We start from the raw sequence: 177,759 nt of genomic DNA on the forward strand, positions 1-177,759 counted from the left end.
CGAGCCGAAGATCATCATGAACGCCCGCAAGCGGGAGGCCCAGGTCTCGGCGGGCAAGCACCGCATCATGCACGAGGAGAAGCTGAAGGAGGCCAAGGAGCGGCTCGACACCGCTGTCGAGGCAGTGCGCGACGACGACGAGATCCGTGTCGATCTGCCGTACACGGCGGTACCGCCGGGCCGGTCCGTGCTCACCCTGCGCGAGCTCGGTCTGCGCTACGGGGCCCGTGTGGAGGGCGAGTTCGAGCTGCGCGGCCCCGAGCGCATCGCACTCGTCGGCCGCAACGGGGCGGGCAAGACCACCCTGCTGCGGACCGTCAACGGCGAACTCGAACCGGTCGACGGCGAGGCGACGGCCCATGTGCCCGTACGCTTCCTGCCGCAGCGCCTCGATGTGCTCGACGAGGCACTCACGGTCGCGGAGAACGTCGCACGAGCGGCACCGGACGCCGACAACAACCGGATCCGGGCGCGTCTCGCGCGCTTCCTGTTCCGGGGCGCGCGGGCCGACAAGGTGGCGGGAACACTTTCCGGCGGTGAGCGGTTCCGGGCGGCGCTCGCGGCGCTGCTGCTCGCCGAACCGGCGCCGCAGCTCCTGATGCTCGACGAGCCGACGAACAATCTCGACATGTCGAGCGTGCGTCAGCTGACCACTGCGCTGGAGAGTTACGAGGGCGCGCTGATCGTGGCCAGTCACGACCTGCCCTTCCTCGAGTCGATCGGCGTGACCCGCTGGCTGCTGCTCGACGGAGAACTGCGGGACACGACCGTGGAGGAGGTGCGGGACCTGATGATGTCCGCATGAATCCCCGACGGGGTCGCGGTCCGTGTCGGTGCTGCCGTCACGGACCGCGGAATCGTCCGTAAATCACGACAGGACCTGTCTGGTATCCACCGTAGCGTCGGCGGCATGCCAGCACAGACCTCGCGGCCGGTCATGCCGCAGCACATCGTCGTCACCGGCGCCCGGGAGAACAACCTCCAGGACGTCACCCTGCGCATCTCGAAGGGGCGCCTCACGGTCTTCACCGGGGTGTCGGGGTCGGGCAAGTCGTCGGTGGTCTTCGACACCATCGCCGTCGAGTCCCAGCGCCAGCTCAACGAGACGTTCACCTGGTTCATCCGCAACCGTCTGCCGAAGTACGAGCGCCCGCACGCCGACGCCCTGGAGGATCTGGCGCCGGCGATCGTCGTCGACCAGCGGCCCATCGGTGGCCACTCCCGGTCGACGGTCGGCACGATGACGGACATCCACTCGGTGCTGCGGGTGCTGTTCTCCCGGCACGGCACACCCAGCGCGGGCTCGGCCACCGCTTACTCCTTCAACGACCCGAGCGGTATGTGCGAACGCTGCGACGGGCTCGGGCGCACGGTCAGGCCCGACTACGACCGCATCCTGGATCCGGCGAAGTCGCTGGCCGAGGGCGGGATCGCGTTCCCTCCGTTCCGCCCCGGGACCTTCCACGGACAGACGTACGTCAACAGCCCGGACCTCGATCCGCACAAGCCGGTGGGCCACTTCACCGAGTCGGAGCGCGCGTTCCTGATGCGCGGGCGCGGGACGAAGGTACGGGTGAAGGGCAGCACCTTCGAGGTCGAGAACGACTACGAGGGCGTGGCCGACCGGTTCGACCGGCTGTATCTCAAGCGGGATCTGGCGGCACTCAGCCAGAAGACCCGCGATCTCGTCCAGGAGTACCTGGCCGAGGGCGAGTGCCCGAGCTGCCACGGGGCGAGGCTGAACGAGGCGGCGCTCGCCAGCCGGATCGACGGCCTCTCGATCGCCGACTGCTCGCGGATGGAGGTCACCGATCTGATCCCGATGCTGGCGGCGATCGACGACCCGGTGGGCCGGCCGATCGCGGCGGCCGCGGTGACCGCCCTGGAACGCATCCGCGCCATCGGCCTCGGCTATCTGAGCCTCGACCGGCCCACTCAGTCGCTCTCCGGCGGCGAGGGCCAGCGCCTGAAGATGGTGCGGCATCTGGGCAGCAGCCTCACCGGCATGACGTACATCTTCGACGAGCCGAGCATCGGTCTGCACCCGAGGGACGTCGGACGCCTCAACGATCTACTGCTCCGGCTGCGCGACAAGGGAAACACCGTCCTCGTCGTAGAGCACGACGCCGATGTGATCGCCGTTGCCGACCATGTCGTGGACATGGGGCCGGGCGCGGGCGCAGACGGCGGACGGGTGGTGTTCGAGGGGACCCCGAAGGCGCTGCGGAGGGCGGACACGCCGACCGGACGCTGTCTGCGCCGCCGAGGAGGGACGAAGGACGTCTGCCGCATTCCCACCGGCGGCCTGTGGGTGAAGAACGTGTCGCTGCACAACCTCAAGGACGTGTCGGTCGAGTTCCCGACGGGTGTACTGACAGCGGTCACAGGTGTCGCAGGATCGGGCAAGTCCACGCTGGTGTCGGGGGCGTTCACCGAGGCACATCCCCAGGCCGTGGTGGTGGACCAGTCGACGATCGGGATCTCGGCGCGCTCGACGCCTGCCACGTACCTCGGGATCATGGACGTCACGCGCAAGCTGTTCGCCCGCCTGACCGGCAGCGAGCCCGGGCTCTTCAGTTTCAACTCCGGTGGGGCCTGCGAGACTTGCCGGGGCCGGGGGGTCATCTACAGCGACCTGGCGTTCATGGATCCGGTGACGACGACCTGTCCGGACTGCGAGGGGCGCAGGTTCAAGGACGAGGTACTCGCGCTGCATGTGCAGGGCCGGTCGATCGCGGACGTACTGGACCTGACGGCCGATCAAGCGCTGGAGTTCTTCGGGTCGTTGGAGGAGTCTGCGGTCGGCACGGCGGCGGCGCCGAGGCGGCAGCTCGCGGCGCTACGCGATGTGGGCCTGACGTATCTGACGCTCGGGCAGCCGTTGAGCACACTCTCGGGCGGGGAGCGCCAGCGGATCAAACTGGCGACGCGACTGCACCGGACGGGCGCGGTGTACGTGCTGGACGAGCCGACCACCGGTCTGCACATGGCGGACGTCGACGGGCTCGTGGGGCTGCTCGACGGACTGGTCGACAACGGGAACACCGTGATCGTCGTGGAGCACAACCTGGACGTGATCCGCCGCGCCGACCACGTGGTGGACCTCGGGCCGGACGGCGGAAAGAACGGCGGTGAAGTGGTGTTCACCGGGACGCCCGCCGAGCTGCTCTCCGCGGAGGGTTCGTTCACCGCGCAGCATCTGCGGGATCTGGTGGACGGGACGGACTGACGACGGGGCGAAACCGGGGGTCCGGGGCCCGCCTGTCCGGGCGGGAGGCACCCCTCCGTACGTGACATGCCTCTCGCCCGGACACCCGGATTCCGGCCAGATCGAGTCCGATCCGGCCAGATCCGCAAGGTCATATCGTGAGGAACGGGACACGCCTCGCCCCCACCAGGCGATCTCCTTTACTCGCCACTTAACCTACGGTCTCGTAACCTACGAACCCGTAGGTAGCACTTCTCCCGTCCCCGCAGGAGCACCCGTGACGATCACCTCTCCCCACCTCGGCAGCTCGGGCACCTGGACCGACGCCAGGCTCCTCCACGCCCTGGAAGAGGTTGTCGAGAACGAACTCAACCGCCACCTCAAGGTCGCCAAGGACTGGATGCCGCACGAGTACGTGCCCTGGTCCGACGGCCGCAACTTCCCCGGATTCTTCGAGGACGGCGAAGACTGGCAGCAGGACCAGTCCAAGGTCACCGACATCGGCAGGACCGCCCTCATCGTCAACCTGCTCACGGAGGACAACCTCCCGAGCTACCACCACGAGATCGCCTCCCTCTTCGGCCGCGACGGCGCCTGGGGCACCTGGGTGCACCGCTGGACCGCGGAGGAGGGCCGGCACGGCATCGTGATGCGCGATTACCTGCTCACGTCCCGTGCCGTCGACCCGGACAAGCTCGAGACGTTCCGTATGGCGCACATGTCGGAGGGCTTCGAGTCCGACAACCGGCACTCGATGCTGCACTCCGTCGCCTACGTGGCCTTCCAGGAGCTCGCCACCCGCATCTCGCACCGCAACACCGGGCACCAGTCGGGCGACCCCGTCTGCGACCGGATGCTGGCGCGGATCGCCACCGACGAGAACCTGCACATGATCTTCTACCGGAATCTGCTCAGGGCGGCCTTCGAGCTCGCGCCCGACCTCACCATGATGTCCGTGCGAGACGTGGTCGTGAACTTCCGGATGCCCGGACACGGCATGCCCGGCTTCGAGCGCGCCGCCGCGCAGATGGCCATCGGCGAGATCTACAACATGCGCATCCACCACGACGACGTGCTGCAGCCCGTGCTGCGCTACCTGAAGGTCATGGAGATCACCGGGCTCGGCCCCGAGGGGATCAAGGCTCAGGAGGAGCTCGGGCTCTTCATGGGCGGTCTCGACTCGGAGGCCTCCAAGTTCGACGAGAAGCTCGCGGCGCGCAAGGCCAGGATCGCCGCTCGCGCAGCAGGCTGACAGCGGGTGTGCCCGGGCCTCGCGCCCCATGCAGGGGCCCGGGCACACCGCTTCTCGCGCCGTGCGTCAGCCTCGCCTGAGAGCGAGGCGCTCCTTCTCGGAGAGTCCGCCCCAGACGCCGAACCGCTCGTCGTGAGTGAGCGCGTAGTCGAGGCAGGCCAGGCGTTCCTCGCAGGCGAGGCAGAGGGCCTTGGCCTCCCGTACGGAGCCGCCCGGCTCCGGGAAGAAGAACTCGGGGCCGGTCTGCGCACACAGGGCCCCCTCCTGCCATGCGGGCCGGTCTTCCCGGCCCGTTTCGATGTTGGGCTTGCTGAGCATGGGCACCATGCTCGCCGCCGGCCCGAAACAAGCGATCAACGAACGCTGAACGCCCTGGCGGGGCAGTCACGCACGCGCCTCGCGAAGGTCGGCCACCACGCGGGGCGGCACTCCTCGACGCGCCCCACCACGGCCTCCGTCGCGCCGGCCGTCACTCTCCGTCGAGACGGGACGTCACTCGGCGGGCCTCGGCGCCGGCTGGATCACCGCGAGCTTCGCGCCGTAGGGGTCGGCCAGCTTGGCCACCCGGCCGACGCCCTCGATGTCCACGGGCCCGGAGCGCACCGAGCCGTCCGCCTCGCGGGCCCGCGCCACCGTCGCCTCACAGTCGTCCACGGCAAAGTACGGCAGCCAGTGCGAGGGGCCGCCGGCCTCCACCGGATCGTCCCCCTTGGCGACGATCCCGCCGAACATGCCCTCGGGGCCCGATCCCACCGGAAGCACCGTGACGTAACTGCTGCTCCCCATCGGCACGTCGAAGGTGTCCAGGCCCACCGCCGAGTAGAAGGCCGTGGCCGCGGCGACGTCGTCGGTGTAGAGCTCGGCCCAGTTCAGCGAGCCCGTCTCGTCGACCTTCTCCAGGCCCGGCAGGGTGCCGGGGCGCCAGACGTTGAAAGCCGCCCCCTGCGGGTCCGCCAGGATGCCCATGCGCCCGAGGTCGGCGACGTCCATCGGCTCCATGAGTGAGGAACCCCCGGCGTCCTGCACCGCCTTGATGGCGGCGTCCACGTCCGGCGTGCAGAAGTAGACGGACCACGTAGGGGCGGCCATGTCGGCGCCGACGGACATCCCGCCGGCCACCGTCCTGCCGTCGGAGGTGAACGTGCCGTACCCGCCGAACTCCGCGGGCCCCGGCGTGAACTCCCAGCCGAGGACCGCGCCGTAGAACTCTGCGGCTGCCTCGATGTCCGGAGCGCAGTAATCGGTCCAGTTCAGCGAACCGGTGACGAAACGGGTCGTGAGCATGATCGGCTCCTTGAATGAGTCCCGTTGTCCCTTTCCACCCGAGTCTTCCACCGGCGACCGACAAGCGCCGCCCGTGGCCGTCCGAGGGGAGATCGGCAAGATTCATTTTGTGAAGACGGTAACTTTCTGAGAGCGCTCTCAGTCACAACTCTTGACGCCGGAGACGACGCCCGCAACATTGATAACCCGCAGGGCGCCTCCCCCCAACTACCGCACGCCCCTGTGTCCCCCACACTTCAGGAGTGTCTCAGTGATATCGCGCCGAATGTTCCTCACCGCGGCGGTCGGCACCACCGCGGCCCTGACGTACCCCGTCTGGGGCACCGCCCTCGCCCCCAAGGCGAACGCGGCTCCCGAGACCTGCGAAATCGCCCTGGAGAACAAGTCGTTGGAAGGCACGGTGCACGCCTACGTCACCGGTCACGAGCTGAGCTCGGACGCCTGGGTGCTGCTCAAGGCCGACGGCAGCGTCTACAAGCCCGCGGACGTGTCCGAGCCCGAGACGCCGCTGCCCGAGGACTGCGCGATCCCGCTCGGCGGCCCGGGCTCCGAGCCGGTGGTCCTGACGCTGCCTCAGATGTACGGCGCCCGCGTCTACTTCGTGCGCGACGACAAGCTCGACTTCTTCCTCAACCCGGGCCCGTCGCTCGTGGAGCCCGCGTTCTCCACGCCCGAGGACCCCAACTACGGCCGCGTCTGGTCGTTCGCCGAATTCACGTTCAACACCGAGCAGTTGTACTCCAACATCAGCTACGTGGACCTGGTGACATCGTTGCCCATCGGGATCACGCTCAAGGGCGACGAGGAGCACACCGTGGCCCCGCTGCCGGACGGCGCGGTGGACAAGATCGCGTCCGACCTGGTGGCGCAGGCCGAGAAGGACGGCCAGCCCTGGGACAAGCTCGTCATCCGCGGTGACGGCGACAGCGTCCTGCGGGTCATCTCGCCGCAGAACGCGATGGCGCCGTTCTTCGGCACGCCCGACGAGATGCCCTTCCGCGACGTGTTCGCGGACTACATCGACGAGGTGTGGGAGAAGTACCGTTCGACCGATCTCAAGATCGACCTGCAGGGCGGACGCGGTGTGCTCACCGGACGGGTCGAGGGCGACACCCTGACCTTCGAGGGCGGACACACCTTCTCCAAGCCGGAGTCGAAGGACATCTTCACCTGCAACCACGGTCCGTTCGCCAACAACCCGGACGACCCCGACGACAAGAAGGGCCTGCTCGCCCGGGTCGCGGCCGGCTTCAACCGCAGCATCATGCTGACCCACCCGGAGCAGCCGAACGGCGCCACCGCCGACGACTACTACGGCGAAGCGGTGACCAACCACTACTCGCGTGTGGTGCACGCCAACTCCCCGATCGGCTACGCCTTCCCGTACGACGACGTACGGCCGGACGGCGAGCCGGACGAGTCGGGCGCCGCACACGACGGCAACCCGCAGCGCTTCACGGTGTCCGCCGGGTCCTGATCCCCCTGGGTCCCGGGATCACCCTCCCGGGTCTCCGGCACGCTCCGTGAGCACGGGCCTCGGCCACCCTCCTCAGGCCGGGGCCCGTACCGCTGCCCGGACGCAGGCAGACGTGCGGGCGGGCCCGGTGGCAGGGCTCAGGCCGAGTCCCGCCTGACGAGCACGGTCGGCGTCACGATCGAGGCGGGAGCGGCCTCCACGCGCGCGTGGAGGCCATGGCCCGCCGGCTCGGGCCCGGCCGCCGGCAGGGACCCCCGTTCCAGGCTTCGCAGCAGAAGTCTGGCCATCATGCGCCCCATCTCCTCGATGTCCTGGCGCACGGTGGTGAGCGGCGGTTCGGTGCGCCCGGCCAGCGGGAGGATGTTGTCGAAGCCGATCACCGCGACGTCCTCGGGGACGCGGCGGCCGGCCTCGCGCAGCACCCTCAGGGCGCCCGAGGCCGACAGGTCGTTGGCCGCGAACACCGCGTCCAACTCCGGTCTGCGGTCCAGGAGTTCGCGCATCGCGCGCTCGCCGCCCTCCGGCGTGAAGTCGCCCTCGGCGATCAGCGCGCCGTCCGCGTCCGGCAGCACGTCCCGATACCCGTCCAGGCGGTCCGCGGCCGATGTCTGGTCGAGCGGACCGGTGATGTGCGCGACCTTCCCGCGGCCGAGCGACAGCAGGTGGCGCACCGCGTCGCGAGCGCCGCCGCGGTTGTCGCAGTCGACGTACGGAGTGCTCTCCTCCGCGGGGTCGGGGCGACCGCCGAAGACCGTGGGCAGGCCCGACGACCGTACGATCGCGGGCAGTTCGTCCTGCGTGTGCACCGAGAACACCAGGGCGCCGTCGACGTGGCCGCCCGCCAGATAGCGCCCCACGCGCGCGTAGTCGCTCTTCTCCTCCACGAGCAGGAGGACCAACTGCGAGTCGTGAGCGGTGAGTTCCTTGCTGATGCCGCGCAGCTGCCGACCGAAGAAGGGGTCGCTGAACACGCGGGTCTCGGGCTCGGCGATGATCACCGCCACGGCGTCGTGGCGGCGGGTGACGAGGCTGCGGGCGGCCCGGTTCGGCACGTAGCCGAGCTCCTCGACGACACGCATCACCTTCCTCGCGAGGGGGGCGGTGACACCCGCGCCGCCGTTGACCACCCGGGAGACCGTGGCACGGGACACACCGGCCCGCGCGGCCACGGCCTCCAGAGTGGGACGTGGGGCGGCGGGCTTGTCAGTCAACGAAACGCTCCTCGACGGCGGTCGGCGGCCGGTACGGCCCGCCGCAGCTCAGGATAGCCACCGGGGGCGCAGACTCACCCGTCGCTGAGAGCGCTTTCTGGATCTGTGCGGCCGCCCGCGCGGGGCAGCCACCCCGGTGGCGGCCCCGCGCGGCCCTCAGTGGTGGCCCGCGTGCCCTTCCGCCGCCTTCTCGCCCGGTTCCGCGCCGCCCTGCGCGCCCTTCCCCGACTTGTCCGACTTCGCGCCGTGGCCGCCGTGGTCCCCGTGCCCGGGCACGGTGCCGTCCGGCTTGGCCACCAGGAGGAACCCGGCCATGCCCATGTCGGAGTGGCTCTGCACGTGGCAGTGGTACATCCAGGCGCCGGCGCCGACCCCCTCCCCCGCGATGATCTGCAGACCGAAGGTGTCGGCGGGTCCGGTGATCTTGTTGTCGATCACCGGGGACGTGTCGTCGGGGCCGGCCAGGATGCCGGTGCGGTTGTCGGCCCAGCGGTGACCGTGGATGTGGAACGTGTGGTAGTACTCACCGTGCGTGATCACGATCATCTCGACGCGGTCCTCGACGGTGACCTCGAAGTCGGGCCCCTTGTCGAGGTTGTTGATCGTCATGTCGTTGAACACGATGGTGAACGTCTTGTCGGGCAGCGGGTCCCCGTCGCGTCGTACGACCAGCGGGCCGTAGAGGCCCTTGCGGAGTCCGCCCGTGCCGTGGTCGGTGCCGACGACGTGGTCGTGGTAGTTCCAGTACCCGGCGCTGCCCGCACGCCAGGTGCCGTCCTTGCGCTTGCCCGGGGCGTGGGTGCGCCACGTGTAGGTGCGGGTCTCGCCGGGTTCGACGTGGCTGTTGTTGTGCCGGGTGCCGTCGCTGGTGATCTCGTAGTCCACCCCGTGCGGGTGGAGGCTCGCGGCGACCTTGGAGGTGTTCTCCACCTCGATGTGCAGGGTGTCGCCCTCCACCATTTCGATCAGCGGCCCGGGGATGGTGGCCTTGCCCTTCTCCAGGCCGTAGCCCATCTGACCGTCGGGGAGGTCCTCGACGTACAGCTTGAGGTGCCGGTCCTCCTTGGCTGCGACGGCCTTCTTCGGCGCCTTGCCGTCCTCGGCGACGGACTCCGTCGGGAACGCGGCTGACATCGATGTCAGCCCCGTAGCCGCGACCGCTCCCCCGGCGAAGAGCCGCCGGTTGAAGCTCCGCCTGCCGATGCCACCCGCTTCACGCATCACCGAACTCCCCACATCTGTACGGAGATTGACAGGGGCAGCATGGACCTAAGGCTCCCCAGGGACACCACACCGTAGCGGCGCGGGCGTGGTTTATCCACACTCAGGACAAAGTTCGAGGTATTCCGGTCATACCTATTGGCGAGCCACGAAAAGAGGTCTAGCTTCCTTGGCGCCGTTGCTGTATCCGACGAGGGGTGGGTGAACACATGCGGCTGACACCGCATCAAAAGCCCTTGGCACCACAAGGGTTGAGCAGATCCAGACGCAGAGCACGACGAGCCCTTGGCGCAGGACTGCTGGCCGGGGCGGTGACCGCGGGAATGCTCGCCACTTCACCCGCCACCGCCCGTCCGTATCCCGATGCGCCTGAGACAACGATGTCCATCCAGTCCCCGCCCGGCGGGGACAACGTGCGGGTGCTGGTCTTCCACGGCTCCGCGAACGAGGAATCGCCGGTGGTCAACGCCGGTATCGAGGCGGTCGAGAAGATCGGCCGGTCCGGCCCCGCGGGCCAGCGGTTCACCATCACCGCGACCGACGACGCCTCTGTCTTCACCGACGACACCCGCCTGAGCCGCTTCAACGCCGTCGTGTTCCTCACGGGCGCCGGTGATGTGCTGGACGGCCAGCAGGAGTTGGGCCTGGAGGCGTACATGGAGGCCGGTGGCGGCTTCCTCGGTCTGCACGATGCCGCCCGCACCGAGCCGTACTCGGACTGGTACACCGGTCTGATCGGGGCCCGCCCGACCGCGGGCAGCGGAGCCACCGCCCAGCGCGCCACCGTCGAACTCGGTGACCGGCAGCACCCGGCGACCAAGGAGCTGCCACTGGAGTGGAAGCGCCCCGACAAATGGCTCAACTGGGAGAAGAATCCCTCGGGTTCGGTGCACACCGTGGCCCGCGTACGGGAGACCACGTACAAGCCCGGTGAGGGTGCGAACGGCGCCGACCACCCGGTCTCCTGGTGCCGGGACTACGACGGCGGACGTTCCTTCTACACCGGCATGGGCGGCACCGCCGACTCCTACGCCGAGGCCGACTTCCGCGACCACCTGCGTGGCGCGCTGCTGTGGACGACCCGTCTGGTGCGGGCCGACTGCAAGGCGGCCATCGACTCCAACTACAAGGCCGAGCGTCTCACCGAGCCCAACAAGCCCGGCGAGAACGACCAGATCGGCGAGCCGCACGGCCTGGTCACGGCCCCCGACGGCCGCGTCCTGTACATCGGCCGCGGCGGCGCGGACGCCTCCCAGCCCGTGGTCACCGACTGGGACGACCCGGACATCGGCAAGGGCAAGGGCGAGATCCACGTCTACGACCCGAAGACCAAGAAGACCACGCTCGCCGGAGCACTCACCGTCTTCGGCAACAAGGGCGGCGGCGACGAACTCGTCAAGGTCGAGGAGGGGTTGCTCGGTATCGAGCTCGACCCGGACTTCGAGTCGAACGGCTGGGTGTACCTGCACTACACGCCGCACTCCCAGATCGACCGCGACAAGCACATGGCCGAACGCCGGGTCTCCCGCTTCACGTTCGACCTGGAGACGAACAAGCTGGCCACCGACAGCGAGAAGGTCCTGCTGAAGTGGCCGGTCCAGATCCACAGCTGCTGCCACGCGGGCGGCGGCCTGGCCTGGGACTCGAAGGACAACCTGTACATCGCGACGGGCGACAACAACTCCAGCCAGTTCAGCGACGGTTACTCGGGCAACAACCCGGAGCCGAACTTCAAGGGCGTCTCCTTCGCCGACGCGCGGCGCACCGCCGGCAACACCAACAACCTCAACGGCAAGATCCTGCGGATCCACCCGGAGGACGACGGCACCTACACGCTGCCGGAGGGCAACCTCTTCACCGGTGAGGAACCGGACGAGGGCGGCGGCAAGACCCGCGGCGAGATCTACGTGATGGGGGTACGCAACCCGGCGCGCATCTCGATCGACAAGGCGACCGACACGCTGTACGCGGGCTGGGTCGGTCCCGACGCCGCTGAACCGTCGACGACTTGGGGCCCGGCGAAGTACGACACGTTCGCCGCGATCACCGAGCCGGGCAACCACGGCTGGCCGTACTGCATGGGCAACAAGCAGCCCTACCGCGACCGGAACCTGCCGGATCCGACCAAGCCGCTCGACTGGTACGACTGCGACGCCCCCAAGAACGAGTCGCCGAACAACGACGGTCTGGTCAAGATCCCGCCGGTCACCAGCAACACCATCTGGTACTCCCCCGCCGGCGGCGGCCCGGACTTCCCGCGCGACGAGAACGGCGTCCCGTCCTACAAGGAGGACGAGCAGAAGTTCCTGCTGCCGTGGCTCAAGGGCGGCGGCCAGGCCGCGATGAACGGGCCCGTGTACCGCTACGACGCCGACAGCACCAGCGAGGACAAGTGGCCCTCGTACTGGGACGGCAAGTGGTTCGTCGGCGACTTCTACGACACCGACCAGCCGCGGCACGCGGTGCTCACCGATCCCAAGACCGTGGGCAAGGGCGGCGTGCCCGTGCACGCGGAGTCCCTGAAGAAGATCGTCCCCATCGGCGACGAGGGCATCAAGAACCTGATGGACTGGAAGTTCGCTCCCGACGGTTCGCTCTACGTCCTCGACTACGGGCGCGGCTTCTTCACCTCGGACGCCAAGTCCGCGCTGTGGCGCGTGAAGTACGAGGGCGGCGGGGCCACACCGAAGGCCGACTGGCTGGCGAGGGGCTGACATGAGACACAGACACACCGGCAATCGGCCGTGGCAGATCCTGGCGACCGCGTTCCTGCTGCTCGTCGGACTGCTCGCGCCGGCCGCGTTCGGCCAGGACGTGCCCGAGGCGGGTCAGTCGGGTGGCGGAAAGGCCGCGGCGGAGCAGACGCTCAACTGGACCGCGGGCGACCCGATCGACAAGTACCTGTCGGCGCCGACCACGGCGGTCGCGGGTCCGACGACGATCGTCTTCGAGAACAGCGAGGCGACCGGCAACACGACGAGCATGCCGCACACGCTGACGTTCGACACGTCCAATCCGGACTACAACAACGACGTCACGTTGAACCTGCTCGCCAACCCCTCGGACGCCGAGGGCGGCAAGCACACCGCCGAGGTCACCCTGACGCCGGGCACGTACCGCTACCACTGCACGATCCCGGGTCACGGCACGATGGAGGGCACCCTCGAGGTCACCGAGGGCGGCGGCGAGGACACCACCGCCCCCGAGACCGACGCGAAGGTGGACGGGACGCAGAACGCCGACGGCGACTATGTCGGCCAGGCCACCGTCACCGTCACGGCGACGGACGAGAGCGGCGGCTCCGGCGTCGAGAAGACCGAGTACGCGATCGGCGACGACGGCGAGTGGCAGCCGTACACGGACCCGGTGGTCGTCGATCAGGTCGGCGCCCACAAGATCCGGTACAGAGCCACCGACGCGGCGGGCAACACGTCCGAGGAGAAAACCACCGAGTTCAACGTGGTGGCCCCCTCGGGCGACGACACCGACGCACCGGAGACCTCGGCCACCGTCACGGGCGAGGAGAACGAGGACGGCGCCTACGTCGGCACGGCCACGGTCACCGTGGCGGCCTCCGACGCGGGTTCGGGAGTCAACACCGTCGAGTACGCGGTCGGTGACGGCGCGTGGCAGCCGTACACCGAGCCGGTGGCCTTCCAGGAGGCCGGGTCCTACACGGTGAAGTATCGCGCCACGGACAAGGCGGGCAATGCCGCGGAGGCGAAGGAGGTCACCTTCGAGGTGGTCGCCCCGCCGGCCGAGGACAAGACCCCTCCGGAGACCTCGGCGAAGGTCGAGGGCACGAAGAACTCGAACGGCGCCTACATCGGCAAGGCCTCGGTGTCGGTCACCGCGACCGATGACGACTCCGGCGTGGACACCATCGAGTACTCGCTCGACGGTGCGCCCTATGTGGCGTACGACAAGGCCGTCGTCGTGGACCGGATCGGCCGGCACAGCGTGGCCTACCGTGCGACCGACAAGGCGGGCAACACGGCGGAGGCCGAGTCCGCCGGGTTCACGATCGTCGAGGGCGGTGGCGTGCCCTCGCCCAACTGCCCGGAGTACGACGAGCGGGACACCGTCTTCCTCGGTGAGGTGGACAGCGGCGTGCCGAACCGGATGACCAAGTCCCGTTGCACGATCGGCGAGTTGATCGAGGACGAGAAGGACTGGTCCTCGCACGCGCTGTTCCTCAAGCACGTGGACGAGGTGCTCGAGGACCTGCTCGACGAGGGTGTGATCGACCAGCGTGAGCGGAAGACCGTGTACCAGGCGGCCAAGACGTCCGGGATCGGCAAGCCGGGCCAGAACACCGGCTACAAGCCCATCTTCGACGGCACGCAGAAATCGTTCGACAAGTGGCAGCAGGTGGGCGGCGGCAAGTTCGGTCTGAACGAGGACGGCTCGATCACCTCCAGCACCGAGGTCGACGGCATGGGCATGCTGTGGTTCCCGGAGCGGAAGTTCGAGGACTTCTCGATCAAGCTGCAGTGGCGGGACGACGCTCCCGGCAACGGGAACGCCAACGGCGGTCTGTTCGTCCGCTTCCCGCAGGTCCACGACCACCCGGAGGAGTCACGTCCGGAGTGGGTCGCCATCAACTACGGCCATGAGATCCAGATGCTCGACCGGCCGGACGGCGACATCTACAAGACCGGTTCGGTCTACGGGTTCGACCGCGTGGGCCTGGCCGGCGCGGGCGTGACGCCGAAGGGCACCTGGAACGACTACGAGGTCCGGGTGGAGGATCAGCACTACTCGATCTTCCGCAACGGCGAGCTGATCAACGAGTTCGACAACACCGGCGGCCAGGTCTTCGAGCCGCCGCGTGACGGCGACCCGGGTACCGACGGGCGGCGCTACGCATCCGGCTATGTCGGCCTTCAGGTGCACGGGGTCACCGATGTGATCTCGTACCGCGACATCCGGGTCAAGGAGCTGTAGTCCGGGTGTCCTGATCAAAGCGGCGCGCCCTCTGTCCGGTCGACGGTCAGGGGGCGCGCTCGTGTGTTCAGGAGTCGCCGGGTCCGTCGTCCTCGTCGTCGTGACGGGCGCGGCTCGGCTGGACGCGCTTGGGCTCGCCCGGCATCTTCGGGTACTCCGGCGGATAGGGCAGGTCGCCGAGGCCGCGGTCGTGTTCGTCGCGGTCCGCGAGTTCGAGGAGGGCGTCGAGGCGGTGGCGCCGGTCGTCCATGTCGGCGTGCACATCGCCGAGTCGGGCGTAGCGCTCGGGCATGGTGGCCAGGTCGAAGTCCTCGGGTACCGCGTCGTCGAGTTCGTCCCAGCGCAGGGGTGCGGAGACGGGGGCGTTGGGGCGGGGGCGGACCGAGTAGGCGGAGGCGATGGTGCGGTCGCGGGCCGTCTGGTTGAAGTCGACGAAGATGCGCGAGCCGCGTTCCTCCTTCCACCAGGCGGTGGTGACGCCGTCGGGCATCCGGCGTTCCAGCTCGCGGCCGCAGGCGATGGCGGCGCGGCGGACCTCGGTGAACGTCCACCGGGGTTCGACGGGCACGAAGACGTGCAGGCCGCGGCCGCCGGAGGTCTTCGGCCAGCCGTGCAGTCCGCCGAAGTCGGCCAGTACCTGCTTGAGTTCGTGGGCTGCCCGCACCGCGTCGTGGTAGTCGGTGCCGGGCTGCGGGTCGAGGTCGATGCGCAGTTCGTCGGGGTGGTCGGTGTCGTCGCGGCGGACCGGCCAGGGGTGGAAGGTGAAGGTGCCGTACTGGGCGGCCCAGATGACGGCGGCGACCTCGGTGGGGCAGATCTCGTCGGCGGTGCGGCCGCTGGGGAAGGCGATGCGGCCGGTGGGGATCCAGTCGGGCAGGTTCTTCGGGGCCCGCTTCTGGTAGAAGGACTCGCCGTCCACGCCCTCCGGGTAGCGCTGCAGCGTGGTGGGGCGGTCGCGCAGGGCGCGCAGGATGCCGTCGCCGACCGTGAGGTAGTACTGCGCGAGGTCGAGCTTGGTGAATCCGCGCTCCGGAAAGTAGACCTTGTCCGGGCTGGAGAGGCGCACCTTCCGGCCGCCCGCGTCGAGCTCCACGGCTGCTCCCATGCGAGTCACGGTAGGCATCCGGGGCGCGGTGCGCACCCCGGGCGCACATCGGATTCGGCGGTGTCTCGCGCACACACCGGGCGGCGCGGGCGCATCCGCAGCAGAATCGAGGCATGGATCTGCCGGTGATGCCGCCCGTGAAGCCGATGCTCGCCAAGTCCGTGGCCCGGATCCCGTCCGGGATGAGTTACGAGGGCAAATGGGACGGGTTCCGGGCGATCGTGTTCCGTGACGGCTCGGAGGTGGAGCTGGGCAGCCGTACGGGCAAGCCGTTGACCAGGTACTTTCCCGAGCTGGTAGCGGCGCTTCAGGAGAAGTTGCCCGAGCGCTGTGTGCTGGACGGCGAGATCGTGATCGCGCGGGACGGCAGGCTCGACTTCGACGCTCTGACCGAGCGGATCCACCCGGCGGATTCGCGGGTGCGGCTGCTGGCCGAGCGGACTCCGGCCTCGTTCGTGGCCTTCGATGTGCTGGCGCTCGGTGACGCGTCACTGCTCGATGCCCCGTTCGTCGACCGGCGCGCCCGTCTCGTGGAGGCGCTCGACGCCGCCACTGCGCCGGTCCATGTGGCGCCGGCGACGACGGACGAGGCGACTGCGGCCGAGTGGTTCACGGTCTACGAGGGCGCGGGGCTGGACGGGGTGGTCGCGAAGCCGCTCGACCTGCCGTACCGGCAGAACGAGCGCCTGATGTACAAGATCAAGCACGACCGCACGGCCGATGTCGTGGTGGCGGGCTACCGCTTCCACAAGTCGGGCCCCGTGGTCGGCTCGCTGCTCCTCGGCCTCCACGACGACAAGGGCACGCTGCAGCACGTCGGCGTGTGCGCGGCGTTCGCGATGAAGCGGCGCGAGGAGCTGGTGGCGGAGCTGGAACCGCTGCGGATGGAGTCGGCGGACGGTCATCCGTGGGCGGCCTGGGCTGAGGAGTCCGCGCACGAAACGGCCCGCCTGCCGGGCGCCCCGAGCCGCTGGTCGGGCAAGAAGGACCTGTCGTGGGTGCCGCTGCGGCCGGAGCGGGTCGCCGAGGTCGCGTACGACCACATGGAGAACGGCGCCCGCTTCCGGCACACGGCGCAGTTCCGCCGCTGGCGCCCCGACCGCACGCCCGAGAGCTGTACGTACGACCAGCTGGAGGAGCCGGTCGGCTACGACCTCGGCGAGGTGCTCGGGGAGGGCTGACCGTCCGCCCTGCGGACCGCGACGACGTCGATCTCGACGAGGATGTTCATGAGGTCCGAGCCGACCGTGGTGCGGACCGGGTACGGGGGTGTGAAGAACTCCTCGTAGGCGCGGTTGAACTCCGCGAAGTCCCGGTGCAGGTGCTGCAGATGGACGGTCGTCTTGACGATGTCGGCGGCGTCCAGGCTCTGTTCAGCGAGGACCGCGAGGACGTTGCGCAGTACCTGGGCGGTCTGTTCGCCGACGGTGTCCGCGACGGCTCCGGTCGCCGGGTCCTGCGGGCCGAAGCCGGCGGTCCAGACGAACCCGGCCGCCTCGATGCCCTGGCTGTAGGCGCCGGCGGGGCGGGGTGCGCCGTCGGTGGTGACAGCGCGGTGGGCGGTGGTGTCGGGCCCGGTCATCCGGTGAGGTCTCCTTCGCGTGCGTTGACGGCGGCGTAGTGGCGCAGCTTGTCCTCGTCGACGGTGACGCCGAGCCCGGGCCCCTGGGGCACGGTGAGGCGGCCGCGGTGGAAGGTGAGCGGCTCGATGATGTCGTCGGCGTGCAGGTAGTACATGGAGTCGATGGCCCGCCCCAGGACCGGCGTGCTGGCGACGACGGCGAGGTGTGCGGCGGTCGCGATACCGAGTTCGCCGCCGCTGTGCAGGTTCATGCCGAGGCCGAAGGTCTCGCAGTGGGCGGCAAGCGCCTTGGTCGGTGCGATGCCGCCCCATTTGTAGACGTCGCCGTGGATGATGTCGACGGCCCGCAGGCGCATGGCGGGCGCGAAGTCCTCGAAGCGGACGACGCACATGTTGGTGCACAGCGGGATGCGCACCTGGGCGTGCACCTGGCTCATGCCCTCGATGCCGACGCAGGGGTCCTCGAGGTACTCGAGGCCGAGGTCCTCCAGGGCGCGGCCGGCGCTGACGGTGTCGGGCACGGACCAGGCGGCGTTCGGGTCGACGCGCAGCTTGATGGCGGGCAGCCGGTCGCGGATGGCGCGCAGGATCGCCACGTCTCCGTCGATGTCGAGGGTGCCCTTGAGCTTGACGGCCTCGAAGCCGCCTTCGTCGACGACGCTCGCGGTGTGCTCGGCGAGTGCGGGGCCGAGGTCCGCTCCGGTGGCGCCGCCGGCGTCGGCGCGGGTGATCAGGGCGGTGAGCGGCACCTCTTCGCGTACGGGGCCGCCGAGCAGGTCGGTCACCGAGTGGCCGGAGGCCTTGCCCATCAGGTCCCAGCAGGCGACGTCGAGGGCGGCTATCGCCGCGTAGCCGAGGTAGCCGTGGAAGAACGGCACCATGTGCTGCTTGCGGTGGAAGGCCTCGAGGGCGAACGGGCTGGTCCCGATCAGGTCCTGCGCGAGGCGGCGGACCAGGGCTGCGACGGGCTGCCCCCACATGGTCTCGCCCCAACCGACGATGCCCTCGTCGGTGCTGATCCGCACCACGGTGCGGGTCTCGCCGGTCTTGGTCTCGAAGGAGCTGGTGAACGGGTTGGTCAGCGGCAGGTTGACGACCTGCACGTCGACATCGGTGATCTTCAAGGTTCTCCTCGGTGGTGCGGGTGCTCGTCCGGTTCGGTGGAGCGGACGGGGCCGGGTTCAGTCGCTGTGGGTCCGGGTCGCCGTGTCGAAGGCGCGGATCGCGTCGGCCAGTTGCGCGGCCCGGGCGGCGAGCAGCCTCCCTCCGCGCTCGGCATCGGCGCCGGACGGGTCGTCGGTGGCACCGCCCACCCGCTCCCACTCGCCGTACCGCTCGACGGTGAGTCCGGCGTGCGGCGGCCGGTCGAAGAGCGGCGGCGGCTCGACCGGTTCGCGTACGGGCAGCGGGGTGCGGACGAGGTCGGGGTGTGCGGCGAGCATCAGGGAGGTCTCGAACCAGCCGGCGTGCCCGGGTGTGACCTCGGGCCGGCCCGTCTCCTGCTCGCTCGGCGAGGGTTCTCCGAGGCTCCAGTACGAGCAGGCGGCGACGGCGACGTCCGTGTGCAGGGCGAATTCCTTGACCGCGAGCCGCATGATCTCGTCGTTGCCGCCGTGACCATTGACGATCATGATGCGGCGGTAGCCGCTGCGGGCCAGCGAGCGCAGGATGTCGCCGAGCACGGCGGACAGGGTCGCGGCCGACAGCGAGACGGCGGCGGCGAAGAGGTGGTGCGGACTGTGCCCGTACGGGAGGACGGGCAGCCGTACGATCTGGGGCCCGTCCTGCTCGAGCAGGGTGGCCGCGCGGTCGACGACGGCGCTCGCGAGGAGCGTGTCGGTGCCCATCGGGAGATGGTCCGCGTGCTGTTCCTGGGAGCCGATCGGCAGCAGGGCGATCCCGCTGCGTCCGGCGTCCCGTGTCTCACGCCAGGTGAGCCCGGTCATGTCCCACACCGGTCTGTCTCCTTCGTTTCGGCCGTGGCAGAGTCTGCGCATGGCTGTTGAACGTCCCTCGCTGCGTCTCGTACCGGAACCGGAATCAGGTCCTCCTGCGCCGCGTCCGGCTCTGGGCGCCGTCGAGGTGCTGCCGGGACTGGTCCGGGCCGCGCTGGTGTCGCGTGCGGGCGAGCTGCTGCACCGCACCGAGACAGCCTTCGACGCGGCCGGCCCGCGGTCCTGCGTGGACGAGGCACTGCGTGCCGCGGCCGAGGCCTGCTTCCGCGGCGAGGGGCGCAGGCCGGCCGGTGTCGGTGTCGCCGCGGCAGGACTGGTCGACCCGGCGACCGGCACGGTGCTCGAGGTGAACGATGTGCCGGCCCTGCACGGCTACCCGGTGGCCGCCGTGCTGTCCGCACTGGTCGCGGCACCGGTCCACGTGGAGCACCGGGCGCGTCTTCAGGTGCTCGGCGACCGCTGGTTCGGGGCGGGCCGCGGACGTCGTACGTTCGCCTCGGTGGCCACCGGCGAGGTGCTCGGGGTCGGGCTCCTCTACGACGGGGCGGTGCTCGCTCCGGACGGCGGACGCAGCGGCGCCCACATGACCGTCGCGGCCAGCGGCGAGCGCTGCACCTGCGGCGCCCGCGGCTGCTGGAAGACGATGGCCACCACACGCTGGCTGCGCCGCCGCGCGCAGGAGGCGGGTCTCACCGGTGTGACGTCCCTCGCGGACCTGGCGGACCGCGACGACGCCACGGCGCGCACCGTCGTCGAGGAGTACGCGGACAATCTGGCCCTGGGGCTCGTCAACGTCCAACAGCTGTTCGCACCGGGCCTGTTCGTGCTGCACGGGGAGGCCCGCGAAGGCGGTGAGCCCTTCCGCGCCCGGATCGAGGAGCGGCTGCGGCGCGACACCGCCTGGTCGACGGCGGAGCCGCCGCGCGCGCTGCTCGGCGACGTGGGTCCTGACGATGTGGCGCTGCTCGGCGGGGCCGGGCTCGTGCTCACGCATGCGTAGCGGCGTGCGGGTCATCGGGCGCCTGCCGTCCGGCGCGTGCGGTAGCCGTCGGGGCGCGGCACCGCAGCGAGCAATTCGCGGGTGTAGGGGTGCTGCGGGCGCTTGAGTACGTCCTCGGCGGTGCCGCTCTCCACGACGCGGCCGCTGCGCATCACCGCGACCCGGTCGGCGATCTGCTGGACGACGGCCAGGTTGTGCGAGACGAACACGTAGGTCAGGCCGAGGCGCTGCTGCAGATCGGTGAGCAGGTCGAGCACCTGGGCCTGGACGGAGACGTCGAGCGCGCTGGTGGGTTCGTCCAGGACCACGAGCCCGGGTTCGGGGGCGAGTGCGCGGGCGATGGAGACGCGCTGGCGTTGGCCGCCGGAGAACTCGTGCGGGTAGCGGTCCTGCAGGGCCGGTTCGAGGCCCACGGCAGTGAGGAGTTCGCCGACCCGCGCGCGCAGCTTCGGTCGTCCGCGCCGGCCGCGGTAGGTGGGGTCGTGGGTGACCAGGGGTTCGCCGATCACGTCGGTGATGCGAAAACGCGGGTTCATGCTGGAGTACGGGTCCTGGAGCACCACCTGCATCCGGGCGCGGGCGCCGCGCAGTTCGGCGGCGGACAGGCCGGCGAGGTCCCGTCCTTCCAGCAGGACGGTGCCCGCGGTCGGTTCGAGCAGCGCGAGCAGGAGGCGGGTGAGGGTTGTCTTGCCGGATCCCGACTCCCCCACCAGGGCGAGGGTTTCGCCTTCGGTGACGGTGAGTGAGATGTCGTCGACCGCGACGGTGGCGGCGTCGCCGGTGCCGAACACCTTGCGCAGACCGTTGAGTTCGAGCAGCGTCCGTCCTGCTCCGGTCGTCGTGCCGGCTCCAGATGTCGTCATGCCGGCTCCAGTCGGGGTGTGGCGGCGAGCAGGCGACGGGTGTAGTCCTGCTCGGGCTTGTCGAAGACGTCGGCGACCCGGCCGGTCTCCACGACCCGGCCGTGGTGCATGACCACGACCCGGTCCGCGGTCTCGGCGACCACGCCGAGGTCGTGGGTGATCAGGACGACGGCCATGCCGTGCCGGTCGCGCAGTTCGTCGAGGAGTTCGAGGATCTGCCGCTGCACGGTGACGTCGAGGGCGGTGGTGGGTTCGTCGGCGATCAGGATCCGGGGGCGTCCGACCAACGCGGTGGCGATCATGACGCGTTGGCGCAGTCCGCCGGAGAGTTCGTGCGGGTACTGGCGTGCGCGGCGCTCGGGTTCCGGGATGCCGACCTCGCCGAGTGCGCGGATCGCTTCGGCGCGGGCCTCGGCGCGGGTGGCTCCGCGGTGGCGGCGGAGTACTTCGGCGACCTGGTTGCCGACCCGTTGCAGCGGGTCGAGGCTGGTCATGGGGTCCTGGAAGACCATGGCGATGTCGTTGCCGCGCACTTCGCGCAGCTTCTTCTCCGGCAGGGTGAGCAGGTCGCGGCCGTCGAGCAGGATGCGGCCCGCGGTGTACTCGCAGGGCGGCTCGGGGTTGAGTCGCAGTACGGAGAGCATGGTGGCGGACTTGCCGCTGCCGGACTCGCCCACCACAGCGAGGGTTTCGCCCGCGTGGAGGTCGAAGCCGACTCCGCGTACGGCGTGCACGGGCCCCGATCCGAGGCGGAAGTCGATGGTCAGGTCCTCGATCCGCAGCAGCGGATCCGCCTCGGTGGCGTGCTCGGCGGGGCTCTCGGGTGCTTGCTTCATCGGCGGTACGCCTTCGGGTCTGCGACGTCGCGCAGGGCGTCGCCGGTGATGTTGATGGCGAGGGAGGTGAACATCAGGGCGAGGCCGGGGAAGACGGCGACCCACCAGGCCGTGCCGAGGTAGAGCTGCCCGTCGGCCAGCATGGCGCCCCAGGTGACGATCTCCTTGGGTACACCGAGCCCCAGGTAGCTCAGCGAGGCCTCGGCGACGATCGCGGCGGCGATGTGCAGGGTGCCGATCGTCGCGAGCGGCGCGGTGACGTTGGGCAGCAGGTGCCGGCGCAGGATCGTGGTGTCGGTGACACCGGTGGCGCGCGCCTGGGTGATGTAGTCCCGCGAGCGCAGCGAGAGCACTTCGGCGCGTACGACACGGGCGTACGAGACCCAGCCGGTGAAGCCGAGGACGAGTACCACGTTCCACAGGCCTGAGCCGAGGAAGCCGACGATGGCCAGCGCCAACAGCAGGGACGGAAAGGCCAGTTGGATGTCGGCGGCGCGCATCAGGAGGCGGTCGAAGCGTCCGCCGCGGAAGCCGGCGAAGAGTCCGCAGGCCGCGCCGACGACACCGGCGAGCAGCGCCGCGCAGACACCGACGAGCAGCGAGATCCGTGCGCCGTGGATCACCCGGGAGAGCAGGTCGCGGCCGAGCTGGTCGGTGCCGAGCAGGTGACTCGAGGTACCGCCGTTCTGCCAGGCCGGGGGCTTGAGGCGGACGAGGAGGTTCTGCGCGGCGGGGTCGTACGGCGCGAGCCAGGGCGCGAAGAGCGCGGCGACGGCCATCAGGACGAGGACGCCGAGGGCGATGGCGGCGAGGCGGTTGCGGAGCAGGACGCGCAGGGCGCCGGTGCTCGCCTTGGTCGGGTCCGCCTGCGGCGCGGTGGCCGCCGGTTCGGTGGTGGGTGTGGTGGTCATCGCTGGGCCCGCACTCTCGGGTCGAGGAGGCTGTAGGACAGGTCGACGAGCAGATTGACGAGGACGAAGGCGGCGGCGAAGAACAGCACGGCGGCCTGCACCATCGGGAAGTCGCGGTCCGAGATGGCCTGGACGGTGAGCCGTCCGATGCCGGGCCAGGAGAAGACCTGTTCGGTGAGGATGGCGCCGCCGAGCAGTCCGCCGAATTCGAGTCCGATCACGGTGATGGTGGGCAGGGCGGCGTTCCGCAGGCCGTGGGCGAGGACGACCGCGCCGGGGGTGAGGCCCTTGGCGCGCGCGGTGCGGATGTGGTCGGAGCCGAGTACGTCGATCAGTGAGGAGCGCAGCAGTCTCGCGATCACGGCCACCGAGTAGACGGCCAGGGTGACGGCGGGCAGTACGAGGTGGGCGAAGGTGCCGTATCCGGAGGCGGGCAGCGCGCCCAACTGCACGGAGAACACCAGGATCAGCAGGATCCCGATCCAGAACGGCGGGGTGGACTGCCCGAGCAGTACGGCCGTCATCACCGAGGTGTCGCCCGCGCGGCCGCGGCGCATGGCGGCGTAGATCCCGGCGGGGATGGCGATGACCAGCGTGAGGACCATGGCGCCGAAGGCGAGTTCCAGGGTGGCGGGCAGACGCTCGCCGATGACGTCCGCGACCGGCCGGCCGTGCACGAGCGAGTCACCGAGGTCGAACCTGAGCAGGCCCCACAGGTAGTCGCCGTACTGGGCGATCAGCGAGCGGTCCAGGCCGAGTTGGGCGCGCAGGGTGTGCTCCTGGGCGGCCGTCGCGTCGGGCGGCAGGAGTTGCTTGACGGGGTCGCCGGAGAGCCGGACCAGGAGGAAGGCGAGGGTGGCGACGGCGAACAGCACGCCGATCGCGGTGGCGAGGCGGCCCGCGGCCTGCCGCAGCAGGGGCGCCGCGGTGGCGGTGCGGCTCATCGGGAAACCTCCGCGCTCTCCATGGCAAGGGAGCCGTTGATGATCGGGGTCCAGCGGGCGCGGGTGGTGCGCGCCAGGATGATGTCCTGCTGGTAGAGGGAGACGAAGGGGGCTTCGTCGAGCATGAGTTGCTGCAGTTCGCTGAACGCCTTGGTGCGCTTCTCCGGGCTGACGGACAACTCCTCGGCGTCGATGAGTTCGTCGGCTCGGTCCGATGTCCATCGGGACTGGCGGCGGTCGCTGCGGACGTTGGACTGCAGCATGCTGCTGCCGTCGAGCGTCCACACCGAGCTTGCCGCCAGGTAGAGCGGCCCGAGGGCGCGCCGGTTGTCGGAGGTGAGCCGGGAGGAGTACGTACCGGGGTCGAGGAGTTCGACCCGGGCGCGGATGCCCACTCGGTCGAGCAGCCCGGAGATCGCCTCGGCGACCTGGGCGTCGGTGTTGGACGCGGTCAGTGTGGTGGTGAAGCCATCGGGGTGACCGGCCTCGGCGAGCAGTCGGCGGGCCTTGCGCAGGGAGCGGCGGTACGGCTTGACGGAGTCGTCGAAGCCGAACGTGCCGTGCGGGACCATGGCGGGCACCTCGCGGGCCTTGCCGTCGAGGACCGCGTCGATGAGCAGGGGGACGTCGATGGCGTGGTTGAGTGCCTGGCGCACACGGCGGTCGCGCAGCGGGCCGGACTCGGTGTCGAGGTTGAGGTAGGCGGCGCGGGTTCCGGGGTGGTTCTCGAGTTCCACGCCCGCGTATCCGGACAGCTGGCGGGCGGCATCGGGGGTGAGGCCGGTGACCAGGTCGATCTCGCCGCTCTGCAGGGCCGCCAGTGCGGACGCCGGGTTGGGCAGCGGGCGGAAGACCAGCTCCCGGATGTTCGACGTGCCGTGGAAATGGCCGGTGCTGCGGCGCATCCGCAGTTCGCGGTCGCGGCGCCACGAGGTGAAGCGGAACGGTCCGGTGCCCACCGGGTGGCGGGCGAAGGCCGAGTCGCCCACCTCGGCGATGTGTTTCGGGGGTACGACCACACCGCCGAAGAGGGACAGCTTGTCGGGCAGGATCGGGTCGTGCTGGGTGGTGTGGATGTCGACGGTGTGCTCGTCGACGACCGTCACGCTCTTCACGTACCGCAGTTCGACGATCGGCGAGCGGGTGGCGGGATCCAGGATGCGCTCGATGCTGAATTTCACCGCGGCCGCGTCGCACGGTTCCCCGTTGTGGAAACGCACTCCGCGCCGCAGCCGGAAGCGCCAGGTGGTCGGGGAGCGCACGGCCCAGCTCAGGGCGAGGCGGGGCGCGAGGCGCCCTCGGGTGTCGCGCGCGGTGAGGGTGTCGAAGATATTGATCAGGACGTTCATGGTGATCATGTCGCCCTGTTTGTGCGGATCGAGGGTCGAGGGATCCTCGGTCTGCGCCACCCGCAACTCCCCGCCGCCCGGGGCTCCCGCCGCGGTTCCGCAGCCGGTGAGCGCCCCGGGGAGGGCGAGGGCAGGCACCGCGAGCCCCCCGAGCCGCAGGGCCCCACGACGTGACATGCCTGGATGGGTCACTCGCCACGCACCCTTCATGAGTTCCGTTGAACAGTACGGTCGTTCCGTTCACCGGAACGCGGTTGGGTTAAGCTAAGCGACATGACGAAGGCGGTCAACACCCGAACGGGCCACGAGATCAGCGCCAAAGGCCCTGTCGACAAGGCGCTGGAGCTGCTCGACGCCCTCGTGCAGCCCGAAGGCCCGCACCGGCTCGCGGATCTCGCGGCCCACACCGGGCTGCCCAAACCGACGGTCCACCGGCTCCTGGGCACGCTGGCCACGAACGGCTTCGCCACCGCACTGCCCGGCGGCCGCTACCGGGCGGGCCCTCGGCTGCTCGGGCTCGCGGCGACCGCACTCGCGGACAGTCCCGAGCTGCGCCTGGCCCGGCCCGTGCTCGCCGATCTCCGGTTGCGAACCGGGCAGTTGGCGCACTACTCGGTACGCGACGGGGACACCGCCGTGCATCTGGCGCACTCCGAACCGGCGGACACCTACCGGATCCCGGTCCGCGCGGGCGGCAGCGTCCCGCTGCATACCAGCGCCGTGGGCCTCGCGATGCTCTCCGCGCTGCCGGCCCAGGAGGTCGCGGACACGCTCGGCAGCGCCGCCCTTCCCGCGATCACTCCGCGCACGGTCACCGACCCCGAGGCGGTACGCGCCGCACTCGACGAGGTGCGCACCCGGGGGTTCGCGGTGGACGACGAGTACACCGAACCCGATGTGCGCGCCGTCGCGGCACCGGTGATCGGGGCGGACGGCCGACCGGTGGGAGCGATCGGGATCGTCGGTCCGACGTTCACCCTGGACGACGCCGGTGTGGCGATGTACGGGCCGATGGTGCGCGCCGCCGCCGGACTCATCTCACCGGCCAACGGCGGGAGTTCACCGCTCGGACTGGTGCACGGATGAGCCCGCTGCGAAGCCTGCTCACGGAGGCCAGACGCCGACGGATCTTCTCCGCGGCGGCCTGGTCGGTGAGCACCGCGCACGGCACACTCGACGCCGGCCGGGTGGGCACCCGCCAATGGGGCGGTCCCGAACTCGACGGCACCGAACTGTGGGACCTGGCTTCGGTGACGAAACCGGTGGTCGGCCTCGCGGTCCTCGCCCTCGTCGACAAGGGCGCACTGGCCCTCACCGACCCGCTCGCCGAGCTGTTGCCCGACTACCGCGGCACGGACAAGGCCGGCATCACGGTCGCCCAACTCCTCGCGCACACCTCGGGATTGCCCGGCGGAGTGCCGCTGTACCGGAGTGCGCCCACCCGTCCGGAACTCCTCGACACCCTGCGCTCCCTGCCTCTGGCCACGCCACCCGGCACGGCCGTGGCCTACTCGTCCCCCGGCTTCATCCTGCTCGGTCTGCTCGCGGAGACCGCGGCCGGCCGGCCCCTCGACGCGGTCGTCAGCCAACTCGTCGCCGAACCACTGGGGTTGACCGGCCTGACCTTCACCCCGGACGCGGCAGCGCGCACCAGCGCCGTCTCCACGGAACACTGCACCTGGCGCGGCCACCTGGTCACCGGCGAGGTGCACGACGAGAACGCGGTGGTGCTCGGCGGCGTCGCGGGCCATGCCGGCCTCTTCGCCCCGCTCGCCGACGTGGAACGCCTCGGTCGCGCGCTACTGCGGGGCGGTGAGGGGGTATTGGGGCCCGCCGCCTTCACGGAGATGACCCGGTGCCACACCGACGGACTGCTGCTGCGCCGCTGCCTCGGCTGGCAGGGCCTCGACCCGGTGGGCTCGCCGGTCGGCAGCGCACCGGGCCCCGATTCTTACGGGCACACCGGGTTCACCGGGACCAGTCTCTGGGTGGATGCGGTCGCCGGTCGCAGTTATGTGCTGCTCACCAACCGCGTGCACCCGCGCCGGGACGGCCGCAGGTTCCCCGCCGTCCGGCGGGCGTTCCACCATCGGGCGGCACGGATCCCGGACTGGACCGAACCGGACGCGCAGGGGCTCAATACGGCCTGAGGCGGCCATAGTTGGGTATCGGACCTTCATGAGACGCCGAGCGTTCCTCAGTGGTTCGGCCGCCGTCGGAGCCGGCACACTCCTCGGCGCAGCCGCCCTTGCCGCCTGTACGGTCGAGGGCCGCGCGCCGGGCGGCGGATCCGACGACACACCGGAGCCCGACGAGTCCGGCTCCGCGGCCGGCCGGCCGCGCGACGACCCCACCGTCCTCGCCGTGAAGATCGACAACGCCCCTGCGGCCCGCCCGCACACCGGCCTCGCGGAAGCCGACATCATCCATGTCGAGCAGGTCGAGTCGGGGATCAGCCGACTGCTCGCGGTGTACGCGGCGGCCGGCCGTCTCCCGAAGGCGATCGGTCCGGTGCGCAGCGCGCGCGAGACCGACCTCGCCCTCCTCAGGCAGTACGGCGAGCCGGTACTCGCCTATTCCGGGGCGCAGTCGAAGCTGGAACCGCTGATCGACGCCGCCCCGCTGCACCCGCGGACCCCGGAGTCCACCGGCGGCGCGTACTACCGTTCCACCGACCGGCCCGCACCGCACAATCTGTATCTGCGGCCGCGTGAACTGGACCCGGCGCCCGACGCCGACCGGATCACCGCGTACGGCCTGCGCTTCGGCGCCGCACCGTCCGGCGGGCAGCGACGGGCCACTCACACGGTGCGCTTCCCGGCCGCGCGCTTCGAGTTCACCTGGTCCGGGGCCGACCGGCACTGGCAGGTCGCGATGGACGGCGGCGCCTCCCCGCACGCCCCGGCCTCGGTTCTCGTCCAGTACACCCGCGTCCGTGACTCCGGCTTCAAGGACCGCTGGGGCAACGTCTCGCCGTACACCGAGACCACCGGCTCGGGCCAGGTGCTGCTGCTGCGCGACGGCCGCGCCCACGACGGCCGATGGAGCCGCCCGGACGAGGGCGCGCCGACCCGGTACACCGACGCGGAGGACCGCCCGCTGGCCTTTCCGCAGGGGCAGATCTGGGTGGTCTACGTACGACAGTGAACGGGCCCCGCGCAGGGCTGCGTACGCTGGCCGTCGTACCCCGGGCGACGGAGCCGGGCGCAGCTGGGAGGTGGCCACCGTGCCGGATGACGCATGCATGACCGCGGGCGAGAAGGAGAGTCTGCGGGCCAGTCTCGACCGCCAACGCGACGTGGTGCTCTGGAAGTTGCGTGGGCTCGACGACGAGCAGCTGCGGCGGCCGCTCACCCCGTCCGGGACCAGCCTGCTCGGCCTGGTGAAGCATCTGGCGTGCTGCGAGTACGGCTGGTTCCGCCTGGCCTTCGACCGCTCCGCGGAGCCGCTGCCCGAGGAGGAGGGCGCGGACTTCCGGATCGGCCCCGGGGAGAGCACGGACGACGTGGTCGCCTTCTACACCCGCGCGCGGGCCGCGGCGGACCGGACGATCGACGACCTCGATCCTGAGGCGCGGGGCCAGTTCCCCGGCGGCATCGTGTCGTTGCGCTTCGTGCTGATCCACATGATCGAGGAGACCGCCCGGCACGCCGGCCATATGGACATCGTCAGGGAACTCATCGACGGCGCGACGGGCGAGCGTCCGGGGGCGTGACGGCAGGACGATCCGGCCGGCACCGCCACTCCAGGGTGCCTCGTCCCCTCAGCCTCCGAAGGGCGCCTCCTGCCGCCCCTGCCCGATACCGGGGACCACCAGGAGCGACCCGTCCGGTCCGGGCGGATCGCCGAGCCCGGTGCGCGCGCTGGTGATGTACAGATCGCGCAGCCCGGCCCCGCCGAAGGCGCAGGACGTCGGCCGCCGCACCGGGAGTTCGAGCGTGCGGTCGAGTTTGCCGTCCGGTGTGTAGCGGCGGACCGCGCCGCCGTCCCAGAAGGCGACCCACAGGCAGCCGTCGGCGTCCACGCACAACCCGTCGGGTGATCCTGAACCCGGCGGCACGGTGACGAACGGCCTTCTGTTACCGGCCTGTTGGGTGTCGGGGTCGAAGTCGAGCACATCCACGCGCAGGGTCGGGGTGTCGACGTAGTACATCCGGTGGCCGTCCGGGCTCCATCCCGTGCCATTGCTCACCGTGACCGCGGTGAGCTGCTCGGTGGCGGAGCCGTCCGGGGCGATCCGGGTGACGTTTCCGCCGCCCGGCCGGTCGTCGTAGAACATGGTTCCCGCCCAGAGCGCGCCGTCCGGGGCGACCATCGCCTCGTTGCCGCGGCGGCCGGGGACCGGGTCGTGGTGCAGCCAGCGGAAGGATCCGTCGGCGGCGTAACGGCCGATGCCGTCGCGGAGGTTGACCACCAGGCCGCCGGTGACGCACGGCTTGGCCGCGCCCACATGCTGCTCGGTGGCCAGCACGGTGCGGCGGCCGGTGTCCGGCGCGAAGGTGTGCACTCGGGAGGCCAGGATGTCCACCCAGATCAGGCGGTGGCCGCTCTCGTCCCAAGTCGGTCCCTCGCCGAGTTCCGCATCGGCGCGGACGGCGACCTCGGCGCGCGCCGCGCCCATCGCCCTCACGCCGCACCCCGGTGACCGAGGCGTGCGGACAGCTCGGCGGCACCTTTGGCGGCGAGCTCCGCGAGCTCCGCCTCCCTCGCGTCGCTCCAGCGGATCATCGGCACCGAGATGGACAGGGCGGCCACCACCCGGCCCGTGCGGTCGCGGACAGGGGCGGCGACACAGCTCACGTCCGGGTTGGACTCGCGGTGTTCGGACGCCACACCGCGTTGTCTGGTCTCGTCGAGTGTGGCGCGCAGGGTGGCCGGTTCGGTGATGCTGTGCGGGGTCATCGCGGTCAGTTCGAGGTCGGCGAGGCGGGACTCGAGCTCCGCCTCGGGCAGCGCGGCGAGCAGCATCTTTCCCACCGACGTGCAGTGGGCGGGCAGTCGACGGCCTGCGGCGGAGACCATCCGGACCGCGTGGGTGGAGTCGACCTTGGCGATGTAGATGACGTCGGTGCCCTCGAGGATCGCGACGTGCACCGTCTCGTCGCAGGTGTCGGCCACTTCGGTGGCGACCTGCCGGCCTTCCGCGGCCAGGTCCAGGTCCTCGGAGTACCGGCTGCCGAGCTGGTAGGTGCGTACGCCCAGGCGGTAGCGGCCGGGGCGGGCGGGGACCGGGACCAGGTAGGAGCGGGCGGTGAGTGTGGCGATCAGTTCGTGCACGGTCGTGCGGGGCAGGCCCAGGCTGCGGGTCACCTCGGGTGCGGAGAGCGTGCCGTCCCCTTCGAGGAAGAGTTCCAGTATGTCGAGCGATCTGGTGACCGCCGGGACGAGTCGCGCCATCGCCGCCCTCCGCGTTGCATCGTCGAATCGGTTGCCGGGTGGGGTTGTTGCTTCTTCAAGTCGGTCTCGAGCCGGTGGGCGCTCGAGCCGCTCCGGCCGTGGGTCCTTCATCCCTGGACCCTTCAGTCGTGGGCCCGTGAGCCTTCGAGTCGAGGTCACGCACGCAGTCGTTCGAAACTTCGGTCATCGGCCGGAATCGCGAACACAGGCTAAGCGCCCCGCGCTTCACCGGGCAATGCCCGCACGGGACCCTTCCGCGCCGCCGGAACGCCCGAAGCGGTCCCGAGCGCACCCATTGACACTGCTCCCGACCCCTGATTACGGTCACGCCACCATTTCGAACGGGTGACGAAATCTCGAACAACCCGCTGCGGAGCCAGGCTACTTCGAGCCCACCCACCTCGACCCAACCAAGGGGCAACTGCCTTGCGTATCACGGGAATCAGCACGCACGTCGTCGGGACGCCCTGGCGCAATCTCACGTATGTGCAGGTCCACACCGACGAGGGCGTCACCGGCGTCGGTGAGACCCGGATGCTCGGCCACACCGACGCGCTGCTCGGCTACCTCCGCGAGGCCGAGGCCAACCACCTGCTCGGCAGCGACCCGTTCGCCGTCGAGGACCTGGTGCGCAGAATGAAGTACGGCGACTACGGCCGGGCCGGCGAGATCGTGATGTCCGGGATCGCCTGCGTGGAGATGGCCTGCTGGGACATCAAGGGCAAGGCGCTCGGCGTACCGGTGTGGCAGCTCCTCGGCGGCAGGGTCACCGACCGCGTCAAGGCGTACGCGAACGGCTGGTACACCACGGAGCGGACCCCCGAGGCGTACCACGAGGCGGCCAAGGGCGTCGTCGCCCGCGGCTACCGCGCCCTGAAGATCGACCCGTTCGGCACCGGCGCCATGGAACTCGACCACGCCGGCACCCGGTACGCCGTCTCCCTGATCGAGGCCGTACGGGACGCCATCGGTCCGGAGACGGAGCTGATGCTGGAGATGCACGGGCGATTCAGTCCGGCCACCGCCGTGCGCCTGGCCCGTGAGTTCGCGCCGTTCTCCCCGGCCTGGCTGGAGGAGCCGGTCCCGCCGGAGAACCTGAAGGCGCTCGGCAAGGTCGCCCAGCAGGTGGAACTGCCGGTCGCGACCGGTGAGCGCATCCACGACCGCATCGAGTTCCGTGAGCTCTTCGAGTCCCAGGCCGCCGACATCATCCAGCCGGACGTCGGCCACATCGGCGGCATCCTGGAGACCCGCAAGCTGGCGGCCACCGCCGAGACCCACTACGTACTCGTCGCCCCGCACAACGTGGGCGGATCGGTCCTGACCGCGGCGTCCCTCCAAGTCGCCGCCTGCACACCGAACTTCAAGATCCTCGAGCACTTCAACGATTTCGCCGACGGCGAGATCAAGAAGGTGGTCGAGGGCGCACCCGAGGTCGTGGACGGCTACTTCCGACTGCCCGAAGCTCCGGGCCTCGGCGTCGAGTTCGACGCGGACGCGGCGGCCGAGTTCCCCCAGCAGCAGGCCCGTTTCGACCTGTGGGCCGAGGGCTGGGAGAAGAGGTCACCCAAGTGAGCGGCAGCACCGTTGAGTTGACAGGTGACCAAGGGCCGGGGGCCGAGAGTCGCTCGGTACTCGTGGACCGTCCCGGCAGCCATCGGATCATCCGGCAGGCGCTCCCCGAACCCGCTGCCGGAGAAGTCCGCCTCCGGGTCGCGGCAGCCGGCATCTGCATGAGCGACCGCGAACTGTACGACGGCCGCCGGGCCCCGGGTTATGTGCGCTACCCGGTGGTCCCGGGGCACGAATGGTCCGGCACGGTCGACGCGGTCGGCACGGGCGTCGACGCGGCACTGGCCGGCCGCAAGGCGGTGGCGGAGGGCTTCCGCGCATGCGGCACCTGCGCACGCTGCCGGCACGGCGACACCAGCCTGTGCACGGGCGGGTACGCGGAGACCGGGTTCACCGAGCCCGGCGCGTTCGCGGACCACCTGGTCGTGCCCGCCCGCCTGCTGCACCTGCTCGACGACGGCGCGGACCTGCGGGCTGCGGCGCTCCTGGAGCCCGCGGCGGTCGTCGCGGGCGCGGTGCGCGCGGGGGCGCCCGTACCCGGCGAACGGATCGCCGTGGTGGGGGCCGGCACGCTCGGCCTGCTCGCGGTGCAGCTGCTCCGGGCCGGATCGCCCGGGGAACTCACCGTGATCGACCCGCGTACCACGCGCACCGAACAGGCAGTGGACCTCGGCGCCACCGATGGCTGCTCACCCGCCGAAACCACCGCCAGGCAGGGCGAGTTCGACCTGGTTGTGGAGACGGCGGGCGCTGCGGACACCGCCCACGACGCCTGCCTGCTGGCCCGTCGAGGCGGCCGGGTCGTCCTGACCGGCATGTTCTCCGAAGGCGCCAAGGGCATCGACCCGGTGCATCTCTCGGTGAGTCAGCTGACCGTGCGCTCGGTCTTCGGCGCCGCCTCGTCCGCCTGGGCCGACGCCGTGCACGCCTTCAACCTGGGGCTGCTCGCCCCGGCCGGTCTGATCACGCACGAATTCCCGCTGGAGGACTACGGGGCCGCGGTCGCCCTGGTCGGCAGCGGCGACCCTGCCGTGGGCAAGGTGCTGCTCCGGCCCTGAACGCACGCCGGCCCCACGGAGCCGCACCCGGCCATCCGAACACCCTGCGGGATTCCGAACCCGCACCCCGGCGCGCGCACCCCACCCCGTACCGCAACGCACCGAACCACAGCGCGCCCCGGCACCACCGATCCAAAGGAGTCCCGTGTCCGCTCCCTCCGCCGAAGCACGCCGTCCCGGCGCAGCGGCGCTCGCCCGCGTCGGCCACCGCGCCCCCGATCTCGACCCGGCCGACGCCTCGCCGCACACGTTCCCCGACGGCGGCACCTGGCGTACCGAGATCCCGTCCGTGGAAGGCCCGGAGGCGCTGGCCACGGTGCTCGAGGAGAGTGCGCGTCTCGACGTCCCGATCCACCGCATCAGTCAGGGCAGCGGCATCTGGATGCTGTCCGACGCGGAGATCACCGCGATGGTCACGGCATGCGCCGAACGCGACATCGAGCTCTGCCTGTTCACCGGCCCGCGCGGCACCTGGGACACCGGCGCCGCGGCCCGCACCGACTCGGGCGGCGGCGGGCTGCGGGCACGTGGGCACGACGCGCTCGCCGGCTGTGTCGAGGACGCCCTGCGGGCCACCGAACTGGGCGTGCGCTGCCTGCTCGTGGCCGACGAGGGCGTCCTGTGGACACTGCACCGGCTGCGCGCGAACGGCGCGTTGCCCGCCGACACCACACTCAAGGTCTCGGCCCTGATCGGCCCCGTGAACCCGGCCTCGTACGCCGTCTTCGAGCGGCTCGGCGCCGACTCGGTGAATGTTCCGTCCGACCTGACCCTCGCCCAGCTCACCGAGATCCGCCGGCAGAGCGCGGCCCCGATGGACTTCTACGTGGAGGCACCGGACGACCTCGGCGGCTTCGTGCGGATGTACGAGGTGGCCGAACTGATCCGGCGCGGCGGCCCCATCTACCTGAAGTTCGGCCTCAGCAAGGCGCAGGGCATCTACCCCTACGGTGCCCATCTGCGCGAACACGCCCTGGCCACCGCCCGCGAGCGCGTACGCCGCGGCCGCCTCGTACTCGACCTGCTCGCCCGGCACGGCGCCGACGGCGGCATGTCGCCACTCGGGGCGAGGCTGCCCGGCCCGTTGCGGCGCTTCCCCGACGAGACCTGAGAACTCACGGAACAACTACCGCTGGATCAGCGGTGGTTGAACACGCCAGGACCTGTCCGCCACCAGATGCCCGACGGTCCACCTGCCGCGCCGCGAACCCGTGGCATCACGCCGGAAGGAGTGAACATCCCGGGGTGGATGGCGGTTTCGCGGTTCAGGCGGCCCCGCGCGAGGCATGTGTGCGCCAGCTAAGTCATCGGGGGGCCGACGGAGGCATTTTCCATGACGATCAAGACAGTGACCGGGACCCGACGCGGTACACGCCGTGCAACACTGCGCCGCGCCACCGTGCCCGCCCTGCTGACGGCCGGGGCACTCACGCTGGGCGCGGCGTACGGCAGCGGCTCGGTGAGCGCCGCGCAGGTGCCGCAGGAGAAGTCCCCGTACACGGGCGTCGAGGCGCAGCAGAGCGGCGTCCTCGCGGTGAAGTTCGACAACGCCCGCGGCGCCCGGCCTCATCAGGGCCTGAACAAGGCGGACATCGTGTACGTCGAGAAGGTCGAGGGCGGGATGAGCCGGCTGATGGGCGTGTACAGCGGCCGGCAGCCCGAGAGTGTCGGCCCGGTACGCAGCGCCCGCGAGTCCGATGTGGAACTGCTGCGCCAGTTCGGCCGCCCCGCGCTGGCCTACTCCGGTGTGCGCAGCGAGCTGAACAAGGTGCTGCGCGACTCCCCGCTGTACGCCCGCTCGCACGGCAGCGTCCCGAGCGCGTACCTCCGCAAGTCCGGCAGGCAGGCCCCCCACAACCTGTTCGTCCGCCCGCAGGCGATCCTCGAGTCGGCGCCGAACGCGAGCAGGCCGGCCGACATCGGCTTCCGCTTCGGTGCGGCACCCGCCGGTGGCACCAAGGCCGGCGAGCGCACCGTGCGGTACTCCGCGGCCAGTCACACCTTCCGTTGGTCGCCGTCGGACAAGCGCTGGAAGGTGTCGTTCGACGGCGCCGCGGCGATGCAGACCAACGGCCGGCAGATGGCCCCGCGCACCGTGGTCATCCAGCACGTCGACATGCCGCCGTCCAAGTACAAGGACGTCAACGGCGCATCGACGCCCTACATCGAGACGGTCGGCAGCGGCCGGGCCACGGTGCTGCGCGACGGCAAGGCGTACGCGACGCAGTGGAAGCGCCCCTCTGCGACGTCGGGCACCACGTTCACCCTCGCCGACGGCCGGCGGATGCCGTTCGCGCCCGGCCAGGTCTGGGTGGTGTACGCCGACCGCTGATCGACCGCGGGCGCATCAAGGCGCCGCCCCGCGCTGCATCGCGCGGGGCGGCGCCTTTACCGTGAGGGCGTACGACCGCCAGGAGCACGCACGTCCACCCCGCGGGACCCGTCCGACGGACGGTGCCGGCGCAAGGGTGCCTGCCGCCGTCCGGGAGACCGATATGCCCGCCACTTCCGATCCGCCCGCCACTCCCCTGCTGTTGGTGTCCGGCGACCCGGGCTCCCCCGTCCTCCTGCACATGCCGCACACCTCGCGCCATGTGCCCGAGGACGTGCGCCGGGACATCCTGCTCGACGACGCGGCGCTCGAGCGCGAACTGGACCACATCACCGATGCGCACACCGCACTGATCGCGGCACTCGCGGCGGACGGCGTCCCGGCCGGGAGCACGCCGTGGCAGGCGCTCGCCGGGCAGTCCCGGCTCGTGGTGGACCCGGAACGCTTCCCCGACGAGCGCGAGGAGATGCGGGCCGTCGGCATGGGCGCCGTCTACACGCACACCACGCACCGCGAACAGCTGCGCCCGACCGGCCACGACCCCGGACCCCTCCTCGACACCTACTTCCATCCGTACGCCCGGATGATGACCGAGGCCGTGGATGCCAGGCTCGCCGCGACCGGGCGGGCCGTGCTGCTCGATGTGCACTCGTACCCGACCGATCCACTGCCCTACGAGCTGCACGCGGCCGGGCCGCGGCCGGAGGTGTGCCTCGGCACGGACCCTTTCCACACCGGCCGCCGGCTCCGCGATCAGGCACGGGACGCGTTCGCGGACTTCGGCACCGGAACCGACAGTCCGTTCAGCGGGGCGTACGTGCCGCTCGCGCACTACGGGCGCGACGCGCGGGTGTCGGCGCTGATGATCGAGATCCGGCGCGATCAGTACATGAGCGAGCCGGGAGGCCCCGCGGGGCCCGGCGTGCGGGCTCTCGCCGCCGCCCTCGCCGAACTGATCAGTGCGGTGTCCTGACCTCCCGCAAGAACCTCCCGCCCGTCGTTCCCGACGCCCACGAAAGGCACAGCGCGTGACCACGACCGCCGGCAACTCTGCCGCACAGCAGATGAATTGGGCGGGGAACGTGACGTTCTCGGCAGCCCGCACCCATCGCCCCGACTCCCTCGATGCGATACGCGCGGTCCTGGCGCGGGCGGAACGGGTCAGAGTGCTCGGCTCCGGTCACTCGTTCAGCGACATCGCCGACACCGACGGCGAGTTGGTGTCGCTCGAGGCGCTGCCCACGTCGATCGACGTCGACACGGATGCCGCCACCGTCCGCATCGGCGGAGGTATCCGCTACGGCGAACTCGCCGCCGCCGTCAACGCAAAGGGCCTGGCCCTGCCCAACATGGCCTCGCTACCGCACATTTCGGTGGCCGGCTCGGTCGCCACCGGCACGCACGGCTCGGGCGACGCCAACGGATCGCTCGCCACTTCGGTGCGCAGCTTCGAACTGCTCACCGCCGACGGTGAGTTGCACGTCCTCGACCGCGAACGCGACGGTGACCGTTTCGCCGGATCCGTGGTGTCACTCGGCGCGCTCGGTGTCGTCACGGCGCTGACGCTCGACCTCGTCCCGGCCTTCGCCGTACGGCAGGACGTGTTCACCGGACTGCCACAGGATGCGGTGATCGAGCAGTTCGACGCGCTGACCTCGGCGGCGTACAGCGTGAGTCTCTTCACCGACTGGCGGGCGCCGCGCTTCACGCAGGCCTGGTTCAAGCAGCGGGTGACCGGGGACGGGCACGCCGCCCCGGATCTCGCGTGGGCCACGCCGGCGGCGCAGCCGATGCATCCGGTGGTCGGCGTACCGCCGCTGCACTGCACCGCGCAGGGCGGTGTCGTCGGGCCGTGGAACGAGCGACTGCCGCATTTCCGGGCGGAGTTCACCCCGAGCAGCGGCGACGAACTGCAGTCGGAGTATCTCTTCGACCGCCGGCACGCGGCCGATGCGCTGCGGGCGATGTCCGCGCTCGGCCCGGTGCTCGCACCCGTCCTGCAGGTGTGCGAGGTGCGGACCGTCGCGGCGGACGGGCTGTGGCTGAGTCCGGCATACGGACAGGACACGGTGGGCCTGCACTTCACCTGGACGTCCGACGCGGCTGCCGTACTCCCGGTGATCGCGCTGCTCGAGGCGGCCCTCGAACCGTGGGCGCCGCGGCCGCACTGGGGCAAGCTCTTCACTCTGGGAGCAGCCACCCTGCACGAGCGCTTCCCGCGCCTCGACGCGTTCTCCCGGCTCCGCACCGAGTACGACCCGCACCGCGTCTTCGACAACGCCTTCCTGCAGCGGGTCCTCGGCCACGAGGACGACGCATAGGCCCTGTCCACCACGGACAGGAGGGCACGCGCACGCGCATGGAGGTCAGCGGCTCGACATGCGGGCAGGCTAAGGGCGTTGGGGCCCCCGTGGCCTCGGTTCCGCCGGCGCCTCGATCCCTCGTAGCAGCAGGTCGATGAGCCGGCGCGGGTCGTAGCGGGAGTCGTCGTCGGCGGCGATGCAGAGGTTGCCGATGCCGCGCATCAGCTCGTAGGGCTGGACGCCTGACCTGACCTCACCGGCGTCGACGGCAGCGCCCAACAGCTCGTCGGCGGCGGGCAGCAGCCGGTCCAGGAAGTAGGTGTGGAGGGCGATGAAGCTGCTGCTGTCGGGCTGCAGCGTGTTCGCCAGGCCGTGCTTGGTGACCAGGAAGTCGACGAACAGGTCGATCCACCGGCGCAGTGCGGCCACCGGCGAGTCGGCCTCCGCGAGCAGCCGCGGACCGGCTGCGGCGCACTCCTCGACCTGATGCCGGAACACCGCCTCGACGAGGTCCACCCGCGTCGGGAAGTGGCGGTAGAGCGTCCCCATCCCGACGCCCGCCTTCGCGGCGACCTCGCGGACCGGCGCGTCCACGCCGGAGGTCACGAACACCTCGGCGGCGGCGTCGAGCAGCTTCCGCTGGTTGCGCACCACGTCGGCCCGCTTACTGCCGGCCGGCTCCCTGCCGGAGCGCTCCGTACCGGGCACCTCGCCCACCTTTCCCACGACCGCCGCACGGGCGGAACTCGCCTCGACTTGCGAAATGGAACACTGCTCCGTATCGTAAATGGAGCAACGTTCCGCTTCGGCTTTCCACTGTATCCGAAGCCGGACGTTCCGCACCGCCTCCCCCATCGCCGCCCGCCCACAGGGCCCGCGGATCCCGCACCGGAGGCCACTGAAAGGAACGGCACACCATGCCTGAATGGACTTCCACAGCCGACCGCTACCTCCACCCGTCCGACCCGCCCGTGATGTCGGTCAGCCCCCTGACACTGCCCGCCCCCGGGCGGCCGCTGGACCTGGAGGTACGCGTCACCGCACCGCTGACCGGCGACAACCTGCCGGTCATCCTCCTCTCGCACGGCCACGGAGGGGCGTACGGCCTCTCCTCGCTCGACGGATATCTACCGCTGGCCAAGGTCTGGGCGGCCCACGGATTCGTCGTCGTCCAACCCAACCACCTCAGCGCTCCCCGGCTGAGCAACCTGGTCGGCGACCGGCCCGAAGCGCCCCTGTTCTGGCGCTCGCGCGCCGAGGACATGACCACCGTCCTCGACCGGCTCGACGAGATCGAGCAGGCCGTTCCGCAGCTCTCCGGACGCATCGACCGCGGCAAGGTCGCGGTGGCCGGCCACTCGCTCGGCGGCTTCACCGCCGAACTCCTGCTCGGCGCCCGGATCACCGACCCCGACACGGATGCAGAGGTGAACCTCCTCGAGCCCCGGATCACGCAGGGCGTACTGCTCGGCGCGACCGGCAGAGGAGGCGACACCTTCGACGGGTTCATGGCCCACCGGGTGCCGGTCTTCCGCACCATCGACCTCACCACGATGACCACACCGGCCCTGGTCGTCGCCGGCGACAAGGACGACTCGCAGCACTGGACCACCATGGGGCCGGACTGGCACGCCGACCCGTATCACCTCGCCCCCGGGCCGAAGACTCTGCTCACCGTCCTCGACGGTGAGCACCTGCTCGGCGGGATCCAGGGGCACGACAGCGTCGAGACGTCGGACGAGAGTCCCGACCGGGTCGCCGCGGTCGCCGAGCTCACCGCGGCCTACCTCCGTACGGCCTTCGACTCCGGCGACGAAGCCTGGCGCACCGCGCAGGACGCGCTGACGACCGGCCCCGACGCGTTCGGCCGCGTGGAGTCCAAGTAGGCCGATTCCGCCACGAGTTCACCACCCCGCGAGGGACCCACGAGTACGAAGAGGATGAGTCGAGTGGCACACAAGCAGCACCCCGTCGGATCAGGATTCACCGCCGCCTCGACGGCCGACGAAGTCGTCGCCGGCATCGACCTGACCGGCAAGTACGCCGTCATCACCGGCGGCCATGCCGGGATCGGGCTTGAGGTCACCCGCGCGCTGGCAGGAGCGGGCGCGTCGGTGACCGTGGGCTCGCGCGATCCGGGGCGAGCGACGGCCGCACTGGCCGAGGCCGGAATCCACGGCGTCGAGGTCGGCCGACTCGACCTGCTCGAACCGGCGTCGATCAACGCCTTCACCGAGAGCCGGCTGCAGACCCGCCGCCCACTGCACATCCTGGTCAACTGCGCCGGAGTACCGCCCCCGAAGCAGCTCGAACGGGACGCCCGCGGCTACGAGACGCAGTTCGCGACCAATCACCTGGGCCACTTCCAGCTGACGCTCGCCCTGCACCCCGCGCTGCGCTCCGCCGCCGAGTCGCGTGTCGTCAACGTCTCGTCCGGAGCCCACCGATTCGCCGACATCCGCTGGGACGACCCGAACTTCCAGCGCGACGAGTACCATCCGGGCGCGGCGTACGCGCAGTCCAAGGTTGCGAACGTGCTCTTCGCCGTCGGGCTCGACAACCGCTGGTCAGAGGACGGAATCCGCGGCTACGCCGTCCACCCGGGCGTGATCGTGGGCACGGCACTGAACAGTTCGGCGGGCCGCGAAGCACTGCTGGCCGAGGGTCTGATCGACGAGTCCGGCCGGCCGGTCATCGATCCCGAGCGGGGCAAGAAGACGCCCCGCCAAGGTGCCGCCACCATCGTGTTCGCGGCCACCAGCCCTCTCCTGGACGAGATCGGCGGCGTCTACCTCAAGGACAACGACATCGCGCCGCTCGACGACGAGCCGAGGCCGGTGACCGCCGACGAAGCCCCCTCCGACGCAGCGTCGCACTCCATCGACCCGCAATCCGCGGCGCGGCTCTGGAAGTTGAGCGAGGACCTGCTCGAGTCCTGAACCAGGAGCACGACCCGAGGCCCGTGCCGGGCTCACTCCCCGGTGCGGGCCTCGGGCAGTTCAGACGGGCGGGGCGACGCGCTCCAGGAGGGTCCGGAGCCGGCGCAGTTCACTGTCCGAGAGCGCCGCCAGGGGTGTGATCTCCAGTGCCGTGCGGATCAGGTCCTCGCGGACCTCGCGACCCTTCGCGGTCAGCACCAGGACACGGGAGCGGCGGTCGGCCGGGTCCACGGCTCGCTCCACCAGGCCGCGGTCGCTGAGCTGGTTGGTGATGAAGGTCAGGTTCGGGGCGTTGCAGTACAGGCGCTCGGCCATCGCCTTCATCGACGGGGGCGGCTCCGCCGGATCCATCACCCACAGCGCCTGGAACGTGGCAGGGGTCAGCTGGTGCTCGGCCAGCGCCTGCCCGATCAAGTCGTTGGTGCGCATCCAGATGTCGTGGGTCGCGGCAATCACCGCGGTGAGGTCGGACGTGGTCATGCCTCGATCCTACCGATGTTTCGAGACTCGAAGAATAGTGCTAGCGTCGGCGGCGTCAGTACTTCGAGATTCGAAACAATGGAGGATCCGGTGACAGACGGCTACCGCGGTGTGACAGCGCTGGTCACGGGCGCATCCAAGGGACTGGGCCGGGCGTACGCCCTCGACCTGGCGAGCCGGGGAGCGCGCCTGATCCTGCTGGCCCGCTCGGACGGGGAACTGAAGGAACTCGCCGCAGAGATCCAGGAACGGCACGGCGGACCGACCCCCGAGGTGATCACCGGCGATCTGGCCACCCCGGACGGCCCGGACCGGATCCTTCAGGAGCTGCGCGACCGAGGCCTGACCGTCGACCTCCTGCTCAACAACGCCGGCTCGGGAAGCGCGGGGCCGTTCCTCAGCCGCCCCATCGAGCCGCAGCTGCGCTCCGTCGGGCTCAACATCAGCGGCCTGCTCGCGCTGACCCATGCGATCGGGGCGGACCAGGTCGCCCGCGGCTCGGGCGGAATCATCAACGTCTCGTCAACGGCCGCCTTCCAGCCCATGCCGTACCAGGCCAGCTACGGCGCGACCAAGGCGTTCGTCCTCGCCTTCACCGAGGCGCTGGCCGAGGAACTGCGCGGCACCGGCGTCCACGTCATGGCCGCGCATCCGGGCGCCATCGCGACCGGCTTCTTCGACGGCACCACCGCCACGATCAACGCCCGCGCGGCCGACGCTCCGGCCACCGTCGCGGCGCGCACCCTGGACGACTACGGCCGGCGCCGCGCGGTGTCCTATCCGGGAAGGTCCCTGAACCGGGCTCTGACCTGGCCCGCACGCCTGCTGCCGCGCACCGTCACGCCCCGGGTCGCCGGCGCCTTCAACCGATGGCTACGCCTGCACGAGACCGTCGACGCCTGACTCCCACTCAAGCTCCAAACCATCGACACCGGACACCCACCCGAGATCCAACTCCCTCGCGGCGAGCTGTCGTTCAGTGTTCTCCGCGTTCTCCGCCCTGCCCTCCGCTGTGCAGCTCCCGGTGTTCCTCCGCGGTCGCCTTGGGGATCTGCCGGCCGGGTCCGTACAACGCACGCGACAGGCGGGCGCGGAGCCGCTGCGACCGGGGGAAGGTGCGCCGCACCCCGTTCACGTCCTCCCGCGGGCCGAGATCGAGGGCCACCGGCTGTTCGTGCGCCGTGAGCTTGTGGGCCTGCGCCGGGGTCAGGGGGATGTGCACCTCGACGTACTCGCCGTGCGGGAGACGCTTGATGCGGCCCGACTCCAGCCCGTGCAAGGCCTTTTCGCGGTCACGGCGCTGCAGGCCGAGACAGATCCGGTGGGTGACGAAGAAGGCGAGTACGGGCGCGACGAAGAAGGCGATGCGTACGAACCAGGTGATGGCGTTGATCGACAGGTGGAAGTGGGTGGCCCACAGGTCGTTGCCGCCTCCGATCAGGAGCACCGCGTACAGGCTGAGCCAGGCGACTCCGAGGCCGGTGCGGACGGGCGCGTTGCGCGGGCGGTCGGCGATGTGGTGCTCGCGCCGGTCGCCGGTGATCCAGGCTTCTATGAACGGGTAGACGCCGATGGCCGCCAGGATGAGCGGGAACAGCGAGAACGGGATGAACACGCCCAGTTGGAGCGTGTGTCCGAAGGCGTTGATCTCCCAGCTCGGCATCACCCGGATCAGTCCCTCGGAGAAGCCGAGATACCAGTCGGGTTGCGCACCGGTCCCCACCAGATCGGCCCGATAGGGCCCGATCGCCCAGACCGGGTTGATGGTCGCCACCGCGCCCATGATCGCGAGCACCCCGAACACCAGGAAGAAGAAGCCGCCGGCCTTGGCGACGTACACCGGCAGGAACGGCGCACCGACCACGTTCCGCTCGGTCCTTCCGGGACCCGCGAACTGTGTGTGCTTGTGATAGAAGACCAGGATCAGATGGACCACGATCAGGCCCAGCATGATCCCGGGCAGCAGCAGTACGTGGACGGCGAAGAGCCGCGGGATGATGTCGGTTCCCGGGAACTCGCCGCCGAAGAGGAAGAACGACAGGTAGCTGCCGACGACCGGGATGGACAGGATCGCACCCTGGGCGAAGCGGATTCCGGTGCCGGACAGCAGGTCGTCGGGCAGCGAGTAGCCGGTGAGTCCGGTGATCAGGCCGAGGAAGAGCAGGGTCCAGCCGAACACCCAGTTCAGTTCACGCGGCTTGCGGAAGGCGCCGGTGAAGAACACCCGCATCATGTGCACCAGCATCGCGGCGACGAAGACCAGGGCCGCCCAGTGGTGGATCTGACGGATCAGCAGCCCGCCGCGCACCTCGGTGCTGATGTCGACCGTCGACTCGAAGGCGCGGGTCATCTGCACGCCCTGCAGCGGCTCGTACGAACCGTGGTAGACGACCTCGGCGGCGCTCGGCTCGAAGAACAGGGTGAGGTAGACGCCGGTGAGGATGAGGATCAGGAAGCTGTAGAGGCAGATCTCGCCGAACATGAACGACCAGTGGTCCGGGAAGATCTTGCGCATATTGGCCTTGGCGACCGTGTGCAGCCCGAGACGGCCGTCGGCCCAGTCGGCCAGGCGCTCCCCGCGTCCCGGCGGTCGGGCCTTCGGACGGTCGTCCCCTATACGCTCGGCATTCCCGGTTCCGCCCATCGGATCTCCTCCGCACATCAGCGTAATGTGACTCGGTCGAGCCCCAACAGCCCTTGTCGGACACGGATTTTGACCCTGTGTCAGGGACACCTGCCGATGACCGCGTCAGGCCGTTCCGGCGCTCGATGACGAGACCCCTTCGGCCGCTGCGCGGTCAGGAACCACGGCCGGCCGAAGGGACCCGACAGAGGTACGACGAGTCGATCAACCCCATGCGTGACATCCGGCGCCCGACCCGTGACATCCGGACAATGCACAAGAACCCACACTGCCGGACACAGGTTCGTACGGAACCATTGACACCCCACCACCCCGCTGAATAGCGTCACGCCACCATTTCGAACGTGTGACGAAATCTCGAACGACCGAGGGGCAACCGCCGTGCGTCTCCAGGGGGTTCGGCCGCCGCGCGGCAGCCGCGGCCGCCACATCGAGGCACCGCGTACCTCCGTCCCGGCGCATCCGCCGCACCGCCGCATCCCCCTTCCGGAAGAGGACCGACTCATGTCCACCCGCTCAACCGTCCCCCGCCCCGCCCGGGCCCGCCGGCTCGCGGTCGCGGCCACCGCGGCCGCGCTGCTCACCGTCTCGGTGACCGCCTGCGGCCAGGAGGCCCGCGGCGGCAGCCGCTACAAGCCGGACGACGGCAAGGGCAGCACCGTAGGCCTCTCCATGCCCACCAAGTCGTCGGAGCGCTGGATAGCCGACGGTAAGAACATGGCCGACCAGTTCCAGAAGGCCGGCTACAAGACCGACCTGCAGTACGGCGACGACAAGGTCGAGAACCAGGTCGCACAGATCGAGAACATGATCGCCAAGGGCCGCAGCCTCCTCGTGGTGGCCGCCATCGACGGCAAGGCGCTCACCGAGGTCATGCAGCGGGCCGAGGACGCCGGTATCCCGGTGATCTCCTACGACCGGCTCATCCTGGGACACGAACACGTCGACTACTACGCCTCGTTCGACAACGAGCGGGTCGGCGAGCTGCAGGGCAACTACATCATCGACAAGCTGAAACTCGGCAAGCCCGACGAGGACTCCGACGACTCCTACAGCATCGAGCTGTTCGCCGGCTCCCACGACGACAACAACACCCAGTTCTTCTGGAAGGGCGCCATGAAGGTGCTGCGCCCGTACTTCGACAGCGGCCAGCTGGTCGTCCGCAGCAAGCAGACGAAGATGAGCCAGGCCACCACGCTGCGCTGGGACGGCGGCACCGCACAGAAGCGCATGGACGACCTGATCAGCAAGAACTACGGCGACAAGAAGGTCGACGCGGTCCTGTCTCCGTACGACGGCATCTCGATCGGTGTGATCTCCGCGCTGAAGAGCGCCGGCTACAGCAACAAGGACCTGCCGGTCGTGACCGGACAGGACGCGGAACTTGCCTCGGTGAAGTCGATCACCCGCGGTGAACAGACCCAGACGGTGTTCAAGGACACCCGCAAACTCGCCGCGCAGGCCGTGCAGATGGGCGACGCGATACTCACCGACAAGAAGCCGAAGGTCAACAACACCACGGACTACGACAACGGCAAGCGGGTCGTCCCCGCGTACCTGCTCAAGCCGGTGAGCGTCGACAAGAAGAACACCGACCTCCTCGTGGAAGAGGGGTACTTCACCGCGGGGCAGCTCAAGTGAGCGCCGTCGACGACGAGCAGCCGACGCAGCCGGGGAGCGGCCGTCCGGTGCTCGAGATGCGTGGCATCACCAAGACGTTCCCCGGTGTGAAGGCCCTCAGCGACGTCAGCCTGACGGTGCGCGCGGGTGAGATTCACGCCGTCTGCGGTGAGAACGGTGCAGGCAAGTCGACCCTGATGAAGGTGCTCAGCGGCGTCCACCCGCACGGCAGCTACGACGGCGAGATCCGCTTCGAGGGAGATCCGGTCTCCTTCAAGGACATCCGGGCCAGCGAGCGGCGCGGCATTGTCATCATCCATCAGGAGCTCGCGCTCATCCCGTACTTGTCGATCGCGGAGAACATCTTCCTCGGCAACGAGCAGACCACCGCACGCGGCCTGATCGACTGGAACGACACTCTGCGCAAGGCCGGCGAACTTCTCCGCCGGGTCGGACTGCCGGAGAAGCCCGGCACCTCGGTCGTTGACATCGCTGTCGGCAAGCAGCAACTGGTGGAAATCGCCAAGGCGTTGGCGAAGGAGGTCAAGCTCCTCATCCTCGATGAGCCGACCGCCGCACTCAACGACGAGGACAGCGCCAAACTGCTGGCCCTCATCAGGGAACTGCGCGACCAGGGCATCGCGAGCATCATCATCTCCCACAAGCTGAACGAGATCAGGGAGATCGCCGACTCGGTGACCATTCTTCGCGACGGCCGCAGTATCGAGACCCTGACGGTCCGTGAAACTCCTTCATCGGAACCGGAGTTGTCGGAGGAGCGGATCATCCGCGGCATGGTCGGCCGCGATCTGGACCACCGGTTCCCGGACCGTACGCGCTACGAGGGCGAGGACGCCGGCGAGATCGCGCTCGCCGTCGAGGGCTGGACCGTCCGCCACCCGATCGACCACCACCGCAAGGTGGTCGACGATGTCTCGGTGACAGTGCGCCGCGGCGAGATCGTCGGCATCGCGGGCCTGATGGGCGCGGGCCGCACCGAGCTGGCCATGTCGGTCTTCGGCCGCTCCTACGGCCAGTACGTTTCCGGCTCGGTCGCGGTCGGCGGCCGCACCGTCGACACCAAGAACGTGCCCGCCGCCGTGGAAGCGGGCATCGCGTACGTCACCGAGGACCGCAAGCGCTACGGCCTCAACCTGATCGACAGCATCAAGCGCAACGTCTCACTGCCGTCGCTGCCCGGCATGCTGCGTCACGGCGTCGTCGACGAGCACCACGAACGCCGCGTCGCCGAGCGCTACCGGCAAAGCATGAACATCAAGGCACCCACGGTGTACGAGCAGGTGGGGCGGCTCTCCGGCGGCAACCAGCAGAAGGTCGTCCTGAGCAAGTGGATCCACTCCGACCCGGACGTCCTGCTGCTCGACGAACCGACGCGGGGCATCGACGTGGGTGCCAAGTTCGAGATCTACAGCGTCATCGACCGCCTCGCGTCCGAGGGCAAGGCGGTGCTGTTCATCTCGTCCGAGCTCCCCGAGCTGCTCGGGATGTGCGACCGGATCTACACGATGGCGGAGGGCCGGCTGACCGGTGAGGTCACCCGGGCCGAGGCCGACCAGGAAGTGCTGATGCGCCACATGACCATGAACCGAAGCTGAGGGCTGCCATGACGACCACCAGTACTCCCCCGCGGGACGAGGCGCCCGTCAAGTCCGCCGCGCAGTCGGCCGTTTCGCTACTGCTGCAGAGCATGCGCAACAACATGCGCCAGTACGGCATGCTGATCGCCCTGGCGTTGATCGTCGTCCTGTTCCAGATATGGACCGACGGCACCCTCCTGCTGCCGAACAACGTCTCCAACCTGATCCAGCAGAACGGCTACATCCTCATCCTGGCCATCGGCATGATGATCGTCATCATCGCCGGGCACATCGATCTGTCCGTCGGCTCACTGGTCGCCTTCGTGGGTGCCATGTCGGCGGTGATGATCGTCAATCACGACATGCCGTGGGTCCTCGCCCTCGTCCTCTCGCTCCTGATCGGAGCGGTGGCCGGCGCCTGGCAGGGCTTCTTCATCGCGTATGTCGGCATCCCGTCGTTCATCGTCACGCTCGCCGGGATGCTGCTCTTCCGCGGACTCACCCAGATCGTCCTGGAGGGCCAGTCCATCGCCCCGTTCCCGAACGGGTTCCAGAACATCGCCAAGGGCTTCATCCCCGAGATGGGCCCCTACACCCAGTACCACAACCCCACCCTGCTCCTCGGCCTCGCCACCATCGCGTTCCTCCTCATCCGTGAATGGCGGGACCGCAAGCGGCAGTTGGCGTACGAGCTCGACGTGCTGCCGACCGGCCTGTGGGTGACCAAGCTGGTCGCCATCACCGCCGCCGTCGTCGCCTTCACACTCACCCTGGCGAGCTTCCACGGCGTGCCGGTCGTCATGCTCATCATGTGCGGCCTGCTGCTCGGCCTCGGCTATGTGATGCGCAACGCGGTGGTCGGCCGCCACATCTACGCCCTCGGCGGCAACTCGGCGGCGGCCAAGCTCTCCGGCGTCAAGGACAAGCGGGTCACGTTCATGGTCTTCGTGAACATGGGCGTGCTCGCGGCCCTCGCCGGCTGCGTCTACGCGGCGCGCCTGAACGCGGGCACGCCACAGGCCGGCCTGAACTTCGAACTCGAGGCGATCGCCGCGGCGTTCATCGGCGGCGCCTCGATGAGCGGCGGCGTCGGCACGGTGATGGGCGCGGTCATCGGCGGCCTGGTCCTCGGCGTGCTCAACAACGGCATGTCCCTGGTCGGCATCGGCACGGACTACCAACAGGTCATCAAGGGCCTGGTCCTCCTGGCCGCGGTCGGCTTCGACATCTGGAACAAGCGGCGGGTGGGGAGGTAGGACCCGTGGGGCCCGGTCAGGGGACCGGGCCCCACGATTCGTTCGTGCGTACCGGCTCAACGGCCGACCGGCTCCCCCACCCGCCATTCGCCAGGCAGTCCACCTCCACGCACTGTCCCGGCCGGTCAACTCCTGGTGCCTGACGTATGGTTCAGCCGATCATCGGGCAGGCGCTCGCAGGCAGTCGCTCGTATTCGGTGGGGTGAGTCCATGAGGGGGAAGCCCGTGCAGCTCAAGCCCCGTTCTTCGGCCGGCTGGACCATGGCGGTCTTCGGTGTGCTGGCCATCGGCATGGGGATCGTCGGGCTCGTCGCACCCGATGCCCTCGTCGAGGCCATGGGTTTCTCCGGGGCGTCCGACGGGGGACGGACCGAGGGTGACCACACGCTGGTCTTCGTCACCGCCTCCTCGATGGCGGCCGTCAACATGGGCGTCTACTACCTGCTCGCGGCGGCCTCCGACTGGACACCCTTCTTCCGCTGGACCGTCCCCTTCCGTCTGCTGACGCTCACGGTCTTCACGCTGGCGGTCCTCAGCGACCGGGCGCCCGCGGGGTTCATCGGTGTGGGCCTGTGGGAGGGCATGGGCGCCATGGCGACGGCGATCGCACTGCGCGCGGACAAGCGCCGGACCACCGGTGAGTCCCGCACGTCCCAGTCATGATCCGCCGGACACCTGCGCGCCGGCGGGAGCCCACCCGGCCCTGACCGGCCCGAGGCCGGGTTCAGCGCAGGCGAGTGGCCGCGATCCCGCCGTCGACGTCGAGCGTCGCCCCATGGATGTACGCCGCCTCGTCGGAGGCCAGGAACCGGACCGCATACGCGATGTCGACGGGCCGCACCGGCGAGCCCGCGGGAGTGCCTTTCGTCATCTCGACCAGCTGCTCCGAGCTCGTCGAGGTGCCACGGGTGGCGGTCGCCCCCGGTGCGACGGTGTTCACGCGGACTCCACGGGGGCCGTACTCCGCCGCCCACGCCCGGGTCAGCTGCTCCACGGCCGCCTTGGTCGCCGGGTAAAGGGCCTTGTACGGGACGCCCACCCGGGCCATCCAGGAGCCGATGTTCACGATGACGCCGGATCCGCGCTCGGCCATCCGCGGTGCGAGGCCGGCGACGAGGACGTGCGGGGCGCGGATGTTGGTCGCCCAGAGCGCCTGCATCTCGTCGTCGGTGACCGTCGCGGTCTGGAAGCCGGGGTATACACCCGCATTGTTGACGAGGATGTCGACCCGTCCACCGAGCGCGTCCTCGGCCCGTTGCGCAAACGCACGGATGTCGGCCGGTTCGGCTCCGAGGTCCGCGGTGAGCGCGTGAGCCCGCCCGCCGTCCTTGACGATCGCGTTCACCACTGCCTGGGCTCGTACGTCGTCCCGGCCGCTGACGACGACCTCGGCGCCCGAAGCGGCGAGAAGCCGGGCGACGACCTCGCCGATGCCGCCCGATGAGCCGGTGACCAGAGCGGTTCGTCCTGCGAGCGCGGTGTCGGGGGTGAATGGGGCAAGGACTTCTTCGTTGTTTCGCATGCTTCGATCCTGCCGCCGCGGACTGTCCCCTTCCTTGCCTGAGGCGGTCGATCCCTTGCCGGATCCTGTCCCCGGCTGCGCTCCGGCGTGGATGAGGTTGGATGACCGTATGGACCCAGCGACTGTCCGCAGCATCGAGCGAGCGGCCGAGATCGTGGCGCGGCGTGCGCAGGACGGGCCGGCAGCGCGGGCGCTCGGGCTACGACTGAGTCACGTCACCGCTCCGACCGGGCTCGGGTACCAGCACTACACGCCTTCCCTGTCCGTCGTGCTGGCGGGACGCAAGCGGTCGATCGTCGGGGACGACGACCGGGTCTGGGGCCGTGAGCGGTTCATCATCACGCCGGTCGACCTCCCCGTCGTATCGGGAGTCGTCGAAACGGACCCGCAGCTCGGCTTCCTGGCGGCCAGATGGCAGCTGTCCCCCGCTCTGGTCGGGGAGGTCGCCGCCGCAATGCCGCGCACCGGACGGCCGCCCGGGCAGCTGGACCGGCTCGGCACCTGGTCACCCGCCCTGGCCGACGCGTTCGCGAGGCTCCTCGCCCTGCTCGACGAGCCCGAACACGTTCCCGTCCTCGGCCCGCTCATCGCACGGGAGATCGTGCTGCGTCTGCTGGAGACCGAGCAAGCGCCCCGAGTCCTTGCCGCGGTCGACGACGGTGACCCCGTCGTCCCGCGCGCCGTGGAGCTCCTCACCGGCCGGATGGCCGAACCGTGGTCGATGAGTGCGCTGGCCGCCGAGGTGCGTACCAGTCAGCCGACGTTGTTCCGACGCTTCAAGGAGGCGACCTCCATGACGCCGATGCAGTACCTGAAGCGTCTGCGCCTCGGCGAGGCCCGTCACCGCATGGTCGTCCTCGGCGAGTCGGCAGCGCAGGCCGCCTCCGCGGTCGGCTACCGCAGCGCGCCCCACTTCTCCCGCGACTACCGCCACCTCTACGGTGAATCACCCGCCGCGGACAGTGCGCGCCTGCGCGAACAGCTGCGGCTGGGAGCGTTCGACGGCCGGCTCAGTCCGGGCGCATGACGCACGGCGTTCGGCCGGTGCGGCGGCATCGCTACGAACGGCGGCTCACGCCACTCCGTCCTCGACCAGGCGGTCGATGTCGGCCTCACCCAGGCCCAGTTCGGCGAGGATCCTCCGTGTGTGCTCGCCGAGAGCCGGGACCGGGTCCATGCGTGGGGTGTCGGTGACCGGGCCGGGCGGGGCCAGGGCCGGGACCGGTCCGCTCGGTGAGGCGACCTCGTGCCATCGGCCGCGGGCCGCCAACTGCGGGTGCTGCCACACCTCTTCGACGGTGTTCACGCGGGCGTTCGCCACCGGTACTTCTTCGAGCAGATCGATGGCCTCGGTGCTCGTCAGTGCGGCGAACCGCTCGGCGACGATCCGGCCCAACGCCTCACGGTTGGCGTTGCGGTCAGCGTTGCTCGCGTAGTCCGGATGGGCCGCCAGTTCGGGCTGCCCGAGGAAGTGGCCGCAGAACGCCGCCCATTCGCGTTCGTTCTGGATGCTCATCATGACCACCTTTCCGTCCCCCGCGACGAACGGCCCGTACGGGTAGATGGTGGCGTGCGCGGCTCCGGCCCGCGGCGGCGGCTCGGCCCCGTCGTAGGCGTAGTACATCGGGAACCCCATCCACTCGACCGTGGCCTCCAGCATCGACACGTCGATCCGGCTGCCGCGGCCGGTACGGCCCCGCTGCAGGAGTGCGGCGAGGATCGAGCTGTGGGCGTGGGCGCCGGCCGCGATGTCGGAGACCGGGATGCCGGCCTTCGCCATCTGGTCGGCGGTCCCGGTGACGGACAGCAGCCCCGACTCGCTCTGCACCAGCAGGTCGTACGCCTTCTTGGTGGCGTACGGGCCCTCGCTGCCGTAGCCGGAGATGTCGCAGACGATCAGCCGGGGGTTGAGGGAGGCCAGCGACTCGAAGTCCAGCCCCGCGCGGGTCGCGGAGCCGGGTGCCAGGTTCTGGACGAACACATCGGCGCCGGCGAGCAGTTGGAGCAGGACGTCGATGCCGCGCGGGTCCTTGATGTCGAGGGTCAGGGACTCCTTGCTGCGGTTGGCCCAGACGAAGTGGGAGCTGAGGCCGTTCACCCGCGAGTCGTAGGCGCGGGCGAAGTCACCGCCGCCCGGACGCTCCACCTTGATGACCCGGGCGCCGAGGTCGGCGAGTTGGCGGGTGGCGTAGGGGGCGGCGATGGCCTGCTCGAGCGAGACGACGGTGAGGCCGCTGAGGGGTTGCATGCGGGTGGCTTCGCTTTCGACGAGGTTCTGCGGCGGACCCCATGGTCGCGGATCCGGTGCTCTATCCCCCGTCGGGGAGCGAGAGGCGCTGGGTGATCCGGTCGAACAGGTCCGTGAGCGGCTCGCCCACCTCCTGACCGAACTCCGTCAGCCCGTACGTCACTTGGGGCGGCGTGGTCGGCTCGACCTCACGCCACACCAGGCCGTCCTGGACCAGCGCACGCAGGGTCTGGGCGAGCATCTTCTCGCTGATGCCCCGGATGCTCTCGCGCAGCTCGTAGAACCTCAGGCTGTTGCTCCGCAGCGAGATCAGCACCCAGATGCCCCACCGGCTGGTGACGTGGTCGACCACGTCACGCGCGGGGCAGTCGGTGTGAAACACGTCATACCGCTGCCCGGACTCGACCTCTCTGCGCTGCACGCCTCCCACCATGCCAGGAGCTTACCTCCGGGTATGCCCTTACTGAAAGTTAGCCCTGGTGCCTAGCGTCACGACCACAGAAGACACCTGACGAGGAGCTGTTCATGATCGTGGTGACCGGGGCTACCGGAAACATCGGCCGGCCGTTGACACAGACACTGGCCGAGGCGGGCCGGCAGGTGACCGCGGTCTCGCGGCACGCCGCTGCCGTACCCAGCGGCGCCCACCACGTGGTCGCCGACCTGTCCGAGCCGGCCAGTCTCAAGCCCGCCCTCGACGGGGCGAAGGCACTGTTCCTGCTGCTGTCCGGCGACCTGCACGCCGCCGGAGCCGACCCTGCCGACATCATCGAGGAGGCTGCGGCCGCCGGGGTCCGCCGGGTCGTCCTGCTCTCGACCCTGGGCGTGGTGACCAGGCCCTCCGGCCGGACGCGGATCGCGATGCGCACGCTCGAGGACGCGCTGCGGGAGTCCGGTCTCGAGTGGGCCGTCCTGCGGCCGGGCGGCTTCGCCTCCAACGCCCTGTGGTGGGCCGACTCCGTCCGCACGAGGCGGACTGTCGCCGCGCCCTTCGGCGACGTCGGGGTGCCGATCATCGACCCGGCGGACATCGCCGCGGTGGCGGCGGCCTGCCTGCTGGAGGACCGTCACACCGGCAGCTTCTACGAGTTGACCGGCCCGGAGGTGATCACTCCTCGACAGCAGACGGACGCCATAGCCGCCGCTCTGGGCTCACCGGTGCGCTTTCACGAGCTCACCCGCGAGGAGGCCAAGGCGGGGATGACCCGGAGCATGCCGGCGGAGCTCGCCGACGACACCCTGGACATCATCGGTTCCCCGAGCCCGGCCGAGCTGCGCGTCAGTCCCGACGTCGAGCGGGTCCTCGGCCGGGCACCGCACACCTTCGCCGACTGGGCGGCCCGCAATGTCGCGGCGTTCCGCTGAGACCGGCTGACCGAACCAGGGAATGCGACGGCCCGCCGCTGTCGGTCGGGGAGACCGACTGACGGCGTCCCCGCCGAGCGGCGACCTTCCGGCCGCCTCCGCCCTCTCCACCGCCCGGGGTTCGCCGACGGGCCGCCGCACGCGCCGGCTCCTGCCCCTTGTCACGGGCCCGCCCGTTCCGGCGTAAGCTTCGGCTCGGTGTCGGCCCGGGGATGGGGCCGGATTGGATGAGGGGTTGGTGTCATGGTTGCTGGTCGTGTGGTGCGGTTCGATGGAGCCCGGGGGTACGGGTTCATCGCCCCTGACGATGGCAGCGAGGACGTATTCCTGCACGTGAACGATCTGCTGATCCCGGAGCACCAGCTGCATCCGGGCCTGATCGTCGAATTCGATGTCGAGGAGGGCGACCGCGGACTCAAGGCGTCGTCCGTGAAACTGGCCGCCGGTGGCAGCCGCCCGTCGGCGCACGTCTCCGCCGCGCAGCCGAAGATCCCGGGCGCCCTGTCGTTCCCCGGCTCCTCACGCGCCGTGGACGGCGACGACTCACTCTGCGACGTACTCACCTCCGACGAGTACGTCCACGAGGTGACCGAGGTTCTCCTGGCGACGGCTCCGGCACTCACCGGCGACGAGATCGTCAAGATCCGTCAGGGCCTGCTCCAGTTCGCCAAGAATCACGGGTGGACCGAGGACTGACGGCGCCCGCGAGCCGGCTCGCGGGTTCTGGAAACCATGAAGGCCCCAGCTCCACAGCTGGGGCCTTCTTCCGTTGTCCGAGGGGGACTTGGGCTCTCCCCGCGGGCAACAGCTCGTTCGTCGGACGACCGGGGCGGCGCTTCCCCTGCGAGATCCGGGGAGAGCGGGTACGGGCGGAAGTCCCGGACGCGGGTGACGACAACGGGGTTCTCCCCCCCCCAGCTGGGCGGGAAGCGGGCGAGGCCGGACTGATCCGCGCACGCACCATCGCATCAGCTCGCTGCCGGCCGATGCAGGGCGTCCCGTTCAGCGTTGCCCCCCCCTTGGACACGGCGACGCGGGCGACAGGCCCGGTCAGTCGTTCCCGGTCCAGAAATGCAGAAGACCCCACGTGGAGTGGGGTCTTGCTGGTGTCCGAGGGGGGACTTGAACCCCCACGCCCGATAAAGGGCACTAGCACCTCAAGCTAGCGCGTCTGCCATTCCGCCACCCGGACCAGGTGCCTGTCGGCCGACGGGTTTCCCCGCGGCGACATGGACAACAATACCAAGGTTTCGCAGTGCCCTTCACCCGTATAAACGCTGGGCAGCGGCACGGTGCGGGGACAGGGCGGACGGCGGTGGCGAGTGATCGCCGCCAGTGGTCGGGCGGACACGTACGGGTGACGCCGCGGCCCGTGCGGTCGCCCTGGACCGGGTCCGGGGCGACCGCACGGGCCGCGGCTACGGCATCAGGTGGTGGTCCGGGAAGTTCCCGGGCGGGCGTTCGTCCGGAGGGCCCTGGGTGACCGCCCGTACCAGGAGGTCACCGCCGACGAAGGCTCCGCGCCAGGAGGCCCCGAAGCCGCCGAACTGTTCTTCTCGGTCCCCCCGTGAGCGCGGGACGCCGTGGCCCGTCTTGAACGCCCGGATCTGCGGGGCGAGCCGGGTGTAGGTCTCGGGGTCGTCCGTACTGAGCGTCGCGACCAGCGCACCGTTCGAAGCGTTCATGGCCGCGAGCAGTTCTGCCTCGGTGTCGACCAGGACGATCGTGTCGACGGGGCCGAAGGGCTCGGCATGGTGCAGCGGGGAGGACGGCGGAGGGTTGAGGAGCGTGACCGGAGGCAGGTAGGCACGGGTGTCCTGGCCCGGCAGGAAGCGGCCGTCCGCCAGGGATCCGCGGTGCAGCGGCACCGCGCCCCGGTCCACGGCCTCCGATACCTGGTCGGCGAGTTCCTTGGCCTTGGCCGCGTTGATCAGGGGGCCGAGGTCGAGTGCGGGCAGCGGATCGTCCGGGGCGGCGACGGCCAGCGGGTGGCCGATGCGCAGGCCCTGCACGGCGGGCAGGTACACGGCAAGGAACGCGTCGAACAGTTCTCGCTGCACGACGAAGCGCGGGTACGCGGTGCAGCGCTGCTTGCCGTAGTCGAAGAGCTTGGGGAGTACGGCGGCGAGCGGCGTGAGGTCGGAGCAGTTCCAGATGCCCCAGGTGTTCAGGCCCTCCTGTTCGAGGATGTGGCGCTTGCCGAGGTCGGCCACCGCGGTGGCCACGGCGGCGCCGGTGTCGCGGCCGCCGACGAAGGAGACGCAGCCGATCTCCGGTGCGCGGACGAGGGCCTCGGAGAGTTCGCCGCCGCTGCCGCTGACGAGGGTGACGGGGATGCCTTCGCGGGCGGCGAGGGCGCAGGCGAGCGTGAGACAGGACAGGCCGCCGTCGGTGGGGGTCTTGGCGACGACCGCGTTGCCCGCCAGGGCCTGGACGAGCAGGGCGTGGACGAGGACGGACATCGGGTAGTTCCAGCTGGCGACGTTGGACACCGGGCCGTCGAGCGGGCACCGGCCGTCGAGCATCGGCTCGATGCCGTCGACGTACCAGCGCACTCCGTCGATGGCGCGGTCGACGTCGGCCTGTGCGAGCCGCCATGGTTTGCCGATCTCCCAGACGAGGAGGAGGGCGAGCAGTTCGCGGTGTTCGGTGAGGCGGTCGAGGGTGGCGGACACGCGCGCGCGGCGCTCGGCCGGCGGCAGGTGGCGCCAGGCGCGGTGCTGGTCGAGCGCGGCGCGTACGGCCTGGTGTGCGGTGGCCGCGTCCAGGCGGGGCGGACCGGCGATCGGGGAGCCGTCCACCGGGCTGGTGCCGGGCAGGGCGCGGCCGTCGGTGCGCCACTCGCCTGCCCAGAGGTTGCGCACGCGGTCGTCGAGGAAGGCCTCGGGGGCGACCGCCCGGCAGCGCTGCCAGGCGTCGGACCAGGCGGTTCCGGGCTTGAGGCGGAGGGGTTCGGGTGGGGCGGCGGGGGTGTCGGGGTGGCGGTCGGGGGTGTGGTCCGGGGTGCCGAGCGTGGTTGCCATGGAGGTGTCTCCGCTCAGGGTGCGCGCAGGGGCGGGGGCCGTCGGGCTGGTACGTATGGCCCCTGACCGGCCGGCCGCCGTGGGACGGCCGGTCAGGGAGCGCCGTGGTGCCGGTTCGTGGATCAGCGGGTGAGGTGCTCGCGGACCAGGCGGGCCGTTTCGGTGGGCGTGGAGCCGACGCGTACGCCCACGGCTTCGAGTGCCTGCTGTTTGGCCCGTGCGGTGCCCGAGGAGCCGGAGACGATCGCTCCGGCGTGACCCATGGTCTTGCCCTCGGGGGCGGTGAAGCCGGCGATGTAGCCGACGACGGGTTTGGTGACGTGGTCGCGGATGTAGTGCGCGGCGCGTTCTTCCGCGTCGCCGCCGATCTCGCCGATGAGGACGACGAGTTCGGTGTCGGGGTCGTCCTCGAAGGCCTGGAGGCAGTCGATGTGACTGGTGCCGATCACCGGGTCCCCGCCGATGCCGACGGCGCTGGTGAAGCCGAACTCACTGAGTTCGTACATGAGTTGGTAGGTGAGCGTGCCGGACTTGGAGACCAGGCCGATAGGTCCTGGTCCGGTGATGTCGGCGGGCACGATGCCCGCGTCGGACTGCCCCGGAGTGATCAGGCCCGGGCAGTTGGGGCCGATGACGCGGGTGCCGCGGCTTCGCGCGTGGGCCTGGAAGGCGACCGCGTCGTGCACGGGCACGCCCTCGGTGATGACGACGACCAGGCCGATCCCGGCGTCGGCCGCCTCGATCACCGCGGACTTGCAGAACGCGGGCGGTACGAAGACGACGCTGACGTCGGCACCGGTGGCGTCGATGCCTTCGCGGACCGTACCGAACACCGGGACGGTCGCGCCTTCCGCGCCGGCCGCGCCGCGTAGGCCCGACAGGTCGAAGTCGATACTGCGGCCCGCCTTGCGCGGGTTGACTCCGCCCACCACCTCGGTGCCCGCGGCGAGCATCCGGCGGGTGTGCTTCATGCCCTCCGCGCCGGTCATGCCCTGGACGAGAACCCTGCTCTCCTTGGTCAGAAAGATGGCCATCTGCACTGTCCTCTCCTGGCGGCCCGGGGCCTGCCGGTCAACGGCTGAGTTCGGCAGCCCGCAGAGCGGCGCCGTCCATGGTGGGGACCTGTTCGACGAGCGGGTGTGCGGCGGATTCGAGGATCTCGCGTCCGCGTGAGGCGTTGTTGCCGTCGAGGCGGACGACGAGCGGCTTGGTGAGGCGTACTTCGTCGAGTGCCTGGACGATGCCTTCCGCCACGGCGTCGCAGGCGGTGATGCCGCCGAAGACGTTGACGAAGACGGACTCGACCGCGGGGTCGGACAGGATGACGGATAGGCCGTCGGCCATCACCTGGGCGGAGGCGCCGCCACCGATGTCCAGGAAGTCGGCCGGCCGGGCGCCGCAGCCGGCGACGACGTCGAGGGTGGACATGACGAGGCCGGCGCCGTTCCCGATCACTCCGACCTCGCCGTCCAGTTTCACGTAGTTGAGGCCCTTGGCGGCCGCGGTCCGTTCGAGGTCGTTGTCGCGCACGGAGTCGTCGGCACCCCAACGGGCTTGCCGGAAGCGGGCGTTGTCGTCGAGCGTGACCTTGCCGTCGAGGGCGACGATCGCTCCGTCAGTGGTGCGCACCAGCGGATTGACCTCGACGAGTACGGCGTCCTCCTCGACCAGCACCGACCACAGTCGCTCCAGTACCGGCCCGACCTCGGCGGGGAGTCCGGCCGCGTCGGCGATGCGTGCCGCCTCGGCGGCGGTGACGCCGCGGTCGGGGTCGACGGGGATGCGCGCCACGGCCTCGGGCTGCTCGGCGGCGACCTCCTCGATGTCCATACCGCCCGCCGCGGACGCGATGGCGAGGAATCCGCCGGCGGCCCGGTCGAGCACGTAGCTGACGTAGAACTCCTCGGCGATGTCCACCGGTCGGGCCAGCATCACCTGGTGGACGGTGTGGCCCTTGATGTCCATGCCGAGTATCTGGCGCGCTGTCAGTTCGGCGGCCTCGGGGCCCGCGGCCATTTTCACGCCGCCCGCCTTGCCGCGTCCGCCGGTCTTCACCTGCGCCTTGACCACGACCGGGCCACCGAAGCGTTCGGCGATCAGGCGCGCCTCCTTGGAGGCGACGGCGACCTCGGCCTCCGGGACCGACACCCCGTATTCCTCGAAGAGTTCCCTTGCCTGGTGTTCATACAGGTCCATCTCGGCTCCTCACTGAAAAGTGCCGCACGCCCCCTGGACACCACCCACCGGATGCGGGATAACAAGCTTCATACAGTATTCGTCGACTGTATGCAATCTGCCGCGAGAGCAGTCAGGGAGCGCCCGGACCAAGCGCGGACGCGCTCCAACTCCCCTATGAAGGGACGGGACTTCGCCATGCCCGAGGACACCAGCGGGACCGACACCGAACTCATCTCCGGTGGGCACCTGGTCGCCAAGGCACTCAAGGCCGAGGGGGTGGAGGTCATCTACACCCTGTGCGGCGGGCACATCATCGACATCTACGACGGATGCGTCGACGAGGGGATCGAAGTCGTCGACGTACGGCACGAGCAGGTCGCCGCGCACGCCGCGGACGGTTACGCCCGCCTCACCGGCAAACCGGGCTGCGCCGTCGTCACCGCCGGACCAGGCACCACCGACGCCGTCACCGGTGTGGCCAATGCCTTCCGCGCCGAGTCACCGATGCTCCTGATCGGTGGTCAAGGCGCCCACACCCAGCACAAGATGGGTTCGCTGCAAGACCTCCCGCACGTCGACATGATGACGCCGATCACCAAGTTCGCCGCCACCGTGCCGGACACCGCGCGGTCGGCCGACATGGTGTCCATGGCCTTCCGCGAGTGCTTTCACGGCGCACCGGGGCCCTCGTTCCTGGAGATCCCGCGCGACGTGCTCGACGCCAAGGTGCCCGTCGACCGCGCCCGGGTTCCCGAAGCGGGCCACTACCGGGCCTCCACACGCTCGGCCGGCGACCCGGAATCCATCGAGCAGCTCGCCGACCTCCTGGTGCACGCGGAGAAGCCGGCCATCCTGCTCGGCAGCCAGGTCTGGACGACCCGCGGCACCGAGTCCGCCGTGGACCTGGTGCGCCGGATGAACATTCCCGCCTACATGAACGGCGCCGGGCGCGGCACCCTGCCGCCGGGAGACCCGCACCATTTCCAGCTCTCCCGCCGCTACGCCTTCTCGAACGCCGACGTCATCGTGATCGTCGGCACCCCCTTCGACTTCCGCATGGGCTACGGCAAGCGGCTCTCGCCGGACGCCACCGTCGTGCAGATCGACCTCGACTACCGCACCGTCGGCAAGAACCGGGACATCGACCTGGGCATCGTCGGCGACGCGGGACTCGTCCTGAAGTCCGTGTCGGAGGCCGTCTCCGGCCGGCTCAACGGCGGCGCCGCGAAGCGCAAGGAGTGGCTCGACGAGCTGCGTGCGGCCGAGCAGACGGCCCTGGAGAAGCGGCTGCCGAACCTCCGCTCGGACGCCTCCCCCATCCACCCGTACCGCCTGGTCAGCGAGATCAACGACTTCCTCACCGAGGACTCCATCTACATCGGCGACGGCGGCGACATCGTCACCTTCTCCGGGCAGGTGGTGCAGCCCAAATCGCCCGGGCACTGGATGGACCCGGGTCCGCTCGGGACGCTCGGCGTCGGAGTCCCGTTCGTCCTCGCCGCCAAACAGGCACGCCCGGACAAGGAGGTCGTGGCCCTCTTCGGCGACGGCGCCTTCTCCCTCACCGGCTGGGACTTCGAGACCCTCGTCCGCTACGACCTCCCCTTCGTCGGCATCGTCGGCAACAACTCCTCCATGAACCAGATCCGTTACGGCCAGAAGGCCAAGTACGGGGACGCGCGCGAACGCGTCGGCAACACGCTCGGCGACGTCCACTACGACAAGTTCGCCCAGATGCTGGGCGGTTACGGCGAGGAGGTCCGCGACCCCGCCGACATCGCCCCCGCGCTGCGCCGCGCCCGCGAGTCCGGCAAGCCCTCCCTGATCAATGTCTGGGTCGACCCGGACGCGTACGCCCCCGGAACCATGAACCAGACCATGTACAAGTGAGGAGTCGACGGGATGACTGCACAGGCTGCCCAGACCTCCCGGACCAAGGCACTCGAGGGCGTACGCGTCCTCGACATGACCCACGTCCAGTCCGGCCCCTCGGCCACCCAGCTGCTCGCCTGGCTCGGTGCGGACGTGGTGAAGCTCGAGGCGCCGACCGGTGACATCACGCGGACGCAGCTCCGTGATCTGCCGGACGTCGACTCGCTCTACTTCACGATGCTCAACTGCAACAAGCGGAGCATCACCCTCAACACCAAGTCCGAACGCGGCAAGGAGATCCTCACCGAGCTGATCCGGCGCTCGGACGTCATGGTCGAGAACTTCGGCCCCGGCGCGGTGGACCGTATGGGCTTCACCTGGGAGCGCATCCAGGAGATCAATCCACGGATCGTCTATGCCTCCATCAAGGGGTTCGGGGACGGCCCGTACACCAACTTCAAGGCGTACGAGGTGGTGGCCCAGGCCATGGGCGGGTCCATGTCGACCACCGGATTCGAGGACGGGCCACCGCTGGCCACCGGTGCACAGATCGGGGATTCGGGCACCGGCATCCATGCCGTGGCGGGGATTCTCGCGGCGCTGTACCAGCGGGAGAGCACCGGACGCGGTCAGCGGGTCAATGTGGCCATGCAGCATGCCGTGCTCAACCTCTGCCGGGTGAAGTTGCGCGATCAGCAGCGCCTGGCCCACGGCCCGCTCGCCGAATACCCGAACGACGACTTCGGCACCGAAGTTCCCCGCTCCGGAAACGCGTCCGGAGGTGGCCAGCCGGGCTGGGCGGTCAAGTGCGCCCCGGGCGGCCCGAACGACTACGTGTACGTGATCGTGCAGCCGGTCGGCTGGCAGCCGCTCACCGCACTGATCGGCCGGCCCGAGCTCGCGGACGACCCGGAGTGGTCCACTCCTGCGGCCCGCCTCCCGAAGCTGAGCAAGATGTTCCAGCTGATCGAGGAGTGGTCGTCGACCCAGCCGAAGTGGGAGGTCCTCGAGCAGCTCAACGCCCACAACATCCCCTGCGGCCCGATCCTCTCCACCAAGGAGATCGTCGAGGACGCCTCCCTCGCCGCGAACGAGATGGTGGTACGCGTCCCGCACCCGCAGCGCGGCTCGTTCACCACCGTGGGCTCCCCCCTCAAGCTCTCCGACTCCCCCGTGGACGTGTCCACCTCGCCCCTGCTCGGCGAGCACAACGCGGAGGTCTACGTCGGTGAACTCGGGCTCGGCGACGAGGAACTCGGTCTGCTCAAGTCGAACGGAGTGATCTGACGTGATGGCCGAGGACCGCACACTGCGCGTGCGCACCCTGCTGGACGCCGTACACGCGGACGGACGTACCGCGCTCACCGCGCCGGAGGGCAAGGTGCTCGCCGACGCCTACGGGATCGCCGTACCCGGTGAGGAACTCGCCCGGGACGTCGACCAGGCCGTGTCACACGCCGCACGGTTCGGCGGACCCGTGGTGCTCAAGATCGTCTCGCCGGACATCCTGCACAAGACCGACGCCGGCGGCGTCGTCGTCGGCGTGCAGGGCGCGACGGACGTACGCGCCGCGTTCCACCGCATCATCGACAACGCCCGTGCCTACGCGCCCGATGCGCGGATCGACGGCGTACAGGTCCAGGAGCTGCTGCCCGAGGGGCAGGAGGTGATCGTCGGAGCGGTGACCGACCCGACGTTCGGCAAGGTCGTCGCCTTCGGGCTCGGCGGTGTCCTCGTGGAGGTGCTGCGGGACGTGACGTTCCGCCTCGCGCCGGTGGACGCCGACGAGGCGCGCTCGATGCTGGAGTCGATCCGTTCGGCGGAGATCCTGCGCGGCGTGCGTGGCGCGCCGGCGGTGGACCACTGGGCTCTGGCCGAACAGATCCGCCGCGTATCGGAGTTGGTGACCGACTTCCCGGAGATCGCCGAGATCGACCTCAATCCGGTGATGGCCACCCCGGAGGGCGCGGTCGCCGCGGACATCCGCGTGATCCTGTCCACCGAACCGGTCCGGCAGCGGCGCACCTACAGCCGCGAGGAGATCCTCGCGTCGATGCGCCGGCTGATGCAGCCGCGCTCCGTGGCGGTGATCGGCGCCTCCAACGAGGCGGGAAAGATAGGCAATTCGGTCATGCGCAACCTGGTCGACGGCGGCTTCTCCGGCGACATCCATCCCGTGAACCCCAAGGCCGATGACATCTTGGGCCGCAAGGCGTACAAGAGTGTCACGGACGTCCCGGGTGAGGTGGATGTGGCGGTCTTCGCGATACCCGCCAAGTTCGTCGCGTCCGCGCTCGAAGAGGTGGGACGCAAGGGCATCCCCAACGCCGTACTGATCCCCTCCGGTTTCGCCGAGACGGGCGAGCAGGCACTCCAGGACGAGGTCGTGGAGATCGCGGAACGGCACGGTGTGCGGGTTCTGGGGCCGAACATCTACGGCTACTACTCGACCTGGCAGGACCTGTGCGCCACGTTCTGCACGCCGTACGACGTGAAGGGTCCTGTCGCCCTGACCTCGCAGTCCGGTGGCATCGGGATGGCCATCCTCGGCTTCGCGCGGGCGACGAACACCGGTGTCTCCGCGATCGTCGGGCTCGGCAACAAGTCGGACCTGGACGAGGACGACCTGCTCACCTGGTTCGGCGAGGATCCGAACACCCAGTGCATCGCCATGCATCTGGAGGACCTGAAGGACGGTCGCGCCTTCGTCGCCGCCGCCCGGGAGACGGTGCCCAAGAAGCCCGTCATCGTCCTCAAGGCGGGTCGCACCGCTGCCGGCGCCAAGGCCGCGGGTTCGCATACCGGGGCACTCGCCGGGGACGACGCGGTCTACGACGACATCCTGCGCCAGGCAGGCGTCATCCGGGCTCCGGGCCTGAACGACATGCTGGAGTACGCGCGCGCGTTGCCGGTGCTTCCCGCGCCCGAGGGCGACAACGTGGTGATCATCACCGGCGCGGGCGGTTCCGGCGTCCTGCTCTCGGACGCGGTGACCGACAACGGTCTGTCCCTGATGGAGATCCCGCCCGATCTGGACGCCTCCTTCAAGGCGTTCATCCCGCCGTTCGGCGCGGCCGGCAATCCGATCGACATCACCGGCGGGGAGCCGCCCGCCACGTACGAGGCGACGATCCGGCTCGGGCTCGAGGACCCGCGGATCCATGCCCTGGTGCTCGGCTACTGGCACACGATCGTCACCCCTCCCATGGTCTTCGCCGAGCTCACCGCGCGCGTCGTGGCCGAGTTCCGGGAACGCGGCATCGAGAAGCCGGTCGTCGCGTCGCTCGCCGGCGACGTGGAGGTCGAGGAGGCCTGCGCGTACCTCTTCGAACGAGGTGTCGTGGCCTACCCGTACACCACCGAGAAGCCCGTCGCGGTGCTCGGTGCCAAGTACCGCTGGGCGCGGGCCGGGGGCCTGTTGGGAGGCGGCCGATGACCTGACGGAGCCCGACCCACGGGGCCTGCGGTGACCGCTCGCCGCAGGCCCCGGTGCGAAGAGAACGGACAGGGGGCGCTGGCCAGACTTCTTCCACGCGAGGGGTTCGATCTGCATGGCGACAACTGACATCTCCACACCCGTCCCCTACAGGGAGGTGACGGACGCCAACGGCCGGATGTACCGGGTCGGTGAGACCGACATCGACATCATGGGCCGCAAGCGCAAGTGGATGGTCATCCTGCCCTGGGTGGGCATGATGGGCATCTCCTCGGCGGAGTACGCGTTCGCCTCCGCCGAGGACACCCTGCACACCGCGCACAGTTGGAGCAGCCAGCACATCTTCTGGATGCTCGGTGTCTGGGTGTTCTTCCAGGCCGCCGTCGCGTTTCCGGCGGGCAAGCTCAGGGAGACCGGCCGGCTGCCGGCCCGATGGGCGATGATGCTGGGCGCGGTGGGCACACTGCTCGGCTATGTGTCGCTCGCCTTCGCGCCGCACGTGATCGTCGCCTACCTCGGCTTCGGCATGTTCAGCGGGATCGGCGCCGGCATGGTGTACGCGACGTGCGTCAACATGGTCGGCAAGTGGTACCCGGAGCGCAAGGGCGGCAAGACCGGCTTCGTGAACGGCGGTTTCGCCTACGGTTCCGTGCCGTTCGTGTTCATCTTCACCGGCTTCATGGACCTGACCAACTTCCGCTGGGTGCTGGTCTCGGTCGGTGTGTTCCTGGCGGCCGTGGTCGCGACGGCGGGCTACTTCTTCCAGGACCCGCCGAAGAACTGGTGGCCGCCGGAGGTCGACCCGCTGAAGAAGCCCGACGACCCGCGGGCACGGCGTGCGATGGCGAAGAACCCGCCGGCCGTGAAGCAGTACACCCCGATGGAGGCCTGGCGGACGGGCCGTGTCGCCCTGATGTGGTTCTGTCTGCTGTGCACGTCGGGCGTCAATATCTTCGGTATCGCCTTCCAGGTGCCGTTCGGTGACGAGGCCGGTTTCGCGGGCGGGATCGTGGCCACCGCGATGTCGCTCAAGGCCATCGTGAACGGCACGGGCCGCGGTGTGATCGGCTGGCTCTCCGACCGCTACGGCCGCAAGGAATGCCTGATCTTCGTCTGCATCGTCCTCGGTCTCGCCCAGTACGGCATTCTCTGGTCGGGCAACATCAACAACCTGCCGTTGTTCCTGATCTTCTCCAGTATCTCCGGCTTCGGCGGCGGCGCGATCTTCCCGATGTTCGCCGCGATGACCGCGGACTACTTCGGCGAGAACAACAACGCCTCCAACTACGGCCTGGTGTACAGCTCCAAGCTGGTGTCCGGGCTCCTCGGCTCCGGTATGGGCGCGGTGGTCGTGGGCGCCTGGGACTACGCGGGCGCGTTCATTCTCGCGGGCTCCATCTCGCTCTTCGCCGGCTTCGTGGCGATCTTCCTGTATCCCCCGGGACGGCCGCGCAAGGGCAGCATCACGCCCAATCCCCAGCCCATCAGCCGGGATGCCATGTAGGGATCGGCGTCACGCACAGGACCGTCCGGGCCGCGGTGGCCCGGACGGTCCTGTGCGTGACGGGTGAACGGCGGACGGCGCCTTTGCTAGCAGTCCTTCTCGCGCAGCTTGTGCAGGTGCTCGCTCGACTTGCGGGCGAACTCCAGGGAGTCGACCGGGTTGTCGTGCTCGGTCTGCCAGTGGTGGTAGCGCCGGCCCTGGGGGGTGCGGCGGGTGACCTCCGACATGAAGGTGCGGTAGTCGATGTCGCCGTCGCCGACGTCGCACATCCGGTAGCCGTCCGTCTGCGTCTCGTCGTGCTCGCCGTCCTTGACGTGGAACAGCGGATAGCGGTGCGGTGCCTTGAGGACGTAGGACAGCGGGTCCAGCGGGTCGGGGGTGCCGTCGACCCGCTGGGAGAAGCGGAACTGCGCGGCGAACGCCCAGTAGATGTCCAGCTCCAGATAGACGAGTTCGGGGTCGGTCTCGGCGAGCAGCACGTCGTAGAGCCGTACGTCGGGCTGGTCCGTGGCGAAGGAGAACTCCTCGGCGTGGTTGTGCTGGTAGAACTTCATGCCGCGCTTCTTCGCCTCGGCGCCGTAGGTGTTGAACTCCTCGGCGCAGCGCTTCCAGCCGTCGACGGTGTCTCCGTAGCGCCAGGGGCCGGAGGCGGTGCCGATGTGCTTGAGGCCGAGGGCCTCTGCGTCGTCGAGCACCTGGGTGAGGTTGTCGGCGAAGGTGTAGTCGCCGGGGGTGTCGGAGTAGTAGCCGACGTGGCTGCCGATGGGGTGCAGGCCGTGGTCGGATGCCAGTGCTTTCAGCTGGGCGAGGGTGATGTCGCCTGCTGATCCCTGGGTGTAGCCGGCGAACTCGATCTCGTCGTAGCCGTAGCGCTCCAACTCGGCGAAGACCGGGGCGAATCCCAGGGTGGAGACCTGGTCGCGCAGGCTGTAGAGCTGGATGCCGAGGCGACCGGGAGGGAGCACGGGGCGGCCGCGGCCGTGCCCGCGTCCCGCCGGGGCCGCGGCAGGTGCCTGCGCGGCGGCCGGGGTGGCGGTGGCGCCGAGGAGGGCGGTGGCGGCGGTGCCCGCGGCGACGCCGAGCATGTTGCGTCTGCTGAGCTTGTGGGTGAGTTCGGGGTCTGCGGGAGTGCGGCTCATGCGGGGAACTCCTAGCGGTGACGGAGCGTTGTGGGAGGTGACCGGACGTCATCGGGGCGCCCGGGACTGTCGGTGCTCGAGGCTTCAGCTGCGGTGACAGCCGGTGCCGGTCCCTTGGGCGGCACGGATTGTCAGTGGTCTCTGCTTCAGTGGAGACCGGCCAGTTGGAGCAGGAGCGATTTCACGTCGGTGGCCTCGATGGGGCCACTGACGGCACTGGGGGTGGAACACAGGATGAGCGGACCGTCGTCGGGGTCGTCGGGGAGCCTGCCGTGGCTGCCTCGAATAGGCGCCGGATCGAGTGGCACGACGGCCATGCGGTAGCGCATGCCCAGCTTCTTACGGGCCAGTGCGCCGGCCGCCTTGACCTTCACATAGGGGTCCTTGGGATCCATGAAGAGTTCCACCGGGTCGTAGCCGGGTTTGCGGTGGATCTCGACGAGCTGCGCGAAGTCGGGCGCGCGGTCGTCGTCGAGCCAGTAGTAGTACGTGAACCAGGCGTCGGGTTCCGCCACGGCGACCAGTTCGCCGGCTCGGGGGTGGTCGAGGCCCTGGCTCTTCTTGCCCTCGTCGTCCAGGAGTTGGTCGATGCCGTCGAGGTCCGCCAGTGCGTCCCGGGTGGCGTCGAGGTCCTCGGGCCGCCGGACGTAGATGTGCGCGATCTGGTGGTCGGCGACGGCGAAGGCGCGGGAGGCCATCGGGTCCAGGTACTCCATGCCGTCCTGGGTGTGGACTTCGAGGAGTCCTGCCCGGCGCAGGGCGCGGTTGATGTCGACGGTGCGGCTGACGCGGGTGATGCCGTACTCGGACAGGGCCACCACGGTGCGGCCGGTGCGGCGGGCGTCGTCGAGCAGCGGGGCGAGGGCGGCGTCCAGGGCGGTGGCCGCCTGGTGCGAGCGCGGGTCGTCGGGGCCGAAGCGCTGCAGGTCGTAGTCGAGGTGCGGGAGGTAGCACAGGGCGAGGTCGGGGGTGCGGGTGTCGAGGATGTGCCGGGTGGCGTCGATGATCCACTGCGAGGAGACGAGGTCGGCACCCGGCCCCCAGAAGTGGAAGAGGGGGAACGTGCCGAATTTGTCGGTGAGTTCGTCGTGCAGGGCGGGTGGCCGGGTGTAGCAGTCGGGTTCCTTGCGGCCGTCGGCGTAGTAGACGGGGCGCGGGGTGACGGTGAAGTCGGTGTCCGCGCCCATGGCGTACCACCAGCAGATGTTGGCCACGGTGTAGCCGGGGTGGGCTCGGCGGGCGGCGTCCCAGAGTTTGTCCCCGGCGACCAGTCCGTTGTGCTGGCGCCACAGGAGTACGTCGCCGAGCTCGCGGAAGTACCAGCCGTTGCCGACGATGCCGTGTTCGGCGGGCGGGGTGCCGGTGAGGAACGTGGATTGGGCGGCGCAGGTGACGGCGGGCAGCACGGTGCCCAGCGGGCCGCTCGATCCGCGCTGCGCCATGGCCTTGAGGTGCGGCATGTGGTCGAGGAGACGGGGCGTGAGTCCCACGACATCGAGGACGAGGAGCGGAGTCGGGCCGGTGGACGGCTCGGGGGCGGTGTCTGTCATGGCAGCTCCTTGAGTCCGAGGTCCACCAGGAGGTCGCGGGCCAGGGTGAGTTCGGCGGCGATTCCGTCGGCGAGCTGGGTGCGGCCACGGGGGCGCAGCTCGCTGGGGAGCGCCTGCCACGTGTAGGTCTCGACCTCGAGGTGACGCGTACGGGGCGTGGGCCCGCCGACCAGCAGGGTCAGTGCGTCCCGAAGGACGGGGAGGGTGGAGGTGAGCGGGGGCGCGGGGTCCGCGTGCAGCGGGACGTGGAAGTGGGCGCGCCACGGGGTGTCGTCGGGCAGGACGGCTCCGCCGAGAGCTTCGCCCAGGTCGTCGGTGCCCTGGAGGCCGTCGGCGGTGAGGGCGCGGGTCTGGTGCAGGAAGCGGGGCTCGTCGAAGGCGGCGAGCGCCTGCCTCACCGAGGCGAGCCGGGGCTGTTCCGCGTGCAGGGCGGCCGAGAGCTGGACCTTCGGCAGCGGGATGCCCGCGGCGTCGAGGGCGCCGAGGGCGGTGGACGGATCTTCGAAGGAGGTGGCGAGGTGGCAGGTGTCGACGCACACACCGATGCGGTCGCGTGCGATCGCACCGATCGGTGCGATGGCGTCCGCGGTGGTCTCCACGGTGCAGCCCGGTTCGGGTTCGAGGCCGATCCGGATGGAGCGGCCGGTGAGCTCCTCGATGGCGTCGAGGCGCTCGGCCAGGGTGCGCAGCGCGGCGTGCGCGTGGCCGGCGCGTTCCGTGTCGTAGCCGGTGCGCCAGGCCAGCGGAAGGGTGGAGATGCTTCCTTCGGTCACATCGTCGGGCAGCAGCGAGCTGAGCAGCCGCGCGAGGTCGGTGGTGTGGGTCAGGCGCTCGGGATCGGCCCAGTCGGGCTTGTACACGCGGTACTTGACCTCTTCGGCGCCGAACCCTTCGTAGGGGAAGCCGTTGAGGGTGACGACCTCGAGGCCGCGTCGGTCCAGTTCCGCACGGAGTCCGCGCAGGGCGGCCGGGTCGGAGACCAGGGCCCGGGCGGCGTCGCGGGCGAGCCAGAGACCGATGCCGAGCCGGTCGCGGCCGAGCCGCCTGCGGACGGGTTCGCAGTGGTCGCGCAGCTGGGCGAGTACGCCGTCCAGGGTCTCGGCCGGGTGGACGTTGGTGCAGTACGCGAGGTGGACGGTGGATCCGTCGGGGTGCCGGAAGCGCATGGGTCACTCCCCTCCGCGCAGGATCGAGTTCCCTTCGTGGGTGGCGCCGGTCTCCTCGAGGTGAAGGGCCAGCCGGCCACTGAGACCGTAGAAGGCGACCGGGTTGCGCCACAGGACGAGGTCGACGTCGTCCTCGCCGAAGCCGGCCGCGAGCATCGCGTCGGCGACCTTGCGGGTCTTGAGCGGGTCGCTCTTGCCCCAGTCGGCGGCGGAGTTGACGAGGACCTTCTCCGGGCCGTAGCGCTCCAGGATGGCGACCATGCGGTCCTCGTCCATCTTGGTGTCCGGATAGACGGAGAAGCCGAGCCAGCAGCCGCTGTCCTTGGCCTCCTGCACGGTGGTCTCGTTGAGGTGGTCGACGAGGACCCGGTCGATGGCGAGCGGGGACTCGCGGACGGCGTCGAGGGTGCGGCGCAGACCGGCGAGCTTGTCGCGGTGCGGAGTGTGCACCATGGCGGGCAGCTCGTGTTCGGCGGCCAGTTGGAGCTGCGTGGCGAGGGCGGTGTCCTCGGCCGGTGTCATGGAGTCGTAGCCGATCTCTCCCACCGCAACAACGTTGTCCTTGACGAGATACCGGGGCAGTTCGTCGAGGACGGGAGTGCAGCGGGGGTCGTTCGCCTCCTTGGGGTTCAGGGCGAGGGTGCCGTGGTGGGCGATCCCGTACTGCGCCGCGCGGAAGGGCTCCCAGCCGAGGAGGGAGTCGAAGTAGTCGTAGAAGGAGGCCGGGGAGGTGCGGGGCTGGCCGAGCCAGAAGGACGGCTCGACCACGGCCCGTACGCCGGCGGCGTGCATCGCCTGGTAGTCGTCCGTGGTGCGGGAGGTCATGTGGATGTGCGGGTCGAAGATGCGCATCAGGACTCCTTGGAGGACGCTCCCCCGGCTGCCGCCGGGAGATGTCCCCGCTCGGCGGGCGGGGCGGTCAGGTCCAGGACGCGGTGCAGGTCGTCCGGGACCGTGCGGCCGGCTGCGGTGCGTTCGCGTGCGTAGTCGTGCAGCATGCGGGCCAACTCCTCGTCGCCTACGGCCCGTTGGCCGAGTCCGGCCACGGAGTCCACCGGCACGCCGGTGAACAGGCACTTGAGCACGGCATGCCGCCAGGCGTGGGCGTCGAGATGCTCGGCGGCGTAACGGCCGAGCGCGGCGGCGACCAGGGAGGTGTCGTTGGTGCGCAGTGCGTCCTCGACGAGGGGTACGGACTCGGGGCCGGGCACCAGTTCGTCCAGGGCGCGCAGTACGGCGCGGCGTTCGGCGGCGGTACCGCGATCGTAGAGCGGGCGGAGTGCGGCGGGGTCCGGCCGGGCGGTGAGCAGGAGGAGCACTCGGGAGTCGTCGGCGTGGGCCTGGCCGCAGCGGCGGCCGGCCTCGGCGAGACGCAACTCCCAGGCGGGGACGGGTTGTCGGGGGGCGTCGGAGGAGGTTTCCGCAGGCGGCGTGGCGGCAGCGGCCTGGGTCAGGGCTCGGTCGAGCCAGTCCTTCGCGGGCTGATCGAGTACGGAGTGGAGGTGGGTGCGCAGTGCGTCGGCCGTGGTGGTCATCGGGCAGCCCCCGCGACCGATTCGGGTGTCGAGGTGCCGGAGGTACCAGGGGTGGTGTGCCGGGGTTCCTGGGCATGGGGGTCCCCGGATGCCGCGGCAGCGGCCGAGCGCAGGAAGTGAATTGATTCTGCCGCCAGTTGGGGACCCGCATGGGAGTGGCGGGGCAATTCGACGACCGTCAGGCCCTGGTATCCGACGTCCGTGAGGGCCTCCAGGACCGGCGGGAAGTCGATCTCGCCGTCGCCGAACGGCAGGTGCTCGTGGACCCCGCGGCGCATGTCCTCGATCTGGACGTGGCGGAGCCAGGGCGCGGCGTCGCGGACGCAGTCGGCCGGTGACGCCGGTTCCAGGCACTGGCAGTGGCCGATGTCGAGGGTGAGTCCGAGCATCTCCGGGTCGCCGAGCCGCTGCCGCAGGTGGTGGAAGTCGGCCAGGCAGGAGAGCAGATGGCCGGGCTCCGGCTCCACCGCGAGCGGCACGCCTGCCGCCGTGGCTGTCTCGAGTACGGGGGCGAGGCTCTCGGTGAGTCGCGCCCAGGCGGTGTCGTCACTGGTGCCTTCCGGGGTGATGCCACTGAAGCAGTGCACGGCGTGGGCACCCAGGTCCGTGGCCACCTGCACCGCGCGGCAGAGCAGTTGGGCCCTCGCCGAGCGGGCCTCGGGGTCGGCGTCCAGGAGGGAGGGACCGTGCTTGCGGCGCGGATCGAGGACGTAGCGGGCGCCGGTCTCGACCGTGACGCCGAGACCGAGCGCCTGGAGGCGCCGGGCCACCCGTGCGGTGCGGGCCGCCAGGTCGGGCGCCATCGGGTCGAGGTGCATGTGGTCGAGGGTCAGGCCGACGCCGTCGTAGCCGAGGTCGGCGACGAGTCCGAGGGCGTCGTCGAGGCGGAGGTCCGTCAGTCCGTTGGTGCCGTATCCGAAGTGCGGTCCGGTCATGTGACGCTCACCTTCCTGGCCAGGGTGCGGGCGAGGGGTGCGAGGGCGGCCGTCAGGAGTGCGGCCCCGGGCCGTCCGGCGCGGGCCGCGAAGGCCGCCTGCAGCGGGATCATGGCCCGGATGCCGCCGCCGACCGCACGTTGGGTCAGCTCGGGCGACGGGTTGAGCGCGGCATGGAAGAACGGCCGGGCGGCGGTCACCGCGTACCCGGCGGCGAGGGCGCCCCGTGCCACGTCGGTGGGGGTGACGGAGGCGTTTGACGGCGTGCCGGGTTCGCTCCCCGCAGGCTCGGTCCGGGTGAGGCGTCCGGCCGCCGCGCGTCGCACGGTGCCCCGCCCCCACACGTACCGTCCGATCGCGGCCGTGGTGGCGAGTGCCGCCAGGGGCGCCACGACGGAACCGCCCTGCGTCTCACGACGGGACACCGTGGTCACCGCAAGGGTGTGGACGCCGAGCAGCGCGGCCGCGGGTAGCGCGGCCGCCACCTGCGGCGCTGCCGAGCCGGCTGAGGCCGTGCGCCCGGCTCCGGAATACCTCACCCCCGTGCCGGGATCCGCACCCCGCCCCGCGCTGGCCGTCGCCCCCAGCAGCAGGTCGAGACCGCGGGCGGCAGCCATCGCCACCGGCCCGGCCGGGGTGTGTTTCAGGCCCAGGTCGTACGCCCAGACCGCGCCGGCCAGGGCCGTGGCGGTGGCCAGAGCGGGGCGCCCGGCGACGGCGGCCAGGCCGAGCCCGGCGGCCGTGAGGGCACCGGCGGCCGCGAGGGCCGCCGACGGAGCGATGCGGCCGGACGGCAGCGGACGCTCCGGACGCTCGACGGCGTCCTCGGCCCGGTCCGCCCAGTCGTTGAGGGCCATGCCCGCCTCGTACAGGCACAGGGAGCAGCCGAGGCCGAGCAGTGTCCCGCCGTTGGGCCGAAGGCCGGCGGCGGACGCTCCGGCCAGTGCGTCGCCCGGCACGGTGAACACGGCGGAGACCCGCAGCAGTTCGGCCCAGTCCCGGGCGCTCACGCGTCGCCGCCCTCGGTGGCCGGAGCGAGTCTGCCGGCCAGGTCGAGCAGGGCGCCGAACTGTTCCCCGAGGGCGGACGAGCCGCCGTCCGGATCCTTGAAGTAGAAGCCGAGGTCCGGCTGCGATCCGCTCAGGCCGGCTTCGTGTGCGCGGGCGAGCAGCCGCGCGAGGTCGAGGACCAGCGGCGCCGCGAGGGCGGAGTCGCAGCCCTGCCACGTGGTCTGCAGGACCATCCGGGCGCCGAGGAATCCGTCGAAGGCGATGTGGTCCCAGGCTGTCTTCCAGTCGCCGAGGGCCGGCACGTCGTCGATGTGCACCTGGCCCTCGGGGTTGCCGGGCAGGACGTCGGTGAGGACGCGTTCCTTGCCGGCGTTCTTGGCGGCCGCGGCGCCCGGGTCGGCGAGCGCCGCGCCGTCGCCGCCGCCGAGCAGGTTGGTGCCGGACCAGGCGCGTACGTCGAGCGCCCGCTGCAGGAACATCGGCGCCAGCACGGAACGCAGCAGTGTCTGGCCGGTCTTGCCGTCCCGGCCCGCGTACGGCACATCGGCGTCGGCGGACGCCTCCGCGAGCGCGGGATGGTGCAGGCCGGTGGAGGGTGTGAAGTTGACGTAGGGGCAGCCGGCGCGCAGGGCGGCGGCCGCGTAGAGGGAACTGGCCGGCAGTCGGTCGCCCTGCTCCGGTACGGGTTCGGTGGACGCGACGTTGACGACGACGACCCGGGCGAGGCCGCGGCGTTCGGCGAAGTCCCGCAGGTCGGCGGCGAATCCGTCGATCAGCGCCGCGTCGTCGCGGCTGTCGCCCGGCAGGGGTCCGCCGGGGCGTATCTCCGCGTCGGCGGCGGCGAGTTCGGCGCCGAGTGCGGTGGGCAGCCCGTACGGCAGCACTCCCCCGGCGGCGAGTGCCTCGGCGCGTTTGGGCAGCGGGCAGTCGACGGTGTCGTGCCCGCCGAAGACGAGCGAGCCGAGGGCGGGCAGGCCGCTGCCGGCGAAGGGGGCGGTCTCGGTGACCATGCCGGTGGCGGGGTGCAGACCCCCCGCCACGGCGGCGCAACCGACGATCGCCGTGGTGGCGACGGAGCCGCGAGCGCCGATCAGCCACACCCCGACGGGCGCGGGCCCGCCTCCCGGTCCGCCGGTCGGTGTGCCGGCTGGGGTGGGAGCCGGGGAGCTCCCGGCGGTCACGGAGTGGGAACGGGACCTGGACGACGTGGACACGGCTGCCTCCTGATCATTCAGCGACGGGACGCGGGGGGCGTCCTCACGCACCGGTTCGCACGCACGGCGGTCGCGCCCCCGGGCCCTCGGCCCCACAGGTGCGCGCCCGCCTGCGTACTTCCGGTGCGCGCCACCTGGGCGGCGCGCACCGGAACACTCGGAGAACCGGACCCTTCCCAGTGGCGGCTGGGGCCCGCGGCACAGCGACTGCCGCGTCGCGGGCCGGTCCGGTGGGTGGAGACGACGGGCGGGGGTCCGGCGTCCCCCGCCCGCCGCCGACTAGTCGCCCTCGCCGGGCGTGGTGGGCAGTTCCTTGACCCGGATGTCGCGGAACGAGACCTGGTCCTCGGCTCCGTGGTTCTGGATGCCGATGTGACCCTGCTCGAGGCTGCGTGCCGGGTCGGTGTTGGTGAAGTCGTTGACCTCCACGCCGTTGAGGTAGATCCTCAGGCGCTCGCCCTCGACCCGCAGTTCGTAGGTGTTCCACTCACCCGGCGGGTTCAGGGCCTGGTCACGCTTCTCGATGTCAGCCGACTGGAAGCCGTAGACGGACCCGGTGGTCCTGTCCTCGGTGTCGGTGGCGTCGATCTGGATCTCATAGCCGTTGTCGACCGCGGACCAGGGGTCGTCGGAGGGCGGGAATCCGATGAAGACCCCGGAGTTGTCGTCGCCCTCCATGCGCCAGTCCAGCTTGAGCGAGTACGAGGTGAACTCCTTGGCCTCGTACCAGAGCATGCCCATGCCGCCCTCGGTGGTGAGGGTGCCGTCCTCCAGCGTGAAGGAGCCGGGTCCCGCCTGCTTCCAGCCGTCGGTGGAGGTGCCGTCGAAGAGCTTGGTGTAGCCCTGCTCCGGCCGGCAGTCGGCCTGGGAGTCACCGGCGGCCCACTTGATGCCGCCCAACAGGTGCTGCAGATAGGCCGGGTCGGCGAACGACTCCTTGGTGTGTCCGGCCCCGGTGTAGAAGGACCGGCCGCCCTCGTAGTCCTGGCACCAGACGAACGGGTGATCCTCACCCATGCTGCCGCCGTTGTACGAGCTCTCGTCGAGGGTGGCCAGGACGCGGGCACGGTCGCGCGGGTTGGAGCGGTAGTTGTACCACTCGTCCGTGCGGTCCCAGGTGGCGCCGAGGTGGTTGGTGGCCGGGTGGCCGTGGTCCTCGACGTCGATGGTGGCTTCCTGGATCTCCGGGTGCGACTCGAAGTACGCGCCTGCGAGGCCCTCGTAGAACGGCCAGTCGTACTCGGTGTCGGCAGCCGCGTGGACGCCGACGTAGCCGCCGCCGTCCTTGATGTACCCCTCGAAGGCGTCCTGTTGGGCCTCGTCGAGTACGTCGCCGGTGGTGGAGAGCCAGATGACGGCGTCGTACTGACCGAGGTTGTCGGCGGTGAACTCGCCGGCGTCCTCGGTGGCGTCGACGGCGAAACCGTTCTCCTCGCCCAGCTTCTGGATGGCGGCGATGCCGTCGGGGATGGAGTCGTGGCGGAAGCCGCCCGTCTTGGAGAAGACGAGCACCTTCTTCTCGGCCGAGGCGTCACCCCCGGATGAGCCTGACCCGCCCTTCGCGGACGATCCGCCGTTCGGCCCCGGGTCCTGCGACGAGGCAGGGCCCGAGACGCAGCCGATGAGCAGGGCGGCCGCTGCCGCCGCGGTGGCGATGCGTGCTGCTGCGCGCATGATGACCTCCTGTTCAGCTCGTCGTGAAGGTGAAGTCGTCCAGTTCGAACAGCGAGTCGGTGCCCTCGCCCTTGAAGACCAGGAACAGCTCCGAACTGTCCGCGGATCCCGCCTTCAGCTCGGTCTTCACATCGGTGTACGTCTCCCAGTCGCCGGTCGGTTCGACGGCGACGGAGCCGAGGAGCTCTCCGTCCACGGCGCCCTCACGGACCTCGAGGGTGCCGCCGGCGCCGGCGGACGCGACGCGTGCGGTCAGCTCGGTGACGTTGTCGAGGACGTACGGCTGATACGAGATCCAGTCGCCGTTGTGGATGTCGCCGACGGTCTTGCCGCCGTGTGCGGGCGTGTGGTTGGTGACCTTGACGCCCTCGGACTCGTCGAAGTGCTCGCCCTGGCGGTGCTTGGGCTGGACGATGCTCTGGTCGTGGGTGGTCAGCGGCGGCTGATCGTTCGCGCCCTGGTCGGTGTACTCGGCGTCGAAGACTCCGAAGATGTTGGCGTTCGGGTCGTGCTCGCCGTCCTCGGACGTCTGCAGGGTGCCTTCGCAGCCGTTGGCCGAGGTGACCGGGTGGCCGTGGCTGTCGTGGCCCAGGATGTGGGTGACCGTGACCTTGCTGCAGTCGATCTCGGTGTCCTCGGCGTCGGTGACCGTCACCTTGAACGGCACCTTGTCACCGAAGGTGAACAGCTGCCCGTCCTTGGGGAGTTCAAGCTTCACCTCGGGCGCCGTGTTGCCCACGGTGATGTGTGCGGAGGCCGAGCCGGTGCGCCCGGTGGTGTCCTCCACGGTGACCGTCGCGGCGTAGGTGCCGTTCTTCTCGAAGGTGTGCGAAGGGTTCTGCTCGGTGGAGGTCGCACCGTCACCGAAGTCCCAGCTGTAGGTCAGCTCGTCACCGTCGGCGTCGCTGGCCTCGGCGGTGAACTTGACGTCGAGCGGCGCCTGTCCGCTGGTGACGTCCGCCTTCGCCTCGGCGACGGGCGAGCTGCCGTCGGTGGAGTTCTCGATGCGGTACAGCGCGGAGTTCTCGTCACCGTTGAAGTAGCCGGTGCCGTAGTCGAGGACGTAGAGCGCGCCGTCCGGGCCGAACTGCATGTCCATCACCTGGGTGCCGGTCCAGGGGAAGTCGTTGATGGACTGGACGGTGCCGTCGCCGGCGCCGTCGTGCTCGATGCGCTTGATCCACTGCCGGCCGAACTCACCGGCGAAGAAGTTGCCGTCGAACTCCTCGGGGAACTTCACCTTCGAGTCGAGGTCGGCGTCGTAGTGGTAGACGGGCCCGGCCATCGGGGACTCGGAGCCGGAGCCGAACTCGGGGACCGAGTCGTTGTCGTACGGGATCCAGGCTGCCTGAGCGGCCGGCAGGTCGGTGAGTCCGGTGTTGTGCCGCGAGGTGTTCTTCGGGGCGGCGCAGTCGAACTTCTCGCCGGAGGTGCCGGTGGCGAAGTCGTAGTCGTTGAAGGGCTCGTTGTCGCCCGTGCAGTACGGCCAGCCGAAGTTGGCCGCCTCGGTCACCCTGGCGAACTCGACCTGTCCTGCGGGGCCGCGCTCCGGGTCGGCCGCGCCCGCGTCGGGTCCGTAGTCACCGACGTAGACGACACCGGTGGGCTTGTCGACGCTGATCCGGAAGGGGTTGCGGAAGCCCATCGCGTAGATCTCGGGGCGGGTCTTCTCGGTGCCCTCCTCGAAGAGGTTGCCTTCGGGGTTGGTGTACGAGCCGTCCTCGGCGACCTTGATGCGCAGGACCTTGCCGCGCAGGTCGTTGCTGTTGCCGGCGCTACGGCGGGCGTCGAAGGCGGGGTTGCGGTCCTCGCGCTCGTCGATCGGCGTGAAGCCGTCGGAGGCGAAGGGGTTGGAGTCGTCACCGGTCGACAGGTAGAGGTTGCCGTCCTTGTCGAAGTCGATGTCGCCGCCGACGTGGCAGCAGGTGCCGCGGTTGGCGGGTACGTCGAGGACCTTCTTCTCGCTGTCCTTGTCGAGGGTGCCGTCCTCGTTCAGGACGAAGCGGGAGAGGCGGTTGACGCCGTCGAAGGGTTCGAAGTCGGCCGCGGTGCCGGTCTCGGGGGCGTCGCCCGCGGGAGTGTCGAGGGGCGGGGCGTAGTAGAGGTAGATGGCGCGGTTCTCTTCGAACTGCGGGTCCACGCCGACGCCTTGGAGGCCTTCCTCGTCGTGCGAGTACACGTCGAGGGTGCCGGCGACGGTGGTGGTGCCGCCGGTGTCGGTCAGGCGCAGGTTGCCGTCGCGCGAGGTGTGGAGGACCTGGCCGTCGGGGAGCAGCGCCATGGTCATGGGCTCGCCCATCTCCTCCTCGCCCTTGGCGAGGGTGACCTGCTGGAAGTCGTCCGCGACCGGAGCCGCGGCCGGACGTCCTGCGTCCGGGTCGGCGGCACCCGCGGTCGGGGCGGAGAGGGTGAGCGAGGTGCCGGCGAGGAGCGCTCCGGTCAGGAGCGCCAAAGACTTGCGGAGTCTGGACCGTTTGCTGTGCACGCAATGCCTCCGGAGGGGGCTGTGTCAGGGGGTGCCGTGCGGGAGCTCGGGACTACCCCCAAAGGGCGGTTGGCTTGCTCCGGAGTGCGCCGTCACACCGGAACCGGTTGCGTCCTATGTCCTGTACACCTCAGGGACGGTAGCTATCTTTGTCCCGTACGGAAAGCCCTTGCACAGCACCAGACTTGAGCTTTTACCAGGCACAGGACAAAGCAGCTTTCGGGCAGGCCGGACCGGCCCGGCGGCCCCCACAGCCGCCGGGCGGCGGCCTGCCCCGCGCCACGGATCAGGTGGCCCGGGGAGTCCGGATCAGTCGCCGCCGCCGAAGGCCGCGTCGAAGGACGCGGTCGGTGGCTCGAAGTCGAAGGCCTTGAGTCGGGCGAGCGCCTCGGGGGCACCCTGTACCCGGTCCATCCCGGCGTCCTCCCACTCGACAGAGATCGGTCCCGCGTAGTCGATGGACCGGAGCATCCGGAAGACGTCCTCCCACGGGACGTCGCCGTGGCCCGCCGAGACGAAGTCCCAGCCGCGCCGCGGATCGCCCCACGGCAGGTGGGAGCCGAGGCGCCCGTTGCGCCCGTCGAGGCGCTTGCGGGCCTCCTTGCAGTCGACGTGGTAGATCCGGTCCCGGAAGTCGTAGAGGAATCCGACCGGGTCCAGGTCCTGCCAGACGAAATGGCTCGGGTCGAAGTTCAGGCCGAAGGCCGGCCGGTTGTCGACCGCGTCCAGGGCCTGTTTGGTCGTCCAGTAGTCGTACGCGATCTCGCTGGGGTGCACCTCGTGCGCGAAGCGGACGCCCTCCGCGTCGAACACGTCCAGGATCGGGTTGAAGCGGTCCGCGAAGTCCTGGTAGCCGCGCTCGATCATGCCCGGGACCACGGGCGGGAACATCGCGACCAGATGCCAGATCGAGGAGCCGGTGAAGCCGATCACGGTGTCGACGCCGAAGGCGGCCGCCGCACGCGCGGTGTTCTTGATCTCCTCGGCCGCCCGCTGCCGTACTCCCTCGGCGTCGCCGTCGCCCCAGATCCGGCTCGCCAGAATCGCCTGGTGACGCTCGTCGATGGGGTTGTCGCAGACGGCCTGTCCGGTCAAGTGGTTGGAGATCGCCCAGCATTTGAGGCCGTACTTGTCGAGCAGCTGATGGCGGGTGTCGAGGTAGCCCGGCTCCGCGAGGGCCCGGTCCACCTCGAAGTGGTCGCCCCAGCAGGCGAGTTCGAGTCCGTCGTAGCCGAAGTCGCGGGCCATCCGGCAGACCTCTTCGAGCGGCAGGTCGGCCCACTGTCCGGTGAAGAGCGTGAAGGGTCGGGTCATGTCCTGGCCTCCTGGACGGGCGAGTACGGCGGGTGCGGCAGGTACGGCAAGTGCGACACGTACGCAGCCGAGGCGCGCAGTTGTCCGGTGTGCGGCGTCACTGCACCCCCTGGACCGGCGTGTAGGTCGAGTTCTTCTCGGCGCTCTCCTCGACCGCGGCCAGGACGCGCTGCACCTGCAGGCCGTCGGCGAAGGAGGGAGCGGGGTCGGTGCCGGCCGCGATCGCGTGCACCAGATCGCGGGCCTGGTGGGCGAAGGTGTGCTCGTAGCCGAGCGCGTGGCCGGGCGGCCACCAGGCCTCCAGGTACGGATGGCCGGGCTCGGTGACCAGGATCCTGCGGAAGCCGGCCTCCTCGCCGTCGAGCCGTTCGTCGTGGAAGTACAGCTCGTTCAACCGCTCCAGGTCGAAGGAGAGGGAGCCCAGCTCGCCGTTGATCTCCAGACGCAGTGCGTTCTTGCGTCCGGCCGCCATCCGGGTCGCCTCGAAGGACGCCAGCGCACCCGAGCCGAGGCGCGCGGTGAACAGTGCGGCGTCGTCGACGGTGACCGGCCCCCGCTCCGCACCCGCGGCGCCGCCGAGCCCGCTCACCGCGCCCGTCAGGACGGGCCGTTCCGGTACGAACGTCTCGGTCATCGCCGAGACCCCCACGATCGCGTCCCCCACCACGAACTGGGCCAGGTCGACAATGTGCGCACCGAGGTCGCCGAGCGCACCGGATCCGGCCCGCTCGCGGTCGAGCCGCCAGGTCAGCGGCGCCTGCGGGTCCACCAGCCAGTCCTGCAGATACGTGACCCGCACGTGGCGGACGGAACCGATCCGGCCGTCCGCCACCAGCTTGCGGGCCAGGCTCATCGCGGGCACCCGGCGGTAGTTGAACCCCACCATGGCGACCTGCCCGCGGGCCCGCGCCCGCCGCGCGGCGTCGGCCATGGCCTCCGCCTCCGCGACGGTGTTCGCCAACGGCTTCTCGCAGAGCACGTGCTTGCCGGCGTCCAGAGCGGCGATCGCGATCTCCGCGTGGCTGTCGCCGGGACTGCAGATGTCGACGAGCTGCACGTCGTCGCGTACCACCAGGTCACGCCAGTCGGTCTCGGTGGCCGCCCAGCCGAGGCGGTCGGCCGCGTCCCGTACCGCGGCCGGATCGCGCCCACAGACGGCCGCCATCGCCGGGCGCAGCGGCAGGTCGAAGACCCGGCCCACGGTGCGCCACCCCTGTGAGTGGGCGGCGCCCATGAACGAGTAGCCGACCATCCCGACGCCCAGCGGCGTCAGGGCCTGCTGCGCGGCCCCGGTAACTTGCGAGTCCTGCATGCGGTGTTCCTCCTCGTCGACGCGTAGGGGGTGCCGTACGGGTGGTCCACCACTCCCCCTCGGTGCTCGGTCGTGCCCAGCCATCACTTGAAGCCGGTGGGCAGGTATTCGTTGACGTTGTCCTTGGTGACGACGGCGGAGTACAGCGTGAGCGAGGTGGGGATCTCGAACTCGGCGAGACCGCTGATGCCCTTGTCCTGCCCGAGGGCGCGGGCCAGGTCGATGGCGGAGGCGGCCATCGTCGGCGGGTAAAGGACGGTGGCCTTGAGCACGCTGTCGTCGGCCTTGATCGCGTCCATCGCGGACTTGGCGCCGGCGCCTCCGACCATCAGGAACTCGTCGCGGCCCGCCTGCTTGATGGCGCGCAGTGCGCCGACTCCCTGGTCGTCGTCGTGGTTCCAGAGCGCGTCGATCGTCTTCTGGGCCTGGAGGAGCTGCGACATCTTGGACTGCCCGGACTCGACGGTGAAGTCGGCGGCCTGGCGGGCGACCTTCTTGATGTTCGGGTAGTTCTTCAGGGCGGCGTTGAAGCCGTCGGTGCGCTGCTTGGTGAGCTCCAGGTTGTCGGGGCCGGAGAGCTCGACGACCTTGGCGTTCTTCTTGTCCTTGAGCTGTTCACCGATGAAGTGGCCGGCGTTGAGGCCCATGCCGTAGTTGTCGCCGCCGACCCAGCAGCGGTACGCCTGCGGGTTGTCGAAGACGCGGTCGAGGTTGACCACCGGGATGCCCTGGCGCATGGCCTTCAGGCCTGCCTGGGTCAGGGCCTTGCCGTCGGCGGGCAGGATGACCAGGACGTCGACCTTCTTGTTGATGAGGGTGTCGATCTGGCCGATCTGGGCCGCTGTGTCGTTGGAGCCCTCGGTGATCTCAAGCGTGACGTCCTGGTACTTCTTGGCGCGCTGCCTGGCCTGCACGTTGATCGCGTTCAGCCAGCCGTGGTCGGCCTGCGGGCCGGCGAAGCCGATGGTGACCTTCTTGCCGGGCTTCTCGTCGGCGATGGGCGCGTCCTTGGCGTTGTCCTCCTTGCTCTCCTTCGGATCGTTGCTGGTGCACGCGGTGAGGAACGCTCCGGTGGACACGGCGGCCGCTCCGAAGAGCAGTCCTCTGCGGCTGGTGTTCTCAGGCATGACGGACCCTTCGCGGAAAGGAACTCAGGTGGGTGAAATGCGGCTCGCTGAGCGGGGCTTCGGCTCGCCGGACGGGGTGCGGCTCGATCACGGGAGGAACAGGCGGTGCGGCTCGATCGCCGGACGTACGGCAGGTGCGGCTCATTCGGTGGAGGTGCGGCGCTGGACCAGGACGGCGATGACGATGATCGCGCCCTTGGCGATCTGCTGAACCGCGCTCTCCAGGTTGTTGAGCGCGAAGATGTTGCTGATGGTGGTGAAGATCAGGACGCCGAGGACGGAGCCGAGGATGGTGCCACGGCCGCCGCTGAGCAGGGTGCCGCCGATGATGGCCGCAGCGATGGCGTCGAGCTCGTAGAGGTTTCCGTTGGTGTTCTGACCGGATCCGGAGAGCACCACGAGCATGAACGCGGCGATACCGCAGCACAGTCCGGAGAGCAGATACAGGTACAGCCGCTGGCGGCGTACGTCGATGCCGGCGAGGCGGGCCGCCTCGGGGTTGCCGCCGACCGCCACCGTGCGGCGCCCGAAGGTCGTCCGGTTGAGGACCAGCCAGCCGATCACGGTGATCACGGCGAAGATCAGCACGAGCGGCGGAATGCCGAGGATGTACGAGTCACGCTCGCCGAGGTCGAGGACACCGTCGATGGTGACGGTCTGGGTGTTGCCGTCGGTGATCTGCAGGGCGAGGCCGCGCGCCGAGACCATCATGGCGAGGGTCGCGATGAAGGCGACCATCTTCCCGTACGCGATGAGGACACCGTTGACGAGGCCGCAGGCGAGGCCGACCAGGATCGACGTGAACAGGATCCCGGTGAACCCGTACTCCTGGGTCGCCACCGTCGTCGCCCAGACGGAGGCCAGCGCCACGATCGCGCCGACCGAGAGGTCGATGCCGCCGGCGGTGATGACGAAGGTCATGCCGACCGTCACCACGCCGATGATGGAGGCCTGGGTCAGGATGAGCTGCAGGTTGCTCGTGTCGATGAACTGGTCCGGCTTGGTGATGCCCCCGATCAGGGCGAGCACGACGAGCACACCGATCAGCGACAGGGTCCGTACGTCGGCGCGGAAGAACGCGATCCGCGAACGGCCCTCACCCCCGCTCTGCCCGGTGCTCTTCGCGGTGCCGGGGCCGAGTCCCGAGCCGCCGTCCTCCTTGGCCGGCGATGTGGACTGCGTCATGACGCCGGGCTCCCTTCCATGACTAGATCGAGTACGCGGTGTTCGTCGAGTTCGCCCGCGGGGGCGGTGTGGACCACCCGGCCCTCGCGCAGCACCAGGACCCGGTCGGCGAGACCGAGCACTTCGGGCACTTCACTGGACACCAGCAGCACGGCAAGGCCGTCGTCGGCGAGCCCTCGGATGACGGAGTAGAGCTCGGCGCGCGCTCCCACGTCGACGCCCCGGGTCGGCTCGTCCAGCAGCAGCACCTTGCAGCCGCGCAGCAGCCAGCGGGCCAGGACGGCCTTCTGCTGGTTGCCGCCGGAGAGGGTGCGCACGGGGACGGAGGGGTTGTCGGGCCGCAGCGACAGCGAGCGGACGGCCTCACGGGCCGCACGGAACTCCCGGGAGCGGTCGAGCCAACCGCCGCGTGAGAAGCGGGACATGGAGGACACGGACACATTGCGGGTGACCGACTCGAGCATCAGCAGGGCCTGCGCCTTGCGCTCCTCCGGCGCCAGGCCGAGTCCGGCTCGTACCGCGTCGCGTACGCTGCCTGGCTTCAACTGCCGGCCGTCCATGAACACTTGGCCCGTCGTCGGTGTGCGGGCGCCGTAGACGGTCTCCAGGATCTCGGAGCGGCCGGAGCCGACCAGGCCGGCGAGACCGACGATCTCGCCGGGCCTCAGTTCCAGGTCGATGGGCTCGAACTCGCCCTGCCTGCTGAGGCCTTCGGCCCGGAGGATCACCTCGCCCGAGGCCGGCCGCGCGGGCCGGTCGGGGAAGGTGTACTCCACGTTCCGGCCGGTCATCAGGGAGACGATGTCGCGGGTCGGGGTGGACTCGGCCGGCAGGCCCACGGCGACGGTGCGGCCGTCCTTGAGCACGGTCACGCGGTCGCCGATCCGGCGGATCTCCTCCAGGCGGTGCGAGATGTAGACGACGGCCACGCCCTCGGCGGTCAGGCCGGAGACGATCCGGAAGAGGTTGTCCACCTCGTCCGGGTCGAGCGCGGCCGACGGTTCGTCCATCACGATGAGCCGTACGTCGTGCGAGAGCGCACGGGCCATGGAGACGATCTGCTGCTGGGCCGCGGAGAGCGATCCGACGACCTGGCTGGGCTGGATCTCCGAGTGGCCGAGTCTGGCGAGGAGTTCGGCGGCCTGTGTGCGGGCGTCGCCGCCTCTGACGACGAATCCGGCCGTGGTCGGCTCGTGCCCGAGGAAGACGTTCTCGGCCACCGACAAGCCCTCCACCAGGTCGAGTTCCTGGTAGATGGTGGCGATACCGAGTCGCATCGCGGCGATCGGGGACTTCAGGGTGACGTCCTCGCCGCGCCAGGTGATCCGTCCTCCGTCGGGTTGGTGAGCGCCGGCCAGGACCTTGATGAGGGTGGACTTCCCGGCGCCGTTCTGGCCGAGCAGGCAGTGCACCTCCCCGGCAGCGACCTCGAGGGCCACACCGTCGAGGGCGCGCACGCCGGGGAAGGACTTGGTGATGCCGTCCATGCTGAGCAGGGGTCCGGCGCCGGGTGTGGGGTCCTTCCGTACAAGGTCTGGGGGTGGTGCGTCGTGCTCTGGTGCCATGTCGGTTCCCCTCGGCGGGTGCGGCCGGTGAGCGGGCAGGGCTGGGCCAGGTGATGGCGTAGGTGTGCTCAGCGAGTCGGACGTGTGATGCGTACGGGCGGGCCCGAGGGCGGGCCGTACGCCGGCCGGACAGCGGGTGCGCGCTGAAGTCCCGCTGTCGGTACGGGTGTTGCTTACCGGTGATCGGTGCTGCGGCTCGGTGCTGGGCGGACGTGATCGGGTACGGATGGGTGCCGTGGTGCCGAAGTGCCTTGGTGCGAGTAATGCGGTGGAGCCTCGGTGCGAGTGGTGCCGTGGTGCGCGTGGTGCCGGTGTACTGCCTGGTGCGGTGCCGTGCTGCAGGTGCCGTGGTGCGGGCGGTACGTGGTGCGCGTCGCCGGACTCAGGCCGGCGAGAACAGGTGGTCGCTGATGAGCCGGGCCGCGCCGATGACTCCGGCTGCGGGGCCCAACTCGCCCAGGACGATGGGCAGATTGCCGGTCGCGAGCGGCAGCGACTGGCGGTAGACCTGGGTCCTGATGGCCGCGAGCAGGTTGTGACCGAGCCCGGTCACCCCGCCGCCGATCACCACGAGCCCGGGGTTGAAGAAGCTGACGAGTCCGGCGATGACCTGGCCGGTACGGTTCCCGCCCTCGCGGATCAGCTCGAGGGCGGTGGGATCGCCCGCGGCCGCGGCCGCGGCGACATCGCCGCCGGTGAGCTTGCCGGACGCGTCGAGGCGGCCGGCCAGCTCGGGCGAACGGCCGTCGTGCGCAGCCTCCTCGGCGTCGCGGGCCAGCGCGGATCCGCTGAAGTGGGCTTCGAGACAGCCCTTGTTGCCGCAGGCGCACGGACGACCGTCGGGGTCGACCTGGATGTGGCCGATGTCGCCGGCGCTGCCCGTCGTACCGCGGTACACCTCGGAACCGACGACGATGCCGCAGCCGATACCGGTGCCGATCTTGACGCAGAGGAAGTCGTTCACGGTCCGGGCGACGCCGGCGTGCTGCTCGCCCATCGCCATCAGGTTCACGTCGTTGTCGACCATGACGGGGCAGCCCAGGTCCTGACTGAGCGCCTCGCGGACCGGGAACCCGTCCCAGCCCGGCATGATCGGCGGTGCGACCGGAACGCCCTCGGGGAAACGCACCGGACCGGGGACGCCGATTCCGGCTCCGTCGAATCCTTCGGCGAGCCCGGAGGCCTTCAGCTTCGCCGCCATGGCGAGAACCAGCTCGAAGACGGCAACGGGCCCGTCACGCACGTCCATCGGCTGCGTGATGTGACCGAGCACCTCGAGTTCGGCGTTGGTCACCGCCACATCGACCGAAGTGGCGCCGATGTCCACACCCAGGAAGCGGAGTTCGGGCGCGAGGCGGATGTTGTGCGAGCGGCGGCCGCCCCGCGATGCGGCGAGGCCGTCGGCGACGACCAGGCCGGTGTCGAGCAGCCGGTCGACCTCCACGGCGAGTTTCGACCTGGAGAGGTCGACCTGGTCACCGAGCTGCGCCCGGGAGTTCGGTCCGTCGTCGCGCAGCAGGCGGAGCAGTCGCGCCTGGTGCGCGTTAGCGGGTCGAGCCGTCATCCGTCTCACGCCGCCCCTCCCGCCGTGTCAGGCATCCGTCGCCGTCGTGCTTTCGAGGGGAACGTAGCAGTGGCTGCACGGAGTGGGAAGGACTTGCGCAGGAATCACTGACAACTTTCTCCACCCTCAGGACAAAGACGTCCCAGCGGAGACTACCGACAGCGCGCACCCAACTACTGTGAGCCGCGAGGGTGTTGCAGTCCGTGCACCGAACGGCCCGTGCACGGCGTCCGGCTACCGCTGTTCGCGCAGCTGCAGCAGGTAGGTCGCCGTGACGGCGACGCCGCGGTCCCCGTCCTCCGACAGTTCGGCGAGCGCGCGCTCCGTCGCCTCCCCCGGGATGTCCGCGAGTGCCTGGGTCAGCCGCCGCCGGGCCGACGGGTCCCTGGCGCTCCGCTCGAGCCGGTCTACGAGTCCGGCGGCGATCCGGTCCGCGAGCACGGCGTCGCCCGCCAGCACGCCGAGGGCGTCGGCTGCGTCCACGTCGTTCACGTCATTCACGTCGTCCATGTCGTCCATGTCGTCCACGTCGTCCACGTCGTCCACGTCGTCCACGTCAGCGGCGACCATGTCGACCAACGTCTCGATCGCGTCGGCCACTCCGCGCGTCCCGAGCGCCAGTGCCGCGTACCGGCGGACCGCGATGTCCCGGTGGCCGAGCGCGCCCCGCAGGGCCGCGTCCGCCACGTCACCCGTCACCTCGGCGAGGGACTGGACGGCGCTCCGCCGCACCGCGGCCACCGGCGAGCCGAGCCCCTCCGCGAGAAGCTCCGCCCCTCGCTCCCCCGACCGCGCCAGGGCCCACCTGAGGGCCCCGGCGACGTGCGGGTCCGACTCGTTCAGTACCGCCTCCACGAGTGCTTCGACCGGCACCGGCGCCTCCTCGGCCGATGACAGGGCCGCGCGCTGCCGGGTCCCGGCGCTCGCCGACCCCAGCCCCCTCAGGAGCGCGACGACTTGGAGCACGTCCTGCCAGTCGGTGGGTTCCGCGGCGCCGATCCGGCCGAGACGTGTGAGCAGCTCCGTCTCGGCGGCGATGCGTTCCCGTGTCCGTCGGGCGAGGTCGTCGACGAGTGCCGAGGGCGCGAAGGCGGGGTCGTCCAGCGCCCGTCCGATCTCGCGCAGCGAGAGGCCCAGGGACCGCAGGCTCTCGATGTGGAAGATCCGTCGGATGTCGTCGCTCGAGTACTCCCGGTAGCCGGATGCGGTGCGTCCCGTGGGCCGTACCAGCCCGAGCGACTCGTAGTGCCGGAGCATGCGGGCACTGACGCCGGACTGTCGCGCCACCTCACCGATCAGCACTGCCCGTCACTCCTCCTGGCCGGTCCTGCCGAGGGCAACGATGCGCTTCGCCTCCTCGATCGCAAACTCGAATCCGGCATCCGGGTTGCGCCACAGGTGCTCCGTGGCGATCGCGTGCTGCCGCACCCGAGGGTCGGCGCCCTCCGTGGCGGTGCGCAGGACCGGCACGATCGCCGCACCGAGCGCGATCAGCGCGCGGCTGAGGCTCAGCTGCACCTCCCGCTCACCGCGTCCGAGCTGGGTCGCGAGGACCGCGGCCAGTGCGGGTGCGCCGCCATCGGGTACGAGCACCACGGCGGCCCGCCAGGCGCTCCGCGCCACCTCGTCATCGGCATCGGTGAGCAGTTCCCGGGTGATCGCCGGCCAGGCACTCCGGTCGCCGATCTTGGACAGTGTGTGCAGCGCCTGGCTTCGCGCCTGCGCACGCGCCGAGCGGAGCTCGTCCACCAGCACCGGGACCGTCAGCCCCGGACCATGCCGGGTGAGCGCCCAGGTGAGCATCTCCCGCACGGAGAACTCGGGCTCGGTCGCGCACCGCTCGACCAGCGTGCCGACGTACCTCGGGTCCGGTGCGGTCCCGACCGCGAGGGCCGCCCGCATCCGGACCGACGCGCTGTCGTGCGCCAGCGCCCGCAGCGCGGGCCCCACCTGTGTGTCCGGTCGTGCCATGGTCATCGGGACCACCTCCTCGGCCACAGTGAAGGGCTTGTCACCGTGTCAAGGTCAAGCGGGACCCGGCCCAGCGGCCCTACGACTCCGTGCGCTGGTGGTACGTGGTCCTGGTGTGCTCTGTGTGGGCGCGCATGACCTCCGTGGCCCGCTGCTCGTCGCGGTCCGCGATGGCGGCGATCAGCGCACGGTGCTCGATCCAGGACTGCTTGCCGCGCTGCCGGGCCACCGGGGTGTAGTACCAGCGCACCCGCCGGTCGACCTGGCCGGCCAGCTCGGCGAGGACGACATTGCCGGCGAGTTCCATCACCTTCGCGTGAAAGGCGGCGTTGGCCGCGACCACCGCGTCCACCTCCCCGTCGGCGACGGCCTGTTCACCCTTCGCGCAGAGTTCCTCGAGTGCGGTGATGCCGGGGCGCCCCGCGTTCGCCGCGGCCAGTCGGGCCGCCTCGGCTTCCAGGAGGGTGCGCACGGTGAGGAGTTGATCTGCCTCGTCCTCGGTCGGCTCGTGCACGAACGCTCCCTGGGCAGGCCTCAGATCGACCCAGCCCTCGGTGTTGAGCCGCTGCAGGGCCTCGCGCACGGGCTGCCGCGACACCCCCAGATGTCCGGCCAGTTCGCTCTCGACCAGGTGCTGCCCGGGCCGCAGGGCACGGGTCGTGATGAGTTCCAGCAACGCCTCGTACACCCGCTCGCGCAGCGGTCCGGGCCGCTCGAGCTTCGGCACGGCACCCTGGGGCAGTCCGGTGGACAGCATTCGCGTCCCCTCCTCGACGGCGGAGCAGCCGGCCCGCACGACGGACGACGACAGGCACAGCCGTACGGCGACATTGGCTATTGAATACAGTCTACCGAGCACCGAGGCCATACCGGGGCGGAGTTGGCCTCGTCACAGTACGTACCCACGCCATCGCGCCGCAGCCGTACGGCCGGTGGCCGTCAGGGGCAGCGCACGACCTGCCCGGCGTACGACAGGTTGCCGCCGAAGCCGAAGAGGAGCACCGGGTCGCCGGGCTGGATCTCGCCGCGCTCCACCAGCTTGGACAGGGCGAGCGGGATGCTCGCCGCGGAGGTGTTGCCGGACTCGACGACATCGCGTGCGACGACGGCGTTGACCGCGCCGATCCGTGCGGCGACGGGCTCGATGATCCGCAGGTTGGCCTGATGCAGCACGACGCCCGCCAGTTCGTCGGGGCGCAGACCGGCGCGTTCGCACACCTTCCGTGCGATGGGCGGGAGTTGGGTGGTGGCCCAGCGGTAGACCGACTGGCCCTCCTGCGCGAAGCGCGGCGGTGAACCCTCGATACGTACGGCGTTGCCCATCTGCGGGAGCGAGCCCCACAGGACGGGGCCGATGCCCGGTTCCTGCCCGTCGGGCGCCGGTTCGACGACGGCGGCGCCGGCTCCGTCGCCGACCAGGACGCAGGTGGTGCGGTCCGTCCAGTCGGCGACCTCGGACATCTTGTCCGCTCCGATGACCAGCGCCCGGCGGGCCGCACCGGCCCGTACCGCGTGGTCGGCGGTGGCCAGGGCGTGCGGGAATCCCGCACAGACGACATTGACGTCCATCGCGGCCGGTTCGGGGATGCCGAGCCGGGCGGCCACCCGGGCGGCCATGTTCGGGGACCGGTCGATGGCCGTGGAGGTGGCGACCAGGACCAGGTCGACCTCGGCGGGCTCGAGACCCGCGGCGGCGAGCGCCTTGGCTCCGGCCTGCGCGGCGAGCTCGTCGACGGGTTCGTCGGGGCCGGCGATGCGCCGGGTGTGGATGCCCACCCGGCTGCGGATCCACTCGTCGCTGGTGTCGACCATGTCCGCCAGCTGCTCGTTCGTGAGCACGCGTGCGGGCTGGTAGTGGCCGACCGCGGCGATGCGCGAACCGGTCATGAGTGGATCCCCCTAGATCGTCGGACGCGCTCCACAGATCGTGCGGGACGCGTTCCGTCACGCCTCGGGGGGCGTCGGTGACGTTCCCGAAGCGCGACAGATGCGGATCCACCAGTGTGCGGAGCGACTCACCAGTACGAGGACAGGTAAAGCAACAGGATTACCTCGCTCGGGTTGGAGCCTTCGGACCATGGTCGAGGCGGGAGCTCGGCTGTGGCGCCTGCACGGCACCTTGTCCCGCCGCATTCCATACTGTAGACAATATTTAGTCGACACCTTTCCGTGCGGCCCGGACGGCCGCCTCATCGGCGCCCGCCGGTAGCGCTCGGTCACGCTCGGTCCCCCTCAGAACCGAACGGAGAGCCCCTCGTGAAAGTCGCCATCGTCGGCGCCGGTGCAATCGGCGCCTACGTCGGAGCCGCGCTGCACCGCGCGGGAGCCGACGTACACCTCATCGCCCGTGGACCGCATCTGGCGGCCATGAGGCAGCACGGAGTCCAGGTGCACAGTCCGCGCGGCGACTGGACCGCCCGGGTGCACGCCACCGACCGGCCGGCCGATGTCGGCCCGGTCGACCATGTCTTCCTCGGCCTCAAGGCCCACTCCTATGCGGCGTGCGGGCCGCTGGTGGAGCCTCTGCTGCACGAGGAGACCTCGGTGATCGCCGCGCAGAACGGGATCCCCTGGTGGTACTTCCACCGGCACGGCGGCCCGCACGACGGCCACCGGCTGGAGAGCGTCGATCGCGGCGGTTCGGTCAGTGCGGTGCTCGCACCACGGCGTGCCGTCGGCTGCGTCGTCTACGCGGCCACCGAGCTGGAAGGCCCCGGTGTCGTACGGCACTTGGAAGGCACCCGGTTCTCGATCGGGGAGCCGGACAGGTCGCGTTCGCGGCGCTGCCTCGACTTCAGCGACGCCATGCTCGCGGGCGGTCTGAAGTGCCCGGTCGAGCCCGAACTCCGCGAGGACATCTGGATCAAGCTGCTCGGGAACATCTCCTTCAACCCGATCAGTGCGCTGACCCGGGCCACCATGCTGCAGATGTGCCGGCACCGCTCCACGCGGCAGGTGATCGAGCTGATGATGCGCGAGGCGCTCGCGGTCGCGCACGCACTCGGCTGCCGCCCGGACATCTCCGTCGAACGCCGGCTCGCGGGTGCCGAACGGGTCGGCGAGCACCGGACCTCCACGCTCCAGGACCTGGAGAAGGGCAAGCCGCTGGAACTCGACGTCCTGCTCGCCGCGGTCGTCGAACTCGCGGACATCACCGGCGTCGAGGTACCGACCCTGCGGACCGTCGACGCCATCTCGGATCTGCTCGCGCGCGGGGTCGCGGCGTAACTCCCCACTCCCCGGGGCGATTCCAGCCTGCCGGGGTCCGGTCGGGTCCTCACGGGCTCGGGGCGCACCGGGCCCCGGCAACCTCCGGTGCCGGTCCCGTCGGACGCGGCACCCCACAAATCTCCGCCCAGAGGCTTCCGTTGAACGCTAAATCGGCGTACAGAATACTGTATGCAATGGCGCGCGATCGCCGTCGGCCTCCCCTAGGAGCGCAGCGTGAAGAAGCGAGACCGAAGCACCCGCAACTACACCCGGCTCACTCATCCCCTCGTCCGCGACCGCCGCGACGGGCCGCTGCGCAGGGCGAGTTGGGACGAGGCGCTGGCCCGCGCCGCGGACGGATTCCGCACCGCCCGCACGGAGCACGGACCGGACGCGTTCGCCATGCTGTCCTGCGCCCGCGCGACGAACGAAATGAACTACGTGGCCCAGAAGTTCACTCGCGTAGTGATGGGCACCAACAACGTCGACTCCTGCAACCGCACCTGTCACGCCCCGAGCGTCGCGGGCCTGTCCGCCGTCTTCGGCTCCGGTGGCGGCACTTCGTCGTACGAAGAGGTCGAGCACACCGATCTGATCGTGATGTGGGGCTCCAACGCCCGCTTCGCCCACCCGATCTTCTTCCAGCACGTCCTCAAGGGCATCCGCAGCGGAGCGCGTATGTACGCGGTCGATCCGCGGCGCACCGACACCGCCCAGTGGGCGGAGAGCTGGCTCGGACTCAATGTCGGCACGGACATCCCCCTGGCGCACGCGGTGGGCCGGGAGATCATCCGGGCCGGACTGCACAACACGGCGTTCATCGAGCGCGCCACCACCGGCTTCGAGGACTATCGCGCCCTGGTCGAGCCCTGGACGCTGTCGCTCGCCGAGAAGGTGACCGGCGTGCCCGCGGCCGCGATCCGCGACCTCGCGCACGCCTACGCCACCGCCGAGCGGGCACAGCTCTGCTGGACCCTCGGCATCACCGAGCACCACAACGGCACGGACAACGTAAGGGCGTTGATCAACCTGTCCCTGCTCACCGGACACGTCGGCCGCTTCGGCTCCGGGGTGCAGCCGCTGCGCGGGCAGAACAACGTGCAGGGCGGCGGCGACATGGGCGCCATCCCCAACCGGCTGCCCGGGTTCCAGGACATCCTGGACACCGCCCACCGGACCAAGTTCGAGCGCGCCTGGGACGCGGTGATCCCGCCGCGGTACGGGATGACCCTGACCGACATGTTCGAGGCGATGGAGCACGGTTCGCTGCGCGCGGTGTACTGCATCGGCGAGAATCCGGCTCAGTCCGAGGCCGACAGCGAGCAGGCGATGCGCCGGCTGCGGTCGCTCGACCACCTGGTCGTGCAGGACATCTTCCTCACCCGGACCGCCGAGCTGGCGGACGTGGTGCTGCCGGCCACCGCGGCCTGGGCGGAGACCGACGGCACGACGACCAACAGCGAACGCCGCGTGCAGCGGGTGCGGGCCGCGCTCGCACCGCCCGGCGAGGCGCGCGAGGACATCGACATCATCTGCGAGGTGGCCGAACGCCTGGGCCACGACTGGAAGTTCGCCGACTCCGAGGCTGTCTGGGACGAGCTGCGCTCACTGTCTCCCGATCACTTCGGCATGACGTACGGGCGTCTCGATGAGCATCAGGGGCTGCAGTGGCCGTGCCCCGATCTGGATGTGCTGCCGTCGAGCTTCCTGCACGGCAGGCTCTGGGCCGCGGATGCCGCCGAACGGGGTCGGGCGGCCGCCTTCGGGCTCGTGGAGCACGATCCGCCGGTGGACCTCACCGACGAGGAGTTCCCGATCCGGCTGACCACGGGGCGACGGCTCGACTCGTACAACACCGGCGTACAGAGCGGGAGTTTCGCCTCTCCGCTGCGGCGCGGCGAGTACGTGGAGCTGTGCCCCGAGGACGCCGAACGGTACGGGGTGACGGTCGGCGAGCAGGTGCGGGTGGCGTCCCGACGCGGCACCGTCCATGCGCCGGTATGGGTGGATCCGGGACTGCGTCCCGGGCTCGCCTTCATGACCATGCACTTCCCGGACGAGGTGGACACCAACTCCCTCACGATCGAGGCCAATTGCCCGATCGCCGGCACGGCCGAGTTCAAGGCGTCGGCCATCCGGATCGAGAAGCTGCCGGTGCCGGCGGCCGGTTGAGAGGTGCGGGGCCGCGGGCCCCGTGACATGGCACGGCCGAGATTTCGAAGGTGGGCGGCGTCCACCGCGATCTGTCCAGGGGTGAGGCAGTGGATCTGCGATTCGGTGACAGCAAGCCGACGGACGAGGAGCGGGCGGCGATCGACGCGCTGCTCGGGCCGCCGGAGTCGGCATGGGAGGGAGCCGACGACCGCACGGACGCGGACCTGCGCTGGGCGCGGGGCGGGCGGGCCGCGCGCGAGCGGCGAGATCTGCTGCTGCCGGGGCTGCATGCGGTGAACGACCGGGTGGGGTGGATCAGCGAGGGCGCCCTCGGATATCTGTGCCGGCGTCTCACGGTGCCGCCCGCGGAGGCGTACGGAGTGGCGACGTTCTACTCCCTCTTCGCCATGAAACCCCGGCCCGCGACGGTACTTCGGGTCTGCACGGACCTGGCGTGCGCGGCCCGGGGATCCGCCGAGCTCTGCTCGTCCCTCACGTCTCGGCTCGGGGAGCCGGGGGCGCCCGTCGACGGCGCCGTCTGGGAGTCGAGTCCCTGTCTGGGGCTCTGCGAGCGGGCGCCCGCAGCTCTCCTCGTACGGGCGGGGCGTACTGAAGCCCCTCCGGCGCTTGAGGAGGCCCCTCCGGCAGGAGTATCGGGAAGGGGCGGGGTGGGGAACCTCCCCCCGGCGGCCACCGCCGTATTCGCCCCAGCCCGACCGGACACAGTCACCCTCACTCCCGAGGAAGCCGCCCCCGAACCGGGTCCGGGGGCGGCAGCCCCCCAGGCGGGGCAGAAGGACCTGATCCTCCTGCGACGGGTAGGGGTCGTGGACCCCACGAGCCTCGACGACTACCGGGCCGACGGCGGCTACCGGGCCCTGCGGAGGGCCTTCGCCATCGGCCCCACCGAGGTCGTCCGCGAGGTCACGGACGCCGGCCTCGTGGGCCGCGGCGGCGCCGCCTTCCCGACGGGCAGGAAATGGCAGGCCACCGCGGCCCAGGCGGACGGCCCGCACTACCTGGTCTGCAACGCGGACGAATCCGAGCCCGGCACGTTCAAGGACCGGGTCCTGATGGAGGGCGACCCGTACGCCCTGATCGAGGCCATGACGATCGCCGGATACGCGGTCGGCGCCCACCGCGGATTCCTCTACCTGCGCGGTGAGTACCCCCGCGCCCTCGCCCGCCTCGAGCACGCCATCGACCGGGCACGCCACCGCGGCCTGCTCGGCGACGACGTGCTCGGCCAGGGGTACGCGTTCGACATCGAGATCCGCCGCGGCGCGGGCGCGTACATCTGCGGCGAGGAGACCGCACTGTTCAACTCGATCGAGGGGTACCGGGGCGAGCCGCGCTCCAAGCCGCCGTTCCCGGTCGAGAAGGGCCTTTTCGGCAAGCCGACCGCCGCGAACAACGTCGAGACGCTGGTCAACGTCCTACCGATCCTCAACCTCGGCGCCGAGGCCTACGCCGCGATCGGCACCGGACGCTCCACCGGCCCGAAGCTGTTCTGCGTCTCGGGGAACGTGGACCGACCGGGAGTCTACGAGCTGCCGTTCGGCGCGACGCTCCGCGACCTGCTCGACCTGGCGGGCCCGCCGGAGCGCATGCGCGCGGTGCTGCTCGGCGGTGCGGCCGGCGGGTTCGTGCGACCCGACGAACTGGACATCCCGCTCACCTTCGAGGGCACCAGGGAGGCCGGCACCACACTCGGCTCCGGTGTCGTGCTCGTCCTCGACGACACCGTTGCGCTGCCGAGGATCCTGCTGCGGATCGCCGAGTTCTTCCGGGACGAGTCCTGCGGCCAGTGCGTGCCCTGCCGGGTCGGCACCGTACGCCAGGAGGAGGCCCTGCACCGGATCGCCGACCGGACGGGAGCCGCGGCCGCGTCCGACATCGCCCTGCTCAGAGAGGTCGGCTCCGCCATGCGGGACGCCTCGATCTGCGGTCTCGGGCAGACCGCGTGGAACGCCGTGGAATCGGCCGTCGACCGCCTGGGAGCCTACGAATGACCTCGATACCGCTCGCACCGCCCCGCCGCCTGATCGAGTTCACCCTGGACGGCGAGCCCGTCCGTACGCCGGAGGGCTCGACGGTCCTGGACGCCTGCCGGGCCGCGGGCAAGGACGTCCCCACACTCTGCGAGGGCGACACCCTGCGGCCGAAGAACGCCTGCCGGGTGTGTGTCGTCGAGGTCGAGGGTGCGCGCACCCTCGCACCCGCCTGCTCGCGCCGCGCCGAGCCCGGCATGGAGGTGCGCACGGACACCGAGCGCACCCGGCACAGCCGGAAACTGGTGCTCGAACTCCTCGCCTCCTCCGTCGACTTGTCGACCACACCGCGGGCGGCCGAGTGGATCGAGCAGTACGGCGCGGAACCCGACCGCTTCGGTCCCGACGCGGCCCGCCTCGGCGAGTCACCGCGTATCGACAACGACCTCTACGTCCGCGACTACGACAAGTGCATCCTCTGCTACAAGTGCGTCGACGCCTGCGGCGACCAGTGGCAGAACACCTTCGCGATCTCGGTCGCGGGCCGCGGATTCGACGCCCGGATCGCCGTCGAGCACGACGCCCCGCTCACCGACTCGGCGTGCGTGTACTGCGGCAACTGCATCGAGGTGTGCCCGACCGGCGCACTGTCCTTCAAGTCCGAGTTCGACATGCGGGCGGCCGGCACCTGGGAGGAGGAGCGGCAGACGGAGACGACGACGGTGTGTGCGTACTGCGGTGTGGGCTGCAACCTCACGCTCCATGTGCAGGACAATGAGATCGTGAAGGTCACGTCACCGCACGACAACCCGGTGACCCACGGCAACCTCTGCATCAAGGGCCGCTTCGGCTACCAACACGTACAGAACCGGGACTGAGCACATGGGACGCGTCACCGAGCGACGCCGCGTCGTCCGCATCAGGGACGGCGCGGTCACCACCCGCCCCGACACCCTCGTCGCCGAGGAGCCGATGGAGATCCGGCTGAACGGCAAGCCACTGGCGATCACCATGCGCACTCCGGGCGACGACTTCGCCCTCGCGGCGGGCTTCCTGGTGAGCGAGGGCGTACTCGCGCGGGCGGACGAGCTGCGGTCGATCGTGTACTGCGCGGGCGCTACGGAGGACGGGCGCAACACGTACAACGTGGTGGATGTGCAGCTCGCCCCCGACGTGCGGGTCCCGGACATCACGCTCGAGCGCAATGTGTACACGACCTCGTCCTGCGGGCTGTGCGGCAAGGCGAGTCTCGACGCGGTGCGCACCCAGGCGCACTGGCCGATCGACGACGCGACGGGCGCCGACGGCAGCGACGGATCGGCTGCCCCGGTGCTGCTGACGCCCGAGCTGCTCGCCTCGCTGCCCGACCGGCTGCGGGCCTCGCAGCAGGTGTTCGACCGGACCGGCGGGCTGCACGCGGCCGCGTTGTTCTCCACCGAGGGTGAACTCCTGGACATACGGGAAGACGTGGGCCGGCACAACGCGGTCGACAAGCTGGTGGGCCGCGCACTGCAGGACGGTCGGCTCCCGCTCTCCCGTACGGTCCTGATGGTGTCGGGACGTGCCTCGTTCGAGCTGGCGCAGAAGGCGGTGATGGCCGGCATTCCGGTCCTGGCCGCCGTGTCGGCTCCTTCGTCCCTCGCCGTCGATCTGGCCGAGGAGAGCGGCCTGACGCTCGTCGGCTTCCTGCGCGGCACCTCCATGAACGTGTACGCGGGCGTGCACCGCGTCGCCCTGGCACCGGCCGCGGCCGGTCGTCCGGGCTGAGCACTGGCGGTGCCCGCGTCCACGACGGCGGGGTCCGCGAGTCGGCGGGGAGCGCCCCCTGCGCCGGCTGCGGACCCCGTCACCTTGTGCGCCCCGGCCGCCTCGTGCGTCTGCCGTGTCTTGTCCGCCCCCGCTTCTTGTAGGCCCGCCCCGGGCCCAAGTACGGTCTGGAACCCGGACGTTGGACGTGGGATGTCCTGTTGTCCGTCCCTGGAGAAGGGCAGGTTCTGTCATGCCGTCAGGTCCACGTACCGCCCGCACGAGGCCGCGGAAGCGGCTCAGGGCCATGATCGCCGCGACAGCCGGCGCAGCACTCCTGGCCGCGCTCCCCTACCCCGCGCACGCCGGCCCGCCCGCAGCGCAGGCTCGGGCCGTCACCGGGTACGAGGAGCAGGTGCTCTTCAAGGCCTCGCAGGACCCCGGCTATGCCTGCTACCGCATCCCGGCCGTCGTGCGGACCACCTCCGGCACCTTGCTGGCCTTCGCCGAAGGGCGGGTCAACGACTGCAGCGACGCCGGTGACATCGACCTCGTACTCAAACGCTCCACCGACGGCGGACGCACCTGGGGACCCCTGCAGGTCGTCAACGAGGGCGACGGCGACACCCACGGCAACCCGGCCCCGATCGTGGACCGCGACACCGGCCACATCCTGCTCGCCGAGACCTACAACACCGGCCGCTCGGACGGCGGCAACTGCGAGATCCCCTGCGATCGCACCCCGCATCTGCAGCACAGCGACGACGACGGCCTGACCTGGTCGAAGCCGCGCGACCTGAGCGACGAACTCCTGCCGCCCGACTGGAACTCCTGGTACGCCACGGGGCCTGTGCACGGACTGCAGCTCGCCCGCGGCCGGCATCAGGGCCGCCTCGTCTTCGGCGTCAACACCGAGACCTGGGACGGCAGTCGGGTCACCGCCAACCACGCCGCCCTGGTCTACAGCGACGACGGCGGCGACCACTGGACCGTCGGCGCCACCGACTCGTGGCCGATCGCCGAGGACGGCAGCTTCCGTCAGAAGCCGTCGGAGCTGACGCCGGCCGAACGCCGGGACGGCTCGGTCTACGTCAACGGCCGCGAACAGGACGGCACGGACCTCGGGCACCGTACCCATGCGGTGAGCCGGGACGGCGGCGAGTCCTTCACCACCGAGGGCGGGAAGCCCGGCAGGTTCCGAGCGATCCCCGATCTCTACGCACCCCAAGTCCAGTGCTCCAGCCTGCCGTTGGGCCGGCGTCTGCTGCTCGCCTGCCCCGCCGACCCCGACCGGCGCCGGACCATGACGATCCGCAGCTCCTGGGACGAGGGCAGGACCTGGGAGGGCGTGGACCGCGGCCGCCGGGTCACCACGGACTGGTCGGGCTACTCCGATCTGGTACGCACCTCCGGGGACACCGTGGGACTTCTGTACGAGGGCGGCGCGGTGGACGCCCGGGACGAGATCCGGTTCGGGCGGTTCACCGAGGACTGGCTCGGACCGCGCCGCGGACCGGATCCGACGACCGACGACCACGCACGGGGAGCCCGCGCCGCCTCGGTCGTCGGGGGCGCACGGGAGACCGGCGGACGGTTCGGCGGGGCCGTCGCCTTCGACGGCTCGGACGACGCGGTGCGCCTGCCGTACCGCAAGCAACTACCCCTGGGAGACAAGGACTTCACTGCCAGTGCCTGGTTCCGCTACAGCGCGAACGACGGTGAGCAACCACTGCTCTGGATGGGCGGCGTAGGCACCGGCCAGCCGCAGGTGTCGCTGCGCGGCGAGCCCGCGTCGGACCGCATCGTGGGGCTGATCACCGCACGGGACGGCACGTCCGAGCCCAAGTCGGCTTCAGTGGCCACGAGTTCGGCGTACAACGACGACCACTGGCACCATGCCGTACTGCGCCGCGAAGCAGGCCGGCTGACCCTGACCGTGGACGGCACGTCCACCACCGCGCCCGATGTGCCCGGGTCCGTGAGCCGTGGCTCCGGATTCGGCGTGCATATCGGCCAGCGGCCGGACAGCCGAGCGCACTTGTCCGGGTCGATGGACGAAGTACGGGTGTGGGACCGGGCGTTGAGCGACACGGAGGTCTCACGGCTCGAGGCGGGGCGGACGCCTGTGACAAGGGACACCGTGCTGTGGCTGCCCATGGACCGGGTCAGCGGCAGGGGTTAGCGTCCCCGGATGGCCATGGCGGATCGCGTCCGTACGGCTCAGGCGGGCACCAGGACTCCGCGGAGGCGGGGCCTGGTGCCTGTCCTGCTGCTGGTACTCGCTCTGGGCGCGGTGCTGCTCGTCGCGCTGCCGGGGGACGACGACGGCGAGGACGGCGCCGCCTGCGTGCCGCGCAAGGTCGGTGCGTGGGAGCCGGACGAGCGGACCACCGGCGAGTTCACCCGCTACGGGGACGATCAGGCGAGGGCCGACGACTGGACCGGCGGCGACGGCACGCACTCGGTTCGGCTCCCGGACGGGCGGCTTCTGTGGCTGTTCTCGGACAGCTACCTCGGCCAGGTGCATCCTCCGCCCAACCTGTCGGGCCAGCCGCACGCCTGGCGCGACCAGAGCGCACCGTTCGTACGCAATTCGGCTGTGGTGATGTCCCGTTCGGGCCGTCTCGAGCGCACCCTGCCCACTCCCGTCTTTCCCGATCCGGGCCCGGGGCAGTGGCGCTGGCCGGTGGCCGCGAAGGTCGAGCCCCGCTCCCCCGGCGCCGGCGAGAAGGTCCTGCGGGTACTCCTGTGGAGCCGCTCGACCGGGACCGGGCCGTGGATCTACGGAACGCCGACGGCCACGGAGGTCGCGACGATGTCGCTGCCCGATCTGCGCGTCGAGGGCATCACGAAGGTCTCGGACCAGTCGGGCGTGCAGGATCCGGCGCACCGCGTCCTGTACGGCACGGCCGCCCTCGACGACGACGGCCATACGTACGTCTTCGGCGGCAACGACGGCAAGGCGGCCGCGAAATCGGCGTCGGACGCGTATGTGGCACGCGTACCGGACGGCGGGCTCGCCGATCCCGATGCCTGGCGGTACTGGGACGGAAAGCGCTTCGCGAAGAGCGGCGGCAGCGCCGAGCCGGTGCTCGGTGACGGCGCCACCCCGCAGGGCAGCGCGGGAACGGGACCGAGCAGCGCCGCCACGAAGGGAGTCGCCTCCGCCTTCACCGTGGTGCGCGAGGAGGGGACCTGGGTGCTGTTCACCATGGCGGCGGGTGCCGAAGGGCTCACCACGGTGACCTCGTACTGGTCGTGCGGTCCGACGGGCCCCTGGCACGGACCGGCCAAGGGTTTCGCCCCGCCGCTGCCGCAGGACACGGCCCCCCGCACGGACGCCGCCGTGTACAACCCGCAGGCGCACCCGGACGTGGCCGCCGGCAAGGGACGCCTCGTGCTCAGTTACGACGTCAACTGGCTGGACGCCACGCCCCAGGTGGCGGCCTCGCACGTCACCCGGAACGTGGCCCTGTACCGGCCGCGGTTCGTCCAGCTGCGTCTGATGCGGAGCGACTGACCGGGGCCGGCTGCCCCTCGACCGGGGCGGCGGCGTCCGTCGCATCCTCCGCGGGCTCCGCATCGTCCACCGGGTCCAGGGCACGCCGCTTGGCGATCACCGCGCACACCATCAACTGCATCTGGTGGAACAGCATCAGAGGCAGCACGGCGAGCGAGGCGTGCGCCCCGAACAGGACGGTGGCCATGGGCAGTCCGGCCGCGAGCGACTTCTTCGAACCGGCGAACTGGATGGCCACACGGTCGGCCCGGGCGAAGCCGAGCCGTCGCGCCCCGTACCAGGTGAGCGCCAGCATGACCGCGAGGATCACCGCTTCCACGACGAGCAGCCCGCCGAGGCGCAGCGGGGTCACCTGGCTCCAGATGCCGGACACCACGCCCTGGCTGAACGCCGTGTAGACGACCAGCAGGATCGATCCGCGGTCGACGAGGGCCAGCACCTTCTTGTGGCGGGCCAGGAAGCCGCCGACCCAGCGGCGCAGGAACTGGCCCGCGAGGAACGGCACCAGAAGCTGGCCCACGATGCTGACGGCGCCGTCCGCGGAGAACGAGGCCTGTCCGCCGATCAGCAGTGCGGCGAGCAGCGGGGTCAGCACGATCCCGGCGAGCGAGGAGAACGAGCCCGCGCAGATCGCGGCCGGCACATTGCCGCGGGCGATCGAGGTGAAGGCGATCGAGGACTGGATCGTGGACGGCACCAGGCACAGGAACAGCAGACCGCTGTAGAGCGCGGGGGTCAGGACGTACGGCACGAGACCGCGGGCCGCCAGGCCGATCAGCGGGAACGCCACGAAGGTGCAGGCGAGGACGATCCCGTGCAGGCGCCAGTGGCGCACCCCGTCGAGTGCCTCTCGGGTGGAGAGACGGGCTCCGTAGAGGAAGAAGAGGAATCCGACCGCGACGGTGGAGGCGCCGGACGCGACGTCGGCTCCGGTCCCCCGGGCCGGGATCAGGGCCGCGAGACCCACGGTTGCGATCAGGGATGCGATGAACGGATCGATCGGCATCCAGGACGGCCACTGCAGGCGCTTCACGGTGCTCCACTTGCTCGGATTTGCGGGTCTTGCGTGTCGTGCGGGTCTTACGGGCCTTGCGGGTCCTACGGGTCTCAAGGACTTCGGCCGGCTCGCTCCGCTTCCCGCCACTTTGGTGGGTCGCCGGGCGCGCAGCGTGCCCTCTCCATCGTCCACCTGATCGCCGTGATCGGGAATCCGTTCCGCGGGACTGACTGTCATCACGGTTCGCGATAACGTCGCTCCATGTACGACCCCGCACAGCTGCGGACCTTCCTGGCCGTGGCGCAGACCCTCAGCTTCACGCAGGCCGCCCGCCGCCTCGGCGTGCGGCAGTCGACCGTCAGCCAGCACGTACGGCGCCTGGAGGCGGCGACCGGCCGTCCGCTGCTCACCCGCGACACCCACAGCGTGGAGCTGACCGACGACGGCGAGGCGATGCTCGGCTTCGCGGGCACGATCCTCGGCGCCCACGAGCGGGCGGCGGAGTTCTTCACCGGCACGCGACTGCGCGGGCGGCTTCGTTTCGGCGCATCGGAGGACTTCGTACTGACCCGGCTGCCGGAGATCCTGAAGGCCTTCCGGCACGAGCATCCCGAGGTCGACCTGGAGTTGACCGTGGAGCTCTCGGGGACACTGCACCGGCGGCTGGCCGAGGGTCAGCTGGACCTGGTCCTCGCGAAGCGCCGGCCGGAGGACGCACCGGGCGATGCGTCGTCGGTGGTCTGGCGGGACGAACTGATCTGGGTCGGCGCCGACGGCCTGCGACTCGACCCGGCCCGTCCGGTGCCGCTCATCGTCTACCCGCCGCCGGGCATCACCCGCGCGCGGGCGCTCGACGTCCTGGAGCGGCACGGCAGGTCCTGGCACATCGCCTGTACCAGTGGCAGCCTCAACGGCCTGCTCGCCGCGGCCCGCGCCGGGCTCGGCGTGATGGCCCACACCCGCGGCCTCGTCCCGCCCGGCCTCGAGCGCGTCAGGGCCGGACTCCCCGAACTCGGCGGCGTGGACTTCGTACTGCTGCACGGCCGTGGCGGACGGGACCGCGCCGAGGGGGCGGCCCGTGCCCTCGCCCACGCGATCCTGGCGGGCGGGGACCGGCTGCAGCGCGGCCGGACGTGACGGCGCACAACACGGACCTGGCGCGCCCGGACCGTGACCACCGCGTACACATTCCGTGGAGATTGCGGCAGCGGAACTTACCGACTGGTCAGGACTCTGCCCCGGCCTCCACCCTTGTGGCCGGATTTCGCCCGCTGACCTGTGGCGATTACCGCGCGTCCGACCCTGGACACCCCTCCCACCCGTCCGTCACCGTGGGGTACGGTCACCGCGCTGTGCGAGGCGCTTGGGGCTTGCCGCTCGGATCAGTGGACAAGCCCTGGCAGCGCGAGGCGCACCCAGGGCCCTTCTCAGGAGAACCATTGCGCGAGTTCACCTCCCCACCCCTGACCTCGGCGCCGCCGGTAGGCGGGCTCGCCGATGTCGTGTTCGACCATGCCGAGGACGACCCCACGCGGACCGTGCTCGGACGCAAGGTGGACGGCCAGTGGCGCGATGTCGACGCCGCCCGGTTCCGCGACGAGATCGTGGCCCTCGCCAAGGGCCTGCTCGCCGGCGGGGTGCGGTTCGGCGACCGGGTCGCGATCATGTCCCGTACCCGCTACGAGTGGACGCTCTTCGATTTCGCGCTGTGGACGATCGGCGCGCAGGTGGTGCCGCTGTACCCGACGTCGTCGGCCGAGCAGGTCTTCTGGATGCTGCACGACGCACAGGTGTCGACCTGCGTGGTGGAGCACGAGGACCATGCGATGACCGTCGGCTCGGTGATCGACCGCCTGCCGTATCTGGAGCGCATGTGGCAGATCGACGCCGGCGCGGTCCGTGAACTCACCGCTGCGGGCGCGCACATCGACGACGAGGTGGTGCAGCGCCACCGGCGGGCCGTGATGCCGGACTCGGTCGCCACCGTCATCTACACCTCGGGGACGACCGGGCGGCCCAAGGGCTGTGTGATCTCGCACGCCAACTTCATGTTCGAGTGCGACACCGCGATCGGGCGCTGGGAGGCCGTCTTCCACTCCAAGCGCGGGGACGAAGCGGCCACGTTGCTGTTCCTGCCGCTGGCGCACGTCTTCGGCCGGATGGTGCAGATCGCGGCGATCCGCGGCTGGGTGAAGCTGGGCCACCAACCGGACCTGAGCGCCGCGTCGCTGATGCCGGACCTGGTGCTGTTCCGGCCGACGTTCATCCTGGCGGTCCCGTACATCTTCGAGAAGGTCTTCAACGGGGCACGGCGCAAGGCCGAGTCCGAGGGCCGGCTCGGGGCCTTCGAGAAGGCCGTCGAGGTGGCGGTGAAGTACGCGGACGCGCTCGAGCACAAGGCCTTCGGCACCGGTCCCGGCCCGTCGGCCGGTCTGCGGATGCAGCACCAGCTGTTCGACAAGCTGGTGTACTCCAAGGTGCGCGAGGCGATGGGCGGCCGGATCCGGCATGCGATGTCCGGCGGTTCGGGCATGGACCGCCGGCTCGGGCTCTTCTTCGCGGGTGCCGGAGTGATCATCTACGAGGGTTACGGCCTCACCGAGACGACCGCGGCCGCCACCGCCAATCCGCCGGAGCGCACCCGCTTCGGCACGGTCGGCCAGGCACTCCCCGGCACCACGGTGCACATCGCCGGAGACGGCGAGGTGTGGGTGTACGGACGCCACGTGTTCCAGGGCTACTTGGGCGATCCGAAGGCCACCGAGGCCACCCTCAACGAGGGCTGGCTGTCCACCGGAGACCTCGGCCACCTCGACGAGGACGGCTATCTCACCATCACCGGGCGGAAGAAGGAGATCCTGGTGACCTCGGGCGGCAAGAGCGTCTCGCCGTCGCAACTGGAGGAGCGGGTGCGCGACCACCCGCTGGTGGCCCAGTGCATCGTGGTCGGCAACGACCGCCCGTACATCGCCGCCCTGGTCACCCTGGACGGCGAGGCCATAGACCACTGGCTGAACATGCGCGGCAAGCCCCGCCTGACACCCGCCGAGCTGGTCCGGGACAGCGATCTGGAGACGGAGGTGCGCCGGGCCGTGGTGGCCGCCAACACCCTTGTCTCGCAGGCCGAGTCCATCCGTACGTTCCGGATACTGGCCCACCAGTTCTCCGAGGAGCACGGGCTGCTCACGCCGTCCCTGAAGCTGAAGCGGAAGGCGATCGAGCAGGCGTACGCGACCGAGGTCGAGGCCCTGTACCACGCCTGAACGGGCCGCCTCCGGAGTGGCCGGACTCCCCCGCCGAGCCATCGGCCACACAGCCCGACCATCTTCCTGACGGTTCATCAATTACCGATGCGTCAGTTATTGACGGTTCATCAGGTCGCGCACAGAATCACGCCGGACAGGGGTGGCCCTGCGGTTGCCCCTCCGACGGAGGGATCACCACGTGCTGCGACCGTTCCGCACCCTCATCGCTGCCACCGCCGCCCTGCTCCTCGCCACCGCCTGCAACTCCGCCGCCACTTCGGCGGGCGGCTCCGACAAGGGCGGTACTTCACGCGGGGTGACCGACGACTCCATCAAGGTCGGCGGCATCGTCTCGATGACGACCGCCAGCGGCTACAGCAAGAAGGACACCGACCTCGGGGCGCGAGCCCGCTACGACCGCGCCAACGACGAAGGCGGCGTCAACGGCCGGAAGATCGACTACCTCGGCGCAGAGGACGACGGCCAGGACCCGGGCAAGAACCTCGCGGCCGCCCGCAAACTCGTCCAGCAGGAGAAGGTGTTCGCCGTCTCGCCGATGAGTTCCGTGACCTTCTCCGGCGCCGACTTCCTCGACAAGGAGAAGGTGCCGACGTTCGGCTGGGGCACCGTCCCGCAATTCTGCGGCCCCGAGCACATCTACGGCTACAGCGGCTGCCTGGTCCCGATGCCCGGCGGCAGCATCACCCAGACCTGGCCGGAGGGCCTCACCCACGTGCTCGGCGGCGCCAAGGGCAAGTCCGTCGCCCTGCTCGCCAACGACAACGACGCCGGCACGTTCGCCATCCGCACCTACAAGCAGGGTTTCAAGGCCGCCGGGTTCGACGTCACCTACGCCAAGGCCTCCGTCCCCGCCACCAGCACGCCCAACGACTGGTCCGCGTACACCAAGGAGATCCTGCGCAGCGACGGCGGCAAGGCACCCGACGCCGTGCTCTCGGTGATGCAGACCCCGTACAACATCGGCCTGTTCACCGCCGTCAAGCGCACCGGATACCAGGGCATCCTCAGCGACCCCACCGACTACGACCCCGGACTGCTGGCCAAGAAGGCGACCCGGAAGGCGCTCGACGGCGTGCACGTCTTCCTGTCCTTCGAGCCGTTCGAGTCGAAGAGCGAGCGGATGCAGCAGTTCAAGGCCGATATCCGTAAGGCCGCGGGCAAGGACGTACCGCTCAACATCCATATGCTCACCGGCTACATGTCCGCCGACTTCTTCCTCTCCCTCGCCGAGAAGGCCGGCCGCGACCTGACCGTGGAGTCCTTCCAGCGCGCGGCCGGCTCCTACTCGGACACCGGGACCATGGTCGGCGACCGCGCACTGCCCGACGGACAGCGCGAGGCGTTCGGCTGCGGGGCGCTCGTCCGGCTCGAGGGCGGGGCGTACGAGATCGCCGCGCCGTTCAAGTGCCACTCCTCCATTCCCTTCAAGTAGGACGGTCCACCATGGCTGACCTGCTCGGATTCATCCTGGGCGGACTGGTGTCCGGCGCGCTCTACGCGCTGCTCGCGACCGGTCTCGTGCTGTCGTACTCGGCCTCGGGGCTCTTCAATTTCGCCCACGGTGCCACCGCCTATCTCTGTGCTCTGGCCTTCTACGAGTTGCACTCCGGCTTCGGCTGGCCCGCGGTGCCGACCGCGCTGCTCCTGGTCTGTGTGCTCGCCCCGGCGCTGGGCTGGGGACTCGACCGGCTGATGTTCCGCAAACTGGCCCGGGTCGGTGAGACCGCGCAGATCGTCGCGACGATCGGCCTGCTCGTCGCGCTGCCCGCGCTCGGCCTGTGGATCGTCGAGCTCCTGGAGGGCGCCGGCGCCTCGGTCAAGCCCGCCGAGAACCAGTTCGGCCTGGCAGGGGTCGGCCCCAGCCCCGCCGTCAACTGGCAGCTGATGGACGGTGTCGGGGTGGACTCCGACCAGCTGATCACCTGGGTGACCACCGCTGTCGTCGCGGTCGGCCTGTGGGCCCTGATGCGGCACACGCCACTCGGTCTACGCCTGCGCGCCTCGGTGGACAACCGGTCCCTGGTCGAGCTGCGCGGGATGAGTGCGGACCGGCTCTCCTCGGTCGCCTGGATGCTGTCGTCGGCGCTCGCCGGACTCGCCGGGGTGCTCGCCACCCCGCTGCTCGGCCTCTCCTCGCACGACTTCACGCTGTTCCTGTTCGTGTCCGCGACGGCTGCCGTGCTCGGGCGGTTCGCCTCGATCCCGCTGGCGTTCGCGGGCGGGCTCGCGCTCGGGGTGCTGCAGAATCTGGTCGCCGGGTACGCCTCTTTCGCCGACGGCATCACCGGGTTCCGTACCGCCGTACCGTTCATCATCCTGTTCGGCGGGCTGCTTGTGATGACCCGGCGGCAGCGGGCAGCGGGGACGAGCGCCACCGACGCACCGCCCGTCGACTATCTCGACGGGCGCTCCTGGGTGCGGCGTTGGGGACCATGGACAGGGGCGGCCGTACTCCTCGCGGCGGCGTTCTACACCGTGACCACGCCGTTCTGGAGCGGCATTCTCGCCCAAGGCCTGGCGATCTCCCTGGTGTTCATCTCCTTCACGGTGGTGACCGGCCTCGGGGCGATGGTGTCGCTCGCTCAGGCCACGTTCGTCAGCGGGGCCGCGCTGGTCGCGGGGCTCCTGATGAGTCATGGCTGGCCGTTCATCGCCGCGGCGCTCGTGGGTACGTGTGCGGCCGCGGTGCTCGGCGCGCTGGTGGCGCTGCCCGCGCTGCGGCTCGGAGGCCGTTCGCTGGCCCTGGCCACGCTCGCGCTCGCCTTCCTGGCGGATCAAGTCCTGTTCCAGATGGGCTGGTTGCGCAACGGTGACACCGGCTGGGAGATCCCGCGCCCCATCTTCGGACCGGTGGACCTCACCGACGACCGGGCGATGGGTGTGGCCATGGTCGTCCTGGTCACGGCCGCGGTGGCGGCGCTCAGCGCGCTGCGATCCTCGCCGTCGGGGCGGGCGATGCTGGCCGTACGCTCGGCGCCGGCTGCCGCACTGGCGTCCGGGGTGTCGGTGGTCCGTACGAAACTGATGCTGTTCACGCTGTCCGCGGGGCTCGCCGGGTTCGGCGGAGTGATGTACGCGTCGTACAACACCCGTGTCACGGCTACCGACTTCACCGCGATGACGGGGCTGATCTGGCTCGCCGTGGTGGTGGCGGCCGGGGTGCGCAGGCCGCAGTTCGCCGTGGTCGCCGGCCTGGTGTTCGCCCTCGTGCCGCATGTCCTCGCCGACTACGTGACGGAGTCCGCGCACCTGCCGGTGATCCTCTTCGGCCTGGCCGGTCTCGCGCTCGCCAACGACCCGGACGGGTACTGCGCGGCGCTGCCCACTCGGCTGCACCACCGGCGGGCGGCGCGGGCGGCAGCGCCACCGAAGGCCTCCGAGGCCGGCCGGACGGTCCCCGCACCGCGTTCGCCGGCCGACGACACCGCACCGCCGGCCCTCGAATTGCAAGACGTACATGCCGGATACGACGGGGCGCCCGTACTGCACGGCGTGGACCTGGCCGTGCGCAGCGGCGAGATCCTGGCTCTGCTCGGGCCCAACGGTGCCGGGAAGTCGACCATGTGCCGGTTGGCGGCCGGTCTGCTGTCCCCGTCCTCGGGCCAGGTGCACGTCGCGGGGCGGGACGTCACCGGCGGTGGCCCGGTCGCGCGCTCGCGAGCCGGAGTGCTGCTCGCACCCGAGGGCCGCGGCATCTTCCCCGCCCTGACGATCGAGGAGAACCTCACCCTGCATCTGTCCGACCGCGAGGACCGCGATGCGGTGTGTCGGCGCTTCCCGGGTCTCGCGGCGCGCCGTCGGGTTCCAGCGGGCTCACTGTCCGGCGGCGAGCAGCAACTCCTCGCCCTCGCACCGCTGTTGCAGCGGCCCCCGGAGGTGCTCATCGCCGACGAGCCGTCGCTCGGGCTCGCTCCGCGGGTGGTGGAGGAGGTGTTCGGTCTGCTCCAGGAACTGCGGGCGGCCGGGACCGCGCTGCTGCTCGTCGAGGAGAAGGCCGCGGAGGTCCTGGGCGTGGCGGACACGGTGGCCTATCTGGCGCAGGGGCGCCTGTCGTGGTGCGGCCCGCGCGCGGAGGTACGCGCCGAGCACCTCACCGAGGCGTACTTGGGCATCGCCGCGGAGCAGGCGGACGGTCCCCGCGTACGCGCGGGCGGAGCACCTGCGGACGCAGGCTCCCGCACGGGTGGGGCGAGTGCGGTTGAGGCCGGCACCGGCGAGGCGGAAGGAGCGGCGCGGACATGAGCGGCATGGATGCGAACGGGTCGGGCGGGACGGACCCCACCGACCCGGACACGGCGGACGGGCAGATCCTGCGGGCCGAAGGCATCGGTGTGCGCTTCGGCGGCATCCGGGCCCTCGACGGCGTGGCACTCGGCGTCGGGCCCGGTGAGGTGTGCGGCCTGATCGGCCCGAACGGCGCCGGAAAGACCACCCTCTTCGACGTGCTCTCCGGCATCCGGAGGCCGGACGCCGGACGCATCGTCCTGGACGGCCGTGACATCACGCACCGCTCGCCGGTGTGGCGGGCCCGGCACGGGATGCGCCGCACCTTCCAGCGCCAGCAGCTCTTCGGCCAGCTCACGGTGGCCGACAACCTCGTGGTCGCCCAGGAGTGGCGCGGCCGAGGAGGCGGCTTCGCCGCGGACCTGCTCGCCGCGCCCACCCGCCGCGGCAGGGAACGGACGCGGCGCGCGCGGGCGGCAGAGGTGCTGCGCTTCTGCGGCCTCGCCGACTGCGCCGACGCGTACGCGGGTGCACTGCCGGTCGGCCGTGCCCGGATGGTCGAGCTGGCGCGGGCGGTGGCCGACCCGCCGAGCGTCCTGCTCCTGGACGAACCCGCCTCCGGCATGACCGAGGCGGAACGCTCCCGCCTCGCCGCGGTGGTCCGCCGCCTCGCCGACGAGGAGGGATGCGCGGTCCTGCTCGTGGAGCACAACGTGGCCTTCGTGATGGAGCTCTGCTCACGGGTGGTCGTACTCGACCTGGGCGCTGTCCTGGCCCGGGGAACCGCCGCCGACGTCCGGGCCGATCCCCGGGTACGGGACGCGTATCTGGGCTCAGCGGCGGCCTGAGCGGGCGGACACGGCGGCGGCTCGCACCAACACGCACAGAACCGTCACCGCTCCGGGGAATGCGCGAAAGCCGCTGATCGTTGACGCTGGTCGTAACACCCGACCACGTAAGGATCCAGAGCCCGTGAGCAAGGTCCCCACCATCACTCTCAACAACGGCGTCAGCATGCCGCAGCTCGGTTTCGGCGTCTGGCAGGTGCCGGACGACGAGGCGGAGAAGGCGGTCGGCACCGCGCTCGGGGCCGGATACCGCAGCATCGACACTGCGGCCGTCTACGGCAACGAGGAGGGGACGGGCCGCGCGCTCGCCGCCTCGGGCGTCGCCCGCGACGAGCTCTTCGTCACCACCAAGCTGTGGAACTCCGACCAGGGCTACGACGCGGCGCTCCGCGCCTTCGACACCTCGCTCGACAAGCTGGGCCTCGACTATGTCGACCTGTACCTGATCCACTGGCCGGTGCCCGACCGGGACATCTACGTGGAGACGTACAAGGCGCTCGAGAAGCTGCTCGAGGACGGCCGCACCAAGGCGATCGGCGTCTCCAACTTCCTGCCCGCGCACCTCGAGCGGCTGCTCGGCGAGACGTCCGTCGTCCCCGCCGTGAACCAGATCGAGCTGCACCCGCAGCTGCAGCAGGCGGAGTCCCGCGCCCTGCACGCGGCGCACGGGATCGCGACCGAGGCCTGGTCGCCGCTCGGCCAGGGCAAGGGCCTCCTCGAGGTGCCGACCATCGCGGCCGTCGCCCGCAAGCACGACCGGACGCCGGCCCAGGTGGTCCTGCGCTGGCACCTCCAGCTGGGGAACGTGGTGATCCCCAAGTCCGTGACCCCGTCCCGGATCGAGGAGAACATCGCCGTCTTCGACTTCGAGCTCGACGAAGAGGACCTCGGCGCCATCGCGGCCCTCGACGAGGGCCGCCGCCTCGGCTCGGACCCGGCGGAGATGAACGCGTACTAGCCCCACCCGGCACCACCAGAAGGAGCCCGGCCGACCTTGGCCGGGCTCCTTCATGTTCCGCACGCGCTACGCCGGTCCATCCGGCCCTGCCAGCCCTGCGGTCGACCGGCGCCGCAACGGGGGAATCATCCCGGCAACGGCGCACCCGGCCCCCTCGGGCATGTCCGGAAAGTCGCGCACGGCACCCACGGCACTCACGGCACCCGGCACGCACCAGCCGTGTGAACACCCCTCCAGGGCGATGCACCTAACGCACAGCGAAATGCACCGTCTGCGCATCCAGCACGAACAGATCGCCCCGCCGATACAGGCTCTCGGGATCCGCAGGATCCAACAGCCGGTCCAGCGCCCGCACATCGTCCTCCGCAAGCCCCTGCGCCAACCCACTCCGCATCCGCGCAACCGTCGCCACGACATGCTCACGCCCCACATCCGACAACGGCGCCGGCAGATCGAGCAGATACGTACGCGACCCCGCATGCCGCAGCCCCGCCTGCGCGAGCAGTGCGGACCAGTCCTCGGTCTCCTCCTTCGCCCCGGGCAGCCCCGCCCGCATCTCCTCGAACCACTCCGCGTGCAGTGCGTCCATCCGCGCCTGGAGCCCGGGCCGGCCGAACCCGAACTGGCGTGGGAGATACCGTGCGGGAAGCCCGCCCTCGAGCAGGACCAGCACACCACCGGGCGCCATCCGACGCGCGAACTCCCCGAGTGCGGCGCCCTGGTCTCCGAGATGATGCAGCGCCTGCCCGAGCCAGACCACGTCGGCGTCGGTCATGTCACCGAGTCCGTCGGGGAGTTCGGCGCGCAGGGTGGTCAACCGGTCATCCACGCCCAGCCGTTCGGCCCGCGTACGCGCACGCCGCAGGAGATCGGGCGCCTCGTCGACGGCCGTCACCGCGGCGTCGGGAAACGCTTCGGCGAGCAGCGTGGAGATCACGCCGGGCCCACTGCCCGCATCGACCACCCGGCCTGGCTCACCGATCAGCTTCGCCAGGTCGTCGACGATCTGCCGGTAGAGCGGCGTGTAGAGCTCGCCCCGCCGCTCCAGCATGTCCCCCATCGCGTCCCAGTCGACATCCGACCCACCGTGCCCGTGATCACCGCCCTGTGCGTGACCACCCCCGTGCGCATGGCCGCCGCCGTGCCCGTGCTCCGCCGCATGCCCCTGACCGTGCTGGTGGCCGCCCATGACCGTCCGCCTTCCGTCGCGCCGCTCGATTCGCCTCCACCCTCGGCCGCCACGCACGGAAGGGCAAGCCGGGTTGCCGTTCCAGCAAATGGAGCGGGGCGCGGCGGACAGGTCACTCGGCGCCGTGCGCCGAGGCGAGGAGCTGGATCCGGGCGGCGAGGTGGAAGTCCTTGGCCGTGACCGCGCCGCCCGCACTGTGGGTGTTCACCGCGATGCCGACCGTGTTGTAGCCCAGCGCCAGGTCGGAGTGGTGGTCGAGCTCGTCCTGCACCTGGGCGATGTGCATCACGAGGGCGGCCGCCGCGAAGTGCGAGCCGAGCCGGTACGTACGGGCGAGGCGGTCGCCCTCGTGGCTCCAGCCGGGCAGTTCGGTGAGACGGGTGGCGATGTCCTGCTGCGACAGCGGTTCGACCGGCATGGCCGCGCTCCTTCGATGCGTGGTACGGGTGGCACTCGCCCCTGGTCCGAGGGGCTCGCCACCAGATCCCGCGGGGCTCGCCCCCTGGTCCAAGCCTGCCACGCGACACGGCCGGACGCCCACCGATCGGATACCGTTCCCGCATGACAACTGGCGCGCCGGGCAAGGGAGTAGGCCCCCTCCTGCGGGGCTGGCGCGAGCAGCGCCGGATCAGCCAGCTGGACCTGGCGCTGCGCGCCGACTCCTCGGCCCGCCACATCAGTTTCGTCGAGACGGGCCGGTCGCGCCCGAGCGAGGACTTCCTGCTGCGCCTCGCGGAGCACCTCGACGTGCCCGTACGGGAGCAGAATGCCCTGCTGCTCGCCGCGGGGTACGCCCCGAGGTTCCCCGAGACCCCGCTCGACGATCCCGCGCTCGACACGCTCAGGGAAGCGATCGAACAGCTCCTGCAGGGCTACGAGCCGTATCCGGCGCTCGTGGTGGACGCCACGTATCAGGTGATCGCCGCGAACCGGGCGATCATGCTGCTCCTGGACGGCCTGCCCGAGCATCTGCTCGAGCCGCCCGTCAACGCGATGCGACTGACCCTGCACCCGGAAGGGCTCGCTCCGCGGATCCGCAATCTGGCCGAGTGGCGGGGACATCTACTGCATCAGATGGACCGGCAGATCGCCCTGCAGCGTTCGGACGCGTTGCGGGCCTTGCACGACGAGGTCGCCGCCTATCCCGTGGCCGACCCCGGAGGGTCGCCGGAGGACGCGGGGCCGGTGCCGCACTTCGCGCTGCCGCTGCGCATCGAGCACGGTGGGCAGTTGCTCTCGTTCGTGTCGTCGATCTCCACCTTCAACACACCGATGGATGTGACGGTCGCCGAGCTGGCCATCGAGACACTGCTCCCGGCCGACCCGGCGACGGTCAAGTACCTGAACTCACTGGCGGGTTGAGCTGGTACGACGCCGCGAGCTCAGAGCTTGCGGGCGCGTAGTGCCAGGTACTGCAGGCCCGCGAACCCGGCCACCACGAGCGCCTGCAGCGGGATCCACACGGCCCCGGCGGTGGACGGCGAGAGCCAGGCGACGAGCGCAATGAGGCTGAGTACGGACCAGGCCAGGTTCACCTCGACGACCGCGCGCACGGGCAGGGCCGGCGGGTCGGTGCGCCGGGCGAGCAGACCGACGGCCGCCGCGTAGGCGATGAGTCCGATGCCGAGCGCGAGCAGCAGCGCGCCGTCCACGCCGAGCAGGCGGCCGAGCGGACCGGACAGGGCGACATAGGCCAGCCCGTTGACGGACGTCACCGCGGCGTCCGCGGCGAGGAAGCGGCGCAGGGCGATCCGCGGCTCGGCAGTACGGGCGATTCCGGTGAGTTGATACGTCGACATGGTGACCTCCGCGATGAGTCGGTGCACTGCACGGGCGAGGTGGGCCGGACACCGGGGCGGAGTGCGCCGCCCCGGGGCCCGGTGCGTACCACCGTGCCGGGTCCGTCACCACGGGTCGATTACGTCGGAGGTAAAGGGCGTGAGGGCGCAGGGCACCGCGAGGGCGCGGCGGTGGAGCTGGCTCCACCTCGGGGACGGGTATCTGCGCCCTCGTGATCGACTCCGCGGATTTCTAGCGTGAGGAGGAAGTCCCGGGTGCTCCGGGGCAGTTCCCGGGCACCTGGCCCGGGGGCGACACGAAGGGGCGTGAAGATGTTCTGGCGTCGCGATGCTGCTCGGACTGCCGGGGGAGGTGGCTCGGCGGGCACGGTCCTGGCCGAGCCGGCCCCGGCTCTGGCACTGGACGGGGTGAGCCGCGCCTACCGCGGCGGGGTGACCGCGCTCGACGCGGTGAACCTGCGGGTGCCGGGCGGCCGGATGGTGGCCGTCCTCGGCCGCTCCGGTTCCGGCAAGTCGACACTGCTGCAGTGCGCCGCGGGACTCGACCGGCCGACGGCGGGGACGGTGCGGATCGGCGGTACGAAGCTGGCGGGCCTCGGCGAGGCGGCACTCACGCGGCTGCGCCGTGACCGGATCGGTTTCGTGTTCCAGTCCCTGAATCTGGTGCCGTCGCTGAGCGTCCTGGAGAACGCCTCGCTGCCCCTGCTGCTCGCGGGCGACGCGGGAACGGCTCGCGGGTCGGACAGTCCGGACCACGAGCGCCGGGCGCGGGCAGCGCTCGCGGCGGTGGGTCTGGCGGACCGCGCGGACGACCGCCCTTCGCAGCTCTCCGGCGGTCAGCAACAGCGGGTGGCGGTCGCCAGAGCGCTCGTCACCGAGCCGGACGTGGTCTTCGCCGACGAGCCCACGGGCGCCCTCGACCCCGTCACCGCAGCCGAGGTCCTGGCGCTGCTGCGCCGCGCGGCCGACGCGGGGCGCACGGTCGTGATGGTGACGCACGACCCGGTCGCTGCGGCCTGGGCGGACGAGGCGGTGTTCCTGCACGCGGGCCGGGTCGTGGCCCGCACCGACGACCCGGAGGCCGGCGAAGTACGCCGCCTGCTGCACGAGTGGAGCCGGCTGTGAGCGCCGCGCCCGGTGTGGCGCTGATCGCCGCACGGTCGCTGCGGACGCACCGCAAGGCATGGGCCGCGGTGGTCGCGGCCCTCGCCCTGGCCTCGCTGCTGCTCGGCACCTTCGCCCTGGTGGTCGGCGCCACGGCGCTCGGCCATGCGCGCGTGGAACGGTATGCGGGCGCCGATGCGGTGGTGGCGGCCGACCAGACGACGCGCTACCGGGCGAAGCCCTGGGGCAGCGACCCGCAGACGGCCGAGTCCGCACTCACGGAGCGGATCGGGGTGCCGTGGCGCGTGGTCGGCGTACTCGAAGCGGTGGACGGCGTACGGGCGGCGGTGCCCGACAGCACGTTCCCGGTGACGGCCGAGCGCGGTGAGCGGACGGCGCTCACGGGCAGCTCCTGGGACGCGGCCGGCCTCGCACCGTACGCACTGGACGCGGGCCGGGAGCCGCGTACGGCGGGTGAGGTGGTGATGCCGGACGGACGAGAGGCGTCTGCGGGCGACCGGGTGAGGCTGCGCACGGGCGGGGTGGCGCGTACGTACACCGTGGTGGGTGTCGCCGGGAGCACGGACGCGGTGCACTTCACGGCGGACACCGCACGGCGGCTCTCCGGGCATCCGGGGACGGCGGACGCCATCGGTCTGGTCGCCGAACCGGGTGTCGGAGCGGGCGAGTTGCACTCCCGGGTGCGGGAGGCACTCGACGCCGCGAAGGCACGTGACGCGCGGGCGCAGGTGCGGGCGGCCGACGACGTCACCGCGCTGCGGGTGTTCACCGGCGACGGGCGGGGTTCCGCGGAGCAGTTGGCGGCGGCCCCGGCGCGGTCCGCGCTCCTGGAGATGTGCGGGGCGATCGCGGGAACGCTGGTGCTCATCGCCGTCCTGATCGTCGCGTCCCTGGTCGCACAGGCGCTACGCCAGCGGTCCGGCGAGCTGGCGCTGCTGCGGGCCGTAGGCGCCTCCCCGCGTCAGCTCAGGGCCGCCGTCGGCCGGGAGGTGGTGCGGGTTGCGTTGTGGCCGGCGTTGCTCGGCGCGGCATGCTCGGTACCGGCCTGCTTCGGCCTGCTGGCGTTGCTGCGCTCCGGCGGCGCGCTGCCGTCAGGCTTCGAACCGGCCACACCTGCCTGGTTGTTCACCGCGGTTCTGGTCACGGCGGGCCTGACGGTGGGCATCGCACGGCTGACCGCGTTCCTCGGCTGCGGGCCGGTCGCACGGGCACGGCCCGCCGAGGCACTGGGGCAGACCGCGGCCGAGCCTCGTCAAGAGCGGCCGGCCCGGCGCATCACGGGTCTGGCCCTGCTCGCACTCGGCATCAGCGCGGCCGGTACCGCGACGCTGCAGAGCGGCACGGTGGCGGCCGCGGCCGCCAGTACGGCGGCACTGACCATGGTCATCGGCAGTGCGGTGCTCGGTCCGTGGATCGCCCGCGGGGCGACCCGGGTGGCGGCGGTGCCGCTGCGGCGCTTCGGCGGGCCCACGGGCCGGCTCGCGGCGGCCGAGTGCGCCGCCGGCGCCCGCCGTCTCGGCGCGGCGATCACCCCCGTCATTCTGGTCACCGCCTTCGTGCTGGTACAGCTCGCGTCGGGCGCCACGATGACGCGGGCCGGCGATGAGCAGGCGGAGGCGGCGATGCGTGCCGACCTGGCGCTGACGGCGACGGGCGACGGACTGCCGTCCGCCACCCTGGAGCGGATCCGCGGAACACCCGGCGTGGCCGCCGTGAACGACGTGCTGCGCAGCACCGTGGTCCTGGCGGACCGCGAGACGGGCTCGCCGCGACTCGAGCGTCTGCCGGTCATCGGAATCACACCTGACGCCCTACCTCGCACTCTCGATCCGGGCACCGACGAAGGGTCGCTGTCGCAGCTCGGTGCCGGAACGGTGTCGGTGGGCCGGGACCGCGCCCGGTCCATGGATCTCCACCCGGGCGACCGGGTCCGGATCCGCTTCGGTGACGGCACCGAGCGCTCGCCGCGCATCGTCGCCGTACACGAACGCTCCCTGGCCCTCGGCGACTTCATCCTTCCCCGCGACGATCTCGCCTCGCACATGAGCCAACCGCGCAGCACGGAGGCGCTGATCGCGGCAGCCCCCGGCACCGATCCGGCAGCTCTGCGCCACCACCTCGCCGAAGTAGCAGAGTCGGCCGGTTCGAGCGGGGTGACGGTACGTCAACACCCCGCCCCCGTGCGGCTCGTGGTCGAGGACCAGCGCGCCGGGGAGATCCTCGTCGGCGTCGCGGTGACGGCGATCGGCACGTTCACCGTGATCGCGGTACTGAGCACCCTGACGTTGATCGGGATCGGGCGGCGGCCCGCCCTGCGACTGCTGCGGCTGGTCGGCGCGGGGCGCACCCAGCTGCGCGGGATGCTGCGTGCCGAGGCCGCGCTGATCGCCGCCACCGGACTCGTGGTGGGCGCGGGAGTGGCGGCCGTACCGCTGCTCGCATTCAGCTTCGCAACGGCTCGTACGGTCCCGTATCTTCCCCCGCTCCAGGGGCTGTTGATCGTGGCGGTGGTCGCGGTGACGACGCTGGCGGGGACCCTGGCACCGGCCCGCAGGGCGGTGCGCTGACCGACCGGCACGCTGAGGCCGGGCCCCGGGCTATGCGTCGACCGGGGCCCGGCCTCAGGCGTTGAGATACGCGAGTACCGCCCGCACCCTGCGGTGGCCGCTGTCACTGGGCGGCAGTTCGAGCTTGGTGAAGACGTTGCCGATGTGCTTGTGCACCGAACGCTCTGTCACCACAAGGGACTTGGCGATGGTCGCATTGTCGTGCCCCTCGGCCATCAGCTGCAGCACCTCGCGCTCGCGAGGAGTGAGCGTGCCGAGCGGGTCGTCGCGCCGCCGGCGCGACATCAGCTCGGTGACCACCTCGGGATCGAGCGCCGTGCCCCCGTCGGCCACCCGTCCGAGCGCGTCGAGGAACTCGTCGACCCGCCCCACCCGGTCCTTGAGTAGATAGCCGACACCGCGCGCACCGCCACCGAGGAGTTCGGCGGCGTAGGTCTCCTCGACGTACTGGGAGAGCACGAGGACCGGCAGTCCCGGCAGTTGCTCGCGGGCGTCGAGCGCGGCCCTGAGTCCCTCGTCGCGGAACCCGGGCGGCATCCGTACGTCCAGGACCGCCGCGTCCGGCCGCTGCTCGATGAGGAGCGGCAGGATCTCGGGCCCGGTCGCGGCCACGCCCGCCACCTCGTGGCCGGAGGAACGCAGCAGCAGGACCAGGCCCTCTCTCAGCAGGGCATTGTCCTCGGCGATCACCACGCGCACGGCAACTCCACTTCGATCTCGGTAGGGCCACCGACGGGACTTGTCACCCGCACGGTTCCGTCCAGGGCGGCGACCCGCCGCCGGATGCCGAACAAGCCGGTGCCCAGGGGTTGTTCGGGGTCGGCAGGGGATCCGGTGAGGGCCGTCTCGGCGCCGCCGCAGCCCTCGTCTCGTACGAGCACCTTCAGCAGACGCGGGGTCCGGTCGAGAGTGACCGAGGCCCGTTCGGCGCCGCTGTGCTTGGCCGCGTTGGTGAGCGCCTCCGCCACGGCGAAGTACGCGGCGGCCTCCACGGCGGCCGGTGCGCGCGGTCCTTCGGCGGCATCGACGGCGGTGACCTCCACGTCCAGACCGCTGCTCGCGGCGAGGGCCCGTACGGCGCCGTCGAGACCTCGGTCGGTGAGCACCGGCGGATGGATGCCGCGGACCACGTGCCGCAGCTCGGCGAGGGCTTCCTCGGCCTGGTCCTGTGCCTCGTCGAGCAGGGCGCGCGCGGTGACCGGGTTCTGGTCGTAGGCCCGCTTGGCCAGTCCGATCCGCATGGACAGGGAAACGAGCCGGGCCTGCGCACCGTCGTGCAGATCGCGTTCGATGCGGCGCAGCTCGGCTCCGTGGGCGGCGACCGCGCCCGCCCTGGTCTCGGCGAGCTCCTCGACCCGGCGGGCGAGACCCGCACTGTCCGTAGGAGTCAGCAGCGCCCGCGACCAGCCGCACTCGAGGTCGGCGAGCACGCTCAGTACGGGCAGTACGACCGGTCGCCGCCGGCACACCCCGCACCAGATGCCGTCGATCAGCAGCCCCGGCACCCAGACGATCAGTGCGATGTAGAACAGGACGAGTCCGTAAAGGAGTTGGGCCACCACCCAGCGCAAGTCGCGGTAAGTGCTGGGGTCGGTGGTGGCGTTCCGCAGTCGTTCGACGAGCGGTCCCGTCAGCGGCGGGTACGAGTCGTGGACCGGAGCTCCCGTCCACGCGGCCACCCGGCGCCGTTCGAAGCCGGCGAAGCGCCGCACCGTCATCACGGTCTCCGGCAGCATCCCCGCACCGACCACCAGGGCGGTCGCGGCCAGCCCCACGAGGATCAGCCCGAGCAGGACGTAGCACGCGCAGCTGAGTCCGAACCCGATGGCGAGATGCCGCGTCGCGCGCCCCGCCCTGCGTACCACCTCGTCCATGCCGATCAGCGTATGCGACCTGACCTGGGCAGCGGGGTGGAGCCTGCTACACCTTCGGTCGACGAGTGGGCGCCCTGCCGATGACGGAACCGGGCAGTGAGGATGGAGGCATCAGGACGCACCGCGTCGCCGCTCGCATCAAGGGAGTTCGCCATGAAGGCCCTGCTCTGGTTCGTGCTCGTCTGCTCGCTGGCATTCAACGTGTCCACCAGCTTCATGTGGTCCGGGGGGACGCAGGTGGCGTTCAGCGTGGTCTCGGGAGTGGTGTTCCTGGGTTCGGCGTTCTCGCTGTGGCTGCTGCGCGACAAGGAGCCCCGGAGCATCTGAGGCATCGGGGCGTCACCCGTGGGCCCGGGGCAACCCGTACGGCCCCCACGGACATGTGGCTCCCTCCCGGCGCACCTACCTTCGGGACATAGTGCCCGCGCGCCGACTCGAGGGAGCCGTCCGGTGACCGACCATGTGACCGAACCCGGGGCGGCGCTGCTACGCGCCGGCAAGTACTTCCGCCGGGGTACCGCCGCACCGGACATGCACAGCGTGCAGATCGAGGGCGGCCGGGCGGCGGACGCGTTCTACCGGGACCGGTGGAGTCACGACAAGGTCGTGAACTCCACGCACGGGGTGAACTGCACGGGCTCCTGTCGCTGGAAGGTGTACGTCAAGGACGGCATCATCACCTGGGAGACCCAGCAGACGGACTACCCGTCGGTGGGCCCCGACCGCCCCGAGTACGAGCCGCGCGGCTGCCCGCGCGGCGCCGCCTTCTCCTGGTACACGTACTCGCCGACCCGGGTGCGCTACCCCTACATCAGGGGCGTACTGCTCGAGATGTACCGGGAGGCGCGGCAGCGGCTCGGTGACCCGGTGCTGGCCTGGGCCGACATCCAGGGCGACCCGGAGCGCCGGCGCCGCTACCAGCAGGCCCGCGGCAAGGGCGGTCTGGTGCGCGCGACCTGGGACGAGTCCCTGGAGATCGTCGCCGCGGCGCATGTGCACACGATCGACAAGTACGGGCCCGACCGGGTCGCCGGCTTCTCCCCCATCCCCGCGATGTCGATGGTCTCGCACGCGGCGGGCGCACGGTTCATGAGTCTGATCGGTGCGCCGATGCTGTCGTTCTACGACTGGTACGCGGACCTGCCGGTCGCCTCGCCGCAGGTGTTCGGCGACCAGACCGATGTGCCGGAGTCCGGAGACTGGTGGGACGCCGCGTATCTGATGATGTGGGGCTCCAATGTCCCGGTCACCCGGACCCCGGACGCGCACTGGATGGCGGAGGCCCGCTACCGCGGCCAGAAGGTCGTGGTGGTCGCCCCCGACTACGCGGACAACGCCAAGTTCGCCGACGAGTGGCTGCATCCGCATCCCGGCACGGACGGCGCGCTCGCCATCGCGATGGGGCATGTGATCCTGCGCGAGTTCTTCGTGGAGAAGCAGTCCGCGTTCTTCTCGGACTACGTACGCAGATTCACCGACCTGCCGTTCCTGGTGACCCTGACCCGTCGGGACGGGGCGTGGGTGCCGCACAAGTTCCTGCGGGCGAGCGACGTCGGGGACGACTCCGAGGGCGCCGACTGGAAGACCGTGGTGCTCGACGACGTTACCGGCGAGCCGGTGGTGCCGAGCGGCTCTCTCGGCTTTCGCTGGACGGACTCGGGCAAGGGCAAGTGGAACCTGGACCTGGGCGACATCGAGCCGCGCCTCTCGCTGCAGGACAGCGAGGTGGCGGCCGGCGTGGAGGTGCTGCTCCCCCGGTTCGACACCGAGGGCGGCGAGCATGGGCAGGGCCGCGGCGAGGTACTGCGGCGCGGGGTGCCCGCCACCCGGCTCGGCGGCCAGGACGGACCGCTCGTCACCACCGTGTTCGACCTGCTGCTCGCGCAGTACGGGGTCGGGCGCGACGGTCTGCCCGGCGACTGGCCTTCCTCGTACGAGGACGTGGACGCTCCCGGTACGCCGGGCTGGCAGGAAGCGCTGACCTCGGTGCCGGCCGCGGCCGCGGTCCGGATCGCCCGGGAGTTCGCGGACACCGCGGAGCGGTCCGAGGGCCGCTGCATGATCCTGATGGGCGCCGGCACCAACCACTGGTTCCACTCGGAGACCATCTACCGCGCCTTCCTCGCCCTGCTCCAGCTCACCGGCTGCCAGGGCCGCAACGGCGGCGGCTGGGCGCACTACGTGGGCCAGGAGAAGTGCCGGCCGTCCACCGGCTGGGCCACCCTCGCGGGCGCGGGCGACTGGAGCCGGCCGCCACGGCAGATGATCGGCGCGGCGTATTGGTTCCTCAACACCGACCAGTGGCGCTACGACAAGTTCGGCGCCGACGTGCTGGCCTCGCCGCTCGGCGAGGGCCGCTTCGACGGCATGACCGGCGCGGACTGCCTCGCGCAGTCGGCGCGGATGGGCTGGATGCCCTCGTACCCGACGTTCGACCGCAATCCGCTCGATCTCGCCGAGAGTGCGGATCCGGTGGCGGACGCGGTGGAGCAACTCAAGGCGGGCAGCCTGAAGTTCGCGTGCGAGGATCCGGACGCGCCGGAGAACTGGCCGCGGGTGCTGACCCTGTGGCGGGCCAATCTGCTCGGTTCGTCGGCGAAGGGCGCCGAGTACTTCAGCCGCCATCTGCTCGGCACCCACTCCTCGTTGAACGCCCAGGAGGCGTCCGAGGACGAGCGGCCGCGCGATGTGAAGTGGCACGAGGAGGCGCCCGAGGGAAAGCTCGACCTGCTCCTGTCGCTCGACTTCCGGCAGACCTCCTCCACGCTCCTCTCGGACGTGGTGCTGCCGGCGGCCACCTGGTACGAGAAGCACGACCTGTCGTCGACCGACATGCACCCCTACGTGCACTCGTTCACGCCTGCCGTGGACCCGCCGTGGCAGGCGCGGACCGACTTCGACACCTTCCACGGCCTGGCCCAGCGATTCAGTGAACTCGCCGCCGGGCACCTGGACGTCCGCAAGGACCTGGTGGCCACGGCCCTGCAGCACGACACCCCGGGTGAGACGGCGCAGCCGGGCGGGGTGTGCCTGGACTGGAAGCGCGGCGACTGCGAACCGGTGCCGGGCCGCACGATGCCCAATCTGACGGTGGTGGAGCGCGACTACACGGCGATCGGCGCCAAGTTCGCGGCACTGGGCCCGCTCGCCGACAAGCTCGGCCTCCCGGTGAAGGGCATCTCGTTCCGCCCGGACGAGGAGGTCGCGGACCTGGCCCGGCGCAACGGCACCGCGCGCGGCGGTCCCGCCGACGGGCGGCCGCTCCTGGACACGGCCGTGAAGGCGGCCAATACGATCCTGGCGCTGTCCGGCACCACGAACGGGCGGCTCGCCACGCAGGGCTTCCACACTCTCGAGGAGCGCACCGGCCAGGAGATGGCTCATCTGGCCGCGGAGGCCGAGGGCAAGCGCGTCACGTACGCGGACACCCAGGCCGCACCGGTCCCGGTGATCACCTCACCGGAGTGGTCGGGCAGCGAGTCCGGCGGTCGCCGCTACACGGCGTTCACGCTCAATACCGAGCACCTCAAGCCGTGGCACACCCTCACCGGCCGCCAGCACTTCTTCCTCGACCACGACTGGATCCACGAGCTCGGCGAAGCGCTGCCGGTGTACCGGCCGCCGCTCGACATGCACCGTCTGTTCAACGAGCCGGTCCTCGGCCCGGACGGGGAGAAGCAGGTGACGGTCCGTTACCTCACCCCGCACAACAAGTGGTCCATCCACTCCGAGTACCAGGACAACCTCTTCATGCTGTCCCTGTCACGAGGCGGCCAGTGCATCTGGATGTCTCCGCAGGACGCCGATTCCATCGGGGTCAAGGACAACGACTGGATCGAGGCGGTCAACCGCAACGGTGTGGTGGTCGCCCGCGCGATCGTCTCGCACCGCATGCCGGCCGGCACGGTCTACATGCACCACGCCCAGGAACGCACGGTCAACGTGCCGAAGGCGGAGGCGACGGGCCGCCGCGGCGGCATCCACAACTCGCTGACGAGGGTCCTGATGAAACCCAGCCACCTCATCGGCGGCTACGCCCAACTGTCCTGGGCTTTCAACTACTTGGGGCCGACCGGTAACCAGCGCGACGAGGTGACCGTCATCCGCAGGCGTTCGCAGACAGTGTCCTACTAGAGCGGGGAGCAGCTCGAACTATGCGCGTCATGGCACAGATCGCGATGGTCATGAACCTCGACAAGTGCATCGGGTGCCACACCTGCTCGGTGACCTGCAAGCAGGCATGGACCAACCGCACCGGCATGGAGTACGTCTGGTTCAACAACGTGGAGACCCGCCCGGGTCAGGGCTATCCACGCCGCTACGAGGACCAGGAGCAGTGGAAGGGCGGCTGGACCCTCAACAAGCGCGGCGCCCTGAAACTCAAGAACGGCGGACGCTTCAAGAAGCTCGCCGGCATCTTCTCCAACCCGAAGCTGCCCGAGATCAAGGACTACTACGAGCCCTGGACGTACGAGTACAAGAACCTCACCGACGCCCCGCTCGGTGACGACTACCCGGTGGCCGAGCCGCGTTCGCTGATCAGCGGCAAGCCCATGAAGATCGAGTGGTCGTCGAACTGGGACGACAACCTGGGCGGCGCCACCGAGCACGGCGACCAGGACCCGATGGTGGAGAAGACCCGCCAACAGGCCGCGGACAAAGTGAAGTTCGCCTTCGAGCAGACCTTCATGTTCTATCTGCCGCGGATCTGCGAGCACTGCCTGAACCCGTCGTGCGTGGCGTCCTGCCCGTCGGGCGCGATGTACAAGCGCAGCGAGGACGGCATCGTCCTGGTCGACCAGGACCAGTGCCGCGGCTGGCGGATGTGCGTCACCGGATGCCCGTACAAGAAGGTCTACTTCAACCACCGCACCGGCAAGGCCGAGAAGTGCACGATGTGCTATCCGCGCGTCGAGGTCGGTCTGCCGACGGTGTGCTCGGAGACCTGCGTCGGCCGCCTGCGCTACCTCGGGGTGATCCTCTACGACGCCGACAAGGTCACCGAGGCGGCCTCCACGAAGGACGACAAGGCCCTGTACGAGGCCCAGTTGGGCGTGTTCCTCGACCCCGACGACCCCGAGGTGCGCCGCGAGGCCGAGCGGGCCGGGATCGCGCACGACTGGATCGAGGCCGCACGCCGCTCCCCGGTCCGTGCGCTGATCAGCACGTACAAGGTGGCGCTTCCGCTGCATCCGGAGTACCGGACGATGCCGATGGTCTGGTACATCCCGCCGCTGTCCCCGGTGGTCGACGCGCTCACCGATACGGGCTTCGACGGCGAGGAGGCGGGCAATCTCTTCGGCGCGATCGACACCCTGCGGATCCCGCTCGAGTACCTGGCGGAGATCTTCACGGCAGGTGATGTCGCGCCGGTCCGGTCCTCGTTGACGAAACTCGCCGCGATGCGTTCCCACATGCGGGCGGTGAACCTCGGCGAGGAACCCGATCCGGCGATCGCCGACTCGATCGGCATGGACGCCCGCACGATCGAGGAGATGTACCGGCTGCTCGCCATCGCCAAGTACGAGGACCGCTATGTGATCCCGACCGCGGCGGTCGGGGACGCACAGCGCCTGGAGGAGTCCGCGCTGCCGGACAGCTGCAGCCTCGACTTCGACGGCGGCCCCGGCATGGGCGGCGAGGGGCCGTTCGGCCAGGACTCCGGACGCAAGAACCTGCCCCTGGTGACGATCGAGAACTTCCACCGGCTGCGCGACAAGCAGACCGCCGACGACGAACCCAGCGTCGAGGAGATCAAGGAGGGCCCGTGACACGCAGAGGCACCGCCGAGGCGCACGCAGTCCTCCACCAGGCGGCGGCGCACTGCCTGACCTATCCCGACGACGCCTTCTGGTCGAACCTGCCGCTGGTACGCCGAGCAGTCCCACAACTGAGGGAGTTCACCGACTTCGCCGCCGAGGCGGGCCCCGGTAAACTGGCCGCCCACTACGTCCGCGTCTTCGACTTCAAGAACCGGCACAGCCTGTACCTGAGCTGGTGGCGCGACGGCGACACCCGGCGCCGCGGCATGACTCTGGTGCACTTCAAGGAGGTGTACCGCGAGCACGGTCTGGAGTTCACCGGCGAGGAGCTGCCGGACTTCCTGCCGGCGGTGCTCGAGTTCACCGCGCAGGCCGGGACGGCGCTCCTCCAGGAGTACCGGCCCGGTCTCGAACTCCTGCGCCTCGCCCTGACCGACCACGGCACCCCGTACGCCGGTGTGCTCGACGCGGTGTGCTCGACCCTGCCCGGGCCCTCGCCGAAGGACCGGGCCGAGGCGCACGCACTGGCCCGGGGCGGGCCGCCCCGCGAGGACGTCGGCCTCGAACCCTTCGGCGCCGCACGCCTGTTGCCCGTACTGACCGGAGAGAATTCATGAGGACGCTGCTCTGGGGCGTGCTGCCGTACGTCGCGGTGGCCCTGCTCATCGCGGGCACCGTGTGGCGCTACCGCTACGACAAGTTCGGCTGGACCACCCGCTCCTCGCAGGTGTACGAGTCGAAGCTCCTGAACATCGCCTCGCCGATGTTCCACTACGGGATGCTCTTCGTGCTCGTCGGCCATCTGATGGGCTTGTTCATCCCGGAGTCGTGGACGGACGCGGTGCGGCTCAAGGAGCACGCGTACCACATCATCTCGCTGTACGGCGGGACGGTGGCCGGAGTCCTCGCGGTGATCGGCATCGTGATGCTGATCTACCGGCGGCGCACCAAGGCTCCGGTGTTCCGCGCCACCACGGCGAACGACAAGCTGATGTACCTGGTCCTCTTCGCGTCCCTGGTGATGGGTATGTGGGCCAAGCTCACCAACTCGACGTTCGACCACGGCTACAACTACCGCGAATCCATTGCCCCTTGGGTGCGCAGCCTGTTCACGCTGCAGCCGAAGACGGAGCTGATGGTGGGGGTGCCGCTGACGTACCAGATCCATGTGGTGCTGGCACTCGTGCTCTTCGCCCTGATCCCGTTCACGCGCCTGGTCCACATGTTCAGCGCGCCGGTCCAGTACCTCTTCCGCCCGTACGTCGTCTACCGCAGCCGCGACGAGTCCCAGCTGGGGGCGCGTCCGGACCGGCGGGGCTGGGAGCGGACGGGGTCGTGACGCCCGCTGCCGTCGGAGGGGCTTGATACGAGGGCGCTTGTTCCAAGCCCCCGCCGACGCCGCGTCAGCTGAGCTTCGCGGAAAGCGTGATGTCCGTACCGGAGAGTGCCTGGCTGACCGGGCAGTTCGCCTTCGCGCCCTCGGCCGCCTCGAGGAACCCGTCCTCGTCGAGCCCGGGCACGTCGCCCTCCACGCTGAGGTGGATGCCCGTGATCCCCGTGCCGGGCTGAAGGGTCACCTCTGCCTGCGTGACCAGCTTGGTGGGCGGCGTCCCCGCCTTCGTGAGGCCGGCGGACAGTGCCATCGAGAAGCAGCTGGAGTGGGCGGCGGCGATCAGTTCCTCGGGGCTGGTCTTGCCGTTCGCCTCCTCCGCGCGCGAGGGCCAGGAGACGGGGAACTGGCCGACTCCGGAGGAGTCGAGCGCGACCTTCCCCTGGCCTTCCAGGAGGTTGCCGTTCCAGACGGTGTGCGCGGTGCGCGTGGTCGCCACGATGCAAGCCTTTCGTTCGATGGTCGTTCGCCGGGGCGTCGGAACACCGGGCCCCGGAGCAAGCTGCGTTACGTACTCCATCCGACCACATCCGGCGTCAGCTCACATGGAACACCGGTCCCCGTGCGGTGAACGGCAGCCGTCCGCCACGCGGCAGCAGGTACGCGTGCTCCCTGCGGACCCGCAGGGTGTCGCAGTCCCCGTCCGTGATCACCAGGACGGGCGCACCGGGCGGGAAGTCGTCGGCCCGCAGCAACAGGTCGATGCCCGGTTGCAGCTCCGTGCCGCCGCGCCCCCGCACCCGTACGCGGTCGGCGATGCCGGTGACCGGCAGATAGCCCGCGTCGTGCGGTGCGGCGTCGCAGAACACCACCCGGGCGGCCGGGACGTCCCGGGCCGTGGCGTACGAGGCGATGGCGCCGAGGCCCTTGCCGAGCAGGGTCCGGTCCATGGATGCGGAGGTGTCGAGCACGACGCCGAAGGTGCAGCGCTGGATCTCCTCGGGCGGGAAGTACCGGCCGGCCCGCGGGATGTCCGGGGTCGCGGCCTGCCTGCGCGCGGGGCGGGCGAAGCTGCGCACCGGTTCGGGGCTCGGCACGAACTCGTCGAACCAGCGGGCGAGTTGGGCGTCCCAGGGCAGCGGGGGCTGGGTCAGGGCGCGGATCTCCTGCACCAGGCCGGCCGGCAGCGTGCCGCGTTCGCCCTGGCGGTGCAGGTCGAAGCCCTGGGTGAGGCCGCGGCGGTAGAAGGTGTCGAGGTCGACGTACTCCCCCGCCGGGCGCAGCGGTCCGCCGAGGATGTCGCCCGCGCCCTTGCCGCGCAGGGTGGCCAGGCGGCGCATACGGCGCAGGTCGCCGGCGATCCGGTCGTAGACCTCCTCGGCGGACAGGCCGGCGAGCGCCGGGTCGTGCAGCAGACCTGCGGGCATGTCTCCGACGTGCATCTCGACCAGCCAGCCGTTGATGACGTAGTCGGCCGCGACGTTGTACAGGTACGGGTCTCGGGCGCCGCAGCGGTCGCCGTGCCGCAGGGCGGCGTGCAGCATCTCGTGGGCGAGGACGAAGCGCCATTCCTCGGCGGTGAGATTGGCGTGCGGGTTGATGTAGATCTCGCCCGCGCCGGCGTCGACGGCTGCGACGGCGATGTCGTGGGCGCGGGCGAGTTCGGGGTCGGCGACCAGTTTCATGCCGGACGCGATACCGCCGAGCAGCGGGTACGAGGAGACGAACCAGTTGAGGGCGTGCCCCCAGGGCCGGCGCGGGGCCGCCTCCGCTCCGATGGACTCGCGCAGTCCGCCTGCCACGTCCATGGCCTGCGACATGGTGCGGGTCAGGGAGTGGGCGAAGGCCAGCTGCCAGTCCTTCGGCTTGTCGAACGCCCCCCAGGGGATGAGCAGTTGGTCCTCCTCGCCGCCCCCGGTTCCGCAGTGCTCGTACTCGGGCGGGATGCCGTCGCGCCGCCAGCGCGCCGCGAGCTCCTCCTCGTCGCCGCCCGGGTATTCGGCGGGCAGGTCGTCCGGCGGCCGGCCCACCGGGAAGGTGAGCAGGAAGCGGTTGACGACGGCGCAGCGTGCGGCGAGCTCGAAGCGGTCGGGCTGTACGCGCTCGCCGCGCGCGGCCGGCACGTGACCGAAGCCGAGGTGGATCACGCAGTGCGCCAACGCCCAGGCCCATTCGGACGGTTCGACGCGACGGGTGCGGTGCACGTGCACGGTGCCGCCGGAGTCGACGCGGGCGAGGCCGTGCATGGGTGCCTGCTTGCACTCCTTCTCCCGGCAGAAGGTGGCGCCGACAGCCGCGAGCGCCGGATTGCGGCGGAGCTTGTCGAGCCCGGCGAGGAACGCCTCGGCCGCCGGGTCGGGCCGGGCAGCGGCGCGGCGGCCACGGGTACGGCTCACCGGCGGGCCTCGACGAGGCGCGGCAGGTCGCGGGCGGCCTCCACCAGGAACCAGGCGGGCAGCACCGGCTGTCCGTCGGCGTCGTCCGCGATGACGGTCTGCGCGACCTCGACGGAGATCTCGGCCAGCTGCACGAGCAGCGACTTGGCCCGGAACGCGGTCTGCCGTCCGGCGGTGGAGACATGTTCCTTGGAGACGGGCAGCTCCTTGACCAGGCGGCCGCGGAACGCGTCGGCCAGGTAGTACAGCAGGTCCCGGTCCTCCAGGCCCCGCGGCCAGGAGGCGTCGCCCTTGATGATCGCCTCGATGCCGTAGGCGTGCCGCACGATCTTGGCGTAGCCGCAGAAGGAGACCGCGTGCGCGGGCGTGAGCGTGCCGTACGCGATGATCTTCAGGGTGTCCTCGTCGAGTGCGGGCCCGAAGGAGTGCAGGGCGTCCGACAGCATGTGCCAGGAACGCGGCGTGGAGAACGGCTCCTCGGTGCGCGGCGGCTTGGACCACAGGTGGTCGGGCCGGTCGATGAGGTAGTCGGTGATCCAGGGGTGGATGCCGTTGCCCGCGGCCCAGGTCAGCCAGTCGGTGGCGGAGGCCTCGAGGTGGATGTGGGTGAGGCGGTTGATCAGGGCGGAGGCGATGGGGCGCGCCAAGGCGTTGTCGGTGGCGCGGTTGCCTGCGCCGATCACCAGGGAGCCCTCGGGGAGTTCGTAGCCGCCGATCCTGCGGTCGAGGATCAGCGAGTAGAAGGCCTTCTGGACGTCGGGCGTCGCCGCGTTCAGTTCGTCGAGGAAGAGGCAGTACGGCTCGTCCCGGGCGATGGCCTCGGGCGGGCAGAACACCGAGCGCCCGTCCCGGATCTGCGGCACACCGATGAGGTCCTCGGGCGCGAGCTGCGTACCGAGCAGGCTCACGCACTCGAGCCCGAGCGACTCCGCGAACGCCCGCACCAGCGACGACTTGCCGATCCCGGGCGCTCCCCAGATGAACACCGGTCGCACAGTGGCGAGCCCGAGCAAGAGCTCGGGCACCCGGGCGGGAGTGACGGACACGGCAGCCTGCACGGTGGAAGCCTCCTGGTGGTCGGGAGGTTCAGTGTGAGCGCACCGGGGCCCACGACGCAGCCGATTTTCCGCGGGGCGCACGCCTGCAGCCCGTCGGACGTTCGGGACAAGGCCCGCCAGAGCCCGGCCGGGGCCACCCCTACCCGGCCCGAGGAGCCTCACGAAGGCCAGAATCCCCCACGGGGCCCGGATCGAGGGGCAGCAGAGGCACTTGGGGCCCCGCCCCCTCCCGCAACCACCGCCGCAACACCCCGTGAACCTGCTCCGCCCCCACCAACTCGCCACCACCCGGCACCGGTTCGGACAGACCGGGAGGCGCGAGCAGGAACGCCCGCGACTGTTCGCCACCGAGTCCGCCGTGCGACCCGATCTGCTCCTCGAAGGCGAGTACCTCGCCATCGGCCGGATCGTACGCAGAGTTGACCATGATGTCCGCGACGTGCGGGAAGCGGTGCGTGCGGAGCACCGAGGCGGCGGCGCCGGGCCCGAAGGGCGCCAGTGGACCCGGCGCGGCGGACGGATCGTCCGCCAGGTCGTCGAGCCGGACCTCCGCGCCGCTCGCGCCGAGCACGAGCGGGCCGTGCTCCTCGCTGTTCACCAGCAGGAAGCCGATGCCCGGATGGTTGGCCAGGGTGGTGAGCAGGGCGGGGTTCCTGCGGTCGATCTCCTCCCTGCTCAGCCGGTGGGAGACGTCAGGGAAGGAGACGAGACCGAGGTTTCCGGAGGCGAGGACGACCGGTTCGGCGCGGCGGCTCGGCCGGTGCTCGTCGCCGCCCTCCTCGACGGGCCGGTGCAGCGCCGCACGGACCGCGGAACGCGCCTCGGCGCCGCTGTGCGTACGGTTCGCGCGGCGCGGCACGGGCAACCCGCACCCGGCCCGCACCAGGTCGCCGAGACTGAGCCCGTACCGTGCGCGGAACGTTTCGCCGGGGCTCTGCCCGTGGTCGGAGAGCAGCACGATCCGGTAGTCGCGCGGTGCGTGCTCGGCGACCCGGCTGATCATGGCGAGGGAACGGTCGAGGCGCCGCAGCACCAGCTCCGCGTCACGGCTGCGCGGCCCGGAGTGGTGGGCCACTTCGTCGTAGGCGACGAGGTCGGCGTAGACGGCGCTGCGTCCGGCCAGCATGTCGCCGAGCACCGCGGCCACCACCACGTCCCGCTCGACGACGGTCGCGAAGGCCCTGATGAACGGGTAGAGACCGCCGCGGCCGACCCGCGGCCGGTCCCGGCGCAGCCGCGCCCGTACGGACTGACCGATCTCGCGGCCGACCTCGGCGACGAACGACAGGGCGGTCCGTACGGCGTTGGCCGGATCGGCGAAGTACGCGAAGTAGCCGGCCCTCGACCGGTTCGCCCGGCCGCGCCGCGCGGCGATCGACAGGACGAGCGCCAACTGGTCCGCTCCCCCGCTGAACAGGTTGCCGCGGCTGGCCCCGTCGAGCGTCAGGAGTCCGCCGTCGCCGGTGCGGGCCACGGCACGCCGCTGCAGTTCGGCGGCGCTCGCGGGCCGGTTGCAGACCATCACGACGCCGGTGTCCTTCTCGTACCAGCGGAAGGCGGGGATGTCGTGGTTGGTGCCGTGCAGGATGGCCAGCTGGCTTGCGCCGGTCTGGCTGGACCAGTCGGTGCGCCATGGGGTGAGGCGGTGCCCGGACTCCATGAGGGCGGCCACCGTCGGCAGCAGGCCGTTGTCCGCGGCGTGCCGCAGCATGTCGTGCCCGACGCCGTCGAGCTGCAGGAAGACCGTTCCGGGTGGCTGCGGGCCGGCCGTCGCGTCGAGGCGACGGCGGCGCCGGTCGGCCAGGCGGTAGATACGGCGCCGGTACGCGTCGTCGTCACGTACCGCGAGGGCGGTGGAGGTGGCGGAGGCGACGGCGGACATCACGGCGGCCACCACGACGGCGGTCTCCGGGTTGGCCGAGCCGCGGCCGTCGGGAATCAGGCGCAGGGCCACCAGGAGAAGCGAGCCGTTGAGGAAGAAGACGAGGAGGCCGAGGACGAGGGCCGGCACCAGCAGCAGCGCGCGGACGAGGAGCGGCCACACCAGCGCCCCGAGGAGGCCGAAGGCTCCGGCCCCGAGCGCCGCGGTGATGCCGATCCGGGTGGCGGTGTCGCCGTCGGCGGACTGCAGCCGGAAGTCGGGCAGGATCCCCGCGAGGGAGAGCATCGTCACGGTGCTCACGGCCCAGACGGCGACGATGCGCCACAGGGCCTTGCCGATCGCCCGCCACTGCCGCCGGACCACTGTCACCTCACGTTCCGGGCCCTGCCTGCGGGCCCCCGGCCCAGCGTGTCATACGGGTGGGCACGGATCGTACGGGACGACCCAGGGCGGCCGGTATCGTCCGCAACCGGCCGGATTCGGGCAGCCGGGCACGGGGCTCACGGCGTTCTGCGGAACGGCGGAGATCCCGTCCTACGTGCCGTCGTAACCGGCTGTGGGCATGGAGAGACGGCGGTGCAGGCGGGCCTTGGCGGTGGCGTCGTACTCGGGCTCGTCCAGACCGGTCGTCTCCAGGCGCAGCCCGCGCCGGGCGCATTCGGCGGCGAAGGCGTCCGGCGAGTCCAGAGCACGGTCGAGGACGCGGCGGCTGGGGGCCACGAACAGGTCGACCCGGCCCGCGTCGGCGTCCTTCCAGAGACTGCGGTGGTCGAAGGGCAGTGCGTGGGTCAGCAGCTCCGCGGTGATCACGTAGCCGCGCTTCTCGGCCCAGCTTGCGCACTGGGCGTGCTGGGCACGGGAGTCCACCAGGAACGGCTCCTCGTCCAGCTTCTCCAGCGGCGTCAGGCCGGCGATGGCCGCCACCCGGAGCTGGGTCATGCGGTCGTGTCCCCTCGTCGTGCGGCCCCGTCGGTTCGAGTCCCGCCCTGTCTCTCGTCCGCGGCCCGGGCCCGGGCGTACCGGTCCCTCAGCGGCAGACCCTACTCCGCCCCGTAGTCTCGTAGGGAGAGCGATGGGAGGCCGTGGGTGCCGGTGGAGATCACGTGGTGGGGCCATGCCAGCTGCACGGTCGAGGACTCGGGCACCCGGCTGCTCACCGATCCGCTCTTCGTCCGGCGGCTGGCGCATCTGCGCAGGCGCCGGGGTGCCGTGCCGCCGCCCGAGGCGGCAGCCGCGGACGTGGCCCTGGTCTCGCATCTGCACGCGGACCATCTGCATCCGCCGTCGCTCGCCCAGCTCGCCCCGGGCACCACGGTGCTTGTTCCGCGCGGTGCGCCCGGGCTGGTGCCGGGACTGCGCCGGCTCACCGGGCTGCGGATCGTCGAGGTCGAGCCGGGCGACGAAGTGCCGGCCGGCAACGTGCGGATTCGCGTGGTGCACGCCCGGCACGACGGCCGGCGGTTGCCCGTGGGGCCGCACCGGGCGCCCGCGCTCGGCTTCGTGGTGAGCGGCGAGGCCCGTACCTATTTCGCGGGTGACACCGGCCTCTTCGACGAGATGGCGGAGACGGTGGGTGAGGTGGACGTGGCGCTGCTGCCCGTCGGCGGCTGGGGCCCCTACCTCGGTCACGGACACCTGGACGCCGGCCGGGCCGCGGAGGCGCTGGCCCGAATCGGTCCGCGCAGTGCGGTGCCCGTGCACTACGGCACGTACTGGCCGATCGGCATGGACGCGGTGCGACCGTACGAGTTCCACACACCGGGCCAGGAGTTCGTGCGGCAGGCGGCCCTGCGGACGCCGGAGGTCGCGGTGCACCTGCTCGAGCACGGCGAGAGTGTGCGACCGGAGGTCGCTCGGTGATGCTCTCGGCGGTGACGGTGCTGCCGGAGTCGACGCAGCAGGCCGTGGGCTACCCCTCGTTGTTCCTGCTCGTCGCGGTCGGCGCGCTGGTTCCGGTGGTGCCGACGGGTGCGGTGGTCAGTTCGGCGGCCGTGGTGGCGCTGCATCAGACCTCGCCGGTCTCGCTGCTCGGGGTCTTCCTGGTCGCGGCTTTCGCCGCCTTCCTCGGTGACACGGGGCTGTACTGGCTGGGCCGGCGCGGAATGCGCTCGCGGAACGGTTCCAAGTGGCTGCAGGCGCTGCGCGAGCGCGCCCCGGAGGACCGGCTCGAGCAGGCGCAGCGCAAGCTGCGCGAGCACGGCGTGACGGTCCTGGTGCTCTCCCGACTCGTTCCGGCGGGCCGTATCCCCGTGATGCTGGCCTGTCTGATCGCCCAGTGGCCGCTGCGGCGCTTCGCCCGCGGGAACGTGCCGGCCTGTCTGGCCTGGGCCGCGACGTACCAGCTGATCGGGATCCTGGGCGGTTCGCTGTTCGCCGAGCCGTGGGAGGGGCTGCTCGCGGCGGTGGTCCTGACCGTCGTGATCAGCGCGGCTCCGGCCCTGTGGCGCAAGGTGCGTGCCTGAGCCGGGCGGGATGCGTCAGGCGTCGAGGACGCGTGAGGCGCCGATCGGCAGGTCCCAGAGGTCGTGGCGCGCGCGGCCGGACCGCAGCCAGGCGGCCCGTACGCGGCGGAGCGGATCGAGTACCGGCTCGGCGGACAGCAGGAACGTGGCCCAGTGCATCGGCGCCATCCGGTGCGCACCGAGGTCGTCGACCGCCCGCACCGCTTCCTCCGGATCGCAGTGCACGTCGCGCAGCCACCAGCGCGGGTCGTAGGCCCCGATCGGCATCAGGGCGAGATCGATCCCGGGGTGGCGGCTGCCGATCTCGCCCATCCAGTGCCCGTATCCGGTGTCCCCGGCGAAGTACACGCGACGTCGGCCGGCGGTCAGCATCCAGCCGCCCCACAGGCTGCGGCAGGTGTCGGTGAGGCTTCGCTTGGACCAGTGGTGGGCGGGGACGAACTCGATCGTGACGCCCCGGAGTTCGGCCGCCTCCCACCAGTCGAGTTCGGTCACGCAGCTGAACCGACGACGGCGGAACCAGCGGCCGAGTCCGGCGGGAACGAAGAGCGGCGTGGAGCGCGGCAGGCGTTTCAGGGTCGGGGCGTCCAGGTGGTCGTAGTGGTTGTGGCTGATCACCACGGCGTCGACCGGGGGCAGCGCGTGCCAGGCGACGCCGGGCGGGGTGACGCGTGGCGGGGTGCCGAGGATGCGGCGGGACCAGACCGGGTCGGTGAGGACCGTGAGTCCGCCGATCCGCAGCACCCAACTGGCGTGCCCGACCCAGGTGGCGGCGATGGTGCGGACGTCCGCGGCGGGCAGGGGGCCAGGCTCGAACGGCAGGTCGGGGATCTGCTTCCTGGCCCCGGGTCCGGGCCGCACCGCGCCCTCGCGGGCGAACCGGGCGACGGCCTTGATGCCGGGCAGCGGCGCGGTGAGCCGGTCCGCGAAACTGCGTGGCCAGGCGCGCCGGCCACCGAGCGGCCGAAGACGCGGCGCTGCCTCGGACGGCGCACCGGTCGAGAGGGCGGGGCCGGTCCGCCCGCACTGGTGTGCCGTCGGGTCCGACTGCCGGGTCATCGAGGCGGCCCCCCTCGTGCGCGGTCGGCCCGTAGGTCGCCGAGGACGGTTGCGACCAGTCTCAACGCCTCGGCCACGTAAGGAAGTTCCAGAGGGTCCGCGGCGTCGAGCGCGGCCAGGCGTTCCTCGCCGGTGGCGCCGAGGAACGGTCCGGTGGACAACCGCACGCGCAGCGCCCCGAGTTCGTCGCCGAAACGGTGACCACCGGGGGTGGGCATGCCGAGACGTTCGGTGAGGTGGTCCTCGAGTTCCATCGCGTCGGTGACTCCGCGCGCGGCGAGCGACGCACTCAACTGGCCCATTTCCACGTAGAGATGACGGCCCGTCTGCGGGGGCCTCGACATGGCTCCCGCCGCGAGAACGGCCTGGTGTACGGCGTCGGCGACGCGGGCGTGCAGGCGGACTGCGGCGGTGAGGCGTTCGGAGATTCCGGTGGGCTCGCCGAGCGCGTGGGCGGCCGCGGCGGCGACGGGTGCGGCGACGAAGGCGCCCAGCGCGGTGAGGACGTCGAGTGTGCGGGAGCGCAGCACGGCACCGTCCGCGGTCGCCGGGAAGCGGGCGGCGCCGGCGGGCCAGTCGGCGGGCAGATACCCGCCGGAGAGTCCGCTGAGCACGGTGACGTCGTGCGGGTGCATCTCGGCCGGGCTGATCAGGACGGTCTCCTGCGGGCGGTGCACCGTGTCGCGCCAGGTCTCGTCGGACACCACGTGGAGGCCCTCGCCGAGCGCGGCCTCCAGGGCGTCGTGCAAAACCTCGGGCGGTGGCACGGTGGCGGTCGGATCGTCCGCGACGGACAGCACGACCAGGCGTGGATCACCGCCTTCGGAACGCACTCGTCGCACGGTCTCCAAAAGGGCGTACGGGTCGGGAACTCCCCCGCACTCGGCGGGGGTCGGTACGGAATAGGCCTGTCTGCCGAGGAGGCGGACCTGCGGCGCCCACCAGGCGGGGCACGGTCGCGGCAGCAGTACGTCCCCGCCGACCGCCGCCGCGAGCGCGAGCAGCAGCGGCTGCGGGCCGGGGGCTGCCACCACGGTTTCACGCGCTGTCGGCAGCCCTCTGCGCCCCCAGTAACCGCACGCCGCATCGAGCAACACCCGCCCACCGCCCGGTGGTTCGGTGTCACCCCGGCCGGCCGCGGCAGCGAGTACAGCGGCCAGCTCGCCCAAGACGGGCAGTCCCGGTTCCGGCCCGATCGACGCATAGCGCACGGGTCCGTGGCCCGTGGGGGCGATACGTCCACGCATCCGAACCTCCGGGGTCTCAGACCTGCACAGCTGTCAAGCCCGTCCGGCACACATACCCGGCCCGCCCTGAGGTCCGGTCCCTCGGCGGAAGTCCGGGGAGCCCGAGGACGAGGCCCGCCCGGCCGATGCGGTGACAGCCGGCTCAGGCGAGCGGCGAACCGGACGAGCGACCACAAGGTCCGATACTCATCCAGCCCGCCCGGCAAACCTCGAGGCCGCCCTCGGGGTCCCCCGACGAAGCCCGCAGGACCTTGCGGACCTAGGGCACGTCCGGGAGGTCCCGCACCTGGACACCCCGACCCGACGGGTCACCGAGCGCCGCCCCCGCGCCGCCGCAACACGACGCACGTGGCCCCGATCGCGCACGCGACCAGCACCCCGCCGATGATCACCGTGGTCCCCGAATCCGTGAAGCTCCCGCCCACACCTCCGCGCACGGCGGGCTGGGTCGGAGTCGGGGACGCCGACTGCGAGCCGCTGTTCCCGCCCGCAACCGAGAAGCTCGCGTTCCACTGCCCGCCACCGGGGCAGTTTCCGTCCACGCTCCAGGTGGACCGCGTCCCCGTGGCGTTCGGCCCGGTGCTGGTGAACTTGTCGGCCGAAGCGATCTTCGCGGTGCCCCGGTACGCCGGCCCCGCCACACCGGTGTTGACCCCCGGGACGCGCGAGAGCTGTACGGAGCCGAGCTCGAAGGCCTGCGAGTTGGCTGTGATGGTGTCGGGCGCCGGGCTGGTCGGCGCGTCGCAGGACACCGAGACGGTGACGGTGCCGCCCGGCGGGACGGTGCCGGGCGTGACCTGTGCGGTGTCCGCGAGGGCCGTGGGGGCGGCGGCCAACACGGCCGCTGACGCGAGTGCGGTGGTGGCGAGAGCGCGAGCGATGCGCATGGGACGGGCTCCTTCGGTGGCGTGCGGGCGCAGGAATCCGCGCCACGACGCCATACAAACCCGGCATTTCACCCCGCGCGCGGGGCGGGGAACCATTCGCGCTACGCCCACCCCCGCTCGGGTGACGGCCGGGGCGCGCACGCAGTCTCCGGGCGCCGCTCGCCGAGGCCCTGCGGCGCAGAACGCCGGAGGCCGATCCGGCCGCGTCGTCAGGCCGCGCCGGACCGCGCCGGACCGCGTCAGACCCGTCGGCCGAGCTGGGCGAGCAGTTTCGTCTGCTCGTCCGCGCCCGCCGGAGGCTTCACGGGCGGGCCGAAGACCCCGCTCGCGGCGAGCTCGGACGCGTACGGGGCAACCTCGCGGACCGCGTGGGCGACCAGTTCGTCCGGCAGCTGTTCGTCCGCCCCGATCCCGCGCGACAGGTCCCAGCTGTGCACCACCAGGTCGGTCACCATCTGGGCGCAGTAGTCGGCGCAGGGCGTATCGCCGTAGGAGAGGTTCACGGTGCGGTCCAGTGCGCCCGGTTCGCGGAACGCCTCGCGCGCCGCCTGCGCCGCGGTGTCGAAGGCGGTCGCCGGATCTCCGCCGACCACGTCTGCGTCGAAGACGTCACCCACCTCCGCCATCGTGGCGCCGTCGCGGACCAGCGGCGGTACCCAGAGCTGTTCCGCGGTGAGGTGCTGGACGAGGTCGCGGACCGACCATTCGGTGCAGGGCGTCGACGCGCCCCACTGGTCTTCGCCGACCCGGTGCACCCGGTCGGCGAAGAGGTCGAGTGCCGCGGCGTGCAGGCCGAGGAGTTCGTCGTGTGCCATGCCCTTCACTCTCCTCTCGCGCGGGCGCCGTCGCGCGTCCGGCCGTTGGCCACGGGACGGCGCGGATAGCGACGCAGATACTCGCCCTCCAGATCCGACATCCGTACGTTGTGGGCGCGCAGCGCGTCGTCCGAACCGTGCAGCAGGGTGTCGTGGCGGGTGCGGTGGATCGTCTCCAGCTCCTTGAGGAGTTGCTGTGTGTCCAGGCTCTTCGGGTCGACTCCGCTCATGGCTGGCCCTTCCCACGTCGTTCGTATCCGTTCCGCAGGTACCCGGGAACGCGGCGCGTACCCAGGACAACGGGGTGCCGTCCAGGCGCCAGTGGACACCCCCAGCCTCGCTCCTCCCCCACCGGGCCGCACCTCGCGTCCTGTGCGAGGATCCCGCCCATGGCACAGCTGACTGAGCTACTCCCCACCGAGGCGATACGTCTGGACGTCCGGGCCGGGGACTGGCGCGACGCGGTCCGCGCCGCGGGCGGCCTGATGGAGGACACCGGCGCCTGCACCCCGGAGTACACCGCGGAGATGATCCGCAACGTCGAGGAGAACGGCCCGTACATCGTGGTGGCCCCGGGCTTCGCCTTCGCCCACGCCAGACCGTCCCCCGCGGTACTGCGCACCGGGATGTCCTGGGTGCGCCTCGCCGAACCGGTGGAGTTCGGGCACGAGTCGAACGATCCGGTCGATCTGGTGGTCGCCCTCGCGGCCCAGGACTCCGCGGCGCACACCTCCGCGATGGGCGCACTGGCCCGGCTGCTCGGCGACCCCACTAAGTCCGAGGCGCTGCGCACCGCGGCCACCCCGGAGGCCGTGCGGGCCGTACTCCTGGAGCAGGAGGGCGCGCGGCCCGCCGACGAGCCGCAGGACGCCGCCCCGGCCGCGCCGGCGGCGAAGGCGCCCGCGTCCGCCACGCACGGCATGCACAAGATCCTGACCGTCTGCGGCAACGGCGTGGGCACCAGCCTCTTCCTCAAGAACACCCTCGAGCAGGTCCTGGACCGCTGGGGCTGGTCGAAGTACGTGACGGTCGAGGCGACGGACACCATCTCGGCCAAGGGCAAGGCGTCCGAGGCGGTCGCGATCCTGACCTCGCGGGAGATCGCCCGCACCCTCGGCGACGTGGGCGTCCCGGTCAAGGTCGTCACGGACTTCACCAGCACCACCGAGACGGACGCGGTACTCAGGGACACCTACGACGTGTAGGACGGGTTGGAGAGACGATGGACTGGCTGGTGACCTTCGCGAAGTTTCTCGTCAACGAGATCCTGAGCGAGCCCGCGTACCTGATCGGCCTGATCACCGCGGTGGGCCTGATCGCCCTGCGCAAGTCGGCGGGTCAGGTCATCGGCGGCGCGATCAAGGCGACGCTCGGCTTCCTGCTGATCGGCGCGGGCTCGGGGATCGTCGTCGAGTCGCTCGCACCGCTCGGCGAGATGATCCAGGGTGCCACCGGCGCCCACGGCGTGATCCCCACCAACGAGGCGATCGTGGGCATCGCCCAGGCCGAGTACGGCTCCCGGGTGGCCTGGCTGATGATCGTCGGCTTCGCCGTGAGCCTGCTGCTCGCGCGGTTCACGCCTCTGCGCTACGTGTTCCTGACCGGCCATCACATGCTTTTCATGGCCACGCTGTTGACGATGGTGCTGGCCACCGCGGGGCAGTCGTCGGTGGTCGTAGTGCTGGTCGGCGGCGTGCTGCTCGGCATCATGCTGGTCGCCATGCCGGCCTTCGCGCACCCGTGGACCAAGCGTGTCACCGGCAACAACACCGTGGCCATCGGCCACTTCGGCACCGCCGGCTACATCACGGCAGGCGCGGCAGGGCAGTTGGTCGGCAAGCGCAGCAAGTCGACCGAGGAGATGAACCTGCCGGAGGGGTTGCGTTTCCTGCGCGACTCCATGGTGGCGACCGCCCTGTCGATGCTGCTGATCTACCTGATCATGGCCGTGCTGTTCGTCATCAAGGTCGGCGAGGACGCGGCGTTCAAGGCCTTCGCGGTCGACGGCGGTACAGCGGCCACGGACCTCGGCAACTACCTGATGCAGTCGGTGATGCAGGGTCTGCAGTTCGGCATCGCGGTGGCGGTGATCCTCTTCGGTGTCCGTACGATCCTCGGCGAACTGGTGCCCGCCTTCCAGGGCATCGCGCGCAAGGTGGTGCCGGGTGCGGTGCCGTCCCTGGACGCGCCGATCGTCTTCCCGTACGCACAGAACGCGGTACTCATCGGCTTCATCTGCAGCTTCATCGGCGGGCTCATCAGTCTCGGCCTGCTGACCTGGATCTTCGAGCCGGCCTTCGGGCTCGCGCTGGTACTGCCCGGGCTTGTACCGCACTTCTTCACCGGTGGTGCGGCCGGGGTCTACGGCAACGCGACGGGCGGCCGCCGGGGTGCGGCGGTGGGTGCGTTCCTCAACGGTGTGCTGATCACGTTCCTGCCCGCGCTGCTCCTGAAGGTGCTCGGTGCCTTCGGCGACGAGAACACCACCTTCGGCGACGCGGACTTCGGCTGGTTCGGCATCCTGGTCGGCAATGCGGCGAAGGCCGGCGAGGTGGGCGCCGTGCTGCTGATGCTGCTCGTCGGCGCGGTCGTGCTCGCCGGCGCGATCGTGATGCAGAAGCGGGTCGTCGACACCGGCTGGGACCCGGGCGCGCGCCGGGACGCGGTCATGCCCCGTGAGGAGCCGGCGGACGCCCGGGGCCCGGCCGATGTCGAGGACGGCCCGCGTACGTACCGCAAGGTGGCGCCGCCCGCCGGGGCACCCGCCCCGCCCCCGCCGCCGGACCAGGGCTGAACAGGTCGGCAATCACATCAAACGTACGGTCGTACACCTGCCGACGGTAGGCTCGTCCGCGTGACCGACTACTTCGCCGGAGACGCCCGCACCAACCACGAGCGCATGCTCGCCGGAGATCTCTACATCGCCGACGACCCGGACATCGCCCGGCAGGCACAGCGTGCGGTGCGGTTGAGCGCCGAGTTCCAGCAGGCGTTCACGCAGGACCCGGACGGCGCCCGGCCGATCCTCGCGGAGCTGCTCGGCGAGCTCGGCGAGGGCGCCGTCGTCAGACCGCCGCTCCACGTCGACTACGGCACGTACATCACCGTCGGCGCAGGTACGTTCGTCAACTCCTCACTCACCGCGCTCGATGTCGCGCCGATCAGGATCGGGCGCGACTGCCAGATCGGGCCGAACGTCCAACTCCTCACTCCCACCCACCCGTTGGACCCGCAGCAGCGCAGGGACAAGCTGGAGGCCGCGCTGCCGATCACGATCGGTGACAATGTGTGGCTGGGCGGCGGAGCCATCGTCCTCCCCGGTGTGACCATCGGCGACGACAGCGTCATCGGGGCGGGGTCCGTCGTCACCAAGGACGTTCCGGCCGGTGTGGTGGCGGTGGGCAGTCCCGCGCGCGTGATCCGCTCGGTGGGGCCGCCGTCCACCCCTGCGTGACGACGCGGGGACACCTACCGAGACGTGTCGGGATCGGCTGAGAGATTCATCGAGAGACACGTCGAGAGACCTGGAGGACGCATGGCGACCGGACGCGTGGACCCCGACCGGCGGGAGCGGATCATCGAGGCGGCACTCGACCTGATCGCCGACGAGGGCGTGGCCGGCACCTCGCACCGCAAGGTGGCCGCCCGTGCGGGCGTACCCCTCGGCTCGATGACGTACCACTTCCAGAGCATGGACGAGCTGCTGCGGGAGGCGTTCTCCCGCTTCGCGGGCACCATCGCCGCACGCTTCGACGAACGCCTCGGTGCGGCGCGCGACCTGCCCGAGGCCCGCGAGGCGGTGGTCGGCCTCATCCATCCCGGGACCAGCGAGAGCCGCCGCGAACTGGTGCTCACCCACGAGCTGTACACACTCGCCGCACGCCGGCCGGCGTTCCGCGAGCTGACCCGGGAGTGGATGAGCCGCAGCCGGCAGGCGCTCGGGCTGCACTTCGACCCCATGACGGCACGTCAACTCGACGGTCTCATCGAGGGCTTGCAGATCCACCGTGCCCTCGACACCGAGCCGCACGACCGCGCCCTCACGGTGGACGCGATCAACCGGCTCACGTCGGCAGGCACCGGCGACTGACCGCCGAGCGCCTGCTACGCCTCACCGCTCCCGCACGACTCTGCGTTCGTCCCACACCGGACCGTCGGACTCCCGGACCCGCCCATCGCTGCCGAACACCAGATACCGGTCGAAGGAGCGGGCGAACCAGCGGTCGTGCGTCACCGCAAGCACCGTGCCCTGGAAGGCTTCCAGCCCTTCCTGCAGCGCCTCGGCCGACTCCAGGTCGAGGTTGTCCGTGGGCTCGTCGAGGAGCAGCGCCGTACAGCCCGCCAGCTCGAGCAGCAGGATCTGGAAGCGCGCCTGCTGGCCGCCGGAGAGGCGGTCGAAACGCTGCTCGGCCTGCCCGGTGAGCTCGTAGCGCCGCAGCCGGGACATCGCGGCGCCACGGTCCTGAGCGTGCTCGCGCCACAGGATGTCGAGCAGGGTGCGGCCGAACAGTTCGGGGTGGGCGTGGGTCTGTGCGAAGTGACCGGGCACCACCCGCGCGCCGAGCTTCCAGTCGCCGGTGTGTCCGACCTCGTCGCCCGCGAGGAGGCGCAGGAAGTGGGACTTCCCCGAGCCGTTGGACCCGAGGACCGCGACCCGCTCGCCGTAGAAGACCTCCAGGTCGAAGGGTTTCATCAGGCCGGTGAGCTCGAGTTGCCTGCAGGTGACCGCGCGCACGCCGGTGCGGCCGCCGTGCAGTCGCATGGTGATCTCCTGCTTTCGCGGCGGCTCCGGCGGCGGGCCGGCCTCCTCGAACTTCCTGAGCCTGGTCTTCGCCGCCTGATAGCGAGACGCCATCTCGTCGCTGCGCTTGGCGTACTGCTGCATGTCGAGGACCAGCTTCTTGAGCTGTGCGTGCTTCTCGTCCCAGCGCCGCCGCAGCTCCTCGAAGCGGTCGAACCGCTCCTGTCGCGCCTCGTGGTACGTCGCGAAGCCGCCGCCGTGCACCCAGACATCGGATCCGGCCGGGCTGGGCTCCACGCTGACGATCTTCTCCGCCACCCGCGCCAGGAGCTCCCGGTCGTGCGAGACGAACAGGACCGTCTTGCGGCTCTCCCGCAGCCGTTCCTCGAGCCAGCGCTTCCCGGGCACATCCAGGTAGTTGTCCGGTTCGTCGAGCAGCAGCACCTCGTCCGTGCCGCGCAGCAGCGACTCCAGGACCAGCCGCTTCTGTTCACCACCGCTGAGGGTGCGCACCTCGCGCCACTGGGCCTTCTCGTACGGCACACCGAGGGCGGCCATGGTGCACATGTCCCAGAGCGTCTCCGCCTCGTACCCCCGGACCTCGGCCCAATCGGCAAGCGCCTGGGCGTACTTGAGCTGGGCGGACTCGTCGTCGACCGTCATGATCAGGTGCTCGGCGGCGTCGACGGCCTCGGCGGCCTGCCGGATACGGGGCGGCGCCACCGAGACGAGCAGGTCCCGCACCGTGCTCTCGTCCCGCACGGAACCGACGAACTGAGGCATCACGCCGAGCCCGCCGCCGACGGTCACCGTGCCGCCGTGCGGCTGCAGGTCACCCGCGATCAGCCGCAGGAGGGTCGTCTTGCCCGCGCCGTTCGGCCCGACCAGGGCGACCACCGCGCCTTCACCCACCCGGAACGAGATGTCGCCGAGCAGCGGCCTCCCGTCCGGCAGGTAGTACTCGAGGTGCGCGGCTTCCAGATGTCCCATGGTTACGCATTGTCAAGGGCGGCCGCGAGCGGGGCAAACCAATTCCCCGCGGGCCCGCACCGGGACCCCGCCCACCACCGGTTGACCACATATTAAGATTCGTATCTCACAATGCGAGTATCCGGCGTACGGTTCGTCGCACGACCGGGCCATGGTGGTCCGGCGGACCAACGATCGACGGAGACCGCCATGCCTCAGGAGACCGCCGAGTACACACACGGGCACCACGAGTCGGTACTGCGCTCCCACACCTGGCGCACCGCGGACAACTCCGCGGCGTACCTGCTCGCCGAACTGCGGCCCGACGCCACGGTTCTCGACGTCGGCTGCGGTCCCGGCACGATCACCGCGGACCTCGCCGCGCTCGTCCCGGACGGCCACGTCACCGGTGTCGAGTACGCCCCTGACGTCCTCGACCAGGCACGTGCGACAGCGGCGGAGCGAGGCGTCGGGAACGTCACCTTCGGTGCCGCGGACGTCCACCAACTGCCGTATGCGGACGAGTCGTTCGACGTCGTCCATGCCCACCAGGTGCTGCAGCACGTGGGCGACCCGGTGCAGGCGCTTCGGGAGATGCGCCGGGTGGCCCGGCCCGGCGGCCTGGTCGCCGTACGCGATTCGGACTACGCGGCGATGGCCTGGTACCCGAACCCGCCCGGTCTGGACGCCTGGCTCGATCTGTACGAGCGGGTCGCGCGGGCCTCGGGCGGCGAGCCGGACGCCGGGCGACGGCTCAAGTCCTGGGCGGTCGAAGCCGGGTTCACGGACATCACGGCCGGCTCGTCGACCTGGTGCTTCGCCACAGCGGACGAGCGAGCCTGGTGGAGCGGTCTGTGGGCCGACCGCACCCGACTCTCCTCGTACGCCCGGCGCGCGGTGGACGGCGGGCATGCCACGACCGCCGACCTCGACACGATCGCGGAGGCCTGGCGAGCATGGGGAGCGGCGGCGGACGGCTGGTTCTCGGTCCTGCACGGTGAGCTGCTGTGCAGGCGGTGACGGGACTCGGCTAACGCTCCGGCCCGGAGAGATCGAGCGTGAAGGCCACGCGGTCCAGCCCCGGGCCGTCGTAGTCCGGCTTCACGGGCGACACCGTGAAGCCGAGGCGGGCGTGGAAGGCTCTCGACGCGGTGTTCTGCGGGCTGGTGATGCAGTGCACGTACCTGCGGTCGTGCTGCAGGACGAGAGCGAAGAAGGCGCGGTAGAGGGCCCGCCCGATGCCGCGCCCGTGCAGTTCGGGGTCGACGCCCACGAAGTGCACGTAGGCGGCCTCCCGGTCGGACTGCGAGAGAAAGCCGACCAGGAAGGCGGCGATCCGGCCGTCCTCGCGCTCGGCCAGAAAGCTGGTGGCGGTGAAGTGCTGGAAGTAGAGCCGAGGCAGCAGCAGCGCCCGCTCCTGCGCACCCGCGGGACCTTTCAGGCCGCCCCACCATGTGTCGAGTACGCCGAGCACCCGGGGGTGGTCCTCCTCGCGAGGACGCCGCGCCGTCAGGTCTCCGGGAAGGTCGTCGATCAGCATCCGCCGCAGTCTGCCACTGCCCTGTGCGGCTTGCCCGACGACAGGGTCCGCAGTCGGTCACCAGGAGAGGTCGCGCAGCTTCGGCGGGCTCGCGGGTTCCAGGCGGACCATCCGGGTCGCCGGGTCGTCCAGCGCCGCGGTGAACCGCGCCGGCCACCTGCTCCGCGGCCCGAGGTAGCGACCCAACTTCCGTTCGGCCCTTGCCCGTTCCAACGGGACGACCTGCGCCGCCCCCCGGCAGGTGACCGACAGGACGCGGCCCGCGGCGGGCTCACAGACGTCCACGACCAGGGCCACACGGGGAGCGCTCTCGAGGATCCGCCCCAGCCGGGAGTACGAGCCGGTCAGCCACCAGAAGGCTCCCTCCTCCCAGAGGTACCAGACCGGACGTACCGAGGGACCGGCGGCAGCCACCCGGGCGACCAGCGGCTGCGCCAGAAACTCGTGCACGTCCATGCCGGTGTCCCCGCCCTCACTCGTGACTGCGTCCGCGTCCATGTCGGCAGCCTAGAACCGCGACCGGCGGGCGGCTGGGGTCAGGAGCCGGTGCGTCGAGGTGTGGAAGCAGCCGGCGACGTCGCACGATGCGGCCCCAATTCGCCCAAACTCTCGGCGAGTTGGGGTGCCGTGAGCGGTGGGCCCGGGAGGTCCGGGCCGGCGGGAGCCGCGCGGAGGCCGGCGAGGAACAGGGCCAGGGGGCGACGCCAGGAGGTGGGGCCGGCCGCCGCGACCAGGGCGGGGACGGCACGGCCGACGGCCGCGAGGGAGAACAGGACGTCCTCGGTGGTCACGTCGTCGCGCACCGCCCCCTCCGCGCGGCCCCGTGCGAGCAGAGCGTCGAGAGTGGCGGCGTTGTGGACGTGCACCGCTTCGAGGGAATCGATGCCCCGCAGCCGCGTGGTCATCAGATCGTTGGTCCCGCGGTCGCCGGCCAGGACGGTGAACACCGCGTCCAGGTAGCCCGCGAGTCCCGACCACGCGTCCGGGGCCCGGCGCGCCTCCTCCCCCGCCTCCGTCACCCCGGCGAGCGAGTCCTTGAACACCGCGTCGATCAGGGCGGCACGGTCCGGGAAGTGGCGGTAGAGCGTCGCATTGCCCACGCCTGCGCGCCGCGCGATCACATCGAACGGCGCCTCGAGACCCTCCGAACCGAAGACCTCTCGCGCTGCGGCGACCAGCAGGTCCCGGTTGCGCCGGGCATCGCGCCTGCGCGGGGGCACGGCACCCCGTCCGGCCTGCTGTGCCATCGACGTCCTCCTTGACCGGTGCGAGAGCTCGCCGCCCGCCCGCACCCTCGTCGCTTCGACCGCTCCAACCGGGGAGCACTCCCCGGTCGGATGCTATCGTCCTGAAAACGGGGAGCACTCCCCATTTATTTCGGAGGGCGGGCGGATGAGCCACGGGAAGTGGAGCGGCGGGGGCGACGCGTTGCGCCCCGGGGCGAACGAGACGGCCGCGGAGAGCCGATCACCGTCGAGCGACGACAGCTCCGGGACCGCGCTGGTGCTCGGTGGCGGGGGTCCGACGGGGGCGGCCTGGATGGCCGGCGTGCTCGCCGGACTCACGGAAGCGGGCCTCGACCCCGCGGACTCGGACACCGTCATCGGCACCTCGGCCGGCGCTCTCTTCGGCACCCGCCTGCGCGCCGGCGAACCCCCCGCGCAGCTGTACGCCCGGCAGCTCGACGGCACGGACCGGATCGACCTGAACGTCACGGCGGGCCAGACCCTCCGCTTCCTGTTCGCCGCGCTGGCCACCCGGGATTCGGAGCGCTCGGCGCGACGCCTCGGTCGCGCGGCGCTGCGCGCGGACACCGTGACGGAGGCCGAAGTCCTCGACACCGTGGGCCGTTTCCTGCGAGACGTACGGGAATGGCCGTCGGGCCGGCTGCGTCTGACGGCGGTCGACGCACTGACCGGGAAGGTGCGGGCCTTCGACTCCGAGAGCGGGGTCCCGATCGTCACCGCGGTCGCCGCCAGTTGCGCCGTGCCCCTCGTGTGGCCTCCGGTCGCCGCGGACAGCCGGCGCTGGCAGGACGGCGGCACCCGCTCGACCGCTCACCTCGGGCTCGCCCGCGGCCACCGCGACGCCCTGGTGGTGGCGCCGATCCCGGCCGCCCCTGGCCCGCACCCGGACGTTCACCGGGAGGCCGCCGCGCTCCGCGCCTCCGGAACCGCGGTCGGCCTGATCACCCCGGACAAGGACTCGCGCCGGGCCATGGGCCGGAACCTGACCGATTACCGCCGCCAGTCCGAGGCCGCCCGCACGGGACACCGCCAAGCCACGGCTGCCGTGCCCGGGCTGCGGGACGTCCTGCGGATCTGAGTCGGCAGATCCTCCCGCCCGGGGGTGCAGGCCCCAGGCCTGCCGCCTGCACCCCCGACCCACAAACCGCCACAGCCCGCCTTCCGGAGGTCCACCCATGCCCGTGCCCGACGCACCGACCCTGCACGAACTCGCCCCCGCAGGGGTCGACTTGGCCACAGACCCGTACCCCCTCTACGCGAAGCTCCAGGCCGAAGGCCCGGTGCACCGCGTCCACATCCCGGGCAGCGGCGACTGCTGGCTCGTCGTCGCACACGACGCGGCGCGCAGCGCCCTCACGGACCCGCGGCTTCGCAACGACATCCGGCACTCGGCGTCCTGGGACACCGACGGCGGTCATGCCATCGGGCGCAACATGCTGCAGAGTGACCCTCCGCAGCACACCCGGCTCCGCCGACTCGTCGCCGCGCACTTCACCCCCGGGCGGATCGGCGCACTGCGCCCGCGCATCGAGGCGATCACCGACGACCTCCTCGACGCACTCCCGCGGACCGGCCCGGCCGACCTCGTCAGCCGGTACGCGCTGCCGCTGCCCGTCACCGTGATCTGCGAGCTGCTCGGCGTACCCGCGACCGACCACGCGCTCGTCCACACCTGGTCCAACGAGCTCGTCATGCCCACCTCCCCGGAGGCCGCCTCCGTCGCCACGGACCGTTTGACCCGTCGGCTGGCCGAACTCGTCGCCGAGAGCGCCGCCCGCCCCGAGGACGACACCCTCCTGAGCCGACTGGCCGCCGCCGGGGCCGACTCCCCTGCCGCCGACGGCCTCGACACGGAGGAACACCTCGCCACCGAAGAACTCCTCGGCATGGTCTTCCTGCTCCTCGTCGCCGGACACGAGACCACGGTCAACCTGATCTCCGCGACGCTGCACAGCTTGCTCACCCACCCCGCGGAGCTCGCCCGGCTGCGCGCCGACCCCGCTCTCACGGCCGCCGCAGTCGAGGAGTCGCTGCGCTACAACTCCCCCGTGCATTCAACGGCGTTCCGCTTCGCCGCCGAGCCGCTCACCCTCGCGGGCACCCGCATACCGGCCGGCGACTCGGTACTCGTCTCGCTCGCCGCCGCGTCCCGCGACCCGCGACGCCACTCCAGGCCGGACGAGTTCGACCTCACCAGGCGCCCGGGCCACCTCGGCTTCGGCCACGGCGCCCACCACTGCCTCGGCGCGCCCCTCGCCCGCGCCGAGGCCACGGTCGCCGTGCACCGCCTCCTGACCCGCCACCCCGACCTCGAAGCGGCTACCGACCCCGCCACGCTCACCTGGCGGACCAGCACGCTGCTGCGTGGCCTCACCGAACTGCCCGTCCGCCTCACGGGGACACCAGCCGGCCACCGATGAGGGACGCCCGCCGAGCGGAGTCAGGACCCGGCCGCCGCCGGGTCACCCGTGAAGGAGTAACCCGCGCGAGGGCCCGCCAAGTCGACACGTACATGGGGCTGTTGGTCGCCCGTGCGGTCGACGAGTTCCACGAAGGCCTCGCTCAGCCGGCGCGGCACGAGGTAGCTGGCGTCGAGTACGCGCACCCGGGGTCCGGTGGACGGTTCGACGGAGCGGGTGTGGGTGGCGTCCGCGTGCCGGGCGAGCAGGGCGTGCAGTCGCTCGCCGAAAGCCCGGGCAATCTCGGCGCGTTCGCCCTCGTCACTCGGCTCGACCGTCAACTCGCCCGAAGGTGCGGTGAGTTGAGCGGTCACTTCCCACTCCACCCGGCCGTCGAGCCGGTCCAGTGCGTGCCGCAGGCGTTCACCGTCGGCCTCCAGCAGGGCGCGCACGCCGCTGTCGTCGGGCAACACCGTGCCGACGGGCAGCGGTACAGGACTGGTCACCGTGGTCAGCGCGTCGATCACCGAGTGGTGCGCGCGTGCCAGCGCGTCCCTGGCCCCTGGGTCGGCGGGCAGGTGCCGTGACGGCAGGGTCGGATTCTCGCGCTGCGGGGAACGGATCGGACCCCGGGCCGAATGCGCTGCGAACGTCGGCGTGCCCGCTCCGGCGGACACCTGCGGCGTACCCGCGAAGTCGTGTCCGGTACGCAACTCCGTCGCGGCGAAGGCGCGTCGGGGCACCGCGCTGACCACAGCCACCAGTTCGCCGTGCCGCAGAGTCCGCACCGGCGCGCCGGAGACACCCCTCAACTCGGCCTGCAGAGGCGCTTCGAAGGGCCTGCACACCGCATACAGATAGCGCAGCTCGTCGCCCATGTCCGCTCCTCGCCACCGGGCCGCCGACGGTGCAGGGGCGGCCGGTCCGACCGTCCCTGCCCCCAGTGCGTTCCCCGCGTGGCGCCCGGAGATGCATCGAATCGCGACCGGGTGCGATCGAGTCTCAACCCTTGGTGAGTGCGCTCTTCAGGACGGGCAGCAGCCGGTCCCAGTGACGTTGCAGGGCATCAGGGTCGAAGGCGTCGGTGTCGGCCATCGTGAAGCCGTGAGCGGCGCCCGGATAGGTCTCGGTGCTGTACGGGACACCCGCCGATTCGAGAGCCTGGTCCAGTTCGGCGAGGGCCTCGGGCGTCAGGTCGTTCTCGGCGAGTCCGATGTGCACCCGGGCGGTGAGCTGCGGCACGAGGCGGTGCGGGCTGTCGGGTGCGTCGGTGACGAGGAAGCCGGGGTGGAACCCGGCGAGGGCGGCCACCCGGTCCGGGTGGGCTGTCGCGGTGCGCATCGCCAGGGCGGCGCCCATGCAGTAGCCCGTCACGCCGACGGGGCCGGCGCTGACCTCGGGCTGCGCCGTGAGGAAGTCGAGGTAGGCGTCGGCGTCGCGCAGAACCCGCTCGGCGGTGTGCTCCTGGATGAGCGGCATGAGACGGCCGAAGAGCTCGGACCTGATGTCATCGCCGATGTGGTCGGGCAGTTCGACGGCCGGTGCGGGGCCGTGCCGGTAGTAGAGATTGGGGACGAGCACGTAGTAGCCGTGCCCGGCCAGTTCGCGGGCCATGTCGTGCAGGACGGGCCGCAGTCCGAAGGCGTCCGCGTACAGCAGTACTCCGGGGTGCTGACCGCCACCGTCGGGGAAGGCGGCGAAGGCGTCGGCCCGGCCGTCAGGGGTGGGGATCTGGAGTGTCTTGGTGGGCAAAGCGAAACTTCCTTCCTCGATCCGGCGCAGAGCGCCGCATGGTCCGACGACCGAGGTCAGCGCCACGACACGCGCCCGCGCACATACCGCCCACTCAACCACTCGACCGGGCACCCGACCAATCTGCCCCGGGGCTCACTCACTCCCCCGAAACGATCACGCGTCCCGGCCGCTCCAACTAGGCTCGCCGCCATGGAGATTCTGGGAACCACACTGCGCATCTGCGTCGATGACCTGGACGCTTCGGTCGCGTTCTACGAACGCCTTGCGGGCGCCCAGGCACATCGCTCCGAACGCGGCGGCGTGTCCGTCGCCGCTGTCGGCTGCTTTCTGCTGATGAGTGGTCCGCCCGCGGAGATCGACGTGCTGCGCAAGGTGGCGGCGACGATCGCGGTGGCGGACGTCGAGGAGGCACAGGCCGTCCTCAGCGCGTCGGGGGCACACGTGGTCGCCGGTCCGGTGGTCTCGCCGGCGGGACGCACCCTCATCGCGCTCCACCCGGACGGTTCGGTGTTCGAGTACGCCGACCGCAAGGGCGTGGCCTGAGCGTTCGGATCTCGCCGGACCGTCGTGGTCCGTGACGATCCGGCCGGGCCCGGTCAGCCGTGCGGCAGGATCACCGCACGGCCGTTGATCTTGCCCTCGTGCAGCCGCTCGTAGACGCGCGGCGCCTCGTCGATCCCGTACGTCTCCACGTGGACGTCGATCGCGCCGGACCGTGCCAGGTCGAGCACCTCGAAGAGCTCGGAACGGCTGCCCCAATACGGTGCGCGCACCGCGGCGTCGTACGGGGTCACCCCGAAGCCCACCAGGGCCGCGCCTCCGCCGATCCCCACGATGGTGACGTCGCTCTCCACCGCGGCTGAGGCTGTCGCGATGGACACGGTCGGCGAGGCCCCCACGAAGTCGAACACCGCCTCAGCGCCGCGTCCGCCGGTGATCCGGCGGATCTCGTCCGGTGCGCCCTCGTCGGAGAGCAGCGTCTCGTGCGCACCCACCTGCGTCGCCAGGGCCAGCTTCTCCTCGGTGACGTCCAGGGCGACGACGCGGGCCGGGGTGAGGGCCCGGAGGAGTTGGATGGCGACGTGCCCGAGCCCGCCGGTGCCGATGACGACGGCCGTACTGCCGGGCACCAGTTTGGGCAGCGCGCCCTTGACCGCGTGGTACGGGGTGAGCCCGGCGTCCGTGAGGGGCACGGACTGCACGGCGTCGAGCCCGTCGAGCGGCACGAGGTGCCGTGCGTCGTCGACGACCATGTACTCGGCCATCGCTCCGGGGGCGCCGAGCCCGGGCGGCAGGATGCCGAGTTCCTCGGCCCGACGGCAGTAGTTCTCCTTGCCCTCCGCACAGGTCGGGCAGGCGCCGCAGCCCCAGGGGCCGTAGACCGCGTACGAGCCGCCTTCGCTGATGCCCTGCACTCCGGGCCCGACGGCCTCGACGGTGCCTGCACCCTCGTGGCCGAGGGTGAGCGGCAGCGGGAAGGTCAGTTGGTCGGCGGTCCAGCTCATCACCGCGATGTCCGAGTGGCAGACGCCCGCGGCCGTGACCTTGAGGAGGATCTGTCCGGGTCCGGGCTCCGGGACCGGCACGTCCACGACCTCGGGTGTCCCGCCGACGGTCCGGTACTGAACGGCCTTCATGACGTACTCCTCGCGGTGCAGGCGGTGGTGCGGTCGCCCCTCGTCTCCGCGTCGTGCCGGGCCTACGGGGCTCCGTCCACCGTGCCCGGGCCCCGGGGGACCCGCAACGCCGCCGGCCGGCCCCGACGCGCATCCGGTTCAGCCGCGTCGTCGCATGAAGTACGCCCCGCAGAGTGCGCCGATGACGGCGGTGATGAGGAGCGCGCTCCACAGCGGCATGGTGACTTCGGGAATGATCAGACGGATCTTGGTGTGCCGGGTGTTCTCGAAGATGAAGACGAGTCCGAGCACGGCGAGTACGGCCATGCCGATACGGGCGGGGGTGAACAGGCCCGCCGTGCGGCCGCCGTCTCCGGCCCGGCTCCTGGTGGAGGTCTTCGGACTCATGGCGGTGACCCTTCCTCTGGATGCGGTCGATCCCTCGCACCAGGATGGGCAGCGGTCGGTCATCCCGCACGGCGGACGGGGGCCGGCCGAGAGGCAGGGGGCCGGGGGTCTGGACCGTTCGGGTGAGGGTGCGGACCACCGCGCACGGGCGGTGCCGGGTGAGCGCGCGTCGTGATCGCGCCCACCCGGTCGGGTACCGCTACTTCACCACCGGGAGCCGCAGGACTCCCGTGTCCGAGGGTTTGCTGGTGACCGTGACGGGCTTGATGCCCTTGTTGCCGTAGTAGGCGTCGTCGCTCGCGGCGGCCACGAGCTGCAGTCGGTGGCCCTTCGCGTACCGGTGCACGATGCCCGGCAGCTTCACCGTGAACGGCTTGGTCACGTCGGGCACGCGAGCCGGCGCCACGAGGCGGTGGACCAGTGTCTTCCTGCCGTCCGGTGCCACGTCGTAGAGCTTCGCGAAGAGGACCAGCTTGTCGGCCGCGTCGCCGGAGTTCTGCACGCGTTCCGTCTTCGGCGAGACCACCTGAAGTGTGGCCTCGGGCGCACCGACCACGTCGGTGTCCTCGGTGAGCGGCTCGCTGGTCCAGTCGAGGTGAGTGCCCTTGGCGTCGTAGGGCTCCGGGTCGGACAGTCCGATCAGGCCGGCGAGCGAGCTCTCCGAATGGCTGCTGGGTAGCAGCCGGTTGCGGTACTCGCGGGCTCCGCGCGCCACCTTGCTGCGGTCCTCGACCAGCTTCCCGTCGCCGGACAGGTAGAGGCTGCGGTTGCGGGCGGGCACGTCGTCGGCGGTGGCGTAGGCGGAGTCGGCGGGCTGCCAGTCGCGGTAGTACGCGAACCCGGGCCCGGTGTCGGCGTCCTCGTCGCCGCGCAGGTACTTCTCGAACCAGCCGAGGATCCGGCGGCCGGTGTACGAGGTCTCCAAGTTCCCCTCCTCCAGGTTGAGTTCACCGGAGGCGGGATCCTTGAGGCCGCCGCTGTGGCCCCAGGACTGCCAGATCATCCCGACCGGGGTGCCCTGCTCCTTGAGGGTCCGGTACGTGGCCTCGGCCTCGTTGAGGTTGAAGAGCGTGTCGGCCTGCCCCTGGACGACGAGCGTGGGCGCCTGGACCCGGTCCAGGTACGAGACGGGCGAGGCGCTGCGGGCGTAGTCGAGCATCTCCCGGGTGCGGTCGGCGGGGTAGCGGCCGCTGTCGAGGAGCCGTTTGGTCTCGCAGGCCCCTGCGACGAAGTGCAGACAGCCCGCACCGCCGAGGCGGGACGGATCGAGGCTCGGATTGAGGAGCCCCTGCGCCTCACCCATGAGGAAGAAGCCGCCTGTCCACTGCTTCTTGTACGCGCCCGGGGTGTCGGAGGAGACACCGGAGTGCTGGGCGGCGTTGTTCGGGTCGAGGGCGTACGCCAGGTCGTTCCAGGTGATCATCGGGACGAGGGCGTCCACGCGGTGGTCCCGGGCGGCGGTGGCCAGTTGGATGGCTCCGCCGTACGAACCGCCGATCATCCCGACGCGGGGGTCGCTCTTCCCGTCCTTGGTCACGTAGTCGATCTCGGCGCCGTCGTCGGCGGCCCGGGTGCCGGCGAGGAAGTCGACGAGCTGCGATGCGGCCTGTCCGTCGATGTCCGGGGCGTCCAGCGAGATGGGGCAGCCGGTCTTGCCGAAGCCGAGGCCCGAGTAGGCGAGGGCGACATAGCCGCGCTCGGCGAAGGCCTTCGCCGAGGCGTCGGTGGAACCGTCCGCCTTGCTGCCGCCGAACCCGTTGGTGGTGAGCACGGCGGGCGCCGGATGGTCGCGGTCGACGCCGGCCGGGCGGTAGAGGTCGGCCTCGACGGTGCAGGTCCTGTCGCCCGCCTCGACGGTGAACTCCAGCGCGATGACAGTGAATTCACCTGCGCCGGGGTCGGCTGCCGCGGCCGGCGCGGCAGCGATCAGAGGCGCCACGAGTGCGGCGCCGAGAGCCGCACCCAAGGGTTTGCGGGCATGCGGCAGGACACGCGGCGTAACGCCGCTGCGAGCGGGGGACGGAGCACGAGACACGCGGAAACCTCCACACCGAGGATTTCTTACCGACTGGTAAGTCTGGAGCCGCGCCCATGTTGTGGCACGTCTCGTGCAGCGGTCAACGGTTGTGTGCGATGTTTGTCGAGGGGAGGTCAGCGACGTAGGTTGAGCCGAGGTTGCGGTAACAACGGCCGCGGGCGGGAGAGTTCACCGCGACGGTGACGGAGGGGGCGCGGTGTGGACCGGATGACGACGCTCGGTGGGATCGCCAGGCCCTGGGACAGTCGCCGAGGCAGGGTGCTGGTCATCTGCTCCTTGGTGGTCACCTCGCCGGCGGCGGGATTCTTGCTCGGCACGCGGCAATGGCTGCTCGCGGGCGCGGCGATCACCCTGGGCCTGGCCTGCTTCGTCGTGGTGGTCGCGGCTTCCGCGGTGGCACGCGTGCGGGACGGGCGCGACATCAGGGCGTCACCGGTCTGGCGGCAGGGCACCACAGCGCTCTGCGCCCTGATGCTTCTCGGCTGCGTGCTCAATCTGCTGACGTCGCAGTGGCTTTCGGCGGCCGTCACAGCGATCGCCGCGTTCGCCTTCGCCGCCCAGAAGGTGCACTACCGACGGCAACAGCGCGCGGCGGACTGACACCAGGGCCCGTCACGCCGCTCCACGCCACCCGCCCGCGCGCCGGGCGGAAATTGCGTCGCCGGCCGTGCCCTCATGCAGCACCCTGTCCCCCATGCCCGCACCCACACCCCCCTTCGTCCCCGGCCTCGAACTCTCCCGGCTCTTCTACCTCGAGGCCGTACGCCCGCTGGTAGCAGCGGCGGCACCCGGCATCCCGCACTGCGCCGCACGGCTGGGCGACGGCTCCGAGGTGCTCGGCCACGACACACCGCGCTCCGCCGACCACGAATGGGGGCCGCGTCTGCAGTTGTTCCTCTCCGCGGCCGACCTCGAGCAGTACGGCGCGCGGATCGACGCCTTGCTGGCCGACCAGCTACCGAAGAGGTTCCGCGGATACCCGACCCACTTCGCGTCCACGGACGACGCCGGGATCGGCGTGATGCGGGAGACGGACGGGCCGGTGCGCCACCGCATCGAGATCAGCGAACCGGCCGCCTGGTTCACCGGCCGGCTCGGCTTCGATCCCACGCGCGGCATCACCAACGCGGACTGGCTGGCGACGCCCGACCAGCGCCTGGCCGAGGCCACTTCGGGCACCGTCTTCCACGACGGCCTCGGGACTCCGACCGCGGCCCGCACCGCCCTCGCCTGGTATCCGCGGGACCTGTGGCTGTACGTGCTCGCCTGCCAGTGGCAGCGCGTCTCGCAGGAGGAGGCCTTCGTCGGGCGCTGCGGTGAGGTGGGCGACGAACTGGGAGCCGCGGTGGTCGCCGCGCGGCTGGTGCGTGATCTGATGCGCCTCTGCCTCCTGATGGAGCGTCATTATCCGCCGTACAGCAAGTGGTTGGGCAGCGCCTTTGCCCGGACCCGGATCGCCACCGCCCTGACCTCGCACCTCGTGGCGACCGTGGCGGCCACCGACCGGGAACGCCGTGAGCGACACCTGGCGCGCGCCTTCGAGACCGTCGCCACCGCACACAATCGGCTCGAACTCACCGACCCGGTCGACCCGTCCACCCGCCCGTACCACAGCCGTCCCTACCGGGTGCTGCACGCCGAACGCTTCGCGTCCGCACTCACCGCCCGCATCGAGGATCCGGCGCTGCGGGCACTGCCACCGACCGGGACCGTCGACCAGTTCGTGGACAACACGGACGTCCTGACCCGGCCGACTCGTGCTCGCACCGTCGTGAACGCGCTTTACGAGCAAGGGAGTTGATTACCCGGGCCGAGGTCACCTCAGGGCCGGCACCTCGTACGTCAGGGACGCACAGTCCGCCTCCGTGCCGAGGGTGGCCGGCAGACCGAACGGGATCGTACGAGCACCCTCGGAGTGTCCGAACCCGAATTCCTCGGCCACCGGCACCCCCAGCCCCACCAGCCGGTCCGCGAGTACGGCCCTGACCTCGCCGGGAGGTCCGCAGTCCACCCACGAGCCCAGCAGGACACCACGCACGCCCTCGAGCCAGCCGGAGCGCAGGAGTTGGGTGAGGCACCGGTCGAGGCGGTAGTCCTCCTCACCCACGTCCTCGATACAGAGCAGACCGCCCCGAGCGGACGGCCGGGCGTGCGGGGTGCCGAGGTCACTGGCGAGGAGTGAGAGGCAGCCGCCGAGCACAACTCCCTCGGCGCGCCCCGGAGTCAGGGCCCGTCCGGCCGCATGGGTCTGCACCGTCTCCGGTTCGAAGAGGGTGGCCCGCAGATGCTCCTGGGTCGCCCGCGTACCGATGAAATCGAGGCCTGCCACCATCGGCCCGTGCAGTGTGGCCAGTCCGGCCCGCACGGCGAACGCCTCGTGCAGGGCGGTGATGTCGCTGAAGCCGACGAAGACCTTCGGGCCCGCGGCCCGCATCGCCGCCCAGTCGACCAGGTCCACCATGCGTTGTACGCCGTACCCTCCGCGGGCGCAGAACACGGCGTCGACCGACGGGTCGCACCAGGCGTCCTGGAGGTCCTGCGCGCGGTCGCTGTCGCTGCCCGCCAGATAGCCGAACTCCCGGTGGGTGGTGAGGACATGGGGAGCGACCGTGACTTCGAGCCCCCAGCCGCGCAGGATGTCGAGTCCCGCCCGCAGCCGCTCCTCGGGCACCGGTCCACTCGGTGCGACCACGGCGACCCGGGCGCCGGGAGCGAGTCGCCCGGCCCGGGACAGTGCCCCGTCGGGCAGGACCGCGGACGCCGGTATCACTTGCTGAGCTCCAGCGTCGGTACGCCGGCCGGCCGAAGGCCGAACACCTGGGCATACAGGGACAGTTCGGCCTCCAGGGCGCGGACCATGGTGTCGGCACGGCGGAAACCGTGCCCCTCGCCCTCGAAGGCGATGTAGGCGTGCGGGACGTTCCGCCCCGCCATGTCGGCCAGGAGCCGTTCGCACTGGGCGGGGGGACAGATCACGTCGTCGAGTCCCTGCAGGAGCAGGAACGGGGCGGTGATCCGGTCCGCGTGCTCGACCGGCGAGCGGTCCCGGTAGCGGCCCGGCACCGCCTCGATCGGGCCGATCAGCGAATGCAGGTACTGGGACTCGAAGTCGTGCGTCTCGCCGGTGGCCCAGCCCGTCAGATCGAGGATCGGGTAGATGACGGTGCCACAGGCGTACAGATCCGTCGTGGTCAGGGAGGCGGCCGCGGTCCAGCCGCCCGCACTGCCTCCGCGGATCGCCAGCCGGTCACGGTCGGCCGTGCCCTCGTCGGCGAGCGCGCGGGCGACCGCGGCGCAGTCCTCCACGTCGACGACGCCCCACTGCTCGCGCAGCCGCTCCCGGTAGGCACGGCCGTAGCCCGTCGAACCGCCGTAGTTGACCTCGGCGACGCCGATGCCGCGCGAGGTGAAGTAGGCGATCTCCAGGTCGAGTACGAGCGGTGCATGGCCGGTGGGTCCGCCGTGCGCCCACACCACGAAGGGAGGCAGTTCACCGTCGGGCGCCCGGTGATCGGGATGGTGCGGCGGGTAGACGTGGGCGTGGATCTCACGCCCGTCCGGGCCCTCGAACGTCCTGATCTGCGGTTCCGGATAGTAGGCCGGGTCGACGGGGTCGTCGTGCTCGGCACCGATCACCCGGGCGTGGCCGGCGGCGGTGTCGAGTTCGACCACCTCGAACGCGCTGCGCGGGCTGGCGGCCACGGAGGCCACCCGGGTTCCGTGGACGGCGAGTTCCGATGCCCATTGGGTCCACGGGCCCGCGGTGTCGACGAGTTCGCCGGACTCCGGGTCGAGGACGCCGAGTGCGGTGGACCCGATGCCGTGCACGACGGCGACGAGGCCGTCGTCGAGCGGGGCGAACCAGCGCTGGCCGATCTTCCACAGCGGCCCGGCGAACTCCTCGTCGCGCACGCACAGCGGTTCGGTGCCGCGGTCCGGGCCTGACCGGTAGAGGTTCCACCAGCCGGTCCGGTCCGAGGCGTAGAGCAGGGCGCCGTCCGTGGTCCATTCGGCCTGGGCGATGGACTCCGTGGGACCGCCCGCAACGGTCCACTGCTCACCGAAGGTGCCCTCGGGAGTGACGTCGGCGAGGATCAGCTCGGTGCCGTCCCACGGCATTCGCGGATGGTCCCAGGCGATGAAGGCGACACGTCCGCCGTCCGGCCGGAGCCGGGGGCCGGTGACGAAGCGGTGGTGTCCGTCGGACAGTTCGCGCACCGCGGTGCGGTCGTCGGCGGCGGAGCCGTCCAGGGGTACGGCGGCGATGACCCGACGTACGTCGGTGGGGCCTTCGCCGGTGAACTCCTCGAGCACGCACCACACTTCACCCCGGTCGGCGAGGAGCTGCGGATCGACCCAGCGCAGTCCGCCACCGGTGTCCGAGAGCGGGGTGAGCGGCCGCGGTGCGGCGCCGGGCACGTCCGGTTCGTAGACGTAGAGCCGCTGGTCGGGGAAATGGACGAAGACGATCAGCGGGCCGTCGTCCGCGCGGCCGGCGCCGGCCCAGGGCAGGCCGCCGTACTCGATGACTCGGCTGCGGACGTTCCACGGGGGCGGGAGCACGGACTCCTCGGTGCCGTCGGCGCGCCGGCGTACGAGAGCGCGTCTGCCGCCCTCCGCGGGCCGCGGCGCGGTCCACCACACCTCGTCCCCGACGAATCCGGTGTATTCGGGCCGCCCGTCGTGCGAGGCGGCGAGCGCCGCGTCCACGGGTGACGGCCAGGCTCCGTACGACTCGGTACGCACCATGGTCCCAGGGTCCTCCTATGCCGTTCGCAGAAAGCGGTCGAGCACCTGCACCCCGAAGTGCAGGGCGTCCACCGGGACTCGTTCGTCCACGCCGTGGAAGAGGGCCTGGTAGTCGAAGCCCTCCGGCAGCTTGAGCGGGGAGAAGCCGTATCCGGTGATGCCGAGCCGGGAGAACTGCTTGGCATCCGTCCCGCCCGACATGGAGTAGGGCACGACGTGGCCCTCGGGTGCGAACTCCTCGACGGCCGCCCGCATTCTGGCGTACGTCGGGGAGTCGACCGGTGCCTGGAGGGCGACCTCGTGGTGGTAGAACTCCCAGTCGACATCGGGCCCGGTGAGGCGGTCGAGGGTCTCGCGGAACTCGTCCTCACCGCCGGGCAGGAAGCGACCGTCGACGTAGGCGGCGGCCTCCCCGGGGATCACGTTGATCTTGTAACCGGCCTGCAGCATCGTCGGGTTGGCGCTGCCGCGGATCACCGGCTGGACCAGTTCCGCTGCCCGGCCGAGTTTGCCGATGAGTTCGTCGGCGTCGAAGTCCGGGGCGTGCACATCGGTCTCCACGCCGTGCAGTACGGCCAGTTCGGCGAGTGCGGCGCGCACGGTCGGGGTGAGGCGGACCGGCCACTCGTGTTCGCCGATACGGGCGATGGCGTGTGCGAGGTGGGTGACCGCGTTGGCCCGGTTCACCTTCGAGCCGTGTCCGGCCCGGCCGCGTGCGGTCAGCTTGAGCCAGCCGGTGCCCCGCTCCCCCGCCGCGATCGGGTAGAGCTGCATCCCGGGCGCCGCGTGGAAGGTGAAGGCGCCGGACTCGCTGATGCCTTCGGTGCAGCCCTCGAACAGGTCCCGGTGCTGGTCGGCGAGGAACCCGGAGCCGTCGTCGGCGCTGGCCTCCTCGTCCGCGGTGAACGCGATCACCAGATCGCGGCGCGGACGGACGCCGGTGCGGGCCCACTCACGTACGACCGCGAGGATCATCGCGTCCATGTTCTTCATGTCGATGGCGCCGCGCCCTTGTACGACGCCGTCGACGACCTCACCGGAGAACGGGTCGAACTGCCAGTCGGACGGCTCGGCCGGGACCACGTCCAGGTGGCCGTGGACGAGCATGGCCTCGGCTGACGGGTCGGTGCCTTCGAGACGGGCGACGACATTGGTGCGGCCCGGCGTGCGTTCGAGGAGTTCGGGCGTGAGCCGCGCACCGGCCAGCTGCTCGGCGACGTACTCGGCGGCCGGGCGCTCGCGGCAGTCGCCGCCGCCCCGGTTGGTGGTGTCGATACGGATCAGCTCCGAGGTGAACCGTACGACCTCGTCGAATGCCTCACCGTCAGCCATACTGCTCCTCCACCGCAGCCGAGACGACCGTGGTGACCGCCTTGAACGTCCTGATTCCCTCGTACATGGTGGCGCTGGTGTAGGCCACCTTCCGCTCCCCGGTGCGGGCCACTCCGGGCACCACGGTGGCCGCCATGGCCAGGTGCTCGGCGTCGAACTCGAGGGCCACGGTGCGCGGTTCGGGAGCGGCCGGGTCGAGGCGGCCGGCACTGGAGACCGCGTCCTTGGCGGCGGCCCGGATGTCTCGGGCGGTACGGGCGGGGGTCCTGCAGACGGCCGCGTACCGCGACACGTGGTCCTTGACCGCGACCTTGCGCGCCTCCGGCGCATAGCCGAGGGCGTCCTCGCAAGTCAGATCGTCGCCGGTGACGAGGACGACCGGGACGCCGTACTCGGCGACGACCAGAGAATTGAGCAGGCCCTCGCTGGCGCGCTTGTCGTCGACCCAGACTCCGGTGATCTGGTTGGCGAGGTAGGTGTGGGCGAGTACACCTTCCATCCCCGCACCGGTGTGATAGCCGACGAACGCGATGCCGTCGACATCGCCGTGCTGTACACCCTCGACCATGCTGAGCGACTTGTGCCGTCCGGTGAGCATCTCGGCGCGCTCGTCGAGCTGTTCGAGGAGCAGATTGCGCATCGTCCAGTGCGCTTCGTTGATGAGGACCTCGTCGGCGCCGCCGTCGAAGAAGCCCTGCACGGCAGCGTTCACATCCGAGGTGAACAAGGCGCGGCAGCGCTCCCACTGCGGCGTTCCGGGCAGCACGTCGGCCGGCCAGGTCACGCCCGAGGCGCCCTCCATGTCGGCGCTGATGAGGATCTTCATCCGCGTCACGGTACGCGCCGGTGAAGGCACAGGCCAGAGCCTCCGCCGTTCCCATAGGTCCATACCTCTGACGGTGCCGCGACCTCTGGGAACGGGGGGGTGTCCGACTGCCCCTCGGTGTGTCGGGACACGCGCACGGGCCCGGCGCCCACAGCGGCGCCGACAGGGCGCGGTGCAACCCCGCCCGGCGTAAGCCGGGTGGTGCATCCAGGTGTGAGGCGCCGGGTACTCGGGCCGGTGGCCGCGGCAGCACGGATCGGCCACCCGGTGGTCATGCGCGGCGGTGGCCCCCGGCTCCTTCGGCGAGAGGGGAGGAGCTACGACCGGTCCGTTCGCCGCCGCGCGGCGGCGAACGGCCGGTGGTGGCCGTGATCGGCCGGTTGACGGCGTCCGGCGCGGCGGCGAACGACCGGAATCCGGCGCGGCATTCGGCGGGTGCGGAGGCCGCCGTGCTCGGAGTGCCGCTGCCTCCCTCGCCTGCCCGGGCAGCTCTTCGGGGACGCGCGGCACGGGGTGGCGGGGGTGTCGCCGACGGCGGCTCTGGAGAGGTCCGCCCCGGGCCTCGGACGCCTCGGCGGAGGCGGTCGGGAGACTGGCCGTCGCTCCTGCTGGTGACCGGGTGCACGGCCCCACCGCCGCTCGCGGCGCGGGCCGTGCGCGGGCCCAAGACGTGCGGGTCCAGGGGGCACGCGTGACGGCAGGGGTCGGTACGGGTGACGCGGGGGCGGGTGCACGAACGGCGCCCGCCCCTGTTGGCCTCACGCCGCAGGCGGCTCGATCAGGCGCCCCAGGAGGTCGTCCAGGCTGACCAGCCCCACCAGCGCGCCGGTGCCGTCGTGGACCACGGCGAGGGTGGCCCGGCGACGGCGCAGTTCGTCCACGCCCTGGGCGAGCGTGTCGCCCGGTGACAGCACCGGTACGGGCCGCGCCAGGTGCCGGGCGTCCGAGTCCCGGCCCTTGGCGCGCGCCACCAGCGCGTCCCGGGCGTGCACGGACCCGATGACCGCGTCGCCGTCCATCACCAGCAGCCGGGTGCGGTCGCCGTCAGCGGCCACCTGCAGGATCCCGGCCAGGTCCGCCGCCGCAGGTACGCGGACGACCCGGTCCATCGGGATGAGCAGCTCCCCCACCGGCGTCCCCGGCTGGGTGAGCGAGCTGGTGATGAGCCCCGAGTCGGCCTTGCTGATCAGTCCGAGCCGTTCCGACTCCTCGACGAGGTGGGTGAGTTGCTCCCGGTCGTGCACGGAGGTCAGTTCGTCGCGCGGGGTGACACGGCACAGCCGTACCAGGGCGTTGCTGATGCGGTTGAGTACCTGGATGAGCGGCCGTACGAGCCGTACCAGAGCACGGAAGGGCGGTGTGAGCAGCATCGCGGACCGCTCGGGATGCGCGATGGCCCACGACTTGGGCGCCATCTCGCCGACGACCATGTGCAGGAACACCACGACGACCATCGCGACGGCGAAGGCGATGCCGTAGCTGACGCCGGCGGGCAGGCCGAGCCGGGCGAGCAGCGGGTCCAGCTCGTGGGAGATGGCCGGCTTGGAGACCGAACCGAGGCCCAAGGTGCAGACGGTGATGCCCAGTTGGGCGCCGGCCAGCATCAGGGACAGTTCCTTCATGCCCGCGAGCGCCGCGCGTGCGCCGCGCTTGCCCTGTGCGACGGCCTGTTCCATGCGGTGCCGTTTGGCCGCGACCAGGGCGAACTCGGCGGCCACGAAGAATCCGCTGCCGATCAGGAGCAGCAGGGTCACGAAGAGTGCCAGGGGGAAGCTCATGCGCCGGCCTCCTCTCCGGCCTCGGTGCGGGCGGTGGCCGGCAGCTGCTCGATGCGGACCCGTTCGGGCACGTGCCGGTCGAGGCGGAGTACGTCGATGACGGCTTCGGTGCCGTCCGGCAGCGGCACGGCGAGCCGGTCGGCGACGGCCGGGAAGCGGCCCAGCCGGTCGACGACGAGCCCGGCCACGGTCCCGTAGTCGTCGTCGCCGGGCAGCGCGATGCCGGTGGCCTCGGCGACCTCGTCGAGCCGGCGCCCCGCCTCGACGAGCCAGCCGGTGCCGTCGGGGACGGCGACGGTGACGACCCGATCGCTCTCGTCGGCGATGTCGCCGACGAGTTCCTCGGCGATGTCCTCGTAGGTGACGATCCCGGCGACTCCGCCGTGTTCGTCGAGCACCACGGCGAACTCGTCGTCGCGCTCCCGCATCTGGGCGACCGCGCCCGGCAGCGGGAGGGTGTGCGGCAGCAGGAGGGGCCGCCGGGCGATCCGCTCGACGGTGGTGTCCTCGAACCGGTCCGCGGGCAGCCGGGTCAGCTCCCGCACGCCGACGACGCCGATCACGTCGTCGGGGTGGTCGCCGAGGACCGGATAGGCGGAGTGCCCGTGCCGTGCGATGAGCCGTACGGCTTCGTCGGCGGTGGCGACGTTGCGGATGAACACGGAGTCGGAGCGGGGGACGCGCACCTCGTCGAGGGTGCGCTCCGAGAACTCGAGTGCGTGGTCGAGGAGTTGGGCGGTGTGCCCGGGCAGGTGGCCGCCCTCGTGGGATTCGTCGATGAGGTGGCCGAGTTCCTCGAGCGTCGCGCCGTGATGGAGCTCCTCGACGGGTTCGATGCCGACCTTGCGGAGCAGTCGGTTCGCGGCACTGTCGAAGATGTGGACGACGGGCCCGACGATCTTGAGGTACGTGAGTGTGGAGCCGGCCAGAGACTTCGCCAGACGTTCCGGTACCGCCAGGGCGAGGTTCTTCGGGGCGAGCTCGCCGACCACCATCTGCAGCACGGTCGCCACGACGAAGCCGGTGACGACGGAGATCGCGGAGACCGCTCCGGTGGACAGCCCGGTTCCCTCGAGGGCGGGGGTGAGCAGGGCCGACACCGAGGGCTCGGCGAGGAAGCCGACGACGAGTCCGGTGACGGTGATGCCGAGCTGGGCTCCGGAGAGCATGAAGGACAGGCGCTCGAGGATCTTCAGGGCGCGGGCCGCCCGATGGTCACCCGCTTCGGCATCCCGGGCGAGGGCGAGCCGGTCGGCGGCGACGTAGGCGAACTCCTGCGCCACGAAGTAACCGGTTCCGGCGGTCAGTACGAGCACGGCGAGCAGGCCGAACACGGCACTCATCGCGGATCACCGGCCTGATCGCGGACGGCGGCGGGCCGGCGGCCCGGGCCCGGAGTGGCGGAGAGGGAACTGGGAGGCTCACCCATTGCGGGAACGTGGCTCCTTCGTCGGTGCCGGCCCGTGTGGAGCGCGGCGTCGGGGGCGTAGTTTCTACACGCACTGTAGAGGAATCGCAAACGCTCGCGAGTCGTGCGGTGGGGCTCCGGAGCACGCGTGCGCGCTCCGAGGACTCGGATGCCGCGGGGTCGCCCGAGCCAAAGTACCCGGGCGGTGTCGCCACTTGCGACCGACGCTCGGCCGAGCGGGCACCGCGGTCACCTCAGTGACGTGAAGTCCTCGCCGACCACGAGTGTCACCGCTCCCGCCGTCGCCTCGTCCGACGCCTCCGCCTTGGCGCCCGGCAGGCGTGAGCGCAGCACCTGCGCCTGCGCGCGCTGGTCCGACGGGTAGGTGACGCGGGTCTTCTCCTCGGTGTCCGGCGCATTGCCGGTACCGGTGACGGTGTAGCCCGCCTGCTTGAGCTCCTCGGCCGCCTTGCCCGCCAGGCCGCCTCGGTCGGTGCCGTTGAGTACCTGGACGCGTACGTCGCGCGCGTGGGGCCCGTTCGCGGCGTCGCCGGCCACCCGCTTCTTGTCGACCTCCTTGTCCTTGGCCAGGGAGGTGAACAGCTGCGCGGCCTGCGGGTACTGCCAGACCACGTTGGCCCGGTCGGTGGGGACGTCGAGTTCCCTCGGATAGTTCGGCACCGTGAGGAAGGTCAGCCGGTCCTCCGGGACGCCCTTGAGTTCGGTCGCAAGGCCGGCGAGGGGCCGGACGCCGGCGAGTGAGCGGTCGGTGGTGATCGAGCCGGTGGCGGCCTTCAGGAAGCCGTAGAGATCGCCGGGGCTGGTGAGTTTCTGCTTGGCCCGGTCGGCCAGGGCCCGCATGAACTCCTGCTGGCGCTCGATCCGGCTGATGTCCGAGCCGTCCCCGACGCTGTAGCGCGTGCGTACGTAGCCGAGTGCGGCCTCGTCCTTGACCGTCTGGCAGCCCGCCTCCAGGTCGAGGTCGGCCTTCTTGTCGTGGATGGCCTGCTTCGGGCAGACCTCGATGCCGCCGAGGGCGTTCACCATGCCTTTGAAGCCCTGGAAGTCGACGGACGTGAAGTGGTCGATGCGCAGTCCGGTGTTCTGCTCCACGGCCCGGATCGTGCAGGCCGCGGCGCCCGCGACCTCGCCGGTTGCGCCACCGATCGCGAACGCCTCGTTGATCTTGAAGTGGTGGGCCGCCGACCGCGTGCCGTCGCCCTTGTCGCAGGCGGGCACCTCCACCCAGGAGTCGCGCGGGAACGACACCACGGTCGCCCATTTCCGGTCCGCCGCGATGTGCACGACCATCAGGGTGTCCGACTGCATCGTCGTCAGCCCCTTGCCGTACTTGCCGTTGTCGCCGTCCCGGCTGTCGGAGCCGACGACCAGGATGTTCTTGGAACCGGGGCTCAGTTTCTCGGGCCGGTCGCCGCCGACCTTGCCGTCGATGTCGGCTGCTCCGATGCTGCCGTCGAGGTCCTGGTACACCCACGCACCCACACCCGCCACGGCGAGTATCAGCACCGAGAAGACCCCTGCGGTCCACAGCATGATCCTGCCGCGCCGCGTCCGCTGCCCCCGTCGTGCACGCCCGGCGGGCCGCGCCTGTCGACCACTGCCCCGTTGCCCCACCCTGTCGCCCTTCAGCACCCGGCCGTACGCGGCCTGTTGACCCTCGGATCCCGTGGCGGGTGATCCGCAGCACGGAAATCGCACTCTACACACGTGTAGAAAGTGACGTGCGTGCAGCATGCAGCGGTTCCCCCGCGTCAGTCGGACCGCGCGAGCCGCCGCACTTCCGGCGGCCCGAGTCCGCGCCTATCGGGTCACCCGTCGCTCCCCAGGGCCAGACCGTGCACGATCGGCCCGGCGTCCGGCGCCGCCCCGAGACGGGCCCCGGCGGCGGAGGGCTGCCAGGAACCGAGCGGACGCGAGGCCGAGCCGAGTTCGGTGGCCGTCAGTTGAGCCAGACCGACGGCGTATCCGGCCATGAGGTGGTCGCGCCGGATGCGGGCCGCGTCCGCATCCGGCGGGGAGCCGAGGCCCAGGAGTACCGCTCCGGTGCCGGCCAACCACCCCTGCCCCGCCGCCCACTCCCCGAGCCGGGGGCGTACGTCGCCCGGGGCGAGCGGGCGCAGCGCGGGGCCGCCGTCGGCCGCTGCCTCCGCTCCCGGCCGAAGGCCCACGACCTCGTCGCCGCCGAGCGCCACGCACCACTCGAGTTCCGGCGCCGCGGCGGCGGCCCGGACCAGCACCCGCGCCAGGTCCGCACGCGCGGGCGTACCGCCGACGGGAGGTTCCGCGCTGCGCCGGGCGCCGATCACCCGCTCCGGTACGGGACCGGCGGGCGCGGACCAGGTGGCCGCGGCCCCGCCCGCGTCGGCCACCGCGACCAGGGCCTGCCAGGTGCGGCGCAGTACGGACGGGACGGGCAGCGGGTCCGCGGGCAGTGGCGCGTCCGCCAGTGGTTGCGCCGCCCAGCGCCTCAGTGCCGAGGACGGGGCGTCGGCCACCGGGTCGAGGACGACGGCGGCGAGCGGGTGCAGGGGTTCGCTCCCGCCCCAAATGGCCTCCCACTGGGCCGAGTTCGGCAGACCGGCAGCGGCGGAGAGCAGTGCCCCGTCGGCGTCGGTGCAGAACGAACCCGCGCCGCCGGCTGTCAGCGCGGCGAGTGCGTGGCCCACGTCCAGGAGCAGCAGCGGGAACGCCCGGTGCGCGTAGTGCGAGACGGTGCGGCGCGCGGCGACGGTCAGAACGGCGAGGCAGCCTTCGGGTGCGTCCTGCGGCGCAGGGCCGCGGCGTCGGACCCGGTGGGTGAGCGGATCGTAGGCGTATCGGCCCGGCGCGAGCAGCCCACCGCCCGGTCCGACCAGGAGCTGAACGCCGACGGGGTATCGGGCACCGGCCGACGGCAGGGGCCGCCTCTCCTGTCCGCCGGTGGCGGCGAGCGCGCGACGCAGCACCCGGCCCCATGCCGGGGCGGCCTCTCCGTCAGGCGGTGCCGCGCCGATCGCCTCCGCGGAGGCGGGCCACAACGGGTGTCCGCCGGAAGGGAATCGGGACTCGGGCTCTTCCTTCGAGCGGGCCCGGGCCAGTGCCTCCCGGGCCGTCGGGGTGGCTGACGGCGTGGCGCCGACGGGCAACGACATCGCGCTTCTCTCCGTACGGTGGCGGTCCCGCCGGCCGGGGCCGCCTCATGCTGCCGGGCCCGTGCAGTGGGCCCCGGACCGACTGTGTGCCGTTCAGCCCTCGCGTCCCACCACCAGCCAGGTCGAGGGCAGTTCGATGCGGGTGCCGTCGGAGGTGAATTCCGTCGTGCTGAGGGTCAGTCGGCCGTCGGCGATGATCTCGAGTCCGGCCTGCCGGAAGCAGGCGAGCAACTCCTCGTCGCTGACGTCGGCCGGAGCGATGCCGTGACCGAGCACCGGCGCGAGCTTCGGCGGCGGTCCTGCGGGCCCGCGGGCGTGGCCCATCAGCACCGGCCCTGCGGCCTCGGCCAGTTCGGTGACGAAGGCACGGCCGCGGTCCCCGAGCAGGGTCGCGATGGATTCGGCGAGCGGCCGCCGGTCGGCGGGCTCGCACTGGTGCAGCACGCCACGCATATAGACGTTGACGTCGCCGAGCTCCGCGTGCAGCTGCTGGACCTCGACGGGCTCCACCGCGTCCAGTTGCCGGTAGTCGGCCACGCCCGCGACATCGACCGCACGGGCGGCCTCGACGGCCGCACCCGACAGGTCGACGCCCACGGCGCGCGGAAACCGGCCCGCGAGGAAGCGGGTCTGCGTGCCGTTCCCGCATCCGAGGTCGACCAGGGGCAGCCCTGGCGCGGTCACGTGCGGTTCGAACAGGGCGAGATGGGGCTCCGAGGTGAACTCGGCGCCGGAGTCCCAGAAGACGGCACCCTCCTCACGGGGTGCTTCGCTCCAGAACGACTCCCAGGCCTCGCGGTACCGCGTCGTGACACTCATGATCAGCTCCCCACTTCCGTAAGGATCGGTCTACCTGCGACGGGGCACACGGACAAGGCGCCGGGGCATTCCTTCACTGATCATTCTTTTTCGGGCGCCGTGCGCGCCCCCTCGGTCAGGGACGGACGCAACGGCGTCAGCGTGTCCTGCGTCCCCGGCGCCGGGCGGGCAGCGACAGCTCGAACCAGACCGTCTTGCCGTCGCCCGCGCGGCTCGCGCCCCACTCGCGCGAGAGGCTGTTCACCACCGCAAGGCCCCGGCCGTACTCGTCGTCCGGTCCCGCGCTGCGCAGGGTGGGCAGGGTGTGCTCGTCGTCCTCCACCTCGCAGTGCAGGGTGTCGGTACGCACCAGCCGCAGCTCCACGGGGCGCCGACGACCGTGGCGTACGGCGTTGGTGACCAGTTCGCTGACCATCAGCTCCACGGACTCCGACCGGTCCGCGAGATCCCAGGCGGTCAGCTGCGCGCGTACGACGGACCGGGCGCGGGCGACCTCGCCGGGTTCCAGGGCGAACTGCCAACTCGCCACAGAATCGGGCGAGATGGCGTTCAGCCGGGCCATGAGGAGCGCCACGTCGTCCTTGCGGCCACCGCGGGTGGCCAGCGACCGGATGATGGTGTCGCAGGCGTCGTCCATCGAGGCGGCGGGGTGGGCGGCCGATTCGCAGAGCGTCGCGAGTCCGACACCGATGTCCTCGCCGCGCACCTCGACCAGGCCGTCGGTGCACATGACGAGACGGTCGCCCGGGGCCACCGGCACCCGTACCGTCTCGAAGGGGACGCCACCGACTCCGATCGGTGCCCCGGTCGGCAGTTCCAGGAGATCGCTGCGGCCGTCCTCGGCGCGGACCACGACGGGCGGGATGTGTCCCGCGTTGGCCATCTGCAGTTCGCCGGCGATCGGGTCGTAGACCGCGTAGAGGCAGGTCGCGAGGTACTGCTCCCCGAGCCGCTGCGCGAGGTCGTCGAGATTGCGCAGAAGCTGGGCAGGCGGCAGATCGAGCGCCGCCATCGTCTGCACCGCCGTACGCAACTGGCCCATCATCGCTGCCGAGTTGAGACCGTGGCCCATCACGTCACCGACCACCAGGGCGGTGCGCGAGCCGGGCAGTTTGACGGAGTCGAACCAGTCGCCGCCGACTCGGCCGAGCAGCGTGCCGGGCAGATAGCGGGTGGCGATGTCGCAGCCGGCCATGCGGGGCGCGATCTGCGGAAGCATCGAGTCCTGCAGGGTCTCGGCGACACTCTCCTGGTACGTGTACATCCGGGCGTTGTCGAGGACGAGGCCTGCGCGGGCGGCGAGTTCGGCGCCGGTTACGCGGTCCATGTCGTTGAACAGGACGCGCTCCGGGTGGCGCAGCAGCACCATGAAACCGAGCACCACCGTGCGCGCCTTGAGCGGCACGACCAGCATGGAGCGGTTGTTGATCAGCGGACGGATGTCGCGCTTCTCGAACTGCGAGGCGATCGCGGTGCCCATCTCCTCGCTGATGCTCGGCACCAGGACCGGTTCGCCGGTGGTCATGCACTGGAAGAACGGCGTGTTCACCGGGAACGGCATGGACTCGCCGACCGGCACCACATCGTCCCACCGCCCCGGTTCGTCGGTGTGCTCGACGGCGACGCGGTGCCACATGGTGGTGGCGTCCGGAACTCCCTCGGGGAACCCCTCGCCCGCGACGACCTGCTCACGCAGATACGTGCCTGCCACATCCGTGAAACGCGGGACGACGGCGCGACTGACCTCGAGGATCGTCTGCGAGAGGTCGAGCGAGGAACCGATGCGCCCGCTCACCTCGTTGAGGAACTCGAGGCGCTCGCGGACCGCCGCGTACTCGAGGTCCTCCGCCTCGTCGTCGGGATGGTGCTGTGCGGGGATGCCCGCTGCCGCGTCCTCGACGGCGCGGCGCCTGCGGGCCCGGCGTTCGGCGCGCCGCGGCACACCCCAGTCGGGCGTCACCGGAACGCGGTCGTGCTGGCTGAACTCAAGGACCGGATAGCCGAGTTCGAGAACCTGCGAGACGATCCGGGACCCCTCGGACACGCTCATGCTGGGCAGGATCTCGGGGAACCTGCGGGCCAGTTCCTGCGCCCCGGCGAACTCGGTGTGCAGGGCGAACCCGGGCGCGATCCGCTCCAGCGCCTCCGCGTCGCCGTCGTCGGTCAGCCGCTCGGCGTCCGCAGCGAGTACCAGCAGCCGCTCCGGGCCGGGGCCGACCAGCGGGTAGGCCCACCACAGCGCGTCGGTACGCTCACGGCCGGGCTCCGAGACACGGGCGCGGCCCGCGGCGGGGTACGAGGTGTGACCGTGCAGCGAGGTCTCCAGATCCGGCCCGATCTCGCCGTACGAGTCGACCGGCGCACCGAACTGCTCGTCGGCGTACGGCTCGTCGGCGTCGGGCAGGGCACCCGAGACGGGCAGCAGGTCCGCGGCGGAGCGGCCGACCGCGTCCTCCTTGCTGCAGCCGAACAGCCGTCGTGCACCGCTGCTCCAGTGGGTCACCAGGCCCGCGCCGTCGATCACGACCACGGCCAGCGGAATACGCCCGGCCACGGCCGTCTGCATGACCGTCCCTCCCGGGGCGCCACGCTCCATGGCCTCGGCTCCTTCCCAGGACGGCGCAGGATCTGCGCCGTCACAACCACGGTACGGGGCGCGCGGGTTGCCATGTGAGGCATCCGACGAATTCGGCCGTGCGCCCTGTACCGACCGTGCCGCGCCGCTACCCTCGCGGGCCGGGTGCACGGTGGCGGTTCAGTCCTCGTGCCCGAGTTGCACGTCGCGCTCGGTGCGGCCGCCGCCGGCGACCTGAAGGACGGTCGCCACCGGCGGGTACCCGGCGGCGATCACCGTGTACTCGCCGGAGGCCAGATCGATGAAACGGAAGGTGCCTTCGGAACCCGTGGTGATGGTGTCGACGACGTTCCCCGCCACATCGAGCAGGGTCACCCGGGCGTCCTCGACCGGCCGGCCGCCGCTCGCCCGCACGGTCCCGCGCAGTACCGCGCCACCGGCGAGTTCGATGTCCTGGCGGGTCTCCCGGGACGCCTGCACGCTGACCGGCAGCGCGGCCGGGCGGAAGGCGGGAGCACTGGCGGCCAACGTGTACTCGCCCGCGACCAGTTCACCCATCACGTAGCCGCCCTCGCGTCCGCTGCGGGTGGCCGTCACGACCTCGCCCCGCACGTCGGTGAGGGTGACCGTGGCGTCCCGTACGGGAGTGCCGTCGGCCGTGACGACGGTCCCGGCGAGCCGTCCGGCCCCGCCGAGCACCACATCGAGGTCGACCGGTCGCTCGCCGACGGTGACCGTGACGGCCTGGGGCTGGTGCCCGCCGGCGGCGGCGATCAGGACGTAGCTTCCGGCGCCGGGGGTGGCCAGCGCGTAGCGGCCGTCGTCGCCGCTGGCTCCGCGGCCGACCTGGCGGCCCGTCACGTCGATGAGGGTGAGCGCGGCGCGCGGTACGACGGTGCCGTCGGGGTGCTGCACGCTGCCGCAGACGGGGACGCCGGTGGTGGAGGGGGAGGTGGTGCGGGCGGCCGGGATCGGCGCGGGCTCCGCGGAGGCGTGGTGGGACACCAGAGGTTTCTCCTTGAGGAAGAAGGCGATGAGCAGTCCGAGCGCGAGCACCGGGACGAGATAGAGGAAGATCCGTGGCATGGCGTCGGAGTACGCCTGGATGTACCCGTCCCGCAGGCCTTCGGGCAGCGCGTGGACGAGCTGCGGGGTGATGGACTCGGCGTCGGGCAGTTCGGTGTCGGACGGGAGCCGGTCCTCGAGCGCGTCGGTGAGCCGGCCGGCGAAGAGGGTGCCGAAGATGGCGGCGCCGACGCTGCCGCCGATCTGCCGGAAGTAGTTGTTGGCACTGGTCGCGGTGCCGAGGTCGGCGGGCCGTACGGCGTTCTGCACGGCCAGGATCAGTACGGGCATGATGAGGCCGATACCGATGCCGAGTACGGCCATCCAGATGCTGTACGTCAGCCGCGCGGTGTCGGCCTCGAGCAGCGAGAGCAGCCACATCCCGGCGACGGAGGCGGCGCCGCCCAGGATCGGGTAGATGCGGTAGTGGCCGGTGCGGCTGATGAGTTGGCCGGAGATGATCGAGGCACCGACGACGCCTCCCATCATGGGGAGCATGAGCAGGCCGGATTCGGTGGCGGATGCTCCGTCGACCATCTGCAGGAAGGTCGGCAGATAGCTGGCCGCGCCGAAGAGGGCGACACCCACCACGGCGCCCATCAGCGAGGTGACGTTGAACGTGACGTCCTTGAACAGCCGCAGCGGGATGAGCGGTTCGGGCGCGAAGTGCTCGGCGACCAGGAACAGCACGACACTGAGCAGGGCCCCGGCACCAAGGCCGACGATGACGCGGTCGCCCCACTCGTACTCGGTGCCGCCCCAACTGGTCAGCAGAACCAGGCAGGTCGAGGCCGCGGCGAGGAGCAGCGAGCCGAGTACGTCGAGACGGGGGCGTGCGGTGGGCTTGGGCAGCTTGAGCACCACGGTGACGACGGCGAGGGTGAGCAGCCCGAACGGCACGTTGATGTAGAAGCACCAGCGCCAGCTGGTGTGGTCGGTGAAGAAGCCGCCGAGCAGCGGGCCCGCGACGGAGGCGAGGCCGAAGGCGGCGCCGATGATGCCCATGTACCGGGCTCGCTCGCGGGGCGGCACGATGTCGGCGATGATCGCCTGCACACCGATGAAGAGTCCGCCCGCACCCACGCCCTGCACGGCGCGGAAGGCGATGAGTTCGTCCATGCTGCGCGACCAGCCCGCGAGCGCGGAGCCGATGACGAAGACGACGATGGCGAACTGGAAGACGCCCTTGCGGCCGAAGAGGTCGCCGAGCTTGCCGTAGATCGGCAGACCGATGGTGGAGGTCAGCAGATAGGCGGTGATGGCCCAGGACATCTTGTCCAGACCGTGCAGTTCACCGACGATCTTCGGCAGCGCGGTGGCGACGATCATCTGCTCGAGCGCCGCGAGGAGCAGGGCGAGCATCAGGCCGATGAAGACCATCCGCACCTGACGCGGACTGAGCGGGGCGTCGGCGGGTGGCGGAACGGCGGGTTCGCGGGGTGGCGTCGAAGCCGTCGCCGGTGGGGCCTCCCCGCCCTTCACCAGAGTCGTTCCACCCACGTACCGCTCCCCTCGTCGCGCCTGCGCCGCCCATTTCTCGCATTGGGCGACATCTGCTCGCAAGCGAGACGAGTCATGAGGAATACGGATTCGCGGACGTATGCGCCGGTGGGAGCCCTACGCCGTACAAGTGCGCCGGAGTGGAAACCACTCGAAACGGTGAGCCGGTGAACGCCCCGCGCGAGCTTCGGGCCGTCACCCCGGTGGGGGCGACGGCCCGATCTGCCGTTGCACGGGCGGCTGTTCGGCCGGTGGGGCCGCCGCCGAGCGTCGCTGTGCTACTTCTCGGTGTGCGCGGCGAGCTTGCCGAGGACGGCGTCGTAGATACGTCCGAGGCCCTTGGGGGCGAAGGTCTTCTCGAAGAAGCCGCCGATGCCGCCGGCGCCGTTCCACACGGTGGTGACGACGACGCGGGAGCTGCCCTCGCCGGCCGGGGTGACGGTCCAGGTGGTGACCATCGAGGAGTTGCGGTCGGTCTCGACGAGCCGGCCGTCGCTGGGCTCGGTGACGTCCAGCAGGCAGTCCCGCACGCGCTTGCTGGTCGCCTGCAGCTTCCAGTGCACGAGGGTGCCCGCGCCCTGGCCGCCCTCCTTCACCTCGTACTCGCTGAAGTGCTCGGGCAGCAGCTTCGCGCGCGTGCCGGCGTAATCGGCCAGCGCACCGAAGACGTCGTCCGGGTCCGCCGCGATGGTCCGCTCCGTCACGGCTTCGACCTGTGCCATGGCACTTCCTCCAGATGGTTCGGGCGTGAGCCTTCGGGATCGAGCTCACCGGACGCGTCCATTGTGACCCGCGCACGGGAGCGCTTCGGACGGCAGGGGGCGCCTGCACCCGGAGCGGGCACCCCACCGCACGACCGGAACACGCCGTCGCATCTGCGCCGGCCCGTTCCACAAGGGGTTCGTTCACCGTCGCCCGGGCGGTCGCCCGCTCGACTCGGAGCCGCCCCGACCTGGCCCGGGGCGCGTCAGGAACGCAGCGCTCCCTTCGCCGGCAGCGTGACGGCGAGCAGACCGAGGCTCACCGCCGCCGCGGCGAACGACGCGTACATCAGCGGCGGTACGTAGGGATCCTCGCCGGTGAGGGCGCGCATCATCGGGATCAGGGTCGCGGCCGCGATGGCCGTGCCGATGGCGACACCGGCCACCGCGACCAACAGGCCCTCCCAGCGCAGCATCCGCATCACCTGGAGCCGGGTGGAGCCGATCAGGCGCAGCATGCCGAGCTCGCGGCGGCGGTCGAGGACGGTCATCACCAGGGTGTTGACGGCGGCGATCGCGGCGAAGCCGCCGAGGACGGCGGCCATCGTGTAGTTGGCCCAGGCGTTGAGCTCGCGGTCGGTGTCCAGTTCGACGGCGTAGCCGGATGCGTCGGTGACCCGGCCGAGCGGATTGAGGGCCGCGGCGTCCCCGCCGCGCACCAGGAGCGTGCTGTCGAAGGCGGAACTGACGTGAGTGGACAGCGAGGCGCGGTCCATGGTCACGGCCGCGAGGCCGAGCCCGCGGCCGTACACCGCGACGACCTCGGGGCGGATCTCGGAGCCGTCCGGCAGGTAGAGCGGCAGCCGGTCGCCGACCGCCGCCTTCGCCGAGGTGGCGAGCGTCCGGTCGATGGCGATACGGCCCTTGCCGATCCGGTCGAGGCTGCCGCTGCGGACGTCGAGGTCCTGCACCTGGGCGAGTTGCCTGCCGGATCCGGTGACGGCCTGCGTCGCCGCACCCTGCAGCCACCGGTCGCCACCGGAGCCGACCGGTACGAGCACCTGTGTGTCGGACACCCCCACGGCGGTGTCGACTCCGGGTGCGCGGGCGGCCTGTCGTACGGCGTCGGAGGGCAGTCCCTCGGGGGCGGTGACCACGTGGTCCGCGGTGATGCCGGCACGCAGTTGTTCGCCGGCGACATGGTTCTCGCTGGTGTGCATGAAGACGAGTGTCGAGGCGAAGGCCATGGCGAGCACGATCGGGGTGATCGCGGAGGCCAACCGGCGCGCGTTCGTACGGGAGTTGGCGGCCGCGAGAGAGGCGGAGGCGCCGGCGCCGCTCATCGGGAGTCCGAAGAGCTCGGCGCAGAGCCGGGCCACCAGCGGGCCGAGCAGCGCGACAGCGAGCATGAACAGCATCACGACGCCGAGCGCGGCATTGGCCGCGTCGTCACCGGCCGACCGGGCGGCGACCACGGTGAGGAACCCACCGCCGGTCAGAGCGCCGAGGCCGAGGACCGTGCGGATGACGCCCGGCCGCAGCCGTTCCACCGACGCCTCGGTCAGCGCCCGGCCCGGTTTGATCTTCGAGGGCCGACGCCCCGCCGCCCAGCCGGCCACGAGCGAGGTCGACAGGCCCGCGCCGACGGCGACCAGCAGCGGAATCCAGGACACCTGCAGCTCCACGGCACCGGGTACGGCGCCGCGTTCCTTGAGCTGCCCGAACCACCAGTGCGCGAGCCCGATGCCGGGCAGGCAGCCGATGATTCCGGCGAGCGGTGCGACGAGCAGGGCCTCGGAGGCGACCGCGCGGCGGATCTGTCGCGGGGTGGCGCCGACGGCGCGCAACAGGGCGAACTCGCGGGCCCGTTGACCGACCGACAGCGCGACGGTCCCGGACACCGTGAAGACGGCGACCACAGCGGCGATCCCTCCGAAAGAACCACCGAGCCCCGTGAGCGTCTCCTTGGCGTACTCGAGCCCGCGGTCCTCGACAGCCCCGCGTCCGTCGCCCGTGTGCACCCGGGCGCCGGAGCCGGCGAGCGCCTCGCGGACTCCGGCCGCGAGGGTTTCGGCGTCCGCGCCGTCCTTCGCCAGTACGGCGATGGCATCGGCCTTGCCGGGATGTCCCGCGAGCGCCGGAGCCTGGACGTCGGCGAACCAGCCCTCGGCGCCGTCTCCTGCCCCACCCTTCGCCAGCCCCGAAACACGGAACTCGCCGCGCCCGGCGGCCGTTTCGAGCGTGACGGCGTCACCCACATCAGCCCGGGCGGCGGCATCGAGCACCACCTCGCCGGTACGGGGCGCCGCCCCCGCCGTCAGCGCGGCGCCGGTGAAGGCGTGCGCACCCCAGCCGTGGCCGGTCAGCGCGCGGCCGCCGCCCTGGCGCACCGGGAACGTGAAGTCCGGCACCGCCGCCCGTACGCCCGGCGCGCGAGCGGCCTGCGCCGCGAGGCCGGTGTCGACCCGTGCCGTGTCCGGCAGCGGGTGCGACGCCTCGTACTTGCCCTCTCCGCTGCCGACGGAGAGCCGGGCCTG

147 protein-coding genes and 1 tRNA gene (1 of these 148 cut by a window edge) are annotated in these 177,759 nt (G+C 71.0%); 65 read left to right on the forward strand and 83 right to left on the reverse strand.

Going from position 1 to position 177,759, the window contains the following annotated elements:
• The 3 genes from DSC45_RS25970 to DSC45_RS25980 all read left to right on the forward strand — a co-directional run.
• Positions 1–805: the 3' portion of an ABC-F family ATP-binding cassette domain-containing protein gene (locus DSC45_RS25970; RefSeq protein WP_240434857.1), read on the forward strand. Its footprint begins 845 nt before the window's first position; 805 of the gene's 1,650 nt are visible here — the last part of the coding sequence; the start codon falls outside the window, past its left edge; it ends in the stop codon at positions 803–805.
• A gap of 132 nt (positions 806–937) precedes the next feature.
• Positions 938–3,229, forward strand: coding sequence for an ATP-binding cassette domain-containing protein (locus DSC45_RS25975; protein ID WP_119294501.1), 2,292 nt, complete (start codon positions 938–940; stop codon positions 3,227–3,229).
• 256 nt (positions 3,230–3,485) lie between these two features.
• Entirely contained in the window at positions 3,486–4,460 is a 975-nt protein-coding gene (locus DSC45_RS25980; RefSeq protein WP_119294374.1) for an acyl-ACP desaturase, read from the forward strand.
• Positions 4,461–4,526: 66 nt separating this feature from the next.
• On the opposite strand, the gene DSC45_RS25985 is transcribed toward DSC45_RS25980, so the two are convergent.
• On the reverse strand, positions 4,527–4,778 hold the full coding sequence (locus tag DSC45_RS25985) for a WhiB family transcriptional regulator (protein ID WP_119294502.1): 252 nt from the start codon (positions 4,776–4,778) through the stop codon (positions 4,527–4,529).
• A 174-nt stretch (positions 4,779–4,952) separates the two neighbouring features.
• A complete protein-coding gene (locus DSC45_RS25990) occupies positions 4,953–5,744 on the reverse strand; it encodes a VOC family protein (RefSeq protein WP_119294375.1) in 792 nt (263 codons plus the stop codon).
• A gap of 265 nt (positions 5,745–6,009) precedes the next feature.
• Here DSC45_RS25990 and DSC45_RS25995 point away from each other — a divergent pair, with 265 nt between their 5' ends.
• Complete coding sequence (locus tag DSC45_RS25995; protein ID WP_162929356.1) at positions 6,010–7,221, forward strand: glycoside hydrolase family 64 protein; 1,212 nt, start codon at positions 6,010–6,012, stop codon at positions 7,219–7,221.
• Between the two features lie 137 nt (positions 7,222–7,358).
• On the opposite strand, the gene DSC45_RS26000 is transcribed toward DSC45_RS25995, so the two are convergent.
• Both DSC45_RS26000 and DSC45_RS26005 read right to left on the reverse strand, forming a co-directional pair.
• A complete protein-coding gene (locus DSC45_RS26000; RefSeq protein WP_119294377.1) occupies positions 7,359–8,432 on the reverse strand; it encodes a LacI family DNA-binding transcriptional regulator in 1,074 nt (357 codons plus the stop codon).
• 156 nt (positions 8,433–8,588) lie between these two features.
• A complete protein-coding gene (locus DSC45_RS26005; protein WP_119294378.1) occupies positions 8,589–9,653 on the reverse strand; it encodes a multicopper oxidase domain-containing protein in 1,065 nt (354 codons plus the stop codon).
• Between the two features lie 323 nt (positions 9,654–9,976).
• On the opposite strand from DSC45_RS26005, the gene DSC45_RS26010 reads away from it, so the two are divergent.
• A complete protein-coding gene (locus DSC45_RS26010; RefSeq protein WP_240434858.1) occupies positions 9,977–12,367 on the forward strand; it encodes a ThuA domain-containing protein in 2,391 nt (796 codons plus the stop codon).
• A gap of 1 nt (position 12,368) precedes the next feature.
• Positions 12,369–14,600 carry an OmpL47-type beta-barrel domain-containing protein gene (locus DSC45_RS26015; RefSeq protein ID WP_119294380.1) on the forward strand — a complete coding sequence of 744 codons (2,232 nt, stop codon included), beginning with the start codon at positions 12,369–12,371 and terminating at the stop codon, positions 14,598–14,600.
• Between the two features lie 67 nt (positions 14,601–14,667).
• Here DSC45_RS26015 and ligD read toward each other — a convergent pair whose 3' ends face one another.
• Positions 14,668–15,705 (reverse strand): non-homologous end-joining DNA ligase, encoded by a 1,038-nt coding sequence (gene ligD / locus DSC45_RS26020; RefSeq protein WP_119294381.1) that lies wholly within the window; start codon positions 15,703–15,705, stop codon positions 14,668–14,670.
• Between the two features lie 113 nt (positions 15,706–15,818).
• Here ligD and DSC45_RS26025 point away from each other — a divergent pair, with 113 nt between their 5' ends.
• Positions 15,819–16,886 carry an ATP-dependent DNA ligase gene (locus DSC45_RS26025; protein ID WP_119294382.1) on the forward strand — a complete coding sequence of 356 codons (1,068 nt, stop codon included), beginning with the start codon at positions 15,819–15,821 and terminating at the stop codon, positions 16,884–16,886.
• Here the strand turns inward: DSC45_RS26025 and DSC45_RS26030 are convergent.
• Genes DSC45_RS26030 through DSC45_RS26040 form a run of 3 tightly spaced genes read right to left on the reverse strand, consistent with a single transcriptional unit; the run spans position 16,853 to position 19,233 of the window.
• On the reverse strand, positions 16,853–17,287 hold the full coding sequence (locus DSC45_RS26030) for a RidA family protein (RefSeq protein ID WP_119294383.1): 435 nt from the start codon (positions 17,285–17,287) through the stop codon (positions 16,853–16,855). The genes DSC45_RS26025 and DSC45_RS26030 overlap by 34 nt on opposite strands.
• Positions 17,284–18,411: a mandelate racemase/muconate lactonizing enzyme family protein gene (locus DSC45_RS26035; protein ID WP_119294384.1), complete on the reverse strand. Its 1,128-nt coding sequence runs from the start codon at positions 18,409–18,411 to the stop codon at positions 17,284–17,286. Before DSC45_RS26035 ends, DSC45_RS26030 begins: the two co-directional genes overlap by 4 nt.
• 57 nt (positions 18,412–18,468) lie before the next feature.
• Positions 18,469–19,233: a creatininase family protein gene (locus DSC45_RS26040; RefSeq protein WP_119294503.1), complete on the reverse strand. Its 765-nt coding sequence runs from the start codon at positions 19,231–19,233 to the stop codon at positions 18,469–18,471.
• Between the two features lie 70 nt (positions 19,234–19,303).
• Here DSC45_RS26040 and DSC45_RS26045 point away from each other — a divergent pair, with 70 nt between their 5' ends.
• Entirely contained in the window at positions 19,304–20,242 is a 939-nt protein-coding gene (locus DSC45_RS26045; protein ID WP_162929357.1) for an ROK family protein, read from the forward strand.
• Between the two features lie 11 nt (positions 20,243–20,253).
• Here DSC45_RS26045 and DSC45_RS26050 read toward each other — a convergent pair whose 3' ends face one another.
• From DSC45_RS26050 to DSC45_RS26070, 5 genes are read right to left on the reverse strand one after another with little or no spacing between them, the layout of a single operon-like run.
• Entirely contained in the window at positions 20,254–21,105 is an 852-nt protein-coding gene (locus DSC45_RS26050) for an ATP-binding cassette domain-containing protein (RefSeq protein WP_119294386.1), read from the reverse strand.
• Positions 21,102–21,941 carry an ATP-binding cassette domain-containing protein gene (locus tag DSC45_RS26055; RefSeq protein WP_119294387.1) on the reverse strand — a complete coding sequence of 280 codons (840 nt, stop codon included), beginning with the start codon at positions 21,939–21,941 and terminating at the stop codon, positions 21,102–21,104. Before DSC45_RS26055 ends, DSC45_RS26050 begins: the two co-directional genes overlap by 4 nt.
• On the reverse strand, positions 21,938–22,852 hold the full coding sequence (locus DSC45_RS26060; protein ID WP_119294388.1) for an ABC transporter permease: 915 nt from the start codon (positions 22,850–22,852) through the stop codon (positions 21,938–21,940). The genes DSC45_RS26055 and DSC45_RS26060 overlap by 4 nt, the downstream gene beginning before the upstream one ends.
• Positions 22,849–23,796, reverse strand: a complete 948-nt coding sequence (locus tag DSC45_RS26065) for an ABC transporter permease (RefSeq protein ID WP_119294389.1) — start codon at positions 23,794–23,796, stop codon at positions 22,849–22,851. The genes DSC45_RS26060 and DSC45_RS26065 overlap by 4 nt, the downstream gene beginning before the upstream one ends.
• On the reverse strand, positions 23,793–25,355 hold the full coding sequence (locus DSC45_RS26070) for an ABC transporter substrate-binding protein (protein WP_119294390.1): 1,563 nt from the start codon (positions 25,353–25,355) through the stop codon (positions 23,793–23,795). Before DSC45_RS26070 ends, DSC45_RS26065 begins: the two co-directional genes overlap by 4 nt.
• A gap of 63 nt (positions 25,356–25,418) precedes the next feature.
• Here DSC45_RS26070 and DSC45_RS26075 point away from each other — a divergent pair, with 63 nt between their 5' ends.
• The 4 genes from DSC45_RS26075 (at position 25,419) to DSC45_RS26090 (ending at position 28,860) form a co-directional block, all read left to right on the forward strand.
• Complete coding sequence (locus DSC45_RS26075; protein WP_119294391.1) at positions 25,419–26,231, forward strand: IclR family transcriptional regulator; 813 nt, start codon at positions 25,419–25,421, stop codon at positions 26,229–26,231.
• A complete protein-coding gene (locus tag DSC45_RS26080) occupies positions 26,228–27,295 on the forward strand; it encodes a serine hydrolase domain-containing protein (protein WP_119294392.1) in 1,068 nt (355 codons plus the stop codon). Before DSC45_RS26075 ends, DSC45_RS26080 begins: the two co-directional genes overlap by 4 nt.
• 28 nt (positions 27,296–27,323) lie before the next feature.
• On the forward strand, positions 27,324–28,292 hold the full coding sequence (locus DSC45_RS26085) for a DUF3048 domain-containing protein (RefSeq protein ID WP_119294393.1): 969 nt from the start codon (positions 27,324–27,326) through the stop codon (positions 28,290–28,292).
• A gap of 97 nt (positions 28,293–28,389) precedes the next feature.
• Positions 28,390–28,860: a DinB family protein gene (locus DSC45_RS26090; protein ID WP_119294504.1), complete on the forward strand. Its 471-nt coding sequence runs from the start codon at positions 28,390–28,392 to the stop codon at positions 28,858–28,860.
• A gap of 48 nt (positions 28,861–28,908) precedes the next feature.
• On the opposite strand, the gene DSC45_RS26095 is transcribed toward DSC45_RS26090, so the two are convergent.
• On the reverse strand, positions 28,909–29,766 hold the full coding sequence (locus tag DSC45_RS26095; RefSeq protein WP_119294394.1) for an SMP-30/gluconolactonase/LRE family protein: 858 nt from the start codon (positions 29,764–29,766) through the stop codon (positions 28,909–28,911).
• A gap of 5 nt (positions 29,767–29,771) precedes the next feature.
• Entirely contained in the window at positions 29,772–30,542 is a 771-nt protein-coding gene (locus DSC45_RS26100) for an IclR family transcriptional regulator (RefSeq protein WP_119294395.1), read from the reverse strand.
• Positions 30,543–30,968: 426 nt separating this feature from the next.
• Between DSC45_RS26100 and DSC45_RS26105 the strand changes: the two genes are divergently transcribed.
• The 6 genes from DSC45_RS26105 to DSC45_RS26130 all read left to right on the forward strand — a co-directional run bounded on the left by DSC45_RS26105 (position 30,969) and on the right by DSC45_RS26130 (position 37,825).
• Complete coding sequence (locus DSC45_RS26105) at positions 30,969–32,117, forward strand: mandelate racemase/muconate lactonizing enzyme family protein (protein WP_119294396.1); 1,149 nt, start codon at positions 30,969–30,971, stop codon at positions 32,115–32,117.
• A 17-nt stretch (positions 32,118–32,134) separates the two neighbouring features.
• A complete protein-coding gene (locus DSC45_RS26110) occupies positions 32,135–33,172 on the forward strand; it encodes a zinc-dependent alcohol dehydrogenase (RefSeq protein ID WP_119294505.1) in 1,038 nt (345 codons plus the stop codon).
• A gap of 130 nt (positions 33,173–33,302) precedes the next feature.
• Complete coding sequence (locus DSC45_RS26115) at positions 33,303–34,283, forward strand: hypothetical protein (protein WP_119294397.1); 981 nt, start codon at positions 33,303–33,305, stop codon at positions 34,281–34,283.
• 222 nt (positions 34,284–34,505) lie between these two features.
• Complete coding sequence (locus DSC45_RS26120; protein ID WP_119294398.1) at positions 34,506–35,504, forward strand: DUF3048 domain-containing protein; 999 nt, start codon at positions 34,506–34,508, stop codon at positions 35,502–35,504.
• A 163-nt stretch (positions 35,505–35,667) separates the two neighbouring features.
• Positions 35,668–36,477, forward strand: a complete 810-nt coding sequence (locus DSC45_RS26125) for an N-formylglutamate amidohydrolase (protein WP_119294399.1) — start codon at positions 35,668–35,670, stop codon at positions 36,475–36,477.
• A gap of 91 nt (positions 36,478–36,568) precedes the next feature.
• Positions 36,569–37,825: an FAD-binding protein gene (locus DSC45_RS26130; protein ID WP_119294506.1), complete on the forward strand. Its 1,257-nt coding sequence runs from the start codon at positions 36,569–36,571 to the stop codon at positions 37,823–37,825.
• Between the two features lie 69 nt (positions 37,826–37,894).
• Here the strand turns inward: DSC45_RS26130 and DSC45_RS26135 are convergent, their stop codons facing one another.
• Complete coding sequence (locus DSC45_RS26135) at positions 37,895–38,515, reverse strand: TetR/AcrR family transcriptional regulator (protein WP_119294507.1); 621 nt, start codon at positions 38,513–38,515, stop codon at positions 37,895–37,897.
• Between the two features lie 209 nt (positions 38,516–38,724).
• Between DSC45_RS26135 and DSC45_RS26140 the strand changes: the two genes are divergently transcribed.
• A complete protein-coding gene (locus DSC45_RS26140) occupies positions 38,725–39,693 on the forward strand; it encodes an alpha/beta hydrolase family protein (RefSeq protein ID WP_119294400.1) in 969 nt (322 codons plus the stop codon).
• A gap of 54 nt (positions 39,694–39,747) precedes the next feature.
• A complete protein-coding gene (locus tag DSC45_RS26145; RefSeq protein WP_119294401.1) occupies positions 39,748–40,746 on the forward strand; it encodes an SDR family NAD(P)-dependent oxidoreductase in 999 nt (332 codons plus the stop codon).
• Positions 40,747–40,806: 60 nt separating this feature from the next.
• Here the strand turns inward: DSC45_RS26145 and DSC45_RS26150 are convergent, their stop codons facing one another.
• Positions 40,807–41,226 (reverse strand): MarR family winged helix-turn-helix transcriptional regulator, encoded by a 420-nt coding sequence (locus DSC45_RS26150; RefSeq protein ID WP_119294402.1) that lies wholly within the window; start codon positions 41,224–41,226, stop codon positions 40,807–40,809.
• Positions 41,227–41,316: 90 nt separating this feature from the next.
• On the opposite strand from DSC45_RS26150, the gene DSC45_RS26155 reads away from it, so the two are divergent.
• Positions 41,317–42,129 (forward strand): SDR family NAD(P)-dependent oxidoreductase, encoded by an 813-nt coding sequence (locus DSC45_RS26155; RefSeq protein ID WP_240434860.1) that lies wholly within the window; start codon positions 41,317–41,319, stop codon positions 42,127–42,129.
• 73 nt (positions 42,130–42,202) lie between these two features.
• Here the strand turns inward: DSC45_RS26155 and DSC45_RS26160 are convergent, their stop codons facing one another.
• Entirely contained in the window at positions 42,203–43,870 is a 1,668-nt protein-coding gene (locus DSC45_RS26160) for a cytochrome bc1 complex cytochrome b subunit (protein WP_119294404.1), read from the reverse strand.
• A 504-nt stretch (positions 43,871–44,374) separates the two neighbouring features.
• Between DSC45_RS26160 and chvE the strand changes: the two genes are divergently transcribed.
• From chvE to DSC45_RS26180, 4 genes are all read left to right on the forward strand, one after another.
• Positions 44,375–45,511 (forward strand): multiple monosaccharide ABC transporter substrate-binding protein, encoded by a 1,137-nt coding sequence (gene chvE / locus DSC45_RS26165; protein ID WP_119294405.1) that lies wholly within the window; start codon positions 44,375–44,377, stop codon positions 45,509–45,511.
• A gap of 56 nt (positions 45,512–45,567) precedes the next feature.
• Positions 45,568–47,106 carry a multiple monosaccharide ABC transporter ATP-binding protein gene (mmsA, locus tag DSC45_RS26170; protein ID WP_119294508.1) on the forward strand — a complete coding sequence of 513 codons (1,539 nt, stop codon included), beginning with the start codon at positions 45,568–45,570 and terminating at the stop codon, positions 47,104–47,106.
• Positions 47,107–47,114: 8 nt separating this feature from the next.
• The gene (gene mmsB, locus DSC45_RS26175; RefSeq protein WP_205571434.1) at positions 47,115–48,344 is read left to right on the forward strand and encodes a multiple monosaccharide ABC transporter permease; all 1,230 of its coding nucleotides are present in this window, start codon (positions 47,115–47,117) and stop codon (positions 48,342–48,344) included.
• 210 nt (positions 48,345–48,554) lie between these two features.
• Positions 48,555–49,007: a hypothetical protein gene (locus DSC45_RS26180; protein WP_240434861.1), complete on the forward strand. Its 453-nt coding sequence runs from the start codon at positions 48,555–48,557 to the stop codon at positions 49,005–49,007.
• A 61-nt stretch (positions 49,008–49,068) separates the two neighbouring features.
• Here DSC45_RS26180 and DSC45_RS26185 read toward each other — a convergent pair whose 3' ends face one another.
• A complete protein-coding gene (locus tag DSC45_RS26185) occupies positions 49,069–49,866 on the reverse strand; it encodes an SDR family NAD(P)-dependent oxidoreductase (protein WP_119294407.1) in 798 nt (265 codons plus the stop codon).
• A gap of 109 nt (positions 49,867–49,975) precedes the next feature.
• On the opposite strand from DSC45_RS26185, the gene DSC45_RS26190 reads away from it, so the two are divergent.
• Positions 49,976–50,893, forward strand: coding sequence for an AraC family transcriptional regulator (locus DSC45_RS26190; RefSeq protein ID WP_119294408.1), 918 nt, complete (start codon positions 49,976–49,978; stop codon positions 50,891–50,893).
• A 45-nt stretch (positions 50,894–50,938) separates the two neighbouring features.
• Here the strand turns inward: DSC45_RS26190 and DSC45_RS26195 are convergent, their stop codons facing one another.
• Together DSC45_RS26195 and DSC45_RS26200 are read right to left on the reverse strand one after the other, a co-directional pair.
• A complete protein-coding gene (locus DSC45_RS26195; RefSeq protein ID WP_119294409.1) occupies positions 50,939–52,114 on the reverse strand; it encodes a CaiB/BaiF CoA transferase family protein in 1,176 nt (391 codons plus the stop codon).
• Positions 52,115–52,175: 61 nt separating this feature from the next.
• Entirely contained in the window at positions 52,176–52,547 is a 372-nt protein-coding gene (locus tag DSC45_RS26200; protein ID WP_119294410.1) for a winged helix-turn-helix transcriptional regulator, read from the reverse strand.
• A 92-nt stretch (positions 52,548–52,639) separates the two neighbouring features.
• On the opposite strand from DSC45_RS26200, the gene DSC45_RS26205 reads away from it, so the two are divergent.
• Both DSC45_RS26205 and DSC45_RS26210 read left to right on the forward strand, forming a co-directional pair.
• Positions 52,640–53,479 carry an SDR family oxidoreductase gene (locus DSC45_RS26205; protein ID WP_119294411.1) on the forward strand — a complete coding sequence of 280 codons (840 nt, stop codon included), beginning with the start codon at positions 52,640–52,642 and terminating at the stop codon, positions 53,477–53,479.
• 243 nt (positions 53,480–53,722) lie between these two features.
• Positions 53,723–54,175, forward strand: a complete 453-nt coding sequence (locus DSC45_RS26210; RefSeq protein WP_119294412.1) for a cold-shock protein — start codon at positions 53,723–53,725, stop codon at positions 54,173–54,175.
• Positions 54,176–54,583: 408 nt separating this feature from the next.
• Here DSC45_RS26210 and DSC45_RS26215 read toward each other — a convergent pair.
• The 4 genes from DSC45_RS26215 to sucC all read right to left on the reverse strand — a co-directional run bounded on the left by DSC45_RS26215 (position 54,584) and on the right by sucC (position 58,698).
• Positions 54,584–54,671, reverse strand: a tRNA-Leu gene (locus tag DSC45_RS26215).
• Positions 54,672–54,897: 226 nt separating this feature from the next.
• Complete coding sequence (locus DSC45_RS26220) at positions 54,898–56,502, reverse strand: aldehyde dehydrogenase family protein (RefSeq protein WP_119294413.1); 1,605 nt, start codon at positions 56,500–56,502, stop codon at positions 54,898–54,900.
• 122 nt (positions 56,503–56,624) lie between these two features.
• On the reverse strand, positions 56,625–57,536 hold the full coding sequence (gene sucD, locus DSC45_RS26225) for a succinate--CoA ligase subunit alpha (RefSeq protein WP_119294510.1): 912 nt from the start codon (positions 57,534–57,536) through the stop codon (positions 56,625–56,627).
• 37 nt (positions 57,537–57,573) lie between these two features.
• Positions 57,574–58,698 (reverse strand): ADP-forming succinate--CoA ligase subunit beta, encoded by a 1,125-nt coding sequence (sucC, locus tag DSC45_RS26230; RefSeq protein ID WP_119294414.1) that lies wholly within the window; start codon positions 58,696–58,698, stop codon positions 57,574–57,576.
• A gap of 177 nt (positions 58,699–58,875) precedes the next feature.
• Here sucC and DSC45_RS26235 point away from each other — a divergent pair, with 177 nt between their 5' ends.
• From DSC45_RS26235 to DSC45_RS26250, 4 genes are all read left to right on the forward strand, one after another.
• Entirely contained in the window at positions 58,876–60,570 is a 1,695-nt protein-coding gene (locus tag DSC45_RS26235; protein ID WP_119294511.1) for a thiamine pyrophosphate-binding protein, read from the forward strand.
• A gap of 12 nt (positions 60,571–60,582) precedes the next feature.
• The gene (frc, locus tag DSC45_RS26240) at positions 60,583–61,839 is read left to right on the forward strand and encodes a formyl-CoA transferase (RefSeq protein WP_119294415.1); all 1,257 of its coding nucleotides are present in this window, start codon (positions 60,583–60,585) and stop codon (positions 61,837–61,839) included.
• Positions 61,840–61,843: 4 nt separating this feature from the next.
• Complete coding sequence (locus DSC45_RS26245) at positions 61,844–63,988, forward strand: acetate--CoA ligase family protein (protein ID WP_119294512.1); 2,145 nt, start codon at positions 61,844–61,846, stop codon at positions 63,986–63,988.
• 115 nt (positions 63,989–64,103) lie between these two features.
• The gene (locus tag DSC45_RS26250) at positions 64,104–65,492 is read left to right on the forward strand and encodes an OFA family MFS transporter (protein WP_119294416.1); all 1,389 of its coding nucleotides are present in this window, start codon (positions 64,104–64,106) and stop codon (positions 65,490–65,492) included.
• An 86-nt stretch (positions 65,493–65,578) separates the two neighbouring features.
• Here DSC45_RS26250 and DSC45_RS26255 read toward each other — a convergent pair whose 3' ends face one another.
• From DSC45_RS26255 to DSC45_RS26350, 20 genes are all read right to left on the reverse strand, one after another.
• The gene (locus tag DSC45_RS26255; RefSeq protein ID WP_119294417.1) at positions 65,579–66,631 is read right to left on the reverse strand and encodes a sugar phosphate isomerase/epimerase family protein; all 1,053 of its coding nucleotides are present in this window, start codon (positions 66,629–66,631) and stop codon (positions 65,579–65,581) included.
• Between the two features lie 146 nt (positions 66,632–66,777).
• The gene (locus tag DSC45_RS26260) at positions 66,778–68,181 is read right to left on the reverse strand and encodes an alkaline phosphatase family protein (protein WP_119294418.1); all 1,404 of its coding nucleotides are present in this window, start codon (positions 68,179–68,181) and stop codon (positions 66,778–66,780) included.
• A complete protein-coding gene (gene eboE / locus DSC45_RS26265; RefSeq protein WP_119294419.1) occupies positions 68,178–69,347 on the reverse strand; it encodes a metabolite traffic protein EboE in 1,170 nt (389 codons plus the stop codon). The genes DSC45_RS26260 and eboE overlap by 4 nt, the downstream gene beginning before the upstream one ends.
• Before the next feature lie 3 nt (positions 69,348–69,350).
• On the reverse strand, positions 69,351–70,199 hold the full coding sequence (locus tag DSC45_RS26270; RefSeq protein WP_119294420.1) for a TatD family hydrolase: 849 nt from the start codon (positions 70,197–70,199) through the stop codon (positions 69,351–69,353).
• Positions 70,199–70,882 carry an EboA domain-containing protein gene (locus tag DSC45_RS26275; RefSeq protein ID WP_119294421.1) on the reverse strand — a complete coding sequence of 228 codons (684 nt, stop codon included), beginning with the start codon at positions 70,880–70,882 and terminating at the stop codon, positions 70,199–70,201. Before DSC45_RS26275 ends, DSC45_RS26270 begins: the two co-directional genes overlap by 1 nt.
• Positions 70,879–71,817, reverse strand: a complete 939-nt coding sequence (locus DSC45_RS26280; RefSeq protein WP_119294422.1) for a sugar phosphate isomerase/epimerase family protein — start codon at positions 71,815–71,817, stop codon at positions 70,879–70,881. The genes DSC45_RS26275 and DSC45_RS26280 overlap by 4 nt, the downstream gene beginning before the upstream one ends.
• Positions 71,814–72,827, reverse strand: coding sequence for an SCO3242 family prenyltransferase (locus tag DSC45_RS26285; protein WP_119294423.1), 1,014 nt, complete (start codon positions 72,825–72,827; stop codon positions 71,814–71,816). Before DSC45_RS26285 ends, DSC45_RS26280 begins: the two co-directional genes overlap by 4 nt.
• On the reverse strand, positions 72,824–73,927 hold the full coding sequence (locus DSC45_RS26290) for an inositol-3-phosphate synthase (protein WP_240434865.1): 1,104 nt from the start codon (positions 73,925–73,927) through the stop codon (positions 72,824–72,826). Before DSC45_RS26290 ends, DSC45_RS26285 begins: the two co-directional genes overlap by 4 nt.
• A 393-nt stretch (positions 73,928–74,320) precedes the next feature.
• Positions 74,321–75,715 (reverse strand): ThuA domain-containing protein, encoded by a 1,395-nt coding sequence (locus tag DSC45_RS26295; protein ID WP_119294424.1) that lies wholly within the window; start codon positions 75,713–75,715, stop codon positions 74,321–74,323.
• 13 nt (positions 75,716–75,728) lie between these two features.
• Positions 75,729–78,200: a PQQ-dependent sugar dehydrogenase gene (locus tag DSC45_RS26300; protein WP_240434862.1), complete on the reverse strand. Its 2,472-nt coding sequence runs from the start codon at positions 78,198–78,200 to the stop codon at positions 75,729–75,731.
• Between the two features lie 309 nt (positions 78,201–78,509).
• On the reverse strand, positions 78,510–79,514 hold the full coding sequence (locus DSC45_RS26305; RefSeq protein ID WP_119294426.1) for a sugar phosphate isomerase/epimerase family protein: 1,005 nt from the start codon (positions 79,512–79,514) through the stop codon (positions 78,510–78,512).
• A 97-nt stretch (positions 79,515–79,611) separates the two neighbouring features.
• On the reverse strand, positions 79,612–80,826 hold the full coding sequence (locus DSC45_RS26310) for a Gfo/Idh/MocA family protein (RefSeq protein WP_119294427.1): 1,215 nt from the start codon (positions 80,824–80,826) through the stop codon (positions 79,612–79,614).
• 83 nt (positions 80,827–80,909) lie between these two features.
• Entirely contained in the window at positions 80,910–81,953 is a 1,044-nt protein-coding gene (locus DSC45_RS26315; RefSeq protein ID WP_119294428.1) for a substrate-binding domain-containing protein, read from the reverse strand.
• 141 nt (positions 81,954–82,094) lie between these two features.
• A complete protein-coding gene (locus DSC45_RS26320) occupies positions 82,095–83,138 on the reverse strand; it encodes an ABC transporter permease (protein ID WP_119294429.1) in 1,044 nt (347 codons plus the stop codon).
• Complete coding sequence (locus DSC45_RS26325) at positions 83,135–84,625, reverse strand: sugar ABC transporter ATP-binding protein (protein WP_119294430.1); 1,491 nt, start codon at positions 84,623–84,625, stop codon at positions 83,135–83,137. Before DSC45_RS26325 ends, DSC45_RS26320 begins: the two co-directional genes overlap by 4 nt.
• 460 nt (positions 84,626–85,085) lie before the next feature.
• Entirely contained in the window at positions 85,086–86,267 is a 1,182-nt protein-coding gene (locus DSC45_RS26330) for an ROK family transcriptional regulator (protein ID WP_119294431.1), read from the reverse strand.
• A gap of 234 nt (positions 86,268–86,501) precedes the next feature.
• Positions 86,502–87,569 (reverse strand): MerR family transcriptional regulator, encoded by a 1,068-nt coding sequence (locus DSC45_RS26335; RefSeq protein WP_205571435.1) that lies wholly within the window; start codon positions 87,567–87,569, stop codon positions 86,502–86,504.
• Positions 87,570–87,575: 6 nt separating this feature from the next.
• Positions 87,576–88,244, reverse strand: a complete 669-nt coding sequence (locus DSC45_RS26340; RefSeq protein ID WP_119294515.1) for a HEAT repeat domain-containing protein — start codon at positions 88,242–88,244, stop codon at positions 87,576–87,578.
• Between the two features lie 73 nt (positions 88,245–88,317).
• Positions 88,318–88,995 (reverse strand): GntR family transcriptional regulator, encoded by a 678-nt coding sequence (locus DSC45_RS26345; RefSeq protein ID WP_119294432.1) that lies wholly within the window; start codon positions 88,993–88,995, stop codon positions 88,318–88,320.
• 182 nt (positions 88,996–89,177) lie between these two features.
• Entirely contained in the window at positions 89,178–90,125 is a 948-nt protein-coding gene (locus DSC45_RS26350; RefSeq protein WP_119294433.1) for a beta-ketoacyl-ACP synthase III, read from the reverse strand.
• Positions 90,126–90,494: 369 nt separating this feature from the next.
• Here DSC45_RS26350 and DSC45_RS26355 point away from each other — a divergent pair, with 369 nt between their 5' ends.
• From DSC45_RS26355 to DSC45_RS26385, 7 genes are all read left to right on the forward strand, one after another.
• Positions 90,495–91,466, forward strand: a complete 972-nt coding sequence (locus tag DSC45_RS26355; protein WP_119294434.1) for a 2-dehydropantoate 2-reductase — start codon at positions 90,495–90,497, stop codon at positions 91,464–91,466.
• A gap of 216 nt (positions 91,467–91,682) precedes the next feature.
• The gene (locus DSC45_RS26360) at positions 91,683–93,620 is read left to right on the forward strand and encodes a molybdopterin oxidoreductase family protein (protein WP_119294435.1); all 1,938 of its coding nucleotides are present in this window, start codon (positions 91,683–91,685) and stop codon (positions 93,618–93,620) included.
• Positions 93,621–93,709: 89 nt separating this feature from the next.
• Positions 93,710–95,614 carry an NAD(P)H-dependent oxidoreductase subunit E gene (locus DSC45_RS26365; protein ID WP_119294516.1) on the forward strand — a complete coding sequence of 635 codons (1,905 nt, stop codon included), beginning with the start codon at positions 93,710–93,712 and terminating at the stop codon, positions 95,612–95,614.
• A complete protein-coding gene (locus tag DSC45_RS26370; RefSeq protein WP_119294436.1) occupies positions 95,611–96,471 on the forward strand; it encodes a 2Fe-2S iron-sulfur cluster-binding protein in 861 nt (286 codons plus the stop codon). Before DSC45_RS26365 ends, DSC45_RS26370 begins: the two co-directional genes overlap by 4 nt.
• Before the next feature lie 4 nt (positions 96,472–96,475).
• Positions 96,476–97,360 carry a formate dehydrogenase accessory sulfurtransferase FdhD gene (fdhD, locus tag DSC45_RS26375; RefSeq protein ID WP_119294437.1) on the forward strand — a complete coding sequence of 295 codons (885 nt, stop codon included), beginning with the start codon at positions 96,476–96,478 and terminating at the stop codon, positions 97,358–97,360.
• Positions 97,361–97,646: 286 nt separating this feature from the next.
• On the forward strand, positions 97,647–99,521 hold the full coding sequence (locus DSC45_RS26380) for a sialidase family protein (protein ID WP_119294438.1): 1,875 nt from the start codon (positions 97,647–97,649) through the stop codon (positions 99,519–99,521).
• 15 nt (positions 99,522–99,536) lie between these two features.
• A complete protein-coding gene (locus DSC45_RS26385; protein ID WP_119294517.1) occupies positions 99,537–100,859 on the forward strand; it encodes a glycoside hydrolase family 183 protein in 1,323 nt (440 codons plus the stop codon).
• Here the strand turns inward: DSC45_RS26385 and DSC45_RS26390 are convergent.
• A complete protein-coding gene (locus DSC45_RS26390; RefSeq protein ID WP_119294439.1) occupies positions 100,795–101,892 on the reverse strand; it encodes a bile acid:sodium symporter family protein in 1,098 nt (365 codons plus the stop codon). The genes DSC45_RS26385 and DSC45_RS26390 overlap by 65 nt on opposite strands.
• A gap of 225 nt (positions 101,893–102,117) precedes the next feature.
• On the opposite strand from DSC45_RS26390, the gene DSC45_RS26395 reads away from it, so the two are divergent.
• The 6 genes from DSC45_RS26395 (at position 102,118) to DSC45_RS26420 (ending at position 111,152) form a co-directional block, all read left to right on the forward strand.
• Positions 102,118–102,993: a LysR family transcriptional regulator gene (locus DSC45_RS26395; protein ID WP_119294440.1), complete on the forward strand. Its 876-nt coding sequence runs from the start codon at positions 102,118–102,120 to the stop codon at positions 102,991–102,993.
• Between the two features lie 302 nt (positions 102,994–103,295).
• Positions 103,296–105,119, forward strand: a complete 1,824-nt coding sequence (locus tag DSC45_RS26400; RefSeq protein ID WP_119294441.1) for an AMP-dependent synthetase/ligase — start codon at positions 103,296–103,298, stop codon at positions 105,117–105,119.
• Positions 105,120–105,300: 181 nt separating this feature from the next.
• Positions 105,301–106,554: an ABC transporter substrate-binding protein gene (locus DSC45_RS26405; protein ID WP_119294442.1), complete on the forward strand. Its 1,254-nt coding sequence runs from the start codon at positions 105,301–105,303 to the stop codon at positions 106,552–106,554.
• Positions 106,555–106,565: 11 nt separating this feature from the next.
• The gene (locus DSC45_RS26410; RefSeq protein ID WP_119294443.1) at positions 106,566–109,364 is read left to right on the forward strand and encodes an ABC transporter permease subunit; all 2,799 of its coding nucleotides are present in this window, start codon (positions 106,566–106,568) and stop codon (positions 109,362–109,364) included.
• Between the two features lie 5 nt (positions 109,365–109,369).
• Positions 109,370–110,194 (forward strand): ABC transporter ATP-binding protein, encoded by an 825-nt coding sequence (locus DSC45_RS26415; RefSeq protein WP_119294518.1) that lies wholly within the window; start codon positions 109,370–109,372, stop codon positions 110,192–110,194.
• Positions 110,195–110,318: 124 nt separating this feature from the next.
• A complete protein-coding gene (locus DSC45_RS26420) occupies positions 110,319–111,152 on the forward strand; it encodes an aldo/keto reductase (RefSeq protein ID WP_119294444.1) in 834 nt (277 codons plus the stop codon).
• Between the two features lie 247 nt (positions 111,153–111,399).
• On the opposite strand, the gene DSC45_RS26425 is transcribed toward DSC45_RS26420, so the two are convergent.
• Together DSC45_RS26425 and DSC45_RS26430 are read right to left on the reverse strand one after the other, a co-directional pair.
• On the reverse strand, positions 111,400–112,341 hold the full coding sequence (locus tag DSC45_RS26425) for a class I SAM-dependent methyltransferase (protein WP_119294445.1): 942 nt from the start codon (positions 112,339–112,341) through the stop codon (positions 111,400–111,402).
• Between the two features lie 112 nt (positions 112,342–112,453).
• Complete coding sequence (locus DSC45_RS26430) at positions 112,454–112,759, reverse strand: 4a-hydroxytetrahydrobiopterin dehydratase (RefSeq protein ID WP_119294446.1); 306 nt, start codon at positions 112,757–112,759, stop codon at positions 112,454–112,456.
• A gap of 143 nt (positions 112,760–112,902) precedes the next feature.
• On the opposite strand from DSC45_RS26430, the gene DSC45_RS26435 reads away from it, so the two are divergent.
• Positions 112,903–113,703 (forward strand): helix-turn-helix domain-containing protein, encoded by an 801-nt coding sequence (locus DSC45_RS26435; RefSeq protein WP_119294447.1) that lies wholly within the window; start codon positions 112,903–112,905, stop codon positions 113,701–113,703.
• A gap of 20 nt (positions 113,704–113,723) precedes the next feature.
• Here DSC45_RS26435 and DSC45_RS26440 read toward each other — a convergent pair whose 3' ends face one another.
• Positions 113,724–114,140, reverse strand: coding sequence for a hypothetical protein (locus tag DSC45_RS26440; protein ID WP_119294519.1), 417 nt, complete (start codon positions 114,138–114,140; stop codon positions 113,724–113,726).
• Between the two features lie 312 nt (positions 114,141–114,452).
• Here DSC45_RS26440 and DSC45_RS26445 point away from each other — a divergent pair, with 312 nt between their 5' ends.
• Together DSC45_RS26445 and DSC45_RS26450 are read left to right on the forward strand one after the other, a co-directional pair.
• Positions 114,453–115,265: an ABC transporter ATP-binding protein gene (locus DSC45_RS26445; RefSeq protein WP_119294520.1), complete on the forward strand. Its 813-nt coding sequence runs from the start codon at positions 114,453–114,455 to the stop codon at positions 115,263–115,265.
• Complete coding sequence (locus DSC45_RS26450) at positions 115,262–117,832, forward strand: FtsX-like permease family protein (RefSeq protein ID WP_119294448.1); 2,571 nt, start codon at positions 115,262–115,264, stop codon at positions 117,830–117,832. The genes DSC45_RS26445 and DSC45_RS26450 overlap by 4 nt, the downstream gene beginning before the upstream one ends.
• A gap of 54 nt (positions 117,833–117,886) precedes the next feature.
• Here DSC45_RS26450 and DSC45_RS26455 read toward each other — a convergent pair whose 3' ends face one another.
• On the reverse strand, positions 117,887–118,531 hold the full coding sequence (locus DSC45_RS26455; protein ID WP_119294449.1) for a LuxR C-terminal-related transcriptional regulator: 645 nt from the start codon (positions 118,529–118,531) through the stop codon (positions 117,887–117,889).
• Positions 118,519–119,706, reverse strand: coding sequence for a sensor histidine kinase (locus DSC45_RS26460; protein ID WP_119294450.1), 1,188 nt, complete (start codon positions 119,704–119,706; stop codon positions 118,519–118,521). Before DSC45_RS26460 ends, DSC45_RS26455 begins: the two co-directional genes overlap by 13 nt.
• 153 nt (positions 119,707–119,859) lie before the next feature.
• Here DSC45_RS26460 and DSC45_RS35885 point away from each other — a divergent pair, with 153 nt between their 5' ends.
• From DSC45_RS35885 to narI, 5 genes are all read left to right on the forward strand, one after another.
• The gene (locus DSC45_RS35885; protein WP_162929353.1) at positions 119,860–120,033 is read left to right on the forward strand and encodes a hypothetical protein; all 174 of its coding nucleotides are present in this window, start codon (positions 119,860–119,862) and stop codon (positions 120,031–120,033) included.
• Positions 120,034–120,156: 123 nt separating this feature from the next.
• Positions 120,157–123,840 carry a nitrate reductase subunit alpha gene (locus DSC45_RS26465; protein ID WP_119294451.1) on the forward strand — a complete coding sequence of 1,228 codons (3,684 nt, stop codon included), beginning with the start codon at positions 120,157–120,159 and terminating at the stop codon, positions 123,838–123,840.
• 20 nt (positions 123,841–123,860) lie between these two features.
• Positions 123,861–125,477, forward strand: coding sequence for a nitrate reductase subunit beta (narH, locus tag DSC45_RS26470; RefSeq protein WP_119294452.1), 1,617 nt, complete (start codon positions 123,861–123,863; stop codon positions 125,475–125,477).
• A complete protein-coding gene (narJ, locus tag DSC45_RS26475) occupies positions 125,474–126,085 on the forward strand; it encodes a nitrate reductase molybdenum cofactor assembly chaperone (protein WP_119294453.1) in 612 nt (203 codons plus the stop codon). Before narH ends, narJ begins: the two co-directional genes overlap by 4 nt.
• The gene (gene narI / locus DSC45_RS26480; protein ID WP_119294454.1) at positions 126,082–126,807 is read left to right on the forward strand and encodes a respiratory nitrate reductase subunit gamma; all 726 of its coding nucleotides are present in this window, start codon (positions 126,082–126,084) and stop codon (positions 126,805–126,807) included. The genes narJ and narI overlap by 4 nt, the downstream gene beginning before the upstream one ends.
• 64 nt (positions 126,808–126,871) lie before the next feature.
• On the opposite strand, the gene DSC45_RS26485 is transcribed toward narI, so the two are convergent.
• The 5 genes from DSC45_RS26485 to DSC45_RS26505 all read right to left on the reverse strand — a co-directional run bounded on the left by DSC45_RS26485 (position 126,872) and on the right by DSC45_RS26505 (position 133,073).
• Positions 126,872–127,297, reverse strand: a complete 426-nt coding sequence (locus tag DSC45_RS26485) for an OsmC family protein (protein ID WP_119294455.1) — start codon at positions 127,295–127,297, stop codon at positions 126,872–126,874.
• A gap of 97 nt (positions 127,298–127,394) precedes the next feature.
• Positions 127,395–129,194 (reverse strand): vWA domain-containing protein, encoded by a 1,800-nt coding sequence (locus DSC45_RS26490; RefSeq protein WP_119294456.1) that lies wholly within the window; start codon positions 129,192–129,194, stop codon positions 127,395–127,397.
• Positions 129,191–130,252, reverse strand: coding sequence for an ATP-binding protein (locus DSC45_RS26495; RefSeq protein ID WP_119294457.1), 1,062 nt, complete (start codon positions 130,250–130,252; stop codon positions 129,191–129,193). Before DSC45_RS26495 ends, DSC45_RS26490 begins: the two co-directional genes overlap by 4 nt.
• Before the next feature lie 139 nt (positions 130,253–130,391).
• The gene (locus DSC45_RS26500) at positions 130,392–132,497 is read right to left on the reverse strand and encodes a phage holin family protein (protein WP_119294458.1); all 2,106 of its coding nucleotides are present in this window, start codon (positions 132,495–132,497) and stop codon (positions 130,392–130,394) included.
• 171 nt (positions 132,498–132,668) lie between these two features.
• The gene (locus DSC45_RS26505) at positions 132,669–133,073 is read right to left on the reverse strand and encodes a hypothetical protein (RefSeq protein WP_119294459.1); all 405 of its coding nucleotides are present in this window, start codon (positions 133,071–133,073) and stop codon (positions 132,669–132,671) included.
• Between the two features lie 147 nt (positions 133,074–133,220).
• Here DSC45_RS26505 and DSC45_RS26510 point away from each other — a divergent pair, with 147 nt between their 5' ends.
• Together DSC45_RS26510 and DSC45_RS26515 are read left to right on the forward strand one after the other, a co-directional pair.
• Positions 133,221–133,994: an MBL fold metallo-hydrolase gene (locus tag DSC45_RS26510; protein ID WP_119294460.1), complete on the forward strand. Its 774-nt coding sequence runs from the start codon at positions 133,221–133,223 to the stop codon at positions 133,992–133,994.
• Positions 133,994–134,596, forward strand: coding sequence for a DedA family protein (locus tag DSC45_RS26515; RefSeq protein WP_119294461.1), 603 nt, complete (start codon positions 133,994–133,996; stop codon positions 134,594–134,596). Before DSC45_RS26510 ends, DSC45_RS26515 begins: the two co-directional genes overlap by 1 nt.
• 15 nt (positions 134,597–134,611) lie before the next feature.
• Here DSC45_RS26515 and DSC45_RS26520 read toward each other — a convergent pair whose 3' ends face one another.
• The 5 genes from DSC45_RS26520 to DSC45_RS26540 form a co-directional block, all read right to left on the reverse strand.
• Positions 134,612–135,655: an MBL fold metallo-hydrolase gene (locus DSC45_RS26520; RefSeq protein WP_119294462.1), complete on the reverse strand. Its 1,044-nt coding sequence runs from the start codon at positions 135,653–135,655 to the stop codon at positions 134,612–134,614.
• Positions 135,652–136,902, reverse strand: a complete 1,251-nt coding sequence (locus DSC45_RS26525; RefSeq protein WP_119294463.1) for an aminotransferase class I/II-fold pyridoxal phosphate-dependent enzyme — start codon at positions 136,900–136,902, stop codon at positions 135,652–135,654. Before DSC45_RS26525 ends, DSC45_RS26520 begins: the two co-directional genes overlap by 4 nt.
• A 308-nt stretch (positions 136,903–137,210) precedes the next feature.
• Entirely contained in the window at positions 137,211–137,789 is a 579-nt protein-coding gene (locus DSC45_RS26530; protein ID WP_119294464.1) for a hypothetical protein, read from the reverse strand.
• 239 nt (positions 137,790–138,028) lie between these two features.
• Entirely contained in the window at positions 138,029–138,604 is a 576-nt protein-coding gene (locus tag DSC45_RS26535; RefSeq protein ID WP_119294465.1) for a TIGR03086 family metal-binding protein, read from the reverse strand.
• Between the two features lie 5 nt (positions 138,605–138,609).
• The gene (locus tag DSC45_RS26540) at positions 138,610–138,834 is read right to left on the reverse strand and encodes a DUF6158 family protein (protein WP_119294466.1); all 225 of its coding nucleotides are present in this window, start codon (positions 138,832–138,834) and stop codon (positions 138,610–138,612) included.
• Positions 138,835–138,993: 159 nt separating this feature from the next.
• Between DSC45_RS26540 and DSC45_RS26545 the strand changes: the two genes are divergently transcribed.
• The 4 genes from DSC45_RS26545 (at position 138,994) to DSC45_RS26560 (ending at position 142,694) form a co-directional block, all read left to right on the forward strand.
• Positions 138,994–139,809, forward strand: a complete 816-nt coding sequence (locus tag DSC45_RS26545; RefSeq protein ID WP_119294467.1) for a PTS sugar transporter subunit IIAB — start codon at positions 138,994–138,996, stop codon at positions 139,807–139,809.
• A gap of 17 nt (positions 139,810–139,826) precedes the next feature.
• Positions 139,827–141,398 carry a PTS ascorbate transporter subunit IIC gene (locus tag DSC45_RS26550; RefSeq protein ID WP_119294468.1) on the forward strand — a complete coding sequence of 524 codons (1,572 nt, stop codon included), beginning with the start codon at positions 139,827–139,829 and terminating at the stop codon, positions 141,396–141,398.
• A gap of 60 nt (positions 141,399–141,458) precedes the next feature.
• Entirely contained in the window at positions 141,459–142,058 is a 600-nt protein-coding gene (locus tag DSC45_RS26555; protein ID WP_240434863.1) for a sugar O-acetyltransferase, read from the forward strand.
• Positions 142,059–142,139: 81 nt separating this feature from the next.
• The gene (locus DSC45_RS26560; protein ID WP_119294469.1) at positions 142,140–142,694 is read left to right on the forward strand and encodes a TetR/AcrR family transcriptional regulator; all 555 of its coding nucleotides are present in this window, start codon (positions 142,140–142,142) and stop codon (positions 142,692–142,694) included.
• A gap of 21 nt (positions 142,695–142,715) precedes the next feature.
• On the opposite strand, the gene DSC45_RS26565 is transcribed toward DSC45_RS26560, so the two are convergent.
• A complete protein-coding gene (locus DSC45_RS26565) occupies positions 142,716–144,335 on the reverse strand; it encodes an ABC-F family ATP-binding cassette domain-containing protein (protein WP_119294470.1) in 1,620 nt (539 codons plus the stop codon).
• A gap of 189 nt (positions 144,336–144,524) precedes the next feature.
• Between DSC45_RS26565 and DSC45_RS26570 the strand changes: the two genes are divergently transcribed.
• A complete protein-coding gene (locus DSC45_RS26570) occupies positions 144,525–145,334 on the forward strand; it encodes a class I SAM-dependent methyltransferase (RefSeq protein ID WP_119294471.1) in 810 nt (269 codons plus the stop codon).
• 10 nt (positions 145,335–145,344) lie between these two features.
• On the opposite strand, the gene DSC45_RS26575 is transcribed toward DSC45_RS26570, so the two are convergent.
• The 3 genes from DSC45_RS26575 to DSC45_RS26585 are packed head-to-tail and all read right to left on the reverse strand — an operon-like array spanning position 145,345 to position 147,101.
• Positions 145,345–145,854 carry a GNAT family N-acetyltransferase gene (locus DSC45_RS26575; RefSeq protein WP_119294472.1) on the reverse strand — a complete coding sequence of 170 codons (510 nt, stop codon included), beginning with the start codon at positions 145,852–145,854 and terminating at the stop codon, positions 145,345–145,347.
• A 57-nt stretch (positions 145,855–145,911) separates the two neighbouring features.
• Positions 145,912–146,352, reverse strand: coding sequence for a pyridoxamine 5'-phosphate oxidase family protein (locus DSC45_RS26580; RefSeq protein ID WP_162929354.1), 441 nt, complete (start codon positions 146,350–146,352; stop codon positions 145,912–145,914).
• 38 nt (positions 146,353–146,390) lie between these two features.
• Positions 146,391–147,101, reverse strand: a complete 711-nt coding sequence (locus DSC45_RS26585; RefSeq protein WP_119294473.1) for a TetR/AcrR family transcriptional regulator — start codon at positions 147,099–147,101, stop codon at positions 146,391–146,393.
• Between the two features lie 145 nt (positions 147,102–147,246).
• Between DSC45_RS26585 and DSC45_RS26590 the strand changes: the two genes are divergently transcribed.
• Both DSC45_RS26590 and DSC45_RS26595 read left to right on the forward strand, forming a co-directional pair.
• Positions 147,247–148,179, forward strand: a complete 933-nt coding sequence (locus DSC45_RS26590; RefSeq protein WP_119294474.1) for a patatin-like phospholipase family protein — start codon at positions 147,247–147,249, stop codon at positions 148,177–148,179.
• 97 nt (positions 148,180–148,276) lie between these two features.
• Positions 148,277–149,521 (forward strand): cytochrome P450 family protein, encoded by a 1,245-nt coding sequence (locus DSC45_RS26595; protein ID WP_119294475.1) that lies wholly within the window; start codon positions 148,277–148,279, stop codon positions 149,519–149,521.
• A gap of 20 nt (positions 149,522–149,541) precedes the next feature.
• Here the strand turns inward: DSC45_RS26595 and DSC45_RS26600 are convergent, their stop codons facing one another.
• Together DSC45_RS26600 and DSC45_RS26605 are read right to left on the reverse strand one after the other, a co-directional pair.
• A complete protein-coding gene (locus DSC45_RS26600) occupies positions 149,542–150,378 on the reverse strand; it encodes a GvpL/GvpF family gas vesicle protein (RefSeq protein WP_119294476.1) in 837 nt (278 codons plus the stop codon).
• Positions 150,379–150,502: 124 nt separating this feature from the next.
• Positions 150,503–151,252, reverse strand: a complete 750-nt coding sequence (locus DSC45_RS26605) for a dienelactone hydrolase family protein (RefSeq protein WP_119294477.1) — start codon at positions 151,250–151,252, stop codon at positions 150,503–150,505.
• Between the two features lie 192 nt (positions 151,253–151,444).
• Between DSC45_RS26605 and DSC45_RS26610 the strand changes: the two genes are divergently transcribed.
• Positions 151,445–151,798: a VOC family protein gene (locus DSC45_RS26610; RefSeq protein WP_119294478.1), complete on the forward strand. Its 354-nt coding sequence runs from the start codon at positions 151,445–151,447 to the stop codon at positions 151,796–151,798.
• Positions 151,799–151,851: 53 nt separating this feature from the next.
• Here the strand turns inward: DSC45_RS26610 and DSC45_RS26615 are convergent, their stop codons facing one another.
• From DSC45_RS26615 to DSC45_RS26625, 3 genes are all read right to left on the reverse strand, one after another.
• Positions 151,852–152,892, reverse strand: coding sequence for an NAD(P)-dependent alcohol dehydrogenase (locus DSC45_RS26615; protein WP_119294479.1), 1,041 nt, complete (start codon positions 152,890–152,892; stop codon positions 151,852–151,854).
• Between the two features lie 138 nt (positions 152,893–153,030).
• On the reverse strand, positions 153,031–153,279 hold the full coding sequence (locus DSC45_RS26620; protein ID WP_119294480.1) for a LapA family protein: 249 nt from the start codon (positions 153,277–153,279) through the stop codon (positions 153,031–153,033).
• Positions 153,280–153,478: 199 nt separating this feature from the next.
• Complete coding sequence (locus tag DSC45_RS26625; protein ID WP_119294523.1) at positions 153,479–155,266, reverse strand: CocE/NonD family hydrolase; 1,788 nt, start codon at positions 155,264–155,266, stop codon at positions 153,479–153,481.
• A gap of 258 nt (positions 155,267–155,524) precedes the next feature.
• Between DSC45_RS26625 and DSC45_RS26630 the strand changes: the two genes are divergently transcribed.
• Complete coding sequence (locus DSC45_RS26630; RefSeq protein WP_162929355.1) at positions 155,525–155,917, forward strand: hypothetical protein; 393 nt, start codon at positions 155,525–155,527, stop codon at positions 155,915–155,917.
• 94 nt (positions 155,918–156,011) lie between these two features.
• Entirely contained in the window at positions 156,012–157,118 is a 1,107-nt protein-coding gene (locus DSC45_RS26635; RefSeq protein WP_119294482.1) for a DUF4037 domain-containing protein, read from the forward strand.
• A 15-nt stretch (positions 157,119–157,133) separates the two neighbouring features.
• On the opposite strand, the gene DSC45_RS26640 is transcribed toward DSC45_RS26635, so the two are convergent.
• The 13 genes from DSC45_RS26640 to DSC45_RS26700 all read right to left on the reverse strand — a co-directional run.
• The gene (locus tag DSC45_RS26640) at positions 157,134–158,087 is read right to left on the reverse strand and encodes a S66 peptidase family protein (RefSeq protein ID WP_346426680.1); all 954 of its coding nucleotides are present in this window, start codon (positions 158,085–158,087) and stop codon (positions 157,134–157,136) included.
• Positions 158,084–160,066, reverse strand: coding sequence for a S9 family peptidase (locus DSC45_RS26645; RefSeq protein WP_119294483.1), 1,983 nt, complete (start codon positions 160,064–160,066; stop codon positions 158,084–158,086). Before DSC45_RS26645 ends, DSC45_RS26640 begins: the two co-directional genes overlap by 4 nt.
• A gap of 15 nt (positions 160,067–160,081) precedes the next feature.
• On the reverse strand, positions 160,082–161,398 hold the full coding sequence (locus DSC45_RS26650; RefSeq protein ID WP_119294484.1) for a M20/M25/M40 family metallo-hydrolase: 1,317 nt from the start codon (positions 161,396–161,398) through the stop codon (positions 160,082–160,084).
• Positions 161,391–162,224 carry a M55 family metallopeptidase gene (locus DSC45_RS26655; RefSeq protein WP_119294485.1) on the reverse strand — a complete coding sequence of 278 codons (834 nt, stop codon included), beginning with the start codon at positions 162,222–162,224 and terminating at the stop codon, positions 161,391–161,393. The genes DSC45_RS26650 and DSC45_RS26655 overlap by 8 nt, the downstream gene beginning before the upstream one ends.
• A 758-nt stretch (positions 162,225–162,982) precedes the next feature.
• Entirely contained in the window at positions 162,983–164,002 is a 1,020-nt protein-coding gene (locus DSC45_RS26660; protein WP_119294486.1) for a hemolysin family protein, read from the reverse strand.
• On the reverse strand, positions 163,999–165,345 hold the full coding sequence (locus tag DSC45_RS26665; RefSeq protein ID WP_119294487.1) for a hemolysin family protein: 1,347 nt from the start codon (positions 165,343–165,345) through the stop codon (positions 163,999–164,001). Before DSC45_RS26665 ends, DSC45_RS26660 begins: the two co-directional genes overlap by 4 nt.
• A 314-nt stretch (positions 165,346–165,659) precedes the next feature.
• Positions 165,660–166,964, reverse strand: coding sequence for an LCP family protein (locus DSC45_RS26670; RefSeq protein WP_119294488.1), 1,305 nt, complete (start codon positions 166,962–166,964; stop codon positions 165,660–165,662).
• 275 nt (positions 166,965–167,239) lie between these two features.
• Complete coding sequence (locus tag DSC45_RS26675) at positions 167,240–168,562, reverse strand: nitroreductase family protein (RefSeq protein ID WP_119294489.1); 1,323 nt, start codon at positions 168,560–168,562, stop codon at positions 167,240–167,242.
• 93 nt (positions 168,563–168,655) lie between these two features.
• Entirely contained in the window at positions 168,656–169,381 is a 726-nt protein-coding gene (locus tag DSC45_RS26680) for a class I SAM-dependent methyltransferase (RefSeq protein ID WP_119294490.1), read from the reverse strand.
• A 136-nt stretch (positions 169,382–169,517) separates the two neighbouring features.
• Positions 169,518–171,977 (reverse strand): ATP-binding SpoIIE family protein phosphatase, encoded by a 2,460-nt coding sequence (locus DSC45_RS26685; protein WP_119294491.1) that lies wholly within the window; start codon positions 171,975–171,977, stop codon positions 169,518–169,520.
• A 159-nt stretch (positions 171,978–172,136) separates the two neighbouring features.
• Positions 172,137–174,521, reverse strand: coding sequence for an MFS transporter (locus DSC45_RS26690; RefSeq protein WP_119294492.1), 2,385 nt, complete (start codon positions 174,519–174,521; stop codon positions 172,137–172,139).
• Positions 174,522–174,799: 278 nt separating this feature from the next.
• Positions 174,800–175,243, reverse strand: a complete 444-nt coding sequence (locus tag DSC45_RS26695) for an SRPBCC family protein (protein ID WP_119294493.1) — start codon at positions 175,241–175,243, stop codon at positions 174,800–174,802.
• A 245-nt stretch (positions 175,244–175,488) separates the two neighbouring features.
• Positions 175,489–177,759: ABC transporter permease (locus tag DSC45_RS26700; RefSeq protein WP_119294494.1), on the reverse strand; the 2,271-nt coding region annotated here is incomplete at its 5' end.

The organism is Streptomyces sp. YIM 130001 (assembly GCF_003574445.1).
Classification (GTDB): domain Bacteria; phylum Actinomycetota; class Actinomycetes; order Streptomycetales; family Streptomycetaceae; genus Streptomyces.

What these genes read in the sequence shown, in the direction of transcription:
- DSC45_RS26620 (WP_119294480.1), bottom strand. Translation starts at nt 153,279, where the DNA reads ATGAGTCCGAAGACCTCCACCAGGAGCCGGGCCGGAGACGGCGGCCGC.
- DSC45_RS26275 (WP_119294421.1), bottom strand. Translation starts at nt 70,882, where the DNA reads ATGACCACCACGGCCGACGCACTGCGCACCCACCTCCACTCCGTACTC.
- DSC45_RS26075 (WP_119294391.1), top strand. Translation starts at nt 25,419, where the DNA reads ATGACGAAGGCGGTCAACACCCGAACGGGCCACGAGATCAGCGCCAAA.
- DSC45_RS26370 (WP_119294436.1), top strand. Translation starts at nt 95,611, where the DNA reads ATGACCTCGATACCGCTCGCACCGCCCCGCCGCCTGATCGAGTTCACC.
- DSC45_RS26670 (WP_119294488.1), bottom strand. Translation starts at nt 166,964, where the DNA reads ATGCTGTGGACCGCAGGGGTCTTCTCGGTGCTGATACTCGCCGTGGCG.
- DSC45_RS26015 (WP_119294380.1), top strand. Translation starts at nt 12,369, where the DNA reads ATGAGACACAGACACACCGGCAATCGGCCGTGGCAGATCCTGGCGACC.
- DSC45_RS26040 (WP_119294503.1), bottom strand. Translation starts at nt 19,233, where the DNA reads ATGACCGGGCTCACCTGGCGTGAGACACGGGACGCCGGACGCAGCGGG.
- DSC45_RS26010 (WP_240434858.1), top strand. Translation starts at nt 9,977, where the DNA reads ATGCTCGCCACTTCACCCGCCACCGCCCGTCCGTATCCCGATGCGCCT.
- DSC45_RS26570 (WP_119294471.1), top strand. Translation starts at nt 144,525, where the DNA reads ATGCCTCAGGAGACCGCCGAGTACACACACGGGCACCACGAGTCGGTA.
- DSC45_RS26080 (WP_119294392.1), top strand. Translation starts at nt 26,228, where the DNA reads ATGAGCCCGCTGCGAAGCCTGCTCACGGAGGCCAGACGCCGACGGATC.
- DSC45_RS26520 (WP_119294462.1), bottom strand. Translation starts at nt 135,655, where the DNA reads ATGACCCGGCAGTCGGACCCGACGGCACACCAGTGCGGGCGGACCGGC.
- DSC45_RS26100 (WP_119294395.1), bottom strand. Translation starts at nt 30,542, where the DNA reads ATGGCGCGACTCGTCCCGGCGGTCACCAGATCGCTCGACATACTGGAA.
- DSC45_RS25985 (WP_119294502.1), bottom strand. Translation starts at nt 4,778, where the DNA reads ATGCTCAGCAAGCCCAACATCGAAACGGGCCGGGAAGACCGGCCCGCA.
- DSC45_RS26295 (WP_119294424.1), bottom strand. Translation starts at nt 75,715, where the DNA reads ATGCGCGCAGCAGCACGCATCGCCACCGCGGCGGCAGCGGCCGCCCTG.
- narH (WP_119294452.1), top strand. Translation starts at nt 123,861, where the DNA reads ATGCGCGTCATGGCACAGATCGCGATGGTCATGAACCTCGACAAGTGC.
- DSC45_RS26220 (WP_119294413.1), bottom strand. Translation starts at nt 56,502, where the DNA reads ATGGCAACCACGCTCGGCACCCCGGACCACACCCCCGACCGCCACCCC.
- DSC45_RS26655 (WP_119294485.1), bottom strand. Translation starts at nt 162,224, where the DNA reads ATGAAGATCCTCATCAGCGCCGACATGGAGGGCGCCTCGGGCGTGACC.
- DSC45_RS26585 (WP_119294473.1), bottom strand. Translation starts at nt 147,101, where the DNA reads ATGGCACAGCAGGCCGGACGGGGTGCCGTGCCCCCGCGCAGGCGCGAT.
- DSC45_RS26190 (WP_119294408.1), top strand. Translation starts at nt 49,976, where the DNA reads ATGGACCCAGCGACTGTCCGCAGCATCGAGCGAGCGGCCGAGATCGTG.
- sucC (WP_119294414.1), bottom strand. Translation starts at nt 58,698, where the DNA reads ATGGACCTGTATGAACACCAGGCAAGGGAACTCTTCGAGGAATACGGG.
- DSC45_RS26125 (WP_119294399.1), top strand. Translation starts at nt 35,668, where the DNA reads ATGCCCGCCACTTCCGATCCGCCCGCCACTCCCCTGCTGTTGGTGTCC.
- DSC45_RS26460 (WP_119294450.1), bottom strand. Translation starts at nt 119,706, where the DNA reads ATGGACGAGGTGGTACGCAGGGCGGGGCGCGCGACGCGGCATCTCGCC.
- DSC45_RS26340 (WP_119294515.1), bottom strand. Translation starts at nt 88,244, where the DNA reads ATGACCATGGCACGACCGGACACACAGGTGGGGCCCGCGCTGCGGGCG.
- DSC45_RS26415 (WP_119294518.1), top strand. Translation starts at nt 109,370, where the DNA reads ATGGATGCGAACGGGTCGGGCGGGACGGACCCCACCGACCCGGACACG.
- DSC45_RS26280 (WP_119294422.1), bottom strand. Translation starts at nt 71,817, where the DNA reads ATGACCGGACCGCACTTCGGATACGGCACCAACGGACTGACGGACCTC.
- DSC45_RS26050 (WP_119294386.1), bottom strand. Translation starts at nt 21,105, where the DNA reads ATGACGACATCTGGAGCCGGCACGACGACCGGAGCAGGACGGACGCTG.
- DSC45_RS26090 (WP_119294504.1), top strand. Translation starts at nt 28,390, where the DNA reads ATGACCGCGGGCGAGAAGGAGAGTCTGCGGGCCAGTCTCGACCGCCAA.
- DSC45_RS26210 (WP_119294412.1), top strand. Translation starts at nt 53,723, where the DNA reads ATGGTTGCTGGTCGTGTGGTGCGGTTCGATGGAGCCCGGGGGTACGGG.
- DSC45_RS26380 (WP_119294438.1), top strand. Translation starts at nt 97,647, where the DNA reads ATGATCGCCGCGACAGCCGGCGCAGCACTCCTGGCCGCGCTCCCCTAC.
- DSC45_RS26055 (WP_119294387.1), bottom strand. Translation starts at nt 21,941, where the DNA reads ATGAAGCAAGCACCCGAGAGCCCCGCCGAGCACGCCACCGAGGCGGAT.
- DSC45_RS26560 (WP_119294469.1), top strand. Translation starts at nt 142,140, where the DNA reads ATGGCGACCGGACGCGTGGACCCCGACCGGCGGGAGCGGATCATCGAG.
- DSC45_RS26610 (WP_119294478.1), top strand. Translation starts at nt 151,445, where the DNA reads ATGGAGATTCTGGGAACCACACTGCGCATCTGCGTCGATGACCTGGAC.
- DSC45_RS26525 (WP_119294463.1), bottom strand. Translation starts at nt 136,902, where the DNA reads ATGCGTGGACGTATCGCCCCCACGGGCCACGGACCCGTGCGCTATGCG.
- DSC45_RS26660 (WP_119294486.1), bottom strand. Translation starts at nt 164,002, where the DNA reads ATGAGCTTCCCCCTGGCACTCTTCGTGACCCTGCTGCTCCTGATCGGC.
- DSC45_RS26425 (WP_119294445.1), bottom strand. Translation starts at nt 112,341, where the DNA reads ATGGGCGGCCACCAGCACGGTCAGGGGCATGCGGCGGAGCACGGGCAC.
- DSC45_RS26685 (WP_119294491.1), bottom strand. Translation starts at nt 171,977, where the DNA reads ATGGAGCGTGGCGCCCCGGGAGGGACGGTCATGCAGACGGCCGTGGCC.
- DSC45_RS26650 (WP_119294484.1), bottom strand. Translation starts at nt 161,398, where the DNA reads ATGGCTGACGGTGAGGCATTCGACGAGGTCGTACGGTTCACCTCGGAG.
- chvE (WP_119294405.1), top strand. Translation starts at nt 44,375, where the DNA reads ATGTCCACCCGCTCAACCGTCCCCCGCCCCGCCCGGGCCCGCCGGCTC.
- DSC45_RS26515 (WP_119294461.1), top strand. Translation starts at nt 133,994, where the DNA reads ATGCTCTCGGCGGTGACGGTGCTGCCGGAGTCGACGCAGCAGGCCGTG.
- DSC45_RS26195 (WP_119294409.1), bottom strand. Translation starts at nt 52,114, where the DNA reads ATGCAACCCCTCAGCGGCCTCACCGTCGTCTCGCTCGAGCAGGCCATC.
- DSC45_RS26065 (WP_119294389.1), bottom strand. Translation starts at nt 23,796, where the DNA reads ATGAGCCGCACCGCCACCGCGGCGCCCCTGCTGCGGCAGGCCGCGGGC.
- DSC45_RS26120 (WP_119294398.1), top strand. Translation starts at nt 34,506, where the DNA reads ATGACGATCAAGACAGTGACCGGGACCCGACGCGGTACACGCCGTGCA.
- DSC45_RS26385 (WP_119294517.1), top strand. Translation starts at nt 99,537, where the DNA reads ATGGCGGATCGCGTCCGTACGGCTCAGGCGGGCACCAGGACTCCGCGG.
- DSC45_RS26545 (WP_119294467.1), top strand. Translation starts at nt 138,994, where the DNA reads ATGGCACAGCTGACTGAGCTACTCCCCACCGAGGCGATACGTCTGGAC.
- DSC45_RS26430 (WP_119294446.1), bottom strand. Translation starts at nt 112,759, where the DNA reads ATGCCGGTCGAACCGCTGTCGCAGCAGGACATCGCCACCCGTCTCACC.
- DSC45_RS26665 (WP_119294487.1), bottom strand. Translation starts at nt 165,345, where the DNA reads ATGAGTGCCGTGTTCGGCCTGCTCGCCGTGCTCGTACTGACCGCCGGA.
- DSC45_RS26145 (WP_119294401.1), top strand. Translation starts at nt 39,748, where the DNA reads ATGAGTCGAGTGGCACACAAGCAGCACCCCGTCGGATCAGGATTCACC.
- DSC45_RS26345 (WP_119294432.1), bottom strand. Translation starts at nt 88,995, where the DNA reads ATGCTGTCCACCGGACTGCCCCAGGGTGCCGTGCCGAAGCTCGAGCGG.
- DSC45_RS26580 (WP_162929354.1), bottom strand. Translation starts at nt 146,352, where the DNA reads ATGGACGCGGACGCAGTCACGAGTGAGGGCGGGGACACCGGCATGGAC.
- DSC45_RS26070 (WP_119294390.1), bottom strand. Translation starts at nt 25,355, where the DNA reads ATGAAGGGTGCGTGGCGAGTGACCCATCCAGGCATGTCACGTCGTGGG.
- DSC45_RS26535 (WP_119294465.1), bottom strand. Translation starts at nt 138,604, where the DNA reads ATGGCACACGACGAACTCCTCGGCCTGCACGCCGCGGCACTCGACCTC.
- DSC45_RS26200 (WP_119294410.1), bottom strand. Translation starts at nt 52,547, where the DNA reads ATGGTGGGAGGCGTGCAGCGCAGAGAGGTCGAGTCCGGGCAGCGGTAT.
- DSC45_RS26025 (WP_119294382.1), top strand. Translation starts at nt 15,819, where the DNA reads ATGGATCTGCCGGTGATGCCGCCCGTGAAGCCGATGCTCGCCAAGTCC.
- DSC45_RS26130 (WP_119294506.1), top strand. Translation starts at nt 36,569, where the DNA reads ATGAATTGGGCGGGGAACGTGACGTTCTCGGCAGCCCGCACCCATCGC.
- DSC45_RS26030 (WP_119294383.1), bottom strand. Translation starts at nt 17,287, where the DNA reads ATGACCGGGCCCGACACCACCGCCCACCGCGCTGTCACCACCGACGGC.
- narI (WP_119294454.1), top strand. Translation starts at nt 126,082, where the DNA reads ATGAGGACGCTGCTCTGGGGCGTGCTGCCGTACGTCGCGGTGGCCCTG.
- eboE (WP_119294419.1), bottom strand. Translation starts at nt 69,347, where the DNA reads ATGCGCTTCCGGCACCCCGACGGATCCACCGTCCACCTCGCGTACTGC.
- DSC45_RS26410 (WP_119294443.1), top strand. Translation starts at nt 106,566, where the DNA reads ATGGCTGACCTGCTCGGATTCATCCTGGGCGGACTGGTGTCCGGCGCG.
- DSC45_RS26205 (WP_119294411.1), top strand. Translation starts at nt 52,640, where the DNA reads ATGATCGTGGTGACCGGGGCTACCGGAAACATCGGCCGGCCGTTGACA.
- fdhD (WP_119294437.1), top strand. Translation starts at nt 96,476, where the DNA reads ATGGGACGCGTCACCGAGCGACGCCGCGTCGTCCGCATCAGGGACGGC.
- DSC45_RS35885 (WP_162929353.1), top strand. Translation starts at nt 119,860, where the DNA reads ATGAAGGCCCTGCTCTGGTTCGTGCTCGTCTGCTCGCTGGCATTCAAC.
- DSC45_RS26185 (WP_119294407.1), bottom strand. Translation starts at nt 49,866, where the DNA reads ATGCGAAACAACGAAGAAGTCCTTGCCCCATTCACCCCCGACACCGCG.
- ligD (WP_119294381.1), bottom strand. Translation starts at nt 15,705, where the DNA reads ATGGGAGCAGCCGTGGAGCTCGACGCGGGCGGCCGGAAGGTGCGCCTC.
- DSC45_RS26305 (WP_119294426.1), bottom strand. Translation starts at nt 79,514, where the DNA reads ATGACCCGACCCTTCACGCTCTTCACCGGACAGTGGGCCGACCTGCCG.
- DSC45_RS26550 (WP_119294468.1), top strand. Translation starts at nt 139,827, where the DNA reads ATGGACTGGCTGGTGACCTTCGCGAAGTTTCTCGTCAACGAGATCCTG.
- mmsA (WP_119294508.1), top strand. Translation starts at nt 45,568, where the DNA reads ATGCGTGGCATCACCAAGACGTTCCCCGGTGTGAAGGCCCTCAGCGAC.
- DSC45_RS26540 (WP_119294466.1), bottom strand. Translation starts at nt 138,834, where the DNA reads ATGAGCGGAGTCGACCCGAAGAGCCTGGACACACAGCAACTCCTCAAG.
- DSC45_RS26260 (WP_119294418.1), bottom strand. Translation starts at nt 68,181, where the DNA reads ATGACAGACACCGCCCCCGAGCCGTCCACCGGCCCGACTCCGCTCCTC.
- DSC45_RS26565 (WP_119294470.1), bottom strand. Translation starts at nt 144,335, where the DNA reads ATGGGACATCTGGAAGCCGCGCACCTCGAGTACTACCTGCCGGACGGG.
- DSC45_RS26245 (WP_119294512.1), top strand. Translation starts at nt 61,844, where the DNA reads ATGGCCGAGGACCGCACACTGCGCGTGCGCACCCTGCTGGACGCCGTA.
- DSC45_RS26180 (WP_240434861.1), top strand. Translation starts at nt 48,555, where the DNA reads ATGAGGGGGAAGCCCGTGCAGCTCAAGCCCCGTTCTTCGGCCGGCTGG.
- DSC45_RS25995 (WP_162929356.1), top strand. Translation starts at nt 6,010, where the DNA reads ATGTTCCTCACCGCGGCGGTCGGCACCACCGCGGCCCTGACGTACCCC.
- DSC45_RS26005 (WP_119294378.1), bottom strand. Translation starts at nt 9,653, where the DNA reads ATGCGTGAAGCGGGTGGCATCGGCAGGCGGAGCTTCAACCGGCGGCTC.
- DSC45_RS26085 (WP_119294393.1), top strand. Translation starts at nt 27,324, where the DNA reads ATGAGACGCCGAGCGTTCCTCAGTGGTTCGGCCGCCGTCGGAGCCGGC.
- DSC45_RS26600 (WP_119294476.1), bottom strand. Translation starts at nt 150,378, where the DNA reads ATGGGCGACGAGCTGCGCTATCTGTATGCGGTGTGCAGGCCCTTCGAA.
- DSC45_RS26695 (WP_119294493.1), bottom strand. Translation starts at nt 175,243, where the DNA reads ATGGCACAGGTCGAAGCCGTGACGGAGCGGACCATCGCGGCGGACCCG.
- frc (WP_119294415.1), top strand. Translation starts at nt 60,583, where the DNA reads ATGACTGCACAGGCTGCCCAGACCTCCCGGACCAAGGCACTCGAGGGC.
- DSC45_RS26445 (WP_119294520.1), top strand. Translation starts at nt 114,453, where the DNA reads ATGTTCTGGCGTCGCGATGCTGCTCGGACTGCCGGGGGAGGTGGCTCG.
- DSC45_RS26315 (WP_119294428.1), bottom strand. Translation starts at nt 81,953, where the DNA reads ATGCCTGAGAACACCAGCCGCAGAGGACTGCTCTTCGGAGCGGCCGCC.
- DSC45_RS26440 (WP_119294519.1), bottom strand. Translation starts at nt 114,140, where the DNA reads ATGTCGACGTATCAACTCACCGGAATCGCCCGTACTGCCGAGCCGCGG.
- DSC45_RS26505 (WP_119294459.1), bottom strand. Translation starts at nt 133,073, where the DNA reads ATGACCCAGCTCCGGGTGGCGGCCATCGCCGGCCTGACGCCGCTGGAG.
- DSC45_RS26350 (WP_119294433.1), bottom strand. Translation starts at nt 90,125, where the DNA reads ATGACCGGTTCGCGCATCGCCGCGGTCGGCCACTACCAGCCCGCACGC.
- DSC45_RS26150 (WP_119294402.1), bottom strand. Translation starts at nt 41,226, where the DNA reads ATGACCACGTCCGACCTCACCGCGGTGATTGCCGCGACCCACGACATC.
- DSC45_RS26095 (WP_119294394.1), bottom strand. Translation starts at nt 29,766, where the DNA reads ATGGGCGCGGCGCGCGCCGAGGTCGCCGTCCGCGCCGATGCGGAACTC.
- DSC45_RS26160 (WP_119294404.1), bottom strand. Translation starts at nt 43,870, where the DNA reads ATGGGCGGAACCGGGAATGCCGAGCGTATAGGGGACGACCGTCCGAAG.
- DSC45_RS26320 (WP_119294429.1), bottom strand. Translation starts at nt 83,138, where the DNA reads ATGACGCAGTCCACATCGCCGGCCAAGGAGGACGGCGGCTCGGGACTC.
- DSC45_RS26530 (WP_119294464.1), bottom strand. Translation starts at nt 137,789, where the DNA reads ATGCGCATCGCTCGCGCTCTCGCCACCACCGCACTCGCGTCAGCGGCC.
- DSC45_RS26630 (WP_162929355.1), top strand. Translation starts at nt 155,525, where the DNA reads ATGACGACGCTCGGTGGGATCGCCAGGCCCTGGGACAGTCGCCGAGGC.
- DSC45_RS26235 (WP_119294511.1), top strand. Translation starts at nt 58,876, where the DNA reads ATGCCCGAGGACACCAGCGGGACCGACACCGAACTCATCTCCGGTGGG.
- DSC45_RS26435 (WP_119294447.1), top strand. Translation starts at nt 112,903, where the DNA reads ATGACAACTGGCGCGCCGGGCAAGGGAGTAGGCCCCCTCCTGCGGGGC.
- DSC45_RS26590 (WP_119294474.1), top strand. Translation starts at nt 147,247, where the DNA reads ATGAGCCACGGGAAGTGGAGCGGCGGGGGCGACGCGTTGCGCCCCGGG.
- DSC45_RS26645 (WP_119294483.1), bottom strand. Translation starts at nt 160,066, where the DNA reads ATGGTGCGTACCGAGTCGTACGGAGCCTGGCCGTCACCCGTGGACGCG.
- DSC45_RS25990 (WP_119294375.1), bottom strand. Translation starts at nt 5,744, where the DNA reads ATGCTCACGACCCGTTTCGTCACCGGTTCGCTGAACTGGACCGATTAC.
- DSC45_RS26680 (WP_119294490.1), bottom strand. Translation starts at nt 169,381, where the DNA reads ATGAGTGTCACGACGCGGTACCGCGAGGCCTGGGAGTCGTTCTGGAGC.
- DSC45_RS26325 (WP_119294430.1), bottom strand. Translation starts at nt 84,625, where the DNA reads ATGGACGGCATCACCAAGTCCTTCCCCGGCGTGCGCGCCCTCGACGGT.
- DSC45_RS26595 (WP_119294475.1), top strand. Translation starts at nt 148,277, where the DNA reads ATGCCCGTGCCCGACGCACCGACCCTGCACGAACTCGCCCCCGCAGGG.
- DSC45_RS26575 (WP_119294472.1), bottom strand. Translation starts at nt 145,854, where the DNA reads ATGCTGATCGACGACCTTCCCGGAGACCTGACGGCGCGGCGTCCTCGC.
- DSC45_RS26675 (WP_119294489.1), bottom strand. Translation starts at nt 168,562, where the DNA reads ATGTCGTTGCCCGTCGGCGCCACGCCGTCAGCCACCCCGACGGCCCGG.
- mmsB (WP_205571434.1), top strand. Translation starts at nt 47,115, where the DNA reads ATGACGACCACCAGTACTCCCCCGCGGGACGAGGCGCCCGTCAAGTCC.
- DSC45_RS26635 (WP_119294482.1), top strand. Translation starts at nt 156,012, where the DNA reads ATGCCCGCACCCACACCCCCCTTCGTCCCCGGCCTCGAACTCTCCCGG.
- DSC45_RS26270 (WP_119294420.1), bottom strand. Translation starts at nt 70,199, where the DNA reads ATGCGCATCTTCGACCCGCACATCCACATGACCTCCCGCACCACGGAC.
- DSC45_RS26250 (WP_119294416.1), top strand. Translation starts at nt 64,104, where the DNA reads ATGGCGACAACTGACATCTCCACACCCGTCCCCTACAGGGAGGTGACG.
- DSC45_RS26395 (WP_119294440.1), top strand. Translation starts at nt 102,118, where the DNA reads ATGTACGACCCCGCACAGCTGCGGACCTTCCTGGCCGTGGCGCAGACC.
- DSC45_RS25975 (WP_119294501.1), top strand. Translation starts at nt 938, where the DNA reads ATGCCGCAGCACATCGTCGTCACCGGCGCCCGGGAGAACAACCTCCAG.
- DSC45_RS26615 (WP_119294479.1), bottom strand. Translation starts at nt 152,892, where the DNA reads ATGAAGGCCGTTCAGTACCGGACCGTCGGCGGGACACCCGAGGTCGTG.
- DSC45_RS26060 (WP_119294388.1), bottom strand. Translation starts at nt 22,852, where the DNA reads ATGACCACCACACCCACCACCGAACCGGCGGCCACCGCGCCGCAGGCG.
- sucD (WP_119294510.1), bottom strand. Translation starts at nt 57,536, where the DNA reads ATGGCCATCTTTCTGACCAAGGAGAGCAGGGTTCTCGTCCAGGGCATG.
- DSC45_RS26255 (WP_119294417.1), bottom strand. Translation starts at nt 66,631, where the DNA reads ATGAGCCGCACTCCCGCAGACCCCGAACTCACCCACAAGCTCAGCAGA.
- DSC45_RS26330 (WP_119294431.1), bottom strand. Translation starts at nt 86,267, where the DNA reads ATGACGGCTCGACCCGCTAACGCGCACCAGGCGCGACTGCTCCGCCTG.
- DSC45_RS26140 (WP_119294400.1), top strand. Translation starts at nt 38,725, where the DNA reads ATGCCTGAATGGACTTCCACAGCCGACCGCTACCTCCACCCGTCCGAC.
- DSC45_RS26310 (WP_119294427.1), bottom strand. Translation starts at nt 80,826, where the DNA reads ATGCAGGACTCGCAAGTTACCGGGGCCGCGCAGCAGGCCCTGACGCCG.